We start from the raw sequence: 223,519 nt of genomic DNA on the forward strand, positions 1-223,519 counted from the left end.
AGACCCAGGGTGCGGTCCATGAAGTCGGACATGGTGGTGCCGGCGGTGCTGGTGGACAGGATCACCAGCCAATACAGCATCGGGTGATAGCGGCGCGAAAACAGCTGACCGAACAGGGTCACCAGGAACACGCTGATCAGCACCATCGAGCTGACGGCATAGCCAACGTTGAGGGTCATCGACAGCAGATCACCGGCTGTTTCGCCAAGGGTAGTGGCGCAGATCTTCATGACCCAGAAGGCCAGGGTGATTTGCGGAAGTTTGTTCATTGTTCACCGCTCCGGAATTAGGTGCGGCGATGGTGCTGAGCAGAGCCTGAAAAATCGGTTGGCGATATATGAAAAAAGCGTCATACGCTGTTACAAATTAAGATTTTTCGTTCTTAACCCCCGATTAATCCCGCCCCCTCAATCTGCAATGGCTGGCGAAGCATTGCGCTCGCCTTGGGTTTGAAGCACCTCACGAAGAGGCATCGGCAGCCGCTGATAGGCTCAGCGCTCGGCTTTATACATCTATTAATTCGATTTTTAGACGCTACTTTTTGCGCTTTTTAATCAAATTAATCGGCGTAGCATTAAACCCATAGCAACAAACAACCTCTCGCACCCAAAGGAGCAACGACCATGAAAAGCAAACTGATCCTTACCCTGGCCCTCTCGGTATTCGCTGCTGGCGCATTCGCCGAAGACGGTTTCGACCGCACCAACGCCCAGACCCAAGCGGCCAGCTACGCAGAAGACGGCTTTGACCGCACTGGCGGTCAGCGCTTCGCCGAAGATGGCTTTGACCGCACTGGCGGCCAGCGCTTCGCCGAAGACGGCTTCGACCGCACTGGCGGTCAGCGCTTCGCCGAAGACGGCTTCGACCGCACCAACGCCCACCGCCTCAGCTGACCCCTGTAGCGCGCTACCAGCCCGGCCTCGGCCGGGCTTGATCATTTTCAGGCGAGCAAAGGCTTGGCACACTAGGCGCCTTGTTCCCAGGATGCTGGCAGATGTACTACTACGAACCCGCCAAAGGCCACGGCCTGCCCCACGACCCGTTCAACGCCATCGTCGGCCCGCGCCCGATCGGCTGGATCTCCTCACAGAGCCAGGACGGTCAGCTGAACCTCGCGCCGTACAGCTTCTTCAACGCCTTCAACTACATTCCACCGATCATCGGTTTCTGCAGTGTCGGGCGCAAAGACAGCCTGAACAACATCGAGCAGACCGGCGAGTTCGTCTGGAACCTGGCAACCCGGCCACTGGCCGAGCAGATGAACCAGAGCTGCGCGGCCGTCGCCGCCGATGTCAACGAATTCGAACTGAGCGGCCTGACTGCGGTGCCCTCGAACATCGTCAAGGTGCCACGCGTAGGCGAAACGCCGGTGGCCTTCGAGTGCAAGGTCAGCCAGATCGTCCAGCTCAAACGCGCCGATCAGGCACTGGTGCCAAGCTGGCTGATTCTGGGTGAGGTGGTGGCGGTGCACATTGCCGAGCACCTGCTGAAGAACGGTATCTACGATACCGCTGCCGCCGAGCCGATCCTGCGGGGTGGTGGCCCGGCGGATTACTTCGAGTTGGGCAACCTGTTCAAGATGGCTCGCCCACAGGCCTGATCACCAGATCAGTTCGCCTTCCTCGCCCAAGCCCTGCAAGCGTGCAAGCTCGGCACAGGCGGCTTGGTCAGCCGCCACGGCGCTTTTGAACACTTGCTCGTCGAGTACCTTGTGAAAGCGCGGCGCGCCGCCCATGCCCAGGGCCTTGACCGCGATGGCGGCGTTATAGCCACCGCCCTCCACCGGGACCATCGCCGAAACCGCTTCGAAATGCGGGAATTCTCTACGTGCCATGTTGCCATCCGCCTGTTGATCAAGGGGCGGCATTCTAACCGTGTTTCAAGCGAAGGTATGCAGGTCGAGGCTGCTGACGACCTGCGCCTGAACCAGCTCGCCGAACACATTGAGGGTCGGCGAGGCGAAGTAGCCACTCATCGCCTGCTGATCCTGCCAACTGCCGCTGAGCAGCCACAGGTCGGCGTCGGCCTGGGAGCGTTGTACGGTGAAGCTCAGGCATCCCGGGGTGCGCAAGGACGGCTCCAGCAGGTCGCGCAAGCGGGCGCCGAGTTCTGCGGAACGACCGTTGCTGGCACGGATGAAAGCCAGATGGGTGACCGGTTGTCGTAGGGTCATTGCACGATCTCCTTGAAGCAGGCGGGCGGAAAAACCAGGCTGCCAAGGTTAGGGGCTGGCGCGCGCCACGCGTTAGGCCATTACTGCTCAGCGATTGCCTGATCCTGCAGCGCGGCAGGATCAGGCAATCGATGTGCAGCTTTCGACTAGCGCCTGACATTGCCCAAACCTATGCTGCGTCGGTCAGCAGAGGAAAGCCATCATGACCACCACCCCGTCCATCGACCCGACACTGGAAGTGCAACGCCAGGAACTGGCCGACTTGATTCGCCGGCACGCAGGTGATCCCCATGGCCCCGCCTCGGCTATCGACGACCTGTATCTGGTGCGCTACACCGAGAACGTTCGTTCGGTACCGACCTTGGCCCAACCCGCTTTGTGCATCCTGGCGCAGGGCAGCAAAAGCCTGTTCCTCGGCGACGAACAATACGCCTACGACCCGCTGCACTACATGGTGGTATCGGTGACCTTGCCGCTGAGCGGCGTCAAGCTGGACGCCAGCCCGGAGAACCCGAGCCTGGGCATGCGCATGGACCTCGACCCGGCCGAAATCAGCCAGCTGATCGCAGAGAGCGGGCCGATGCTGGTGCCCAACCTGCCGTCCGGCCGTGGCCTGTATGTGGAGCGCACCGACCCGCAGCTGCTCGACGCGTTGCTGCGGCTGGTCCGCTTGCTGGATTCACCGCGGGACATCGGCATGCTGGCGCCGCTGATTCGTCGCGAGATTCTCTACCGCCTGCTGCGTGGGCCGCAGGGTTATCGCCTGTACGAAATTGCCTTGGCCAACAGCCAGACCCACCGGGTGTGCCAGGCCATCACCTGGCTCAACCAGAACTATCAGCAGCCGCTGCGCATCGAGGACCTGGCCCGTGAGGTCAACCTCAGCACCTCGACCTTGCATCACCGCTTCAAGGCCGTGACTTCCATGAGCCCGCTGCAGTACCAGAAGCAGCTGCGCCTGCAGGAGGCGCGGCGGCTGATGCTCAACGACGGCCTGGAAGCAGCGGTGGCGGGCTATCGGGTGGGGTACGAAAGCCCGTCGCAGTTCAGCCGCGAGTACAGCCGGCTGTATGGCGCACCGCCGATCCGTGATGTGGCCCGGTTGCGGGCCAGTGCAGGCTGAACTAGCCCGCTACTGCCGCCTGCCACTGGTTCTGGTCGACCTGGATCAAGGTCGGCCCCTTGCGCTCCACCGCCCGTCCCAGCGCAGCCTGCAGTTGCCCGACATCGGCCACATGCTCGGCATCGGCGCCCAGTGCCCGCGCCACACCGATGAAGTCCGGGGTATGAATGTCCACGCCGACCGGCTCGATCGCCCGGTTGACCATGTACTTCTTGATCTCCTCGTAGCCCTGGTTGTTCCACAGCAGCACGATCAGCGGTACCTGCGCCTCAACCGCGCTGGCCAGTTCCGGCAGGGTGAACTGCATGCCGCCATCGCCAATCAGGCAGACCGCTGGCGCACGCTCGGCCGCTTGCTCGGCGCTGCCCAACCAGGCGCCCATCGCCGCTGGCAACGCATAGCCCAACGTGCCGTAACCGGTCGACGCATTGAACCAGCGGCGCGGCTGATCCATGTCCAGGGTCAGGTTGCCGGTGTACACCGGCTGGGTCGAGTCACCGACCAGAATGGCGTTGGGCAGGCTTTGCAGAATGCTGCTCAGCAGGCGTGTCTGGCTCAGCGTCGGCTGGTCCCAGCCCGTCGCCAACGCTTCACGCAGGCGCTGCGCGCGGGCAACGCCCCAGCCCTCGGCACACACCGGTGCGGGTAGCTGACGCAAGGCCTCAAGCAAAGATTGCGCGGCCAGCTCGGCATCCGCGACCAGCGCCAGCTCCGGCAGGTAGTTGCGCACGGTCTGGTCCGGGTCGATGTCGATGCGCAGCAAGCTGCCTGGAATCTTGAAACCACCCTTGAAGGTCACGTCATAATCGGTCTCGGCCAGTTCGGTGCCGATCGCCAGCACCACATCGGCCTCTTCCACCAGCTCCCGGGTGGCGACCAGCGATTGGGTCGAACCGATCTGCAACGGGTGGCGGGCCGGCAGCAGGCCTTTGGCATTGATGGTCAGTGCCACCGGTGCCTGCAAGTGTTCAGCCAGCAGCGTCAGCGGCACTCCCGCAGCCAGCGCACCGCCACCGGCCAGAATCAGCGGCCGGCGGGCCTTGGCCAGGCGCTCGGCCATGGCGGCTACGGCCTGGGGTGCAGCACCTGCGCGGGCAGTGCGCACAGGGCGACCAGGCAGCAGGTGGTCGGCCGGCTCGACCAGCACGTCCAGCGGGATCTCGATATGCACCGGGCGCGGGCGGGCGCCATCGAACACGGCAAAGGCGCGAGCCAGCACCTGGGGCAGGTCATTGGCACTCATCAGCGTCTGCGAGAACGCTGCCACGCCCGACACCAGCGCTGCCTGGTTCGGCAGCTCGTGCAGCTTGCCACGGCCACCGCCCAGTTGATCGCGCGACTGCACGCTGGAGATCACCAGCATCGGGATCGAATCGGCAAAGGCCTGGCCCATGGCGGTGGTGATATTGGTCATGCCAGGGCCGGTGATGATGAAGCACACGCCGGGCTTGCCGCGGGTACGCGCGTAGCCGTCGGCCATGAACCCGGCGCCCTGCTCGTGGCGCGGGGTGATGTGGCGGATCGACGAGCCCGCCAGGCCACGGTAGAGCTCCACGGTATGTACACCGGGAATGCCGAAGACATGGTCCACGCCATAGCCTTCAAGGAGTTTGACCAGTACTTCGCCGCAGGTTGCCATGGGGTTTCACCTAAGATCTTGTTGGGGAGAATCTTGTTGCAATCTGCGCCCATTGGACCCAAGGCAGTGCTACCGCCACAATGCAAAAAAACACATACTAGCCATGTCCTGCAATCATGGCTCAGCGCAATGAAACGGCTACCGCCCCTGCCCGCCCTCTACACCTTTCTGGTTACCGCCCAGCACTGCAATTTCACCCGTGCCGCACAGCAGCTGCACATCACCCAAGGCGCCGTGAGCCGGCAGATCGCCGGGCTCGAGGAACACCTGGGCTACGCCTTGTTCCAGCGCCAGGCTCGTGGCCTGAGCCTGACCCGCGAGGGCCAGGACTGGCTGCCTCGGGTACAGCAGATCTTCGCAATTGTCGAACAAGGCGTGCGCGAAGTCGGCGGGCGCAGCACCACCTTGCAGCTCAAGGCACCCACCTGCGTGATGCGCTGGCTGCTGCCGCGGCTGATGGAGTGGCAGGCGCTGCGGCCCGACGTGCCGGTCGAGTTGACCACCACGGTGCAGCACGGTGTGGATTTTCGCCGTGAGGGATTCGATGCCGCCGTAGTCTATGGTGCTGCGCCGAACCACGGGCTGCGGGTGCGCAAGCTGTTCGACGAACAACTGACACCGGTATGCGCGCCTTCGCTGTTGAAAGGGGCGGTACCCCTGCAACAGATCCAGGACCTGGCCCGGCACATGCTGCTGCATCCGTCACGGGATGAGCATGACTGGCGGCTGTGGCTACAGGCAGCAGGCGTGGTGCTGGAGGCACAGGGGCCGAAGCAGCATTTCGAAACGCTGGACATGGCGATGGCCATGGCATCACAGGGAACCGGGGTGGCAATTGGCGACTGGGCGCTGATCGGTGATGACTTGCGCGGAGGGCGGCTGTGCATGCCGTTTGCGCTGAAGGTACAGACCGGTAAAGGCTATTACCTGGTGAGCCAGGCGAAGAGCCTTCCGCCAGGCCTGGGCGAGCTCATGGACTGGCTGGAAAGCCAGGCCAGGCCATGAGCGACCGCCGTCTCAGTAGCCGACGGTGAAGCGCTGGCGCGGGTGCGCCGGTTTCTCCAGTTCATCGAGCATGGCAATGGCAAAATCGGCAAAGGTGATCGTGCTTTTGCCATCCGCACCGATCAGCAGATGGTCCTTGCCCAGTTTGTAGTGCCCGCTGCGCTCGCCTTCGACGAACTCCGCCGATGGCGACAGGAAGGTCCAGTCCAGTGTCGGTTCCTGGCGCAGCGCATCGAGAAAACGCACCCCCGCACTGGCCTCAGCCTTGTAGGCTTCCGGGAAGTCCGGGCTGTCGATCACGCGGTGCCCGGAAGGCAGCAGCAGGCTGCCTGCGCCGCCCACCACCAGCAGGCGCTTGACCCCGGCGCGCTTGACCGGCTCGATGATGGCGTGGGGCTCGATGGTGGAGAAATGCGCCGCACTGAGCACCGCGTCGACACCCGCTACCGCCTGCTGCAGGGCTGTACTGTCCTTGGCATCCACTGCCTGGGTGGTTACCCCTTCGCGCCCCTGCAGCTTCGACGGGTCACGGGCAATGGCCACCACACTGTGGCCGCGGCGCAGGGCCTCCTCCAGCAATTGGCTGCCGGCACGGCCGGTGGCACCAATGATTGCGATCTTGCTCATCGAAAATGCTCCTGTCAGTTGAACGGAATTACCACTTCATTTCGCCCTTGGCGACCTTCGCGCCGAGCTCCAGCGAACTCTCGTCGGCAAGCGCGGGGTAGCGCTGCTTCATCGCCTGAATCAACGCGCCGCTATCCTTCGCCCTGGCCGCTTCGGCATCGAAGGCGCGAATGTAGCCCGCCGTGAAGCGCACGGCGTCGAGTGAGTGGCTGCTCTGGCCCAGGTAATGGCCAGGCACCACCGTACGCGGTGCCAAGGTCTCGATCTTCATCAAGGTGGCAAGCCAGTCGGCGTGGGACTTGGCCGTCTGGGTGTCGGCCATCCACACGTGAATGTTCTGCGAAACCACAACACCTCCGACCACCGCCCTGATCGACGGAATCCAGACAAAACTGCGATCCGGTTGCGGGCCATCCAGGCCGACGACCTCCAGCGACTGCCCTTCCAGCATCAGGCTATGGCCGTGCAGCGCTTGCGGCAGCACCAGCCGTGCCGGTTTGTCCGCGCCCATCTGCGGCCCCCAGTACGCCAGCTTGGCGTCCATGGTCTGGCGGATATGGGCCAGCGTGGCTGCCGAGGCGAGCACCTTGGCGTCGGGGAAGGCCTGGGTCACGGTGTCCAGGCCAAAGTAGTAATCCGGGTCGCCGTGGCTGATGTAGATGGTGGTCAGGCGTTTTCCACTGGCCTGCAGGCGCTGCACCAATTGCTCGGCCTGGGCCTTGCCGAACTGGGCATCGACCAGGATGGCCTCTTTCTCGCCACTGACGATCACCGAGCTGACCGGGAAAATGGCCTGATGCCCCGGGTTGTAGACCTCGAGCTGCAACGGCTCGGCGGCCAGTACCGGGCCGGCCAGGGTAATGCAGGCCAGCAGCAGGCCACGCAAGGGAGTGAAGAGCGACATGGTGATTCCTGACGGATGAACGATGGGCAACAGCTTAGTTGCCCGATCCATGACAAAAAATGCGATGCTCAGACATAGTTTGTTTCTGAAATCGGGCAAATCATGGACCGTCTCAACGCCATGCGCGTTTTCGTCACCGTCGTCGACCTCGGTAGCCAGTCGGCAGCGGCGGACCACCTGCAGCTGTCGCGGCCAGTGGTGTCGCGCTACCTGGCCGAACTGGAGGACTGGGTCGGCGCACGGCTGATGCAGCGCACCACGCGCAAGCTCAGCCTGACTGCCGCCGGTCAGGAAACCCTGCCGCGCTGCCGGCAGTTGCTGGAATTGGCCGGCGACCTGCAATCGGCCGTGCAACAGCCGCAAGATGCGCCGAAGGGTGCCCTGCGCATCAGCGTCAGTACGTCGTTTGGCCAGGCGCAGCTGGCAGATGCGGTAGCCGATTATGTGCGGCGCTACCCCGGCGTGAAGGTTGAACTGCAGATGCTCGATCGCACGGTCAATCTGGTGGACGAGCGTATCGACCTGGCTATCCGCACCAGCAACGATCTGGACCCGAACCTGATCGCCAGGCGCCTGACCGTGTGCCGCTCGGTGATCTGTGCAGCACCCGCCTACCTGCGCGAGCACGGCACGCCGCAGCGGGTCGAGGACCTGAGCCAGCACAACTGCCTGACCCATGCCTATTTCGGCCACAGCCTGTGGCATTTCGAGGTGGACGGCCAGCCGATCGCCGTGCCGGTGCAAGGCAACATCAGCGCCAACGAGGTCATGACACTGCAGAACGCGACACTGGCCGGTGCCGGCATCGCCATGCTGCCAACCTACCAGGCGGCCACGGCACTGCGCAGCGGCACCCTGGTACGCCTGCTGCCTGACGCGCGTCCACGGGAACTGAACCTGAACGCGGTCTACACCTCGCGCAAGCATATGCCGGCGACCTTGCGCAGCATGCTGGATTTTCTGGTGCAACGGTTCAAGGACGAACCGGAGTGGGACCGCGACCTGTATTGACTATGCTTAGGGTGTCACCTGTGCAGTAACAGGAGGTGAGCACCATGGGCATCAAGTCCAGAAGAGTCGCCCTGGTCATGGCCCTGACCGCAGTCGCTGCGCTGTATGGCTCGGCTTGCTGGCGCGTCGAGCTGCTGCGCAGCCAGCCCAGCGCGGCCAATCGTTGCGAGCAGGAACACTGCGTGCCCCACACCGCAACCTTGAGTGCCGTCCGTTAGTTGATTGGCGCCACGCCAATCACTCCTCGACGCTCATGTACTCCTTGGCCCAGCGGATGTAGTCCTCGGGCTGGGTGTAGGTGTGCGAGAGCTCGGTGGCGCTGAGGTTCTCGGACTTGTTCTGCTGGCCGCGCTGCAGGCGCAGGCAGTCGTAGGTGGCCTTGATCGCAGCGAAGTAGGCGGCATGGCCATCGACCACGATACGCACGCCAAGGCGAGCGAGGCGTTCGTCGTCGCGCAGGTTGGGGTTGGCGTAGGTCACCAGCATCAGCGGCACGGTCAGGTGCTCGGCAATCTGTTCCAGCTGCTCGAAATCCTTCACCCCGACCATGCAGATACCGTCGGCCCCGGCCTTCTGGTAGCTCTGGGTGCGGACGATGATTTCCTCGGTGGTGAGCACGCCGGCGTTGGTCCGGGCGATGATCGACAGCGACGAGTCGACGCGCGCTTCCAGGGCCGCACGAATCTTGCCCACGCCCTCCTCGACCGAGATCAGGTCAGTGGACTTGCGCCCGAACTGGGCAGGCAACAGGGTGTCTTCGATGGTCAGCGCAGCCACGCCGGCGCGCTCCAGTTCGATGACCGTGCGCATGACGTTGAGCGCATTGCCATAACCGTGGTCGGCATCGGCGAGCACCGGCAGTTGCGCCACGCGGCCGATGCGGGTGGCCTGCTCGACGAACTCGCTCAAGGTGATCAGGGCGAAGTCCGGTGCCGCCAGCACCTGCAACGAAGCCACCGAACCGCCGAGGATGCCGACTTCAAAGCCCAGGTCGGCAGCGATGCGTGCCGACATTGGATCGAACACGGAGGCGGTGTGATAGCAGGATCCTGAAGCGAGCAGCTCGCGGAAGGCAAAACGCAGATCTTGATGGGAAGCCTTGGGCATGATCACTCCGCTTATATATGTAGAAATTGAACGGTTGCTACCGACCCCTGAATCGGGTCTACCTGACCTGTTCCAACCGTCGCCATCTGGGCGGTCATGCTCGACATGCAGGCAGAGGAATAAAAGGTGTGGGAGACAGCGGCGTACAAACCGTGGGCCAAAAAGTTGCACCAAGCTGGTGCGGGCCGCGGCTTACAGCCTCTGTGGCATACCAACAATATCACGCAGCCATGCAGCTCTGGATGAATGCGCCAATGCCGATCTTGCATAGGCGATGCAGATAGTACATAGGAAGCTACCTAACTCGGGTTACAATCCCGCTATTCGCGCCGCCCTTCCAGACAAGGTACCCCCGTGACTGCCGCCCTGCCCCCGACCGTCCTGCGCAACGTGTTGACCGCCCTGATGCTGGCGATCTTCCTCGGAGCCCTCGACCAGACCATCGTCGCTGTCTCCCTGCCGGCCATCTCGGCGCAGTTCAACGATGTCGGCCTGCTGGCCTGGGTGATTTCCGGCTACATGGTGGCGATGACCGTGGCCGTGCCGATCTACGGCAAGCTCGGCGACCTGTATGGCCGGCGACGCATGATCCTCACCGGCATCAGCCTGTTCACCCTGGCCTCGATTGCCTGCGCCCTGGCCCAGGACATGCAACAACTGGTCATGGCGCGCGTGCTGCAAGGCATTGGTGCCGGCGGCATGGTGTCGGTGAGCCAGGCGATCATCGGCGATTTCGTGCCACCGCGTGAACGGGGCCGTTACCAGGGCTACTTCAGCAGCATGTATGCCGTGGCCAGCGTGGCCGGGCCAGTGCTCGGCGGCTGGCTGACCGAGTACCTGTCCTGGCGCTGGGTATTCTGGATCAACCTGCCGCTGGGCCTGGTCGCGCTATGGGCGATCCGTCGCGCCCTGGCCGGCATGCCGGTGCAGCACCGCCAGGCCCGGGTGGACTACCTCGGCGCGGCGCTGATGATCCTCGGCCTGGGCAGCCTGCTGCTGGGCATCACGCTGGTCGGCCAAGGCCAGGCGTGGAGCGCACCCGCCGTGCTGACCCTGTTCGCCTGCGCTTTGCTAGGCCTGAGTCTGTTCATTGGCCATGAGCGGCGCTGCCAGGAACCGCTGCTGCCCATGGGCCTTTTCGGCAACCGGGTGGCCGTGCTGTGCTGGGGGGTGATCTTCTTCGCCAGCTTCCAGTCGATTTCGCTGACCATGCTGATGCCGCTGCGTTACCAGGGCATTACCGGCGCTGGTGCCGACAGCGCCGCGCTGCACCTGCTGCCACTGGCCATGGGCCTGCCCCTGGGCGCGTTCACCGGCGGCCGCATGACCAGCCGCACCGGGCGCTTCAAACCACAGATTCTGGCGGGCGCCGTGCTGATGCCCGTGGCAATCTTCGCCATGGCCATCACCCCACCGCAGTCTGGCTTGCTCAGTGCCGTGTTCATGCTGCTGACCGGCGTCGCCTGTGGCCTGCAGTTCCCCACCTCGCTGGTGGGCACGCAGAGCGCGGTGGAAAGCAAGGATATCGGCGTGGCCACCAGCACCACCAACCTGTTCCGCTCACTGGGGGGAGCCATGGGTGTGGCGTGCATGTCCAGCCTGCTGCTGGCACTGCTGCAGCAAGGCGGTTTCGAGTTGCTGGGCAACCCGCTGCTGGGGAGCCTCAAGGCCGGCGAGGCGGACCCACACACGCAGATGAGACTGCTGGAGACGTTCCGCCAGTTGTTGCTGGGCAGTGCGGGAATTGCCCTGCTGGGGCTGCTGGCAGCCTTGGCGCTGCCTGACCGGCAGTTACGCGGCCGCTGACGCCTGCGCACTTTTTGTAGGAGCGTGCTGCAGGATTGCCGTAAGGCATTAATGCTCACTTAATACATGAGGGAAACACTCCCTCACAATCCTTAACAAAGTGTCATTTGCGAAGCGCTGGGCTCAAGCGCAGCATATCCAGCCCTGTGTCGACCCATTTTTCCGCGTCGCGCAGCAGATCGAAGCTGTCCGGTAGCAGCAACCAGCGCCCGATCAGGCCATCGACATAGGCGAACAGGGCGACAGAAGCGCGCCCGACATCCAGCTCCGCCGGCAACTGACCACGGCGAACGGCATTGGCAAGTGCCAGGTCTATGCCCACATGGCAGTCCAGCACCGCGCCTTGGCGCTGCTGGCGAATTTCACACATGTCATCGGTGAACTCGCACTTGTGATGCAGGATTTCATTGATACGCCGGGTACGGGCGTCCAGCACCAGCTCGTTGAGCACCTGCAGCAACAGCTTGCGCATGCAGCCGAGCGGGTCCAGCTCGTCTTCGCTTTCACTGGCCCGCGCCAGGTGGTCATGGGTTTCATGCAGGCTGTCGAGCAGCGCCTGTACCAGCTCCGCCTTGTTGTTGAAGTGCCAGTAGATCGCCCCCCGGGTCACGCCCGCCAGCTCGGCGATGTCGGCCAGTGTGGTTCGCGCAACCCCGCGCTTGTAGAAGGCCTTTTCCGCTGCCTCGATAATCTGGGCGCGGGTCTCCTGGGCTTCTTCTTTGGTTCGACGGACCATGGCAGTACAACCTCATCTGGGCCCGCTACGCTGCGCTCGCGGGGAATCCGCCGGGGTCACCTCTGCAGGGTGCCTCCCGGATGGGCTAATCAAGGGCTGCGGTAGTAGCCAAGTACTACCCAGCGGTATTTACAAACAACCATGAATGTAAGTATATTCCTTAGCAAGCTATTTATCCACCGGATAGTTTTTTTCTGACAAGACTCTTCCATTACTCTTGAGCGTCTCCCTGCTCTTGCGACCCGAGGATCCTCATGCAATTCAAGCCAGCCGTTACCGCTCTGGTTTCCGCCGTCGCCCTGGCAACCCTGCTAAGTGGCTGTAAGAAAGAAGAAGCCGCGCCCGCAGCGCAGGCTCCTCTGGTCGGCGTCGTCACCTTGCAATCACAGTCCTTCACCCTGACCTCGGAACTGCCGGGGCGCACCAGCGCCTTCCGCGTCGCCGAAGTGCGCCCGCAGGTCAATGGCATCATCCTCAAGCGCCTGTTCAAGGAAGGCAGCGAGGTCAAGGAAGGCCAGCAGCTGTACCAGATCGACCCTGCCGTGTACGAGGCCACCCTGGCCAACGCCCAGGCCAACCTGCAATCCACCAAGTCGCTGGCCGAGCGCTACAAGCAGCTGGTCAACGAACAGGCGGTATCGAAACAGGAATACGACGATGCCAGTGCCAAACGATTGCAGGCCGAAGCTTCGCTGAAAAGCGCGCAGATCGACCTGCGTTACACCAAGGTCCTGGCACCGATCAGCGGCCGCATCGGGCGCTCTTCGGTCACCGAAGGCGCACTGGTGAGCAACGGCCAGAGCAACGCCATGGCCACTATCCAGCAGCTCGACCCGATCTACGTCGACGTCACCCAGTCCACCGCCGAGCTGCTCAAGCTGCGCCGTGACCTGGAAAGCGGCCAGCTGCAGAAGGCCGGCGACAACGCCGCCTCGGTGCAGCTGGTACTGGAAGACGGCAGCCTGTTCAAGCAGGAAGGCCGCCTGGAATTCTCCGAAGTCGCGGTCGACGAAACCACTGGCTCGGTGACCCTGCGTGCGCTGTTCCCCAACCCCGATCACACCCTGCTGCCTGGCATGTTCGTGCATGCGCGGCTCAAGGCCGGGGTCAACGCCAACGCCATCCTGGCGCCGCAACAGGGCGTGACCCGCGACCTCAAGGGCGCACCGACCGCACTGGTGGTCAACCAGGAGAACAAGGTCGAACTGCGCCAGCTCAAGGCCAGCCGTACCCTGGGCAGCGACTGGCTGATCGAGGACGGCTTGAACCCGGGCGACCGCCTGATCACCGAAGGCCTGCAGTACGTACGCCCTGGTGTCGAGGTCAAGGTCAGCGACGCCACCAACGTCAAGAAGCCAGGCAGCCCTGATCAGGCCAACGCGGCCAAAGCAGACGCCAAAGCGGAGTAAACCATGTCGAAGTTCTTTATCGATCGCCCGATCTTCGCCTGGGTGATCGCCTTGGTGATCATGCTGGTCGGCGCCTTGTCGATCCTGAAGCTGCCGATCAACCAGTACCCGAGCATCGCACCGCCGGCCATCGCCATCGCCGTGACCTACCCGGGCGCCTCGGCGCAGACCGTGCAGGACACCGTGGTGCAGGTCATCGAGCAGCAGCTCAACGGTATCGACAACCTGCGTTATGTATCGTCGGAAAGCAACTCCGACGGCAGCATGACCATTACCGCCACCTTCGAGCAGGGTACCAACCCTGACACCGCCCAGGTCCAGGTGCAGAACAAGCTGAACCTGGCCACCCCTCTGCTGCCGCAGGAAGTGCAACAGCAAGGTATCCGTGTCACCAAGGCAGTGAAGAACTTCCTGCTGGTGATCGGCCTGGTGTCCGAAGACGGCAGCATGACCAAGGACGACCTGGCCAACTATATCGTCTCCAACATGCAGGACCCGATTTCGCGGACTGCCGGTGTGGGTGACTTCCAGGTGTTCGGTGCGCAGTACGCCATGCGAATCTGGCTCGATCCGGCCAAGCTGAACAAGTTCCAGCTGACTCCGGTCGACGTCAAGACTGCGGTTGCCGCGCAGAACGTGCAGGTGTCTTCCGGCCAGCTCGGCGGCCTGCCGGCCATGCCGGGTACCCAGCTGAACGCTACCATCATCGGCAAGACCCGCCTGCAGACCGCCGAGCAGTTCGAGAAGATCCTGCTGAAGGTCAACACCGACGGTTCGCAAGTGCGTCTGGGCGATGTTGCCCAGGTCGGCCTGGGCGGCGAAAACTACGCGGTCAGCGCACAGTTCAACGGCAAGCCGGCTTCCGGCCTTGCGGTAAAACTGGCCACTGGCGCCAACGCCCTGGACACTGCCAAGGCCCTGCGCAAGACCATTTCCGACCTGGAACCGTTCTTCCCGCCTGGGGTGAAAGCGGTATTCCCATATGACACCACCCCGGTGGTCACCGAATCGATCAGCGGCGTGATCCACACCCTGATCGAAGCCGTGGTCCTGGTGTTCCTGGTGATGTACCTGTTCCTGCAGAACTTCCGCGCCACCATCATCACCACCATGACTGTTCCGGTGGTGTTGCTGGGTACCTTCGGCATCCTTGCCGCCGCGGGCTTCAGCATCAACACCCTGACCATGTTCGCCATGGTCCTGGCCATCGGCTTGCTGGTGGACGACGCCATCGTCGTGGTGGAGAACGTCGAGCGGGTCATGTCCGAGGAAGGCCTGCCGCCCAAAGAGGCGACCAAGCGTTCCATGGGCCAGATCCAGGGCGCCCTGGTGGGTATCGCCCTGGTGCTGTCGGCGGTACTGCTGCCCATGGCGTTCTTCGGCGGCTCCACCGGTGTGATCTACCGGCAGTTCTCCATCACCATCGTCTCGGCCATGGGCCTGTCGGTGCTGGTGGCGCTGATCTTCACCCCGGCCCTGTGCGCCACCATGCTCAAGCCGCTGAAGAAAGGCGAACACCACACCGCCAAAGGTGGCTTCTTCGGCTGGTTCAACCGCAACTTCGACCGCAGCGTAAACGGTTACGAGCGCAGCGTTGGCGCGATCCTGCGCAACAAGGTGCCGTTCCTGCTGGCCTATGCGCTGATCGTGGTCGGCATGATCTGGCTGTTCGCCCGCATCCCTACGGCGTTCCTGCCTGAAGAAGACCAGGGTGTACTGTTCGCCCAGGTGCAGACGCCGGCCGGCTCCAGTGCCGAGCGCACCCAGGTGGTGGTCGACCAGATGCGTGAGTACCTGCTCAAGGAAGAATCCGACACCGTAGCGTCGGTATTCACCGTCAACGGCTTCAACTTCGCCGGCCGTGGCCAGAGCTCCGGTATGGCGTTCATCATGCTCAAGCCGTGGGACGAGCGTTCGGCCGAGAACAGCGTGTTCAACCTTGCCCAGCGCGCCCAGAAACACTTCTTCACCTTCCGCGATGCCATGGTGTTCGCCTTCGCCCCGCCTGCGGTGCTGGAACTGGGTAACGCCACCGGCTTCGACGTGTTCCTGCAGGACCGCGGCGGTGTCGGCCATGCCAAGCTGATGGAAGCGCGCAACCAGTTCCTGGCCAAGGCCGCACAAAGCAAGATCCTCAGCGCCGTGCGCCCGAACGGCCTGAACGATGAACCGCAGTACCAGCTGACCATCGATGACGAACGTGCCAGCGCCCTGGGCGTGACCATCGCCGACATCAACAACACCCTGTCGATTGCCCTGGGTGCCAGCTACGTCAACGACTTCATCGACCGCGGTCGGGTCAAGAAGGTGTACATCCAGGGTGAACCCAACTCGCGGATGAGCCCGGAAGACCTGCAGAAGTGGTACGTGCGCAATGGCGCCGGCGAGATGGTACCGTTCTCCTCCTTCGCCAAGGGCGAATGGACCTACGGTTCGCCGAAGCTGTCGCGTTACAACGGCGTCGAAGCGATGGAAATCCTCGGTGCCCCGGCGCCGGGCTACAGTACCGGTGAAGCCATGGCCGAAGTCGAGCGCATTGCTGGCGAACTGCCAGCCGGTGTCGGCTTCTCCTGGACCGGCATGTCCTACGAGGAAAAACTCTCCGGCTCGCAGATGCCGGCGCTGTTCGCCCTCTCGGTCCTGTTCGTGTTCCTCTGCCTGGCAGCGCTGTACGAAAGCTGGTCGATCCCGATCGCCGTCGTACTGGTGGTACCGCTGGGTATCATCGGTGCACTGATCGCCACCAGCCTGCGCGGGCTGTCCAACGACGTGTACTTCCTGGTCGGCCTGTTGACCACCATCGGCCTGGCGGCGAAGAACGCGATCCTGATCGTCGAATTCGCCAAGGAACTGCACGAGCAGGGCCGCAGCCTGTACGACTCGGCCATCGAAGCGTGCCGCATGCGTCTGCGCCCGATCATCATGACCTCGCTGGCGTTCATCCTCGGCGTGGTACCGTTGACCATCGCCAGCGGCGCGGGTGCCGGCAGCCAGCACGCCATCGGCACCGGCGTGATCGGCGGCATGATCAGTGCGACCGTGCTGGCAATCTTCTGGGTACCGCTATTCTTCGTCGCAGTGTCGTCGCTGTTCGGCAGCAAAGAGCCGGAACAGGACGCCACCCCTGAAACTCCACGTTATGAGGCTGGGCAATGACCAAGTCTTTGTTGTCCCTGGCGGTAACCGCTTTCATTCTCGGCGGCTGCTCGCTGATCCCTGACTACCAGACCCCGGAATCGCCGGTGGCCGCGCAGTGGCCGCAAGGCCCTGCGTATTCGCCGACCCAGTCGGCCGACGTGGCCGCCGCCGAACAGGGCTGGCGCCAGTTCTTCCATGACCCGGCACTGCAGCAGCTGATCCAGACCTCGCTGGTGAACAACCGCGACCTGCGTGTGGCGGCGTTGAACATCGACGCCTACCGCGCCCAGTACCGCATCCAGCGTGCCGACCTGTTCCCGGCGGTTTCGGCCACCGGCAGCGGCAGCCGCCAGCGCGTGCCGGCGAACATGTCGACCACTGGTGAGTCCAGCATCACCAGCCAGTACTCGGCCACCCTGGGTGTCAGTGCCTATGAGCTGGACCTGTTCGGCCGCGTGCGCAGCCTGACCGAGCAGGCCCTGGAAACCTACCTGTCCAGTGAACAGGCGCGCCGTTCCACGCAGATCGCCCTGGTGGCCAGCGTGGCCAACGCCTATTACACCTGGCAGGCCGACCAGGCGCTGTTCAAGCTGACCGAAGAGACGCTCAAGACCTACGAGGAAAGCTACAACCTGACCCGTCGCAGCAACGAAGTCGGTGTGGCTTCGGCGCTCGACGTCAGCCAGTCGCGCACCGCCGTGGAAGGCGCCCGGGTCAAGTACTCGCAGTACCAGCGCCTGGTCGCCCAGGACGTCAACGCCCTGACCGTGCTGCTGGGCACCGGCATTCCGGCCGACCTGGCCAAGCCGCTGGAGCTCAATGCCGACCAGCTGGCCGAAGTACCGGCCGGCCTGCCGTCGGACATCCTCCAGCGTCGCCCGGACATCCAGGAAGCCGAGCACCTGCTCAAGGCCGCCAATGCCAACATCGGTGCAGCCCGTGCAGCGTTCTTCCCGAGCATCAGCCTGACCGCCAATGCCGGCAGCCTGAGCCCCGACATGGGCCACCTGTTCGCAGGCGGCCAGGGCACCTGGCTGTTCCAGCCGCAGATCAACCTGCCGATCTTCAACGCCGGCAGCCTGAAGGCCAGCCTGGACTACTCGAAGATCCAGAAGGACATCAACGTCGCCAAGTACGAAAAGACCATCCAGACCGCCTTCCAGGAAGTCTCCGATGGCCTCGCGGCGCGCAAGACCTTCGAGCAGCAGCTGCAGGCGCAACGCGACCTGGTGCAGGCGAACCAGGACTACTACCGCCTGGCCGAACGCCGCTACCGCATCGGTATCGACAGCAACCTGACCTTCCTCGATGCCCAGCGCAACCTGTACTCGTCGCAGCAGTCGCTGATCACCGACCGCCTCTCGCAGCTGACCAGCGAGGTCAACCTGTACAAGGCACTCGGCGGCGGCTGGTACGAGCAGACTGGCCAGGCCAACCAGCAGGCTTCGGTGGACACACCGAAGCGCTGACCGACCGGCAACAGCCACAAGCCCAGCCTCGCGCTGGGCTTTTTGTTGAGCAAAATTAACCAGACGGAACATAGCGTTCGATTATCGCCCAATACCGTTTGCGGCGAATTGCCTCACCCGCGCCCTGCCCCGCACCATCCCCTACGCAACGCTTCGCAAGTTCATCAAAAGACCCGCGCCTGCAGGCCGCATCCTGCAGCGCAGCGGTTCGCCCATAAAAACAAGAGATTTACGACAGATGAGCACTTCGCAACCCGCACGCCAGCTGCTGCCCGGCCTGTTGGCCATTTCCTGCGCCCTGCCTGCATACGCCGCCGACAATGGCGGGTTCATGGAGGACGCCAAGGCCAGCCTCAACCTGCGCAACTTCTACATCAACCGCAACTTCGTCGACCCGGCCTACCCGCAAGGCAAGGCCGAAGAATGGACCCAGAGCTTCATCCTCGATGCCCGCTCCGGGTTCACCCAGGGCACCGTCGGCTTCGGCGTGGACGTGCTGGGCCTGTACTCGGTCAAGCTCGATGGCGGCAAAGGCACCACCAACACCCAGCTGCTGCCGGTGCATGACGACGGCCGCCCCGCCGACGACTTCGGCCGCCTGGGCGTGGCCTTGAAAGCCAAGCTGTCCGAGACCGAACTGAAAGTCGGCGAATGGATGCCGGTACTGCCGATCCTGCGCTCGGACGACGGCCGCTCGTTGCCACAGACCTTCCGCGGTGGCCAGCTCACCTCGAAAGAGATCGAAGGCCTGACCCTGTATGCCGGCCAGTTCCGCGGCAACAGCCCGCGCAACGACGCCAGCATGGAAGACATGTCGCTCAATGGCCGCGCGGCCTTCACCTCCGACCGCTTCAACTTCGGCGGCGGTGAATACACCTTCAACGAAAAGCGCACCATGATTGGCCTGTGGGACGCCCAGCTCAAGGACATCTACCGCCAGCAGTACCTCAACCTGTTGCACAGCCAGCCGTTGGGCGAATGGACCCTGGGTGCCAACCTGGGCTACTTCTGGGGCAAGGAAGATGGCGCGGAACGCGCCGGCCAGCTGGACAACAAGACCGCCTCGGCAATGCTGTCAGCGCGCTACAAGGGCAACACCTTCTACGTCGGCCTGCAGAAGGTCAGCGGTGACAATGCCTGGCTGCGGGTCAACGGCACCAGTGGTGGGACCCTGGCCAACGACAGCTACAACTCAAGCTTCGACAATGCCAAGGAGCGCTCCTGGCAGGTACGCCACGACTTCAACTTCGTCAGCGTCGGTATTCCCGGCCTGACCCTGATGAACCGCTACATCAAGGGCGACAACGTCACCGCCGGCGGCGTGACAGACGGCAAGGAATGGGCGCGGGAGACCGAGCTGGCCTATGTGATCCAGTCCGGCACCTTCAAGGACCTGTCGGTGAAATGGCGCAACTCCACCATGCGCCGGGACTTCAGCACCAACTCGTTCGATGAGAACCGGTTGATCGTGAGCTACCCGCTGAATCTGCTTTGAATGCGCTGGCCTCTTCGCGGCTGTAGGAGCGGCTTTAGCCGCGAAGAGGCCAGCTGCCGTTAAATAATTAAAAGGAATAAATAAATCAATAAACCTTCTTTGACGATATATTAAGTAACCGCTTAAATCGAGCCCTGTTTCCCGCCGCAGAGCCTCGACATGGACCTTCGCCAACTGCGCTACTTCATCGCCCTCACCGAATACCGCAGTTTCGTCCGTGCCGCCGAAGCCATGGGCATCACCCAACCCGCCTTCAGCCGGGCCATCCAGGGCCTTGAACACACCTTCGGTTGCCCCCTGGTCGACCGCGCCAGCAAAGCCCTGCCCCCGACCCCGGAAGGCCTGGTCGTGCTGCAGCACGCCCGCCGCCTGGTGCAAGGCGCCACTCAGCTGAGCAACGAAGTGCTACAGATGACCAAGCTCGACGCCGGTGAACTGCATTTCGGCAGCGGCCCGGCCCTGGCCGTGCGCCTGGTCCCGCAAGCGCTGCAACATTTCATCGCCAGCCACCCCGGCATCCGTACGGCGCTGGTGGTGGACAATGCCGAGCGCCTGGGCCAGGCCCTGCGCCGCGAGCAGATCGAGTTCTTCGTCGATGACATCCGCCCCTTCGAAGCCGACCCCAACTTCCACACCGAACCGCTCACGCCGCGCCCCGGGCTGTTCTTCTGCCGCCCCGGCCACCCGCTGCTGACCAAGGACAGCCTGTCGACCAACGACCTGTTCGCCTACCCCTTGGCCAGCGCCCTGCTCGCCCCTGGCGTGCGCAAGCGCCTGGCCAACCTGAGCGGGCGCAGCGACTTCATCCCGCACCTGCAGACCGAGCACCTGGCGGTGTTGCGCAGCGTGGTGCTGGCCAGCGATGCCGTGGGCACGGCCAGCGAAGAAGCCGTGGCCGACGACCTCGCCAGCGGGCGCCTGGTGCGCCTGCACTGGCGCAACCTGCCACCGGCCCTGGAGATCCTGAGCGTGCGCTGTGGGGTGGTGAGCCGCAGCGGCTACCGGTTGTCACCGGCGGCACGGGCGATGATCGAGACCCTGGTGGGGCTGGATGCACCAATGCGCGCTGCTGCCATTCGCTGAACTGATGATGGTGGTGACTGCGGGCTATTCTCAGCTATATCGAGCCATCGGCCACCCAGGGAGGAACAACAATGAAAAACCTCGTCGAGCACCTGAGCCAATACGCCAACTACCACCGTGACCCACGCAACATCGCCACCCACTTCGTCGGCATTCCGCTGATCGTCGTCGCCGTCACGGTGCTGCTGTCCCGCCCGGGCTGGGACCTGGCCGGCATCTGGCTATCCCCCGCCCTGCTCGCCGCTGCCGCTGCCGTGCGGTTCTACCTGCGCCTGGACCTGCGCTTCGGTCTGGTCATGGGCCTGCTGCTGGGCTTGTGCCTGTGGGTCGGCCAGGCACTGGCCACGCAGTCCACCGGCCTGTGGCTCAGCGCCGGGCTGGGGGCGTTCGTGGTGGGCTGGATCATCCAGTTCGTCGGGCATCATTACGAAGGCCGCAAGCCGGCGTTCGTCGACGATATCAGCGGGCTGATCATCGGCCCGCTGTTCGTGGTGGCTGAAGCGGCATTCATGCTGGGCCTGTGCCCGGCATTGAAACAGGCCGTGGAGGCCAATGCCGGGCCAGTGGCCATGCGCGGGGTTTAACCGCGCGATTCTACGCCCAGCTCATCCCAGACCGACTCGGCCATGTGGAAGGTGGCATTGGCTGCCGGAATACCGCAATAGATAGCGCTCTGCATCAGCACTTCCTTGATCTCGTCGCGGGTCACGCCGTTGTTGGCCGCCGCACGCAGGTGCAGCTTGAGCTCGTCGTTGCGGTTCATGCCGATCAGCATGGCAATGGTGATCAGGCTGCGGGTGTGACGCGGCAGGCCTGGGCGGGTCCAGATGTCGCCCCAGGCATGCCGGGTGATCATTTCCTGGAACTCGCCGTTGAAGTCGTTGAGCTTCTCCAGGCTGCGGTCCACGTGGGCATCGCCCAGCACCGCGCGGCGAACCTGCATGCCAGCGTCGTAACGTTGTTTCTCGTCCATGGCCAATTCCTCAGCGAGCCAGCAGGAAGTCGAGCACGCGGCGGCTGAATGCCTCGCCGATCTCGACGTTGGACAGGTGCGCCGCCGGGAACTCGGCGTAGGTGGCACCGATGATACCGGCCTGCATGAAGCGGCCATGCTCAGGCGTGGTGACCACGTCTTCGGTACCGGCGACGATCAATGTGGCCACCTGGATGCGGCCCAGTTGCTCACGGAAGTCGGCGTCACGCACGGCCGCGCAGTTGGCGGCATACCCTTGCGGGCTGGTCTGCGCCAGCATCTGGCAGATGCGCTGGGCCTCTTGCGGCTGCTGCTGGGCAAACGCCGGGGTGAACCAGCGGGCGATGGAGGCATCGCGCAGGTCGACCATGGCTTGCTGGCCGCCCTTGAGCACGGTGTCGATACGGGTGTTCCACACTTCGTCGTTGGCGATCTTGGCCGCGGTGTTGCACAGGGTCAGGCTGTGCAGGCGCGCGCCGGCATGGATACCCAGCCACTGGCCGATCAGGCCACCCATGGACAGGCCGACGAAGTGCGCGTGCTGGATGTCCAGGGCGTCGAGCAGCGCCAGTACATCCTGGCCCAGTTGCTCGATGCTGTACGGGCCTTCAGTGACCTGCGAAGCGCCGTGGCCACGGGTATCGTAGCGCAGCACGCGGAAGTGTTCGCTCCACAGCGGAATCTGGCTGTCCCACATGCCCAGGTCGGTACCCAGCGAGTTGGACAGGACCAGCACCGGCGCATCGGCCGGGCCGTCGAGTTGATAGTTCAGTACGCCATCGGCCAGTTGCAAGTGCGCCACAGCGGTCTCCTTCAGGCAGTCAAACGTTGATGTTCAGCCACGGCGCGCGCCACCCAGACGCGGGCCTGGCCGAGGTAATGGGCAGGGTCGAGCAGGCGGTCGAGTTCTTCCGCGCTCAGTTCGGCACTGACCTGCGGCTCGTCACCCAGCACGGCGCGCAAATGGCGCTGTTCGGCCACGGCCCGCTGGCAGCACTGCTCCAGCAAGTGGTGGGCACGGTCACGGCCCAGGCGCTGGGCGAGCACGATGCTGACCGCTTCGGCCAGCACCAGGCCTTGGGTCAGGTCGAGGTTGCGGCGCATGCGCTCGGCATCCACTTGCATGCCTTCGGCAATCACCTGGGCCTGGCGCAGGGCGCCAGAGACCAGGCAGCAGATGTCCGGCAAGGTTTCCCATTCGGCATGCCACAGCCCGAGGCTGCGCTCGTGCTCCTGGGGCATGGCGGCGAACAGCGTCGAAAGCAGGCCGGGTACGCGGGTAGCGGCGCCAATCAGCACCGCGGCACCCACCGGATTGCGTTTGTGCGGCATGGTCGAGGAACCGCCCTTGCCCGGCGCGGAAGGCTCGAACACTTCACCGGCTTCGGTCTGCATCAGCAGGCTGACATCACGGCCGAACTTGCCCAGGCTGCCGGCAACCAGGCCCAGCACCGACGCGAACTCCACCAGGCGATCACGCTGGGTGTGCCAAGGCTGCTCGGGCAAGCTCAGCTTGAGTTGCTCGGCCAGCGCTTCAGCCACCGGCATGGCTTTGCTACCCAGGGCCGCCAGGCTTCCGGAAGCACCGCCGAACTGCAGCACCAGCAGACGCGGGCGCAATTCCTGCAGGCGCTGGCGGTGGCGGGTCAAGGCACCAAGCACACCTGCCAGCTTCATGCCCAGGGTGACTGGCGTGGCATGTTGCAGCCAGGTGCGGCCAACCAGCGGTGTGTCGGCATGCTGCAAGGCCTGGCGCGCCAGGGTCTCGGCCAGCTTGCCAAGGTCGGCTTCGATCAGCGCCAGCGCATCGCGCAACTGCAGGATCAGCCCGGTATCCATCGCATCCTGACTGGTGGCGCCCAGGTGCACATAGCGTTCGGCTTCGGGCACACCACTGGCGATCACCTTGCCCAGCGCCTTGACCAGCGGGATCGCCGAGTTGCCGGCGGTGGCGATGGCATCCGCCAGGGCGCGCACGTCATAGCGCTCGGCCTGGCAGGCCGCCTCGATGGCCGCCACGGCACTGTGCGGCACCAGGCCGGCCGCAGCCTCGGCACGGGCCAGCGCGGCCTCGAAGTCGAGCATGCCCTGCAGGCGGCCGCGGTCGGAGAACACGTCGCGCATGGCCGGCGCGGTGAAGTAGGCGTCGAACAGTTGGTTGCTCATGCAACGTCCTTAATCATCGTGGTGCAGGTATTCCGCCTGCTTCGGCAGGCGCAGGCTGAACAGGAAGGCGATCGCCATCATGGCCGTCACGTACCAGTAGAAGGTGTTTTCCATGCCCAGGGTCTTCAGGCCCAGGGCCACGTACTCGGCCGAGCCACCAAATGCCGCGTTGGCCACCGCGTAAGCCAGGCCCACGCCCAGCGCACGGACCTGCGGCGGGAACATCTCGGCTTTCACCAGGCCGCTGATCGAGGTGTAGAAACTGACGATGCCCAGGGCCAGGGTGATCAGCACGAAGGCCATGAACGGGCTGCTCACGGTCTTCAGCGCCATCAGCAGCGGTACGGTAAAGATCGTGCCCAACGCACCAAACAGCAGCATCGAGTTACGCCGGCCGATGCGGTCGGAGAGCATGCCGAAGAACGGCTGCATCACCATGTACAGGAACAGCGCGCCGGTCATCACGAAACTGGCGGTCTTCGCAGGCATGCCTGCCGTGTTGACCAGGTACTTCTGCATGTAGGTGGTGAAGGTGTAGAAGATCAGCGAGCCACCGGCGGTGTAGCCCAGCACGGTGATGAACGCTGCGGTGTGGTTACGGAACAGCCCTTTGATGGTGCCGGCGTCCTTGTCCTTGCGGGTTTCGGCGCTGCTGGTCTCGTGCAGCGAGCGGCGCAGCATCAGCGAGATCAGTGCGGCGATGGCGCCGACCACGAACGGAATGCGCCAGCCCCAGGCGCGCAGCTCTTCCTCGGTCAGCAGCTGTTGCATGATCACCACCACCAGCACCGCCAGCAACTGGCCGCCGATCAGGGTCACATACTGGAACGACGCGAAGAAGCCGCGCTGGCCGCGCAGGGCCACCTCACTCATGTAGGTCGCGGTGGTGCCGTACTCGCCCCCCACCGACAGGCCCTGGATCAGCCGCGCGAGCAACAGCAGCGCCGGTGCCCAGGCACCGATGCTCGAATAGGTCGGCAGGCAGGCGATCATCAGCGAGCCGAAGCACATCATCAGCACCGAGATCATCAGGGAATTCTTGCGGCCATGGCGGTCGGCCAGGCGGCCGAAGATCCAGCCACCGATCGGGCGCATCAGGAAGCCTGCAGCAAATACACCGGCCGTGTTGAGCAGCTGCACGGTGGGGTCGTCGGAGGGGAAGAAGGACGCGGCGAAGTAGATTGCGCTGAAGGCATAGACGTAGAAGTCGAACCATTCCACCAGGTTGCCGGAAGAGGCACCGACGATGGCGAAGATGCGTTTACTGCGCTCTTCACCGGTGTAATAGGTTGAGGTCATGACGGTTTTACTCCTGGAGGGGTCCTAGGTAAGTCTAGACATACCTAGTAACACACTCGTTCCGCTTACAGGCTGGCAATTGGCCTTGTGTCGTAAGTGCCGGCGTCTTCGCGGGACAAGTCGGATCGCCGCACCGCCGCTCCTACAGGGGCAGCGTGGTTCCCTTGTAGGAGCGGCGGTGCGGCGATCCGACTTGTCCCGCGAAGAGGCCGATACAGGTCAAACCCGCTCGATAGCCAACGCCAGGCCCTGGCCGACGCCCACACACATGGTCGCCAGGCCCTTGCGCCCGCCACTCTTCTCCAGCTGGTGAAGCGCAGTCAGCACCAGGCGCGCACCGCTCATGCCCAGCGGGTGGCCCAGGGCGATGGCGCCGCCGTTGGGGTTCACCTGCGGCGCATCGTCGGCCACACCCAGCTCACGCAGCACTGCCAGGCCTTGGCTGGCAAAGGCTTCGTTGAGCTCGATCACATCGAAATCATTCACCGCCACACCCAGGCGCTCGGTCAGCTTGCGCACCGCCGGCACCGGGCCAATGCCCATGACACGCGGGGCAACACCGGCACTGGCCATGCCCAGTACGCGGGCACGTGGGGTCAGGCCGTGTTTCTTCACCGCCTCGGCCGAGGCCAGGATCAGTGCGGCGGCACCATCGTTCACGCCGGAGGCGTTGCCCGCGGTGACGGTCTTGTCCGGGCCGTTGACCGGCTTGAGCTTGGTCAGCGCTTCGAGCGTGGTCTCAGGGCGCAGGTGTTCGTCACGCTCGACGATGGTTTCGCCCTTCTTGTGAGCGATACGCACTGGCACGATCTCTTCGGCGAAGAAACCGGCAGCCTGGGCCGCAGCAGCCTTCTGCTGGCTGCGCAGGGCAAAGGCGTCCTGGTCAGCGCGGGAAACCTGGTAGTCGTCAGCCACGTTGTCGGCGGTTTCCGGCATGGCGTCGACGCCGTACTGGCTCTTCATCAGCGGGTTGATGAAACGCCAGCCGATGGTGGTGTCTTCCAGCTTCATGTTGCGCGAGTAGCCGCTTTCGGCCTTGCCCATGACGAACGGCGCACGCGACATCGACTCGACGCCGCCGGCAATCACAAACTCCATTTCGCCACTGGCAATGGCACGGAAGGCAGTGCCAATGGCGTCCATGCCCGAGGCACACAGGCGGTTCAGGGTCACGCCCGGGACGCTCTCTGGCAGGCCAGCCAGCAGCAGGGCCATGCGCGCGACGTTGCGGTTGTCTTCACCGGCCTGGTTGGCGCAACCGAAGAACACTTCGTCGAGCTGGTCCCACTGTACCGACGGGTTGCGTTCGATCAGTGCCTTCAGCGGAACAGCGGCCAGGTCGTCGGCGCGCACGCCGGCCAGGGCGCCGCCGAAACGGCCGATCGGGGTGCGGATGGCGTCACAGATAAATACTTCACGCATCAGGCTTCTCCTGCCAGGGGTGCTACGTTGAGCCCAGATTAAGGAGACAGGGGGGTCGCTTACAATTCGATAATCGACTAAATGTGCGGTTATCGAACAAAATGTTGCCCTGCTATCCATCTCCGCTTGTGGGGCCTTTGTGCGGCCCCACCTGATCACGTCGCGTCGGCGTGGCTCACCAGCCCTTTGACGATCACGCCCACCGTCGCCAGCGCCGCCGGCACCAGCAATGCAGTCAGTACCTGCTCGAAATTCCAGCCCAGGCCCAGCAGCGTCGCACCGCTCCAGGCCCCGAGAATCGCGCCGAAGCGGCCGATGCCCAGCATCCACGATACGCCTGTGGCGCGACCTTGGGTCGGGTAGAAACGAGCGGCCAGCGACGGCATGGCCGACTGCGCGCCGTTGACGCACATGCCAGCCACCAGCACCAGGGTGGCAAGCAGGGTGATGTTGCCCAGGCTCTGGCCTACGGCGTAGGCAAACACCCCGGCCAGCAGGTAGAAGATGCCGATGACCTTGTGCGGGTTGAAGCGGTCCATGGCCCAGCCTACCCCTACGGCGCTGAGCACGCCGCCGAACTGGAACAGCGCGCCGATGAACGCCGCCTGCTCCATGCTCGCGCCGCTGTCGCGCATCAGTGTTGGCAGCCAGCTGGTCAGCAGGTAGACGATCACCAGGCCCATGAAGTAGGTCAGCCACAGCAGCACCGTGCCCAGGCCATAGGTCCCGGAGAAGATCACCGCAAACACGTTGCGCGCAGCCACGGCCTTCTGCTCCGGTACGCTGAAGCTGGCCGCCTGCGCCACCACCGCCGGCGCGATCGGCGCCAAGGTCCTGCGCACCTTGTCGTTACCGCGGTTGCGCACCACCAGGAAGCGCGCCGATTCCGGCAGCCAGACCAGCAGCACCACGGCCAGCAGCAGCGGCAGCACGCCACCGATCACCAGCAGGCTATGCCAGCCATAGGCCGGGATCATCTTCGCCGAGATGAAACCACCACCGGCCATACCCAGGTTGAAGCCGCAGAACATGCTGGTCACCAGCAGCGACTTGAGGCGTTCCGGGGTGTATTCGGACAGCAGCGTGGTGGCATTGGGCATCCCCGCCCCCAGCCCCAGGCCAGTGAGGAAACGCAGCACCAGCAACTGGTCGACGTTGCCGGCATAGGCCGAAGCCAGGCTGAAACCACCAAACACCAGCACCGCACCGACCAGCACGCCCTTGCGCCCGAAACGGTCGGCCAGCGGCCCGGAACCCAGGGCACCGAATACCATGCCGATCAACGCAGCGCTCATCACCGGGCCAAGGCTGGCACGGTCGATGCCCCACTCTTGCGACAAGGCTGGGGCAATGAAGCCCATGGCTGCTGTATCGAGGCCATCGAGGAAGACAATCAGAAAGCAGAGGATCACCACGCGCCACTGATAGCGCGACAGCGGTTGTTCATTGATGAACGACTGGACGTCGAGCGTATTCCCGACAGAGTGTGGTTGGTTCATTGTTGTTATCCAGAAAGGGGGCACGGTCGGGCCACTGCACCTGGGGTAACAGTACAGGGCTTGAATAGCGATGAAGTGCGGCCTGAATCAGCCTGGATACAACGGTACTGCGAACGGGTGCGGCCGCGGCAGTCGAGTGACAGTGGTCATGGGATGCGCCTCTTATATTTTTCTTGTATCGGTCGGCAGAGCCGACCGTTGCGAGAGACATTAATCAGCGATTGCGGGAGGCGCAATTGACCCGGAGCGACACTGTGCGTTTATCGAACAGGAAACAGTGTCGCCCATGCCGTCAACCGAACAACTGGTGGCAAAGGTCGCGACTGGCCGCCAGCAGGATCGGCAGGAAGCGCTGTTCAAGCTCGCTGCGCGTCACCCGCCCGACATGGGTGCTCACGTTCAGCGCCGCCAGCACCTGCCCGGACGCATCGTAGATGGGCACGGCGATCGAGCGCAGCCCCTGCTCGAGTTCCTGGTCGACCACGCACCAGCCCTGCTCCCGCACCTGCTGGATACAGGCGAACAACGACTCGGGGTCATTCAGGGTACGGCTGGTGCGCGCCTTGAGGTCGGCGCGATCGAGGTATTCGCGCAGGCTGGTGTCGTCCATCGCCGCCAGCAGGATGCGCCCCATGGACGTGCAATAGGCCGGCAACCGCCCACCAACCGAAAGGTCGACCGAAATCAGCCGCTCGACCGTGGCCGAACGGGCTATATAAAGGATGTCGTCGCCTTCGAGGGTGGCCATGTTGGCAGCCTCGTGCAACTGGTCGCTGATGCGGTCCAGATAGGGCTGGGCCGACACCGCCAGCGGCGTCGACGACAGGTAGGCATGGCCCAGGGTCAGCACCTTCGGCAACAGCGAATAGGTGCGCCCGTCAGTGGTGGCGTAACCCAGCTTGATCAGCGTGTGCAGGCAGCGCCGTACAGCGGCCCTGGGGATTTCGGTGCGGTGGCTGATCTGGGCAATGGTCAGGTGGCGCTTGCGCTCCTGGAAGGCCTGGATCACCGCCAGGCCACGCGCCAGGGAGGTCATGAAGTCAGGGTCACCGGTAAACGCCTGAATGCGCTTGGCCGGCGAGGCCACGATTGGCGGTGCCAGTGCGGGTGCGCTCGGGCGCGACACCTCTGGGTTGGCAGAATCGTTGGCCGTGGTTTCGTCGTTCATCGCTCACCTCAAAAAAATCGCTGGCTCGTGCGATTATCGAACGAACGGCCGATAATCGCAATTGACCGCCGACAAATTTACTTATACCTTTCTCCTGCCACATGTGGCTTCTTTGGAGAGACTGGTCAGGTACCCACCGTAGAAGTCCCCAGGCAACGGCCTCGCCTCGTGCGGGGCCGTTTTATTTGCGCCTTGCGGTAAAAAGACAGTGAACGCTTCCAGGTGCTGTTTGCTCAAAGTTTGTACAGGCCGCCTGTGGTCTTGAAACTTTGCACGCTATTACATAAATATCCCTGTTTGGCGATTTACCGATTGCTATAATCGATTCCGCTGGCCCGGATCGACACTCCGGCAATGCAAATACTGGCCCGGCTTTCATCCGCCAACCAGCACGGCGTGTGCATGGGCAACTAGCACCTGCATGCAACACCAGCCACTTCTACTCATTCAGGTATTACTGTGACGAAAGATGAACTGCGCGCGGAACTCGAGCGCCAGGCAGAACGTTACAAGGAAGTTTACGGTGGTGAAGTCACCACCTATGCCGCGCAACCGGAACCGGAACGCAAGCCCTGGCGCAAACGCGCCACTGTTCAGGACCAGGCCTTCAGCCAGGAACTGGAAAAAATGGAAAAGGAACTGCGCAGCGAGCAGCCCTGAGCTGCCTGTTGCACTGCCATCACGTCGCGGGCCAGGCGCCCACGACGCGGCTGATCTTTACCGAATGGCCGAGGATGAAATGGAATTACACAAATTTCATACAACCGTTTGAAGCGTTACGACGCCAGGGTTTTTCCAGAAATTTAACGGATTTTTGGCGATTTCCTGATTTTTAACGGAACTTTTTCCGCCAGATCACGTCTGCTGCTGGGCTGAGAGAGCGCTCACAAAGCTGCCATCGGTCAGCAGTGGGTGCATCGATTGCCAAGGTTTTCTGGCATAATCCCGCCCCCCTATGACCGCCAGACAACCTTCATGATCGATTTATTCAGCGGACTGGATGCCTGGGTATTGGTGAGCCTGCTGCTCGCCCTGACCTTCGTGCTCGCATTCGAGTTCATCAATGGCTTTCATGACACCGCAAACGCGGTAGCCACCGTCATCTATACCAAAGCCATGCCACCACACCTGGCCGTGTTCTTCTCCGGGGTGTTCAACTTCCTCGGCGTTCTGCTCGGTGGTGTCGGGGTGGCCTACGCCATCGTGCACCTGCTGCCGGTCGAACTGCTGATCAATGTGAATACCGGGCATGGCCTGGCCATGGTCTTCTCGTTGCTGGCCGCGGCCATCACGTGGAACCTCGGGACCTGGTACTTCGGCATCCCCGCTTCCAGCTCGCACACCCTGATCGGCTCGATCCTCGGTGTGGGCCTGGCCAACGCACTGATCAACGACATTCCGCTGGGCGATGGCGTCAACTGGCAGAAGGCGATCGACATCGCCATGTCGCTGGTGGTCTCGCCAATCGCCGGCTTCGCTGTCGCTGCACTGGTGCTGGTCGGCCTGAAATGGTGGCGCCCGCTGTCGAAGATGCATAAAACCCCGGACCAGCGCCGCAAGCTCGACGACAAGAAGCACCCACCGTTCTGGAACCGCCTGGTCCTGGTGATTTCGGCCATGGGCGTGAGCTTCGTGCACGGATCCAACGATGGCCAGAAAGGCATCGGCCTGATCATGCTGGTGCTGATCGGTATCGTTCCGGCCAAGTTCGTCCTCGATCTGAACAGCACTACCTACCAGATCGAGCGCACCCGTGATGCCACCCTGCACATGAGCCAGTTCTACCAGCGCAACGCCGCCACCCTGGGCGAGTTCCTGGCACTGGGCAAGGCCAAGTCGACCGACTTGCCGGAGCAGTTCAGCTGCAACCCGCAGCAGACCGAACCGACCATCGCCGCCCTGCAGTCTTCGCTGCAAGGCGTGACCGACTACCACGCGCTGGATGCAGAAAAGCGTGTCGAAGTGCGCCGCTACCTGCTGTGCCTGGACGACACCGCGAAGAAGGTCGGCAAGCTGCCTGGCCTGGACGCCCGTGAAAAGGCCGACCTCGAGAAGCTGCGCAAGGACCTGACCGCCACCACCGAATACGCCCCGTTCTGGGTGATCGTAGCCGTCGCCCTGGCCTTGGGCCTGGGCACCATGGTCGGCTGGAAGCGTGTGGTGCTGACCGTCGGCGAGAAGATCGGCAAGCAAGGCATGACCTATGCCCAGGGCATGTCGGCACAGATCACCGCGGCCTGCGCCATCGGCTTGGCCAACGTGTTCGCCCTGCCGGTGTCGACCACCCACGTGCTGTCGTCCGGCGTTGCCGGCACCATGGTCGCCAACAAGAGCGGCCTGCAAGGCGGCACCGTGAAGACCATCCTGCTGGCCTGGGTACTGACCCTGCCGGCCTCGATGGGCCTGGCGGCCGGCCTGTTCTGGCTGGCGTCCAAGGCACTGGCCTGAGCGATTGTGCTGTACTGAAAAAGGCGCCCCAGGGCGCCTTTTTCGTGGGTACTTACCTTTTCTTGCCACCCAGCAACGACCCCATCAACCCACGCACCAACTGCCGCCCCAACTGATTGGCCGCCTGGCGTACCGCCGACTTGATCGCCTGCCCCGCCGCACTCTGCAAAAACTCACCCGCCTTGTCAGTGAAACTCTCTTCGTCCGCCTTTGGCACTGGCGCCGGCTCCGCTGGCTCTCCTTTGCGCTGGGTCAGCATTTCATACGCCGACTCCCGATCAATCGCCTTGTCATACCGCCCCAGCAAAGGCGAAGCCGCTATCAACGCGCTGCGCTCAGCCGCACTCAACGGCCCGATCCGTGACTGCGGTGGTGCGATCAATACCCGCTGGACCATCGCCGGCGTGCCCTTGTCTTCCAGCGTGCCGACCAACGCCTCGCCAATCCCCAGTTCGGTCAGCACCGCCAGGCTGTCAAACGCCGGGTTCGGGCGGAAGCCATCAGCCACGGCCCTGAGCGACTTCTGCTCTTTGGCGGTGAAGGCGCGCAGGCCGTGCTGGATACGCAAGCCCAACTGGGCCAGCACGCTATCGGGCAGATCGCCCGGCGACTGGGTGACGAAATACACGCCAACCCCCTTGGAACGGATCAGCCGCACCACCTGCTCCAGGCGGTCCTGCAGTGCTTTCGGCGTGCCGTTGAACAACAGATGTGCCTCATCGAAGAACAGCGCCAGTAACGGTTTGTCGGCATCACCGCGCTCCGGCAACTGCTCGAACAGCTCAGCCAGCAGCCACAGCAGGAAGGTCGCGTACACCTTCGGCGCCTCATGCACCAGCCGGCTAGCGTCGAGCAGGTGGATACGCCCGCGGCCATCGACATCCGGCCGCAACAGGTCCTCCAGTTGCAGCGCCGGCTCGCCAAACAGCGCCTCGGCACCTTGCTGCTCAAGTGTTGCCAGCCGGCGCAACAGGGCCTGGGTCGAGCCGGTAGTCATCAACGCGCTGTCTTCACCCAGCAGTTGCGGGTTGTCCTTCAGGTGCGCCAACAAGGCCTTGAGGTCTTTCAGGTCGAGCAGCAGCAAACCTTCGCGATCCGCCACCTTGTATGCCGCATACAGCGCGGCTTGCTGGCTGTCGGTCAACTCCAGCAGGTTGCCGAGCAGCAACGGGCCCATTTCGCTGAGGGTGGTACGCAACGGGTGGCCGGACTGCCCCGCCACATCCCAGAGCGTTACCGGATAGGCTTTTGGCGTATGCCCGAGCCATGGCATGCCAGCGATCCGCTCGGCCACCTTGCCTTGTGGCGCACCTGCCGCCCCTAGGCCGCACAGGTCACCTTTGACGTCTGCCGCGAACACCGCCACGCCAGCATCGCTGAACACCTCCGCCAGGTGCTGCAGGGTCACGGTCTTGCCGGTGCCGGTAGCACCGGCGACCAGGCCGTGGCGATTGGCCAGGCGCATGGCTTGCTGCACTGGCTGACCGCTCGGGTCAGCGCCTACAACTATGGTCGAAGTATCCGACATCTCTCTAATCCCCCGCTCAAGCTTTGGCTTAATTCGGCCGATACCTTTGGGTGATATTCGCCTTAATAGACAGGAGCAACCGAAAAAGGACTTTTCGGGATGTTGCACTGTTTGCAGCGATACCGTGCGAACGCCCGATAAAAACCTTAGCGGAACCGATTACGCCATGAACAAAAACCTGCGTTTCAGCCACAAGATTCTTTTGGCTGCGTCATTGATCGTGATACTCGCCTTCAGCCTGTTCACCCTTTACAACGATTACCTCCAGCGTAATGCGATCCGCGAGAATCTGGAGAATTATCTGGCTGAAATGGGCGAGTCCACTTCGACCAACATCCGCAACCTGTTCGATGGCCGTATCAAGCTGGTGGAAAACCTGGCGCAGAATATTGCCCAGCAACCGGCCAACGCCGAAACACTGATGGGCCAGAATGCCCTGATCTCGAGCTTCCTCACGGTCTACCTGGGCAAGGTCGATGGTGGTTTCAGTGTACGCCCGGACGCCAAGATGCCCGATGGCTACGACCCGCGTAGCCGTCCCTGGTACAAGGACGGCATGAACGCCCAGGGCGCGATTCTTACCGAGCCGTACATCGACCTGACCACCAACAAGATGGTCATCGGCATCCTCAGCAAGGTGTCCGCCAGCGTCGGCGTGGTCGGTGGCGACCTGGCGCTCGACGGCCTGGTGCAGATCATCAATTCGCTGAACTTCGGCGGCATGGGTTATGCCTTCCTGGTCAACGACCAGGGCAAGATCCTGGTCCACCCGGACAAGGAACTGGTGATGAAGTCGCTGTCGGACCTGTTCCCGCAGCAGACGCCGAAACTGTCCGGCGAGCTGACCGAAGTCGACGCCAACGGCCAGGCTCGCCTGCTGACCTTCACCCCGATCAAGGGCCTGCCCTCGGCCAACTGGTACATCGGCCTGTCGGTGGACAAGGACAAGGCCTTTGCCATGCTCAGCACCTTCCGCACTTCGGCGGTGATCGCCACCCTGGTGGCGGTGGTGATCATCATCGGCCTGCTCGGCCTGCTGATTCGCGTGCTGATGCAGCCGCTGCACACCATGACCCGCGCCATGGAAGACATCGCCGAAGGTGAAGGCGACCTGACCAAGCGCCTGAGCATCCACAACCACGACGAGTTCGGCATTCTCGGCAAGGCCTTCAACCGCTTCGTCGAACGTATCCACGGCTCGATCCGCGAAGTGTCGTCGGCGACCGAGCAAGTCAACGAGGTGGCCCTGCGCGTGATCAGCGCCTCGAACTCGTCGATGGCCAACTCCGACGAGCAGTCCAACCGCACCAACAGTGTCGCTGCGGCCATCAACGAACTTGGCGCCGCCGCCCAGGAAATCGCTGGCAATGCCGCCCAGGCCTCGCAGCACGCCAGCTCCGCGCGCCTGCTGGCCGAGGAAGGCCAGCAGGTAGTGGAGCGCAACATCGCTGCGATGAACCGCCTGTCCGACCTGATCGTCACGTCGAGCGCGCACATCGAGACGCTCAACAGCAAGACCGTGAACATCGGCCAGATCCTCGAAGTGATCACCAGCATTTCCCAGCAGACCAACCTGCTGGCGCTCAATGCCGCGATCGAGGCGGCCCGCGCGGGTGAAGCCGGGCGTGGTTTTGCCGTGGTCGCCGACGAAGTCCGCAACCTGGCGCACCGTACCCAGGAGTCGGCGCAGCAGGTGCAGAGCATGATCGAAGAGCTGCAGGTGGGTGCCCGCGAGTCGGTCGATACCATGGGCCAGAGCCAGCGCCACAGCCAGGACAGCATGCAGATCGCCAACCAGGCCGGCGAGCGCCTGGACAGCGTGACCGTGCGTATCGGCGAGATCGACGGCATGAACCAGTCGGTGGCCACCGCCACCGAAGAGCAGACCGCCGTGGTCGACTCGATCAACATGGACATCAACGAGATCAACATGCTTAACCAGGAAGGTGTCGAGAACCTGCAGGCCACCCTGCGCGCCTGCTCGGACCTGGAGCAGCAGGCCACCCGCCTGAAGCACCTGGTCGGCAGCTTCCGCATCTGACCGTCAGACCGCGTCGCCTGCTTCGCGGCTGAAGCCGCTCCTACAGGATTGTGGAAATCCCTGTGGGAGCGGCTTCGGCCGCGAAGAATCCACCACCGCCCTCCCGCCCAACCCCGACCGAACAAACTATCCTTGAGGAAGGTCAACCTTTAGGCGCGTCATCGCCAGATGACACACCCGAAGACGATCCCGGAGGGATGCTGATCGTGCACATCGCCGACATCACCATGTTCTACGCCCCGGCCAGCGGCGGCGTGCGGACTTACCTCGACGCCAAACACCATCGCCTCGACGCCCTGCCGGGCGTACGCCACAGCCTCCTGATCCCCGGCCCCAGCGCCAGCCATGCCGATGGCATCTACCTGGTTCCCGCCCCGCCCCTGCCGTTCGGCAAAGGCTACCGCTTCCCGGTGCGCCTGGCGCCCTGGTGCAACGTGCTGCGCCGCCTCAAGCCCGACCTGATCGAAGTCGGCGACCCCTACCTCACCGCCTGGGCGGCACTGGAAGCGCGGCGCAAGCTCGACGTGCCGGTGATCGGCTTCTACCACTCCGACCTGCCGCTGCTGGTGAGCAACCGCATGGGCAACTGGTTCACGCCCAATGTCGAGGCCTATGTCAGCAAGTTGTATGGCAATTTCGACCGGGTGCTGGCTCCCAGTGTGGTGATGACCGATAAGCTGCGCCGCCTGGGGGTGCGTGACGTGCATGTGCAGCGCCTGGGCGTCGACCTGCAGACCTTCCACCCCGACCATCGCGACCCACACCTGCGGGCCCAGCTGGGCATCGCCGATACCAGCCGGCTGCTCATCTATGCCGGGCGCGGTTCTCGGGAGAAGAACCTGCCGGTGCTGCTCGAATGCATGCAACACCTGGGGCGCCCCTATCACCTGCTGCTGGTCGGCTCGAACATGCCGGCCAGCGTGCCGGAGAATGTCAGCGTCATCGACCAGTTCCGCCCACCGCAGGAAGTCGCCCGCCTGATGGCCAGCGCCGACCTGCTGGTGCACGCCGGTGACCAGGAAACCTTCGGCCTGGTCATCCTCGAGGCCATGGCCAGCGCCACTCCGGTGGTCGCCGTACGTGCGGGGGCCTTCGGCGAGATCGTCAACGAACACTGCGGGCGCCTGTGCCGGGCCAACGACGGCCAGGCCATGGCCCTGGCCGTTCGCGAAGCGTTCGAGGACGGGGTGCGCAAGCTCGGCGCCCAGGCCCGCCAACATGTGGAACAACATTATTCATGGGACAACGTGGTGACCGGCCTGCTGCAGCACTACCAGGCAGTGCTCGGCCACCAACCGCAGGTACGCGCCCATGGCTGAGGCCGGCGGCAACTCGGGCAGCCTGATGCTGGTGCTGCACGATATCGCGCCTGAAACCTGGCCGGACTACCAGCCGTTCGTGCAAGCCGTGGACGAGATGGGCAACGTACCGATGACCTGGCTGGTGGTGCCGGACTTCCATCACCGCAACGCGCTGACCCGCTCGCCGACCTTCTGCCGCCTGCTCGAACGGCGCCTGGCCCGGGGTGACGAACTGGCGCTGCACGGTTTCTACCACGCCGACGACGGGCCCACGCCACGCAGCCTTGGCGAATATTTCATGCGGCGTATCTACACTCACGAAGGCGAGTTCTATGCCCTCGACCAGGCGCAAGCCCTGCAGCGCCTGGAGCAAGGGCTGGCCTTGTTTGCCGGGCAAGGCTGGCCGGTGGCCGGTTTTGTCGCCCCGGCCTGGCTGATGAGCCAAGGCACGCGACAGGCACTGAGCCAGCTGCCGTTGCGCTACACCAGCACGCCCCAGCATCTGTACCGCCTGCCGGACTTCACCGCGTTCGAGGCGCCGGGGCTGGTGTGGAGCGCACGCAGCGCCTGGCGCCGGGGGCTGTCGAGGGTGGTCTGCGACTGGCAGTGCCGGCGCTGGCGTACAGCAGACACCCTGCGCCTGGGCTTGCACCCGGTGGACATGCGCCACCGCTCTGCGCGCAACTACTGGCTGCGCACCCTCGACAACCTGCTGCTGCAAGGCCGCGAGCCGCTGACCAAGTCGGCCTGGCTGGAGCGCCAGGTGATCGCATGAACCGCCTCGGCTGGCTGGCCGTGACACTGGCCGGTGCCTTGCTGGTGCCGGCGCTGCTCGGCGGCAAGGAACTGCTGCCCAGGTTGTCGGCCTTCGACACCAGGCTGTTGCTGACCCTGCTCGGCATGATCCTGCTGTGCTGGGTGATCAATGCCATGCGCCTGCGCCTGCTGCTCGGCGAGCAAGCAACACAGCTTGGCCGTGCGCGCAGCCTCGGCGTGGTGATGGCCACCGAGTTCGCCATCTGTACCACCCCAGGCGGCAGCGGCGGGCCGATCACCCTCATGGCCCTGCTCGCCCGTGACCGCATCGGGCCGGCACGCAGCGGCGCGGTGTTTGCCATGGATCAGCTGAGCGACCTGCTGTTCTTCTTCTGCGCAATGCTGGCGATTGCCGGTTATGCCCTGTTCCACAGCCTCGGGCGCAGTCAGCAAAGCATGCTGCTGGGCAGCGCATTGTTGCTGTGCGCCGCCCTGGCCATGATCGTCGTGCTGCTGCGTTATCGGCGGGCCGTGATGCGCTTCAACGGGCGCCTGCTGCAACGCCTGGGCATGCCTGGCAAACGCAGACGCCGCTGGGCCCGCAAGGCCCTGCACTTCATCGACGCCCTGGCACAGACCTGGCAGTTGCCAAAACGCACGCTGGCGCTGGTGTTCGCCCTCACCTGCCTGCACTGGAGCCTGCGCTACAGCGTGCTGTACCTGGTACTGCAGGGCCTGGGGGTGGAGCTGTCGTGGATCCCGAGCTTCCTGGTGCAGATGCTGTCGCTCAGTGCCGGCCAATTCAGCCTGCTGCCCGGTGGTGCCGGTGCCGCCGAGCTGACCTCGGCCAGCCTGCTGACACCGCTGGTGGGCAGTTCGACCGCCGCAGCGGCGATCCTGATCTGGCGGGCGATCACTTACTACTTTTATCTGCTGGCGGGTGGGCCGGTGTTTGTCTGCCTGCTGGCGCGTCCGCTGCTGGAGCGCTGGCGGCGTCAGGCGGGTTGAGCTGGCGCCACAATTCGGCGGCCTCGGGGAAGTCGGTGCCGTCGTCGTCGCTCAGGGCTTCGGGGTCGTAGCGGGCCAGGCAGCCTTCGCCGAGGGTGGCCGGGGGTGAGGCGGTGGGCTGATTACGCTTGGCCATGAGTTGCATCCGTTAGCGGAGGGTGCTTTGCGCCCCTTTCGCGACACAAGGCCGCTCCTGCAGGAGAGCGCAATTTCCTGCAGGAGCGGCCTTGTGTCGCGAAAGGGCTGCGCAGCAGCCCCATGCAATATCAGTCGAATACGACTGTCTTGTTGCCATGCACCAGCACGCGGTCTTCCAGGTGATAGCGCAGGCCGCGGGCCAGCACCATCTTCTCGACGTCACGGCCGAAGCGGACCATGTCTTCGATGCTGTCGGCGTGGCTCACACGCACCACGTCCTGCTCGATGATCGGGCCGGCATCCAGCTCTTCGGTCACGTAATGGCAGGTCGCGCCGATCAGCTTCACGCCACGCAAGGCCGCCTGGTGATACGGTTTGGCGCCGACGAACGACGGCAGGAAGCTGTGGTGGATGTTGATGACCTTTTCGGCGTAGTCCTGGCACAGTTGCGGCGGCAGGATTTGCATGTAACGCGCCAGCACCACCACGTCAGCCGCGTGCTCCTGGACCAGGCGCGACACTTCGGCAAAGGCCGGGGCCTTGTCCTTCGGATCGACCGGCACGTGGAAGAACGGAATGCCGTGCCACTCGACCATGCTGCGCAGGTCGTTGTGGTTGGAAATCACACAAGGGATCTCGCAATCCAGTTCATCGGTGTGCCAGCGGTGCAGCAGGTCGGCCAGGCAGTGCGATTCGCGGCTGGCCATCAGCACCACGCGCTTCTTCTGCGCCGAGTCGGTGATACGCCAGGTCATGGAGAACTCTTCGGCGATCGGCGCGAAGGCCTCGCGGAACGCCTCGATACCGAATGGCAGCGACTCGGCGCGGATTTCATGGCGCATGAAGAACCAGCCACTTTGCTCATCGGAGTGGTGGCTGGCTTCGTTGATCCAGCCGTTGTACAAGGCCAGGAAATTACTGACTTTCGCCACGATGCCAACACGGTCGGGGCAGGCGATCACCAGACGATAGGTGCGCATGAATTAAGACTCCAGAACTTCGCAAAGGCGCTCATTCTAGCGGCCCGACCAGAAAAACGCAGTAATCATTGCGCCCGCCGGTAGCGCCATGCCCGGCACACCCGGCTTGTGAGCCCTGCTGCTACAGCCTGACGACAATCAAGACGAACTGCAGGGCTGTATGTAAATTTTTCTTAATCTTGAGATAATTTGTCACAGGGTTAATAACAGTTAAGTGCCGAATAATATGTTTACTTGAGAGTATCGCCTGTCTATTATTGCCCCACACATTTCTGAACACGCATCAAAGGAACACTCCATGTCCCTGATCAACGAATACCGCGCTACCGAAGAAGCCATCAAGGAACTTCAGGCCCGCCTGGCCAACCTGTCGCAGGATGACAAGCTGAAGAAAGAACTGGAGTTCGAAGGCAAACTGCGCACCCTGATGGGCGAATACTCCAAGTCGCTGCGCGACGTCATTGCCCTGCTCGACCCAGAGTCGAAACTGAGCAAAGCACCACGCGGTGCAGCGAAACCTGTTGCTACCAAGCGTGCGCGCAAGGTCAAGCAATACAAGAACCCGCACAACGGTGAAGTGATCGAAACCAAAGGCGGCAACCACAAGACCCTGAAAGAATGGAAAGCCAAATGGGGTGGCGACGTGGTTGAAAGCTGGGCGACTCTGCTGGACTGATAGTCCACAGCCAAGCGCGACATATGCAAACAAGAACGCCGGCATGATGCCGGCGTTTTTGTTATCGCGCTCAAAGGCTGATAGCAAACTGCTCACTCAAGTTGCGGGCATGCACCTGCCAGGCGTCCAACACCCGCCGCCCGGCCTCGTCGGTATTGGCCCAGGCGCTCAGCCTGGCCTGCTCGAAATCACCCAGCGTGTTCGGCGCCCCCCACTGCGGGTCGCTCAGGCGCTGCTGGCAGAAACCATACCAGCGCTGGCGCTCCTCGCTGTTCAAGGTCTCCGGGAAGTTACGGGCGCGGTAACGGAACAACAACTCCGGCAGGCGTGGATCATCGAACATCCAATGGCCGTGCCCTAATTGCGCAGGGTCCAGCGTGCGAACTTGCTCGCACAGACGGCGGTCACGGTCACCGATGAAACCGTCATACAACTGCTGTTCCGGGTCTTCAACCGCAGCGAAATCCTCCTTGCCGTAGATATGCTCAAGCTTGTCTTGCCATTCCGCCTGTTGATTAGCCAACTGTTCAGCGCGTGATTGCACCAGTGGCAGATCGATGCCCAGTCGCTGCTGATCGGCAGGGCGCAATACCGAAAGCGGCGCGACTACCGGGCAGCGATTGATCTGCACCAACTTGAGCGGTACCGGTAATTCTCCTTCCGATAACTCATCATGCCGTGTGTACAAACGCTCGCGCAGTACCTCGGCACGTTCCCTTATTAACGGTAGGGTTTCCTGATGCAGGTCGCACACAATCAGTGCATTGCGATTACGCGGGTGCCAGGCCAATGGCAGGACTACGCCCAGATAATTACGCGCTGCAGAAAAGCGCCCGGATATATGCACCAGTGGCTGTAACAGACGGACCTGCTCCATCACTTTGTGCTTGCTGCGCAACTGGAACAGCCACTCGTACAACTTGGGTTGTTTCTGCCTTATCAAGCGTGCCAGAGCGATCGTGGCCCGTACGTCGGAAAGCGCTTCATGGGCATGCCCATGATCGATGCCATTGGCCTGGCTGAGCAGTTCCAGGCGCAGGCTGGTGCGCCCATCCTGTTGCGGCCAGACGATGCCTTCCGGACGCAGGGCGTAGGCCGTGCGCACCACGTCGATCAGGTCCCAGCGGCTGTTGCCTCCCTGCCACTCGCGGGCATAAGGGTCAAAGAAGTTGCGGTACAGGCTGTAGCGGGTCACTTCATCGTCGAAGCGCAACGTGTTGTAGCCGGCAGCGCATGTGCCGGGGCGCGCCAGCTGCGCATGGACCCGGGTCATGAACTCGGCTTCGCACAGGCCCTGGTTGGCGAGTTGCTCGGGGGTGATGCCGGTGACCAGGCAGGCGGCCGGGTGCGGCAGAATATCGTCCGACGGTCGGCAGTAGAGGTTGATCGGCTCTTCGATCTCGTTGAGTTCGAGGTCGGTGCGCACACCAGCGACCTGCAGCGGCCGGTCGCAGCGCGGGTTGATGCCAGTGGTTTCGTAGTCGTGCCAGAAGATGCTGGAAGTCACGGGGTCGTCCTGTTTCGAGGTCGACCCGATTCTAGCGGAGACCGGCTCAGGCGGAAGCGTTGGCGCGGCGGAAACTGAAATAGTCGCGCAGCGAGCGGACGAATTCGTCGTATTCGCGCGGTGCTTGCAGCAGCATGAAACCGGAGTCGTAGTGGCCTGGTGTCTGGTCTTCGCGGCACCACAGGCAACTGGCGGTCAGGTTGATGAACTGAAACCCGCCACCGGCCAGTGGCAGGCGCAATTGCAGCTCGAAGTCCGGGCCGACCAGCACGGGCAGCGAGCTGATCAGCATGATCCCGTCTTCGGAGGCATTGCCCAGCTGACCGATCGGCTGATCGGTAAAGCGGTTGTAGACCTTCAGCACACAAGGCAACTGATGGCGTTCGATATGGCGTTGGATGAACATGATCGCGAGTGCAGTCCCGTACCTGATGCCAGGAATGCAAGGTACTGGCGGTTGTTGTAACAGCTGAGTTACAGACTAGCGCAGCGCGTCGGTCAAATCTCGTGAAATTAAAGACACCTTGGTGTTAACGCCAAGTGGGGGTATTGACCGGGTTGGCCACCGCCGCCTCTGCACCACGGTAGTGCCCGAGCTTCTGCAGGGTCTCCAGGCGCGCCTTGGCCCGGTAGGCGTATTCATTGCCCGGGTACTGCTGGATCAGGTACTCGTAGGTCTGCGCCGCATCCACATAGAGCATGTCACGCTCCAGGCACTGGCCACGCAGCAGCGACACTTCCGGGTGGATGAACGGCCGCGCACGGCTGGTGCGGTCGACCTGCGACAACTCCAGCATGACCTTCGAGCAATCGCCCCGGTCATAGGCGCGGTAGGCGTTGTTCAGGTGGTGGTCCATGGACCAGCGGGTGCAGCCGACGGTGCTGACCGCCAGGGCGATTATGATCAGGGCGCGCATGGGGTATCTCCTTTGATGCCTGTTTATCGGCCATTGCCGGCAAATCTTCACAGCCTTTTGCAAGGATACTCCCGCCCGTTCAAATGCCACCCTGCATTGGTCGCAGGTAGTGCAACGGAACAATGACTACAGCGCAATTGAGGAGTAGCCTTTCGCTGCGCTTCACTATAGGAGTCTGTGCATGAGCATCCGCCGTACCAAAATCGTCGCCACCCTTGGCCCCGCCAGCAACTCGCCGGAAGTGATCGAACAGCTGATCCTCGCCGGCCTGGACGTGGCACGCCTGAACTTCTCCCACGGCACTCCGGACGAGCACAAGGCACGCGCCCGCCTGATCCGTGACATCGCCGCCAAGAACGGCCGCCATGTCGCACTGCTGGGCGACCTGCAGGGTCCGAAGATCCGCATCGCCAAGTTCGCCAACAAGCGCATCGAACTGAAGATCGGTGACAAGTTCACCTTCTCCACCGCCCACCCGCTGACCGAAGGCAACCAGGACATCGTCGGTATCGACTATCCCGACCTGGTCAAGGACTGCGGCGTCGGTGACGAACTGCTGCTCGACGACGGCCGTGTGGTCATGCGCGTCGAGACCGCCACCGCAGACGCCCTGCACTGCGTGGTGATCATCGGTGGCCCGCTGTCGGACCACAAAGGCATCAACCGCAAAGGTGGCGGCCTGACCGCGCCGGCCCTGACCGAAAAAGACAAGGCCGACATCAAGCTCGCCGCGGAAATGGACCTGGACTACCTGGCCGTCTCCTTCCCGCGTGACGCCAGCGACATGGAATACGCCCGCAAGCTGCGTGACGAAGCCGGCGGCAGCGCCTGGCTGGTGGCCAAGATCGAACGCGCCGAAGCCGTTGCCGACGACGAGACCCTCGACAAGCTGATCCTCGCCTCCGACGCCGTCATGGTTGCCCGTGGCGACCTGGGTGTGGAAATCGGCGACGCCGAGCTGATCGCCATCCAGAAGAAGATCATCCAGCACGCCCGCCGCAACAACAAGGCGGTAATCGTCGCGACCCAGATGATGGAGTCGATGATCCAGAACCCGATGCCGACCCGCGCCGAAGTGTCCGACGTGGCCAACGCCGTGCTGGACAACACCGACGCGGTGATGCTGTCGGCCGAGAGCGCCGCCGGTTCGTATCCGATCGAAGCCGTGCAGGCCATGGCCCGTATCTGCTCCGGTGCCGAAAAGCACCCGACCAGCCAGAAGTCCAGCCACCGCCTGCACACCACCTTCGAGCGTTGCGACGAAAGCATCGCCCTGGCGGCGATGTACACCGCCAACCATTTCCCGGGCGTGAAGGCGATCATCGCCCTGACCGAAAGCGGCTACACCCCGCTGATCATGTCGCGTCTGCGTTCGCATGTGCCGATCTTCGCGCTGTCGCCGCACCGCGCCACCCAGGCCCGTGCCAACATGTTCCGCGGCGTCTACCCGATCGCCTTCGACCCGGCTTCGCTGCCGGCCGACAAGGTCAGCCAGGCAGCCGTCGACGAGCTGCTCAAGCGCGGCCTGGTGGAGCAAGGTGACTGGGTGATCCTGACCAAGGGTGACAGCTACCACACCATCGGTGGCACCAACGGCATGAAGATCCTGCACGTCGGTGATCCGCTGGTCGGCTGATAGCCTTTGAGGCCTCATCGCGACCTGCGGTCGCTCCTACAGGAAATCGCAATTCACCGTAGGAGCGACCGAAGGTCGCGATAAGGCCCGCACAGGCAACACAACCACCTCAAACATGCTCGACGAACACATCAGCAAACACCTGCCCCCGCGGCACCCCGGCAATGAACAGCCGCCGGGCAAACCGCTCGACACTCCCCGGCGCCCCGCACACCAGCGCCACTGTCTGCCGCGATGACGGCCGCAACCCCGCCAGCGCTTCCTCCATCTGCTCCGCCAGCACCAGCTCGACCTTCACCCCCTGCAGTTGCATCAACGGCTCAGCCAGATAGTGCCCAGCGCGGTCCCGCGCCACATGCACCACCTTGATTTCTCCCTGATGCCCCTGGCGCAATGCTTCGCGCAAGATGCCCCACAACGGCGCCAACCCGGTGCCCGCTGCCAGCAACCAGAGCGGCCGCGCCTGCCAGTCCGGGTCGTAGTGCAACGCCCCGCCCCTGAACTCACCCAGGCGCAACTCATCGCCCGCCTTCAGCCCACGGGCCTTGTCGCAAAAGGCACCTGCTCGTTGGCAATCGATATGAAATTCAAGGAAATCATCTTCCCCCGGCAGGCTGGCCAGGGAATAAGGCCGAGCTACCGTACCCAACCACACCACCACATGCTGCCCCGCCTGATAACGCAACCCTCGCTCCGGCTGCACGCGCAAGCGCAGTACATCGCCAAACCAGTCCACGGCGCAGACCCGCGCTGGCACGCCGTCCTGCTGCGGGTCGAACACCGCCACGCGCAAGTCCTCGACCACCCGGCACTGGCAGGCCAGGCGCCAGCCCTGGGCATGCTTGTCCAGCGCCAGGGCCTCGGGCAAGGCGTCCACCGGCTGCCCTTGCAGGCAATGCACCAGGCAGGCATGGCAACTGCCGGCACGGCAGCTGTAGGGCACATTCAGCCCGGCCTCGTTCAAGGCATCGAGCAGGTTGCTGCCGGTCGGCACCGCCCAGCGGCGCGCGCCCACGCGTAGTTCTGGCATGGTAAGTCTGTCTCCATCGATCACTGGGTCACTGTATGCCAAGCGCGCATTGGCAGCAAAAAGGATGCCTGGCGCCTGCCGACCATGGTCCAGACCACGCGCAGGTGTTTCGCGCGGTGAGGCGCGCTATACTGCCGCGCCCTTTTGCGTCGGCCAGCCTGCCGGCGCGCCTTGCAAGGCGCTTCGACACGCTGGTCGGCACCGTCGAGCGTCTTTTTGAATGTTCCCGTCTTTAAGAGGAGCGCGCTGCATGACCGTGATCAAGCAAGACGACCTGATTCAGAGCGTCGCCGACGCCCTGCAATTCATCTCGTACTACCACCCCGTCGATTTCATCCAGGCGATGCACGAGGCCTACCTGCGCGAAGAGTCGCCTGCCGCACGCGACTCCATCGCCCAGATCCTGATCAACTCGCGCATGTGCGCCACCGGCCACCGCCCGATCTGCCAGGACACCGGTATCGTCACCGTGTTCGTCCGCGTGGGCATGGACGTGCGCTGGGATGGCGCCACCCTGAGCGTCGACGACATGATCAACGAAGGTGTGCGTCGCGCCTACAACCTGCCTGAGAACGTCCTGCGCGCCTCGATCCTGGCCGACCCGGCCGGTGCCCGCAAGAACACCAAGGACAACACCCCGGCCGTCATCCACTACTCCATCGTCCCAGGCGACAAGGTCGAGGTCGACGTTGCAGCCAAAGGCGGCGGCTCGGAGAACAAGTCGAAGATGGCTATGCTCAACCCGTCCGACTCGATCGTCGACTGGGTGCTCAAGACCGTCCCGACCATGGGCGCTGGCTGGTGCCCGCCTGGCATGCTTGGCATCGGCATCGGCGGTACCGCCGAGAAGGCCGCGGTGATGGCCAAGGAAGTGTTGATGGAGTCCATCGACATCCACGAACTGAAAGCCCGTGGCCCGCAGAACCGCCTCGAAGAGATCCGCCTGGAGCTGTTCGACAAGGTCAACCAGCTGGGCATCGGCGCCCAGGGCCTGGGCGGCCTGACCACCGTGCTCGACGTCAAGATCATGGACTACCCGACCCACGCGGCTTCGCTGCCGGTCTGCATGATCCCCAACTGCGCCGCCACCCGCCACGCCCACTTCGTGCTCGACGGCTCCGGCCCGGCCGAGCTGGAAGCGCCGTCGCTGGACGCCTACCCGGAAATCGTCTGGGAAGCCGGCCCGAGCGCCCGCCGCGTCAACCTCGACGACATCACCCCTGAGGAAGTCGCCAGCTGGAAGCCGGGCGAGACCATCCTGCTCAACGGCAAGATGCTCACCGGCCGCGACGCCGCGCACAAGCGCATGGTCGAAATGCTCAACCGCGGTGAAGAACTGCCGGTGGATCTGAAAGGCCGCTTCATCTACTACGTCGGCCCGGTCGACCCGGTCGGTGACGAAGTGGTAGGCCCAGCCGGCCCGACCACTGCCACCCGCATGGACAAGTTCACCCGCCAGATCCTCGAGCAGACCGGCCTGCTGGGCATGATCGGCAAGTCCGAGCGTGGCCCGACCGCGATCGAAGCGATCAAGGACAACAAGGCCGTGTACCTGATGGCCGTGGGTGGCGCTGCCTACCTGGTGGCCCAGGCCATCCGCAAGTCGAAGGTCCTGGCCTTCGCCGAGCTGGGCATGGAAGCGATCTACGAGTTCGAGGTCAAGGACATGCCGGTGACCGTCGCGGTCGACAGCAACGGTGAGTCGGTGCACATCACTGGCCCTGCCCTGTGGCAGAGCAAGATTGCCCAAAGCCTGGCAGTCGAAGTGAAGTAAACCTGCAGTAACCGTTGCGGCCTCTTCGCGGCTTTACCCGCGAAGAGGCCGCAACGGTTCTACACAATTCTGTCAAACTGCTCCGGCCAGTCCCTGCGGGTAAACACCTGCCCTTCCCGCCTCACCCGCCGCACTTCCTCCAGATCCACCTCGCACACCAGCCACTGGCTGCTCACCGGGCTCATCGCCCCACTCAACGCGACCACCCCGTCCCCCGGCATTCCATGATCGGGTGGAACGAACAGCCCAGCCCGGCCGATGTTCTCATCCAGTGCCGGCGACCACGGCGCCGCCCCCACCGTCGGGCTCTGCAACACGGCAATCTGGTTTTCCAGTGCCCGTGCCTGCACGCCAATGCGTACCCGATGGTAGCCCGCCTCGGTGTCGGTGCAGCTGGGCGCCAGGATCAGGTCGACACCCCCCTCGGCCAGGCGCCGCGCCAGCATCGGGAACTCATTGTCATAGCAGATCAGGATGCCCAGGCGGCCAAGATCGGTGTCGAACACCTGCAGGCCATGACCTGCAGCAATGCCCCACTGCTCCCGCTCGAAGCGGGTCATGATCAGTTTGTCCTGATAGCCGAGCACGCCCTCGGGGCCGAACAGCCAGGCACGGTTGCGGTATTGCCCATCAAGGTCGAGCACCGGCAGGCTGCCCGGCTGCAGGTAGATGCCCCAGCGCCGGGCAATCCCTTCGCACAACGCCAACCAGGGCTCGATCAGCGGCTGGATACCGGCGATCGAGGCCTTGAGTTCACCACGCTGTTCGGCCGGCAACTGGCCGCTGAGCACCAGCCCGGCGTACTCCGGCAACAGCAGCAGCCGGGCGCCTGCCGCCACGCCCTCGGCACACAAGGCCTGCAGATGCTCGGCATAGGCGTCCCAGGTTTCATGCAGCTCGATGGCGTACTGGCAAGCCGCCAGGCGGATCAAATGGGCAGCTCCTTGGTCCAGAACGACATGATCTTTTCCGAGCTTTCCGGCTCGTCCAGGTCACGCCAGGCGTAGCTGGTGCGCAGGGCCGGGTCATGCAGGAAGCCACGATTGCGCCAGAACCCGTGCAGCGGCTTGTAGTCCGCAGGACGACGCGGATGCACACCTGGGCGCTCCACGGCACAGAACGCGCAAAAGTCGAATTCGGCCAGTTTGTGGGCATAGGACTCGCGCTCGATGAAGAAGCGCACGCCCAGGCCCCGGCCACGGTACTCCGGCAGTACCAGCGACTCACCAAAGTAGTAGACGCTGGCCGGGTCGCGCCCCAGGGCCAGGAATGGCTGCTGGAACTGCGGGTCCACGTCCACCAGCGGCAGGCCGGTGGAGGCGCCAACCACCTGGCCGTCGTCCAGGGCCAGCACCACCAGGCTGCGCCCGGAACGGGTGTAGCTGGCCAGGTAGTCGGCCTCGTACTCCGGGGTGCCATCGTAGAGGTAGGGGAACTCGCGGAACACGGTCAGGCGCAGGCGAGCGAGGTCATCGATGTAAGGCGCGATAGCGGCGCCGTGCAACAGGCGTATTTCCATGCTTGGCGGTCGTTTTGTCGATGTGGATGACGCGCTCGGCTAAGCCGGGCTTGAGGGGAAACCCTATCATCCGAGCCAACCCACTGCCTTTTCCCTACACGACAGGAATTGTTCCATGACCGCTACCGAACTGGTAAATGCTTACTATGCCGCCTTCAATGCCGGCGATATGCCGGCCTTCCTGGCGCTGCTCAGCGAAGACGTGATCCACGACATCAACCAGGGCGAGCGGCACATGGGCAAGGCTAAGTTCGCCGCGTTCATGGACAAGATGAACCGCTGCTACCGCGAGCGCCTGGCCGACATCGTGGTGATGCAGAACGCCGACGGAAGCCGGGCGGCTGCAGAATTCACCGTGCATGGCGAATACCTGGCCGACGATGAAGGGCTGCCGGCAGCCAATGGGCAGACCTACGTGCTGCCGGCGGGGGCCTTCTTCTACATCCACTGCGGCAAGATTGCCCGGGTCACCAACTACTACAACCTCAATGACTGGATCGAGCAGGTCGCCTGAGCCTGTACCGGCCCTTTCAGGCGATACGGGTGCCCAGCACCTTGAGGAAGGCCGCCAGCCAGGCCGGGTGCGCCGGCCAGGCGGGCGCGGTCACCAGGTTGCCATCGACATGCGCCTGGTCCACCGCGATATCGATGAACGTGCCACCGGCCAAGCGCACTTCCGGCGCACAAGCCGGATATGCACTGCACTCGCGCCCCTCCAGCACACCCGCTGCCGCGAGCAACTGCGCGCCATGGCAGACCGCCGCAATCGGCTTGCCGGCCTGGTCGAACGCCCTCACCAGTTCCAGCACCTTCTCATCCAGGCGCAGGTACTCCGGCGCCCGACCACCGGGGATCAGCAACGCGTCGTAACCCTCCGCCCGTACCCGCACGAAGTCGTAGTTCAGGGCGAAATTGTGCCCAGGCTTTTCGCTGTAGGTCTGCTCGCCTTCGAAGTCATGAATCGCCGTGCGCACGGTCTGCCCCGCGACCTTCTCCGGGCATACCGCATGCACCGTGTGCCCGACCATGCTCAGCGCCTGGAACGGCACCATGGCTTCGTAATCTTCGACATAGTCGCCCACCAGCATGAGAATCTTCTTCGCCGTCATCGCACCCACTCCTTCGATTGCCTAAGGACAGTCACTGCACGATAGCCGTTCTCAGTCGCGCCGGTCGAGCAAGTTGACCACCAGCCGGTCCAGCCATCCCCACACGCGCTGCTTCACCCGACGCCACAGCGGCCGGGCATGCCAGTGGTCAAGGTCGACCACCTCGCTCAAGGCAAAATCACGCTCGAAGCTGGCCTGCACGGCAGCCGTCAACGGCGGGTCGAGTGCCTCGATATTGGCCTCCAGGTTGAAGCGCAGGTTCCAGTGATCGAAGTTGCACGAACCGACACTGACCCAGTCGTCGATCAGCACCATCTTCAGGTGCAGGAAGCACGGCTGGTACTCGTAGATGCGCACTCCGGCACGCAGCAATCGGGGGTAATAGCGGTGCCCGGCATACCGCACCGAAGGGTGGTCGGTACGTGGCCCGGTCAGCAGCAACCGCACGTCGACGCCTTTGCCAGCGGCGCGACGCAACGACCGGCGTACGCTCCAGGTCGGCAGGAAGTACGGCGTGGCCAGCCACACCCGCTGTTTGCCACTGTTGATCGCCCGTACCAGCGAATGGAGGATGTCCTGGTGCTGGCGGGCGTCGGCATAGGCCACCCGGCCCATGCCCTGGCCTTGCACCGGCACCTTGGGCAAGCGCGGCAGGCCAAAGCCCTCGGCCGGGCGCCAGGCGGTGCGGCGGTTGTTGGCTTGCCACTGGCGGTCAAACAGCAACTGCCAATCGGTCACCACCGGCCCTTGCATCTGCACCATCACCTCGTGCCAGGCGCTGGTCGCCTCACCGGGCGTCCAGAACTCATCGGTGACGCCCGTGCCGCCCACCACCGCCCAGCGCTCGTCCACCAGCAACAGCTTGCGATGGTCGCGGTAAAGGTTGCGAAAACCCCGCTTCCAGCGCAGGCGGTTGTACCAGCGCAAGTACACCCCGGCCTCCAGCAGGCGCTGGCGCAACGCCGCGTTGAAGGCTAGCGAACCATAGTCATCGAACAGGCAACGCACCCGCACGCCACGCCGTGCTACCTGCTCAAGCGCCTCCACCACCGCCTCGGCACAAGCACCGGCCTCGACCAGATACAACTCAAGATCGACCTGGAACTCGGCGCGCATGATCGCCTGGAGCATGCGCGGAAAGAATTCGGGGCCGTCGATCAGCAGTTCGAACTCATTGCCACCCCGCCAGGGGAAGACCGGCCCCGGCATGTCAGCGAGCGTTGAAGATCAGTACCGCATTGACCGGTACCGATGGGTTGATGGACTTCAGCCTGGCGAACTTGCGCAGGCTTTCCAGCCCTGGCAACAGGCCAAAATCCGAGGCCCGCAGCACCAGGGGTTCGAGGGTCACCACCTGGAAGCGCCGCTCATCCAGGCGGGTGGCCAGCAGCAGCGCGTTGTAACTGTGCGATTGGCCATGCAGGGTGACGGTCAGCGGCAGGCGCAGTTCGATCTGCGCACCGTCGGCCAGGTCGTTGATCGGCCGCAGGTCGATCTGCGCCTTTACGCTCGCCTCGGCGAAGCGCTCTACCTCGAACAGGTTGTCGCGCATCTGCTCGTCACGCAGCGGGATGCCGCTGCTCACCGAGTCCATCTCGATGCTCAGCGCAGCCGCGCCCTTGCGGTTGACGCTGCCGTGCATCACCAGAAAACGATGCACCTCGGCGGTATCACCGTTCTTGCCGGTGACGAATGACAAGCGTGATGACTCACCATCGAGGTGCCAGTTGGCGTGGGCAGGCAGGCACAAAGCCAGCAGCAGGGCAGGTAGAAAACGGGGCAGCTTGAACATGACAGGTCTCGTGAAACTTGACCGTCAACCTTACCCGCCCGCCCTCATGGCAGCAAGCGGCAGCCGGCTCGCGCGCCCTGCCAGGCCGCCTGGTTGCGCTGACCGAGGCCCTCGGCGGTGACCCGCCGTTGCAGGCCGTCTTCCTCCAGCCGGCTCAGCGGCAGCCATTGCTTCACATACCCACGGCAATAGGCCTCGTCGAAGCCCATGACGAAGCGGCACGAGCAGTACTCCTTGGCCGAATAGGCCGACAGGATGCCCGGGAAGTCCGCCAGCGCCTGGCGCTCCAGCCAGGCCCACCCGAGCAGGGCGACAACCACTAGCAACAGCACGCGCTTCATGTCCCCTCCTTGGCCAGCGCCGCCAGCACCCGCTTGAGCAGTTCGTTATGGCGGTAGCTGCCATCGCGGTCATCGGCATAGCGCACGATCAGCAGCTTCTGCGACGGCACGATATACAGCGCCTGGCCCCAGTGGCCGAGCGCGGCGTAGGTATCGGTCGGGGCATCGGGCCAGGGTGTCGGGCTTCCTGCCAATGGCTGATTAAGCCACCAGTGGCCGCCCGGATTGGCTTCGCCGGGTATCGCGGCGGCCTGGGTGAACAGTGTGCGGTTGAAGGCAACCCAGCTTGCTGGCAACAACTGGCGACCTTGCCAGCGGCCATCGCGCTGCATCAGCAAGCCAATGCGCGCCAGGTCGCGGGCACTGAGATAGAGGTAGGAAGAGCCGACCAACGTGCCCGCGCCGTCACGCTCCCAGATCGCGCTGTCGATGCCCAGCGGGGTGAACAGTGCCTGCCAGGGGTAGTCGGCATAGGTGCCGGCATCGAGCATGCCGCGCAATGCGGCGGCCAGCACGTTGCTGTCGCCACTGGAGTAGAGAAAGCGCTGGCCGGGCTGTTCGGCGCTGGCGCGGGCTGCGGTATAGGCCGCCATGTCGTCGCGCCCGCGGGTATAGAGCATGGCCACGACAGAGGACTTCAACGGTGCGTACTCGTAGTCTTCCTGCCAGTCCAGGCCGCTGGCCCAGTGCAACAGGTCGGCCAGGTGCACGCCAGGATGGGCCTGCATCGGCGGGTAGAAACGTGCAGCCGGGTCCTGCAGCAGGAAGCGGCCTTCACCCTGGGCGACGCCCAGCACGGTGGCCAGCACGCTCTTGCTGACCGACCAGGTCAGGTGGGCGGTATTGGCAGTGGTGGGGGCACTGTAGCGTTCGTGGAGGATGCGACCGTCACGGATGATCAACAAGGCGTCGGTGCGGATGCCGCTGCGTTCGCTGGCGTTGCGTTGGGGGAAGGCGTAGCTGTCCACGGCCTGCCAATCGAAGGTGGTGTTGTCGATTGGCCAGTCAGGTTCGGGCCAGACTTCGGCCCAGGCGGGCATGATGGTCAGGCCGATGATTACCAACAGGGTCTTGATCATTAGGCGTGCCTAGTTGGGGCCGCTTCGCGCCCCATCGCAGGCAAGCCAGCTCCCACATGTCCAGCGCACGCTTGAAGCATTGCACCGTCCTGTAGGAGCTGGCTTGCCTGCGATAGGCTGCAGAGCAGCCCCAGGATCTATAGGATCACGCAGTCTTGCAGGTTTTCATGACAACCCTGCTGCCAACCAGGCCTTGGCCAGGCGCTTTTCCCGCGCCGCAGTGGCCAATGCCAATACGCCCTGATCCCGCTGCCACAGTTGCGCCCACTGCTCCGGCCCTGCCAGCAGGGCCTTGTCGATCGCCCCGCGCAGCTCCTGGAACTGCGAGAACAATCCCCCCAGCAACAGGTGGCAGCCGACGCTGTCGGCACATTGCCGACTGCCCTCGGCACACCCTGCCAACAATCCAAGCAAGCGCAGGCGCAGCTCCTGCGGCCAGTCGCACTCCTGCCCTACCCCATACAACCAAGCGGTCAGCGACGCGAGTACGTAGAGATCCTCCAGCGAGCGGAACGGTTTGACATAGGCGTCCCAACCATCGCCAGCCAGCAGCTCACAGGCCGCATCCTGCAAATGCAATCGACCATGCCCTACCTCAGGCATCAGCGGCAGGGTCGGCAGTGCCTCCAGCGTCACCCCCGACTCCCCCGGGTAAACCACCGCCAGGTTCAGCCGTGGCGCTTCACCCAGCGCTTCGCTGCGTGCGGCCACCAGCAGCCACTCGGCATCCAGGCCGGCGGTGACGAAATCCTTGTTGCCGTTCAGGCGCAAACCGACCAGCCGGGTGTGCATGTCCGCCGGGCGCACGCTGCGCCGCTCGGTGGCGCACAGGGCACCAAGGGTGGAGGGTGCACTGGGCCAGAGCACGCGCAAGGCGGCCTGGTAACCGACGAGAAAGGCCAGGCCCGGCGTGGCCATGGCGCGCCCGCCCAGCACCGCCAGTTCGAACGGGGCAACCGCGCCAAGGCGCTCGAGCTGCGCGGCATAGGTCTCGCCCAAGGTGCCGGCCAGGGGCTGGCGGAGAGGGTCGTTGAGTCGTTGCAACCAGGCCATCGGACGCTCCTTCAAGGGGGCTGTTCTGGGGTGTCATGCAAGCATCACCAAAGATTCACAGGGGTGACACCGCGCCTACCTAGGCTGACTTTGCACAACAAAGCCGACCGGCCGCAACCCTTCATGGCTGGCTTATGGAGACTCGTAATGACTCGGATCGCTCACTCTGGCGACAACAGCACTGAACGCCGTCTGCAAGCCGAACGCCTGGTCGGCGCCGCGGCCCTGCAGGAAGCCCAGGCCCTGCGCTACAAGGTATTCAGCGCGGAATTCAAGGCCAAGCTCAAAGGCGCCGAACTGGGCCTGGACATGGATGACTACGACGTACATTGCCGCCACATCGGCGTGCGCGACCTGAGCACCGGCGAGCTGGTGGCCACCACCCGCCTGCTCGACCACCAGGCCGCCAGCAGCCTGGGGCGCTTCTACAGCGAAGAAGAATTCAGCCTGCACGGCCTGCTGCAGCTGCAAGGCCCGATCCTCGAACTGGGCCGCACTTGCGTTGCCCCTGACTACCGCAACGGCGGCACCATCGCCGTGCTCTGGGGCGAACTGGCCGAAGTGCTCAACGAGGGCCGCTACAGCTACCTGATGGGCTGCGCCAGCATCCCCATGCAGGACGGCGGCGTGCAGGCCCACGCGGTCATGCAGCGCCTGCGCGAGCGCTACCTGTGCACCGAGCACCTGCGTGCCGAGCCAAAGAACCCGTTGCCCAGCCTGGCCCTGCCGAACAATGTCATCGCCGAAATGCCGCCGCTGCTCAAGGCGTACATGCGCCTGGGCGCGAAGATCTGCGGCGAGCCGTGCTGGGACGAGGACTTCCAGGTGGCCGACGTGTTCATCCTGCTCAAGCGCGACGACCTTTGCCCGCGCTACGCCCGCCACTTCAAGGCAGCGGTCTGATGCCTGGCCTGCGGGTGCTAGCCCGCCTCGCCCGGCTGCTGCTGGTGCTGTCGCTCGGCATGCTCATGGCCGGCGTCATCGCCGTGGGTGAACGCCTGGCAATCAAGGCGTCCAGCGAGCTTCGCCAGCGCTGGTCGTGCTGGTTCATGAAGCGACTGGTCGGCGCCCTGCCCTTCGAGGTGCGGGTGATCGGTGAGCTGCCACAACGGCCGATGCTGTGGGTCAGCAACCACGTGTCCTGGACCGACATTCCCCTGCTCGGCATGCTGCTGCCGTTGTCTTTCCTGTCCAAGGCTGAGGTGCGCCACTGGCCGGTGGCCGGCTGGCTGGCGGAAAAGGCCGGCACGCTGTTCATCCGCCGCGGTGGTGGTGACGGCCAACGCCTGCGCGAACAGATCAGCGACCAGCTGGGGCAGGCCCGGCCGCTGCTGATCTTCCCCGAAGGCACTACCACCGACGGTCGCCAGCTGCGCACCTTCCACGGTCGTCTGCTGGCCGGGGCCATCGACCAGGGCGTGGCCGTGCAGCCGGTGGCCATTCAGTACCTGCGCAATGGCGAGGCGGACCCGATTGCGCCGTTCATTGGCGACGATGACCTGGTTTCGCACCTGATGCGCTTGTTTGCCGAGCCTCGGGGCGAGGTACGTATTCACGTGTTGAAGCCGATTGGCAGCGTCGGGAAGGAACGTGCGGCGCTGGCGTTTCAGGCGCAACAGGCGATTCACATGGCGTTGTTCGGGGTTGAGGAAGTGGCGGCGGTGCCTCGGCGTCAGGCTCGCGCTGCCTGAGCCTGGCGTTGAAGTTGTGTGGTATTCAAGATCGAGCGCCGCCCGCGCGGCGCATCGCGGATAAATCCGCTCCTACATTTGTTGCAACGTGGCCATGCCTGTGAGGCCATGGTTGTCAGCCTTGTCTGTAAAGCTCAAGTCTTGCACCAAGGCGGGCAACCATGGCGTAACAGGTTCGGTACGTTGCAACAAATGTAGGAGCGGATTTATCCGCGATGCGCCGCGCGGGCGGCGCTCGATCTCACAGGCGCTAAATCTCCCCCGTCATACGCCCGGCCGCCGCAAACGCCTGCAACTGTGGGTAAAACTCGCGAAAATCCGCCAGCAACGGTACATACAACCGCTCCAGCTCATCCATCACCCCGGCCATCCCTTCGGGCCGCGATAGGCGCCGGGCAATGCCGTTGAACACCTGCTCCAGCGTGGCAAAATCGCCATAAGCCCCCAGCCAGTCATCTGCCGCCATGAACGGCGCAATCCGCGCCAGCCGCCCCGGCAACTCGGGCTCGGCCAGCAACACCCGGTAGAAATCCCCGGTGAACTGCACCAGCGGCTGCTCGGCGTAATCCCCCCAGTGCCGCGCCAGGCAATGGTCGAAAAACACATCCAGAACGATCCCGGCAAAACGCCGCCGCTCCCGCGGAAAACGCGCCAGCGCTGCCAGCACCAAGGGGTGCTGGTCGGTATAGCTGTCGATATGCCGGTGCAGCCGGATCGCCGCCTCCAGCGCAGGCGGGAAGCGCCCCTCCAGCGAACCTTTGACGAAGTCGCCATACAGGCTGCCGAGCAGTTGTTGCGGCGCCGGGCCGCCCAGGTGCAGGTGTGCGAGGTAGTTCATGGACGCAGTCTAGCACCCCCATCGCGTATATCGTTATAACGCGATATAGCGATTCGTGCTCAGCTCAGAACCTCTTCATATTTGTATATCGCGAAATACCGATGTACGTTTCGTCCTATCGCGATATACCGCTACAGCACGAGCCTCAACCCATGCCACTCGATCTCGACGAAATCATAAAAGCACTGGCCCACCCGGTCAGGCGAGAAATCCTCAGCTGGCTGAAAGACCCGGCAACGCAATTCCCCGACCAGTACCACAGCACCGAGAACGGTGTCTGTGCCGGGCAGATCGACCAGCGCTGCGGGCTGTCGCAGTCGACCGTCTCCGCCCACCTGGCGACCTTGCAGCGGGCCGGCCTGATCAGCAGCCAGAAGGTCGGCCAGTGGCACTTCTTCAAACGCAACGAGGCCACCATCGAGGCGTTCCTCGAACAACTGCGCCAAGCGCTTTGACAAGGCAGGTAACCGTTATGACCACGCTTTTCGATCCGATCCAACTGGGCGACGTGCAACTGCCCAACCGCATCATCATGGCCCCGCTGACGCGCTGCCGCGCCGATGAAGGCCGCGTGCCCAATGCGCTGATGGCCGAGTACTACGTACAGCGCGCCAGCGCCGGCCTGATTCTCAGCGAAGCGACGTCGGTCACCCAGATGGGTGTCGGCTACCCCGACACCCCCGGCATCTGGAACGACGAGCAGGTACGCGGCTGGAACAATGTCACCAAGGCCGTGCATGGCGCTGGTGGGCGCATCTTCCTGCAGCTGTGGCACGTTGGCCGTATCTCCCACCCCAGCTACCTCAATGGTGAGCTGCCGGTGGCCCCCAGCGCTATCCAGGCCAAAGGCCACGTCAGCCTGGTGCGCCCGCTGAGCGACTACCCGACCCCGCGCGCACTGGAAACCGAAGAGATCGCCGACATTGTCGAGGCCTACCGCAGTGGTGCCGAGAACGCCAAGGCTGCCGGCTTCGATGGCGTGGAGATTCACGGCGCCAACGGCTACCTGCTCGATCAGTTCCTGCAGAGCAGCACCAACCAGCGTACCGACCGCTACGGCGGCTCACTGGAAAACCGCGCACGGCTGCTGCTGGAAGTGACCGATGCGGCCATCGAAGTGTGGGGGGCCGGCCGCGTCGGCGTGCACCTGGCACCACGCGCCGATGCCCATGACATGGGCGATGCCGACCGCGCCGAAACCTTCACCTACGTGGCGCGCGAGCTCGGTAAACGCGGCATTGCCTTTATCTGCTCGCGGGAGAAGGAAGCCGACGACAGCATCGGCCCGCTGATCAAAGCGGCATTTGGCGGGCCATACATCGTCAACGAGCGCTTCGACAAGGCCAGTGCCAATGCTGCATTGGCGGCGGGCAAGGCCGATGCGGTGGCATTTGGCGTGCCGTTTATCGCCAACCCGGATCTGCCGGCGCGACTGGCGGCGGATGCGCCATTGAATGAGGCACATCCTGAGACCTTCTATGGCAAGGGGCCGGTGGGCTACATCGACTACCCGCGCCTGTAAGCAAGATTGCCGGGGCCCTTTGCGGCCCCAGCATTCTCACGGCCGGGAATTGATCTGCTGCTGCAGATTCTGGATCTGGCTCTGCAGGGTATTGAGGTTACGCGTGGTCTGCCCACGGAACGCATCGAACTCCTGCACCGTCGCCCCGCTCGACGTCGCTGAGCGGTTTTCCATCTGGGTCTTGAGCACCAGCACATCCTGCTCCAGGCTTTCCACTGCAGCTTTCTGGTTGCCCTGCTTCTTCAGCGCGGCCACTTCATCATTCAGGCTCTTCAGCTGGCCATCGAGCTTGCCGCCATCCACTTGCCCCGATTTCAGCGCCGCCAGCTCGGCGTTCACCGCCTTCAACTGTGCCTGCAGTTGAGTCTGCAGCTCGGTCACCGCCTTCTGCTGCTCACGGGTATCGGCCAGCACCTGCTCCAGGCGCTTGCCCAGGTCACCGGCCTGCCCCGCCACACCTTGCTGCTGCTTGCCCTGCTCGGTCAGGCTGGCCTGCAACTGACGGATCTGCAGCTTCAGTGCTTCACTGCCGGTGGTACTCGACGTCTCGCTGGCATCGACCTTGCCGCTGATCGCCTGCAAGCGGCCGGCGGCTTCTTCGCTGATACGCGCAAAGCTCTCCTGGGTGGCCACCAGCTGCTGCTCCATCAGCGAGATCTGCTGGAAGCTCCACCAGCCCAGCCCGGCCAACGCGATGAACGACGCCCCCAGCAATGCCCACAGTGGCCCGGTGCTGGCCGGCTTGGCGGCCTTCTGGCGGCTACGCGAGACGTGCGCCGGCAGCAACTCGTCGTCATCGGGGGTACCCGCGCGCAGGGTGGGCACATCATTGAAATCGTCGTTGGCATCGTTACGCATAGGTGGCTTCAACCGCGGTAGTAGCAAAGAGACATGAGTATAAACCGCTCACGCGGCGCACTGATGACCATGATCTGCAGATCTGGTTCACTGCCCCGGCGGCAGATGCTTCCACCAGGCACAGAATTCATCCAGCGCGGTCCACAGGCTGACCTTGGGCTGGTAATCGAGGTATTGGCGGGCGCGGCTGATGTCCAAGGTGAAATCACGGCTCATCACCTGCATGCCCAGGCGCGACAAGGTCGGCTGCGGGCGCCCGGGCCAGAGCAGGCAGGCGGCCTCGTTCAAGGCGGCCAGGCTGTAGGCCAGGCCATAGGAGCGGTAGCGGGTGACCTGCGGCAGCTGCATCTGGCGCATCACGTAGTTGACCACGTCCCACAGCGGCAGTGGCTGGCCGTTGCTGATGTTGTAGGCCTGGCCCAGGGCGCGGTCCTCGGCGAACAGTGCGCTGAGCAATGCCTCGTTGAGGTTGTGCACACTGGTGAAGTCGACCTTGTTCAGGCCGTTGCCGATGATCGCCACCCGGCCCTTGCGCTGCATCTGCATCAAGCGCGGGAAAATGCTCGCATCACCGGCCCCGGTGACGAAGCGTGGGCGCAGCGCCAGCACCTCCAGGCCGAACTCCTGGGCACCGAAGACTTTCTGCTCGGCAATATGCTTGGTTTGCCCATAGTGGTCGTGAAAACGGCGCGGCACCTGGTCTTCACGGATACCCAGGCGCGAATGGCCGTTGAAGTAGATCGACGGCGACGACAGGTGCACCAGGCGCCGCACATGCTCCTTGAGGCAACCTTCGACGACGTTTTCCGTGACTACCACATTGCCTTGGTAGAAGTCCTGGTAACGCCCCCAGTTACCCACCGCGCCTGCGCAATGCACCACGGCCTCGACCCCCTGGCAAAGGCGACGGGCCAGTTCAGGATCACCCAGGTCGCCAGGGATGAACTGCGCGCCGCGTTTGACCAGGTGCTCCACGCCCTCGGCACGCCGGCCGCTGACCCGCACAGCCAGGCCCTGCTCCAGGGCAAAGCGCGCAAAGCGCCCGCCAATGAAGCCGCTCGCGCCGGTGACCAGAATTTGCATGTATGACTCCGCCTTGATTTCAGATGCAACAGACGCCAGCCGCCGCTACAAGGGCACCAGCCAATGCCGTGCCGTGTGCCGCAGGTGTTCGGTCAGTTGCGCGAGCAGGTGCCCGCCGTTGCGCCAATGATGCCAGTACAACGGCACATCGATGGGAGTATCGCTGCAGATTTCCACCAACCGGCCATTGGCCAACTGTTCACGGGCCTGCAACTCGGGCACCAGGCCCCAGCCCAGGCCGGCCTCGGTCATGCGCAGAAAGCCTTCGGACGAAGGGCACAGGTGGTGCAGGAAACCATCCTGAATCCCCAGCGAAGCCAGGTAACGGTGCTGCAGGAAATCGTCCGGTCCATAGACGATGGCCGGTGTGCGGGCCAGCCGTTGCGCCGCAAAACCCTGCGGGAAGTACCGTGCCATGAACCCTGGGCTGGCCAGCGCCCGGTAGCGCATGGCCCCCAGTGGCAGGCTGCGTGCGCCAGCCACCGGCCGCTCGCTGCCACACAGGCAGGCTGCCACTTCACCGGCACGCATGCGCTTGAGGCCGACCTCCTGGTCTTCCACCACCAGGTCGGTGAGCAACTGATGCTCGGCGCAGAATGCCCCCACCGCGCCGGCCCACCAGGTCGCCAGGCTGTCGGCATTGAGGGCGATACGCAGGCGCTCGGGCGTGCCCTCCTCGTCCAGTGCCGGCACCTGACGCTGCAGGTCACGCTCGAGCAGGCGCACCTGCTGCACATGGTTGAGCAACTGGCGGCCGACCTCGGTCGGGCTCGGCGGCGTGGCACGTACCAGCACCGGCTGGCCGACCCGCGCCTCGAGCAGCTTGATGCGCTGTGAAATGGCCGACTGTGACAGCCCCAGCACCTGCGCGGCACGTTCGAAACCGCCTTGTTCGATCACTGCCGCGAGGGCAGCCAGCAGCTTGTAGTCGAACATCGATTTTCCTAATGACGGATCAGCGCTATTTGTTTTTCTTATACAGCGACCCTCGCCACAATAGCCAGCATCTTTTATGGAGTACTCGCCATGTGGCAAAGCTATCTCAACGGCATGCTGGTGGCCTTCGGCCTGATCATGGCCATCGGTGCACAAAACGCCTTCGTTCTCGCCCAGAGCCTGCGTCGCGAGCACCACTTGCCGGTGGCTGCACTGTGCATCGTCTGCGACGCGATCCTGGTGGCGGCCGGGGTGTTCGGCCTGGCCACGGTGCTGGCGCACAACCCGACGTTGCTGGCGATCGCCCGCTGGGGCGGCGCGGTGTTCCTCATCTGGTACGGCGCCAAGGCCCTGCGCAGCGCCTTTTCCAAACAGAGCCTGCAGCATCAGGAAGGCCAGGGCATGCGCTCGCGCCGGGCGGTACTGCTGAGCGCGTTGGCGGTGACCCTGCTCAACCCGCACGTGTACCTCGACACGGTGCTGCTGATCGGTTCGCTGGGGGCCCAGCAGACGGTGCCTGGCGCTTATGTCGCCGGCGCCGCCAGTGCTTCGCTGCTGTGGTTCTCGACCCTGGCGATCGGTGCCGCGTGGCTGGCGCCATGGCTGGCGCGCCCAGCCACCTGGCGGATGCTCGACCTGATGGTGGCGGTGATGATGTTCGCTGTGGCGGCGCAACTGATCTTCAATTGAAGGCCGCCGGTCGGCGGCCGCCAACCGCTCTGGAACCTCTATTCCCTATCTTTGTTGCGTGGTTATGCGCCGGGCCCGGTGCTATGATCCAGCCCTTGCGTCGCAAAGAGTACAAACTCGCCGACGTACATCGGGCCGCCCGTGATCGGCCTTGCGCAAACCGCAAACAGACCTGAATCAGGAGATCCACCATGGCTTTTGAATTGCCGCCGCTGCCGTACGCCCACGATGCCCTGCAGCCGCACATCTCCAAGGAAACCCTGGAGTATCACCACGACAAGCACCACAACACCTATGTCGTGAACCTGAACAACCTGGTCCCAGGCACCGAATTCGAAGGCAAGACCCTGGAAGAGATCGTCAAGAGCTCTTCGGGCGGCATCTTCAACAACGCCGCTCAAGTCTGGAACCACACCTTCTACTGGAACTGCCTGGCACCTAACGCCGGTGGCCAGCCGACCGGCGCCCTGGCTGATGCCATCAACGCCGCTTTCGGTTCCTTCGACAAGTTCAAGGAAGAGTTCTCCAAGACTTCGATCGGCACCTTCGGTTCCGGCTGGGGCTGGCTGGTGAAGAAAGCTGACGGTTCCCTGGCCCTGGCCAGCACCATCGGCGCCGGCTGCCCGCTGACCAGCGGCGACACCCCGCTGCTGACCTGCGACGTCTGGGAACACGCCTACTACATCGACTACCGCAACCTGCGTCCGAAGTACGTCGAGGCGTTCTGGAACCTGGTCAACTGGAAATTCGTTGCCGAGCAGTTCGAAGGCAAGACCTTCACGGCCTGATTGATTCAGCCCTGACCCAGAAGCCCGGCCCAGTGCCGGGCTTTTTTGTGCCTGGCTGTTTTCCCCGCTGGGGTCTTGCTCAGCGCGTATAGCACGCTAACATCAACCGTCTGGAAGTTTGATACCGCGCACTCAAGTTGCAGGGTCGGGCAACCGATACACTACCCATGGTCGGCCGATAGTGTATTGCCAACGTTAATGGCAAAATGATGTCATGCGCATGGATTAAGGAAACCCCATTGAAGCTGGAATTGCGGAACAGCTTATCGGTCAAGTTGCTCAGGGTCGTGCTCCTTTCGGCGCTGGCGGTCGGCGTTGTCCTGAGTTGCGCGCAGATCGTCTACGACACCTACAAGACCCGCCAGGCCGTCAACAACGACGCCCAACGCATTCTCGACATGTTCCGCGACCCCTCCACCCAGGCGGTGTACAGCCTCGACCGGGAAATGGGCATGCAGGTGATGGAAGGCCTGTTCCAGGACGAATCGGTGCGCATGGCCTCGATCGGCCACCCCAACGAAACCATGCTGGCGGAAAAATCCCGCCCGCTGCAGGACATGTCGATGCGCTGGCTGACCGACCTGATCCTCGGCCAGGAACGCACCTACACCACCCAGCTGGTCGGCCGCGGCCCTTACAGCGAGTACTACGGCGACCTGAGCATCACCCTCGATACGTCGTCCTATGGCGAAGACTTTCTGATCAATGCGGTAATCATCTTCATTTCCGGGGTGCTGCGCGCCCTGGCCATGGGCCTGGTGCTGTACCTGGTCTATCACTGGCTGCTGACCAAGCCGCTGTCGAAGATCATCGAGCACCTTACCCAGATCAACCCTGATCGCCCCAGCCAGCACCAGATCCCGCTGCTCAAGGGCCACGAGAAGAACGAGCTGGGTATCTGGGTCAACACCGCCAACCAGCTGCTGGCCTCGATCGAGCGCAACACCCACCTGCGCCACGAAGCCGAGAACAGTCTGCAGCGCATGGCCCAGTACGATTTCCTCACCGGCCTGCCCAACCGCCAGCAATTGCAGGAACAGCTCGACAAGATTCTCGCCGACGCCGGCCGCCTGCAGCATCGCGTGGCCGTGCTGTGCGTGGGCCTGGACGACTTCAAGGGTATCAACGAGCAGTTCAGCTACCAGACCGGCGACCAGCTGCTGCTGGCCCTGGCCGACCGCCTGCGCGCCCACAGCGGGCGCCTGGGTGCCCTGGCGCGGCTGGGTGGCGACCAGTTCGCCCTGGTCCAGGCCAATATCGAGCAGCCTTACGAGGCGGCGGAGCTGGCCCAGAGCATCCTCGACGACCTGGAACTGCCATTCGGCCTCGACCACCAGCAGATCCGCCTGCGCGCCACCATCGGCATCACCCTGTTCCCCGAGGACGGCGACAGCACCGAGAAGCTGCTGCAAAAGGCCGAACAGACCATGACCCTGGCCAAGGCCCGCTCGCGCAACCGCTACCAGTTCTACATCGCCAGCGTCGACAGCGAAATGCGCCGCCGTCGCGAGCTGGAAAAGGACCTGCGCGAAGCCCTGTCGCGCAACCAGCTGTACCTGGTCTACCAACCGCAGATCAGCTACCGCGACCACCGCGTGGTCGGCGTCGAGGCCCTGCTGCGCTGGCAGCACCCGGAGCTGGGCATGGTCCCGCCCGACCAGTTCATCCCGCTGGCCGAACAGAACGGCAGCATCATCAGCATCGGCGAATGGGTACTCGACCAGGCCTGCCGGCAGCTGCGCGAATGGCACGACCTGGGCTTCAGCGAACTGCGCATGGCGGTCAACCTGTCCACCGTGCAGCTGCACCACAACGAACTGCCGCGGGTGGTCAACAACCTGCTGCAGGCCTATCGCCTGCCGCCGCGCAGCCTGGAGCTGGAGGTGACCGAGACCGGCCTGATGGAAGACATCAGCACCGCCGCACAGCACCTGCTGAGCCTGCGCCGCTCCGGGGCGATGATCGCCATCGACGACTTTGGCACCGGTTACTCGTCGCTCAGCTACCTGAAATCGCTGCCGCTGGACAAGATCAAGATCGACAAGAGCTTCGTCCAGGACCTGCTCGACGACGATGACGACGCCACCATCGTTCGCGCCATCATCCAGCTGGGCAAGAGCCTGGGCATGCAGGTGATCGCCGAAGGCGTGGAAACCGCCGAGCAGGAAACCTACATCATCGCCCAGGGTTGCCATGAGGGTCAGGGCTACCACTACAGCAAGCCGTTGTCGGCCCGCGAACTGACCAACTTCCTCAAGCAAGCCCAGCGCAATCAGGTCTCCGCGCTGTAACGCCTGCCCTCCGATTACCGACCGTACCGCGCATTTGCATGAATTGCGCGCCCGCCTCTTTACAGCAAATGCAAATCTTTCGCATGATGTTGTCGTTTTGCGTGCCACGGCGCACGGCCTAACCCCTTGGTCCCACCACACGACGCAGGAAAACCAATAATGATTCGTATGCCTCTGGCCTCCGCCAGTCTGCTGGCCATCGCCATCGCTCTCGCCGGTTGCGGCGAAGGCAAGGATGACAAGGCCGCCGCTCCGCAAGCTCCGGCACCTGCTGCTGCCAGCACCACCGCTGCGGCGCCCGGGGCTGTCGACGAAGCGGCCGGCAAAGCCGTGGTCAAGCATTACGCCGAAATGGTCAGTGCCGTGTACGGCGACGCGCTGAGCACCGCCAAAACCCTGCAGACCGCCGTCGACGCGTTCCTTGCCAAGCCCAACGACGAGACCCTGAAAGCCGCCAAAGAGGCCTGGGTCGCCGCTCGCGTTCCCTACCTGCAGAGCGAAGTGTTCCGCTTCGGCAACACCATCATCGACGACTGGGAAGGCCAGGTGAACTCCTGGCCGCTGGACGAAGGCCTGATCGACTACGTCGACAAGAGCTACGAGCACGCCCTGGGCAACCCGGCGGCCAGCGCCAACATCATCGCCAACACCGAGATCCAGGTCGGCGAAGAGAAGGTCGACGTCAAGGACATCACCCCTGAGAAGCTGGCCAGCCTGAACGAACTGGCAGGTTCCGAAGCCAACGTCGCCACTGGCTACCACGCCATCGAATTCCTGCTCTGGGGCCAGGACCTCAACGGCACCGGCCCAGGCGCAGGCAACCGCCCGGCTTCCGACTACCTGGAAGGCAAAGGTGCCACCGGCGGCCATAACGACCGTCGCCGTGCCTACCTGAAGGCGGTCACCGAACTGCTGGTCAAGGACCTCGAAGAGATGGTCGGCAACTGGGCGCCGAACGTCGCCGACAACTACCGCGCCACGCTGGAAGCCGAGCCGGTGGCCGACGGCCTGCGCAAGATGCTGTTCGGCATGGGCAGCCTGTCGCTGGGCGAACTGGCCGGTGAGCGCATGAAGGTCTCGCTGGAAGCCAACTCGCCGGAAGACGAGCAGGACTGCTTCAGCGACAACACCCACTACTCGCACTTCTACGACGCCAAGGGCATCCGCAACGTCTACCTGGGCGAGTACACCCGTGTCGACGGTACCAAGATGACCGGCCCGAGCCTGTCCTCGCTGGTGGCCAAGGCCGACCCGGCGGCCGATGCCACCCTCAAGGCCGACCTCGAAGCCACCGAAGCGAAGATCCAGGTCATGGTCGACCACGCGCTCAAGGGCGAGCACTACGACCAGCTGATCGCCGCCGACAACGCTGCCGGCAACCAGATCGTGCGCGATGCCATCGCCTCGCTGGTCAAGCAGACCGGCTCGATCGAGCAGGCTGCTGGCAAGCTGGGTATTGCCAACCTGAACCCGGATACCGCCGATCACGAGTTCTGATCGACCGTTTCGGTTCACAAAGAGGCGACCTTAGGGTCGCCTTTTTTCTGTGCCCGCGAAAAGGCCGCTGCAGCACATGAAAATGCTGGCATTTCACATCCTTTTCACCCGGGTAATTGCAAATTGCTCTTATTCAAACAAGGCTGGCCTGCTAAGCTTGCACGCCGGTTTTTCGTCCACGCCCAGGATTTTGCATGTCCTCGTCGCTGTCCCGACTCTCCCCTCTGCTGCTGGCCCTCGCCCTTGCCGCCTGTGACGACGCCCCGCGTTTCACCCAGGCCGAGCCCGGCGAAGCGTTGTCTGGCGGCCAGGCAACGGTCCAGCGCGACGACCGCAAGGCGTTTTCCCTGCCTTCGGCCAACCTCTCGGCCGAGCGGCGCCTGGACTTCGCCGTGGGCAACAGCTTCTTCCGCAGCCCTTGGGTGATCGCTCCGTCCACCACCACCGCGCGTGACGGCCTGGGCCCATTGTTCAACACCACGGCCTGCCAGAACTGCCACGTGCGCGATGGCCGCGGGCACCCGCCGGAGCCGGGCGACAGCAATGCCGTCGGCATGCTGGTGCGCCTGTCGATCCCCGATCAGCCTTACCTGGCCAAAGAGATCGAGCGCCTGGGCGTGGTCCCCGAGCCCGTCTACGGCACCCAGTTGCAGGACATGGCCATCCCCGGCGTGGCGCCAGAGGGCAAGGTGCGGGTGAACTACACCACCGAGACCGTTACCTTCAAGGACGGCCACCCGGTCGAGCTGCGCCGCCCGACCTTGCAGATCACCCAGCTCGGCTATGGTGCGATGCACCCCGACACGCGCTTCTCGGCCCGCGTCGCCCCGCCGATGATCGGCCTGGGCCTGCTCGAAGCGATTCCCGAGGCCGACATCCTGGCCAACGAAGACCCGGACGACCGCAACCACGACGGTATCCGCGGCCGCGCCAACCGGGTCTGGGACGATGCCCAGGGCAAGACCGTGGTCGGCCGCTTCGGCTGGAAGGCCGGGCAGCCCAACGTCAACCAGCAGAACGTGCATGCCTTCAACGGTGACATGGGACTGACCAGCACCTTGCAGCCGAAGGACGACTGCACCCCGGCCCAGGTCGACTGCCGGGCCGCGCCCAATGGCGACGGCGAAGGCGACGAGAAGGAAGTCAGCGACAACATCCTGCGCCTGGTCACCTTCTACACCCGCAACCTCGGCGTGCCTGCCCGCCGTGACGTCGGCGCGCCGCAAGTGCTGGCCGGCAAGAACCTGTTCTTCCAGGCCGGTTGCCAGGCCTGCCATATCCCGCAGTTCACCACCGCTGCCAACAGCGCCGAAGCGGAGCTGGCCAACCAGGTGATCCGCCCCTACAGCGACCTGCTGCTGCACGACATGGGCCCTGGCCTGGCCGACGAGCGCACCGAATTCGCCGCCAACGGCCAGGACTGGCGTACCCCGCCGCTGTGGGGCATTGGCCTGACCGAAACGGTCAGCGGCCACACCCAGTACCTGCACGACGGCCGCGCCCGCAACCTGCTCGAAGCCGTGCTCTGGCACGGCGGCGAAGCCCAGTCGGCGCGCGACCATGTCTTGACCTTCAATGCCGAGCAGCGCGCCGCGTTGCTGGCTTTCCTGAACTCACTTTAAAACGCGCAAGGAGCCGGGCATGTTCCGACCCAAACTGTTGTTCACCAGCCTCGCCGCACTCGCCCTGGGTGCCTGCTCGCCGCAGGACCCGCAGGCGGTGACTTCCGCCGCCATCGCCAAGCAGGTGATCCTGCCGACCTACAGCCGCTGGGTCGAAGCCGACCGCCAGCTGGCCGCCAGCGCCCTGGCCTACTGTGAAGGCAAGGAAAGCCTGGACACCGCGCGCGCCGACTTCCTCAATGCGCAGAAAGCCTGGGCCGAACTGCAACCGCTGCTGGTCGGCCCGCTGGCCGAAGGCAACCGCGCCTGGCAGGTACAGTTCTGGCCGGACAAGAAGAACCTGGTCGGCCGCCAGGTCGAGCAACTGGTCAACGGCGACAAGCCAGTCGATGCCGCCGCCCTGGGCAAGGCCAGCGTCGTGGTACGCGGCCTGTCGGCTTACGAGTACATCCTCTTCGACAGCAAGCCGGACATCGCCACTGCCGAACAGAAAGCCCGCTACTGCCCGCTGCTGGTCGCCATCGCCGATCACCAGAAGGTTCTCGCCGAGGACATCCTCAAGACCTGGAACAGCACCGACGGCATGCTGTCGCAGATGACCAAGTTCCCCAACCAGCGCTACGCCGACTCCCACGAGGCGATCGCCGACCTGCTGCGCTCCCAGGTCACCGCCCTGGACACCCTGAAGAAGAAGCTGGGTGCACCGATGGGCCGCCAGAGCAAGGGCATCCCACAGCCGCTGCAGGCCGAAGCCTGGCGCAGCCATTCGTCGCTGAAGAGCCTGGAAGCCACCCTCAAGGCCGCCCAGGCCGTGTGGGTCGGGGTCGACAACCAGGGCCTGCGCAGCCTGCTGCCCAGCGATCAGAAAGCCCTGGCGCAGAAGATCGACGACGCCTACGCTACGGCGCTCAAACTGCTGGCCGACAACCAGAAGACCCTCGGCGAGCTGCTGGCCGACGACGCCGGGCAGCAGACCCTCAACCAGTTCTACGATGCCCTCAATGCCGTCCACCGCCTGCACGAAGGCGACCTGGCCAAGGCGCTGAACATCCAGCTGGGCTTCAATGCCAACGACGGTGACTGATCATGCTGCGACGCCAGGCCCTCAAACTCGGTAGCGTTTTGCTCAGCGCCCTGACCCTGGGCGGCTGGAGCCTGCTGCGCAACAAAGGCAGCGAACCCTTGCTGCTGTCGGCACGGGACGATGGCGACGGCAAGCACTACGCGGTCGGGTTCCGCCTGGACGGCACCCGGGTGTTCAGCACCCAGGTTGCCCAGCGTTGCCATGCCATCATCAACCACCCCGAGCTGCCGATCGCCCTGTTCGTCGCCCGTCGCCCCGGTACCGAAAGCTACCTGGTCGACCTGCGCGACGGGCGTCTGCTGCAGACCGTCACCTCGCAACCGAACCGGCACTTCTATGGCCACGCGGTGATCCACAAGGGTGGCGAATGGCTGTATGCCACCGAGAACGACACCACCGACCCAGGCCGTGGCGTGCTCGGCGTGTACCGCTTCGAGGGTGAGCGCCTGGTGCACACCGGCGAGATCCCGACCCACGGCATCGGCCCCCATGAAGTGGCCTGGCTGCCGGACGGCGAAACCCTGATCGTGGCCAACGGCGGCATCCGCACCGAGGCCGAGAGCCGGGTCGAGATGAACCTCGACGCCATGCAGCCAAGCCTGGTGCTGATGCAGCGCGACGGCACCCTGCTGAGCAAGGAGACCCTGGCCCAGCAGATGAACAGCGTGCGCCATCTGGCAGTGGGCGACGATGGCACCATCGCCACCTGCCAGCAGTTCATGGGCGCTGCCGACGAGACCGCCGAGCTGCTGGCGATCAAGCGCCCGGGCGAGCCGTTCAAGGCCTTCCCGGTACCGGAGCGGCAGCTGCAATCGATGGCCCAGTACACCGCCAGCGTCGCCATCCACAGCGACCTGCGCCTGGTGGCCCTGACCGCACCGCGGGCCAACCGCCTGTTCGTCTGGGACCTGGACAGCGGAGCGGTGAAGCTCGATGCACCGATGCCCGATTGCGCCGGAGTCGGCGCAGTCAAGGATGGTTTCGTCGTCACTTCCGGGCAAGGGCGTTGCCGCTTCTACGATTGCCGCAAGGCCGAACTGATCGGGCAACCGATGGACCTGCCGTCCGGCTTCTGGGACAACCACCTGCACCTGGTCTGAGTGTTCTGCTGCCGGTACTGGCCTCTTCGCGGCTGAAGCCGCCCCCACAGAGGCCGGTACAGGCAATCCCCTCCCCCTTCTGCAATACTTCCCCCATCCGCACGTGGGCAGGATCGCCCGTTGTCGTGTCAAAACGAATAACAACCACGCATCCAAGGAACCGGACTTATGCTACGCCGCCGCATGCTCATCATGTTGGCCGTCGTTCTGCTGATCGTGCTGGCCCTGGGGGGCTACAAGGGCTTCTCGATCTACAAACAGATCCAGGTGTTCTCCGCCCCACGGCCGCCCATCACCGTTGCCGCCGCTGCGGCCGAACAACGCCAGTGGCAGGAGCGCCTGCCTGCCGTGGGCAGCCTGAAAGCCTTGCAGGGCGTCGAGCTGAGCCTGGAAGTGGAAGGCATCGTCAAAGCCCTGTACTTCGACTCCGGACAGAAGGTCAAGGCCGGGCAACCGCTGCTGCAGCTCAACGACGACCAGGAAACCGCGCTGCTCGGCACCGCCCAGGCCGACCTGGGGCTGGCCAAGGTCGATTTCGGCCGCGGCAGCCAGCTGGTCGGTGATGCCGCCATCTCCCGCGGCGAGTTCGATCGCCTGTCCTCCCAGTACCGGCGCAATCAGGCGGTGGTCGAGCAGCTCAAGGCGCAGAAGATCAAGAAAAGCATCAACGCGCCGTTCAATGGCACCATCGGCATTCGCCAGGTGGACATCGGCCAGTACCTGGCGGCCGGCACGGTGATCGCCACCCTGCAGGACCTGTCCAGCCTGTACGTCGACTTCAACGTCCCGGAGCAGGCGTTGCCGCACCTGAGCCTGGGCCAGCAGGTGCTGGTGCAGGTGGCGGCCTATCCGGGCCAGACCTTCCCGGCCAGCCTCAGCGCGATCAATCCCAAGGTCGATGAGAACACCCGCAACCTGCTGGTGCGCGCGACCCTGGCCAACCCGGACGACAAGCTGCTGCCTGGCATGTTCGCCAACCTGATGATCTTGCTGCCCGACCCGCAGCCCCAGGTGGTCGTGCCGGAAAGCGCCATCACCTACACGCTGTACGGCAACTCGGTGTATGTCGCCACGCCGAAGAAGGACAAGGACGGCAACCCGGAAAACGACGACAAGGGCCAGCCACAGCTCAGCGCCGAACAGCGCACCGTACAGACCGGCGAGCGCCGCGATGGCGTGGTGGTGATCAGCAAGGGCCTCAAGGCCGGTGAACAGGTGGTCACCGCCGGGCAGCTCAAGCTGACCCCGGGTGCGGCCATCCGCATTGGCCAGGACAGCGCGCTCAAGCCCGAACAGGGCGCCCCGCGCACCGACTGAGCAGGAGGCAGGCATGGCGTTCACCGACCCGTTCATCCGCCGCCCGGTGCTGGCCAGCGTGGTCAGCCTGCTGATCCTGCTGCTCGGCTTCCAGGCCTGGAACAAGCTGCAGATCCGCCAGTACCCGAAAATGGAAAACGCCCTGATCACGGTGACCACCGCCTACCCCGGGGCCAACGCCGAGACCATCCAGGGCTACATCACCCAGCCGTTGCAACAGAGCCTGGCCAGTGCCGAAGGCATCGACTACATGACCTCGGTCAGCCGGCAGAACTTCTCGGTGATCTCCATCTACGCACGCATCGGCGCCGACAGCGACCGCCTGTTCACCGAACTGCTGGCCAAGGCCAACGAGGTGCGCAACCAGCTGCCGCAGAACGCCGAAGACCCGGTCCTGAGCAAAGAAGCCGCCGACGCCTCGGCGCTGATGTACATCAGCTTCTACAGCAAGGAGATGAGCAATCCGCAGATCACCGACTACCTGTCGCGGGTGATCCAGCCCAAGCTGGCGACCCTGCCGGGCATGGCCGAAGCGGAAATTCTCGGCAACCAGGTGTTCGCCATGCGCATCTGGATCGACCCGGTGAAGCTGGCCGGTTTCGGCCTGTCGGCCACCGACGTGACCGATGCCGTACGCCGCTACAACTTCCTCTCCGCCGCCGGCGAGGTAAAGGGCGAGTACGTGGTCACCAGCATCAACGCCAGCACCGAGCTGAAATCGGCCGACGCCTTCGCCGCGCTGCCGCTCAAGGTGTCCGGTGACAGCCGGGTGCTGCTGGGTGACGTGGCACGCGTGGAGATGGGCGCGGAAAACTACGACACGGTCAGTTCGTTCGATGGCACGCCGTCGGTCTACATCGGCATCAAGGCCACCCCGGCGGCCAACCCGCTGGACGTGATCAAGGAAGTGCGGCGCATCATGCCGGAGCTGGAAAGCCAGCTGCCGTCGGCGCTGAAGGTATCCATCGCCTACGACGCCACGCTGTTCATCCAGGCATCCATCGACGAAGTGATCAAGACCTTGGGTGAAGCGGTGCTGATCGTCATCGTGGTGGTGTTCCTGTTCCTCGGCGCCCTGCGTTCGGTGCTGATCCCGGTGGTGACCATTCCGCTGTCGATGATCGGCGTGCTGTTCTTCATGCAGATGATGGGCTACTCGCTGAACCTGCTGACACTGCTGGCGATGGTGCTGGCCATCGGTCTGGTGGTGGACGATGCCATCGTGGTGGTGGAGAACATCCACCGGCACATGGAGGAAGGCAAGTCACCCTTCGAGGCGGCCCTGGAAGGCGCGCGGGAAATCGCCATGCCGGTGGTGTCGATGACCATCACCCTGGCGGCGGTGTACGCGCCCATCGGTTTCCTTACCGGGCTCACCGGTGCGCTGTTCAAGGAATTCGCCCTGACCCTGGCGGGCGCGGTGGTCATCTCCGGCATCGTCGCCCTGACCCTGTCGCCGATGATGTGCGCCCTGCTGCTGCGCCAGGAGCAGAACGCCAGCGGCCTGGCCCATCGGCTCGACGTGCTGTTCGAAGGCCTCAAGGTGCGTTACCAGCGCCTGCTGCACGCCACCCTCGACAGCCGCCCGGTGGTGCTGGTGTTCGCCGTGATCATCCTGTGCCTGATCCCGGTGCTGCTCAAGTTCACCCAGAACGAGCTGGCGCCGAACGAGGACCAGGGCGTGATCTTCATGATCAGCAGCTCGCCGCAGCCGGCCAACCTCGACTACCTGAACGCCTACACCGACCAGTTCACGCCCCTGTTCAAACGTTTCCCCGAGTACTACTCGTCATTCCAGATCAACGGTTTCAACGGCGTGCAGAGCGGCATTGGTGGCTTCCTGCTCAAGCCCTGGAACGAACGCCAGCGCACGCAGATGGAGCTGCTGCCGCTGGTGCAGGCCAAGCTGGAGCAGATCGGCGGGCTGCAGATCTTCGGTTTCAACCTGCCGTCGCTGCCGGGCACCGGTGAAGGCCTGCCGTTCCAGTTCGTGATCAACACCGCCGGTGACTACCCTGCCCTGCTGGAGGTCGCCCAACGGGTCAAGCAACGGGCACAGGAGTCGGGCAAGTTCGCCTTTCTCGACATCGACCTGGCCTTCGATAAGCCTGAAGTGGTGGTCGACATCGACCGGGCCAAGGCGGCGCAGATGGGCGTGTCCATGGATACGCTGGGCGGCACCCTGGCCACCCTGCTGGGCGAGGCGGAAATCAACCGTTTCACCCTCGAAGGCCGCAGCTACAAGGTGATTGCCCAGGTGGAACGGCCCTATCGGGACAACGCCGGCTGGCTGAACAACTACTACGTGAAAAACGAGCAAGGGCAGCTGCTGCCCTTGTCGACACTGATCACCCTCAGTGACCGCGCCCGCCCCCGCCAGCTCAACCAGTTCCAGCAGCTGAACTCGGCGATCATCCAGGGGGTGCCGATGGTCAGCATTGGCGAGGCATTGCAGACGGTGCGCGACATCGCCCGGGAGGAGGCACCGGAGGGCTTTGCCTTCGACTATGCCGGGACCGCCAGACAGTACGTGCAGGAAGGCAGCGCCCTGTGGGTGACCTTCGGCCTGGCGCTGGCGATCATCTTCCTGGTGCTGGCCGCGCAATTCGAGAGTTTCCGCGACCCGCTGGTGATTCTGGTGACCGTGCCGTTGTCGATCTGTGGCGCGCTGCTACCGCTGTTTCTGGGCATATCCAGCATGAACATCTACACCCAGGTAGGGCTGGTGACACTGATCGGCCTGATCAGCAAGCACGGTATCCTGATCGTCGAGTTCGCCAACCAGTTGCGTGAGGAAAAGGGCTTGAGCGTTCGCCAGGCCATCGAGGAAGCTGCCGCCATTCGCCTGCGGCCGGTGCTGATGACCACGGCGGCGATGGTGTTCGGCATGGTGCCCCTGATCCTGGCCACCGGCGCCGGCGCGGTGAGCCGGTTCGATATCGGCACGGTGATTGCCACCGGGATGTCGATCGGGACCTTGTTTACCCTCTTTGTGCTGCCGTGTATCTACACCTTGCTGGCACACAAATCCGCAGCCAAGCAGCCGATAACGGCATGACCGCTCCTGCAAAAAACAAAGGCCTCGCGATTGCGAGGCCTTTATCTTGCTCGAGCTGTATCAGCCAAACGGCCGAAGCCCCTGGCGCATGCCGAAGAGGAACAACAGCAGGTCCTGGTCCGGTTCGGCCTTGTTCTGCTGTGCCTTGACCTCACGGGGTACCGCGCACTGGTCTGCCTTGCTGAAAACCACTGGCCGCGGCTCTTCCCAGGCAGCTACCGCCGCCGTGGTCACAGCCAAACCAGCCACCAGGAACAAAGCTCGAGCTATTTCTAGTTTCATTGCCCTAACCCTTTGACAGCGCTGCCAAACGCCATCTGGTAAAAATAGAGCAGCGTTTGCCATTCCGTGTCATTTAGCGACGAGTGGCGGCGCAGCTGACGCAGGTCGTTACCCGCAGCCCGCTGACAGCTGATGCGTCGTCGGCACTTTTCCAGGTCCAGCAGTGCTACCTCGACGCGGGCCTGCTCACCCTCGCCGATGACCTTGATGAAGACATGCTTGCCGTACAGGCAGCCATGCTGCCAATGGCCCAGGTGCATACGCGCCAGGTTGTCGGCCAAATCCTTGAGCATGCGTTCATGCACAACTTGAGGATAGCGTTCGCGCGCGCCTTCGGCGTGCCACGTGTCGAGTTCGACAAAGCCATCCAGCGCCTCGCTGACCAGCAGCGCGCGCCATTGGTGCTCGGGATCTCGCTCGGCACCACAAAACACGATGCGCGGCACGCGCACACCCAGTTGCTCGAAGCTGTTCAATGCATCGAGCTCGCGCAACACGGTCGGCCTGCCGAATGGGTGCAACAGGCTGCGATAGATATGGCCAACCTGACGCTTGGCATACAGCACCTTGCCGTTGCCATCGTTCAGCCGTTGTACGCCACTTTCACCACCGCGCCGCTGGTTGGGTTCCTCGACCCATTCGCCCTGCTGGCGCCAGTAATAATCGAACCGCGACTCCCCATTTTGGGCTACAGCCATCAAACACTACCCCTTACGCAATACATATACCCGCCACATGGCATAGAACGGCAGGAAGTCGAGGTGTTCCTGGATTCTGAAGCCGGCGGCCTTGAATTCTGCTTCGACCGTTTCTGCCGGTAACACGAAACGGTTCTGATAGCTGCCCTGCTCGGCCTTGGCACTGCGCTTGCGCTCGAGCTTCTGCCGGCGCCAGGCCTTGAAGTTACCGTCCACCCACAATGACAGGATTACACTGTCACGGCTAACCCTTTGAAACTCGTCAAGGATGGTCTTGCGGTGAGCCGCCTCGCCAATGTGGTGGAACAGCCGCATGCAGAAGATGCTGTCGACCGAATTATCCGGCAAGTCGATCGCGAATGCCGATGTTTGCAAAGGACGTACCCGCGCCACCACCTCTGGCGGTTGTGCGGCACAGGCCGTCTGGATCATCGCCTCGGAATTGTCGGCACCAATGATCACCCGGTTCGGTTTTTCCGCCAGCAGCGGCCAGAAACGGCCGGCGCCGCAAGGCAGGTCGAGGACCAGGCCCGGTTCGCCAGCCAGTGCCAGGGCGCGACGTGCCAGCTGCTCGTCACGCTGGTGGGACAGCCGTCGAGCCAGTCCATCCTGGTGCTTGAGGAAGTACTCCTGAGCGTGTTGCTGGTCGTACTTCTCGGAAAATTCGAGTTTGATCGGGCTGCGCATCGAGTGGCTCCTGTCTCCAATGCGCATACCTTAGGTAACGAATCGTGGGCAACTGGTCATGCCAATGTGAAAATAATGTCATCAAACGGTAGGTATGTTTCACATTGTTTCTTAGGAATTTTCCACCTTATTCTTGCGTCGGATCGATCTTTTCCGCGCTCTGGCTCAGGTCGACCTGGAAGCGGCAGCCATGGGGTGCCGTCGAGGTCAGCGTCACCCGCCAGCCTTGGTCATCGCAGATCCGCTGCACCAGCGACAGACCCAGCCCGAGGCCTTCGCCACGCCGCTCCTCGCCGCGCACGAACGGCTGGAACATGGCCTCGCGCTGCTCCTCCGGGATACCCACACCACTGTCCTCGACACTGAAGCCGTTGAGCTCCAGGCTGAGGCGGATGTAACCGCTATCGGTGTAATGTGCGGCGTTGCGCAGCAGGTTGCCCATCACTGATTGCAGGAAGGTGGCGTTGTACAGCAATGGGCCTGCACTGACCTGGCCATCGAAATAGAGCGCCAGGCCCTTCTGTTCGATGGTATCGCGCCACACCCCGATCAGGTCGTCGGCAACTTCACGCAGGGTTGCCTGGGACGCCACGGCGCCCTGGTCCCGCTGGGCACGCGCCAGCATCAGGAAGGTCTTGACCAGCTCGCGCATCTCTTCCGTGGCGCGGGCGATGCGCTCCACCTGGCTGCGCGCGCGGGTATCCAGATTGGGGTTTTCCATCAGCAGTTCGCATGAGGTGGCCAGCACCATCAGCGGTGTGCGCAATTCATGGCTGACATCGCTGGTGAACAAGCGCTCGCGGGTCAGTGCATCGCGCAGCCGGCCCAGGGTATCGTCGAACGCAACCGCCAGCTGGCCGACTTCATCGGCCGCGTAGTCGGGCGCCAACGGCGGCGCCAGGCCAAGCAACTGATCACGATGGCGAACCTGACGCGCCAGGCGGATGACCGGTGCCATCACCCTTCGCGCCAACAGCCAGCCGAGCACCACCGCCAGCACCAGGCTGAGCACAAAGCCCACCACCACCACGGCAAACAGCACGCGCTCGCGCTCTTCGAAATCGCTCTGGTCCTGCAACAGCACATAGCGCCGGCCATCGACGATCTCGACCATCGCGTGGTAGGACAGTTGGTCGCGAAACACCTCATGGAAGCCGGCATCGAGGTGGCGCAGGTCCTTGGGCAGCTCGAAGTCGTCGCGCCCGCCACTGAAATAGAACAGCTGGTCAGGCCGTGGCCGGTGGCTCCAGTCACTCACGCTGTCCATGCGCAGCAAGCGCTGCAGGTCGCCGCCGAGCACCGATGAGATCAGGCGCTCCTCGACCAGGTGCACGGTGGCGACGATACCGAAGGCGAAGGCGCCGGCCACCAGCGCGCTCATCAACGCAAAGGCGATGATGATGCGCTGGGCAAGGCTTTGCTTAAACTCCATCGCGGCCCTCGGCGAGGCGATAGCCGACGCCATGGACGGTATGCAGCAGCGGTTTTTCGAACGGTTTGTCGATCACCTGGCGCAACTGGTGCACGTGGCTGCGCAGGCTGTCGCTATCCGGGCAGTCATCACCCCACAGGGCTTCTTCCAGCACCTCGCGGCGCAGCACGTGCGGGCTTTTCTGCATCAAAACCGCGAGCAGCTTGAGGCCGACCGGGTTGAGCTTGAGCAGGCGGCCCTGACGGGTCACTTCGAGAGTATCGAGGTCGTAGCTCAGGTCCGCGACCTGCAGGGTACGGCGCCCACCGCCCTGGGCCCGACGCAGCACGGCTTCGATGCGCGCGGCCAACTCGGACAGGGCAAAGGGCTTGAGCAGGTAATCGTCGGCACCGGAGCGGAAGCCCTGCAGGCGATCGTCCAGCTGGTCGCGGGCCGTGAGCATGATCACCGGGGTATCGCGGCGGGCATCCTCGCGCAGGCGCTTGCACAGGGTATAGCCATCGATACCGGGCAGCATGATGTCGAGCACGATCAGGTCATAGTGCTCGGTGGCGGCCAGGTGCAGGCCCGAGAGGCCGTCCTGGGCGCAGTCGACGGTGTAGCCTTTCATGCCCAGGTAATCGGCAAGGTTGGCAAGAATATCGCGGTTGTCTTCAACCAAAAGAATACGCATCGGGTTCTCCTGTGCGGCGCTTCGCTAGGGTGCGCGGCAGGCGCAGCTTAAGGCCATCGTCGGTGCTGTGCCAGCCCCAGGGCAAATTCAGCGAACTTGACAGTTTTTTCACTGATCCTTCACGGACAGAGGATAGCGGGCGCATGACAATGCCCGGTCTTTTTACCCCCTGGAGTCGTCATGCAACAACGCACTCGTCCGCGTCCGATCAATCTCTGGCTGTACCTGGGCATACCCCTGGCTGTTGCCGCGGCCCTGCTCCTGCTGGAACTGACCTCGCTCGACATGGACGTCGCCAACCTGTTCTTCGACCCCGCCGCCGGGCAGTTCATCGGCCGTCACAGTTACCTGCTGGAAACCGTCATGCATGACCGGGTCAAGCAAGGTGTGATCCTGCTTGGGCTGATTTCACTGGGCGCGTTCGCCTCGAGTTTCTTCTGGAAGCGTCTGTTCAGCTGGCGCCGCGAGCTGGGTTGCCTGGTTCTGGCGCTGGGGCTGTCGACGGCCTTCGTCACCCCGCTGAAGAAGGTGACCCAGGTGCAATGCCCGTGGAGCCTGACCCAGTTCGGCGGCAAGGAAACCTACAGTGAACTGCTGCAACATCGCCCGGCCACCGACAAGCCGGGACTGTGCTGGCCGGGCGGCCATGCGGCAACCGGGTTCTGCCTGTTCGGGCTGTTCTTCATGCTGCGTGACCGCCGGCCGAAACTGGCGCGGGTGGCGTTCGGGGTGGCCCTGGTGGCCGGCTCGACGCTCGGGCTGGGGCGGATGCTGCAGGGTGCGCACTTCCTGTCGCATAACGTGTGGACCGCCGTGTTCTGCTGGTTGATCGGATTGGGGTCGTATTACCTCATCCTGTATCGGCGCGGCATGGCTGAAGTGCCTGCCGCAGAGAGAAGCGTCGTCTGATGGAGGGGTCGCCTTGCGGCCCCAATGGCCGGCACAGGCAAACGAAAAAGCCCCGCACTAGGCGGGGCTTTTTCTTGGTGCAGGGGGTAAGGCTGGCTTACATCATGCCGCCCATGCCACCCATGCCGCCCATGTCAGGCATGCCAGCTGCTGGCTTGTCTTCCGGCAGGTCGGCAACCATGGCTTCGGTGGTGATCATCAGACCGCCGATCGAAGCAGCAGCTTGCAGCGCCGAACGGGTGACCTTGGCTGGGTCGAGGATACCCATCTCGATCATGTCGCCGTATTCGCCGGTAGCAGCGTTGTAGCCGAAGTTGCCCGAACCTTGCTTGACCTTGTCAGCGACAACGCTTGGCTCGTCGCCGGCGTTGGCAGTGATCTGGCGCAGCGGCGCTTCAACAGCGCGACGCAGCAGGGCGATACCGACGTTCTGGTCTTCGTTGTCGCCTTTGAGGTCGGCAATGGCAGCCAGGGCACGAACCAGGGCAACGCCACCGCCAGGCACCACGCCTTCTTCGACGGCAGCACGGGTAGCGTGCAGGGCGTCTTCAACGCGGGCTTTCTTCTCTTTCATTTCAACTTCGGTGCCAGCACCGACCTTGATCACGGCAACACCGCCAGCCAGCTTGGCCAGACGCTCTTGCAGCTTCTCACGGTCGTAGTCCGAAGAGGTTTCTTCGATCTGGGCACGGATCTGCTTGACGCGTGCTTCGATGTCGGCGTCAACGCCAGCACCGTCGATGATGGTGGTGTTTTCCTTGGACAGGATGACGCGCTTGGCGTTACCCAGGTGCTCCAGGGTAGCGGTTTCCAGGGACAGGCCGATTTCTTCGGAGATGACCTGGCCGCCGGTCAGGACGGCGATGTCCTGCAGCATGGCCTTGCGGCGGTCGCCGAAGCCCGGAGCCTTGACCGCAGCAACCTTGACGATGCCGCGCATGTTGTTGACCACCAGGGTAGCCAGCGCTTCGCCTTCGACGTCCTCGGCCACGATCAGCAGTGGACGGCCGGCCTTGGCAACGGCTTCCAGAACTGGCAGCAGCTCACGGATGTTGGAGATCTTCTTGTCGACCAGCAGCAGCAGCGGGCCTTCCAGCTCGGCAACCATGGTGTCCGGTTTGTTGACGAAGTATGGCGACAGGTAGCCACGGTCGAACTGCATGCCTTCCACGACGGACAGTTCGTTTTCCAGGCCCGAGCCTTCTTCAACGGTGATCACGCCTTCTTTACCGACTTTTTCCATGGCTTCGGCGATGATTTCACCGATGGAGTTGTCGGAGTTGGCGGAGATGGTACCTACCTGGGCGATGGCCTTGGAGTCGGCGCATGGCTTGGACAGGTTCTTCAGCTCGGCGACAACGGCGGCGGTGGCCTTGTCGATGCCGCGCTTCAGGTCCATCGGGTTCATGCCGGCAGCGACGGCTTTCAGGCCTTCGTTGACGATGGCCTGAGCCAGAACGGTAGCGGTGGTGGTGCCGTCACCGGCAGCGTCGTTGGCCTTGGAAGCGACTTCCTTGACCAGCTGGGCGCCCATGTTTTCGAAGGCGTCTTTCAGCTCGATTTCTTTGGCGACGGAAACGCCGTCCTTGGTGATGGTCGGAGCGCCGAAGCTCTTGGCCAGCACTACGTTACGGCCTTTCGGGCCGAGGGTCGCTTTTACCGCGTCAGCCAGAACGTTGACACCAACCAGCATTTTCTTACGAGCGGAATCGCCGAATTTTACGTCTTTAGCAGCCATGATCGTTTAATCCTTGGAATTCTTTGGAGTAACGGGAAGTCGGGGGTGAAATCAGCCTTCGATAACGGCGAGGATTTCGTTCTCGGCCATGACCAGCAGGTCTTCGCCATCGACTTTCACGGTGTTGCTGCCCGAGTAAGGGCCGAAAACCACTTTGTCACCGACTTTAACGGCCAGCGCACGTACTTCGCCGTTTTCCAGGACGCGACCGGTGCCAACAGCAACGACTTCGCCGCGGTTTGGTTTTTCAGCGGCCGAACCCGGCAGGACGATACCGCCAGCGGTTTTCGATTCTTCTTCGCTGCGACGGATGACTACGCGGTCATGCAGAGGACGAAGCTTCATTGTCGATCTCTCCCAAATTGTGGTTTTCATCGGCCGGTATCGACACCGGCGGGTTGATGCGGTCCGGCGTTGCCGGGGGTGGCCCGCAAAGGGCGAACCACCTGTGTCATGACTGGTGTTGCCACCAGAAACCTTGCGGTGACCACATACATGAGGCCGCCATATTCAATTACAAGGCTTGATATGCAAAATTTTTCGGCCGGTTGAAAAAGACCGGGGCCGCTTGTGCGGCCCCGGGGGTTGCAGGTCTGATTATTTGTCGCGGCGCTCGTACTCGCCTTCGATCACGTTCGGACGATGGCCGCCATCACGCGGCTGCGCCTGGAACGGGTCGCCCTGGAACGCGCGCTGGCGCATGGCCTGGGCTTCGGCGCGCTCGCGCATCTTGCGGGCAGCCAGTTGGCGGGTGAACGGCAGCAGGCACAGCAGGCCCAGCACGTCGCTGATGAAGCCTGGCAGCAGCAGCAAGCCACCGCCCACGGCAAGCATCAGGCCCTGGAACATGTCCTCGGCGGGCAGTTCGCCACGCTGCAGGCTTTCACGGGCCCGCAGGGCGGTGGCGAGGCCCGCCACACGCACCACCAGCACACCCAGGGCGGAGCCGGCGATGATCAGCAGCAGCGCCGGGAAGAAACCGATGGCACCGGCAACCTTGACGAAGACGAACAGCTCCAGCACCGGAAACAGTAGAAACAGCAGTAGAAAAGCACGCATCAAAGCATTCCTCGTCGGAAGAGACCCTTCCTGTAAGACCTACAAATGGATGCGTGCGCGCGGGATTTCAAGCCTCGACTTCAGTCGCAGTCGGCCATTGGTCGGCGCGCGCCAGCAGAACCAGGGCTTCGCGGACTTGTGTCGGCGTGTTGCAAGGCGCAGGGAACGCCAACCAGTAGATACCCTGGCCGATGCGCAGGTGCATGCCTTCGCTGTCGATGCCGACCATCTGCGCCGGAACGCTGCGCGGCAGGTCGCTCAGCTCGACGTAATGGGCGATGGCATTGGCATGGTCGCTGTTCATGTGCTCGATCATGCTCGCCTCGGCCTTGCCCGCGAACGGATTGGCCAGGGTCACCTGGTCTAGCCAGTGGATCGCGCCGAAGCCACCGATATAGCGATGGCGCACCGGCTGCAGGACCCAGAAGTCGAAGTCATGGGCCTTGTGGTAGTTGGCCGCATCGGGGAAATAGCGGTAGTAGCGCTCGGCCGCTGCCTCGATGGCAGCCTCGTCGACCAACTTGTGCGCCTCGGCCATCACCGTCAGGCGGCCTACAGCCTGCACGTCCTCGGCCTCACGCTCACCCACCAGCAGCGAGCACTTGGGGTCCTTCTGCAGGTTGTGGGTGTGCTGGGCGATGCGGCTGATCAGGATCAGCGGATTGCCCTGGGCATCCAGGCAGTAAGGCACCACCGAACCGAACGGGAAGCCCGGCATGGACTTGGAATGGGTCGAGAGCACGCCGCGGTATTCCTTGAGCAGCAGTTCCCGGGCGGGGCGGATGGCGTTGGTACTCACTTGGGGGCGGCTCCTGGATACGGGCTGGATGAGTGACAAGATAAGCATTATCAGATCCAGTGCCAATGGGGCCGCTGCGCGGCCCCGGCAATCTACCAGGTCACACCGAACCCTGCGGTGTAGCGGGTCTTGTCCAGGTCACTGTCCCGCGTACCGGTGATGATGTCCTTCTCCGCCTTGAGGTTGAGCGAGGCCCATTCGGTGACCTTGTAGCGCAGGCCCACCTCGGCATCGAGCGCGTAGTCGGCAACGCCGCCCAGCGGCTTGGCGAACTCGCCATTGGTGAACAGCTGGACGTTCTTGCCGATCAGGTAGCGGGTGTAGTCCCACTTCACCGCCGCTGAGTAGAAGTTGTCCTTGGCACCGTCCTGGTACTCGAAGTCGGTACGGTTGATCAGCGAGCCCAGCGAGAACGCGCCCAGCTCGTCGTCCCAGAACTGGTAGCCAGGACCGGTACCGACCGTGCGCTGGCGGGACAGGTCTTCGATGCGGTCACGCTTGTATTCCATGCGCCCCTGCCAGAACCACTTCTCGGTGATGAAACGGTCAAGCGCGTACTCGGCACTCCAGTTGTCGGTGGTGGTAACGTCGTCCTTGGTTTCGCGGTTGTACTCGCCTTCGGCGTTGTGCCGCCAGCGGCCGTGGCGGGCGGTGGTCTTGAAGTCGATGTCGTAGTCGTCGCTGTTAGTCTCGGCGCGCTTGTAGTCCATGGCCACGTCGACGTTGCCTTTCCAGATGAAGTCCTCGACCAGCGGTTTTGGCTTCATGATCTGCTGGACACTGGCCAGGTCGACCGTCTTCGGCGCATCACCGTTGGCCAGGGTCACCTTGCCCGGCTCGGCGGCCTTGAGCGACTTGGCCTTCTCGCCGCTGTAGGCGTCCTGTTTGACCAGCAGTTCCTGGTCGCTTTCCAGGGTCTTGACCTGTTTCCAGTCCAGCGAGATCGAGCCGCCATACGGGGTCTCCAGAACTAGCTTGCCACCGTCGAAAACACGGATCTTGCCGCTGAGCCGGTCCCCGTTCTTCATCCACACGGTGTCGGCGAACGCCGGGGCGGCGCAGAGCGAAGCGGTCAACAGGCACAGCAAGGATCTAGAATACATAAGCGCGCTACAGGTTCGATTTGACGAAAAAAGCCGGGCATTATCCAGATACCGACGACCAGAGCAAGGACAGACCCAGGAGCATGCCGTTGAGTTCAACTCTCATTTGCCGCGACCATTCGTCCGGTTTCATCCCAGGCCAGGGCTGCTCTGATGTCTGAGCCATATGCGCATGCCGCGGAATCACCAGAGGCCCGACGAACGGCGCTGTTTACCGTTCTGGGACAAGTGCCACCCGGCAAGGTCGTGACCTATGGCCAGCTTGCCGAGTTGGCGGGCCTGGGTCGCGCGGCGCGCTGGGTTGGCCGAGTGCTCGGGCAACTGCCAGCGGACAGCCGCCTGCCATGGCACAGAGTGGTCGGCGCGGGCGGCCGCCTGAGCCTCGCAGCAAGCACACCCTCTGGCGATGAACAGCGGGCACGCCTGAGGGCAGAAGGCGTTGAAGTGTCTAATAATCGTGTGGGAATAGCGCGCCATGGCTGGCGCCCGATGGAGCACAGCGGTTAGAGTGCGCGCTTTGTTTTCGCAAATTTGAGGCAGATGTTGGCCCATGCCCCGTAAAACCTGGCGCGCTGCGCTTGCTGCCTATGCCAGCCCGTCTACCTTGGTGCTTTTGCTGCTGGGCTTCGCCGCCGGCCTGCCCTACATGCTGGTGTTCTCGACCCTGTCGGTGTGGCTGCGCGAAGCTGGCGTGGCACGTGAAACCATTGGCTACGCCAGCCTGATCGGCCTGGCCTATGCCTTCAAATGGGTCTGGTCACCCCTGCTCGACCAGTGGCGCCTGCCGCTGCTTGGCGGCCTGGGGCGGCGCCGTTCGTGGCTGTTGCTGTCGCAATCGCTGGTGGTGATCGGCCTGGTCGGCATGAGCTTGTGCGACCCGCAGCAACATCTTTCCTGGCTGATCGCCCTGGCAGTGCTGGTGGCCTTTGCCTCGGCCACCCAGGACATCGCCGTCGATGCCTATCGCCTCGAGATCGCCGATGACCAGCGCCAGGCGGCCCTCGCCGCCAGCTACATGGCCGGCTACCGGGTAGCCGCCCTGCTCGCGACCGCAGGCGCCCTGTTCTTCGCCGAATGGTTCGGTTCCACCGGCTTCAGTTACCTGCACAAGGCCTGGGCCGGTACCTACGTGCTGTTCGGCGTGATGATGCTGCCGGCCCTGTTCACCACCCTGGTCATGCGTGAGCCCCCCGTACCGATGCGCACCCAGCTGTCGGCCGCGCGCTATGGCCTGATGCACCAGATGGCCTCGGTGTTCGTGCTGATCATCTTGCTGGTGTCGGTACCGGCCAGCTTCACCCAGATGTTCAACACCGGCTGGTCGAGCGTCATTTCCGGCGATGCGACACCACTCGACCTGCTGCTCGAAGACCGTGCCTTCCTGCGCCTGATCCTCTACGTGCTGCTGACCTGGGCGTGCCTCTCGAGCCTTGGCCGCCGTGGCCTGGCACCGGTGCTGACACCGGTGCACGACTTCATCGCGCGCTACCGCTGGCAGGCGCTGTTGCTGCTCGGGCTGATCGCCACGTACCGCATGTCGGACACGGTCATGGGCGTGATGGCCAACGTGTTCTACATCGACATGGGCTTCACCAAGGACCAGATCGCCAGCGTCAGCAAGGTCTTCGGCCTGATCATGACCCTGGTGGGTGCCGGCGTCGGTGGCTTGCTGATCGTGCGCTTCGGCATCCTGCCGATCCTGTTCATTGGCGGCGCGGCTTCAGCAGCCACCAATATCCTGTTCCTGATGCTGGCCGACATGGGGCCGAACCTGGAAATGCTGGTGGTGACCATTTCGCTGGACAACTTCAGCTCGGGCCTGGCCACCTCGGCGTTCGTCGCCTACCTGTCGAGCCTGACCAACCTGAAGTTCTCGGCCACGCAGTATGCGCTGCTCAGCTCGATCATGCTGTTGCTGCCGCGCCTGATCGGCGGGTATTCAGGGGTAATGGTGGAGAAGTACGGGTATCACGACTTCTTCCTGATCACTGCGCTGCTGGGCGTGCCGACCTTGATCCTGATTGCGCTGCACTGGCGCCAGGAAGTGGGCCGGGGAAAGCAGGTACCGGTGGATAACCCAGCGGCCGAGCAGCCCTGATAACGCTCAAAAGCCTGTACCGGCGTCTTCGCGGGTTCACCCGCGAAGACGCCGGTACAGGCAACGAAAGTTATTGAGCGACAGCCCCTTCCCCAGGCCGCCCACCCACTACAAACCACAATGGCCACAGCGCCAAGGCACCTGCCATGCCAGCCGCCAGGGCAAAGTGCAACAGGCTCGCCCCCGCCCCGATCATCGCCAGTAGCGCCCCGCCCAGTCCCAGCAAGGCAATGGTGATCATCCCCAGCATCGCCGATACCAGCCCCTTGCTCTGCTCGCTGGCGAACAGCGTCATGCGGTACAGCACCGCATTGGCCACGCCCAGCCCCAATGCATACAGCGACATGCCGGCGACCACGCTGGTCACCGTCGGCCACACCCAGGTTGCCAGCACCAGCAGGCACAGCCCCGCCAGGTACGGCCCCAGCGCACCGCGGACCAGGGCCGGCAGCGGGTAACGATCGGCGATGCGGTTGATGATCAGGTTACCCAGGATCAGCCCGCCGAACACCGGCAACTGCCACAGTGCATATTCCATCGTGCTCAGCCCCTCATCGTGGATCAGCAGCACTGGCGAAAGGCCGATCCAGCCGATCAGCGGCAGGCCCACCAGACCCAGCGCGGCACTGCCGGCGACGAACTTGCGGTTGGCCAGCAGCTGGCCGTAACCGGCGAGCAGTGGCAGCAGGTGGATCGGGGTAAACGGCAGGCGTGAGCCATCACGACGCTCGACGCCAAGGGTTTCCGGCATCAGGCGATGCAACAGCAGCCAGCACAGCACCGCACCGATGGCGAAGGCCACGAACAGCCAGCGCCAGTCCAGCCACTGCAGCATGAGGGTACCGACCAGCGGGCCGAGCAGCGGCGACAGCAAGGCGATGTTGGCCAGCAACGCCATCATGCGCACTGCATCCGCTTCGCTGAACGATTCGTTCAGTGCCGGGTAGCTGACTGTCACCACGAAGCCCAGGCCGATGCCCTGCAGCAGGCGCAGCAGGTTGAACAGGCCAATGTCCTGCACCCAGTAGGTGGCCAGGCAGGCGACGCCGAAGAAGGCACAGCCGGCCAGCAGCAGCGGGCGGCGCCCATAGCGGTCGGCCAGCGGGCCGATCAGCCATTGCAGCACCACGCCACCGAGCAGGTACAGGTTGAGTGCATGGGGGATGTATTCGGGGCTGGCGTTCAGGTGCTCGACCACCACCGGCATGGCCGGCATCACGGCGTCGCTGGCCAGATAGGTGAGCAACTCGAACAGGGCCAGGGTCAGGCCGAACAGCAGGGCCCGAAGCGGAGTGATGTACAGCAGTGGTTTCATGATGGCGTATCGGGTGCAGGCAGGAGGGGACAGGCTATATGCCAGAAATGGCGGGGAATTGCTGTGAACAAGTGTAAGGGGTAGAAAAAGCCGGGGCCGCGAAGCGGCCCCGGTTGCTACGCGGTATTACTACGCTGCAGTCTCCTGCACCACGCGAATCACCCGCTGCGGAAACGGGATGTCGATGCCTTCGGCCTTCAACCGGTCACGGGCATGCTCGTTGAGCATGAACATCACGTCCCAGTAGTCAGCGGTCTTGGTCCACAGGCGCAGCGACACGGTGATCGAGCTGTCGCCCAGGGTCGCCACTACCGCCTGCGGGGCTGGGTCCGGCAGCACGCGCGGGTCCTGTGCCAGCTCCAGCAGCACGTTGCGCGCCTTCTGCAGGTCGGCCTCGTAGTCCACGCCCACGTCGAACACCACCTTGCGCGTCGGCTGGCGGTTGGTGTTGGTGATGATGCCGTTGGACAGCGCGCCGTTCGGCATGATCACCGTCTTGTTGTCACCAGTGCGCAGCACGGTGTGGAAGATCTGGATGCTGTCGACGGTACCCGCCACACCCTGCGCTTCGATCCAGTCGCCGATGCGGAACGGGCGGAACATCAGGATCAGCACGCCACCGGCAAAGTTCGCCAGGCTGCCTTGCAAGGCCAGGCCGATGGCCAGGCCGGCGGCACCGATGGCGGCGACGAACGAGGTGGTCTCGATGCCGATCATCGACGCCACGCTGACGAACAGCAGCACCTTCAACACGATGTTCGACAAGGTGCTGATGAAACCTTGCAGTGCCAGGTCGGCATTGCGCAGGCCTACCAGTTTGCCCAGGCGGGCGCTGACCTTGTTGATGATCCACCAGCCGACCGCCAGGGTCAGCAGTGCCAGCAGCAGACGGCTGCCGTACTCCATGATCAAGGGGACCCAGGTCTGCGATTGGCGGACCAGCTGATCGACTTCAGCGTTCAAATCCATGTTCATCTCCTGATGCCGGACGGCACGTACACAGTAAAGCGGGCCGCCGGCAATTCAGCGGCCATGGACCCCATGGACATCATTAGGCCATCGGGGTTCCGGACAACCCTGCGATCAGTCGCGGAAGTTGTTGAACTGGATCGGCATGTCGAATTCCTTGGTGCGCAGCAGGGCAATGGCTTCCTGCAGGTCGTCGCGCTTCTTGCCGGTGACACGCACCTGCTCGCCCTGGATGGCGGCCTGGACCTTGAGCTTGCCATCCTTGATGGTCGCGACGATCTTCTTCGCCAGGTCCTTGTCGATGCCTTCGCGGAACTTGGCTTCCTGTTTCTTTTCCTTGCCCGAGGCGAACGGGTCCTTGGTTTCCAGGCACTTCACATCGATCTTGCGCTTGACCAGCGCCAGGCGCAGGATTTCCAGCATGGCTTCGAGCTGGAACTCCTCCTCGGCGGTCATCACCACGGTCTGCTCCTTGTCCTTGAACTCGAAGCTGCCCTTGCCCTTGAGGTCATAGCGGCGGTCGAGGTCCTTGATGGCGTTGTCGACCGCGTTCTGCACTTCGTGCTTGTCCAGTTCCGATACCACGTCGAACGAAGGCATGGGTAATCTCCATAAAATAAACGCGCGCTCAGTCTGAACATGGAGCGCGTCGGTGTTAGCGGGTTAAAATGCGGGCTCATTATAACGGGTTGCGAAACGCAGATGAGCAGCACCTGGCATATTCTCGGCGCCGGCAGCCTCGGTAGCCTCTGGGCCTGCCGCCTGGCACGCGCCGGCAAGGCAGTACGCCTGATCCTGCGTGATGCGCAGCGCCTGCAGGCCTACCAGCAGGCCGGCGGCCTGACCCTGGTCGAACAGGATCAAACCCGTCTCTACGCCATCCCGGCCGAAACGGCCGAGCGGGGCGGGCCCATTCATCGCCTGCTGGTGGCCTGCAAGGCCTACGATGCCGCCCCGGCCATCGCCCGCCTGGCGCCGCGCCTGGCTGAGGGCGCGGAAATCGTGCTGTTGCAGAACGGCCTGGGCAGCCAGGACGAAGTCGCCGATCAGGCCCCCCTCGCCCGCTGCATCTTCGCCTCCAGCACCGAAGGCGCCTTCCGCGAGGACGACTGGCGGGTGCGCTTCGCCGGCCATGGTTTCAACTGGCTGGGGGACCCGGCCAACCCCACCACCCCGGAGTGGTTCGATGACCTGAACGACGCCGGCATCCCCAGCGAATGGACGGTCGACATCCTTACCCGCCTGTGGCGCAAGCTGGCGCTCAACTGCGCCATCAACCCACTGACCGTGCTGCACGATTGCCAGAACGGTGGTTTGCTCGGGCATCTCGGCGAGGTCGAGGCACTGAGCACGGAACTCGCCGAACTGCTGCGCCGTTGCGGCCAGCCGGAAGCTGCGGCCGATCTGGACGAAGAGGTGCAGCGGGTGATCCTGGCCACGGCAGCCAACTACTCTTCCATGTACCAGGACGTGCGCGCTGGCCGGCGTACCGAAGTGCACTACCTGCTGGGCCACGTCTGCCGGGCAGCCGAGCGCCACGGCATGGTGCTGCCACGGCTGGAACACCTGCACCGGCGCCTGGTCGATAACCTGCGAGCGCGTGGTTTGCCCAGCGCCTGACGTCAACCCAATACGGACATTGCCTTGCCCATGAGCCTGCGCCAACGCCTGGAAAACCTCCCGGTCGGGCAGAAACTGCTGGCAGCCCTGCTGGTACTGCTGGTGACCATCCTGCTGGTAGCCAACCTGACCTTCATCAGCGCCGCCTACTGGATCACCCAGGAGAGCATGGCGCCGCAGGCATTGCAGACCATCGGCAAGCTGGTGGCCAACCCGCAACTGTCGGCCCGGGCCGGCGACTCGACCGAGACCGCCACTGCCCTGCTCAAGGAGCTGGACAGTTACACCCCGCTGCGCGCCGCTGCCATCTACGGCGGCGACGGCAGCATGCTGGCCCAGCTGCAACACGGCGAGTCACTGGCACTGCCCAAGCGCTACCGCAACATCGACGGCTGGCGCCTGATGGAGTTCCGCAGCACCCAGCTGATCCGTATCCCGCGCGACGCCAGCCCACCGGCGCACCTGCTGCTGGTGGCCAGCAGTGAACTGCCCACGGCGTTCTACACCGGCACGCTCAGCGCAAGCCTGGCGATCCTGGTGTTCAGCATCCTGCTGTGGATGATCATCGCCCGGCAGATCAAGCGCCTGATCACCCAGCCGATCAATCAGCTCGAAGAACTCAGCCGCCAGGTCACCCGCGAAGAAAGCTATGCCTTGCGCGCCACCCGCGGCAACGACGACGAGATCGGCAGCCTGGCCGAAGCCTTCAACACCATGCTCTCGCGCATCGAGGCCCGCGAGCAGCAGCTCAAGCGCGCCCGCGACGAATTCCAGACGGCCTACGACCAGGCCCAGGGCCTGGCCGAGGAAACCCGCCACACCAACCGCAAGCTGGAGCTGGAAGTCCAGGTGCGCAGCAAGATCGAGAAGAAGCTCACCGGCTTCCAGAACTACCTCAACAGCATCATCGACTCCATGCCCTCGGCACTGATCGCCCTCGATGAGCAGCTCTACGTCACCCAGTGGAACCACGAGGCCACGGTGCTCTCCGGCACGCCGCTCGACGAAGCGCTGAACCAGCCGATCTTCATCGCCTTCGAGCCGCTCAAGCCGTTCCTGCCGCAGCTCAAGGAAAGCGTCGAGAAGCACCGGGTGGCGAAGATCGAGCGGGTCACCTGGCCCAAGGGCGACGACCTGCGCCATTACGCCCTGACCTTCTACCCACTGATGGGCGGCGGTGGTCGCGGCGTGGTCATCCGTATCGACGACATCACCCAGCGCCTGTCGCTGGAAGAGATGATGGTGCAGTCGGAGAAGATGCTCTCGGTTGGTGGCCTCGCCGCCGGCATGGCCCACGAAATCAACAACCCGCTGGGCGCGATCCTGCACAACGTGCAGAACATCCGCCGGCGCCTGTCGCCAGAGCTGCCGCGCAACCAGGAACAGGCCAGCGAACTGGGCATCGACCTGGCCAACGTCAACCGCTACCTGGACAACCGCGAAGTGCCGCAACTGCTCGACGGCATTCAGCAGGCCGGCGCCCGCGCCGCCAAGATCGTTACCCACATGCTCAGCTTCAGCCGCCGCAGCAACCGCCAGCTGGCGCCTTGCGAGCTGCCGGCATTGATCGACCAGGCCGTGGAGATCGCCAGCAACGACTTCGACCTGACCATCGGCTTCGACTTCAAGGGCCAGGCCATCGTCCGCCAGTTCGACCCCAACCTGGGACCGGTGCCCTGCACCGCCAACGAACTGGAGCAGGTGCTGCTGAACCTGCTGAAGAACGCCGCCCAGGCCATCCACCAGCGCCCGCAGCCCAGTGAGCCAGGGCGCATCACCTTGCGCACCCGGCTCAACCCGCCCTGGGCCGAGATCCAGGTCGAGGACAACGGCGTGGGCATGCCCGAAACCGTGCGCAAGCGCACCTTCGAGCCGTTCTTCACCACCAAGGAAATCGGCCAGGGCACCGGGCTCGGGCTGTCGGTTTCGTATTTCATCATCACCAACAACCACAAGGGGCAGATGGAAGTGCAGTCCACGCCCGGCCAGGGCACCTGCTTCACCCTGCGCCTGCCCCTCGGCCAGCCGCCAGCGTCTGCGCCGACCCACACGGAGGCATGACATGGGCTATCGCCTGTCGAAGATCTACACCCGCACTGGCGACAAGGGGGAAACCGGCTTGGGCGACGGGCGGCGGGTGCCCAAGGACCACCCGCGGGTCGAGGCGATCGGTGAGGTGGACAGCCTCAACAGCCAGCTCGGGCTGCTGCTGGCCGGCCTCGCCGAACAGGGGCTGGATGAAGTGAGCAACGTCCTGGCGCCCTGCCAGCATCGCTTGTTCGACCTTGGTGGCGAGTTGGCGATGCCCAGCTACCAGGCCTTGAACCAGGCCGAGGTGGAGCGGCTGGAAGCGGCGATCGATGTGTGGAACGATGAGCTGGGACCGCTGAAAAACTTCATTCTGCCCAGTGGTTCTGCCTTGGTGGCACAGGCCCATGTGTGCCGCAGCCTGGCGCGCAGTGCGGAGCGGCGGTGTCAGCAGTTGAATGCGCTGGAGCCGTTGGAGGGGGTTGGGTTGGCGTATATCAACCGGCTTTCGGATCTGCTGTTTGTGGCGGCGCGGATCATTGGGCGGCGCCAAGGGATTAGCGAGGTCTTGTGGCAGCCTGCGCAAAAGCCTGAAGGCTGATGCCGCCGGGGCTGCTCTGCAGCCCATCGCAGGCAAGCCAGCTCCCACAGGCATAGCACCAGACCTGAAGGCAGCTGATAGCCTGTGGGAGCGGGCTTGCCCGCGAAAGGGCCGCAAAGCGGCCCCAGTTACTCAGGCCTCAGGCCAGAATGCGCGGATCCCGGCAACGCCTTGGGCTCCGGCTTCCCAGGCCTTCTCCCGCTCACCCGGCCCAACCCCACCCAGCAGGTAAACCGGTTGGTTGAACCCGGCAATCAGCCGCTGCGCCTCATCCCACCCCAACGGCACCGCCTCGGGGTGGGTCTGGGTCGCCTGCACCGGCGACAAGGTGACGAAGTCCACGCCCATCTGCTCGGCCAGCGCCAGCTCTTCGGCACTGTGGCACGAGGCCGCCAGCCAGCGCGCCTTGGGGAACGGGCGGCCTTTGGCTGCGTACTTGCGCAGCTGCGCAGCGGTCAGGTGCCAGCCGGCGGACGGGAAGTCGCCCAGCCACTCCAGCGGCCCCTTGAGCATCAGCTGCGCCTTGCCAGCGCACAGCCCGACCGCGTCCACCGCCACATCGCGGTACTTGGGGTCGTACATGTCCGGGGCGCGCAGCTGGATCAGGCGAATACCATTGGCCACGGCCTTCTGGATACCCTTGAGCATCTGCGGCACTTCCAGGCCATCCGGCGTGATCAGGTACTGATCCGGCAAGCGCGCAGCGGCGACGATCGGCTTGTTGGCTTCAGGGAATTCGTACTGAGCCAGGTCCCGAGGCGCGACCCAGGCCAATGGCTGGCCTTCGGCGCCATGGGGCTCACCGGTGAACCCATCGACCTCACGGACATCCAGCAGCACCTGCTTGTCCGGGTAGTCGTGGCTGACCTTGATCAGCGCCCGAGAACGGGTCACTTCGATGCCCAGCTCTTCGCGCAATTCGCGGGCCAGGGCCGCTTCGACGCCCTCGCCCTCTTCCACCTTGCCGCCCGGGAACTCCCACAGGCCACCTTGATGCTGGGTATCGGCGCGGCGCGCAATCAGAATGCGCCCGTCACTCCCGCGGATCACCGCGGCTACAACATGAATCCGTTTCAACCTTCACGCTCCGCCAGGCCAGCTTGCTGCCAGGCCTGGAAGGCCGGCCACTGGTAAATGGTTTCGATATAGGTGGCTGCCTCGGCGGGCACCTCCACGCGGTAGGTACGCAGGCGCACCGCCACCGGGGCAAAGAAGGCATCGGCCAGGGTCGGCTTGCCGAACAGGAAGGGGCCGCTGTCCTTGGCCACCAGACGGCACTCGGACCACAGCGCGACGATGCGGTCGATGTCCAATTGCACCTCCAGCGGGATGCTATCCAGCGCCTGGTCACGGGACAGGTCGAACGGCATGGCACCGCGCAGGGCGAAGAAGCCGCTATGCATCTGCGCGCAGGCCGAACGGGCCTGGGCACGGGCAGCCACATCGGCCGGCCACAGCTGGGCCTCGGGGTGGCGTTCGTTGAGGTATTCGGCGATGGCCAGGGAGTCGGCAATCACCCCGTGCTCGGTCTTGAGCAGCGGCACCTTGCCAGAGGCGGAAAATTCGAGGATGCGCTTGCGGGTGTCGGGCTGGTTCAGGCTGATCAGCGTTTCTTCGTACGGCACGCCGGCCAGCTCAAGGGCCAGGGCGCCACGCAGCGACCAGGAGGAATACAGCTTGTCGCCGATGATCAGGTGATAGCTCATGGTTCGGCTCCATGTCTTTGGGAATTTGGGGCTGCTTTGCAGCCCATCGCGGATAAATCCGCTCCTACAGGGACCGCATAACCCTTGTAGGAGCGGATTTATCCGCGAAAGGGCCGCAAAGCGGCCCCATTTATATCAGGTACGGTATTCGGCGTTGATCTTCACGTACTCGTGGGACAGGTCGGTGGTCCAGATGGTTTCGCTGCACTGGCCACGGCCCAGCTCGATACGGATGGTGATCTCTTCCTGGGCCATCACGGCCGAACCCTGCGCTTCGGTGTAGCTCGGGCTGCGGCCGCCTTTGCTGGCAATGCACACGCTGTCCAGGTACACGTCGATCAGGCTGACATCCAGCTCCGGCACGCCGGCACGGCCCACGGCAGCCAGGATACGGCCCCAGTTCGGGTCGGAGGCGAACAGCGCGGTCTTGATCAGCGGCGAGTGAGCCACGGCGTAACCGACATCCAGGCACTCCTGGTGGTTGCCACCACCGTTGACCTGCACGGTGACGAACTTGGTAGCACCTTCGCCGTCACGGACGATGGCCTGGGCCACTTCCATGCACACTTCGAATACGGCCTTCTTCAGCGCTTCGAACAGCGCGCCGCTGGCTTCGGTCACTTCCGGCAGATTGGCCTTGCCGGTGGCGATCAGCATGCAGCAGTCGTTGGTCGAGGTGTCGCCATCGATGGTGATACGGTTGAACGACTTGTTGGCGCCGTCGAGCATCAGGTCCTTGAGCACGGCCGGGGCGACCTTGGCGTCGGTGGCGATGTAGCCGAGCATGGTAGCCATGTTCGGGCGGATCATGCCGGCGCCTTTGCTGATACCGGTCACGGTGACTGTCACGCCATCGTGCTGGAACTGACGGCTGGCACCTTTTGGCAGGGTGTCGGTGGTCATGATGCCGGTGGCGGCTTCAGCCCAGTGATTTTCCGACAGATTGTCCAGGGCGGCCTGCAGCGCGCCCTCGATCTTCTCGACCGGCAGTGGCTCACCGATCACACCGGTGGAGAACGGCAGTACCGACTCGGCCGGCACGCCGGTCAGTTCGGCCAGCTTGGCGCAGGTCCGTTCGGCAGCGGCCAGGCCTGGCGCGCCGGTACCGGCGTTGGCATTGCCGGTGTTGGTCAGCAGGTAGCGCACGGTGCCCTGCACGCGCTGCTTGGACAGGATCACCGGAGCGGCACAGAAGGCGTTGAGGGTGAATACGCCTGCCACGCTGGAGCCTTCGGCGCAGCGCATGACCACCACATCCTTGCGCCCGGGGCGCTTGATGCCGGCAGAAGCGATGCCGAGTTCAAAACCCGGAACCGGGTGCAGGGTGGGCAAAGGACCAAGACCAACAGCCATTAGAGCGCTCCTAGAAATACGGTGAATATGGAAAAGGGGGCCGCAATGCGGCCCCCAGGGTTGTCACGATACAACAATCAGGTCAGGTCACTCGATCTGACCATGGCAATGCTTGAATTTCTTGCCCGAACCACACCAGCACGGCTCGTTGCGGCCCAGCTTCAGGTCGTTGCGCACCGGGGCAGCAGCCACGGCCACTTCGGCGCCCTCCTCGCTCAACTGCTCGCTTTCAAGGCCCGGCGCGGCGGCATGCTGGAACTGCATGCGGCTGGCCAGCTCCTCGGCTTCGCGGCGCAGACGGGCTTCTTCTTCGGCGGGGTCTTCGCGGCGCACCTGAACGTGCGACAGCACGCGGATGGTGTCGCGCTTGATCGACTCGAGCAGTTCCTGGAACAGGGAGAACGACTCGCGCTTGTACTCCTGTTTCGGGTTCTTCTGGGCGTAACCGCGTAGGTGGATACCGTGACGCAGGTGGTCCATGGTCGACAGGTGGTCTTTCCACAGGTCGTCCAGCACGCGCAGCAGGATCTGCTTCTCGAAGGTACGCAGGGCTTCGATACCGGCCTGGTCTTCCTTCTCGGTGTAGGCGGTGGTGATCTCGTTCAGCAGCTTCTCGCGCAGGGTCTCCTCGTAGAGGTGATCGTCCTCGTCCAGCCACTGCTGAATCGGCAGCTTCATGGCGAAGTCGCTGGCCAGCGCAGCTTCCAGGCCGGCCACGTCCCACTGCTCCGGCAGCGACTGCGGCGGGATGTGCTGACTGATGGTGGCATCCAGCACTTCCTGGCGGAACTCGGCGATGGTGTCGCCAATGTTATCGGCCGCCAGCAGGCTGTTGCGCATGTGGTAGATCACCTTGCGCTGTTCGTTGGCCACGTCATCGTATTCAAGCAGCTGTTTGCGGATGTCGAAGTTGCGGCCTTCGACCTTGCGCTGGGCTTTTTCGATGGCGTTGGTGACCATGCGGTGCTCGATGGCCTCGCCAGACTGCATGCCCAGTGCCTTCATGAAGTTCTTCACCCGGTCGGAGGCGAAGATGCGCATCAGGCTGTCTTCCAGCGACAGGTAGAAGCGGCTCGAACCCGGGTCGCCCTGACGGCCGGAACGGCCACGCAGCTGGTTGTCGATACGGCGCGATTCGTGGCGCTCGGAGGCGATCACGTGCAGGCCACCGGCTTGAATCACCTGCTGGTGACGCTTCTGCCAGTCGGCCTTGATCTGGGCGATCTGCTCGGGGGTCGGGTTTTCCAGGGCAGCCACTTCGGCTTCCCAGTTACCGCCCAGCAGGATGTCGGTACCACGGCCGGCCATGTTGGTGGCGATGGTCAGCGCACCCGGAGCACCGGCTTGCGCGATGATCTCGGCTTCCTTCTCGTGGTACTTGGCGTTCAGTACCTTGTGGTCGATACCTTCCTTCTTCAGCAGGTTCGACATGTGCTCCGAGGTTTCGATGGTGGCGGTACCCACCAGGATCGGGCGGCCCTGGGTCATGCTCTCTTTGATGTCGGCAATGATCGCGGCGTATTTCTCGTCGGCGGTCAGGTACACCAGGTCGTTGAAGTCCTTGCGCGCGAGCGGCTTGTTCGGCGGAATGACCATCACGTTGAGGGCGTAGATCGACTGGAACTCGAACGCTTCGGTATCGGCGGTACCGGTCATGCCGGACAGCTTGGTGTAGAGACGGAAGTAGTTCTGGAAGGTGGTCGAAGCCAGGGTCTGGCTTTCGGCCTGGATGTTCAGGTTCTCTTTCGCCTCGATGGCCTGGTGCAGGCCTTCGGACAGGCGACGACCGGGCATGGTACGGCCGGTGTGCTCGTCGATCAGCAGGACCTGGCCGTCCTGGACGATGTACTCGATGTTGCGGTGGAACAGTTTGTGCGCACGCAGGCCAGCGTAGACATGGGTCAGCAGGCCCAGGTTGTGCGCCGAGTACAGGCTCTCGCCTTCGGCCAGCAGGCCGGCCTGGGTGAGCATCTCTTCGATGTACTGGTGACCGGCTTCGTTGAGCTCGACCTGGCGGCTCTTCTCGTCGATGGTGAAGTGGCCTTCCTGGGTGACCTGGCCTTCGACTTCTTCGATGTGCTGGGTCAGGCGCGGGATCAGGCGGTTGATCTCGATGTACAGCTTGGAGCTGTCTTCGGCCTGGCCGGAAATGATCAGCGGGGTGCGCGCTTCGTCGATGAGGATCGAGTCGACTTCGTCGATCACGGCGAAGTTCAGTTCACGCTGGAACTTCTCTTCCTGGCTGAATGCCATGTTGTCGCGCAGGTAGTCGAAACCGAATTCGTTGTTGGTGCCGTAGGTGATGTCGGCGGCATAGGCAGCGCGCTTTTCTTCAGGCGGCTGGAAGGCCGAGACGATGCCTACGGACAGGCCGAGGAATTCGTACAGCGGGCGCATCCAGTTGGCGTCACGGCGGGCCAGGTAGTCGTTGACCGTGACCACATGCACGCCCTTGCCGGACAGGGCATTGAGGTAAACGGCCAGGGTACCGACCAAGGTCTTGCCTTCACCGGTACGCATTTCTGCGATCATGCCCTCGTGCAGGGTCATGCCGCCGATCAGCTGCACGTCGAAGTGGCGCATGCCCATGACACGCTTGCCGGCCTCACGGGCCACGGCGAAGGCTTCGGGCAACAGCTGGTCCAGCGTCTCGCCTTTGGCCAGGCGCTCCTTGAACTCTGCGGTCTTGGCCCGCAGTTGCTCATCGGAGAGGGCCACCATCTTCTCTTCGAAGGCATTGACGATAGATACCGTCTTGAGCATGCGTTTGACTTCACGCTCGTTCTTGCTTCCAAAAAGTTTCTTTAACAAAGGCGCAAACATATCGGCAGGATCTTCCACACGTAGGGATGGAGGGCGGCCCCATGAGTCGCCCGTGCAGCCCTGAGGCCGCATGCGAACGAGCATTCTACCCGGAAACGATGGTGAGGAAAGTGGTCGATTGCCACGATGCTGGCACAGCGCTTAGGCGGGGGCTTTTCTAAGATAGGGGCATTTTCCCCGAGTTCAACCCGAAGGTTGATGAAACGTATCGAGCACTGTGGGAACGGGCTTGCCCGCGAAGAGGTCAGCACAGGCTGCAGAGGTGTTAGACTGCCCCTCTTGTCACATCATGCATACTGCCATGGCTTTCAAACCCTCCCCCGCCCAGCCGCCCGCCACCCTGCTGCGCCAGAACCGCCCGCTGCGCCTGCTGCTGAACCAGGCCGAGCGCCTGGAACACCTGCAGCGCCTGCTGGAAAGCCAGCTGCAACCGGCAGCCCGCGAGCATTGCCATGTGGCCTCGTGGCGGGACGGTACGTTGTTGCTGGTGGTCACCGACGGCCACTGGGCCACACGTCTGCGCTACCAGCAGAAGCGCCTGCAGCGCCAGTTGCAGGCGCTGGAAGCGTTCGGCAACCTGCAGCGCATCCTCTACAAGGTGCAGCCGCCCCTGGTGCCGGCCAAGCGCGGCGGTAACACCACCGAACTGTCGAACCATGCCGCCGAGAGCATCCGTGACTCCGCCGAAGGTATCGCCGACCCCAAGCTGCGCGCCGCCCTGGAGCGCCTGGCCAATCACGCCAACAAAGAAAAGCGCTGAAATAAAAAAGGCCACCCGAAGGTGGCCTCAATCAACGAACTAGAGAGTGTTCGAACTTACACAGCCGCAACAGGGCGCATGTACGAGATCGGTGCCGTGCTGGCATCTTCGAACGTGACCACTTCCCAGGCGTCGGTTTCAGCGATGAGCTTGCGCAGCAGCTGGTTGTTCAGCGCGTGGCCGGACTTGTAGCCCTTGAACTCGCCGATCAGGCTGTTGCCCAGCAGGTAAAGGTCGCCAATGGCGTCGAGGATCTTGTGCTTGACGAATTCGTCATCGGAACGAAGGCCGTCTTCGTTGAGCACACCGGTCTCGTCGACCACGATGGCGTTCTCGACACTGCCGCCCAACGCAAGGTTGTGCTTGCGCAGGTACTCGATGTCACGCATGAAGCCGAAAGTACGGGCGCGGCTGACTTCCTTCACGAACGAGGTGCTGGAGAAGTCGACGACCGCACTCTGGGTCTGGCCCTTGAGGACCGGGTGATCGAAGTCGATCTCGAAGCTCACCTTGAACCCGTCGAAGGGCAGGAAGGTGGCGCTCTTGTCGCCCTCCACCACTGTCACTTCGCGCAGGATGCGAATGAACTTCTTCGCTGCGTCCTGTTCTTCCAGGCCGGCAGACTGAATCAGGAATACGAAGGGACCGGCGCTGCCATCCATGATCGGCACTTCCGAGGCGGAGAGCTCGACGTAGGCGTTATCGATGCCCAGGCCCGCCATGGCGGAGAGCAGGTGCTCGACCGTATCGACCTTGACGTCACCGTTGACCAGCGTGGTGGACATGGTGGTCTCACCGACGTTGGCCGCACGCGCCGGGATCTCGACCACTGGGTCAAGGTCGGCGCGACGGAAGACGATGCCGGTGTCGACAGGCGCAGGCTTGAGGGTCAGGTAGACCTTCTCCCCGGAGTGCAGGCCGACGCCCGTGGCACGGATGGTATTCTTCAGGGTGCGTTGTCTAATCATGGCATTGGCCGCTTCAGCGCAAATAATGCGAACAGGTATCAACAAAGGCTGGGGATGATAACAGACCCGGCCTTTGCTGAACACCAATCACCCTTATACCCCTGATAAATTCCATCAATCGGCCTGACGACGCAGGAAGGCTGGGATATCGAGGTAGTCCAGGTCATCCTGAGGGTTGAGTTTAGCTGCCGCAGCGGCACCTGCGTGGGCCTGGTTGCGCATCACGGTCGGGCGCTCCAGGTCACGGTAGTTGACGGCTGGCTGCTCCTGGCGAACCGGCGCCGGGTTGGAAGCCTCGTACACCTGCTGAGCGGTCTGCAGGGTGTTGTCGACCACCTTGACCGGCTTCTCGATGCGCGCGCCCAGACCAGTGGCAACCACGGTCACGTGCAGCTCGTCACGCATGTCAGGGTCGATCACGGTGCCGACCTTGACCATGGCGTGGTCGGAGGCGAAGGCTTCGATGATGCTACCCACGTCGGAGTACTCACCCAGCGACAGGTCAGGACCTGCGGTGATGTTCACCAGGATGCCGCGGGCGCCCTGCAGGTTGACGTCTTCGAGCAGCGGGTTGCGGATGGCCGCTTCGGTGGCTTCGCGAGCACGGTTCGGACCGCTGGCGCAGCCGGTACCCATCATCGCCATGCCCATTTCACCCATGACGGTACGCACGTCGGCGAAGTCGACGTTGATCATGCCCGGGCGCTTGATGATGTCGGAGATACCGCGAACGGCACCGGCCAGTACATCGTCGGCCTTGGCGAAGGCGGACAGCAGGCTGGCATCCTTGCCCAGGATGGTCAGCAGCTTCTCGTTGGGGATGGTGATGAGCGAGTCGACGCTCTCAGCCAGCATGCGGATGCCTTCGTCGGCAATCTGCATGCGCTTGCGGCCTTCGAACGGGAACGGACGGGTCACCACTGCAACGGTGAGAATGCCCATTTCCTTGGCCACTTCGGCGATGATCGGCGCCGCGCCGGTACCGGTACCGCCGCCCATGCCGGTGGTGATGAACACCATGTTGGTGCCCTGCAGCACCTCGGCGATGCGCTCACGGTCTTCCAGCGCGGCCTGACGGCCGACTTCCGGATTGGCACCGGCACCCAGACCCTTGGTCACGCCGGTACCCAGTTGCAGGATGGTGCGTGCGCCGATGTTTTTCAGCGCCTGGGCATCGGTGTTGGCGCAGATGAACTCGACGCCTTCGATGCTGCTCTTCACCATGTGGTTGACGGCGTTGCCGCCGCCACCGCCAACACCGATCACTTTGATGACCGGACTTTGCGGGACGTTGTCTACGAGCTCGAACATTTTCCCTCTCCTTACAGTTCTCTAGTTGTTGCGCCTACCACTACTGCTTTGAAACTTAGAAGTTGCCCTGGACCCACCGCTTGAAGCGCTCAAGCACTGGGGCCTTCGGTTCATCGCCATAGCTGTTGTTGCTGCTGTTGCTGTTACCGGTCAGGACCATGTCCTCGGACTGCTTGAGCAGGCCGTAGGTGAGCAAGCCCACGCCGGTGGAATAGATCGGGTTGCGCACCACGTCGCTCAGCCCCCGAACGCTGTGCGGTACGCCCAGGCGTACCGGCATGTGGAAGATTTCCTCGGCCAGTTCCACGGCACCTTCCATCTTCGCAGTGCCGCCGGTGAGCACGATGCCGGCTGGCACCAGGTCCTCGTAGCCGCTGCGACGCAGCTCGGCCTGGATCAGGGTGAAGAGCTCGTCGTAACGTGGCTCCACCACCTCGGCCAGGGCCTGGCGCGACAGCTCGCGCGGTGGGCGGTCGCCCACGCTCGGCACCTTGATGGTCTCGCCAGCGCCGGCCAGCTTGGCCAGGGCGCAGGCGTAGCGGATCTTGATTTCTTCGGCGTACTGGGTCGGCGTACGCAGGGCCATGGCGATGTCGTTGGTGACCTGGTCGCCGGCAATCGGGATGACTGCGGTGTGACGGATCGCGCCCTCGGTGAAGATGGCGATGTCGGTGGTGCCACCACCGATGTCCACCAGGCACACGCCCAGCTCTTTCTCGTCATCGGTCAGCACCGAGTAGGCCGAGGCCAGCTGCTCGAGGATGATGTCGTCGATTTCCAGGCCGCAGCGGCGTACGCACTTCTCGATGTTCTGTGCCGCGTTGACCGCGCAGGTGACCACGTGAACCTTGGCTTCCAGACGCACGCCGGACATGCCCAGCGGCTCGCGCACGCCTTCCTGGTTGTCGATCACGTAGTCCTGCGGCAGGGTGTGCAGCACGCGCTGGTCAGCCGGGATGGCCACGGCCTGGGCGGCGTCGAGCACGCGTTCGAGGTCGGCAACGCTGACCTCGCGGTCGCGGATGGCGACGATGCCGTGGGAGTTCAGGCTGCGGATGTGGTTGCCGGCCACGCCGACGAACGCCGAGTGGATACGGCAGCCAGCCATCAGCTGGGCTTCTTCCACTGCACGCTGGATCGACTGCACGGTCGATTCGATGTTCACCACCACGCCCTTCTTCAGGCCGCGGGACGGATGGGTGCCGATGCCCACGATCTCGAGGGTGCCGTCTTCGCCCACTTCACCCACCAGCGCCACCACCTTGGAGGTGCCGATGTCCAGCCCGACGATCATTTTGCCGCTATGCGCGTTTGCCATGGTCCTGCCTCTCTCTAATTCTTCGCAACGGCGGGTTGGGCCGTCGTCGGTGCGTTCGGTTCCCGCCAACCAACGGCAAGTCCGTTGGCGTAACGCAGATCAATGCGGGCGATATTGGTGATCTGCTCTTTGAGTGTCTTGTCGTAAATGGCAATGAAACGGCGCATCTTCTCCACCAGGTGGTCGCGCCCCAACAGCAGCTCGATGCCCGGCCCGGCGCTGCTCGCACCGGTGGTCAGGAACCAGCTGCCCCGCTCGCGCAGCTCCAGGCGAGCGATGGAAAAGCCCAGGGGGCGCAGCATCTGGCTCAATACCTGATATTGCTGCATGACTTGTTGCTGAGCGCGCTGCGGCCCGGCCAGCTGCGGCAGGTGCTCATAGTTGGCCAGTTCGCGCGGGGTGAAGGCCTGGCCCTGGTTGTTGAGCAGGGCCTCGTCCCCCCAGCGCGCCACCGGCAGCTGTTCTTCCAGGCGAATCACCACTTCGTCCGGCCACACCCTGCGCACTTCGGCATGGGCAATCCACGGCATCTGCTCGAGCTCGGCGCGCATCGCCGTGAGGTCGACGCTGAAGAAGCTCGCCGCCACGTACGGCGCAATGCGCTGCTGCACCGACTGCTGGCTGATGTAGCTGAGGTCACCCTGCACGTCGATCTTGGTGATCGGCCGGTCGGCATACGGCATCAGGCGGATGGCGCCCTCATAGGCGCCGAAGCCTGCAGCCACCAGCACGATCGGCCACAGCAGGCGCTTGAGGCCGCCCAGGCTGGGCCGCGGCAGGCGCGCCGATACGGGCTCGTCGGCCACCAGTCGGCTGGCACCGCGCGGCACCGGCTTGCTGCGGCCGGTAACGGGTTGCTGCTGACGTATCATTGCGCCTTGCATGATGGTTAACCTCGCGTCGCCACGCTTTCAGCCAGGATCGCCAGCACCAGTTGCTGGAAGTCCAGGCCGGCCGCGCGGGCCGCCATGGGCACCAAGCTATGATCGGTCATGCCGGGTGCGGTGTTGACTTCGAGCAGCCAGAACCGGCCCTGCTCGTCCTGCATCACGTCCAGCCGGCCCCAGCCTTCTATGCCGATGGCATCGCAGGCGCGCGCGGTCAGGTCGATCAGTTCCTGCTCCTTGGCACTGTCCAGGCCGCACGGGATGCGGTACTGGGTGTCATTGGCGATGTACTTGGCGTCGTAGTCGTAAAACACGTGCGGAGTGCCCAGGGCGATCGGCGGCAGCACTTGGCCACGCAGAACGGCGATGGTGAACTCCGGGCCGTGAATCCATTGCTCGACCAGGACTTGCGAATCGTAATGGGCGGCATCCTTCCAGGCAGCGACCAGCTCTTCCACGCTGTTCACCTTGGCCATGCCGATGCTGGAACCTTCATGGGCCGGTTTGACGATCAACGGGAAGCCCAGTTCCGTGCCGGCAGCAACACAATCGTGCTCGCTGGCCAGCACCGCGTGACGCGGGGTCGGAATACCCAGGCTCTGCCACACCTGCTTGGTGCGCAGCTTGTCCATGGCCAGTGCCGAAGCGAGGATGCCACTACCGGTGTAGGGGATGCCCAGGCACTCGAGCAGGCCCTGCATGCTGCCGTCTTCACCGCCACGGCCGTGGAGGATGATGAAGGCGCGGTCGATCCTCTCGTGCTGCAGGCGCGCCAGCAGGTCGTCACCGACGTCGATGCCGACCACGTCGACACCGGCAGTGGTCAGCGCGTCGATCACTGCCGCACCGGACTTCAGCGACACTTCACGCTCGGCGCTCTTGCCGCCGTACAGCACGGCCACGCGGCCGAAGTCTTTCACGTCCTGGGTCGAGCGCAGTTGTTCGTAGGCGCTGGTCATTTCGACTTCTCCTGCTTGGCGCCTGCGAACAGCGGGCTTTTCATCAGTTGCGGGGCCAGGCCACCGACATCACCGGCACCCTGGCAGATCAGGATGTCGCCGGCGCGCAGCAGCGGCTTGACCAGCGGCGCCAGCTCGGCGCCACGTTCGATGTAGATCGGGTCCAGCTTGCCGCGCTGGCGGATGCTGTGGCACAGCTGGCGGCTGTCGGCACCGGGGATCGGCTCTTCGCCGGCCGGGTAGACCTCCATCAACAGCAGCACGTTGGCATCGCCCAGCACCTGGACGAAATCGTCGTACAGGTCGCGGGTACGGCTGTAGCGGTGCGGCTGGTAGACGATCACCAGGCGGCGGCTTGGCCAGCCGCCGCGCACGGCCTTGATCACTGCAGCCACTTCGGTCGGGTGGTGACCATAGTCGTCGACCAGCATCACGCTGCCGCCGTCGACCGGCAGTTCGCCGTAGACCTGGAAGCGGCGGCCAACGCCCTGGAAGCCGGACAGACCCTGGACGATGGCTTCATCGCTGATGCCTTCGTCAGTGGCAATGGCAATGGTGGCCAAGGCGTTGAGCACGTTGTGGTTGCCGGGCATGTTCACCGACACCTCGAGCGGCTCGCAGTCACGGCGCAGCACGGTGAAGTGGGTCTGCATGCCCTGCTGGCGCACGTTGATGGCGCGGATGTCGGCCTCTTCGCTGAAGCCATAGGTGACGGTCGGGCGCTTGACCTGTGGCAGGATCTCGCGCACGACAGGGTCGTCCAGGCACATCACGGCCAGGCCGTAGAACGGCAGGTTGTGCAGAAACTCGACGAAGGTCTTCTTCAGCTTGTTGAAGTCACCTTCGTAGGTCGCCATGTGGTCGGCGTCGATGTTGGTGACCACGGCAACCATCGGCTGCAGGTGCAGGAAGCTGGCATCGCTTTCGTCAGCTTCGGCAATCAGGTAGCGGCTGGTGCCCAGCTGTGCGTTGGTGCCGGCAGCGGTCAGGCGACCACCGATGACGAAAGTCGGGTCCAGGCCGCCGGCGGCGAATACCGACGCCAGCAGGCTGGTGGTGGTGGTCTTGCCGTGGGTACCGGCAACCGCCACGCCATGGCGATAGCGCATCAGCTCGGCAAGCATTTCGGCACGCGGCACCACGGGAATGCGACGCTCCAGGGCGGTGGCGACTTCCGGGTTGGCCGGGTTGATGGCACTGGACACCACCAGCACATCGGCATTGGCGGCGTTCTCGGCGCGGTGGCCGACGAAGATCTCGGCGCCGAACGACTCCAGGCGCTCGGTAACCGGCGACGCCTTGAGGTCGGAACCGGACACCTGGTAGCCCAGGTTCAGCAGCACTTCAGCGATACCGCACATGCCCACGCCGCCGATACCGACGAAGTGGATACGGTTGATACGGCCCATCTTCGGCTGGGGCATGGCTTTCTGGCTTTCAACCATGGGCCACCTCCAGGCAGATATCGACCACGGTGCTGGTTGCAGCAGGTTTGGCCAGGCGCCGTGCGGTGCCAGCCATGGTGTTGAGTTTCTCGGGTTGCATCAGCACCTCGTTCAGGCGTTCAGCGAGTTGCGCCGCGCCAGTTGTCGCTTGTGGCATGAGGAAGGCAGCGCCTTCCCGGGCCAGATATTGGGCATTGTGGGTCTGGTGGTCGTCGATCGCGTGGGGCAAGGGCACCAGCATCGAAGGCAGGCCCGCCGCCGCGAGTTCGCTGACGGTCAGGGCGCCGGCCCGGCAGACCACGATATCGGCCCAGCCATAGGCATGGGCCATGTCCTTGATGAACGGTTCGACCTGGGCCTCGACACCTGCCTCGCGGTAACGCTCGGCAGTGGCCGGCGCATGGTGCTTGCCTGCCTGGTGGAACACCTCTGGCCGCAGGTTCGCCGGCACTTCGGACAGGGCCTTAGGCAACAATTTGTTCAATGGTTCCGCACCCAGGCTGCCACCCATCACCAGCAAGCGCGCGCGGCGCTCGGCCAGGGGCGCGCGAAGGGCGTCCATGAACAGCTCCGGACGCACCGGGTTGCCAGTGGTGCGCAGCTTGTCGCTGGCGTCGAAGGTTGCCGGGAAGGCTTCGCAGACACGCGCCGCCAGCGGCAGCAACAGGCGGTTGGTGGTGCCGGCACGGGCGTTCTGCTCGTGGATCACCAGCGGCACACCGCACAGCCGTGCGGCAACGCCGCCCGGGCCGGTCACATAGCCGCCGAAGCCAACTACGCACACAGGCTTGAGCTGACGCACGATACGGCGTGCCTGGAGCACCGCCTTGACCAGGGTGAAGGGCGCCTTGAGCAGCGACAGCTTGCTCTTGCCACGCAGGCCACTGACCTGGATCAGGTGCAGTGGCAGGCCGGCTTGCGGCACCAGTTCGTTCTCGATGCCACGCGGCGTGCCCAGCCAGTGCACGGTATAACCGCGGGCCTGGAACTCACGGGCGCAGGCCAGGGCCGGGAACACATGGCCCCCGGTGCCGCCCGCCATGATCAGTACGTTCTTGCCGTCAGCGGCCATGACTGGTCTCCTCGGCAAAATCGCTCTCCTTGAATTCGTGCTCCTCGCTGCCCAGGTGCGTGCGACTCTCCCATTCGATGCGCAACAGCAAACCCACGCAGGCACAGCAGATCACCAGCGATGAACCGCCGTAACTGAGGAACGGCAAGGTCAGGCCCTTGGTCGGCAGCAGGCCGACGTTCACGCCGATGTTGATCAGGAACTGGCCGATCCACAGGAACGCCAGGCCGAACGCCATGTAGGCGGCAAAGAACTGCTTGGCCTTCTCTGCCCACAGGCCGATGTACAGGGCACGAATGGTGACGAAGACGAACAGCGCGATGGTCACCAGCGAGCCCACCACGCCAAGCTCTTCGGCCAGTACCGAGAACACGAAGTCGGTGTGCGCTTCAGGCAGGTAGAACTGCTTCTGCACGCTGTTGCCCAGGCCGACACCCAGCCACTCGCCGCGGCCGAAGGCGATCAGCGCCTGGGTCAGCTGGTAGCCGGAGCCGAACTGGTCGGACCAGGGGTCGGTGAAGGTGATCAGACGCGCCATCCGGTACGGCTGCGCCTGCACCAGGATGAACACGGCAGCCACCGCCAGCACCACCATCAGGCTGAAGCGGAACAGCCCCACTCCACCGAGGAACAGCATCGCGGCGGCGGCCCCCATCATCACCACGGTGGCGCCGAAGTCTGGCTCCATCAGCAGCAGAGCCGCCATTGGCAGCAGGACGATGAAGGGCTTGAAGAAGCCCATCCAGGTTTCACGCACCTCGGTCTGCCGGCGCACCAGGTAGCCGGCCAGGTAGATGACCACGAAGACCTTGGCGATCTCCGATGGCTGCACGTTGAAGAAGCTGAAGCCGATCCAGCGCATCGAACCGTTCACTTCGCGGCCGATCCCCGGCACCAGCACCAGCACCAGCAGGCCGAAGGCACCGATCAGCATCATGAAGCCCATGCGCTGCCAGGTGGCGATCGGCACCATCATGGTCGCGCCACAGGCAACCAGGCCGAGGAACACGTACACCAGGTGGCGGAACATGTGGTACAGCGGATTGCCGGACTGCACCGCGGCAACTTCCGACGACGCCGAGGTGATCATCACCAGGCCCAGGCCCAGCAGTGCCAGGCAGCCGGCCAGCATGGCGAAGTCGAGGTCGATGCCACGGCCACTGATCAGCGGCGACGGATAGGGCTTGAGGATGCCGAAGATCATGCCAGCCCTCCCGCCGCCTGGGCGAACAGGCGCCCGCGTTCTTCGAAGTTCTTGAACATGTCGAGGCTGGCGCAGGCCGGCGACAGCAGCACGGCGTCGCCTGGCTGGGCCAGCTCGGCACACTGTTGCACGGCCTCGTCCAGGGTCTTGACCCGTACCAGCGGCACGCCGTCACCCAAGGCATCGGCCAGGCGCTCGGCATCACGGCCAAGCAGCACCACGGCGCGGCAGAAGCGCTTGACCGGCTCGCGCAAGGCGGCGAAATCGGCGCCCTTGCCGTCGCCACCGGCGATCAGCACCAGCTTGCCGTCGATGTCCGCACCCAGGCCTTCGATCGCCGCCAGGGCAGCCCCGACGTTGGTGGCCTTGGAATCGTCGTACCAGTTGACGGCGTTGCGCTCACGGATCCACTGGCAGCGGTGAGCCAGGCCCTTGAACTCACGCAGCGCTTCGAGCATCGGCGCGAACGGCAGGCCGGCAGCGTGGCCGAGGGCCAGGGCCGCCAGGGCGTTGCTCTGGTTGTGGGCGCCGCGAATCTTCAGCTCACGCACCGGCATCAGCGTCTGGAATTCATACGCCAGGTATTTCTCGCCGTCGACTTCACGCAGGCCGAAGGCCTTGAAGTCCGGCTGGTTGAGGCCGAAGGAGAAGCACGGGCGGCCTTCCACCGGCAGTGGCCGGCTCAGGGCATCCTGGCGGTTGACCACGACCTGGCGGGCACCGCGGAAGATCCGGTGCTTGGCCAGGTGGTAGGCCGGCAGGCCGCTGTAGCGGTCCATGTGGTCTTCGCTGATGTTCAGCACGGTGGCCACTTCGGCGTTGAGCTGGTCGGTGGTTTCCAGCTGGAAACTCGACAGCTCCAGCACATACAACTCGACGTCGTCGCTCAGCAGGTCCAGCGCCGGGGTGCCCAGGTTGCCGCCCACGGCCACGCGCTTGCCGGCCTTGGCGGCCATCTCGCCGACCAGGGTGGTGACAGTGCTTTTCGCGTTGGAGCCGCTGATCGCGATGATCGGCGCCTTGGCATGGCGGGCGAACAGTTCGATGTCACCGGACAGCTGCACGCCACGCGCTGCAGCCTGCTGCAGGGCCGGCGTGGCCAGGGCCAGGCCCGGGCTCACGTACAACTCGTTGGCGCGGCACAGGAAGTCCACGTCCAGCTCACCACAGCGCACTTCCACCTGCGGGTAATCACGGCGCAGGGTTTCCAGTTCCGGCGGTTGCTCGCGGGTGTCGGCGACCGCAAAGGCAATGCCCCGGCTCGCCAGGAAGCGAACCAGGGACATGCCGCTCTTGCCGAGGCCGACAACGATGCGGAATTGGTCGGAAGCGATCAATGACACGCTTTTCTACCTCAGTTTCAGGGTTGCCAGGCCGATCAGCACCAGAATCACGGTGATGATCCAGAAACGGACGATCACGCGTGGCTCAGGCCAGCCCTTGAGTTCAAAGTGGTGGTGAATCGGCGCCATGCGGAACACACGCTTGCCGGTGAGCTTGAACGAGGCGACCTGGATCACCACCGACAGGGTTTCCATCACGAAGATGCCGCCCATGATGAACAGCACGATTTCCTGGCGCACGATCACGGCGATGGTGCCCAGCGCGGCACCCAGCGCCAGTGCACCGACGTCGCCCATGAACACCTGGGCCGGATAGGTGTTGAACCACAGGAAGCCCAGGCCGGCACCGATCAGCGCGCCGCAGAACACGATCAGCTCGCCCGAGCCCGGCACGTAAGGGATCAGCAGGTACTCAGCAAACTTCACGTTACCCGACAGGTAGCAGAAGATGCCCAGAGCACCGCCGACCATCACGGTAGGCATGATCGCCAGGCCATCGAGGCCGTCGGTGAGGTTGACCGCGTTGCTCGAACCGACGATGACGAAATAGGTCAGCACGACGAAGCCGATACCCAGCGGGATGGTGACGTCCTTGAGGAACGGCACGATCAAGGTAGTTTCGACGCTGGTCGGGGCGGTCATGTACAGGAACACGGCCGCGCCCAGACCGAACACCGATTGCCAGAAGTACTTCCAGCGGCTCGGCAGGCCACGCGAGTTCTTTTCGATCACCTTGCGGTAGTCGTCGACCCAGCCAATGGCACCAAACAGCAGGGTGACGATCAGCACGGTCCAGACATAGCGATTGGACAGGTCGGCCCACAGCAAGGTGCTGACGCCGATGGCAGACAGAATCAGTGCGCCACCCATGGTCGGGGTGCCGGACTTGGACAGGTGCGATTGCGGGCCGTCGTTACGCACGGCCTGACCGATCTGGCGAATCTGCAGGGTACGGATCATCCACGGCCCCAGCCACAGCGCCAGCGACAACGCGGTCAGTACGCCAAGAATCCCGCGCAGGGACAGGTACTGGAAGACCGCGAAGCCCTTGTGGAACTGTTGCAGATACTCGGCCAACAGCAGCAGCATTAATGTTTCTCCCCGCTGGCACCGCACAAAGCAGCCACGACGTTTTCCATCGCAGCGCTGCGCGAGCCCTTGATCAAGATAGTGGTGTCGCCGGCAGTTTCGGCGCGTACGGCGTCGATCAGCTCAGCTTGAGTAGCGAAATGACGGCCATTGGCGCCGAACGCCTTGACCGCATGAATCATGTTGGAACCCGTTGCATACACGGCGTCAACCTTGCCGCGTGCGTAGTCACCCACCTGCCGGTGGCCTTCTTCCGCCCACTGGCCCAGTTCGCCAATATCCCCCAGCACCAGAACGGTGCGCCCGGAAAAGCCGGCGAGTATATCAATGGCCGCACACATGGAGGTGGGATTTGCGTTGTAGCTGTCGTCGATGACCCGCACACCGTTCGGGGCGATCTGCGCCACGGTGCGGCCCTTGACCGGTTGCACGGCGTTGAGGCCGGCGGCGATGCCACTCAGGCTCAGACCAACGGCATGGGCAGCGGCGGCAGCCGCCAGGGCGTTGCTGACGTTGTGGGTGCCAAGCAGGTTCAGCTGCACCGGCACACTGCCATCAGGGCCGTGCAGGGTGAACAATGGGCAGCCACGGGCATCACGGCCAATGTCGCTGGCATGGAAGTCGGCCCGCGGGTCGTCCAGGGCAAAGCTGAAGATGCGGTGGTTGCCTGCGCGCTTTCGCCAGATGTCGAACGCCTTGTCGGCCAGGTTGAGGATGGCGGTGCCGCCCTCGCCCAGGCCTTCGAGTATCTCGCCCTTGGCTTCGACAATCTTCTCGGGACCACCGAACTCACCCACGTGGGCGGTGCCGGCGTTGTTGATGATCACCACCTGCGGCTGGGTCAGGCCGACGGTGTAGCGGATCTCGCCGATGCGCGAAGCGCCCAGCTCGATCACCGCAGCGCTGTGCTCCGGAGCGATCTCCAGCAGGGTCAGCGGAGCGCCGAGGTCGTTGTTCAGGTTGCCGCGGGTGGCGTGCACCAGGCCACGGGTGCGCAGGATGCTGGCAAGCATCTCCTTGACCGTGGTCTTGCCGCTGGAACCGGTGATGGCGACGACTGGTTTGTCGAAGGCCGCGCGGTTCAGCGCACCGAGCTGGCCTAGCGCGACGCGGCAGTCGGCGACCAGCAGTTGCGGCAGATCGACATCGGCGATTTCACGCTCGACCAGCGCCGCGACGGCACCTTTGGCCTGCACGTCGGCGAGGTAGTCATGGCCATCGAAGCGCGGCCCGGTCAGGGCCACGAACAGCTGACCGGCAGCGACGCTGCGGCTGTCGATGCTGACACCGGTGAAACTGGCGTCGGCGTTGACCAGGCGCGCATTCAAGGCGCCGGTCAGCTGGCTGAGGGTCATGGGCTTAAGCATGCGGAGCCTCCCAGGCTGCAAGTGCCTTGTCGGCTTCGATCAGGTCGGAGAAGGCATGGCGCTCGCCATGGATCTCCTGGTAATCCTCGTGCCCCTTGCCGGCCAGGACGATGACGTCATCGGCCGCAGCGGTGGCGATCAGGTGCGCGATGGCTTCGCCACGACCAGCGACGAACTCGACGTCGGCAGGCTTGGTGAATCCGGGGCGAATATCGTCGAAGATGCGCAGCGGGTCTTCAGTACGCGGGTTGTCGTCGGTGACCAGCACGCGGTCCGCCAGGCGCTCGGCCACTTCGGCCATCAGCGGGCGCTTGCCGCGATCACGGTCGCCACCGCAGCCGAACAGGCACAGCAGCTTGCCGTGAGCATGCGGACGCAGGGCTTCGAGGACTTTTTCCAGGGCGTCGGGGGTGTGGGCGTAATCGACCACCACCAGCGGCTTGTCACCGCCACCCAGGCGCTGCATGCGACCGACCGGCCCTTGCAGGTCAGGGACGACCTTGAGGATCTCCTCCAACGAGTAGTCCAGCGCCAGCAACGTGGCCACGGCCGCGAGCATATTGCTCAGGTTGAAGCGGCCCAGCAGCTGGCTGCGCAGAGTGCGTTCACCCTGGGCGGTGACCAGCGTGGCGCGCACGCCATCATCATCGAAATGCGCTTCGCGGCAGAACAGCGAAGCGTCCGGGTTTTCCAGGCTGTAGCTGAGCAGCCGGGTCTCGATATGATCGACACTCGGGCGGCGGGCAAAATCGTCAGCCAGGCGACGACCGAAGTCATCATCCAGGTTGACCACCTGGCAACGCAGGCTCGGCCAGGCGAAAAGCCTGGCCTTGGCGGCCTCGTAGGCCTCCATGCTGCCGTGGTAATCCAGATGGTCGCGGGACAGGTTGGTCATGACCGCGATGTCGAATTCCAGCGCAGCGACCCGGCCCTGCTCCAGCGCATGGGAGGAAACCTCCATGGCCACGGCCTTGGCGCCGCCTTTCTTGAGGTCGTTCAGGGTCGACTGCACGGCGATCGGATCAGGCGTGGTCAGGCGACCGCTCTGCAGCTCGCCATGGAAGCCGGTGCCCAGGGTGCCGATCAGGCCGCAGCGCTGGCCCAGCGCATCGAGCGCCTGGGCCACCAACTGGGTGACGCTGGTCTTGCCATTGGTGCCGGTGACGCCCACCAGGTTCAGCTGGCGGCTCGGCTCGCCGTAGAAGCGCCCGGCAATCTGCGACAGCTGGCCGATCAGGCCCTTCACCGGGATCAGCGGCACATCGGTGAGCGGCAGCACGTTGGCGCCCTGCTCTTCATAGGCCACGGCCGCAGCGCCGCGCGACAGTGCATCGGCAATATGCTCACGACCATCAACCTTGGCGCCTGGCACGGCCAGGAACAGGTCGCCCTGACGCACCTGGCGGCTGTCCAGGGTCAGTTCACGGATCAGCGGATCACGGCTGGCGTGGGCGAAAAGCTTGCTCAATGGCATCGTCATCATCCACGCCCTCCCTTGGCGGGTGCTGCACTGGCCTGCTGCGGATCGCTTGGCGGCGGCAGGTTGTCTGGCGGCACGTTCATCAGGCGCAGGGTGCCCGACATGACCTTGCTGAATACGGGGGCCGACACCAGGCCGCCGAAGTAGCCACCCTTGCCCGGTTCGTCGATGACCACGACGATGGCGTAGCGCGGGTCGCTCATCGGGCCGAAGCCGGCGAACAGCGAGCGGTAGGCGTTTTCGGTGTAACCCTTGGAGCCGACGGTGGCCTTACGTGCGGTACCGGATTTACCAGCCACGTGATAGAACGGCACCTGGGCACGGAACACGCCGCGCGGCGCTTCGATCACTTGCTGCAGCATGCCCTGGACGGTTTCGGCGGTTTCCTTCGGAATGGCCTGCACGGCTTCCGGCGCCTTGTCGACCTTGAGGATCGACAGCGGCACCATCTTGCCGTCGTTGGCCAGCGCCGCGTAGGCGTGCACCAGCTGCAGGGCGGTCACCGACACACCGTAGCCGTAGGACAGGGTCGCGGTTTCAGCCTTGCGCCACTCGCGGTGGTTAGGCAGGTTGCCGACGCGCTCGCCTGGGAAGCCGAGGCCGGTGTACTGGCCCAGGCCGACCTGGGACATGACCCGGTAGATGGCTTCACCGCCGATATCGAAGGCAATCTTGCTCATGCCGACGTTGGAAGAGTTGATCAGGATGCCGGTCAGGTCGAGGATCGGGCCCTCGCTCTTGGACACGTCCTTGATGGTGTAGCGACCGATCTGCAGGCTGCCTGGATATACCTCGACCTTGTCGGTCGGCTTCCAGCGACCGCTCTGCAGCGCCGCACTCATCGAGATCGGTTTGACCGTCGAGCCCGGCTCGAACACGTCGATGATCGCCCGGTTTCGCATGGCGGCCGGGAACATGCTGCGACGGTTGTTAGGGTTGTAGGTCGGCTGGTTGACCATGGCCAGGACCTCACCGGTCTTGACGTCCATGATCACCAGGCTGCCGGCCTTGGCGTCCTGTTCGGCGATGGCGTTACGCAGTTCGCGGGTGGCCAGGTATTGCAGGCGCAGGTCGATGGACAACGCCAAGGTCTTGCCGGCCTTGGCGTTCTTGGTGACCTGGATGTCCTTGATCAGCCGGCCGCGCCGATCCTTGATCACTTGCCGCTTGCCGGGCACGCCCGCCAGCCATTCATCGTAGGCCAGCTCCACACCTTCGCGGCCGTGGTCATCGAGGTCGGTGAAGCCGACCATGTGCGCGGTCACGTCGCCGGCCGGATAGAAGCGGCGGAATTCTTCCAGGCCATACACGCCCGGTACTTTCAGGTCGAGCACGTGCTGGCCCTGCTCGGGAGTCAGGCCGCGAACCAGGTAAATGAACTCTTTGTTGGCCTGCTGGGTCAGGCGCTCGGTCAGTTGCTGGGCGTTCTGCCCAAGGGCTGCGGCCAACTGCGGCCAGCGATCCTTGGCGACCTGCATTTCCTTGGGGTTTGCCCACAAGGTGGTGACCGGGGTACTGACCGCCAGCGGCTCGCCGTTGCGGTCGGTGATCAGGCCACGGTGCGCAGGAATGGGAATGTGACGCAGGCTGCGGGCATCGCCCTGGCCCTTGAGGAAGTCACGGTCGACCACCTGCAGGTCGATGATGCGCCAGCAGATGGCACCGACCATCAGCGCGAGCAAGCCGATCACTACCCGGAAGCGCCAGGGGTAGAGTGCGCCTTCGAGCTTCATCATGGCGCCACCATCCGTACTTCGTCAGCCGCAGGCACGCGCATCTTCAACTGTTCGGAGGCCAGGCTCTCGATACGGCTGGAGGCGGTCCAGGTGCTTTGCTCGAGAATCAGCCGGCCCCACTCGGCCTGGGCCTTGTCACGCTCGTTCAACTCGCCGTACAGGGTGTTGAGCAACTGGCGATTCCAGTGGGCGCTGTAAGACACGGCGATGGCCGACACGAGCACACCGACAAACAGCAGAAGCATCAGGAAGCTTCCGCCTGGCAGAGGTTTGGCGAACAGCCGGCTCACCGAAGTTTCTCCGCCACCCGCATCACGGCGCTGCGCGACCGCGGGTTGGCCTTGAGTTCGGCTTCGGAGGCAAACTGGGCCTTGCCGATCAGCTTGATCTTCGGCTCGAAGACCTTGTGCTGTACCGGCAGGTTGCGTGGCAGGTTGTCGGCCTCGCCCTTGACCAGCTTGCGCATGAACAGCTTGACGATGCGGTCTTCCAGCGAGTGGAAGCTGATGACCGCCAGGCGACCGCCCACTTCCAGGGCGTCGAGCGCAGCCTCAAGGCCAGCCTCGAGGTCACCCAGCTCGTTGTTGACGTGGATGCGCAGCCCCTGGAAGGCACGGGTCGCCGGGTTCTTGCCCTTTTCCCAGGCCGGGTTGGCAACCTTGAGCACTTCAGCCAGGTCGGCGGTGCGGGTGAACGGCTGCTTCTCGCGGCGCTCGACCACGGCACGGGCCATGCGCCCGGCAAAGCGCTCTTCGCCGTATTCCTTGAAGACACGGGCAATTTCTTCGACGGGCGCGGTGGCGATGAACTCGGCAGCGCTGATGCCCTGATCCGGATTCATGCGCATGTCCAGCGGGCCATCGTTGAGGAAGCTGAAGCCGCGCTCAGGGTCATCCAGCTGCGGCGAGGACACGCCCAGGTCAAGCAGGATGCCGCTGACCTTGCCGTCCAGACCGCGCGCGGCCACTTCCGCACCAAGCTCGGCAAAGCTGCGCTGCACAATGACAAAGCGGCCGTCTTCGGCCGCCAGCGCTTGCCCGGTGGCAATCGCTTGAGGATCTTTGTCGAAGCCCAGCAGCCGCCCTTGCGGCCCGAGCTTGCTGAGGATCAGGCGGCTATGGCCGCCACGCCCGAAGGTGCCGTCCAGATAGCAACCGTCGGCGCGCAAGGCCAATGCCTCGACAGCTTCGTCGAGGAGGACGGTGATGTGGTTGAAGCCGCTATCTATGGTCACAGGATCAGGTCACGCAAATCGTCGGGCATGGCGCCCGGTTGTTGGATAGCTGCAAGGTCGGCTGCCGAAACCGCGTTCCAGGCATCCTCATCCCACAGCTGGAATTTGTTCAGTTGCCCCACCAGCATCGCCTTCTTGTCCAGCTTGGCGTACTCACGCAGGCGGGGCGGCACCAGGAAACGCCCACTGCCATCGAGCTCCAGGTCAACCGCATTACCGATCAGCAAGCGCTGCAGGCGGCGGTTTTCCTCACGCAACGACGGCAAGGCACGCAACTTGGCTTCAATCTGTTCCCACTCATCGAGGGGATAAACACACAAGCAGGGGTCAACGGCGTCGATGGTCACGATCAGCTGACCATTGCAACGCGAATCGAGCTCGTCACGGTACCGGCTCGGCATGGCGAGACGGCCCTTGGCATCGAGGCTGACGGCGTTGGCTCCGCGGAACACGGCTGCGATTCCCCACAATGTTAGCTTTTTTGTGCCAGAAAACCCACTTCATCCCACTTTCTGCCACTTGCGCACACTATAGGAATCCGCCCGCTGCACCGTCAAGGCACGTTCATAAGGAAAACCCTTACAGGACCGAGATTTAGCACAACAAAGGAATGCGGAAGGACTACCAGGCGGGGAAAAACACGAGAAAAATCAAACCGACTCAAACGAATGCCGTTCGAAGTTAAAGTGAATTATTAAGAGTAAGATCTTTTTGGTATTACCACGAGGGATCTGCTATCGATTCAAGCAGGAAAGGAAAAGGTGGAGAGTCGATCTGTAAGCCGGGTTTTGTCGAGGACAGTCATTCCTCTACGACGGCCATCACTGGACGCCTCTAGCAACCTACCCGGTTCCGACGCGGGCCACGCCTGATGGAACCCTATTTGGTCTTGCTCCGAGTGGGGTTTACCTAGCCACGAACTGTTGCCAGCCGTGCGGTGCGCTCTTACCGCACCTTTTCACCCTTACCGGCACCGAAGTGCTTAGGCGGTTATTTTCTGTGGCACTTTCCGTAGGCTCGCGCCTCCCAGGCGTTACCTGGCACTCTGCCCTATGGAGCCCGGACTTTCCTCCCCCATCTTTTGCGGAACAAAAGATGGCAGCGACTGTCCGATCGACTCTCCGCCGACAAGGTTAACGGCACGCGCGCGCAAGAACAAGCGATACCGTCAGTTATGTCTAATTGCCACTACTGCGTTTTCTGTTTTTCCAGCGCCACCTGATACAGCAGGTTCTTGCGCACGCCGGTGATTTCCGCCGCCAATGCCGCCGCCCTTTTCAGTGGCAACTCTGCCAGCAACAGGTCCAGCACTCGCTGTGCCTCGGCGCTGATCGCATCCTCGCCTTCAGGTGCACTCCAACCTCCGACCAGCACCACGCACTCGCCCCGCTGCTGATTGCTGTCGCCGGCGACGAACGCGCGCAACTCACTCAGCGGCAGCCCCTTCAGGGTCTCGAAAGTCTTGGTCAGCTCGCGCGCCAGCAGCGCCGGGCGCTCGGCACCGAACACCAGCTCCATGTCTTCGAGGCACTCCAGGATCCGGTGCGGTGCCTCGTAGAAGATCAGCGTGCGTGGCTCTTCCTTGACCTGCTCCAGGCGCGCCCGACGCCCGGCGGCCTTGGCTGGCAGGAAGCCTTCGAAGATGAAACGGTCGGAAGGCAGGCCGGCTGCCGAAAGCGCGGCAATCAATGCGCAGGCACCTGGCACTGGCACCACGCTGACGCCTGCGGCCCGGGCCTGACGCACCAGGTGGTAACCCGGGTCGGAAATCAGCGGCGTACCGGCATCGGATACCAACGCCACGTCCTCACCAGCCAGCAACTTGGTGATGAAGCGCCCGCCCTCGTCACGCTCGTTGTGCTCATGGCAGGCCGCCAGCGGCGTATCGATGCCGAAGTGCTGCAGCAGGCGGATCGAATGCCGGGTATCCTCGGCGGCGATCAGGGCGACATCGGCCAGCACCTTGAGCGCCCTGGCGCTCATGTCATCAAGGTTGCCGATGGGGGTCGCGACCACATAAAGCGTCCCCATGGTGGATTTCGAAGCCCCGGCCACATCAGTCACTGCACACATCCTGCCTTTCGGATCAAAGGCGCTATTGTAGCCCGAGCGCCGGTAACAGGGCGCAAAGAACTTCATCAGCGGCCATCGGCGAGCCGCCTATAGTGAAGGTTCTGCTAACGGCAGATCGCGCCCCGGCCGCCGCTTGGGTACAATTGCCGGCCAACTTGATCGAGTAACAGGACCTTTACATGATCGCTTGCCTGCGGCTGCTCACAGCCCTCTGCCTCGCTGCCCTGCTGGCAGCCTGCGCCAGCTCGCCCTCATCCAGCCTGGGCGAACTGCCACGCACCCCGGATGCCAGCATCGAGCAACTGCTCGAGAAGGCCGCCACCAGCAAGTCCGCCGAAGACGCTGCCCTGCTGCGCCTTAGCGCAGCCGACCTGGCTTACAAGCAGAAGGACTTCCCACGCGCCGCACGCATCCTCGAGCAGGTGCCGATGGACACGCTCAAGCCGGCCCAGCAGATCTTCGCCGCCACCCTCGGCGCCGAACTGGCCATGAGCCGCAACCAGCCCAAGGCCGCGCTGACCGCGCTGTCCCACCCGAGCCTGCAACACCTCGCGGAGCTGCCGGAGCAACAGCAGGTCCGCACCTACAGCGTCCACGCCGCCGCCTTCGAGGCCGACGGCCAGGCCATGGCCGCCGCCCAGCAACGCGTGCTGCTGAGCCCGCTGCTCAGCGGTCAGGCTGCCAGCGCCAACAATGACGCGATCTGGGCCCTGGTCGCCTCGCTGCCAGCCGAGCAGCTGCAACAGCCCGCCAACAACGAAATCCTGGCCGGCTGGACCAGCCTGGCGCTGGCGGTGAAGAGCGCCGGCACCCTGGAGCAGCAGCAGGCTGCCATCGAGGCCTGGCGCAAACAGCACCCTGATCACCCAGCCGCCAAGCAGCTGCCACTGGCCCTGACCAAGCTCAAGGAACTGGCCAGTCAGCCGCTGACCAAAATCGCCCTGCTGCTGCCCCAGGAAGGCCCGCTGGCCGGCGTTGCCCGCGCCCTGCGTGACGGCTTCATGGCCGCCCACTTCCAGGCCCAGCAGGCAGGCGGACAAGCGCCCGCCGTCCAGGTCTACGACAGTTCGCGCATCGGCTCGCTCGACGCCTTCTATCGCCAGGCCCAGGCCGATGGCGTACAACTGGTGGTCGGCCCGCTTGAAAAACCGCTGGTCAAGCAGCTCGCTGGCAACACCCAGCTGCCCATCACCACCCTCGCCCTGAACTACGCCGACGCTGGCCAGAAAGCGCCACCGCAGCTGTTCCAGTTCGGCCTCGCCGCCGAGGACGAAGCCCGCGAAGTGGCACGCCGTGCCCGCGCTGACGGTATGGTCCGCGCCGTGGCCCTGGTACCGAGCGGTGAATGGGGTGACCGCGTGCTGGCTGCCTTCCGTCAGGACTGGGAAGGCAATGGTGGCACCATCATCGCCGCCGAGCGCATCGCCCAGCCGGTCGCACTGGCCCAGCAGATCGCCAGCCTGTTCCAGCTGCGCCAGAGCGAAGGACGCGCCCAGAGTCTGCAGAGCACCGTAGGCGGCAGCATCGCGGCACAACCGTCGCGCCGCCAGGACATCGATTTCATCTTCCTCGCCTCGACCCCGCAGCAGGCGCAGCAGATCAAGCCGACCCTGAACTTCCAGTACGCCGGTGACGTACCGGTCTACGCCACCTCGAACCTGTACAGCGCCAGCGGTGACGTCAACCAGTACAACGACATGAACGGCATTCGCTTCTGCGAAACCCCGTGGCTGCTCGACACCAGCAACAGCCTGCGCCAGCAGGTCGTGCAGCAGTGGCCGCAAGCCGCAGGCAGCCTCGGCCGCCTGTACGCCATGGGCGTCGACGCCTACAGCCTGGCGCCACGCCTGGGCCAACTCAAGGCACTGCCAGACAACCGCGTGCAAGGCCTGTCCGGCAGCCTGAGCATCAATGCCAGCCAACGCGTCGAACGTCAGCTGCCATGGGCCGAGTTCTCCGGCGGCCAGGTCAAGCGCCTGCCAGATACCTCGCACTGATGCCCGAAGCATCGCCGAGCAGCGCCGGCCAGGCGGCAGAAACCCAAGCCCTTGAGTACCTTCAAGGGCAAGGCCTGCAACTGCTGACACGCAATTGGCGATGCAAAGGCGGCGAGCTTGATCTGGTCATGCTCGACGCCGATACAGTAGTATTCGTCGAAGTCCGCTACCGGTTGCACGCGGACTTCGGTGGCGCCCTCGGCAGCATTGACGGGCGCAAGCAGAAACGACTGGTGCTTGCCGCCACTCTGTTCCTGCAGAAGGAGTCCCGCTGGGCCAATCACCCCTGCCGCTTCGACGTTGTCGCCCTGCAGGGCAGTCGCCATGCAGGCCGGCCGCTTCAATGGCTGAAAAACGCCTTCGAATGCTGAACCCACTCCGATTTTTTTGCTCTATGTTTCGCGGGCTGGTCCTTGTTGCGCGTAGCAAAGGCCACCGCCCCACTTAAGGTCACCAGATGGACATGCAATCCCGAATTCGCCGGCTGTTCCAGGCCAGCATCGACACCAAGCAACAGGCAATGGACATCCTGGCACCGCACATCGAGCAGGCCAGCCTGGTCATGGTCAATGCGCTGCTCAACGAGGGCAAGATGCTCGCCTGCGGCAATGGCGGCTCGGCCGGCGACGCCCAGCACTTCTCTTCGGAGTTGCTCAACCGCTTCGAGCGTGAGCGCCCGAGCCTGCCGGCCATCGCCCTGACCACCGACAGCTCGACACTGACCTCGATCGCCAACGACTACAGCTACAACGAAGTCTTCTCCAAGCAGATCCGCGCCCTGGGCCAACCAGGCGACGTGCTGCTGGCGATTTCGACCAGCGGCAACTCTGCCAACGTGATTCAAGCGATCCAGGCCGCACATGATCGCGAAATGATTGTCGTAGCATTGACCGGACGTGACGGCGGCGGCATGGCTTCGCTGCTGCTGCCCGAAGACGTGGAAATCCGCGTACCGTCGACGGTCACTGCACGTATCCAGGAAGTCCACCTGCTGGCGATCCACTGCCTGTGCGATCTGATCGACAGCCAACTGTTCGGGAGTGAAGAATGACCCCCATACGCCTCGGCCTGATGGCCCTGACCCTGTGCCTGAGCGTCACCGGCTGCAGCTCGGTACTGACCTCGACCCGCAATTCGCCGATCGAGGATGATCGTGGCACGCGTACCATCGGCAGCAAGATCGACGACTCGCTGATCGAAACCAAAGCCTCGGTCAACATCGCCAAGGCCAGCCCTGACCTGGACAAGAGCTCGCACATCGTCGTCAGCAGCTACAACGGTATCGTCCTGCTCGCCGGGCAAACCCCGCGCGCCGACCTCAAGAGCCTGGCCGAACAGACTGCCAGCCAGGTACAGCGGGTGAAGAAGGTGCATAACGAGCTGCAGGTGATGCAGCCCTCCTCCATCCTGGCGCGCAACAACGATGCCTGGCTGACCACCAAGATCAAGACCCAGATGCTCGCCGACAATGCCGTGCCAAGCTCGCGCATCAAGGTGATCACCGAGAACGGCATCGTCTATCTGCTGGGCCTGGTAACCCAGCAAGAGGCCAACTCTGCCACTGCCGTGGTTCAGGGTGTGTCTGGCGTGCAGAAGATCGTCAAGCTGTTCGAGTACATCGACTGATCCGGTTGCCGCCGTTGCCAGTAACTGACCGGCATCGGCGGCAGCCTGCCCCACCTGTTCAATTTCCAGGAAACACCGCATGAAAAAGCTTCTGCTGCCCGCCCTGCTGTTCGGAACCTTCGCCACCCTGGCCGGCTGCTCCACCCCAAGCCTGATCACCCTCAACGACGGCCGCGAAATCCAGGCCGTAGACGCCCCGCACTTCGACAAGGACTCGGGCTTCTACGAGTTCCAGCAGCTCGACGGCAAGCGCACCCGCATCAACCGGGACCAGGTCCGCACCATCAGCGACCTGTAAGCGCAGCTCAGCATCAAAAAAAAGGCGATCCATCCGGATCGCCTTTTTTTTACTTGACCACTTTGAGGCTTGGGCGCCCGCTTGGCCGCGGTGGCTGGCCACCCCCTTCCGGCGGGCCATCATCATCTGGCTCGACACCTTCGTCTTCCAGCTCATCACCGTCCGTCAGCGGCGGCTCCAGCTCAAAGACCATGCCTTGGCCATTTTCACGGGCATAGATACCCAGAATGGCACCCGCCGGCACGAATAACGAATGGGCAACACCACTGAAGCGTCCCTCGAAGCTCACAGCGTCGTTATCCATGTGCAGGTTGCGCACGGCACTCGGCGAGATGTTCAAAACGATCTGGCCATCACTGGCGAAACCTTGCGGCACCTGGACCGCCGGAAACTCGGCATTGACCAGCATATGGGGGGTGCAATCGTTGTCGACGATCCACTCGTACAGTGCTCGAACCAGGTAGGGGCGACTGGAGTTCATCAACGGCTCCTTAAAGCTTGCGCATTTCACGTTCAACGGAGGACAGGCTCGCCATGAAGGGCTCACGGGCGAACTGCCGCTCCATGTAATCCAGCAGCGGCTTGGCCTGCCGCGGCAATTCGATACCCATTACCGGCAAGCGCCAGAGTATGGGCAATAGACAACAGTCGACCAGGCTTTGCTCCTCGCTCATGAAGCAAGCGAACTCGCCGAACAGCGGCGATACACCGGTCAGGCTCTCGCGCAGGGCCTTGCGGGCCTCGGTACGGGCGGCCCCAGCGCTGCGCGGATCGAGAATGATATCAGCCAGCGCGCACCAGTCACGCTGAATACGGTGCATCAGCAGACGGCTGTTGCCACGCGCCACCGGATACACCGGCATCAGTGGCGGATGCGGGTAACGCTCCTCGAGGTATTCCATCACCACGGTCGACTCATACAACGCCAGGTCGCGATCGACCAAGGTCGGCACGCTGCCGTAAGGGTTCACCTCTGCCAGCCTGGCTGGCAGACGCGCAGGGTCGACGTCGATGATCTGCACGCTGACGCCCTTCTCGGCGAGCACGAGGCGTACTCGGTGAGAATAATGGTCAGCAGGGTCGGAATAGCAGGCTAACCGGTTGGTTGCGCCCATGTAGCGCCTCCTCGCAGGGATACTTGTACAACTCTAAATGAAAACGCGCCCGCGGGGGCCTGGCAAATCTGCCAGGCCCCCGCGGGCGCGTTCAACTACCAGAAATTACTGCGTGATCAGTGCACGTCCTTCCAGTATTCGCGCTTGAGCAAGTAGGCAAATACGAAGAAGAAAGCCAGGTACAGCAACACGTAGGTACCGATGCGCTGGCTTTCCAGTTTGACCGGGTTGGCCGAATAGGCCAGGAAGGTCACCAGATTCTTGACCTTCTCGTCGAACTGCTCGGTGTTCAGGGTACCGGAATTCGGCGTAATGGTCAGCTGGTCACAGGCCTCATGGGTCAGCGGGCTACCCGTCAATGGGTCGAATTGCTTCTTGCCATCGACCACCATCTGCACCTGTTTGCAGCCAACCACCTGGTTGCCCTGCAGGCCGACCAGCACGTTGGGCATGCCGACGTTCGGGAACACCTTGTTGTTGACCCCGTACGGGCGCGACTTGTCTTCATAGAAACTGCGCAGGTAGGTGTACAGCCAGTCGGTACCCCGCACCCGTGCGACCAAGGTCAGGTCGGGCGGCGCGGCGCCGAACCAGGTCTTGGCGTCGCTGGGCTGCATGCCTATCTGCATGTGATCGCCGATCTTGGCACCGGTGAACACCAGCTTCTCGAGCATCAACTCATGGGGAATGCCAAGGTCATCGGCAACCCGCTCGTAACGCTGGAACTTGGCGCTGTGGCAACCCATGCAATAGTTGGCGAAGGTGCGCGCACCGTCCTGCATGGCCGCCTTGTCGGTCAGGTCGATATCGACCTTGTCCAGCTCCAGGCCGTGTTCGGCAGCGAAGGAAAAGGCAGGCATCACTGCCAGCAAAAATACTGCAATCAACTTTTTCATCAGCCAGTCACCCTTTCCGGAACCGGTTTGGTCTTCTCGAGCCTTGTGTAGAACGGCATCAGCAGGAAGTAGGCGAAGTACAACACCGTGCACACCTGCGACAGCAAGGTGCGCCCAGGCGTAGGCGCCAGTACGCCGAGGATGCCGAGGATGACGAAGGCAATGCAGAACACCAGCAGGAAGACCTTGCTGATCCAGCCCTTGTAGCGCATGGAGCGCACCGGGCTGCGGTCGAGCCAGGGCAGCACGAACAGCACGGCAATCGCGGCGCCCATGGCGATTACGCCCATGAGCTTGTCAGGCACCGCCCGCAGGATCGCGTAGAACGGCGTGAAGTACCACACAGGCGCGATGTGCTCGGGCGTCTTGAACGCGTTCGCCTGCTCGAAGTTGGGTTTTTCCAGGAAGTAACCACCCATTTCCGGGAAGAAGAACACCACGGCGCAGAACACGAAGAGGAACACCACCACCCCGACAATGTCCTTGACGGTGTAGTACGGGTGGAACGGAATGCCGTCGAGTGGAATGCCGTTTTCGTCCTTTTTCTTCTTGATGTCCACACCATCGGGGTTGTTCGAACCCACTTCGTGCAGCGCCAGGATATGCAGCACCACCAGACCGAGAATCACGATCGGCAGGGCCACCACGTGCAAGGCGAAGAAGCGGTTCAGGGTGATGCCCGAGATCAGGTAGTCACCACGAATCCACTGGGTCAGGTCGCCACCGATCACCGGGATGGCACCGAACAGCGAGATGATCACCTGGGCCCCCCAGTACGACATCTGCCCCCACGGCAGCAGATAGCCCATGAAGGCCTCAGCCATCAGCGCCAGGTAGATCAGCATGCCGAACAACCACACCAGCTCGCGGGGCTTCTGGTAGGAGCCGTAGAGCAGGCCGCGGAACATGTGCAGGTAGACCACGATGAAGAACGCCGAAGCGCCGGTGGAGTGCAGATAGCGCAGGATCCAGCCGTACTCGACGTCCCGCATGATGTACTCGACCGAGGCGAAGGCTTCTTCCGCCGAGGGCGTGAAACTCATGGTCAGCCACACGCCAGTGACGATCTGGTTGACCAGTACCAGCAGCGCCAGCGAGCCGAAGAAATACAGGAAGTTGAAGTTCTTGGGCGCGTAATACTTGCTCAGGTGATCTTCCCACATCTTGGTGGCGGGGAAGCGAGCGTCAATCCAGTCCATGAACTTGCTCATCATGCTTTCTCCTGGTCGACGCCGATGACGACGATGTCGTCCGACTCATAAGAATGCGGCGGCACTGGCAGGTTGAGAGGCGCCGGCTGCGACTTGTAGACACGGCCGGCCAGGTCGTAGTGGGAGCCGTGGCAAGGGCAGAAATAACCACCGACCCACTTCGGCCCGAGGTCTGCGGGCGCAACTTCCGGGCGGAAGGTCGGCGAGCAGCCCAGATGCGTGCAGAGGCCGACGAGAATGAGGATTTCCGGCTTGATCGAGCGAACCTCGGGGTCGACATAGGTCGGCTGCACCGAGCTCTTCGATTGAGGGTCGGAGAGGTCACCCTCGATCTTCTTCAGGTTGCCAAGGATCTCCTGCGTTCGCCGCACGATGAACACCGGCTGGCCACGCCACTCGGCAACCATCTGCTGCCCTGGCTCGACCTTGGCAATATTGACCTTCACCGGTGCGCCGGCAGCCTTCGCCTTGGCACTGGGAAACCATGACCCCACGAACGGTACCGCAGCCCCCACTGCCCCCGCTGCCCCGACCACGGATGTCGCGGCTACGAGGAAGCGGCGCCGGCCTGCGTTGACGCCGTCATTGCTCATTCAGTCCTCTCCCATCAGCTTTGCTTGGCCAGTTGGACCTGGCCTGTACTTAGGTTGTGTCTGTGGCACTAAAATTTGGCCGCCATGGTAAGAAACAAATCCACACAGTGACAAGGTGATTACCCCCACAAGGAGCTATAACCCGCGCTTTGCTTGATCTGCGTCTATGCGACAAGTGGTCACCGACATGCTGACAGGTTAGTTCAAGCACAAAAAAAAGCCCGGTTCCAAGGAACCGGGCTTTTTTCGACTGCCGAAGCGGTATTAACGCTTGGAGTACTGAGGACGCTTACGCGCTTTACGCAGACCCACTTTCTTACGCTCGACTTCACGAGCGTCGCGGGTGACGTAGCCAGCACGACGCAGAGCGCCACGCAGGGTTTCGTCGTATTCCATCAGAGCGCGGGTGATACCGTGACGGATCGCACCGGCCTGACCGCTGACACCACCACCGGAAACGGTGACGTAGATGTCGAACTTCTCAACGGTTTCGGTCAGCTCGAGCGGCTGACGAACAACCATGCGAGCGGTTTCGCGACCGAAGAACACGTCCAGAGAACGGTTGTTGATGGAAATGTTACCAGTACCCGGACGCAGGAAAACGCGAGCGGTTGCGGTCTTGCGACGGCCAGTGCCGTAATTTTGAGTCGCCGACATAATGAACTTTCCCGTTAGATCTTCAGTTCTTGAGGCTGCTGAGCAGTGTGTGGGTGAGCAGCACCCGCGTACACTTTCAGCTTACGGTACATGTCGCGACCCAGCGGGTTCTTAGGCAGCATGCCCTTGACCGCGGTTTCGATAACACGCTCAGGGGCCTTGGCGATCAACTTCTCGAAGTTGATTTCCTTGATGCCGCCTGGGAAACCGGAGTGGGAGTAGTACATTTTGTCGGAAGACTTGGCACCAGTCACACGAACCTGTTCAGCGTTGATGACGACGATGTAGTCGCCGGTGTCAACGTGAGGGGTGTATTCTGGTTTGTGTTTGCCACGCAGACGGGTAGCGATTTCGGTAGCCAGACGACCCAGGGTCTGGCCAGCGGCGTCAACTACGAACCACTCGCGCTTTACTGTTTCCGGTTTAGCAGTAAAAGTTTTCATTCTCTAAAGCCTCAGAGGCCGCCCAGCGAAAAATAGACGGCGAATCTTACTGGATAGTGCACAGCTTGCCAAGGGCAAGCGCGCAGCCGAACGCTGACGCTTTTGGGGGCTCGGGTCGGGCACGCCAATGTTCGACGGGGTTCTTCCTGCGTGGTGGTGCATCACTTCCGCCACACGGAGAGGGGCAGAATTATCCAGATTGCGCGAAAAATTTCAACCTGCTTTGATGGGCTTCTTTGCCAAGGAGTGTTTTCCCGATGGAATACCGCAAGCTCGGCCGTACCGACCTCGACGTCAGCGCCCTGTGCCTGGGCACCATGACCTGGGGCGAGCAGAACACCCAGGGCGAGGCCTTCGAGCAGATCAAGCTGGCCAAGGCCAGCGGCATCAACTTCATCGATACCGCCGAGATGTACCCGGTGCCGCCTCGCCCGGAAACCTATGCGGCCACCGAACGCATCATCGGCAACTGGTTCCGCGCCAACGGCGACCGCGACGACTGGGTGCTGGCCAGCAAGGTCGCCGGCCCCGGCAATGGCATCAGCCACATCCGCGACGGCCAGCTCAAGCACAACCGCCAGCACATCGTTGCCGCGCTGGACGCGAGCCTCAAGCGCCTGCAAACCGACCGCGTCGACCTCTACCAGCTGCACTGGCCGGAGCGCAGCACCAACTTCTTCGGCAAGCTCGGTTACCAACACCTGGCCAACGACCTGTTCACTCCACTGGAAGAAACCCTCGAAGTGCTCGACGAGCAGGTACGTGCCGGCAAGATCCGCAACATCGGCCTGTCCAACGAAACCCCATGGGGCACCATGAAGTTCCTGCAACTGGCCGAAAGCCGTGGCTGGCCGCGGGCAGTGTCGATCCAGAACCCCTACAACCTGCTCAACCGCAGCTTTGAAGTGGGCCTGGCAGAAGTGGCGATCCGCGAGCAATGCGGCCTGCTGGCCTACTCGCCACTGGCCTTCGGCATGCTTTCGGGCAAGTACGAGAACGGTGCCCGGCCAGAAAAAGGCCGCCTGACCCTGTTCAGCCGCTTCGCCCGCTACTCCAACCCGCAAACCGTGGCGGCCTGCAGCCGTTATGTGCAACTGGCCCAGGCCCATGGCCTGGACCCGGCCCAGATGGCCCTGGCGTTCGTGACCCGACAGCCGTTCGTGACCAGCAACATCATTGGCGCAACCGACCTGGTGCAGCTGAAGAGCAACCTCGACAGCCTGCAGCTGAACCTCAACGACGAACTGCTCGCGGCAATCGAGGCCATCCACCAGGAGCAGCCGAACCCCGCGCCCTGAACAGCATGGGCCGCTTTGCGGCCCCTCTGCGACACGGGGTAGACACAATCGCCAAAAAATAAGACGATCCAGCCGGTGATTGACCACTCTACCCTATAAGAACAATGACAATGATGTTTACCCAACCCTCCGCGTCGTTGCGGCGCGTCAGCATCCTGGCCATTGACAAGGTGTTCGCTTCGACCCTGATGCAGGCCAAGGATTTCTTCCACCTCGCCAGCTTGCGCTACAGCAAGCAGCTGGGCCTGGGCTTGCAGCCCATGTTCGAGATTCGCCTGGTGAGCCCCGACGGCCAGCCGGTGGACAGCTTCAGTAATGTGCAGTTGCCGGTCGATGGCGGCCTTGACGATGCCGACGTGATCATCCTCCCGGCCTTCTGGGAAGATTTCGACAACCTCCAGCAACGTTATCCACAGGTGCTGCCATGGCTGCGCGAACAGCACGCCCGTGGCGCCGTGTTGTGTGCCGAAGCCAGCGGGGTGTTCTGGCTGGCAGAGTCCGGCCTGCTCGACGGCAAGGAGGCGACCACCTACTGGCGCTTCTTCAACAGCTTCGCCGAGCGCTACCCGAAGATCCGCCTGAATCAGGACAAGCACCTGACCGACGCCGACAACCTGTACTGCGCTGGCGGCACCACTTCAGCCTGCGACCTGTATATCTACCTGATCGAGCGATTCTGCGGCGCCAATGTGGCGTGTGCCGTGGCCCGCGACATTCTCTACGAGGTGCAGCGCAACTACACCCCGGGGCGCATGGGCTTTGGCGGGCAGAAGCTGCACCAGGACCTGATCATCCTGCAGATCCAGCATTGGCTGGAGGAACACTTCGCCGACAAGTTCCGCTTCGAGGATGTGGCCCGCAACCATGGCATGAGCATCCGCAACTTCATGCGCCGCTTCCAGGGGGCAACCGGTGACAAGCCGCTCCACTACCTGCAGCGGTTGCGTATCGAGACGGCAAAAGGGCTGCTGTCGAGCACGCGCAAGAGTATCAAGACCATCAGTTATGAGGTCGGCTATGACGATGCCAGTTTCTTTGCGCGGTTGTTCCGACAGCACACGGAGTTGTCGCCGAATCAGTATCGGCAGCAGTTCATGCAAGAAGCTTGAGGCCACTGGGGCTGCTTTGCAGTCCTTTCGCGACACAAGGCCGCTCCTAAAGGGGAACGCGAATTCCTGTAGGAGCGGCCTTGTGTCGCGAAAGGGCCGCGAAGCGGCCCCAGTGTCCTAAGGCTTGTGCGCGCGCGACAGGAATTCGTGCGACTGCATTTCCAGCAACCGGCTCAGGGTCCGCTGGAACTCGAAGCTCAGGCGCCCGCCGGTGTACAGGTCTTTCAGCTCAACCTCGGCCGAGATGATCAGCTTGACGTTGCGATCATAGAACTCGTCCACCATGTTGATGAAGCGGCGGGCGATGTCGTCGGTGGTGACGCCCATCTGCTCCACGTTGCTCAGCAACACGGCATGGAAGATCTTGCCCAGCTCGATGTAGTCGTTCTGGCTGCGCGGCCCGTCGCACAGGGCGCGGAAGTCGAACCAGGCGACGTCGTCGCAGGTGCGCAGGGCATTGATCGGGCGGTTTTCGATCATCAGCACGTCGTTCTCGACGGCCTGGGTGCATTCGGGCGTCAGCGCCTTGAAGCTGGCGCGCATGCTCTGGTGCGCCGCGTCGTTGAGCGGGAAGTGGAACAGTTCGGCCTGCTCCAGGTGGCGCAGACGGTAGTCGACGCCGCTATCGACGTTCACCACGTCGGTGTACTGCTTGATCATGGCGATGGCTGGCAGGAAGCGTGCGCGCTGCAGGCCATCCTTGTACAGGCCGTCAGGGACGATGTTGGACGTTGCCACCAGCGAGACGCCGTTCTTGAACAGCTCTTCCATCAGGGTGCCGAGGATCATGGCATCGGTGATGTCGGACACGAAGAATTCGTCGAAGCAGATCACCTTGGCTTCTTCGCTGAAGCGCTTGGCGATGAGGGTCAGCGGGTTCTTCTCGCCCTTGAGGGTTTTCATTTCCTCGTGGACGCGCTTCATGAAGCGGTGGAAGTGCGTGCGCATCTTCTGCTTGAACGGCAGCGCTTCATAGAATGTGTCGACCAGATAGGTCTTGCCACGCCCTACCCCACCCCAGAAGTACAGGCCTTTGACTGGCGTCTGCTCCTTCTTGCCGAACAGCTTGCCGAACACGCCCGGCTTGTTGTTCTGCGCGTGCACCAGGTCGTCGTACAGACGCTGCAGGTGACGTACCGCAGTTTCCTGCGCCGCGTCATGGAAGAAGTCGGGACGTTTCAGATCTGCTTGATATCGTTCTAGGGGCGTCATGATTTCGTTAGCGAGGCAACAAAAAACGGGCCGTCACTGTAGCGACAGGCCCGCTTAATGGCAATCAGACTTGCGTCAATATGCCTCATACATGCCAGCGAAGCGCTGGATGGCACCGGCTTTGCCGGTGTTCGCGGATAAATCCGCTCCTACAACGGCTGAAGCGCTACACGCAGGCTTTCGATAGCCGAATCACGGGCTTCGGCGCTGTCGAACTGCGGCCCGTCGGCAACCTGCTCGTCGTTCAGCCACAGGCTGAAGCCCAGACCGTCAACGCGCACGTCGGCATCCAAGCCCTGCTGCAACTGCTTGCTCACCGCACCGGCGCTCTTGCCGTCAGCGAAGCTGCGCGACAGCAGCAGTTGCTCGCCATCGGCGGCCAGCAGGCGGAAGCGGAAGCTGCCGTCTTCATCACGGAAGCTGACGAAGCGCGCGCTCTTGGCAGCTTTCTTCTTCACTTCGGTGCTGGCCTGCACGCTGCTGCGGAACGAGCGCAGGCCAACCGCCTCACGCAACTGCTCGAGGAACGGGGTGGCGATCTTGCGGGCCTTGGCGGCGCCGGCAAGGAGGATGTCCTCCAGGTCTGCCGGACGCGCGATCAACTGGTGGTAGTGCTCACGCTTCTCTGCCAGCTGGCCGTCGAGCAGCTGGAACAGGCGTTGCTTCGCCTCGCCCCAGCCCAGGCCCTGCAGCAGCTCTTCACGGAATTCGGCGCACTGCGACGGCGTGGAGAAGGCCTGGAACAGGGTGAACAGGTGCGAATTGTCCGGATCCTTGGCTTCGCCAGGCGCACGCGAGTCGGTGACGATGCGCGAGATGGCGTCTTTCATGTCCTTGGCGCTGGTGAACAGCGGGATGGTGTTGTCGTAGCTCTTGGACATCTTGCGACCATCCAGGCCCGGCAGGGTCGCCACGCTCTCCTCGATCACCGCCTCCGGCAGGGCGAAGAAGTCATTGCCCTGGCCGAACAGGTGGTTGAAGCGCTGGCCGATGTCGCGGGCCATTTCCACGTGCTGGATCTGGTCACGGCCGACCGGCACCTTGTTGGCGTTGAACATCAGGATGTCTGCGGCCATCAGCACCGGGTAGCTGTACAGGCCCATGGTCACGCCGGCATCCGGGTCTTCGCCGGCTTCCAGGTTCTTGTCCACCGAGGCCTTGTAGGCGTGGGCGCGGTTGAGCAGGCCCTTGGCGGCGACGCAGGTCAGCAGCCAGGTCAGCTCGGGGATCTCGGGGATATCGGACTGACGGTAGAAGGTCACCTTCGCCGGGTCCAGGCCACCGGCCAGCCAGGTGGCGGCGATTTCCAGGCGCGAGCGCTGGATGCGCAGCGGGTCGTCGCACTTGATCAGGGCGTGGTAGTCGGCCAGGAAGTAGAACGAGTCGACACCAGGCTGCTGGCTGGCGACGATCGCCGGGCGAATGGCGCCGGCGTAGTTGCCCAGGTGCGGGGTGCCGGTGGTGGTGATACCGGTGAGAATGCGCGTGGTCATGGGTGTTCGCTTATTCAGGCTTGGCTCAGTTCGAAAGGCGCGGCAGCAGCAGATCCTTCAGATCGGTCAGCTTGCCATGGAAGAAGTGTCCGCATTCTGCCACTTTCAGCAGCTCATGGGGGCGGCCCAGTGCGTCGGACCATTCGTATACCAGCTGCGGATCGACGACTTCGTCGGCATCAGGCTGCACCACGGTGATCGGGCAGCGCTGCGGCAGCGGGAAATCGGCGGTCAGGCGCATCACCGCCGGGGCGATCATGAACAGCTGTTGCAACGCCACGCCTTGCGCTTCCAGGCGCCCGGCCAGGCTGGTGGCGACGAAGCCACCGAACGAGAAGCCCATCAGTACCAACGGCAGCCCGGGGTGCTTGGCACGCAACCAGGCCGCCGCCGCCTCGGCATCGGCCACCTCGCCAGCGCCCATGTCATGGCTACCGGCGCTCTGGCCGACACCGCGGTAGTTGAAGCGCAAGGTCACGTAGCCGGCGTCGCGGGCGGTGCGCTGCAGGGTCGAGACCACCTTGTTGAGCATGGTGCCGCCCTGGACCGGGTTGGGGTGGCAGATCAACACCGCACCGCGGGCATCGGCCACGTCCAGGTACAAGGCTTCCAGCTGGCCGATCGGGCCATCGATGAACAAGGGGGTTTCGCGGACAAGCAAGGCACTACTCCGTGACCTCGAAGGGGGTCGATTCGTCTAGGTGAGGAATTCTGTTCTGATTTGCGATCGCTCGCGGTATACAGCGCAGGTCTGAGCCGTTAACGTAAAGCAAAGCCGTTTATAGAGGAAGGACTCGTGGAACTCTCGCTCCTTGTTTGGTTGTTGCCAACCCTGGCCCTGGTCATCGGTGTGGCGGTCGGTTTCATCGTGGCCCGCCTGTTGCCCAACGCGGCGCCCAGCAATACCCAGCGCCAGCTGGATGACATCCAGAAGCGTTTCGACAGCTACCAGAACGAAGTGGTCACCCACTTCAACAGCACCGCCATGCTGGTCAAGAAACTGACCCAGAGCTACCAGGACGTGCAAGACCACCTGGCTGAAGGCGCCAACAACCTGGCCCTGGACGATGTCACCCGCCAGCGCCTGCTCGCCGCCCTGCACTCCGAGGGCAGCCAGGGTCCGCGTGACCGCCTGACCCCGCCGAAGGACACCGCTGAAGTGCCACGTGACTACGCACCGAAGTCGCCTAACTCGCCGGGCATGCTCGACGAGAGCTACGGGCTCAAGCGCTGAACCGCTGAAATGAACAAGGCCTCGCATGAGGCCTTTTTCTTGGGCTGGATTTACCCGTGAAGAGGCCCGAGCAGGCTACCTAGCTGCAAGCCTTCAAAGCCTGCTCGACATCCGCCACCAGGTCCTCTACATCTTCCAACCCTACTGACAACCGCACCAACCCTTCGGAAATGCCATGATGCGCCCGCTCTTCGGGCGTATAGCTGGAATGGGTCATGCTCGCCGGATGCTGCGCCAGCGATTCGGCATCACCCAGGCTTACCGCCCGGGCAAACAGTTGCAGGGCATTCATGAAACGCCGCCCGGCTTCGATCCCGCCCTTGAGCTCGAAAGCGATCATTCCGCCTGGCAAGCGCATCTGCCGCTGCGCCAGTTCGTATTGGGCAAACGATGGCAGCCCTGGATACTGGATCAGCTCGACCTGCGGCTGACGCGCGAGAAACTCGGCCACCTGCTGGGCATTCGCGCAGTGACGATCCATGCGCAACGCCAGCGTCTTGATACCGCGCATCAACAGCGAGGCATCGTGCGGTGATAGCACCGCGCCAGTCATGTCCTTGAGGCCTTCAAGACGAACCCGGTCCACCAGCGCCTTGCGCCCGATCACCAGCCCGGCAGTGATATCGCCGTGGCCACTGAGGTACTTGGTCGCCGAATGCACCACCAGGTCGGCCCCCAGCTCCAGTGGCCGCTGCAGGTAGGGCGTGCAATAGGTGTTGTCGACCACGATATGCAGGTCATGCCCCCGCGCCGCTTCGGCCACCGCCTCGATATCGACCAGTTGCATGTTCGGGTTGGCCGGGGTTTCGAAGTAGATCATCCGGGTCTTGTGGGTGATCGCCGCTTTTAGCGCCTTGCTGTCATTGAGGTCGACATGGCGGACCTTCACCCCGAACTCGCCGATGCCATGGTGCATGTAGGCGAAAGTGCAGCCATACACCGTGCGCCCGACGATCAGCTCGTCACCGGGGCGTAGCAGGGTCCACAAGGTCGAGGTGATGGCGCCCATGCCCGACGCCAGCGCCAGGCCTGCCTCGCCCCCTTCCAGGGACGCCATGCGCTGCTCCAGCAACGCCAGGGTCGGGTTGGAGATACGGCTGTAGAAATGCCCGCCCTCCTCCCCGGCAAAGCACGCTGCGCCGTATTCAACACTGGGGAATGCATAGGTTGCGGTCTGGTAAACCGGTGGCACCAGGGCGCCGCCGTGGGAAAGCGGGTCGTAGCCATGATGGATGGCGCGAGTGGAAAAACCGGTGTTGTTATGGGAGTCGCGCATGACAACAGCCTCTGATGGTTTGTTATAAGCTTATGCCACCGAGCTGCCTGAATTTTTCCAAAATAGCCCACGCATTCGCGCCTAATTTGGAAAGAAAACAACAAATACAACACCAGGAGGGCAAATCATGCCTTCAAGCCTCGACCGCACCGACCGCGCCCTGCTCGCCGCCCTGCAGGACAACGCCCGCCTGACCATTTCCGAACTCGCCGACCAAGTCGCACTGACCACCTCGCCTTGCTGGCGACGGGTCAAGTTGCTGGAGGACAACGGGTACATCACCGGCTACCAGGCCATTTTGTCACCCAAGTCGCTGGGGTTCGGGGTGACGGCGTTTGTCAGCATCATGATGGACTCGCATACCAAGGATATGGCTTTGGCGTTCGAGCGAAGGCTGATGGAGATTCCCGAGATTGTGTCTTGCCACAACATATCCGGACGTTACGACTTTCTGCTGGAGATCCTGGCGAGGGATTTGGAGTCGTTTGGGGAATTTACCCGGGAAGTGCTGCAGCGGTTGCCGGGGGTGAAGGAGATTTATTCGAGTTTTTCCTACAAGGCTGTTAAGGAAAAGCGCGTTATTCCTGTTTCCGAAAAGCACATTTAAACCAGAACTTTCCAGTCAGCAGGAATACTCCTACTGATTGACGAGCAGCGCCTGACATACAGGAAAAACTGCCTGGAGCACGCTTTGCCATGTAGCGACCAGGAGGATGACTACATGGCTCAAAATGAATCCGTCAAATTTGGTGAACCCTTCCGTGATTCCCGCGGTGCGCTGAATCTGAATGAAGGCGTCTTGACGCGCGCGCAAGCCCCGGATCGAGTGCCTCTCAGCCCGTTGCCCCCGTTGTCCGGGACCGGCTATGGCGGCTGGGGGCTGGATGCAGGGCGACCTCGAGGTACTGGAGGGCCAAGCCCTTTCGCCCAGGAAAAAGGCTGGCGAACGGTTTTCGGCGAGGAGTTTACTGCCGTCAACAATATCCACGCCGAACAATATGCACCCGCTCTTGAGCAACTTCCCACGCAAATCAGCACTGAACGCGCTGCCATCGAACAACAGGCAATCGCGGGATCTGCAGCTCAACCCGTCCAGCATCTGGAGCTACGCCAACAGCTTGCCACGATGAGCTTGCAACAAAGGCGCGCCGAGTATCTTCAGATCGCCCCGGTGGCAACCAGCTTCTACGGTGCCATTCCTTTTTATAAACGCTACGACTCCTTCGCCACCCGGTTGAACGACGATGGCGCATTCCCGATCGGCACCTCTGGCGAGGCATGGGGCCAACAGGTCTGGGAGACTTTCAACGCTTCTGTCGATGCCGCCTACCGCCTGCACATCGCAGCACAGAAGTTTCAAGCGTTGGCGATGGACTTGCCGGAAATGGCTCGCCAGGTTGACGAGGCAGAACTTGCCCAACCCGCTGTCGACCTTCCCAAAGTAATCGAACGGCGGCATGGGCAAATTCTTCATGAACAGCAGATCTGCTTCGACTGCCTGCCCAGCTTCCTGCAACACCAAGTGGCTCAATCCACCCCAACCCATGAAACCGATACCCTCATCCAGCGTTTTTCGGCCTATGTAAACGCCGCCAACGCGCTGATTGCTGCGAAGCAAGCCGAGGTACCCGCTTTCGGCGACTCCAACCCGAACATCGTCGGTCCACTTTCCAAGCCACAAACCGAGGCACTGCAAGACCTCGTCAATGAACAGGCCACCCGCCGTGCCGGCGTGCTTTGGGCGGATTACCACCGGGCACTGACGCTCACAGAGTCCATTCGCTATTTGCAGCAGTTCAGCGCGGCCATGGCGAACCTCACCCAGCGAGCGCTGGAAATGGAACAACTGCAGGCAAGGTTTGCAGCCGAACGTGCAGCGGCCGAGGAGGCTGCACGTCAGCAAGCAGAAGCCGAACGCATAGCCGCCGAAGAAGCCGCACGGCGCCAAGCCGAGGCGGCACGCCAACGCATCAGTTACATCAACGACACCCACTCTGCTGCCTCGGCGACGACCGTAATTCCGATCGGGCTGGCGACCTTTGCTGCGGATGTCGCGTCGGTTGCTGTTCGCGGAGCGGTCATCGCAGCAGTAGGTCGATTGGCTGTCACAACGGCCCCCTTGGCTGTAGCCATACTTTCGGCAGCCTGGCCTGCAACGCTGAGCAATTCAGAAAGGCGGTACCTGATCAGCACTCCTCTTTCCAGCCTTTCTCCACCAGACGGGCCTGACCTGGCCGCCCTCGCCCTTTCATCAGCCAGCGTGGACGTGCCTTATTTACTTGCTGGTAGTGAAGACGCAAACGACATCAGCCTGTACGTCGTTCCCGGCGGTAAGGCAGTGCCGGTAAGGGCCGCAACATTTGATACTGAACGTCAGGTTTACAGCCTTGCGCTCGACAACCCTCAGCGCATCCTGACGTGGACACCGGCCAGCGCGCCTGGAGGTGACGACAATAGCTCCACAAGCCTGCCGTCACTTCCACCGGGCACGGTGGTCTACACGGGTAGCAGCCTTAACCCGATCACCACCGAAACGGAAAGTTACCCCGCGCTGGATCTGCTGGATCAGGAACGGCTGATCATCACATTCCCGATTGACTCGGGATTGCCGCCTATCCTGGTGGTTTTCAAGAGTCCGAGGTATGAGCCAGGTATCCCTACAGGAGTCGGTGCACAAGTAACAGGGCTCTGGCTTGGCGAGGCAACACGCGGAGAAGGCGCCCCCATACCGGCACATATTGCTGATCAGCTTAGAGGTATTGAATTTCGAAGCTACGATGCTTTTCGAGAAAAACTCTGGAAAATCGTAGCAAATGACCCCGAGCTCTCAAGGCAGCTTTCCAAACAGAACATTATTCGCATGCGGGAAAATGGGCACGCTCCCAGAGTAAGAAACCCCGACGTTTATGGAAAAAAGAAGAGTTTTGAGCTGCATCATGTAGTGCCAATCAGCGAAGGCGGCGAGGTGTATGACATCGACAATTTAAGGGTTGTCACGCCAGCGGCTCATCATAAGATTCATTATGGAGACAAGTCATGAGTATCAAGCCCAACTACAGCGATTATACAGAGTTGGAGTTCATTGAGTTTTTGAAGGAAATCTATCGCGCCAATGCCGAGGAGCCAGATGAGATACTAGATCCATTGCTGGAGCACTTTTCTGCAGTGACCGAGCACCCTAGCGGTACAGACCTGATTTACTGGCCTGAAAATGATGAGCAGGGTGAGCTTGAAGCAGTTCTGAGCATTATCAAAGCGTGGCGTGCAGCTAACGGAAAACCTGGATTCAAGGAAAACTGAACGTACACCCCGCTCCGGCGGGGTGCCTCCCTTTGGAGTGAGAACACTCCTACAAACTCTTCAAAAAGAAGCTACATCCAATGTAGCACGGTGAGTATTTCCATCCTGAACAAGCACAGCCATGATCTCGATACCACTTCAATAGAGAGACGCGGACATGGCATTCCAACTCCCCGAGCACATCGCAAACAAGCTTGCTGAGCAAACCTTCGAAAACTTTGACGATTTCTCCCAAGCCTTCTGGCTGGCAATCGCCGAAGACCCGATCTACTCCCAACAATTCGTTACCTCGCAACTCATCCGCATCAAGCAAGGCTGGCCACCTCGCGCGCCTTTCGGTGAAACCGCAAAAGGCGTACGCAACTATCAGATCTGCCACCTCGACCCACCTGCCTTTGGCGGTGCGACATACGACGCCGAGAACATGCGGATCATGAGCGCCCTGCAATACGCGCTGTCATCGGAGGTGAAATGGTGAAGTGACTATGACCGGCACTTCAAGTCCATCGGGGACATGAAGAGCTAGGTAGCTCATGCCGCTCATTTGGCGCTACCTGCAAACACCACTGCAGTTGCTCGGAGGCTTTTCATGAGTGGTATGGCGAAGCTGCCCGAAAATACAATCGCCAGCCAAGTACTGGAAACACTGAGCAGGTACCCGGAACTGATACGCCAGATACCCGTCGATACAATACTGCACCGCGTCCAGCCTTCCCTTTACGATGCCAACCCCGTCAACTATCGTGCAGACTCCGACACCCGGTATGCCGATCCCACCAAACAGATCGGCGTCTATTACCTCGGTCTCACCGAGGAAGTTGCCATGGCCGAGTCCTTCCAGCCTGGCCAGGGTGTTGATGACCAGTCAGTTAGTCTCTGGCGACTAGAGCAAACGTCACTGCATCGACTCAAGGCGGCGCGTGTATTGAACGTGGTTGACGTGGCCGCATTGGCCAATAGAGCCACCCACCACAAAGTGCGCGATATCGTGCAGGCCAAGGGACAGGGGCGAGAGGGATATGCACTCACCCAAAGAATCAGCCAAGCATGCATGAATGTCGCTGAGGTCGATGGCCTTCTCTATCAGTCAGCGGTTTACACGGTGACCGGGTCCATGGACGGGTGCAACCTTGTGCTGTTTGAGGGCCGTAGGCGCCAAGTCGAGGCGATCAGCCACCAGCTGGTAATGGAAGCACTGCTATCGAATGGGGAGACGGCTGTGGAATTCCTGGAGAGTCTGGGTGTATTGCTTGAGTAAGCACAGAAAAACGGACCTCTCACGAGGCCCGCCTTCACTGCCCCGCCATCAACGCATTCTGGTAGTCACGTTTGATGATTTCCAGAGCGGCTGGATCATCCAGCACTTCAAACCGAGGCACTTCGTTGCTCAGCTCGCCTGGATCAGAGAAATCCATTCTGCCGACCAAGTGCTGAACCAGCGTATTCATTGCTTCCGTATCAGTAGGATCAACATCAAGCGATGTAATCAATGCCTCAATGATTGACCTTGGCTTGTTTTCGGCAAACTGAAACGACGGGTAGAACTTTCTGCGATTGCCGGTATTAGTGTAGGCCAGGAGCTTCCCCGTCTTGGTCTTCTGACTCAGTGCTTGTTTAGTAATGCCCAGGATTTCGCACGCTGCTTTAGCGTCAAGCAGCTCACAGCGGCTGTCTACCCGTTCAAAGGCGCGTGCCTTCATCCTGGCCACAGCCTCCTGGTTGCGCATTGCAATACTGCGCTTCGCCTCAACCTCGACCTTGGCGAGCGCAGCAAAGGCCTTCTCGTCCGCAAGCGCCACGGCTTTGAGCACTACCGCAGCCGACGCTCGAGCAAGATGCTCCTCGAAGCGCTCCCGCAACGCAGCCTTGGCGGCCTCAATGCTTGCGAGCGCGGGATGAATGGCATCGTGGGTGACTGCACTCATAGACCCTCCTCAGGGCTTGAATAGCCTCTGTGCCCTTAGACTAGGGCGCCGCAATGATGCTGTCAACTTGTCAATTAGTCCATATGTAAAGCTTGTGCTAACTTCACAGATACAAAAAACCCCGCCGAAGCGGGGTTTTTCACAAGCAGCAATACTTAGATCGCGCCACGCTGACGCAGCACATCCAGTACCTGCTTCACGCCTTCATCAACACTGGTGTTCTGGGTATCGATCACCAGGTCGGCATCCAGCGGCACATCGAACGGGAAGCTTTCACCCGGGATGTTGTCGCCACCAGCTGCATACAGGCCCTGCGGGTCACGCTCGCGGCACGCCAGCGGCGAGGCCTGAACGTAAACGGTCACCAGGCGCTCCTTGCCGATCAGTGCCTTGGCCTGTTCGCGGCCTTCGGCATCCGGGGCGACGAATGCAGCCAGGGTCAGCAGGCCAGCTTCGTTGAACTGGCGCGCCACATGGGCAGCACGGCGCCAGTTCTCGGTACGGCCGGCGCGGTCCTGTGGCAGGCCCTTGTTCAGGTCGTGGCGCAGGTTCTGGCCATCGAGCACGTACACCGCACGGCCCATGTCGAACAGCTTGCGCTCGACGGCGTAGGCCAGGGTGCTCTTGCCAGCGCCGGACAGGCCGCTGAACAGGACGGTTGCAGGCTGCTGGCCGAAGCGCAGGGCGCGCTCCTCGGTGGCCACGTGCGCCTGCTTGCCATGCTGGCCGGTGCTGCCGTGCGGCAGGACGGGCGGCGCGATGATCATGCCGGCGCCGACGGTGCCGTTGGTCAGGCGGTCGATGACGATGAACGCACCGGTGGTGCGGTTGCTGTCGTAACCGTCCAGGGCGATCGAGGCGTCCAGGGCGACCTTGACGCGGCCGATCTCGTTCAGCTGCAGCGCGCTGGCAGCGCCCTGCTCCAGGGTGTTCACATCGACCTTGTGGGTGATGCTGGCAATCGAGCCCGGCACGTAGCTGGTGGCGCGCTTGATGTCGTACTTCTTGCCCGGGAGCATCGGCTCCTCGGCCATCCACACCAGCATGGCGTCGAACTGGTCGGTGACTGGCGGCACGTTATCGGCGTGCACCAGCAGGTCACCACGGGAGATGTCGATCTCGTCTTCCATGGTCAGGGTCACGGCCTGGCCTGGGCCGGCGCTTTCCAGTTCACCTTCGTAGGTGACGATGGACTTGACCCGGCTGCTCTTGCCCGACGGCAGCACCACCACTTCGTCACCCTTGTGCACCACGCCGCTGGCGAGGGTGCCGGCGAAGCCGCGGAAGTTCAGGTTGGGACGGTTGACGTACTGCACCGGGAAGCGCAGGTCGGTGAAGTTGCGGTCAGCCGCAACCTCGACGGTTTCAAGGATTTCCATCAGCGTCGGGCCGGCGTACCACGGCGATTGCTCGCTGTGGTTGACCACGTTGTCGCCCTTGAGCGCCGACATCGGCACGAAGTGCAGGCTGCTCGGCTTCAGGTTGATGGCGTCAGCGAACTTCAGGTAGTCGGCCTTGATCGACTCGAACACGCCTTCATCGAAGCCTTTGAGGTCCATCTTGTTGACCGCGACCACGATGTGCTTGATGCCCAGCAAGGATGCGATGTAGCTGTGGCGACGGGTCTGGGTCTGCACGCCGTAGCGGGCATCGACCAGGATGATCGCCAGGTCGCAGGTGGACGCGCCGGTGGCCATGTTGCGGGTGTACTGCTCGTGGCCCGGGGTGTCGGCAATGATGAACTTGCGCTTGGCGGTGGAGAAGTAGCGGTAGGCGACATCGATGGTGATGCCCTGCTCGCGCTCGGCCTGCAGGCCATCGACCAGCAGCGCCAGGTCGACTTCTTCGCCGGTGGTGCCGACTTTCTTCGAATCACGGGTGATGGCCTCGAGGTGGTCCTCGTAGATCATCTTCGAGTCGTGCAGAAGGCGCCCGATCAGGGTGCTCTTGCCATCGTCGACGTTGCCGCAGGTCAGGAAGCGCAGCAGTTCCTTGCGCTCGTGCTGGGCCAGGTAGGCGAGGATGTCCTCGCTGATCAGATCAGATTGGTGCGACATGGAGTAACCCTGAAATTAGAAGTAGCCTTGGCGTTTCTTGTCTTCCATGGAACCGGCGCCATCGTGGTCGATGACACGGCCCTGGCGTTCGGACGTACGGGTCAGGAGCATTTCCTGAATGATGTCCGTCAGGGTCTCGGCTTCCGACTCGACAGCGCCCGTCAGCGGGTAGCAGCCGAGGGTACGGAAACGCACCTTCTTCTTGACGATGCGCGCCTTCTCTTCCTCGGACAGGTGCTCGAGGATGCGATCGTCGTCGATCATGATCAGGGTGCCGTTCTTCTCGATCACTTCACGCTCGGCAGCGAAGTACAGCGGCACGATCGGGATGCCTTCGAGGTAGATGTACTGCCAGATGTCCAGCTCGGTCCAGTTCGACAGCGGGAAGACGCGGATCGACTCGCCCTTGTTGACCTTGCCGTTGTACACGTTCCACAGCTCCGGGCGCTGGTTCTTCGGGTCCCAGCGGTGCTTGCTGTCACGGAACGAGTACACACGCTCCTTGGCCCGCGACTTCTCTTCGTCGCGGCGCGCGCCACCGAAGGCGGCGTCAAAACCATGCTTGTCCAGCGCCTGCTTGAGGCCCTGGGTCTTCATGATATCGGTGTGCTTGGAGCTGCCATGGGTGAATGGGTTGATGCCCTGCGCCACACCCTCGGGGTTGACGTGGGTAATCAGCTCCAGGCCCATTTCCTCGACCATCTTGTCGCGGAAGCTGTACATCTCCTGGAATTTCCACTGGGTGTCGACGTGCATCACCGGGAACGGCAGCTTGCCCGGAAAGAAGGCCTTGCGCGCCAGGTGCAGCATCACGGCGGAATCCTTGCCGATCGAGTACAGCATCACCGGGTTATCGAACTCGGCGGCCACCTCGCGGATGATGTGGATGCTCTCCGCCTCCAGCTGTTTCAAGTGCGTCAGTTTGTCGACCATGGCTACTCACGAAAAAACACGAAAAACGATCTTATGGACGGCCTGCGGGCCGTGTTCGAGCGAGCCACTTTATCACAGCGGCTGCTTCTATTTAGGAGGCGGGCTAGATCGAAAAAGTCTAACGATATGACTGGGGGTTTGGCTCCCACAGGGGTCAGATCGGATTCGGGCAATCGATGAACAGATGCTCCAGGGCGAAGCGCCGCGCCAGGTAATCGCCCAGCGCCTGCACGCCATACCGCTCGGTGGCATGGTGCCCCGCGGCAACGAAGCTGACCCCGTTCTCCCGGGCACTGTGATAGGTCTGCTCCGACGCTTCGCCGGTGAGGTACAGGTCCACCCCGGCGGCAATCGCCGTATCGATGTAGCCCTGCCCGCCCCCGGTGCACCAGCCGACCCGGCGGATCATCTGGTCGCCCTCGACCAGCAACGGTTCACGCCCGAGCACTTCCTGCACCCGACGGGCGAAGTCACGTGCAGTCACAGGCTCGGCCAGCGAGCCGACCAGCCCGACCACCTTGGGGTTTTCCGGGTCCAGCGGCCCTTCGACGGTGATATCCAGCTGCCGCGCCAGCTGCACGTTGTTGCCGACCTCCGGGTGCACATCCAGCGGCAGATGAAACGCCAGCAGGCTGATGTCGTGCTTGAGCAAGGTCTTCAGGCGGCGCTGACGGATCCCGGTAACGCACGGGTTCTCGCCCTTCCAGAAGTAACCATGGTGCACCAGGATCAGATCGGCCTCGGCCTCGACAGCGGCATCCAGCAAGGCCTGGCTGGCGGTGACGCCGCTGACGATGCGGCTGACCTGCGGCCGGCCCTCGACCTGCAGGCCATTGGGGCAATAATCCTGGATCTTCGCGCTGCCCAGGTAGCGTTCGGCTTCCTCGACCAGGGTGTTGAGTGCGACGGCCATGAAAATCTCCTCGAAATCTGCGTTTTTCACGGGCGCAACGCCTGCAGAACGCCCGTATAATGCCGGCCATTATGGGCCGTCGCCGGCATCGGGGGAACCGGTGTATGATCGCGCGCGCTCATGCCCCACTGCGCGGCCACCGGCCCCCGCTCTTTCCAGGACTCGTTCATGTTCAAGGCTTTGCGTTACTTTGGCTGGCCCCTGCTCACCGGTATTCTGATCGCCGTACTGATCATCCAGCGCTACCCGGAGTGGGTCGGTCTGCCCAGCCAGGACGTCAACCTGCAGCAAGCCCCGCAAACCACGCGGATCATGCAGGGCCCGGTGTCCTACGCCGACGCCGTGACCCTGGCCGCCCCGGCCGTGGTCAACCTGTACACCACCAAGGTGGTGAACAAGACCGCTCACCCGCTGTTCGAAGACCCGCAGTTCCGCCGCTTCTTCGGTGACAACCTGCCCAAGCAGCGCCGCTGGGAGTCGAGCCTGGGCTCGGCGGTGATCATGAGCCCCGAGGGCTACCTGCTGACCAACAACCACGTCACCAGCGGCGCCGACCAGATCGTCGTGGCCCTGAAGGACGGCCGCGAAACCCTGGCACGGGTCATCGGCAGCGACCCGGAAACCGACCTGGCGGTGCTGAAGATCGACCTGAAGAACCTGCCAGCCATCACCATCGGCCGCTCCGACAACATCCACATCGGTGACGTGGTGCTGGCCATCGGCAACCCGTTCGGCGTGGGTCAGACCGTGACCATGGGCATTATCAGTGCCACCGGCCGCAACCAGCTGGGCCTGAACAACTACGAAGACTTCATCCAGACCGACGCGGCGATCAACCCGGGCAACTCCGGTGGTGCGCTGGTCGACGCCAATGGCAACCTGGTCGGCATCAACACCGCGATCTTCTCCAAGTCCGGCGGTTCCCAGGGCATCGGCTTCGCCATCCCGATCAAGCTGGCGCTGGAAGTGATGAAATCGATCGTCGAACATGGCCAGGTGATTCGCGGCTGGCTGGGCATCGAGGTGCAACCGTTGAGCCAGGAACTGGCTGAATCGTTCGGCATGCAGGGCCGCCCAGGCATCGTGGTGGCCGGTATCTTCCGCGACGGCCCGGCGCAGAAGGCCGGTTTGCAGTTGGGTGACGTGATCCTGAGCATCAACGGCGAACCGGCGGGTGACGGGCGCAAGTCGATGAACCAGGTGGCGCGGATCAAGCCGACCGACAAGATCACCATCGAGGTGATGCGCAATGGTCAGCAGCTCAAGCTGATTGCCGAGGTGGGACTGCGCCCGCCGCCGGCGCCCGCTGCCAACCCGGAAGATAATTAAGGCCTCAAGCGGGGGCCGCTTTGCGGCCCCTTTTCTTTGCCTCAGTGCAGGATCTGGCTGAGGAACAGCTTGGTCCGGTCACTGCGCGGTCGGTCGAAGAAGTCATCCGGCGCCGCCTGCTCGACGATCTCCCCCTTGTCCATGAAGATCACCCGGTTCGCCACGGTGCGGGCAAAGCCCATTTCGTGGGTCACGCAAAGCATGGTCATGCCGTCCTCGGCCAAGCCGACCATGGTGTCGAGCACTTCCTTGACCATTTCCGGGTCCAGCGCCGAGGTCGGCTCGTCGAACAGCATGATCTTCGGCTTCATGCACAGCGCCCGGGCAATCGCCACACGCTGCTGCTGGCCACCTGACAGCTGCCCCGGGAACTTGTGGGCCTGCTCCGGAATACGCACCCGCTCCAGGTAGTGCATGGCGATTTCCTCGGCCTTGCGCCGGGGCATCTTGCGCACCCACATCGGCGCCAGGGTGCAGTTTTCCAGAATGCTCAGGTGCGGGAACAGGTTGAAGTGCTGGAACACCATGCCCACCTCGCGGCGGATCGCCTCGATCTGCTTGAGGTCGTTGGTCAGCTCCACGCCATCGACCACGATGCGGCCCTGCTGGTGCTCTTCCAGGCGGTTGAGGCAGCGGATGGTGGTCGACTTGCCGGAGCCGGATGGGCCACACAGGACGATGCGCTCGCCCTGGCGCACGTTCAGGTTGATGTCCTTGAGCACATGGAACTGGCCGTACCACTTGTTCACGCCCTGCATCTGGATGATGCCTTCGGGGCCGGCAGGCTGCTTGATCGCTTCACTCATTTCGAAACTCCTAACGCTTGTGGCCAGTGTCCAGCTTGCGCTCCAGGTGCATGGAGTAGCGGGACATACCGAAACAGAAAATCCAGAACACCAGGGCGGCAAACACGTAGCCCTCGGTGGCCATGCCCAGCCAGGCCGGGTCGGCGGCGGCTTGCTTGACGCTGTTGAGCAGGTCGAACAGGCCGATGATGATCACCAAGCTGGTGTCCTTGAACAGGGCGATGAAGGTGTTGACGATGCCGGGGATCACCAGCTTGAGCGCCTGCGGCAGAATCACCAGGCCCATCGAGCGCCAGTAGCCCAGGCCCATGGCCGCGGCGGCTTCGTACTGGCCCTTGGGGATGGCTTGCAGACCGCCGCGGACCACCTCGGCAACGTACGCCGACTGGAACAGGATCACGCCGATCATCGCCCGCAGCAGCTTGTCGAAGCTCATGCCTTCAGGCAGGAACAACGGCAACATCACCGACGACATGAACAGCACGGTGATCAACGGCACGCCACGCCAGAACTCGATGAAGGTCACGCAGACCACCTTCACCGCCGGCATCCGCGAGCGCCGCCCAAGGGCCAGCAGGATACCCAGCGGCAAGGCGCCGACGATGCCCACGGTGGCGATCACCAGGGTCAGCATCAGGCCGCCCCACTGGCTGGTGGCGACGTTGCTCAGGCCCAGTACGCCGCCGTGCAGCAAGGTGTAGGCGATGACCGGGTACAGCACCAGGAAGCCCAGGCCATAGAAGGCCTTGCGCGGGAAGCGCTGGATGAACAGTGGCGCCGCGCCGAGCACGGCCAGCCACACGGTGAGGTCCACGCGCCAGCGCAGCTCGACCGGATAGTAGCCGTACATGAACTGGCCGAAGCGCTGCTGCACGAACACCCAGCAGGCGCCCTCTTTCGTGCAGTCGGCGCGGGTGGTGCCGACCCAGTTGGCGTCGATCAACGCCCACTGCACCAGCGGTGGCACGATCAGCCACACCAGGTACACGGCGAACAGGGTCAGCAAGGTGTTGAGCCAGCTGGAAAACAGGTTTGCACGCATCCATGCGAGCACGCCGACGGTTTTCACCGGTGGCGGCATGTCGGGTTTGAAAACATGGGCATTCACGGGCGTATCCTCACCGCTCGATCAGCGCGATGCGCTTGTTGTACCAGTTCATCAGCAGCGAAATGCTGATGCTGATGGCGAGATAGACACTCATGGTGATGGCGATCACCTCGATGGCCTGGCCGGTCTGGTTGAGCACGGTACCGGCGAACAGCGACACCATCTCCGGATAGCCGATACCGGCCGCCAGCGACGAGTTCTTCGCCAGGTTCAGGTATTGGCTGGTCAGCGGCGGGATGATCACCCGCAGTGCCTGGGGGATGATCACCTTGCGCAGGGTCGGGCCGTCGCGTAGGCCAAGCGAGTGGGCCGCCTCGGTCTGGCCGTGGCTCACCGAACGAATGCCCGAACGCACGATCTCGGCAATGAATGCCGCCGTGTAGATAGTCAACGCCAGGGTCAGCGCCAACAGCTCAGGGATCAACACCCAACCACCGACGAAGTTGAAGCCCTTGAGCTGCGGCACCTCCCAATGCACCGGGCTGCCCAACAGCAGCGCGCAGGCGCCAGGAATGGCGATGAGCAGCGCCAGCCCCACCCAGAACTTGTGGAACGGCTCGCCGGTTTCGTCGAAACGCTTGTTGGCGTAGCGCACCATCACCACGATTGCCAGCAGCGCCAGCAGCAGGGCGACCACGAACGGCCAGAAGCCATCGGCCATCGAGGCGCCGGGCATGTTCAGGCCACGGTTGCTGATGAAGAAGGTGTCATCGATGTTGATGCTGCCCCTTGGCCCCGGCAGGGTCAGGAACACCGCGAAGTACCAGAACAGGATCTGCAGCAGCGGCGGAATGTTGCGGAAGGTTTCAACATACACGGTCGCCAGCTTGCTGATCATCCAGTTCGGCGACAGCCGCGCCACGCCGATGATGAAGCCGAGGACGGTCGCCAGGATCACGCCAATGAACGTCACCAGCAGGGTATTGAGCAGGCCGATGACGAACACCCGCGCATAGCTGTCGGACTCCACATAGGGAATCAGGTGCTGGGCAATGCCGAACCCGGCGCTACGCTCGAGAAAGTCGAAACCCGAGGTGATACCCCGGTGTTGCAGGTTGGTCTGGGTGTTGTGGAACAGGTACCAGCCCAGGCCCACCACGAAGACGATCGTGAGAATCTGGAACAGCCAGGCGCGCACACGCGGGTCGTTCAGGGACAGCCCCTTGGGTGCGTCAATTTGATTTTGCATGAAGTGCCCCGAAAAATAGGGATTCGAACAACCTGCGGCGGCGGGATGCCGCCGCAGGGTGCAGCCATCAGCGCACAGGTGGCGCGTACTGGATGCCGCCGTTGTTCCACAGGGCGTTCATGCCACGGTCGATCTTCAGGTCGGTACTCTGGCCCAGGTTCTTCTCGAACACTTCGCCGTAGTTGCCGACTTGCTTGACGATCTGCACTACCCAGTCTTTGGGCAGCTTGAGGTCCTTGCCATATTCACCGTCCGCGCCGAGCAGGCGGGCGACGTCCGGGTTCTTGGTGGACTTGGCCTCGGCCTCGACGTTCTTCGAGGTGATGCCGGCCTCTTCGGCATTGAGCATGGCGAACAGGGTCCACTTGACGATGCTGAACCAGTCTTCGTCGCCTTTACGCACCACCGGGCCCAGGGGCTCCTTGGAGATGGTTTCCGGCAGTACCACGTAGTCGGTCGGCGCGGCCAGCTTGGAGCGCTGGGCGAACAGCTGCGACTTGTCCGAGGTCAGCACGTCGCAACGGCCGGACTCCAGCGACTTGGCGCTTTCGTCGGAGGTGTCGAAGGTGATCGGGGTGTACTTCAGGCCATTGGCACGGAAGAAGTCCGACACGTTCAGTTCGGTGGTGGTACCGGCCTGGATGCAGATGGTCGCGCCGTCCAGTTCCTTGGCGCTGGAAACGCCGAGCTTCTTGTTGACCAGGAAGCCAACGCCGTCGTAGTAGGTGACACCGGCGAACACCAGGCCCATGCCGGCATCACGCGAGCTGGTCCAGGTGGTGTTGCGCGACAGCACGTCGACCTCGCCCGACTGCAGGGCGGTGAAGCGTTCCTTGGCGTTGAGCTGGCTGAACTTGACCTTGCTTGCGTCGCCGAACACCGCGGCGGCCACGGCGCGGCAGACGTCGGCGTCGATACCGACGATCTTGCCCTGCGCATCAGGCACCGAGAAGCCTGGAAGACCGTCGCTCACGCCACACTGGACGAAGCCCTTCTTCTTTACCGCATCGAGGGTGGCGCCGGCCTGGGCGGTGCTCACGGCGCCCAGTGCAGCGGCAGCGGTCAGGACTGCCAGGGTGGTTTTCAACATCTTCATTCACAACCTCCAAATCGCTCTTGTTGTATGAGCCGGAATTGCACCGCACCCTTATGAGGCGCATCCGACCCGTGTTGGCTTGTTCTTGGGTCAATTGGCGCAATGGGCTGTTCTGTGACAGCCTTCGCGTGCGAAGGGTGTTACCGTCGGGCTTTGCCCTTCGCATCGAAGGTTGAATAGCAAAGCGCGTACCAGATCTTTTGGCTGTAGCGTTTAAGCATTCGTCAAGTAGGAAAAGTTGTATCGTTGCGACATTCTTTTTCTGACAATCAATTGCAGCGCCTTCTTTTCACGCACGCCATAACAAGACCCGCACTCTTTCGGAGCAGTCATGACCAACCCGCTGATTCTCGAACCCCAGAAAACCGCCGACGCCTGTGTGATCTGGTTGCACGGTTTGGGTGCCGACCGTTACGACTTCCTACCTGTGGCCGAATTCATGCAGGAACGCCTGCTCAGCACCCGTTTCGTCATGCCCCAGGCGCCGACCCGCCCGGTGACCATCAACGGCGGCTACGCCATGCCCAGCTGGTACGACATCAAGGCCATGACCCCGGCCCGCGCCATCGACGAAGCGCAGCTGGAAGAATCGGCCGAACAGATCATCGGCCTGATCAAGGCCGAGCAGGCCAAGGGCATCAACCTGTCGCGGATCTTCCTCGCCGGTTTCTCCCAGGGCGGCGCGGTGGTCCTGCACACCGCCTATATAAAGTGGCAGGAAGCGCTGGGCGGCGTGATCGCCCTGTCCACCTACGCCCCGACCTTCACCGACAGCCACCAGCTGAGCGCCTGCCAGCAACGCACCCCGGCCCTGTGCCTGCACGGCGTGCACGACCCGGTGGTGATTCCGTCCATGGGCCGTACCGCGTTTGAATACCTCAACAGCTGGGGTGTCGCCGCACGCTGGCACGAATACCCGATGGAGCACGAGGTGGTGGTCGAGGAACTGAGCGATATCCACGACTGGCTGAGCAAGCAATTGCAATAAGCCAACCCCATCTGTAGTTGTGGGAGTTTTCCGCTACGCCGCGCCCAGATCTTGCATTACACTGCCCGGCGTACATTCCTTAACCAGTTGATGAGACGATCGTGCTCAAGGCACTCAAGAAAATATTCGGCAAAGGAGACGCCGCGCCACAGGCCGTCGCTCCTGCTGCCAGCGTGACGCCAACGGCGCCCGCCCCCACTGCAGAGGCTCGGCCCGAGCCGAAACCGGCTGCGCCGCGCGCAAAGCCCGCCGCCAAGGCCGAAGCACCTGCCGACGCCCCAGCCGCTGCCGACAAGCCGGCCAAGGACAAACCACGTCGCGAACGCAAACCCAAGCCCCAGGCGAGCCTGTGGAAGCCGGAAGACTTCGTGGTCGAGCCGCAGGAAGGCAAGACCCGCTTTCACGACTTCAAGCTCTCCAACGAGCTGATGCACGCCATCCACGACCTCGGTTTTCCTTACTGCACCCCGATCCAGGCGCAGGTACTGGGTTACACCCTGGCTGGCCAGGACGCCATCGGTCGCGCCCAGACCGGTACCGGCAAGACGGCGGCGTTCCTGATTTCGATCATTTCCCAGCTGCAGCAGACGCCGCCGCCGAAAGAGCGCTACATGGGCGAGCCGCGCGCGCTGATCATCGCGCCAACCCGCGAACTGGTGGTACAGATCGCCAAGGACGCCGTGGCCCTGACCAAGTACACCGGCCTGAACGTGATGAGCTTCGTCGGTGGCATGGACTTCGACAAGCAGCTCAAGGCCCTGGAGGCCCGCCATTGCGACATCCTGGTGGCCACCCCGGGCCGTCTGCTGGACTTCAACCAGCGCGGCGAAGTGCACCTGGACATGGTCGAGGTGATGGTGCTGGACGAAGCCGACCGCATGCTCGACATGGGCTTCATCCCCCAGGTCCGGCAGATCATCCGCCAGACCCCGCCGAAGAGCGAACGCCAGACCCTGCTGTTCTCCGCCACCTTCACCGACGACGTGATGAACCTGGCCAAACAGTGGACCACCAACCCGGCGATCGTCGAGATCGAGCCGGAGAACGTCGCCAGCGAAACGGTCGAGCAACACGTGTATGCGGTAGCCGGCAGCGACAAGTACAAGCTGCTGTACAACCTGGTGACCCAGAACAAGTGGGAACGGGTAATGGTGTTTGCCAACCGCAAGGACGAGGTGCGGCGCATCGAGGAAAAACTCGTGCGCGACGGCATCAATGCCGCGCAATTGTCTGGCGATGTGCCGCAGCACAAGCGTATTCGTACCCTGGAAAACTTCCGCGAAGGGCGCATCACCGTACTGGTGGCGACCGATGTGGCCGGGCGCGGGATTCACATCGATGGCATCAGCCATGTGATCAACTTCACCCTGCCGGAAGATCCGGACGACTATGTGCACCGCATCGGCCGCACCGGGCGTGCGGGTGCTGAAGGCGTATCGATCAGCTTTGCCGGTGAAGATGACTCCTACCAGCTGCCGGCGATCGAAGAGCTGCTGGGGCGCAAGATCAAGTGCGAAATGCCGCCGGATGAGCTTTTGAAGCCGGTACCGCGCAAGCATCACTGATCGTTGCAGGAGCGGCCTTGTGCCGCTCCTGCAAAAGCGATCTGTGTCCTGCCTTACCAGCGCCCTGCAGCATCCTGGTCACTCTGCTTGCCTTCCACCCAGCGCGGCCCGTCCTGGGTATTTTCCTTCTTCCAGAACGGCGCTCGGGTCTTCAGGTAGTCCATGATGAAGTTGCAGGCATCGAACGCCGCCTGCCGATGGGCACTGGCCACGCCGACAAAGACGATCGGCTCACCCGGTTCCAGCGCACCGATGCGGTGCAGTACCTCGACCTTGAGCAACGGCCAGCGCTGCTCGGCCTCGACCACGATCTTGGCCAGGGCCTTCTCGGTCATGCCCGGGTAATGCTCGAGGAACATCCCCGCCACGTCCCGACCATCATTGAAATCGCGCACATAGCCAACGAAACCGACCACCGCACCGACGCCGACATTGGCCGCATGCATGGCATTGACCTCGGCCCCCGGGTCGAACGCCCCGTGTTGCACTCGCACTGCCATGTTCAGCCTCCGGTCACCGGCGGGAAGAATGCCACTTCATCACCCTCTTCCAACGGCTCATCGAGCTTGCACAGCTCTTCATTGCGCGCACTCATAAGGTTCTGCTCGGCCAGCACTGCGTACTGCCCGCCCTTGGCCACCAGGGCCTGGCGCACATCGTCGACCACCTTGAACTCGCCCTCCAGGCGCTCGGCATCGACGCCCAGCAGCTCGCGGTAACGGGCGAAGTACATCACCTTGACCTTCATCATGCCTCCACCTTGTAGTGCCCGCTCTTGCCACCGAGCTTTTCCAGCAGGCGCACCTGCTCGATGACCATGCCCTTGTCGACCGCCTTGCACATGTCGTAGATCGTCAGCGCGGCGACGCTGGCGGCGGTCAGCGCCTCCATCTCGACGCCGGTCTGCCCGGCCAGCTTGCAGCGGGCGACGATGCGCACCGCGTCCTGGCCTTCGGCGCTCAGTTCGACCTTGACGCTGGTCAGCATCAACGGGTGGCACAGCGGGATAAGGTCACTGGTCTTCTTCGCCGCCTGGATACCGGCAATTCGCGCCACGGCGAACACATCGCCCTTGGGATGCTCGCCGTCGACGATCATCTGCAAGGTCTGCGGCAACATGCGCACCCGCGCTTCGGCCACGGCCTCGCGCTCGGTCACGGCCTTTTCAGTGACGTCGACCATGTTGGCGCGCCCCTGGGAATCAAGATGAGTCAGCACTGCTCTGCTCCTGTGAAGGGAACAGAGAGTGTAAACCCGTGGGTCAGGATTGCGCAGTGGAAAAAAGCCGGGCAGCGAGCCGCCCGGCTGGGAGGGTTACAGGTGAGACTCGGCGTACTCGGCCAGCACCGAGCGTGGCACACCCTGCAGGGTGATGTGCACGCCATGGGGGAAGTCCTTGAAGCGCTCGGTCAGGTAGGTCAGGCCCGAGCTGGTCGCGGACAGGTAAGGCGTGTCGATCTGCGCCAGGTTGCCCAGGCACACCACCTTGGAACCGGAGCCGGCCCGAGTGATGATGGTCTTCATCTGGTGCGGCGTGAGGTTCTGGCACTCATCGATGAGGATCAGGCTCTGCTGGAAGCTGCGCCCACGGATGTAGTTGAGCGACTTGAACTGCAGCGGCACGCGCTCGAGGATGTACTCGACGCTGCCATGGGTGCTTTCGTCGTCCATGTGCAAGGCTTCGAGGTTGTCGGTGATGGCGCCCAGCCAAGGCTCCATCTTCTCCGCCTCGGTGCCCGGCAGGAAGCCGATCTCCTGGTCCAGCCCCTGCACGCTGCGAGTGGCGATGATACGCCGGTAGCGCTTGCTGACCATGGTCTGCTCGATGGCGGCGGCCAGGGCCAGGATGGTCTTGCCGGAGCCGGCAGCGCCGGTCAGGTTGACCAGGTGGATATCCGGGTCGAGCAAGGCGAACAGTGCCAGGCTCTGATGAATGTCCCGTGGCTTCAGGCCCCAGGCCTCCTGATGCAGCAACGGCTCCTGGTGCAGGTCGAGCAATAGCAGTTCATCGTTACGGATGCCTTTTACCCAGCCGACAAAACCTTGCTCGTCGATGATGAACTCGTTGATGTGCACGGCGGGCAGGTTGTCGATCATTTGAACCCGATGCCAGGTGCGGCCGCGCTCCTGACGGGTATCGACCTTGCTCACCCGGTCCCAGAACGAGCCGGTGACCGAGTGATAGCCCTTGGACAGCAAGGACACGTCGTCGACCAGCTGGTCAGTGCTGTAGTCCTCGGCCGCGATCCCGCAGGCGCGCGCTTTCAGGCGCATGTTGATGTCTTTGGTGACCAGCACCACGTCCAGGTCGGTGCGCCGGGTCCGTACCTCGAGCAGGGTGTTGATGATGATGTTGTCGTTGAGGTTTTCCGGCAGCAACTTGCTGGGCTCGTTGCGCGGGCTCATCAGGATCGACAGGAACCCCTTGGGCCCGCTCTTGCCGCGCTGGATCGGCACGCCCTGCTCGACATCGCTGGGCGAAGCGTCACCCAGGGTCTGGTCGATCAGGCGGATGGCCTGGCGACATTCGGCGGCGATGGTCTGTTTACCGGTCTTGAGCTTGTCGAGTTCCTCCAGCACCGTCATCGGAATGGCGACGTGATGCTCCTCGAAGTTGAGTAATGCGTTAGGGTCGTGAATCAGGACGTTGGTATCGAGCACATAGAGGATTGGCTTGCTGGAGGAAGGGTTGCGTCCTTGGTCATCCATACTCGGTCACCTTATGTCGAAGCCACACGGCACGCTCTGTAGTGCCGCAGAGTGACCGCCGTTCTCCCCGTATCCGCGTTGCTACGGGCGGGAAGCGTACCTGGCAAGGTGGGCCTGGATGACGCCACCTGTGCTGCAGGAATCGGCTGTCTGGTTTCTTCATACCGCAAAAACGATGACTGAAAAAAGCATTTTTACGAGATTTTGAAGTTTATTTTTCCGATTGACGAAGAGCGCTTGGCGGCAACGCCAGACGAGACTACAGTCAAAAGTCATACCCTCTATTCGCGATAAGCGTAATCACGGCAACCTTCCCAGCCGATCCCGCTCTGCACCGTGTTGTGCAGCACCCACTCGACCGCTGGCTGCGCCTTGGGCAGGCTGTCGTGGAACTGGATCACCCCTTTGCGCCATAGCAGCATCAAGGTCACCACCCGCTGGGCCGAAGCGTCGGCAGTCAGTGGGCCATCATCCTGAGCGTCGATATCCCATAGCGAAACCCGCAATTGCTGGCTGGCCATGAAGGCTTCGCCGTCAGCCCGGCGCTGGCCATAGGGCGGGCGGAACAGCGGCACGTATTGTTCCGGCAGGTCGGCCTGGACCCGCGCCTGGGCGCGCTTGATCGAGTCCTGCCAACCCTGCCACTGGGCGTGAGAGCGATATTCCCATCCCTGGATACCCACGCATTGGCCAGCATACAGCTGAGCCAGCGCATTGGCCGCGCCGGTATCACGCCGCTGCTGCAGGCGATTGCCCAGGACAAAGAAAGTGCCCTGCAGCTTCTGCTTGCGCAGGTACTCGGTCAGTTCATCGGTGCTACCTCCCTCGGCCCCCGGGCCACCGACGAAGGTCAGCAGGAACATGCGGTCGTTCAGTTCATCGCCATTGCGCTCGCGGCTGGACAGGCGTTCGACCTCGCTGCTGGTCTGCGGCAGCAACGCGGCCTTGCGCAGCTGCTCATCCAGGTAACGCACATGGAACTGATGGCTGGGCTCGATCCAACCGGTATAGAACGTGCCGACATCGGTGGCGAATGTCGCCGCCTTGGTGCGCAAGTCGGCCATAGACTCAAGCAGGTAGCAGAATGAGGCATCCTGTTCGCAGCTGCGCTGCGCCTGCTGGTAGCCCTGCCACAACCGCTGCCACATCTGCGCGCGCACAGCGCGGATCTTCTGCAGGTTGATCTGCCGCAGGCCCAACCGCGCAGCCAGCGCGCCATCGTCGAGCAGCTCGCTTTCATGCAGCACCCGGGCGAACGACAGGATCTCGGCCCGCGAGGCGACGTCGAACAGCACCGGGCTGTCCAACTGCTCTGGCCACTGGCTGCGGTCCAGGCTGGCCGGGGGCATGGGGGCGGCCTGGGTGGCCAGGCTCAACAAGGTGGCCAGCAAGGCCCCGGCAATGCGCACGATCGGTCTCTCCGTGACAGCCAAAACGCGCACTATAACGCCTGCTTCGGCGATGGTCTGTGACTATTGTCGCCATAGTTTGGCGTAAGCGGCCGCGATCCGTAGAATTCCCCGCAACGATTCCAGGAGCCGACCCGATGCTGACGGTGATTTCCCCCGCCAAGACCCTCGACTACGACACCGCGCCGGTGACCGAGCGCTTCACCCTGCCGCAATACCTGGACGATTCCCAGGAACTGATCCTGCAGCTGCGCGAACTGTCGCCGGCGCAGATCAGCGAGCTGATGCACCTGTCCGACAAGCTCGCCGGCCTCAATGCCGCGCGCTTCGGCAGCTGGACCCCGGACTTCACCCAGGCCAACGCCAAGCAGGCGCTGCTGGCGTTCAAAGGTGACGTGTACACCGGCCTGGATGCCGAAACCCTCGGCGAGGACGATTTCAGCTATGCCCAGGAACATTTGCGCATGCTCTCCGGCCTGTACGGCCTGCTGCGCCCGCTCGACCTGATGCAGCCCTACCGCCTGGAAATGGGCACCAAGCTGGCCAATGCCCGCGGCAAGGACCTGTATGCCTTCTGGGGCACGCGCATCAGCGAATGGCTGAACCAGGCGCTGGCCGACCAGGGCGACGACCTGCTGCTGAACCTGGCCAGTAACGAATACTTCAGCGCGGTGAAACGCAGCGCGCTCAAGGGCCGGGTGATCAACGTCGACTTCAAGGACCTGAAGAACGGCCAGTACAAGATCATCAGCTTCTACGCCAAGAAGGCCCGCGGCATGATGAGCCGCTTCGTGATCCAGGAGCGGGTCAACGATCCGGAGCGGCTCAAGCAGTTCGACGTGCAGGGCTACTACTACAGTGCCGAGCAGTCGAAGGCCGATCATCTAGTGTTCCTGCGCGATCATCCAGCCGACTGATCGATGTCGGAGCCGCCTGGCGGCTCCGGCAGTATCAGCACGGAGCCACTCTCCAGCCCCTGTACTTCGACACCTTGCCCCCCCATCGAGCCCGGCGTGACCGGCACTTTGCGCGGTGCCTGGCGCTCGTCGGCCCGAAACAGCACATAGGTGCGCCCGGCCTCGTCCACCTGCAACGCCTGTGCAGGCACCACCATCGCCTGCTCCTGGCGGTGAAGCAACAGCGCCAACTGCGCGCTCATGCCCAGGCGCAAGCCCAGTTGCAGGGCCGTAGCCGGCTTCAGGCATCGAATACGCCACCATTGCGAACCAGCAGGCACCGGTCCATGCACCGCGCCATGGCCGGGTCATGCGTCACCATCAGCAGCGTCATGAACTGCTCACGGTTCAACGTCGTCAGCAGCCCAATGATGCCCCGCGCCGTGTCACCATCCAGGTTGCCGGTGGGCTCATCGGCCAGCAGAATCCGTGGTTCTGTAACCAAAGCCCTGGCAATTGCCACTCGCTGCCGCTGGCCGCCGGAGAGGTCGGCCGGGCGATACTTCGCACGAGGCTCCAGGCCGACTTTCTCCAACTGGACCTTGGCGATCTGCCGAGCCGAAGCCAGGCGGATGCCGCGGTAGCTCAACGGCAGCGCAACATTTTCCAGCACGGACAGCTGTGGCAGCAGGTTGAAACTCTGGAACACGAAACCAAGCAGGCGATTACGTGTAATTGCACGCTGATCGGCATCGGCTTGTGCCGCCTCATTTCCATCCAGTACCAGACGCCCATGACAGGGCTGGTCAAGGAGACCGATCAGGTTGAGTAGCGTGCTTTTGCCAGAGCCGGATGCACCGATGATGGCGCAGGATTGGCCAGCGGGGAGGGAAAACGATACGTCCTGGAGGACGGCTTCACCTCCCAGCCGACGTGTGACGCCGTGCAGGGAAATGATCGAGGTCATCCCTTGGTGCCCTCCTGGCCAATGGCATCAGAGGTGGGATCAAACGGCATTGAGGACGAGTTTTCTTCCGTTTTCCATTGTTTGGCAACGAGGTCGATCAATGACATATCGAATGCTTCGCCCTCTTCACCGTAGCGAGAGAGCATCATTCTGTAATCCATCTCCCAATTACCCAGAATCTGCGACTCTTCCATAGCCGGAAGCGCTCTGTAATACTCGATAATCTCGCGTACACCTTGTTCTACCCCTCCTGTTCGCTGGCGTTCACCTTCCATTTTTTGGGTTATGTAGACTGACCATTCCGATCGTCGACCTGCCAACTCCAATCGCGCAGCTCGGCGCTCATTTACAGTAAAGTCACTACCCTCATCATATGTAATCAAACTGAGTTGATCAGAGGACAAACCCGTAAATGGATTGGGACCTCGACCATTCGCGAAGTCGGTGGCTTGCTGAGCCCGCGCCAACAATTCCCTATCATCGGTGTCGGGCAAAAAGTTATCGTACGATGACTTGCTGAATGAGTAGCTGGCACCCGTCAGCTTTTCCAGCATGCGTGCAGCCAATGCCGACAGTTCGCTACGAGAAAGCTGACTGTCTCGAATCGCCGCGCGTTGCGCTGCAGCACTGAGCTGCAGAGAAAGGCTTGAAAGCTCCGAATTTTCTGGCTTACGGTCACTTTCAAGCGCTTTGACCTGTGACTCTTTCTCAACACTCGGGGCTCGCCTGACCGGCAGGGTCTCTGGCATTTGTCCTTTTGCGAAAACCGTATTTTTTGGAAGTTGCATATATCACCTCACCCGAAAATATCCGCCGTCCAGCAGCAACACGCAGTCCATTCAGATGCGTGCTACTGCCCAATCCAAATATGCAGAATTACTTCATAGTGAATTCAACTGACCATGAGTAGTCGGCATTGGTACGCGTGATGTTCGCAGTGCAGGTAGCCCCTCCGCTCGGTGTCGCCGTTTTAGTCCACTCCGGCTGTTTGATTCCCCCTGTTAAAACTCTCATCTGGAAGGTCGTCCCAAACGCGCAAGTCTTACCACCTAGCGTATAACGTACCATTGCTGCATTGACGTCAGGGCTTATCACACGCTGTACATCAAACGTGGTCTGCATCTTCGTCGCTACTTTATTGGCCGGCTTCGGAGTTGCTATCTGGTACGTGCTGCTTTCATTGGAGGTCACCATTTTCAGTACGGCGTCCTGCCCTCCGAGATTCTTGAACGTCACATTGACGTTCGGCCCCGCCTGCACCATGCCAACAAGCAGCAGCGATACCCCGCCGATCAGAACCTGTGTTGTCGTCTTCATACGCTTTCTCTCGTCTCTTCCATGTGATTGATGGATGAGACACCCGCGGTGGCCAGTGGCCCGAGGTTGCCCAAGACGCTCCTTCGTACATGAACAGCTCCACAGAGCGTCCAAAGGGGGTAACGGCAGTCGCTGGCAAAGCCTTAGCTTTCGTGAGGCCTTTGAGTGTTACCGGATATGTGCCAACCAATGCCCCATTGCAGGGCGATTGTAAAAAGCCACCAAGTCAATAATCAGGCGCCAAAAACTCGACAAGCGCCCTTCTATCGCCAAACGTCATAAGACCGTTCGTGCTTTTTTGACGAATTTTGAAAAATATTTTTTCATGCTGGCATAACAACACCTCGCTTCAGTCTCGTCCTTTATAACCGGGGGTGAAACTGTGACGTGCTATCAGTTTGAAAGTATTTGCTACTGAAAAATTATTTAGAAATCTTTCATCGAAGCGGAACCCGCTCAGGAACTTCTACAGCGGCCCATCGCTCATAGTGCCGTAACGAATTTCCTGCCCATGGGGTGTGAGAGATGACTTACAGATGACAACCGGCAGGTGACTAGCACCCGCCTCACAAAGTTAGACCGGTGCAACGGGTTACCCCGAAGGCCCCGTCCATGGAGGACAGACGCGCCCCTTAAAATTCGTCCTAGTGGTTGATTTCAAAGGATTTTTCCACTTGAAAGAACAAGCACAGCAGTGCGCCCGTTAGCGCATTGCAATAAAGACGGCTGCATGACAGGGCACGCCTTTTAAATACTGGCTTATTACTGCCAACTTTTAGTGCACAACTTTGTGCGCGACGGATTTATTCATGCCTGCGCTCGGCGAAGTGAGCAATTCGCCATGGATCCGTGCGCCCGAAAACTGTTGTTAATCAACCCAGTCCGGCTCTTCCCGGAGGAGCTGGCGTGATAAACACATGAGGTGATAGCGATGCGTATCAGCATCTTTGGTTTGGGTTATGTGGGTGCGGTCTGTGCGGGCTGCCTGACGGCGCGAGGCCATGACGTGATTGGTGTGGACGTGTCCAAGACCAAGATCGACCTGATCAATCAGGGCAAGTCGCCCATCGTCGAACCTGGCCTGGAAGCACTGCTGCAACAAGGCATCGCCAACGGCCGCCTGCGTGGCACCACCGACTTCGCCGAGGCCATCCGCGCCAGCGACGTGTCGATGATCTGCGTCGGCACCCCGAGCAAGAAGAATGGCGACCTGGGCCTCGAGTACATCGAGTCGGTGTGCCGCGAAATCGGCTATGTGCTGCGCGACAGCGAGCGCCGCCACACCATCGTGGTCCGCAGCACCGTGCTGCCGGGCACCGTGAAGAACGTGGTGATCCCGATTCTCGAAGACTGCTCGGGCAAGAAGGCCGGCGTCGACTTCGGCGTGGCCGTGAACCCGGAGTTCCTGCGTGAAAGCACCGCGATCAAGGACTACGACCAGCCGCCGATGACCGTCATCGGTGAACTGGACAAGGCCAGCGGCGACGTGCTGCAAGCCCTGTACGAAGAACTCGACGCACCGGTCATCCGCAAGCCGATCGAAGTGGCCGAGATGATCAAGTACACCTGCAACGTGTGGCACGCCACCAAGGTCACCTTCGCCAACGAGATCGGCAACATCGCCAAAGCCGTCGGCGTCGATGGCCGTGACGTGATGGACGTGGTCTGCCAGGACAAGGTGCTCAACCTGTCGCAGTACTACATGCGCCCTGGCTTCGCCTTCGGTGGCTCGTGCCTGCCGAAAGACGTGCGCGCCCTCACCTACCGCGCCGCGTCCCTCGATGTACGTGCACCGCTGCTCGACTCGCTGATGCGCAGCAACGAATCGCAGGTGCAGAACGCCTTCGAACTGATCGAAGCCCATGACAAGCGCAAGGTCGCCCTGCTCGGCCTGAGCTTCAAGGCCGGCACCGACGACCTGCGTGAGAGCCCGCTGGTGGAACTGGCCGAGCGCCTGATCGGCAAGGGCTACCAGCTGGACATCTACGACGAGAACGTCGAGTACGCCCGCGTCCACGGGGCGAACAAAGAGTACATCGAGTCGAAGATCCCCCACGTCTCGTCGCTGCTCAACGCCGACTTCCAGAAAGTCATCGACAACGCCGATGTCATCGTCCTGGGCAACCGTGACGAGCAGTTCCGCGCCCTTGCCCAGCAAGCGCCGGAAGGCAAGCAGGTGATCGACCTGGTCGGCTTCATGAGCAAGCCGACCTGCACCACCAGCCGTACCGAAGGCATCTGCTGGTAAGCCCTCGGCCGGGCAGCGGGGGCTTCCCCAACTCCGCTGCCCACCCTTTCCCGAATTCTCGACGGATGCTGAACATGCAAAGGCTCCAGACAGTGCTGTTGCAGTGCGCCGGGTGGCTGCTCTACATGAGCCTGCTCATGCTGATCGCCCTGGCCCTGCCAGCCGATATCTTCGACTCGCAGTCGAAGCACTTCATCTTCCTGGTCGGCGCAGTCGGCATCTGGCGCTATTCCATGGGCGCCACCCATTTCATCCGCGGCATGATCTTCCTCTACGGCGTATACCCGTACCTGCGCCGCAAGGTACAGAAGATGGGCGATGCCGCCGCACCGTCGCACGTGTACCTGATGGTCACCAGCTTCCGGATCGAAGCGCTGACCACCGCCCAGGTGTACAGCTCGGTGATCCGCGAGGCGATCGAATGCGGCTACCCCACCACCGTGGTCTGCTCGCTGGTGGAGATGTCCGATGAACTGCTGGTGAAGAGCCTGTGGGCCCGCTACAACCCGCCCGCACACGTCAAGCTGGACATCGTGCGTATCGCCGGCACCGGCAAGCGCGACGGCCTGGCCTATGGCTTCCGCGCCATCTCGCGGATGCTGCCGGACGAAAACGCCGTGGTCGCGGTGATCGACGGTGACACCGTGCTCGGCGAAGGCGTGGTGCGCAAGACCGTGCCGTGGTTCAAGCTGTTCCCCAACGTCGGCGGCCTGACCACCAACGAATTCTGCGAAGTGCGCGGCGGCTACATCATGAGCGAGTGGCACAAGCTGCGCTTCGCCCAGCGCCACATCAACATGTGCTCGATGGCCCTGTCCAAGCGCGTGCTGACCATGACCGGGCGCATGTCGATGTTCCGCGCCAGCGTGGTGACCAACCCCGAGTTCATCGCCGACGTCGAAAGCGACTCGCTGATGCACTGGCGCCTGGGCCGCTTCAAGTTCCTCACCGGTGACGACAAGTCCAGCTGGTTCAGCCTGATGCGCCTGGGCTACGACACCTTCTACGTGCCGGATGCTGCAATCAACACGGTCGAGCACCCGCCGGAGAAGAGCTTCCTCAAGGCCAGCCGCAAGCTGATGTACCGCTGGTACGGCAACAACCTGCGGCAGAACTCCCGCGCCCTGGGCCTTGGCCTGCGCCGCCTGGGCCTGTTCACCAGCATCGTGCTGTTCGACCAGCGCGTGTCGATGTGGACCAGCCTGCTCGGCCTGACCGTGGCGGTGATCGCCAGCCTCAAGTTCGGCATGGCCTACCTGCTGGTGTACCTGCTGTGGATCGGCATCACCCGCCTGATCCTCACCGTCATGCTGCTGTGCTCGGGCCACAACGTAGGCCCGGCCTACCCGCTGATTCTCTATTACAACCAGATCGTCGGCGCGCTGATGAAGATCTACGTGTTCTTCCGCCTCGACAAGCAGTCCTGGACCCGCCAACCGACTGCCCTCAAGCGTGACCTCGCCAGCTTTCAACAATGGTTCAACACCTGGTCCTCGCGGACCATGACCTTCTCGGCTGCCAGCATCTTCGTCGCTGTGCTGTTCATGGTCGTGTGAGCCCAACCCGGATCGGAACTAACAGGAACAAACCCAGATGAATACCGCCGTGAACGTCAACGTCGTGCATGAGTCCGAGGCCCAGCGCCAACACGCCCGGGTGCGCATCCCGGCCAAGCTGCGCTTCCTCGACAAAGAGCGCCAGGCCCACGATGTGAAGGTCGACGACCTCTCCGCCGGTGGCCTGAGCTTCCACACCAAACAGCCACTGTCGGTCGGTGAAGTGCTGCGCGGTCGCCTGCAGTTCACGGTCGACAACCTCGGCCTGTCGATGGACATCGAGTTCCAGGTGCGCGGCTACAACAGCGGCAGCGGCCGTACCGGCGCGCAGTTCCAGAACCTCGAACCCCGCGACATCGCCACCCTGCGCCACATCATCACCACCCACCTGTCGGGTGAACTGATCACCGTGGGCGACGTGCTCAGCACCCTGCAGCGCGACAACTTCACCAAGGCACGCAAGCAGAAGGATGGTGGCTCCGGGCTGTCCGCCTTCGGCCGCCTGAAAGCGGTGACCGTGACCCTCGGCGTGTTCGTGGTCGGCGTGGCCGCCTTCGGCTTCGTCGCCAAGTCACTGTATGGCATGTACTTCGTCAGCCATGCCGAAGCCGGCGTGGTCGCCGTGCCAACCACCACCGTCACCATGCCGCGCGACGGCACCGTCAACAGCCTGGCCGAAACCGGTGGGCAGATCGTCAAGGGCGCGCCGCTGGCCAGCTTCACCACCAGCATGCTGGACATGCTCAAGGGCAACCTGGACGACGCGCAGCTGGAGCCAGCGAAGATCGAGGAACTGTTCGGCAAGCAGCTCTCCGGCACCCTCACCAGCCCTTGCGATTGCGTGGTCGCCCGCCAGCTGGTGGACGACGGCCAGTACGCCGCCAAAGGCCAGCCGATCTTCCAGCTGGTGCCGCGCACCACCACCCCGATGGTCGAGGCACGCTTCAGCTACCGCCAGTTCGACGAGGTCAAGCCAGGCACCCGGGTCAACTTCCAGGTGGCCGGCGAAGACGAAGTGCGCACCGGCCAGATCGTCAGCAGCGCCAGCCTCAACAGCGATGACCTGGCCTCCGACATCCGCGTGCAGATCAAACCCGACAGCGCCATGCCAGCCGAACTGGCCGGGCGCCCTGCCGCGGTCAACAGCGACCGTGGCCCTTCGCTGAACTGGCTGATCGACAAAGCCGTGGCCCGTGGTCTGTAAGAGGATCCCGAGATGATTTCCCATAAGAAAAGCGCAAGCCTGGGCCTCTGTGCCCTGGCTGCGGCGGTCGCCCTGGCCGGCTGTGCGGGCCTGCCCGACCAGCGCCTGGCCAACGAAGCCATGAAGCGCGGCGACACCGCGCTGGCCGAGCGCAACTACAAGGCCCTGGCCGACCTCGGCTACAGCGACGCGCAAGTGGGCCTGGCCGACATCAAGGTGGCCACCCGTGACCCGGCGAAAATCCGCGAAGCCGAAGCCACCTACCGCGCTGCCGCCTCCACCTCGCCGCGTGCCCAGGCGCGCCTCGGCCGCCTGCTGGTGGCCAAGCCCGACAGCACCCAGGCCGAGCGTGAAGAAGCCGAGACCCTGCTCAAGCTCGCCGCCAGGCAAGGTGAAAGCAACACCCTGATCCCGCTGGCAATGCTTTACCTGACCTACCCGCAGAGCTTCCCCAAGGTCAACGCACAGCAGCAGATCGACCAGTGGCGCGCCGCCGGCAACCCGGAAGCGGGCCTGGCCCAGGTGCTGCTGTACCGCACCCAGGGCACCTACGACCAGCACCTGGGCGACGTCGAGAAAATCTGCAAGGCCGCGCTGAACACCACCGACATCTGCTACGTCGAGCTGGCCACCGTGTACCAGAAGCGCGGCCAGGCCGATCAACAGGCCGCCCTGCTCGGCCAGCTCAAGTCCGCCTATGCCCGTGGTGCGGTGCCGGCCACGCGGGTCGACAGTGTCGCCCGCGTGCTGGCAGACCGCAGCCTAGGTCAGACCGACGAAAAAACCGCCAAGGACCTGCTCGAGCAGGTCGCCCCGGCCAACCCGGCGTCCTGGGTCAGCCTGGCGCAGCTGCTGTACGACTTCCCCGAACTGGGCGACACCAACCAGCTGATGGCCTACATCGACAAGGGCCGCGAAGCCGAACAGCCACGCGCCGAACTGCTGCTGGGCCGCCTGTACTACGAAGGCAAGACCTTGCCCGCCGACGCGGTAAAGGCCGAGCAACACCTGCAGGCCGCCGCCGACGCTGGCGAAATCAGCGCCCACTACTACCTCGGCCAGCTGTACCGCCGCGGCTACCTGGGCAAGGTCGAGCCGCAGAAGGCTGTGGACAACCTGCTGGCCGCCGCCCGTGGCGGCCAGAACAGCGCCGACTACGCCCTCGCCCAGCTGTTCAGCGAAGGCCATGGCATCCGCCCGCAACCGGGCAACGCCTGGGTATTCGCCCAGCTGGCCCAGGCCAACCCGACGCCACAGTCCAGCGAACTGCTGCAACAGCTCGACCAGCAACTCACGCCTGACCAGCGCAGCCAGGCGCAGAGCCTGCTGGCGCAGGAAAAGCAGGCCCGCGGCAGCATGATCCAGGGCGCCAACAGCACCCTGGCCCTCGAAGCCCTGCAAGACGACGAAAAAGAAGTAGAAGGTGAGGACTCGCTATGACGCTCAATCCATTCGTGAAAGCCGGCATCGGCCTGAGCTTCGCCCTGCTGTGGTCCTGCCCGACCTTGGCGGACATGACCGCCCAGAAGAATTTCGGCCTGGATGTGAAGATCACCGGCCAGTCGGAAGACGACCGTGACCTCGGTACCCGTCCTGGCGGCGACGTCAACGGCCTGGGCCTCGACCTGCGCCCGTGGGTCTACGGCGAACGCGGCAACTGGAGCGCCTATGCCATGGGCCAGGCGGTTGCGGCCACCGACACCATCGAAACCGACACCCTGCGCCAGAACGACGACGGCACCACCACCGACACCGGCGACGACAGCCGCAAGCCGGACAAGAGCTACCTGGCCATGCGCGAGTTCTGGGTCGGCTACAGTGGCCTCACCGCCTACCCAGGCGAGCAGCTGCGCCTCGGCCGCCAGCGCCTGCGCAGCGACGACGGCATGTGGCGCGACACCAACATCGAAGCACTGAACTGGACCTTCGACACCACCCTGCTCAAGGCCGACCTGGGCGTGGCCCAGCGCTTCAGCGAATACCGCACCGACCTCACCGAGCTGGCACCGGAAGACAAGGACCGCACGCACATCTACGGCAACGTCGCCAAGCAGTGGACCCCTGGCCATTGGGTGGGTGTACGCGCCCATCACACCCATGACAGCGGCAGCCTGAAGAACCCGGGCGAAACCGTCGACGCGCTGGACAAGACCCGCACCGGCGACCTCACCTGGCTGGGCCTGGAGGCCAACAGCGACGCCTACAACTGGCGCAACGACCACACCGTCAACTACTGGGGCAGCGTCACCTGGCTGACCGGTAACCGCGACACCCTGAGCTCCCAGCTGGTCGGTGACGACCAGGTCGCCACCGGCAAGCAGAGCGGCGACGTGAACGCCTGGGCCACCGACCTCGGCATCCGCCTGCGCCTGGACCCGCAATGGCAGGTCGGTGCGGCCTACGCCCGCGGCAGCGGCGGCGGTGGCGACGACGGTTCGAACAACTTCGAGCAGACCGGCCTTGAGAGCAACCGCTCCAACTTCACCGGCACCCGCTCGCGCGTACACCGCTTCGGCGAAGCCTTCCGCGGCGAGCTGGGCAACCTGCAGGCGGCCACCCTGTTCGCCTCCTGGCAGCTGCGCGACGACTACGACGCCAGCCTCATCTACCACAAGTTCTGGCGCGTCGACGGTAACCAGAACATCGGTTCCAGCGGTATCAACGCGGTGGTCGACGACAACGGCGTGAACCGCCAACTGGTCGATGGCGAAAAAGACCTCGGCCAGGAAATGGACGTGGTCGTCACCAAGTACTTCAAGCAAGGCCTGCTGCCGGCTTCGATGAGCCAGGCGATCGACGAGCCTTCCGCCCTGGTACGCCTGCGTGCCGGTGTGTTCAAGCCGGGTGACGCCTACGGCAAGGAAGCGGACTCGTACATGCACCGCGCCTTCGTCGACGTGATCTGGCGCTTCTGAGGCCGGGAGACCCCTGATGAACCTTCACCCGCACATCCGTCACAGCCTCCTGGCCAGCGCCTTGCTGCTGGCCAGCGGCCTGGCCGCGGCCGCAGAACCCCAGGTGATCGCCAAGGAGCTGCAGCAGGCCAAGACCTACACCGTGGCCAGCGCACCGATCGAACCACTGCAGATGGACCCGCCGAAACTGCCCGACCTGACCGGCTACACCGTCGCAGCGGTGCAGAAGAAGATCGACCGCCGCCACAAGGGCAAGGTCAGCGTGCGCCGCATGTTCCAGGAGGACACCCTCAAGGAATTCGTCGGCGGCGACAACAAGGCCGCCGAGTGGGTGCAGCGCCAGCATGGCATTCCCCAGGCGATCTTCGTCGATGACGGCCATGTCGACCTGGTCGAGCTGAGCAAGAAGGTGCCCAGGCAGTACCTCAGCGAAGTCGAACCGGGCGTGTACCTGGCGCGCCTGCCGATCGTGGTCGGGCAGAAGGGCATTCTCGAGATCGACGGCAAGGTCAAGCAACTGCGCCTGTCCCAGGAAGGCGGCGCGTTCCTGGTCAACGACGGCAAGCTGTTCGTCACCGACACCCAGGTGACCGGCTGGCGCGAGAAGGACAACGGCCCGGCGACCTTCCGCTCACCCAAGGAATTCCGCCCGTTCCTGCTGTCGTGGGGCGGTACCGAGACCTACATCGTCAACACCAGGATGGCCAGCTTCGGCTATGCCAAGTCCAAGTCGTACGGCGTGAGCATCTCGCAGTACACACCGAACATGTCTCAGCGCATGGGCCGCGCGGAACCGACCGGCTGGATCATCGGTTCGACGTTCAGTGACATGTGGTACGGCTTCTACTGCTACGAGACCTCCGACTTCGTGGTCAAGGACAACACCTACCACGACAACATCGTCTACGGCATCGACCCGCACGACCGTTCGCACCGCCTGATCATCGCCGGCAACACCGTGTACGGCACCAAGAAGAAGCACGGCATCATCGTTTCCCGTGAGGTCAACGACAGCTGGATCATCAACAACAAGAGCTACGACAACAAGCTCTCCGGCGTGGTGATCGACCGTAACAGCGTCAACAACCTGGTGGCCTACAACGAGATCTACCGCAACCACACCGACGGCATCACCTTGTATGAGAGCGGTGACAACCTGATCTGGGGCAACAAGCTGATCAACAACCGTCGCCACGGCATCCGCGTGCGCAACAGCGTGAACATCCGCCTGTACGAGAACATCGCCATGGCCAACGGCCTGGTCGGCGTGTACGGGCACATCAAGGACCTGTCCGACACCGACCGCGATATCGCCCTCGACCCGTTCGACACCAAGGTGTCGCTGATCGTGGTCGGCGGCGAACTGTCAGCCAACGGCTCCGGCCCGCTGTCGATCGACTCGCCGCTGTCGGTCGAGTTGTACAAGGTGTCCATGCTCGCCCCGCGCAAGGCCAACGGCATCAGCCTCAACGGCGTGCTCGGCGAGCGCCAGGACGAAATCCTCGACCTGCTGGTGCGCCAGCAGAAGGCCGTGCTGATCGACCCGGTCGAACGCCAGACCGAAATGATCGATTAAGGAAGCCCAGACCATGACTCCACACCTGATGAAACTGCTGGGCCTGTCTGCCGCCCTCCTGGCCATCAGCCAGGGCGTGCGCGCCGACCAAGTGAAGGCCCCGACCTTCAGCGCCGAGCCTTGCTGCCAGCTGTGCCCCGAAGCGCATGACGCCAGCCGCTACACCACCCGCTACCAGCAGAACTTCACCACGCTGGTGCAGGCCCAGGGCGACTGGCTGTTCCGGACCCGCGAAGACCTGCGCACCGAGTTCAACACCACGCCGGCCGGCTACAAGCGCCTGCAGCAGGTGCACGACGCGTTCAAGAAGCGCGGTGTGGAACTGGTCGTGGTCTACCAGCCAACCCGCGGCCTGGTGAACCGCAACATGCTCAAGCCCGAAGAGAAAGCCGCCTTCGACTACCAGAAGGCACTGGGCAACTACCAGGCCATGCTCAAGCGCTTCGCCAGCATGGGCTACAACGTGCCCGACCTGTCGCCGCTGACCAACGAGCAGCTGGCCGCCGCCGACCAGGGCAAGGATTTCTACTTCCGCGGTGACCAGCACTGGACGCCCTACGGCGCCGAGCGCGCGGCGAAGATCGTGGCCGACACCGTGCACAAGATGCCGGCCTTCGAAGGCATCCCGCGCAAGGAATTCGAAACCCACAAGTCCGGGCGCATGGGCAAGACCGGCACCCTGCACAACGTGGCCGGCCAGCTCTGCGGCACCAGCTACGCGGTGCAGTACATGGACCAGTTCGCCACCGAGCCGAAAGGCTCGACCGGCGGCGGCGACGACCTGTTCGGCGACAGCGGCAATGCCCAGATCACCCTGGTCGGCACCAGCCACAGCGGCAAGAACTACAACTTCTCCGGCTTCCTCGAGCAGTACATCGGCGCCGACGTACTCAACGTCGCCTTCCCCGGTGGCGGCCTGGAAGGCTCGATGATCCAGTACCTGGGCAGCGAGGAGTTCCAGAAAAACCCACCGAAGATCCTCATCTGGGAATTCTCGCCGCTGTACCGCCTGGACCAGGAAACCATCTGGCGGCAGATCCTCGGCCTGCTCGACGACGGCTGCGACGATCGCCCGGCGCTGATGAGCGCCAGCACCACCCTCAAACCTGGCAAGAACGAGCTGATGGTCAACGGCAAGGGCGGTGTGATCAAAGACCTGATCAACCGCAACCTGCAGATGGACGTCAAGTTCGAGGACCCGTCAGTCAAGGTACTGCAGGCAACCCTGTGGTACCTCAATGGCCGCCACGAAGACATCAAGCTGGAAAAACCGGAGACCTCCGACACCGACGGCCGCTTCGTCTTCCAGATGCGTGAAGACGAGGACTGGGCCAGCCAGAGCCTGCTGGCCTTTGAGATCCAGGGCCCGGAACAAGGCACCCAGAAAGTCGAGGCCAAGCTCTGCAAACGCAACAACTTCGCCGTGCCCGCGCAGACCGCGCAGGCCGGCCAGTGAGGCGATCATGACCCTACTCAAGCGAATCTTCAGCCCCGCCCTGCTCACCCTCGCGATGTTCGGCGGTGCCGCGCATGCCGCGCTGGTGCCCCCGCAGGGTTACTACGAGGGCATCGAGAAGCTGAAGACCGGTGACGGCAACTTCCGCTGCGCACCGGCACCCAAGCCATACACCGGCGCGCTGCAGTTCCGCAGCAAGTACGAAGGCTCGGACAAGGCCCGGGCAACGCTCAACGTCGCCTCGGAAAAAGCCTTCCGCAAGTCCACCGAAGACATCACCACGCTCGAGAAGGGCGTGAGCAAGATGGTCGGCCAGTACATGCGTGACGGTCGCCCGGCGCAGCTCGATTGCACCCTGGCCTGGCTCGGGACCTGGGCACGCGCCGATGCACTGCTGTCCACCGACTACAACCACACCGGCAAGTCCATGCGCAAATGGGCGCTGGGCAGCATGAGCGGCTCGTGGCTGCGCCTGAAGTTCTCCAACTCGCAGCCGCTGGCCGCGCACCAGGCCGAAGCCGAGCTGATCGAGAAGTGGTTCGCCCGCCTCGCCGAACAGACCGTGCGCGACTGGAGCGACCTGCCGCTGGAGAAGATCAACAACCACAGCTACTGGGCAGCCTGGTCGGTGATGGCCACCGCCGTGGCCACCGACCGCCGCGACCTGTTCGACTGGGCGGTGAAGGAATACAAGATCGGCGCCAACCAGGTCGACGACCAGGGCTTCCTGCCCAACGAGGTCAAACGCAAGCAGCGCGCCCTGGCCTATCACAATTACGCCTTGCCGCCGCTGGCGATGATCGCCAGCTTCGCCCAGGCCAACGGCGTGGACCTGCGCGCCGAAAACAACTTCGCCCTGCAACGCTTGGGCGAAGGCGTGCTGGCCGGTGCCCGCGACCCAAGCCACTTCAAGGCGCGCGCCGGCGAGAAGCAGGACCTCACCGACCTCAAGGTCGACAGCAAGTACTCCTGGCTCGAACCCTGGTGCGCGCTCTATCACTGCGTTGGCGACACCCTGCAGCGCAAGCAGCACATGCAGCCGTTCAACAGCTTCAGGCTCGGCGGCGACATGACCCGGGTCTACGACCCGAGCGCGGAATCGAAGAAATAACGCGCCCCCGCGGGGGCTAGGTCCCCCCACCTTTTGCGTGGGGGGTTTGGGGGGCGCTGTGCCCCGGATGCTGTGAACAAAAAGGAGAACCGGGATGGTCTTCTCGTCCAACGTGTTCCTGTTCCTGTTCTTGCCGGTCTTCCTCGGCCTGTACTACTTGAGCGGGCAACGCTATCGCAACCTGCTGCTGCTGGTCGCCAGCTACATCTTCTACGCCTGGTGGCGGGTCGACTTCCTCGCCCTGTTCGCTGGCGTGACCCTGTGGAACTACTGGATCGGCCTGAAAGTCGGCGCCGCCGGCGTGCGCACCAAGCCGGCCCAGCGCTGGCTGCTGCTCGGCGTCGGCGTGGACCTGGCGATCCTCGGCTACTTCAAGTACGCCAACTTCGGCGTCGACAGCCTCAACGCGATCATCACCTCGTTCGGCCTCGAGCCGTTCATCCTTACCCACGTGCTGCTGCCAATCGGTATCTCGTTCTACATCTTCGAGTCGATCAGCTACATCATCGACGTGTACCGCGGCGACACCCCGGCCACCCGCAACCTGATCGACTTCGCGGCGTTCGTGGCGATCTTCCCGCACCTGATCGCCGGCCCGGTGCTGCGCTTCAAGGACCTGGTCGACCAGTTCAACAACCGCACCCACACCCTGGACAAGTTCTCCGAAGGCTGCACCCGCTTCATGCAGGGCTTCATCAAGAAAGTGTTCATCGCCGACACCCTGGCGGTGGTCGCCGACCATTGCTTCGCGCTGCAGAACCCGACCACCGGCGACGCCTGGCTCGGCGCCCTGGCTTATACCGCGCAGCTGTACTTCGACTTCAGCGGCTACAGCGACATGGCCATCGGCCTGGGCCTGATGATGGGCTTCCGCTTCATGGAGAACTTCAAGCAGCCGTACATCAGCCAGTCGATCACCGAGTTCTGGCGGCGTTGGCACATCAGCCTGTCGACCTGGCTGCGCGACTACCTGTACATCACCCTGGGCGGCAACCGCAAAGGCACCTTCAACACCTACCGCAACCTGTTCCTGACCATGCTGCTGGGCGGCCTGTGGCACGGTGCCAACTTCACCTACATCATCTGGGGCGCCTGGCACGGCATGTGGCTGGCGATCGAGCGGGCGCTGGGCATCGACACCAACCCGCAGCGCTTCAACCCGGTCAAGTGGGCCTTCACCTTCCTGCTGGTGGTGGTCGGCTGGGTGATCTTCCGCGCCGAGAACCTGCACGTCGCCGCCCGCATGTACGGCGCCATGTTCAGCTTCGGCGAGTGGCAGCTGTCGGAACTCAACCGCGCCCAGCTCACCGGCCTGCAGGTGGCAACCCTGGTGATCGCCTACCTCACCCTGGCGTTCTTCGGCCTGCGCGACTTCTACCGCAATGCCAAGCCCACGCCCAAGGCCTCGCCGGTGCAGGTCAACGCCGATGGTTCGATCGGCCTGGACTGGACCCGGGTGATGACCCGCGCCCTGATCCTGCTGCTGTTCGTGGCCTCGATCCTCAAGCTTTCGGCGCAGAGCTACTCGCCGTTCCTGTACTTCCAGTTCTGAGGTGGATGACATGACCCGGACATTACGCGTCACCTATTCCCTGTCGTTCCTCGGCCTGCTGGTAGGCATGGGCGCCTGGTCCACCGGTGGCTTCGAGAGCTTCCACCGTACCGAGCAGATGACCCTGCTCAACGGCAAGCTGGCCAAGGCCGCCGAGACCCACTACGACGACCAGTTCCCGATCAAGCGCCTGGGTACCAACCTCTGGGCCGCGCTGGACTTCAAGCTGTTCAACGAGGGCCGCCCGGGCGTGGTGCTGGGCCGCGACCAATGGCTGTTCAGCGACGAAGAATTCAAGCCCACCGCCGGCGCCGAGCAGTTGATGCAGGACAACCTGGCGCTGATCCGCGGCGTGCGCGACACCCTGCAGCAGCACGGCAGCCAGCTGGTGCTGGCGATCATCCCGGCCAAGGCGCGGGTGTATTCCGAATACATCGGCAAGGAGCAACCGGCCAGCCTGCACGATGACCTGTACAACCGGTTCCACGCCCAGGCGCGCCAGGCCAACGTGTTCGCCCCCGACCTGATGGCCGCACTGGAACAGGCCAAGGCCCGCGGCCAGGTGTTCCTGCGCACCGATACCCACTGGACGCCGATGGGCGCCGAAGTGGCGGCTCAGGCGCTGGCCGAAGCGGTCAGCCGCCAGAGCCTGCTCAATGGCGAGCCGCAGACCTTCATCACCGAAGCTGGCAGCACTACCCCGTACAAGGGCGACCTGACCAACTTCCTGCCTCTGGACCCGCTGTTCAGCAACCTGCTGCCGACCCCGGACAACCTGCAGCAACGCACGACCCGGCCGGCGGAAGCCGAAGGCGACGGCGACGACGCCCTGTTCGCCGACAGCCAGATCCCGGTCGCCCTGGTGGGCACCAGCTATAGCGCCAACCCGCACTGGAACTTCCTCGGTGCGCTGCAGCAGGCACTGCACAGCGACGTCGCCAACTACGCCGAAGACGGCCACGGCCCGCTGCTGCCGATGCTCAAGTACCTGCAGAGCGATGCCTTCAAGAACGCCGCACCACAAGTGGTGGTGTGGGAATTCCCCGAACGTTATCTGCCAATGACCAACGACCTCAGCAGCTTCGACCCGCAGTGGATCGCGCAGCTGAAGAACGCCCGTAAATCCGAAGAAAACCTGGCCTTGTCGTCCACCCGGACGAATCACTGATCGATAGAGAGGAAATGCACATGACTACCAAGACTTCCATTGCCAAAGCCCTCACCCTCGCGGCCGGCCTTTCCCTTGCTTCCCTGCAGGCCTTCGCCGGTGCCGATGCCGCACTGTACGGCCCGAGCGCACCGAAAGGTTCGAGCTTCGTGCGCCTGTTCAACGCCGCCAGCGCACCAGCTGCAGCCAGCGTCGGCAACACCCAGATCAAGCAGGTTGGCGCCCAGGCCAGCAGCGACTTCAGCTTCCTGCCGGGCGGCGACTACACCGCCCAGGTCGGCGGCAAGAGCGTGCCGGTGAAGCTGGCCGCGGACAAGTACTACACCCTGGTCAACAGCACCAGCGGCACCCCGCAGTTGATCGAAGAACCACCGTTCAAGAACAAGCAGAAAGCCCTGGTGCGCGTGCAGAACCTCAGCGACCAGGCAGTGACCCTGAAGACCGCCGACGGCAAGACCGAAGTGGTGCCGTCGGTGGCCACCAAGGGCCGTGGCGAGCGTGAAATCAATCCGGTCAAGGTCAACCTGGCCTTGTTCGAAGGCAACAAGAAAGTCAGCGACCTGAAACCGGTCGCCCTGGAGCGTGGCGAAGCGGCCGTGCTGTACGTAACGGGTTCCGGCAGCAACTTGTCGCCGGTGTGGGTAACTCGCCCCGTGGCTAGCAACTGATCCCCCTGCCTCATAACGACTATTGGAGAAACATGATGATCCCGGTAATTCTTTCTGGTGGTAGCGGTTCCCGTCTGTGGCCTCTGTCGCGCAAGCAGTTCCCCAAGCAGTTCCTGGCGCTGACCGGTGAACACACGCTGTTCCAGCAGACCATCGAGCGCCTGCGCTTCGAAGGCATGGACACCCCGATCGTGGTCTGCAACAAGGACCACAAGTTCATCGTTCAGGAGCAGCTCGCGGCCCTGAAACTGGAAACCCAGGGCATCCTGATGGAGCCGTTCGGCCGCAATACCGCGCCGGCGGTGGCCATGGCGGCCATGAAGCTGGTCAACGAAGGGCGCGACGAGCTGATGCTGGTGCTGCCTGCCGACCATGTGATCGATGACCAGAAGGCCCTGCAACGTGCCCTGGCCTTGGCCACCGTGGCCGCCGAGCGCGGCGAGATGGTGCTGTTCGGTGTGCCGGCAACCAAGCCGGAAACCGGCTACGGCTACATCCGTTCCAGCCAGGACGCCCTGCTGCCCGAAGGCGTGGCCCGGGTCGCCCAGTTCGTCGAGAAGCCCGACGAGAAGCGCGCCGCCGAGTTCGTCGCCGCCGGTGGCTACTTCTGGAACAGCGGCATGTTCCTGTTCCGCGCCAGCCGCTTCCTCGAAGAACTGAAGAAGCACGATGCGGACATCTACGACACCTGCGTGCTGGCCCTGGAGCGCAGCGATGAAGACGGCGATGTGCTGAGCATCGACGAAGCCACCTTCGAATGCTGCCCGGACAACTCCATCGACTACGCGGTGATGGAAAAGACCCAGCGTGCCTGCGTGGTGCCGATGTCGGCCGGCTGGAGCGATGTGGGCTGCTGGTCGTCGCTGTGGGAAGTGCACGACAAGGACGCCGACGGCAACGTCACCAAGGGCGACGTGGTGGTGCAGGACAGCCGCAACTGCATGATCCACGGCAACGGCAAGCTGGTGTCGGTGATCGGCCTGGAAAACATCGTCGTGGTCGAGACCAAGGACGCGATGATGATCGCCCACAAGGACAAGGTCCAGGGCGTCAAGCAGATGGTCAAGACCCTTGACGAGCAAGGCCGCAGCGAAACCCAGAACCACCTGGAAGTGTATCGCCCGTGGGGCTCGTACGACTCGGTGGACATGGGCGGCCGCTTCCAGGTCAAGCACATCACAGTGAAGCCGGGCGCCAGCCTGTCGTTGCAGATGCACCACCACCGTGCCGAGCACTGGATCGTGGTATCCGGCACCGCCGAGGTGACCTGTGACGAGAACGTGTTCCTGCTCACCGAGAACCAGTCGACCTACATTCCGATCGCCTCGATCCACCGCTTGCGTAACCCGGGCAAGATCCCGCTGGAGATCATCGAGGTGCAGTCCGGCAGCTACCTGGGCGAGGATGACATCGAGCGCTTCGAAGATGTGTATGGGCGTACCTCGACGCCGATCGAGCGTGGCGTTTCGGTGAAGACCATCGCGCAGTAAGCAATACCCAAGGGGCCGCCAATGCGGCCCCTTCCTTTTGAGGCCAGCCCGATTTGGCGCTACGATGGTCAGACCTGCGCAACCAAGGTCTGCCTGCCCCATGATCATCGGTGCCTTTCTCATCCTCACCTGGCTGGTGCTGCTGTTGCGCTACCCGGCCAAGGCCTTGCCGATTTCGCTGGCTGCCTTCTGCGGCCTGGGCCTGGTAGCCCTGATGGTGTTCTGGCAGGACAGCCGCGAAGCCTCCCAGCTGGCGCGCCTGGATCTGCGCCTGACCTATGCACCCGAACACTGCCCCGCCGACCGCGCCCTGCAAGTGCACATGAAGAACGGCAACAAGGCGCCGCTGACGGAGCTTCGCTGGCGGGTGGCGGCGTATGCGCCGGGTGATACCGTGAACCTGGCGGAAAATACCTACAATGCACCGCGGTACCGTGGCCCGGGTGAACTGCAGCCGGGCGCCGAGTGGAAAGACTGCCTGCCACTGCCGCCGCTGCGCTCCGGTTACCGGCCGCAGACTCTGGAGTTTCGCGCTGAACATCTGCAAGGCTCATTCGCCAATTAATCGAAGGCTTACTTGATGACCACCGTCCTGATCACCGGTTGCTCCAGCGGCATCGGCCGCGCCCTGGCCGACGCCTTCCGCGATGCCGGCCATGAAGTCTGGGCCACGGCCCGCAAGCTCGAAGATGTCGAGCAACTGTCCGCCGCCGGTTTCACCGCACGGCAACTGGACGTCAACGACAGCGATGCACTCAGGTGCCTGGCCGATGAGCTGGAAGCACAAAACGGGCGCCTCGACATCCTGATCAACAACGCCGGCTACGGCGCCATGGGCCCGCTGCTCGATGGCGGCGTCGAGGCGCTGCGCCAGCAGTTCGAGACCAACGTGTTCGCGGTGGTCGGGGTCACCCGCGCACTGTTCCCGCTGCTGCGCCGTGGGCGCGGGTTGGTGGTGAATATCGGCAGTGTATCGGGCGTGCTGGTCACGCCGTTCGCCGGGGCCTACTGCGCGTCCAAGGCGGCCGTGCATGCCTTGAGCGATGCCCTGCGCCTGGAGCTGGCGCCGTTCGGTATCCAGGTGATGGAAGTGCAGCCGGGAGCGATTGCCTCGCAGTTCGCCAGCAATGCCCAGCGCCAGGCGGATCAGGTACTGGCAGCGGACTCGGCGTGGTGGCCGCTGCGCGAGCATGTGCGGGCGCGGGCGCGGGCCTCGCAGGACAAGCCGACGTCGGCGGCTGAGTTTGCCCAGGGTGTGTTGGCGGCGGTGGGCAAGTCGCCGGTGCCGGCGGTGGTGCGGTTGGGCAATGGCAGCACGGCATTGCCATTGATGGCCCGCTTGCTACCTACACGGTTGCTGGACTGGGCGCTGCGCAAGCGCTTCGGGCTCCTGCGCCCGCTTTGAGTCATTGATTGCCTGTACCGGCCCTTCGCGGCTAAAGCCGCTCCTACAGGGACGGCGCCGCCCTCGGGCTCGGTGCTATCCCTGTAGGAGCGGCTTTAGCCGCGAAGGGCCGGTACAGGCAGCAGGGGATCAGGCGATGGAGCGCAGCACCCCGCCATCCACCCGCAAGGCAGCCCCGGTAGTCGCACTGGCCTGCATCGACGCCAGATAAACCACCATGTTGGCCACCTCCTCCACCGTCGCCAGCCGCTTGATCAGCGAAGTCGGCCGATGTTCGGCGAGGAAATTGGCCTCCAGCTCATCGCTGGAAACACCCTGCTCCTGCGCCAGCTTGGCAAAGAAGTCGCCCACGCCTTCCGAGCGGGTCGGCCCCGGCAGCACCGAGTTCACGGTCACCCCGGTACCGGCCAAGGTTTCAGCCAAACCACGGGAAACCGCCAACAGCGCCGTCTTGGTCATCCCGTAATGAATCATCTCGGTCGGGATCTGCAACGCCGACTCGCTGGACAGGAAGATCACCCGCCCCCAGTTGCGCTCGGCCATGCCTTGGGCGTAGTGGCGCGACAGGCGCACGGCACTGAGCACGTTGACATCGAAGAAACGCTGCCAGTCGGCATCGTCGATCTCGAAGAACGGCTTGGGCTCGAAGATGCCGAGGTTATTGACCAGGATGTCGGTGTGCGGCACCTGGTCGAACAGCTGCTGTGCACCCTCTTTCGTGCTCAGGTCGGCGGCGATGCCGATGATACGCGCTTGCGGCAGACGCTCGCGCACGGCCTTGAGCGCTTCGTCGACGCGGGCCTGGGTGCGGCCGTTGAGTACCACTTCGGCGCCCGCCTCGGCCAGGCCGATAGCGATGGCCAGGCCAATGCCGGCGGTAGAGCCGCTGACGATGGCGCGCTTGCCGTTCAAGGAAATGTGCATCTGTGCTCCCTCATCTGTCTGGGAAATCGCCGGGGCTGCTTTGCAGCCCATCGCAGGCAAGCCAGCTCCCACAGGTAATGCGCAGTACCTGAGACCCACGCTGTACCTGTGGGAGCTGGCTTGCCTGCGATGGGCCGCAAAGCGGCCCCCGGCCTCTATGCTTTTTTCGGCGGTTGCTCGTCGAACGCCTGCCAGCCACCGCCGAGGGCCTTGTACAGCCCCACCAGCGCCTGCGACACCGCGGCAGAACTGTCGATCCACTGCTCTTCGCTGGCCAGCAACGCACCCTGTACGGTCAGCACGTTGAGAAAGTCCACTGCCCCTTCCACATACTGGCGCTGGGCGGTCTCCAGGGCGATGCGGTTCTGCCGGACTGCTTCGGCCAGGTGATCGCGACGCAACTGGCTGGCGTTGTAAAGGCGTAGCACATCGTCGATTTCGTGCCAGGCGCCGAGCACCACCTTGCGGTAGTTCAGCGCTGCCTCCTGCTGCTGCGCCTCGCGCAGTTCCAGGGTGCCCTTGAGCCGCCCACCCTCGAAGATCGGCAGTGACAGCTGCGGGCCGAAGGCAAAGCGACGCGAATCCCAGCCGCCGAAATCGGCCAGTTGCAGGGCCTGGAAGCCGACGTTGCCGGACAGGCGGATACTGGGATAGAAGTCGGCCTGGGCAACACCGATGCTCGCAGTGGCGGCATGCAGGCGCGCTTCGGCCTGGCGGATGTCCGGGCGGCGCTCGGCCAGCTCGGACGGCAAGCCGATGGCGAACGTCTGCTGCGGTGCCGGCAGCTCCCCCCCCTGCAGCAACTCGTCCTGCAGGCTGCGCGGCGGTTCGGCGGCAAGCAGGCTGAGGGCGTTGATCAGGTCGTCGCGCCGGGCTTCAAGGCTTGGCAGGCGCGCCTCGATGGACGCCACCTGGGCGCTGGCCTGGGCCACGTCGAGACGGGTGGCGACACCTTCGGCCTGACGGTCCTGGGAAAGCTTCAGGCTGTGCTCGGCGACCTTGAGGTTGTCGCGGGTCACGTCCAGGGTGTGCTGCACGGCGCGCAGCTGAATGTAGTTGCCGGCGGTTTCCGCGAGCAGCGCCAGCAGCACGCCGCGGCGGTCGTTCTCGGCCACTTCCACGGTGGCATCGGCCGCTTCCACCTGGCGCCGCACGCGGCCCCACAAGTCCAGCTCCCAACCCGCCACCAGGTCGCCCTGCCAAAGGTTGAAGGCCTCTTTGCCCGCCTTGCCCGACGGGTCGCTCAGGCCTTCGGCACTGTTGCGAGCGCGGCTGTAGCCAGCGTTGACGCCCACCGACGGTGATTCGTCGGCCGCCACCGTGCTACGCAGGGCGCGGCTTTGCAGCAGCCGGGCACTGGCCATCTGCAGGTCGAGGTTGTTATCGGCCACGCGCTGGATCAACGCACTCAAGCGGGCATCATGAAAGGTTTCCCACCAGCGCAGTTCCAGCGGTTCGGCTTGTGGCTGGCTGGCAGCGGCCTCGCCTTGCAGCGCCGCCCATTGTTGCGGCGCCTGGCTGTCCGGGCGCTGGAAGTCCGGCCCCAGCGTGCAGCCGGCCATCAGCACGGCCAGCAACAGCGGGCTCAAGCGTACGGCAGGTTTCATCGGGCGCTCACCTCTTTGCCGGCCAGCTTGTCGCCGTGGGTGTCGATGGTCGCTTCTACCGACATGCCCACGCGCAGGCGTTCGAGCAGCGGCTGACCGTCATCGAAGACGATCTTCACCGGAATGCGTTGCACCACCTTGGTGAAGTTGCCGGTGGCGTTGTCCGGCTTCACCGCAGCGAAGGTCACGCCAGTGGCCGGGGCGATGCTTTCGACATGGCCTTTGAGGGTTTCACCTGAGAAGGTGTCGACGCTGATGCTGACCGGTTGGCCGGGTTGCACATGGGTCAGCTGGGTTTCCTGGAAGTTGCCGACCACATAGGCATGCTGCAGCGGCACCACCGAGAGCAGGCGTGCGCCCGGGTTGACGAAGGCGCCGACGCGCAGCGCCCGCTCACCGACCATGCCATCGACCGGCGCGGTGATGCGCGTGTAGGACAGGTCCAGCTGGGCCTTCTCCAGGCCGGCCTCGGCACGCTTCAACTGGCCATCGGCACTGGCTACCTGGGCCGTGAGGATGTCCACCTGCTTGCGTGTCGCCACCAGCGCCGCCTGGGCGTTGGCCAACCGTGCGCGGGCCTGGTCGACCCGGCTGCGCGCCTGCTGGGCGTTCTGCACGGTGCCTGCGCCCTGCTCGGCCAGGCGGCTGTAGCGGTTGACCTCATGGTCGGCGAACGCTGCTTCAGCCTGGGCCGCCGTCACCGCCGCCTGAGCCTGGGCAATCAGTGCGGCCTGGCGCTCCAGGGTGGCGCGGGCATCGGCGCTCTGCGCCTTGGCCACCAGCAGTTGGGCCTGGGCAGCATCCAGCGCAGCCTGGTAATCGCGGGAATCGATGGTCGCCAGCAACTGCCCGGCCTGCACCTGCTGGTTGTCTTCGACCAGCACTTCCTTGATGAAGCCGGCGACCTTGGGTGCGACCACGGTGTAATCGGCGATCACGTAGGCATCGTTGGTACGCTGCCGGTGGTCGCTGCCGAACAGCCAGGGGCCGACGATACCGGCCAGCACGGCCACGGCGAGCACCGAGCCGATGAGAAGGGTCTTGCGGTGGTTGGTCATGTTCAGTGTCTCGAATTCATCCAGGGTTCAGGCCACCGCGCGCGGCGGATAGACCCGGGTAGGCACGAAAGGAATCAGGCAGATCAACGCCATGGCGATGCAGGCCATGACCAGGTAAAGGTCGGCTGAAGTCAGCACCAGCGCCTGGTCATGGATACGCTTGGCAAGGCCGGCGGCGTTGTCGTCGATCAGCGGGGCATTGCCCAGGTTGTCCACCAGGTGGTTGGAATGAAAGTGCCGGCGCAGGGTGCCCAAGGCATCCAGCAGGCCACCGGCAATCACAGCGGCCAGGCCTTTGACGGTGTTGAACCAGCTGGAGGCGAACGGGCCTTCCTGCGGGCTCATGCCGTTGGTGGAAAGCATCAGCAGCGGTAGCACGGCCATTGGCTGGCCAAATACCTGCAACAGGTAGAACGGGTAGAAGTCGCCACGGATCCACTCGCTGGTCAGCAAGCTGCTCCCCACGCACGACACCGCCAGCATGGCCAGGCCGATGGCCAGCACCCAGCGGCAGTCCACCGCACGGATGTTGCACAGTGCTGCAGTCAGCGGCAGGGCAATCAACTGCGGCATGGCCACCAGCAGCATCAGCGGGCTGGTCTGCGCCGGGCGGTAGCCCTGGATCTGCGCCAGGTACGCCGATGGAATACTGCCCACGCCGGACAACACGATCAGCACGCCGGCCAGGGTCAGCAGGGCGAAGCTGAGGTTGCGCCGCTGCAGCATGCGCAGCTGGAAGAACGGCAGCGGCTCGGACCATTCGTTGAACATGAACAGCACCAGCAGCAGCACGCCACCGCCCAGCAACCAGCAGATCAGCGGCGAATCGAACCAGCCCCAGCGGTCACCCAGGGACAGGCCGAGGACGATGCCGCTGATGGCCGGCAGGCCAAGCAACACACCGCGCCAGTCGAACTGCTTGAAGCGCTCCAGGCGCAGCGGGTCCTGCGGCAGGCCCCAGCCGACGCAGAACATGGCCAGTGCCGAGGGCAGGATGATTTGCCAGAACGCCCACTGCCAGCCGACGTACTCCGTCCACAGGCCAGCCAGCGGCGTGCCGAGGTTGGGCCCGAAGGTGGCGGTCAGGGCGTAGCAGGCCAGGCCGTAGACCTTGATGCCAGGGGGCAGGAAACGCAGCGCCACGCTCATCAGCATCGGCGGCAAGGCGCCCGAGGCGAAGCCCTGGAGCACGCGCAGCAGCATCAGGCTGTGCAGGTTGGGAGCAAAGGGTTGCAGCAGCCCGAGCACGGCGAACAGGCCGACTGCGCTCATGGTGAAGCGACGCAGGGAAAAGGTCGTGGCCAGCCACGGCGCGAAGGCCATGGCCGAGACCGAAGCGGCGCTGTACACCGCCAGCAGCCAGGCCCCTTCGTCGGCACCGATGCCCATGGCACCGCGGATGTCGGCGAGGGAAATCTTGGTGACCGACTCGTTGAGACCGGCACACAGCACGGCCAGCAATACACCGAACAGCCCGACCACCACCCGCAGGCCGAACGCCGTCTGCACAGGCGCGGCCGGCGCGGGGGCGGCGGCAATCGCGGCAGAAGGGGCGGACAGGGAACTCATGGGCAGACATCTCCAGCAACAAATTTGCGACTGGAGCAGTCTAAGAAGGTCGAATGCTGACGAAAACTGACTTCTCGGCAGGTTTAAGTTGCGCCAGGCGCAATCCGGCTCAAGGGTCGACGCTGCAGCAAGCCTTCAAGGTCTGGCGCAGCCAGCGATGCGCCGGGTCATTGTGAAAGCGCGGGTGCCATGCCTGCAGTACCGTCACCCGCTCCAGCGGCACCGGGATCTCGAACGAACGCAACGGCAGCCCGAGCTTGTGCACGCTGTTGAGGATGTTGGCCGGCATGGGCAGGATCAGGTCCGAATCCGGTAGCGAAAACAATGCCGAATGAAAACTCGGGGTAATCAGCGCCACCCGCCGCTGCACCTTGAAGTTGGCCAGTTCGACATCGATCGGCCCGTTGGCCCGGCCACGGCGCGACACGCTGATCTGTGGATAACTGGCGAAGCTGGTCGGCGTGATCGGTTGGTCGAAGATCGGATGGTCGCGTCGGGCCAGGCCTACATAGTAAGTCTGGAACAGGCTCTGCACCTTGATCTCCGGGCCCAGGTCGACGGTCGAGCTGATGATCAGGTCGGTGCGCCCATCGCGCAGCACGCTGTCGTCATCGCCACCGGGGCTTTCCGGCACGAAGCGCAGCACCGTGCGTGGTGCCTGCTCATGCATGCGCCGCAGCAGCTGGGCGCCATACAACGCGATGAACAGGTCATTGGTGCGAATGTTGAAGGCGCGATCGAGCCGGGGCAGGTCGACTTCATCGGCGCTGCGGAACACCTCGCCGGCCTGCTCCACCAGCGCCGCCACCTGCTCGCGCAGGGCCAGTGCCCGCGGGGTCGGCACCAGGCCACGGCCGGCACGCACCAGGATCGGGTCGCCGAGGGCCTCGCGGATACGCCCCAGCGTACGGCTCATCGCCGCAGGGCTCAGGTTCATGCGCTGCGCGGCGCCGACCACGCTGCCTTCGTCGAGCAGGGCATCGAGGGCGACGAGCAGGTTCATGTCCGGGAGTTGCATGGCCGTTTTCCGTTACAGCTGTGAGGAAAGGCGATGGTAGCAGGTTGGTGGATTGCACCAGACGCAATGCGCTCGTGCGTGGTGGGGCATTTATTCGCTGGCCGTGTTCGGCCATAAATGAAGCATTGGCACATCACTCAGACTCAACCTAGGATTCCGCATGCCCAGCCCCGTCCTGATCGCCATCGACGCCTCCCCCGCCGCCACTGCCCTGCTCACCCTCGCCCGCCGCTATTGCCGCCCCGGTGAGCACGAACTGCACGTGCTGCTGGCCATCGACTCGACCTTCGCCGTGCACGACAAGCCCGCGCCTTACACCGCCGAGGAACTGGAGGAATACCCCGCCGCCTGCGAGGAGCAACGCCTGGGTGATCGCGCCGTGGCCGAAGCGGTGGAGCAGCTGCAACAGGCCGGCTTCAACAGCCAAGGCTGCATGGTCGCCGGTCAGCCGGTCGAGGCGATTGCCACCAAGGCACAAGAACTGAATTGCGAGCTGATCATCATGGGCCACCGCCACCTGTCGCGGTTGGGGCGATTGCTGGACCCATCCATCAGCGCGAAGGTGATTGACCGGGTTGAGGTGCCGGTATTGGTGGGGGCCGCTTGAACCGCTGCTCAGTCAGGTAATGCGATTGAATTGATCAGACAATGCAATCGCATTACCTTGGTGGGCTAACCCGCACAGAGGCAACGGAGGACGCTCACGTGCTAGGCCAGTTCCTGAAGTTTATGGCTCACGACATCGCAACCAATCCCCAACGGCTGCAGCTTGTCGATGCTGAGCTCATCGCTCGCCTCGACAAGCTCGTGGGTGATGCAGAGGTCGACCTGGATCAACCTCTGTCGGCGGAAGATCACTCCTGACGACTAGCCAACTCCCGCTCGATCTGCTCGATACTGGGCAAGCTTGCCTGTAGCTCTTCCGGCAAGGCATCGATCAACTGAAATTCAGCGACACCAATCGGCTGGGCCTTGCCACGCAAGGCATACTCGGCGACCACCTTGTTCTTGCCTTTACATAGCAGCAACCCAATCGTGGGGTTGTCTTGCTCCAGCTTCATTTGTAAGTCAACTGCCGTGAGGTAGAAGCTCAGTTGCCCCAGATGTTCAGGCTTGAACTTTTCGGCTTTCAACTCTATGACCACATAGCAGCGCAGCTTCAGGTGATAAAACAGGAGGTCGATGTAAAAATCATCGCCTCCAACTTCCACATGCACCTGGCGCCCAACGAAGGCAAAACCCGCTCCGAGCTCAAGTAGAAACTGAGTAATGTGTTCTACCAGTGCGGCTTCAATCTCTCGCTCACTGGCTTCCTGACCTACATCCAGAAAGTCGAACAGGTAAGGGTCCTTGAGCAGCTGACCCGCCAGGTCAGTGCCTGGGGACTGTAACTGCGCTGAAAAGTTGGAAGTGGCATTGCCCTCCCTCTCCAACAATCTGGACTCGATGTGCATCTGCAAGGTGGATCGTGACCACCCGCACTCCGATGCTCGCGCCGCATACGCAAGCCTCTCGTCCGGTTTTTTAAGCTTCGTCAGCAGCACCAGATTATGGCCCCAAGGCAATTGTCCAACAGCCTGTTGGACAATTGCCTCATCTGGCCAAGCTTCAGCAAACGCTCGCATGTACATCAAGTTGGCCCGAGAGAACCCCTTCATCGCGGGAAAGGCGGTTTTCAAGTCATGAGCCAGCCGCCCTATGACCTTCGCTCCCCAACCTTGAGCAGCTTGACGTTCGATAATATCTCGCCCAAGACGCCAATAAAGCCCTACCAGCTCCCGATTCACGGCAAGGCTGGCCTTTTGCTGGGCTTTATGAATACGGACTTTCAGATCAGCTAGCCAAGTATTGTAACCCTGGGGCGTATCGATCAGGGCCAAAGGTTTATCAGGCATGGGGAGACTTCCTCGAACAGGCGACGGACTGCTTTAATGGCGTGCCAGACTGCTCCCCTGGAAATACAACGCCAATAGCGGCCCCCATCGACTTTTCCTTGATTCAAGTAGGCTCTTTCCTAAACCCTCTCTGCCCCCTGTAACGAACAACGAGTTCACGACATTCCACGTGATCAGCACTATCCCTCGCTCGGCTTAACCACCACCGTACAGGTCGTCCCCGCCGCCAGCAGGAACCCGTCCGGCACTTCATCGATGTGAATGCGCACCGGCACCCGCTGCGCCAGGCGCACCCAGTTGAAGGTCGGGTTCACGTCGGCGATCAGCTCGCGGCTCTGTGGGTTGTCGCGGTCGTAGATGCCGCGGGCGATGCTCTCCACATGGCCCTTGATGCGCTCGCCGCTCATCATCTGCAGCTCGGCCTGGTCGCCGACCTTCACGTGCGGCAGCTTGGTCTCCTCGAAGAAGCCGTACACCCAGAACGAGTGCTCGTCGACCACCGCCATCACCGCTTCACCGGTACGCGCATAGTCACCCTTGTGGATGTTCAGGTTGGTCACGTAGCCGTCCACCGTGGCGACGATATGGGTGCGCTTGAGGTTCAGCTCGGCCGCCGCCAGTTCAGCCTGGGCCTGCTGGTAGTCGGCCAGGGCGGAGTTGGCGATGTTGCTGGCGTCGTCGCGGTTTTCCTTGGAGATCACCAGGTTGTCCATGTCGGCGCGGCGCTTGGCGTTGACCTTGCGCATTTCCCAGGTGGCCTTGCGTGAGGCGACCAGGGCCTTGGCCTGGTCGACCGCCAGCTGATAGTGCTCGGGGTCGATCTGGATCAGCAGGTCGCCCTTCTTCACCCGCTGGTTGTCCTTGACCGGGACATCCACCACATAGCCGGGCACATCGGCGGCGACGTTGATGATGTCGGCGCGCACGCGGCCGTCGCGGGTCCACGGCGTGGTCATGTAGTGCAACCACAACTGGCGACCGATCACCACGGCAGCGGTCAGCACCAGCAGGGTGGCGATCAGGCTGAAGAACTTTTTCATCGAAGGATTCTCACCAGTAGAGCGACAGCGCCAGGGCGCCGAACAGGCAGACGAACAGGCTCAGGCGCAGCAGCGCCGGGTGCCAGAAGAAGCGGTAGCCATCATGGCTGGCGATGAACCGGTCCAGGCCCCAGGCCAGGCCCAGGGCGAACAGGAACATCAAGGTCATGGTGGGCATGTACACGCCATGGAAGGCGATCTCGCGGGGCATGATTTCACGGAGCACGGTGCAATCCTTTCGCCGGTGCCAGCGGCGACTGTGGGTCCAGCAGGGATGAACGGATGAAGTGCAGGTAGCTCTGCGCCCGGCGCAGCACCGAGGTGTCGAAGTGCCGGGCGAAGGGTTCGTCGGTGGCCTGCACGCGAGCGATGGCGTGGTCCACCGCAACCAGGGCACGCTCGTGGTTGCTGGCGCTGGGCTGCAGGAACAGGCGGGCCAGGGCGCGGCCCATGACACGAATGGCCTGGCGCCACGGCTGCGACTCGGCGTAGGCCGGGTGGATCGGCGCGCGGGCCTGTTCCTTGCGCAGTTCGATGATGGCGTGGCCGATCTCCAGCACGGTGAACATCCAGCCCATCAGCTGGCTCTGTACCTGCGGCTTGCCGGCAGCCAGGCCATAGGCCTGGTGCAACAGGTCACGGGTGCGGCTTTCGAACGCCGAGCCGAGGCCGCGCAGGCGCCCGCTGATGGCGAACAGCACCTGCCCGCGCAGCTCCTGCTCCAGGCGGCTCCACAGCCAGCGGCTGTTTGGCGGCAGGATGATTGCACCGGCCGCTGCGCAGACGAACATGCCGATGACCATGCCGATGTAGTCGTTGATGAAGCTGTACGGGTCGTAGAGGGTCAGGTTGTTCGGCACCGAGCCGATGGCGAAGAACACCAGCAGGCCGATGCCGTATCCGGCATACGCCGGCCGCGACGAGAGGAACGCACCGAGCACGAACACCGGCGCCAGCACCATGCACAGCAGCGGGAAGCCATCGATCCAGGGGAACACGAAGAAGGTTTCGAAGAAGCCGATGAACGCCCCGATCGCCGTGCCGCAGGCCATCTGGAACGACATGCGCTTGGGGTTCGGCGAAGCGGCCGAGAGGCCCACGGTGACGGTGGCGATCAGGGTCATCATGGCACCGCTGGGCCAGTCGCTCATCAGCCAGTAGCTGCCCAGCAACAACAGCACCGCCGAAGCGCGCACACCGGCGGCCAGCGACACCAGCCAGCTGGTCTGCGCCACATAGGGCTCGTCCCACTGCTCACGCTCGTGCTTGTGCGCGGCCAGCGAGGCGTGGGTTTCGGCGTAGCTGTACATCTCGTCGACGAAGCGGTACAGCAGCTCGAACGCGGTGTGGAAATCGAGCAGGTCGGATTCGCTGGGCTGGGTTGCCACATAGTCGGCGCGCAGGCCACGGACCTGCGCCTGCAGGCCTTCCTTGTAGGCCGCCAGCTCCAGGGTCAGGCGCAGCGCATCGGCGTCGGTCAGCGCCCGGCCGACATAGGGCTGCAGCAACTCCACCAAGGTGTTCAGGCCCGGCTCGATGGCGCCGACGATCTGCAGCGGGCCGCGGGCGCGCAGGCGCTCCAGCAGGCGGTGCAAGGCGTTGAAGCGCGTGGTGATGGCCATGAACTCGCTGTTCATGCGCACCAGGCGGCCAGAACGGCGACGCATGTGCGGGTCTTCGAAGGCGGTGACGTTGCGCAGGCTTTCCAGCCCTACCGCCTCGGCGACGAAGCGCACGTTGCTGGTCTCGAAGCGGTCGCGCTGGCTATCACCGCGCAAGGCTTCCACCACGACCCCGGCGAATACGCCAAAGCGCTGGTACAGGGCGTTGCGCATGGCGGCACTGGCCGACTGCGGCAGGATCGCAGCGCTGACGAAGGTCGACACCAGGATGCCCAGGGCGATCTCCAGCACCCGCCACACGGCCGCCATGAATGCCTGGTCCGGGTGCTGCAGCACGGGCAGGCCGATCATCGCCGCCGTGTAGCCGGCGAGGACGAAGCCATAGGCGCGGAAGGTGCGGTAGCGCATGGCGCCGGCCGAGCACAGGCCAACCCACACCGCCAGGCTGGGCAGGAACAGTTCGCTGTTCTGCGGGAAGATGGCAATCAGCGCGACCATCATCGCCGAGCCGGCCAGGGTGCCGAGCACCCGGTAGAAGCTCTTGGCGAACACATGGCCGCTCTGCGGCTGCATGACGATGAACACGGTGATCATCGCCGTGCGCGGTTGCGGCAGCTCCAGGCGCATGGCCAGCCACAGGGTGATGAACGCTGCCGCCAGCACCTTGAAGATGTAGACCCAGGTCACCCCGTCGGTGCGCGCCCAGGCGAAGAAACCCCGGCGCCATTCGAGGCTCTGCAGCCAGCGCACGGGCAAACTGGAAGTGCTCATTCGGCGTTATCCGGCTTCTTGTCGAAAATGGCCAGGGTGGCCGGGGTTTTCGGCGCGGCCTGGCGTTCTTCCTTCGGCACGTCCTGGCCAGCCTGCAGGCCGCCCCCAAGGGCGGTGACCAGTTCGGCATGGGCGATCAGGCGTGCAGCCTGCACCTGCTGCTGCACCTGCTGTTGGCGGAACAGCAAGGTCTGCGCATTGAGCACGTTGAGGTAGTCGGTCAGGCCGCGCTGGAAGGCCACCGTGGCGATGTCGTAGGTTTTCTGCGCAGCGGCCACCGACTCGGCGGCGAAGTGCGACTGCTCCTTCATCGATTCACGGCGGATCAGCTGGTCGGAAATGTTCTTCAGCGCACCGACCACGGTCTGGTTGTAGCGCGCCACGGCCACGTCATATCCCGCCGAAGCTACGCCCAGCTGCGAGCGCAGGCGGCCGCCGTCGAAGATCGGCAGGCTGATCGCCGGGCCGACGTTGTAGTTGAACTTGCGCCCGGTCAGGAACTCCAGCGGGCCGCCACCGGTGGCCATGAAGCCGAGGCTGCCGACCAGGTCGACGTTGGGGAAGAAACCGGCATGGGCGACATCGATGCCGCGGGCCTGGGCGGCGACCTGCCAGCGGCTGGCGACCACGTCCGGGCGCTGGCCGACCAGTTCGGCAGGCAGGTTCGAAGGCAGTTTCAGAGGGGCCGCGAGGGCCAGGGTCGGCCGCTGCAACTGCGCACCCTCCCCTGGGCCTTTGCCGGCCAGCGCCGCCAACTGGTTGCGGGTCAGGGCGATTTCTTCGTCGAGGCTGTCGAGCTGGCGATGGGTCTCAGGCAGCGGTGCCTCGGCCTGGCTGACCTCGAAATGGGTGCCGATGCCGCCGTCCAGGCGGCGCTTGGCCAGGGCCAGGATCTGTTCCTGCTGCTCGAGCTCGGCCTTGACGATGTCGCGCTGGGCGAAATGCAGGCTCAGCTGGATGTAGGCACGCACCACGTTGCTCTGCAGTTCCAGCTGCGCCTGGCGGGCCTCGGCCACGCTCATGTGCGCCTGGTCCACGGCCTGCTCGCTGGCGTTGCTTTCGCGGCCCCACAGGTCCAGCGCGTAGCTGAAGCCGAAGGCGGCGTTGTTGTCCCAGGTGTTGGCGCCTGACAGCGCACCAGGGCCGTAGAACTGATCCTCGGGCCAGTTGTGCCGCTTGAGCGTGGCGTCACCGTTGACCTGGAGTTTTTCCGCCGACTCGACCACGCCGGCCATGGCCTTGGCTTCACGCACGCGCGCCGCCGCCATGGCCAGGCTCGGGCTGCCGGCCACGGCCAGGTCGACCCAGCGGTCGAGTTGTGGGTCACCATAGGCCTGCCACCAGCGCTGGTCAGGCCAGTGCGCGTCGCTGGCCGCTTCGCGAATGGCCGCGTCGGTGGACAAGGTATTGGCTTGCAAGGTCTTGCTTTGCGGGGCGATACCCCAGGTTCCGATACAGCCGCTCAAGGTGAGACTAAGGGCACAGGCACTGAACACTTGAAGCGTTCTGATGATGCGACGCGGCACAGCTGCGATTTCCCGAGGAAGAGGTGGAGGGGCCGGGCAATTCTAGGGGGCCGCCGCACTGGCGATAAGCGCATATTCCTGCGAATCTTTGTTACCGAAACAGCGATAATCCGGCTTTGGTCGAACGCACATTTGCGTTACTTCGTGACACAATTTTGTCCTCTACCTTGAGAGTGACCCATGGACACCCTGCAAAACATGCGTGCTTTCAGTTGCGTAGCCCAGCTAGGCAGTTTCACGGCTGCCGCGGCGCAACTGGATACGACCACCGCGAACGTGTCGCGGGCGGTCTCCAACCTGGAAGCCCATCTGCAAACCCGGCTGCTCAACCGCACCACCCGGCGCATCGCCCTGACCGAGGCCGGCAAGCGTTACCTGATGCGCTGTGAACAGATCCTCACCTATGTCGAAGAAGCCGAAGCCGAAGCCAGCGATGCCCATGCCCGGCCCGCCGGCCAGTTGAAGGTGCATTCGATGACCGGGGTCGGCCAGCACTTCGTGGTCGATGCCATCGCCCGCTACCGCGAGTCGCACCCGGACGTGACCTTCGACCTGACCATGGCCAACCGCGTACCCGACCTGCTCGACGAGGGTTACGACGTGTCCATCGTGCTGGCCACCGAGCTGCCGGACTCCGGTTTTGTCTCGCAGCGCCTGGGCATCACCTACAGCATCGTCTGCGCCTCGCCCGAGTACGTGGCCAAGCACGGTTTTGCGCACAAGCCGGTCGACCTGCTCCAGCATTCCTGCCTGCGCATGGTCAGCCCGGTGATTCCGCTGGAAAAATGGCTGTTCGACGGCCCGGAAGGCCAGGAACTGGTGAACATCTCCAGCTCGCCGTTCCAGGTCAACTCGGCGGATGCGATGAAAACTGCAATCCGCAGTGGCATGGGCATGGGTGTGTTGCCGATCTACTCGGTCATCGATGGCTTGCGTGACGGCAGCCTGGTGCGGGTGATGCCGGAGTACCGGCTGCAGGAGCTGAACCTGTATGCCATCTACCCTTCGCGCCAGTACCTGGATGCCAAGATCAAGACCTGGGTCGAGTACCTGCGCAACTCGCTGCCGGAAATTCTGGCGGCCCATGAAGCCGACCTGAAAACCCATGAATTGCTGATCGCCAACTGAAAAAGCTGCTGCACCGCGGCGGTGGACAATGGTAGGTTGCTAACCAATCAACCCCATCCACCGCCCTGAGAAGTAGCCCGATGAAAAAGACCGTCCTGGCCTTCAGCCGCATCACCCCGGCCATGGCCGAGCGCCTGCAGCAAGACTTCAACGTGATCGTGCCGAACCCCAAGCTCGGTGACATCAGTGCCCAGTTCAACGAAGCCCTGCCCGAGGCCCACGGCTTGATCGGCGCGGGCCGCAAGCTCGGCCGCGCGCAACTGGAAGGCGCGGGCAAGCTCGAAGTGGTGTCCAGCGTCTCGGTAGGCTTCGACAACTATGACGTCGACTATTTCAACGAGCGCGGCATCGCCCTGACCAACACCCCTGACGTGCTCACCGAAAGCACCGCCGACCTGGGCTTCTCGCTGATCATGGGCTGCGCCCGCCGTACCGCCGAGCTCGACGCATGGACCAAGGCCGGCAACTGGCAGGCCACGGTCGCCCCGTCACACTTCGGTAGCGATGTGCATGGCAAGACGCTGGGCATTGTCGGCCTGGGCAACATCGGTGCCGCTATCGCCCGCCGTGGCCGCTTCGGCTTCAACATGTCGATCCTGTATGCCGGCAACAGCCGCAAGGCTGCACTGGAGCAGGAACTGAGCGCCCAGTACCGCAGCCTCGAGCAGCTGCTGGCCGAGGCCGACTTCGTCTGCCTGGTGGTGCCGCTGTCGGACGCCACGCGCAAGCTAATTGGCGCCCGCGAATTGAAGCTGATGAAGCCAAGCGCGTTCCTGATCAACATCGCCCGGGGCCCGGTGGTCGACGAGGCGGCGCTGATCGAGGCACTGCAGAACGGCACTATTCGCGGCGCCGGCCTGGATGTGTACGAGAAAGAGCCGCTGAGCGAATCGCCGCTGTTCCAGCTGCCGAATGCGCTGACCTTGCCGCACATTGGTTCGGCGACTGCCGAGACCCGCGAAGCCATGGCCAACCGGGCGATGGAAAACCTGCGCGCAGCGTTGCTCGGTGAGCGGCCGCGTGATCTGGTGAATCCGCAAGTGTGGAAGGATTGATAGCGCTCTAGCGCCTGTGCTGGCCTATTCGCGGGCAAGCCCGCGAATAGGCCAGCACAAACACTGGATTTCACCTAGGCTGACGCCGACGCCCCAACACCTTGCGCACCACATACCGCGGCCGATGCTTGGTCTCCTGGTAAACCCGCCCGACGTACTCCCCCAAAATCCCGATACCGATCAACTGCACGCCACCGAGGAACAGGATCGCCGTCATCATCGAGGGGTAGCCCGGCACATCATTGCCGTGCAGCACCTTGTCGATCAGCATGTACACCGCAAAGGCAAAGGCGAACAGCGACACCCCTGCGCCCACGTAGCTCCACAACCGCAGCGGCACGGTACTGAACGAGGTGATGCCGTCCAGTGCCAGGTTCCACAACCGCCAGAAGCTGAACTTGCTGTTGCCCGCCGCACGTTCCGGCCGGTCATACTCGACGATCGCGGTGCGAAAACCTACCCACGACAGCACGCCCTTCATGAACAACTGCTGCTCGGGCAACTGGCGGATCGCGGCCACTACCTTGCGGTCGAGCAGGCGGAAATCGCCGACGTTCTCTTCGATATGGGTCGAGGCAATCCGATTGTGCAGGCGATAGTAGAAGCCTGCACTCCAGCGCTTGAGCGGCGTATCGGTGGCGCGGCTGCGGCGTTTGGCCAGCACCACGTCGGCGCCATCGCGCCACAGCGCGATCATCTGCGCGATGACGTCGACCGGGTCTTGCAGGTCGACATCGATCGGTACCACGGCATCGCCTTCGGCATATTCGAGGCCGGCGAACAACGCCGACTCCTTGCCGAAATTGCGCGAAAAATTGACCACCGTCACCCACTCGTCCCGCGCTGCCAGCTCGGCGCAGATATCTTCGCTGGCATCGCTGCTGCCGTCGTTGACGAACAGGATCTCCACCGTCATGCCCTGTAGCGTCGGCTCGTTGCGCACCGCGTCATAGAAACGCTCCAGGGTGTCCTGCTCGTTGTACACCGGCACGATCAGGGTGACGTTCATGATCCCCTCCGCTTGAACACCACGGTGTGCGAATAGCAGTAGCCTGCAACCAGGCTGGTGGCCGAGAAGGTCACCAATGTCAGCCAGGGCGACAGCCCTGCCAGGTATCTTTTTCCCCGGGTAAAGACTTCCCGGAAAAGTCTAGCCAGCCGCCACGGCCATACCTGGCATTTTTGTCAGCGCCCGCCTGGCTGGCTCACGCCACGGCGGCAACTGGCTTGGGCCGGGGCTTGCGGAACACCAGCACATTGCCTGCCATTACCGCCACCAGGCCCAGCAGCGCCGGTGTGGTCCACTGGTAGCCTTCGGCAAAGGCCGACACGTTCAGCGCCACCAGCGGGAACAGCACGGTGCAGTAGGCCGCCCGCTCTGGCCCCATGCGCCCGACCAGGGTCAGGTAGGCGGTGAAGCCGATCACCGACCCTGGGATGACCAGGTACAGCAGCGAACCGATGTAGCGGGCGTTCCATTCCATGGCGAAGGGGATGCCGCTGACCAGGCAGTACACGGCCAGCATCGACGCGCCATAGACCATGCCCCAGGCATTGGTGGTCATGGGCCTGAGTCCGGCCTTCTGCTGCATGCTGGAGAGCATGTTGCCGGCCGAGAAGCACAGCGTGCCAAGCAGTGCCAGGCCCAGGCCGTAAAGGGTTTCGCGGCTGGCCGTGTGGTGCGAAAGCTCGGGCCAGAACAACAGGCCCAGGCCGAGCAAGCCCAGTGCACCGCCACCGAGGACATTGCTGGCGATCTTCTGGCCGAAGAAGATCCGGGCGTTGAGGGCGTTCCACAAGGTGGCAGTGGAGAACACCACGGCGATCAGGCCGCTGGCGATCCATTGGCTGGCCGTGAGAAAGCACATGAAGTTGACGCAGAACAGGCAGAATCCCTGCGCCAGGCAGATCAGGTGGCCGCGCCGGTTCATCGGCTGCAGGCGGCGGGTGAGCAGGAGTATGGCGAACAGGATCAGGCCGGCCAGGGCGAAGCGGTAGACGATCGACACTGGGATGGCGACGACGCCCAGTTGCAGTTTCAGGGCGATCCAGGTGGTGCCCCAGATCAGGACGGTGAGCAGGTACAAAGAGAGGTTCATGGCGGCGGTTCCTTGGGCCTTACAAATTCAACGCCATCAGTGTTCTCCCTGCCCACCACCCTGCGCTTGCACAAACTTGCGCTTTTCGCCCACAGGTGGCTGTCACCGAAACGCTGGCGCAGTACGATGAGCGCCAGAGGACCCGCCCATGACGCCACTCACCCAGCTGCAAGTGTTCAACGCCATGCACGCCTCGCCCAACGCCCGGCTGGAGCTGAGCGCGCACCTGGGCGACGGGCTGGCCGCGGCGTTGTGGAGCAACCGCGACGACGCCCGCGACTATCAGGCGCCGAGCCATCACACGCTGTCGTGCTACATCGCCGACGGCACCGGTACCTTCCGGCGCCAGCGCCCGGCCGACAAGGGTGCGCCGGACAAACTGTGCATCATGCCGGCGGGGCACGAATCGAACTGGGTGGTGAATGGTGCAATCCGCCTGGCCCACCTGTACATCAGCGAAGCGCAGTTCGCCCTGGGCTGCGTGCGCCTGCTTGACCGCGAACCCCGCGAACTGCAGCTGCGAGAGGCGACGTTCCTGGACGACCCGCAGCAATCCGTGCGTTTTCGCCAGTTGATCACCCTCGACTGGGATGAGCCCGCCGAACGTCTGCTGGCCAGCAGCCTGGCCCACGCGATCGTCGACCATGCCGTGCTCAGCCAGGTTGGTCTGCGCCAAGGGTTGCGCCTGAAAGGCGGGTTGGCGCCGAGCCTGCGCCGGCAACTGGTGGAATATATCGAAGCGCACCTCGACCAGCCGATTACGCTGGGTGAACTGGCACTGCGCAGCAACCTGTCCGAATACCATTTTGCGCGGATGTTCCGCAGCAGTTTCGGCTTGCCACCCCATCAGTATCTGCTGGCGCGGCGACTGCATCGCGCTTGTCAGCTGCTGCGCCTGGGTGAATTGCCGTTGGGCCAGGTGGCACTGCTGTGCGGGTTCGCCAGCGCCAGCCATTTCAGCAACCGCTTCCGCCAGGCATTCGATGCAACCCCAGGCGAGTACCGCTCGGCCTTGAGCTCTTGAAACCGGGGCCGCTGTGCGGCCCCAACTACCTAGAACTCGAAGGTGCTGGACAGGCTCACCTGCCGTGCATCGCCAATGGCGACGAAGTACTGGTTCACCGCCGAGCTGTAGTAGACCTTGTCGAAGAGGTTCTTCACGTTCAACTGCAAGCGCACATTGTGCTCGTCGAGCTTGGTCTCGTAGGTGGCGAACGCATCGGCCACGGTATAGCTCGGCAGGTCGAAGGTATTGGTCGAGTTCCCCGGCCGTTCGCCCACATAGCGCGCCCCGGCGCCGAAACGCAGGCGATCGCCGCCGAACAGGCTGCCGAAATCATACACCGCCGACAGCGAACCGCTGTGCCGGGCCACGTTCTGCAGGCGGTTGCCTTCAAGGTCGGGATCCTTGGTCACCTTGGCATCGGTATAGGCGTAACTGCCGATCAGGCTCCAGCGCTCGCTGAGTTGCCCGGTCAGGTCGAGCTCGACACCCCGTGAGCTGACTTCCCCCGCATTGCTGTAGACCGTCTCGCCAGTGCCGCTGTCGAAGTTGGCGACCAGCACGTTGCGCTTGGTGATATCGAACAGCGCCAGGGTACCGGTGAGGCTGCCCGGCATGTCGAGCTTGGCCCCCAACTCCCAGGACTTGCCCTCCTCCGGCGCCACCGACGAATCCAGCACCACGCCACCGGTCAGCGGGGCGATGCTGGAGTTGGGCTTGAATGACTCGCTGTAGCTGCCATACAACGACAGCTGGTCATCGACCTTGTAGACGATGCCCGCATGCGGTACCCAGGCCTGGCCGTTGCTGTCGGTATTGGCCTTGAACGGGCGACCGCGGCCGGCGTACTGGTCGTATTGCTGGTAACGCGCGCCAGCGACCAGGATCCAGTGCTCGTCCAGGTGCAGCGCGTCCTGCACGAACAAGGCATCGGTGCGCAGCTTGTCGGTCTGGTCGCTGTCGCTGGCGCGCACCGTGGTGCCCTCCACTTCCTGGCCGTAGACCGGGTTCAGGTAGCTGAAGGTGGATTGCGAGGTCTGACGGATCAGGTCGCCACGAAAGATCTTGCGGTCTTCGTGGTCGATGCCGAACAGCAGGTCGTTCTGCAGGCCGGCCAGTTCCACGTTGCCATTGAGGCTCAAGGTGGCGAACTGGTCACGGCTCATGGCGTTGTGGGTGCCATCGATGCTGCGCGTCAGCGTGCCCTTGGCCTCGTTCACGCCGGTCACGCGAACCTGGCTGGCATCGTAAGTCTCGCGGTTGAAGCTGTAGCCGAAGTGCAGCTTCCAGTCGTCGGCAATCTGGTGGTCCACTTCCAGGCGGTACAGGTCGGAACGCCCTTCCATGTCGTTGAACGGCTCGTCCAGGCGGCGGGTGGCCGGAATGTCCAGCGGGTGGCCATTGCTGCCGAATGCCGTGCCGCGGTCGAACGGGTAGAGGAATTCGCGGTGTTCGTAGGCCAGCACCACTTGGGTGTCTTCGCCGAGCCAGGCCAGCGAAGGTGCCACCAGCGACTCGCGGTGCACGCCGAAGTTGCGCCAGTAGTCCTCGTCCTCGTGATCGACGATCAGGCGGTAGGCGAAGTTGCTGTCGCCCAGCGCGCCGGTGCTGTCGAAACCACCGCCGCTGCCGTTCTTGCCGCTGCCATAGCTGGAGCCGCGCACGGTCAGGGCGTTGTACTGCTGCAATTGCGGGCGCTTGCTGACCACGTTGATCACCCCGCCCGGGTCCTGGATGCCGTACAGCAGCGAGGCCGGGCCCTTGAGCACTTCAACCCGCTCGGTGCTGGCATTGAGGCTGCGGCCCTGCACCAGCGGCATGCCGTCGCGCATGATCGAGCCGTCGCGGTTGTCACCGAAGCCACGTTTCATCACCGTGTCGGAGGTGCCACCGAAGTTGTTGCCCTGGGTGATGCCGCTGACGTTGGCCAGGGCGTCGTCAAGGTTGCGCGGTGCCTGGTCGCGGATGACCTGCGCCGGCACCACGTTGATCGCCTGGGGGATGTCCTGGGACGGGCCCTGGCCGCGCATGATCGAGGCACTGGCGGGTGGCTGATAGCTGTAGCTGTCCATTTGCGAGGTCACCGTGGTGGCCTGCAGGTTAAGGGCGCCTGAGGTATCCACAGGTTCGAGCGTCAAGGTGCGTGCGTCGAGGCGGCGCCAGGTCAGCCCGCTGTTGCCCAGCAGCTGTTGCAGGGCCTCTTCGGCACTGAACGAACCGTTGACGGCCGGAGCCTGCACGCTGGGCAGTTCGAGGGTGTAGACCACGCTCTGGCCAGTGGCACGGCTGAACGCGTTGAGGGCTTGGGCCAGCGGCTGGCTGGGTTGGGCGAAGCTGTGCAGCTGGCGTTGCTCGGCGGCCATGAGGCCAGGGGCAGCGGTGATGGCCGAGCACGCAGAAAGGCCGAGCCAGAGGGGGACGCAACGCGGGGAGAACTTCATGGACGCTGACCTGTGAGAGGGTTATTACTGCGAATGAATCGCACTTCCACTCATTACACGGATGCCAACTCCTGTTACCTCATCCGTTTTTGAATTTTTTTATCAGCGGATTACGGTCAGCCGCCCCAACAAGGTTTGCCGCGAGAAACCCAGCACCTTGCCCAGCGAGTCCAGTGCTGCCAAAGGCTCATCTGCCGGGAAGCTGCCGCTGACCTTGCGCCGCCCCAACTCGTCGTCGAGCATCACGATGCGGCCGGGGTAGTAGCGGCCCAGGTCTGCCACCACCTGCGCCAGCGGCACCTGGTAATAGTTCAGCCAGCCCTGGCGCCAGGCCAGGCGGCTGTCGCTGTCCACGCTCGCCAGCTCGCCGGCTTGCCCGTCGGCATAGGCCAGCTGCTGGTTGGCCGTCAGGACCTGGCCAACCTGCCCCGCCGCCGGGATGACCGCCACACGCCCGCTACGCACGATGACCTGCGCGCCCTGCCCCTGGTCACGCACTTCAAACTGCGTACCCAGTACCCGTACCTCGCCGCCTGCAGCCTCCACCACGAATGGCTGCCCCGTATGGGTAACCTGGAAAAACGCTGCGCCGTGCAGCAGACGCACGCGGCGTTCGCCTTGCTGGAAGTCGACGGCAATGGCGCTGCCCGCATCCAGGGTTACCTGTGACTGATCCGCCAGGCTCACCAGGCGAACCGCATCACTGCTGCTGAAATCGGCCTGCAGGTTCAGCAACCAGTCACTCGGCCGCCAGCCGCCCGCCATGCTGACAGCCAGCACCAGGCACGCCGCGGCCAATGCCATGCCGGCGCGCCGCCAATGCCCTTTGCCAGGCGGCTTGGCCATGGCCAGCAAGTAGCGCTGCAAATCTGCCTGTTCTTCCTCGGCCAGACGCACCGCCGGTGCTTCGCTGAGCTGCCACAGCAACTGGGCCTCGGCGTAGGCTTCGCGATGCTTCGGGTCCTCCAGCAACCAGCGTTTGAATTCCGCGCTTTTCGAAGCTGCTGGCTGTTCGTTGATGCGGATCAGCCACTGCAAGGCAGCCTCGGACTGGGCAGCGGTGATCAGGTCTGGATGGCTCATCAGCGGGCGCTCCCAGGCCTGCGAGTGAAGGTCGCGGGCTCGGCAACACTGGCCTTGCACGCTTCGAGGGCGCGCATCATATGCTTTTCCACACTGCTCTGGGAAAGCTGCATGGCCTTGGCGATTTCGCCGTACGTGCAGCCGTGGACGCGATTGAGCAGAAAGATCTGCCGAGTGCGCTCAGGCAGTGCTCGCAAGGCAGCTTCCACCCGCTGCAGGTCATGATCGACCTCGACAGCCTGCTCCGGTGCCTGGGCCAGACCGGCTTGATCCAGCGGCAGCGAGGCTTCGGCGACGCGTTCGCGACTGCCCTCACTGCGCAGGTGATCGATGGCCAGGTTACCGGCGCAGCGCAGCAAGTAGGTGTCGAGCGCTTCGACCTTGACCTCGGGACGGCGCCAGAAGCGCAGGAACAGCTCCTGTACCAGGTCGGACGCAGTGGCGCGGCAGCCTACCCGGCGACTGACCAGCGCCTCCATGCGCGCACGCTGGGCCAGGAACACCTCGACAAAGCGCGCGCGGGTACCGTCGCTATCGGCTTCGCTCAAGGCATCACCCGGCAAACACGGCCAACAGCGGGCCCAGCACCAGGCTGACAGCAGCCAGGCCCGGCAGCACACGTGGCAGATAGGGCAAGCCGAACACCCACAGGGTGACGCCGGCCATCAACAGCGCGACCCACTCCACCAGACCATGGGCCCAGCCACGCCATTGCACTGAGAGGAACAGCGACAGCATCAGCAGCAGCCAACCACCAGCGCGCAGTGCACGCAGCTGACCGGGGCCGGGCTTGCGCTTGAGCAGCTCGCTGAAGTGTTTGTCCATCGCCAGGCACAATGCGGCGAAGCCGGCGTATCCCATCAGGGCAATACTCAGCATCACGGCACCTCGACCCTTTCGGCCGCTGCCTTGGTCGCCCGTGGCGCACGCTTGGCAACAGGCTTCGGGGCGCGCAGCATCTTGCTTGCGGCCCAGGCCAGGAACAGCCCGCACGCCAGGGCGGCAAGGTCGAACCCGGCCATGGCCCAGTCACCCGCAGGCACAGAGACGTTCAACCCTTGGCCAGTGCTCAGGGCATTGAGCACCGGCAACAGGGCAAAGGCCATTGCGCCCAGCGCCAGCTGCTCGCCCCAGGCCTTGCGCCCCGGGCGCAACACGGCATGCATCAACGACGCCAGCCAGACCAGGAAGAATGCGTTCACCTCCCAGTCGGCGCGCCCTTGCAGTGCCACCGGCAGCAGCCGGTTGGCCCAGAAGAAGCCGGCCACGGCCAGGATCAGGCCACTCATGCTGGCGATGTTGAGCACTTCGACCAGGCGCAGTTCGTTCGGCAGGCGTTCGCGGCTGGCATGCTTGAGCTGACGCTTGCCCAGCCACATGACCAGACCGGTGCCGATCACCGCCGTGCCGGCCAGCCCGAAGGCGAAGTACAACCAACGCAGCCAGGGCCCGGCGTAGTTACCCATGTGCAGGCCGGCGAAACTGAAGGAGGTCATCATCGTGGCGCTTTCCGCTGCGCCTTGCTTCAGCCGTTCGCCGGTGGCGCCGTCGAAGGTCCAGTTGGCACTGCGCTTGTAGGGGACGTTGTCCGCCGACGACTGGGTGAAGGTGACACGGGCATTGCGATCACCGGCGTTCTGCACCTGGATGAAGCCCATGCGCGCGCCTGGCACCTGCGCCTGGACCTTGGCATAGAGGCTTGCCAGCGGCACCAGTGGTGCAGCGGCATTGGCCACCTTGGGTGCCTCGTCGCGGCCGAACAGGTCATTGAAGTAGTCGCCGGTATTGCCATAGCTGGCCATGATGCTGGCCGGCATGACCATGTACATGAACAGCACCAGGCTGCTGTAGCTGATCATGAGGTGGAACGGCAGCACCAGCACGCCGATGGCATTGTGGCCATCCAGCCACGAGCGCTGGCCCTTGCCGGGGCGGAAGGTGAAGAACTCCTTGAAGATCTTCTTGTGGGTGATGATCCCGGTCACCAGCCCCAGCAGCATGATGAAAGCACACAGCGTCGACAGCCAGCGGCCCCACGGATACGGCATCTGCAGTTCGAAATGGAAGCGGTAGAAGAACTCGCCGCCACGGCTGTCTCGCGCCTCGACCGGCTGCCCGCTCTGCGCGTCCAGGTCCTTCCTGACAAACCCTCGGCGACCGCCCTCGGGGTCGCGCCAGCCCACATGCAAGGCCGCGTCGCGCTCGCTCGGCAGACGGATCATCCAGCTGCCCGAGTGCGCGGCGTTGCTTTCCAGATAGCGCTGGGCCAGATTCAGGCTGTTCACCGGATCGAGCGCATGGCGGCGAATTTCCGGCTGCGCCCAGTGGCTGACCTCCTCCTTGAAGTACGACAAGGTGCCGGTGAGGAAGATGGCGAACAGCAGCCAGCCGAAGATCAGGCCGGCCCAGGTATGCAGCCAGGCCATGGCCTGGCGGAAGCCTTCCTTCATGGGTTTTTCATCCAGTAGGCGAACCCGCCGAGCAGCCCCAGCGCCAGGCTCGGCAGCAGCACGCCGAGCCAGGCACGCCAGGCGCTGCGGCAGGCGAAACACCAGATGAAGGCCAACAGGTAGAACACGAACGAGAGCATCAGGCCGGTCAGCGTGGCGTCGACCTGGGGCAACGGCAGCAACAGGGCCAGGCAGACACTGACCAGCGACGCCAGCAGATAGCCACCCAGCAAAGCTGCAAGGCCGCGCGAAACCACGGCCAGGCGATAGCTGAGAGGAAGTCCGCTGGCGGAGCGCTTCATGGCGTGAGTCCGGAGAATGGGAATGCAATAGTAATGATTTCAATTCTCATAAGCAAAGACTGCACCGATCACCCTATCCAGTCGCAGATGGTCAAGCCGGATTTGCAACTGAAAATTTATTTTCAAAAAGGGGTTGTATTCGTTTCCCCGTTGCCTGACCTTAGAGTCAAGAGGCGCAGAAATACCAAGGCCCTCAATGGCCTAGGCACGCCTCCATGCGAGCAAGCTGAATAAGGATTGGAATCATGCAAATCCAGGTCAACAGCAGCAACCATATCGAAGGCAACATCCGTCTCAACGAGTGGGTCCGCAGTACGCTGGAAGCCACCCTCGAACGCTATGACGACGACCTCACCCGCATCGAGGTCCATCTGCGTGACGAGAACGGCGCCAAGCCCGGCCCGCATGACAAACGCTGCCAGTTGGAGGCTCGCCCGAAAGGCCATCAGCCGATTTCCGTGACCCACACCGCCACCTCGCTGGACCAGGCGGTCGACGGTGCCGCCAGCAAGCTGAACAATGCGCTGGAACACTTCTACGGCAAGCTGCGCAGCAAGCGCGGTGCACTGGAACTGAGTGACCCCGAGGCCTGATCATCTGCAAGCACAACAACGCCCGGCCTGTGCCGGGCGTTTTCGTTTGCCCCGATCGATGGGGCTGAACCAACCAGCGGGTTACCCGGTCAACTTCTGCAGTCATTCATTGCAGACCCCGACCATGAACAACCCCTTCGAACAGATCAGCGCCGCCTTTGCCCCCGAATACCGGGTCAACCTGAGTATCGAACGGCTGGATGGCAGCATCATGCTGACCCTTTCCGACGACGCCGGCGTGGTCGCCAGGCGCCTGATCAGCCAGGCCCAGCGCAACGACCCGGTACGCTTGCAGCGGGTCATCGACAGTATCCGCCTGGGCCTGGCCATCGAGCTGGGGCAGAACCCGTTGCAGGTCCTTGCCGCCCTGACCCGCGACGGCCGCAACGAGCCACGTCACCTGGCAGCTGTCGGCCTGGCCAACTGAGGGCTACTTGCCCTCCTCCACTTCCTTGCCGCTGGCGTCCAGCACCTTGGTCGAGGGGTAGCGGTACGAGGCGTAGCGCACCACCAGGATCGAGAACGCCAGCAGCAGGATGCCGCCGCACACGTACAGCAGCCCTTCGTCCGGCGCCTTGTGGTGCGACACATCGCCAATCAGCAGGCGCGTCAGCGCGGTGATCGCCACATACAGCAGGAAGCGGATCGGCATGTGGTTGGTCTTGAAGTAGATACCGACCATCGCCCCCAGCTCCAGGTAGATGAACAGCAGCAGGATGTCATCGACGCTGACCCCACCCTTGCCGAGCATGTCCAGGAAGGTCACCACCGCCGCGTAGGCGGTAATCGCGCCAATGCCGAACAGTGCCAGGTAGTGGAACGCTTCCACACACAGGTTGCCCAGCGCATCGGCCGAGCCGTGCAGGCCCTTGCGCAGTTTTTCAGCCCATTTGATATCCACGATGTGCGATTCCCCTATACGACATGAAGGATGATGCGTCACGCCTGTGACGCTTGTGCCATGCAGTTAAAGGGCCAGGCCCCTGCCTTGGAAGGCGACCGATTGCCGCAAGGCACGGGCGGCAGGCGAATTCAGCACGGCTACAATTTCTGGTTGCGCAATGACTGCATTGCCATTACTGTATATCGATACAGTATTCGGTAACGGCAATCTGCCCGACTGCCTGGATAGCAACTGAACCGCACAGCAGAAGGCTGCACGACAGCGCCCCTGCTGCCACTGACCGAGAGGCCTCGTATGGCTGTTGAGATTCTTTACCGCAGCACGCGCGATTTGGAGACCACGTTCTTGGACCGCAAACTCGCAGACGCCCATGACCAGATGCTTGAACTGGCCGAGGTGCTTACTCAGGTTCTGGTGAAACATGTACCGGGGCTGGAAGAAAACATTGCCGAAGAGGCAAGCATCTTCATGGCCAAGAACCGGGCGGTATTTGCCGCGGCCTTCAAGAACAATGCATCGGCCCTGGCTGATCTGGACACGCCAGCCGACAGCGGCGAGTAACCCATCCTTCGCAGGGGTGGCAAACAGGTCACCCCAAGTGAATGCATCGCCAGCAGCGGCTTTGCCCCCTCATTATCCTTGCGCCGGGATCAACTCCTGCAAGAGCACCACCTTCCTCTGCAGCTGTTCGATCTGAGCCTGCTCCGCGCGCAGCGCCGAGCGCAATTCGCGGTTCTCTGCCTCCCAGATCTTCGCCCAACGCGCGTTTTTCTGGCAAGCGAGCCCCAGCTTCCATAGCTCGTGCAGCCTCAAGCTCTGATACAGCAGCACTAGCAGAATGATGCCCATCCCCACAACTGCACCTGTCGCAATCACTTCCCACATAGCCATTTCCTTTCCTTGAGTGTGCCCTGAAGACGAGGAAAATATATGTAGAGTTTTACGACAGATCTAGAATGTAGACTTATACAGGTAAACTACTCATGCACATTGGAATGCCCAAAAGCAGCAGCTTTCAGGTAAGGCACCATAGCCATAAGTAGCCATTTGACATCATCCTCCAAGTGACACCGCCCCATCAACAAGGCGCTTGTCGGCCAAATTCCTTTGCGTCGCCTAGCGTCATGATCGCGACAAGACCTTGCGCTATACATGACTATATTATTTACACATAATCAGGCTTTCGACATGCCACCCAGGCATTCCTTCTCAGGAGAGGTCATGAAACGCAAGCAAACCGTCGAGCAGGTACGCTGGGACCTGGCACTGCGCTACAAGCTGATCGAGACCGTCGCCTGGTGGGAAGGCCGCCTGACCACCGGCCATCTGATGCAGAGTTTCGGCATCAGCCGGCAGCAGGCATCCAAGGACATCAATACCTACATCACCGAACATGCGCCGAAGAACCTGGCCTATGACAAGCAGCTCAAGGGTTATGTACCCGGCAAGCTGTTCAAGCCCAAGTTCATCGAGGACAGCGCTAGCGCTTACCTGCACCTGCTGTATCAGAACGGTGAGCGCGCCCCGCACATTGACGGCCTGGCACTGGCCTACGCCCACACCAAGGTGCTGGAGGTGCCGGACCGGCCTATTCGGCCAGAGGTTCTGCGCCCCCTGCTCAAGGCCTGCCGCGAAGGCCTGCGGCTGGAAACCGAGTACGTGTCTCTCAACACACCGAACGTCGAGGTGCGCCTTATCGCGCCGCACACACTGGTCTACACCGGCATGCGCTGGCATGTGCGGGCGTACTGTGAAAAGAACGGCCAGTACCGCGACTTCGTGCTCAGCCGGTTGCGCGGGCAGCCGGACCTGCTGGATGAGTCCCCCAACACTCGGGAACAGGACGAAGACTGGAATGCCGAGATCCCGGTGATCTTCGAACCCGACGGGCGTTTGAACGAGGCGCAGAAGGCGATCATCGAAGCCGACTTCGGCATGACCAAGGGGCAGCTGGTCGTGCCGAGCCGCAGAGCGCTGGTGAAGTATGTACTGCAGCGTTATCAGATCGACCCGCGCAACGTGGCGACCAGCCCCGAAGCGCAACAGATCGTGGTCGCCAACCTCAAGGAACTGAGGCCATGGCTCATGCATGATTGAAGCGGCCCGCGGCCGGCACCTCAACCGTACAACAGGCGCTCGGCGAGCATCTGCGCCACCCGGGCCGGCGAGCGCTTTTCTGCCTGGGCATGGGCGAACACCTCGGTCAGCCGCGTCGGTATCCGCGCCAGGTGCGCGGTAATGGTGCCCAGGTCGCCCCCCCGATGTTTCAGCGCCACGTAGATCAGGCCACCGGCATTGATCACATAGTCGGGGGCATACAGGATGCCGCGCGACTCCAACTGGTCAGCCACCTGCAGCGTGGTCAGCTGATTGTTCGCCGCCCCCGCCACCGCCGCGCAACGCAGCTGCATCACCGTCTGGCCATTGAGCACCGGCCCTACGCCACAGGGCGCGAAAATATCGCAGGGGGTGCTGATCAAGGCGTCATTGGTCACCGGGTGAGCATTGAACTGCTCCACCGCCAGGCGCACCCGACCTGGGTCCAGGTCACTGACCAGCAACTCTGCGCCCGCCGCATGCAGCTGCTCGGCCAGGGCATAACCGACATTGCCCAACCCCTGTACGGCCACGCGCAGGCCTTCGAGGTTGCTGCTGCCCAGGCGTGCCTGCGAGGTGGCGCGGATGCCGGCGAACACGCCCATGGCGGCATGCGGTGACGGGTCACCGGAGGCCGTGGTGCTGGTGACATGCGGAGTGCTCTGGGCAATGCAGTCCATGTCCAGGGTCGAGGTACCGCTGTCCACGGCGATGATGAAACGCCCTTGCAGGGTATCGATGAAGCGGCCGAACGCCTCGAACAGTGCCGCGCGGTTTTCCACATGCGGGTTACGCATGATCACCGCCTTGCCGCCCCCCAAGGGCAACCCCGCCAGCGCCGCCTTGTAGCTCATGCCCTGGGCCAGGCGAATGGCATCGGCCATGGCACTCTCGTCATCGGCATAGGGCAGGTAGCGGCAACCGCCCACCGCCGGGCCCAACTTCTCGCTGTGAATCGCCACGACGGCCTTGAGGCCGGTGGGCGGGTCAATGAACAGGTGCAGCGACTGGGTACGGGTGCTTTGCATCAGCGCGAACATCGACGGGCTCCCCAACGAGGTGCTCCTACCAGTATAGGCACGCACCAGAGGCCGGCGCTGCGGGCGGACCACTGGACGAATCCGCGGCCCCCGGCTAATACTCAAGCGTGTGTGGAGAAACCCCATGAAGCCACGTCAAGCCTGCCTGGCCTGCCTGGAGCGCGAGCCGGTCGCCCTGCTGGAAGCTGCGTTGTGGATCGCCGTCGAGCATGATCAAAAGGTCGAGCCTGCGGCCAGCCTTGCCACACTGCAAAACCTGCAAGGGCAGATCAGTGCCTGCCTGCCCATGCTGCCATTATCCGAACTGGCCCAGCCGCTGCTGCGCCAGCTCAACGCACTGGGTTTCCAGCAAGACGAATACCACCCGCTGCGCCCGCAAGCGGCGCTGCTGGACAAGGTACTGCAGCGCCGACGCGGCCAACCCCTGGCACTGGCCATCATCACCCTGGAACTGGCCCGGCGCCTGTCGATTCCCCTGGAGGGCGTGGCATTCCCTGGGCACTTCCTGCTGCGCGTGCCCGGTGCCGATCACCTGCTCGACCCTTGCGGCGGCCGCCGCCTGTACCCCAATGATTGCCGCGAACTGCTGGCGCGCCAGTTCGGCCCGCATGTGCCGCTGACGGCCGAACACCTGCACAGCGCCAGCGCCACGCAGATGCTGCAGCGCCTTTCGCGCAACCTGCGCCAGTTGCATATCAGCAACGACAACCACCTGGCCGCGCTGATCGATGCCGAACGGGTCATGCAACTGGGCCCCGCGCAGGTCAGTGACTACATGACCCGCGCAACGCTGTATCAACACCTGGACTGCCCCCAGGCCGAACGTTTCGACCTGGAGCATGCCCTGCTGCTGACCGACGACCCGGTCCAGCGCCTGAAGCTGTCCGAACGTATCGGCAAGCTACCGACGGTGAACCGTTCGATTCACTGAGCCGGCGTGTCCACCTGACAGGACGGATGCGCCTTGGCGAACGCAGGATGCCCGTTGGCCAGTGCAGCGACGCGGGCTATGCGTGGATAGCCGCTGAGGTCGATGTTGAAGCGCTCGGCCGCGTACAACTGCGGAATCAGGTAAACATCCGCCAGCCCCGGCTCATCGCCAAAGCAATAACCGTGATCGCCAAGCAACTGCTCCACGGCGGCCAGCCCCTGGCCGATCCAGTGGGCGATCCACTGATTCACCTGCGCCTCGTCATGGCCAAGCTGGCGCAGCTGGTTCAGCACGCTGACATTATGCAGCGGGTGCACATCGCAACCGATGATCGCCGCCACGCCACGCACCTTGGCACGCAGCGCAGCGCCAGCCGGCAGCAACGCGGGCTGTGGATAAACCTCTTCCAGGTACTCGATGATCGCTGGCGACTGCACCAGCAATTCACCGCCTTCGGTGCGCAAGGCCGGCACCCGGCCTTGCGGGTTCACCGCGACGTAGGCATCGCCGCGCTGGTCGCCCTTGAGCAGGTTGACCGGCAGAGCCTCATACTCCAGGCCCTTCAGTGCCAGGGCAATGCGCACCCGATAGGAAGAGGTAGAACGGTAGTAGGTATACAGCTCCATGGCCTGCTCCCTCAGTTGGCTGCGATGATCTTGCCGCGGCATTCGCCGAAGCCGATGCTGGCCACGCCATCACGCTTGCAGCGGGCGCGCAGGATGATCTCGTCACCGTCTTCGAGGAACTTGCGCATCTCGCCGCTGGCCAGCTCCACCGGCTGCTTGCCGCCCACGGTGGTTTCCAGCAGGCTGCCGTAGGCGTCTGGCGTGGCGCCGGACAGGGTGCCGGAACCAAACAGGTCGCCGGGCTGCAGCTGGCAGCCGTTGACGCTGTGGTGGGTGATCAGTTGGGCCACGGTCCAGTACATGTTCAAGGTGTTGCTCAAGGCCAGGCGCTGCGCTGGCAAGCCTTGCTCACGCATGCGCTCGGTGAGCAGCAGCACTTCGAGCTCGATGTCGAAGGCGCCACTGGCCTGGTCACGCTGATCAAGCAGGTAAGGCAGAGGCTGCGGGTCGCCCTCCGGGCGGGCCGGCTGGGCGCAGCGGAAGGGTTCCAGGGCTTCGGCGGTGACTACCCACGGCGAAATCGTGGTGATGAAACTCTTCGACAGGAACGGGCCCAGTGGCTGGTATTCCCAGGCCTGGATATCCCGTGCCGACCAGTCGTTGAGCAGGCACAGGCCGGCCAGATGCTGGTCGGCCTCGGCAATCGGGATGGCCTGCCCCATGTCGTTGCCCTGGCCGATCCAGATGCCCAGCTCCAGTTCGTAGTCCAGCCGCGCGCAGGGGCCGAAGCTTGGCTCGGTGTGGCCGGCCGGCAGGGTCTGGCCTTTCGGGCGACGGACCTCGGTGCCCGATGGGCGCAAGGTCGAGGCGCGGCCGTGGTAGCCGATCGGTACGTACTTGTAGTTGGGCAGCAGCGGGTTGTCGGGGCGGAACAGCTTGCCGACGTTGGTGGCGTGCTGGATGCCGACGTAGAAATCGGTGTAGTCGCCAACCTTGGCCGGCAGGTGCAGCTGGCACTCGCTGGCCGGATACAGCGCAGCCTTGAGCACAGCCTGATGCTCGCTGTGTTCGCCCAACAGCACCAGCAGACGCTCACGCAGTGCCACCCGGGGGGCACGTCCCAGCGCGAAGAAGGCGTTCAGGGCACCACCACGGGTGGCCTCCACCGCCGCCTTGGCCTGGCCATCGAACAGGCCTGCAGCCAGGGCGGCTTCCAGGTCAAGGATGGCATCGCCGATGGCGACGCCACAGCGCTGCGCTTCGCCCGGGCGGCTGAAGATGCCCAGCGGCAGGTTCTGCAGCGGGAAGTCGCGATGCCCGTTGGCGTGCTCGACCCAGCTACGGGCAATGGCGGTCTGGTTCATGGGTTATCTCCGGTTCGGGTTGAAGGTGCTCGGCAAAGTGGCCCAGCAACTATCGTAGTCGGCCTGCAATTGCGGGCTGTCGAGTGCCTGCAGGCTCGGGCGCAGCACCTGGCTGGTCTCGAACATGAAAGCCATGGTGTTGTCGATCTTGTGCGGTGCCAGCTCGGCAGCGATGGCCTTCTCGCAGGTTTCGGCATCCGGCCCGTGGGCGCTCATCACCCCGTGCAGCGAGGCACCGCCCGGCAGGAAACCTTCGGCCTTGGCGTCGTAGGCACCGTTGATCAGGCCCATGAATTCGTTCATCAGGTTGCGGTGGAACCACGGTGGACGGAAGGTGTTCTCGGCCACCATCCAGCGCGGCGGGAAGATCACGAAGTCCATGTTGGCCATGCCGTGCACGCTGGTCGGCGAAGTCAGCACGGTGAAGATCGACGGGTCCGGATGATCGAAGCTGACCGTGCCGAGGGTGTTGAAACGGCGCAGGTCGTACTTGTAGGGCACGTTGCTGCCGTGCCAGGCGACCACGTCCAGCGGCGAGTGCTGCAGCTGGCAGGCCCAGTGCTCGCCGAGGAACTTCTGCACCAGCTGCACCGGGCCATCCACTTCTTCGTAGTGCGCCACCGGGGTGAGGAAATCACGCGGGTTGGCCAGGCCATTGCTACCGATCGGCCCCAGGTCAGGCAGGCGCAGTGGCGCACCGTGGTTTTCGGCGATGTAGCCGCGGGCCTGGCCATCGGGCAACTCGACCCGGAACTTCATGCCCCGCGGAATCACGGCGATTTCCTGTGGCTCGACGTCCATCACGCCCAGTTCGCTGGCGATGCGCAGGCGGCCCTGTTGCGGTACCAGCAGCAGCTCGCCGTCAGCGTTGAAGAACACCCGGTCCATGGAACGGTTGGCGCGATAGATGTAGATGCTGACCCCGGCCGGCTTCTCGGCCGCCGAGTTGGCCACCATGGGCACCCAGCCTTCGATGAAATCAGTTGGCTCGCTGGGCATGGGCTGTGGATTCCAGCGCAGGCGGTTGGGCGTGACCGCACCCAGCGGGCCGCTCAAGGGCTGGCGCTGCAGGCGCTCGAAGCGCGGGTGCAAAGCCGACGGGCGGATGCGATACAGCCATGTGCGGCGCAGTTCGCTGCGGGCCATGGTGAATGCCGTGCCCGACAGCAGCTCGGCGTACAGCCCGTAGGGCGCCTTCTGTGGCGAGTTTTGCCCGACCGGCAGGGCGCCAGGCAGGGCTTCGCTGGCGAATTCGTTGCCGAAACCGCTCAGGTAATGAAGGTCGGGGGACGTGTCGTGGTTCATCGAAGCCTCCGGATTTTGTTTTTATCGTAATCTGATTACGAATAACGTAATTTGCTCCCCGCCAGGCGTCAAGCTATAAAGGCGCGACGCGAAAAATCCGGAAGCTTCCTACCCATGGCCAAAGCCAGCTCCCCCGCCGACAACGGCAAGCAGAAAGTCCGCTCGGCGGAAGTCGGCACCGACATCCTCAAGGCCCTCGCCGAACTGTCCCCCTCCACTTCGCTGTCGCGCCTGGCCGAGCATGTGCAGATGCCGGCGAGCAAGGTACACCGCTACCTGCAGGCGTTGATCGCCAGTGGTTTTGCCGAGCAGGATGCCGCCACCAACCACTATGGCTTGGGGCGCGAGGCATTGCGCGTGGGGCTGGCGGCACTGGGCAGCATCGATGTGCTGAAAGTGGCGGCGCTGCCACTGTCGCAACTGCGCGATGAGCTGAACGAGAGTTGCTTCCTCGCGGTGTGGGGCAATCAGGGCGCCACGGTCGTGAGCATCGAGCCCGCGGTGCGAGCGGTTACTGTGGTGACCCAGATCGGCTCCGTGCTGCCGCTGCTCAGCTCCTCCACCGGCCTGGTATTTGCCGCCCATCTGCCCGAGCGTGAGACCGTGGAGCTGCGCGACCGCGAGCTGGCCGCGCTGGAGCAAAGTGCCAGCGACTACGAAGGCTTGCTGGCAGGGATCCGCGAACAGGGCTTGCACCATGTGCACGGTCTGTTGATGCCGGGCGTGGATGCGTTGTCTGCGCCGGTGTTCAACGCCATGGGGCAGATCGCTGCGGTGATGACCGTGGTCGGCCCGACCTCGATCTTCCATGCCGATGAACACGGTCCGGCAGCACAGCGCCTGCTGGCGGCAGCGCGAGACACCAGCTGGCGCATGGGCTACTCGCCAGCGGCCTGAAACATGCGCCAGGCACTGTTGCCCGAAACGTAAAGGTGAATGTCACAAGCGGCTATTTTTCCCACAGGATCAAGCGCTTATTCTTATCTCACTCGGCCGGCATGAAGGGCTCTACCCCCCGCCTTTCAGGCCCGCGAGGTTCACCGACGTTGATTTTGAAGCTCCTTGATCTAACGTCTCGATTGGCCGCTGCGCTTTGCAGCGGCCTTTTTTATTTCTGCAGGTTGGCCATCATCTGCTGCAACGCCTGCAGGTTGTCGCGCGGGTGCACCGCCCCCGTGAAATCACCAATCTGTGCCCAGTGATCCGCGACCTGCTCCGGGGTAAACCCTTGTTCGGGATCGAAACCGACACCGAGGCTACGCTCCCAGCGCACCTTGCCCACCCAGCCACCGCCCACCTCGAACAACTCGCCGCTGTCCTGGCACTGCTCGCTACCCAGGTACACCACCAACGGGCTGATCAACTCAGGCCTGAGCCGCTCGAACACTTGCGGGGGTATCAACCCTTCGGTCATGCGCGTGCCGCCGGTCGGGGCGATGGCATTGACCAGCACGCCATGCTTGCGCCCTTCGATGGCCAAGGTCCGGGTCAGGCCATACAGCCCCAGCTTGGCCATGCCGTAGTTGGCCTGGCCGAAGTTGCCATAGATGCCCGAAGTCGATGCCGTGAAGATCACCCGCCCCCAGTTCTGCTCGCGCAGGTGTGGCCAGGCAGCCCGGGTGACCTTGTAGGCACCTTCGACGTGGACCTTGTAGACCAGCTCCCAATCGCTGTCGTCCATCTTGTGGAAGGCTTTGTCGCGCAGGATGCCGGCGTTGTTCACCAGCACATCGACCCTGCCGAAACTGTCCAGCGCCTGTTCGACGATGCGCGCACCGTCGCCCACCGAGTCGTGGTTGGCCACCGCCGTGCCCCCGGCAGCGCGGATTTCGGCCACGACCTTGTCGGCAGCCGACGCATTGGCCCCCTCACCGTGGGTCGAGCCGCCCAGGTCGTTGACCACGACCCTGGCGCCACGTGCGGCGAACAGCAAGGCGTGGGCACGGCCCAGGCCGCCACCGGCTCCGGTGACGATCACTACACGGTCTTGCAGGCTTACCGGCTCGCTCATGCCCAAGGCTCCAAGTCAGGTTGAATGCAGCGAGTGTCCGCCAGCCCGGGCAGGCGGACAATCAAGCTCACCCTGGCTAATGCCAGGCGATAACGGCGGGCGATGATCGCGGGTTCAGGACCAGGCGACGCTTTGCGGCAGGTAGCTCAGCAGCTGTTCGCGAAAGGCCAGGTAATGGCGCAGTACCTGCACAGGCGCTTCGGTGTGTGGGTAATGGCCGATGCCCTGCAGTTGCACGATATCGGGGTTAGGCACCAGCTGCCGATAACGCTCGACCATATCCGCACCGGACAAAGGGTCGGCGATGCCGTTTATGAACCGCAGCGGCATGCCATCGCGCTGCAATGCCCCAACCCAGCGCTCACGATGCTGCCTGCGCTCAGGCTGGTAACCCACCAGTTTGTGGAGGATGCGCGTACCGGAGTTGGCGGCGATCAGGCTCCAGCAATCGTCCAGCGCGCTTTCACTGGGGTGGGTGCACGGGCCGTAGATCTGGGTCACGTTGCGCACCAGATCGTCGCGCCCGAACGAACGCCCCACCAGCCAGCCCAGGCGGCTAAGCAGCAACTTCTGGACCAGTGGGATCTGACAGCATTCCGGGAACAGCCCACTGTTGAGGAACACGCAGCTGGCGATGTCGGCACGCTGTTCGTGGTGCCGCGACAGCAGTTCCTGAGCCACGCTGCCACCGTAGTCGTGCGCCAGCAGATGCACCGGCTGATCAACCTCCAGGTGCGCCAGCAGTGCCTGTTGCAGGTCCGCTTGCTCCATCAGGCTGTAGCGGTGGTTGAGTGGCTTGGCGGAGTCGCCGAAGCCGAGCATGTCACAGGCAATCACCCGGAAGCGCTGGGCCAGTGGCGCCCACAGGTAATGCCAATCCCAGCTTGCGGTGGGAAATCCATGCAACAGAAGCAGGGGCTCTCCTTGCCCTGCGGTCCAGTAGCGGATGCTCTGGGCCCGGAATGAAAAACTCTGTCCCCGGGTACGCCAGACGCGCAATGGAATCTCGGCGATAGGCATCAGAGTTGTCCCGGTGGAGTGGTGTTGACGGAATAGGGCAAGGCTGCGGTCATTGCATGTCACCTCGGCACTTTCATGTGCTCTCTATGTCGAGGTTGAGTGTAATCAGCAGCCCGCCATGTGAAACTTGCGTTACCAGCCAGCTTGATGACCGAGCGAGTCAGTGGCACGAACGGTCACAGCAACATCGCCAGCAACGGCGCGGCGAACAGGTTGAGCAGGCCGGTGAGGACCATGACCAGGCCGGCCACCGAGCCCTCTTCGCGGCCCACTTCCTGGGCCCGGCTGACCCCGGCACCATGCGCGCCCACACCGAACAGTGCGCCCCGCGCCAACGGTGTACGCAATGGCAGCCAGCGCAGCAGCACGCCACCGAACATGGCGCCCAGCACCCCGGTGAACATCACGAACACCGCCGTCAGTTCCGGCACACCACCCAGGTCATGGGCCAGTGGCATGGCGAATGGCGTGGTGATCGAACGCGGCACCAGCGACAGGCTGATCGCATCATCCAGCGCCAACAGGTGCGCCAGGCTCCAGGAACTGGCGATCGATGCCGCGCTGCCCGCCACCATGCCCACCAGCAGCGCTGGCCAATGCCGCGCCAGCATCGCCCGCTGTTGCCAGATCGGCACGGCGAAGGCCACGGTCACCGGGCCCAGCACGCTCATCAGCCAATGGGTGTTGCGCGCATATTCGGCGTAGGCCGTGTGCAGCGGCACGGCCACCGCCAGCAGCAATGCCGGGACCAGAATCAGTGGCGACATCAGGTAGCGCCCAGTGCGCCGATACAGCCAGCGGCTGGCCAGGTAGGCCGCCAAGGTCAGTGCCAGCCAGAAGAGGGGCATGGGTTCAAGGCTCATGGCGCAACCTCCAGCGGCAGACCAGCTCTACAGTGACGGCAGTGACTACCATGACCATCAGGGTACTCACGGCGATGACCAGCAGAATGCGCCAACCTTCGCTGCGCACCAGGCTGCCGTAATCGAGCAGGCTCATCAGCGCCGGGATGAAGAACAGCAGCATTTCCGCCATCAGCCAGCCAGCACCCAGTTGCAAGGTGGCCGGTTTCAGCGCACCACAGGCGAACAGCAGCAACAGCAAGCCCAGGCCCATCACCCCGCCGGGGATCGGCCAGCCCAGCCAGGCGGCCAGTTGGCCACCGAACAGGAACAACACCAGCAGGACCGCCAGCTCGGCGAGCAGGCGCAGGGGCTTTTTCAGTAATGCGGGTTTCATGGGGGAGTCCTCGACAGGCCCTCATTTTAAGATTCGGCTGCCTAGGCCAGAAGCGAATTGTTAGACTTGCAGCCATTCCACAATGGAATCGCAACCATGGAATTCAAACAGCTGCGCAGCTTCATCGAAGTCGTCCATCGCGGCGGCTTTACCCAAGCCGCCCAAACGTTGCATATCAGCCAGTCCGCCGTGAGCAAACAGGTCGCCCAGCTGGAGCAAGATGTGGGCCAGCCACTGCTCGAGCGTCAGGCCTCGCAGCTGCATCTGACGGCGGCGGGGCGCATCGTGCTGGCGCGCGGCGAAACGCTGCTGCGCGAGCGTCAGGCGCTGCTCAGCGAGCTCGACGACCTCAGTCAGATGGCTCGCGGTGAGTTGCGCCTGGGCTTGCCGATGCTGGGCAGCGATACCTTGTTCGCCGGGTTGTTCGCCGAATACCGCAGGCGTCATCCGAACATCGCCGTTCAGCTGCTGGAAGGCGGCAGCCGTAGCGTCGAACAGGCGGTGAAGAGTGGCGAACTGGAGCTGGGCGGCAGCCTCACCCCGAGCGACCCGGCGTTCGAATACCAGCCGTTCTGCAATGAACCGCTGGATGCCCTGCTGCCGGCCGGGCATGCGCTGGCCGCGCTGGACCAGGTGAGCCTGAAGCAGCTGGCGGATACACCGTTCCTGCTGTACCAACGCAGTTTCGTGCTCAACGACCGCTTGCTCAAGGCTTGCCAGCAGCAAGGCTTCACGCCGAAGGAAGGTGGCCGCAGCGGCCAGGCGGACTTCCTGGTGGCACTGGTCGCGGCTGGCCAGGGCGTGGTGCTGCTGCCCCGTGTGGTGGCAAAAGCGCTGGAGCGCCCCGGGGTGGTGCGCTTGCCGCTGAAGGCGCCGACAGATCTACGCTGGGATATCGCCTTCATCTGGCGCCGCGGAGCCTACCTGTCGCGCGCGGCGCAAGCCTGGCTCGAATTGTTGCAGGAGGAGCCACCTCAAGCTTTCAATGCTTGAGCAAGCTCTGCCAGCCAAGGCTCGGCATCAGCCTCTGGGGTCACGGTCTCACTGGCATCGAGCTTCAGCATCGGCAGCACTTCCCGTACGCCCAGTTCGGCAAACAGTTCGCGCATCTGCTCGCCGCCGCCGCAATAGGTATCGCCATAGCTGGAATCACCCAGGGCAATCACCGCGCCCGGCAGCCCACGCCAGGCCGCTGGCAGGGTGTCGCGAATGCTGCTGAACAGCGGCATCAGGTTATCCGGCAGCTCACCCATGCCTGTGGTCGAAGTCACCGCGAGCAACGCTTCAGGGAAAAACCCCTCGAGATCCTGCTGGGTAGCACGGGCAGCATGCCAGGCGTCAAAGCCTGCAGCCTTGAGCAACGACTCCGCATGGCGGGCGACTTCTTCGGCGGTGCCGTACACCGAACCGGAAATAATGGCGACTTTCATCAGGAAGAGGATTCCGAAACTGAGTGAAATCGTAGGATACTAGCATTCGGCGCCGGCAAAAGGCCGCCTCTACCAAAGCCTCTACCAAAGCCCCCTTCATTGCCCATGGTCCAGACATGATCAACGCGCTGCTTTTGCAATCGATGGTCGACGCCTCCAACGACGGGATCGTGGTCGCCGAACAGGAAGGCGACGACACCATCCTGATCTACGTGAATGCGGCCTTCGAACGCCTGACTGGCTATAGCCGAGACGAAATCCTCTATCAGGATTGCCGCTTCCTGCAGGCCGATGATCGCGATCAGCTGGGCCGGGCACGCATTCGCAAAGCCTTGGCCGAAGGCCGTCCCTGCCGTGAAATACTGCGTAATTATCGCAAGGATGGCAGCGCATTCTGGAACGAACTGTCGATCACCCCGGTGAGGCACGATGCCGATCAACGCACCTATTTCATCGGTATCCAGAAAGACGTCAGCCGCCAGGTCGAACTTGAGCGCGAACTGGCCGAAATGCACGCTCGTCGGAATTCCGACGAACGCGGCTGAACCAAGCGCTTTGAGCACGGTCAATTCCCGTTGAAGAAATCGTCATCACCGAGTTCGATCATGCAAGCAGAAGCGCTCCTGACTCAGGACGAACTGGATTTCATCCAGGACATGCAGCAATCCCCGCAATTGAACCTGGCCGACCCCATGTCGAGCCTGCTGGTCAATGGAGATCGCCGTATTCAGTCCCTGCTCGCCCGCCTGGTGGCCAACGAGCAGGTAACCCTGCAGGCGCAGTTCAACAACCAGCAGATCAGCTTCCCGCTGCAGCTGGTGGAAGACGAGTTTCATGCCGTTCACCTGCAGATCGGCTCACCGGAAATCTACGAAGACGATGGCCCCATGCTGCGCCCCTGGCGCCTGTCGATGGAGCAGCCCAGCGCCTTGCTGGATGCCCAGGGCAAGGCCAGCGGCCTGCTGGTGCGGGACATTTCATTCAAGGGTGCACTGCTCGAGGTGCGTGGCCGGGCCAAGGCCCCGTCGCGCTTCGACCTGCATTTCGCCCCGGATGGCATCAACCCGATCGGCCTGCATGGCAGGCTGCGTCGGCGTATCGGCCAGGACTTGGCCGCCTACGACCTCAGCCGCAGCCCCGCCGAAGAAATCGACCGATTGCGCGAGTACATCCTCCAGGCCCATCGCCAGGCCCATCCAGAGCTGCACGATCAGGTATCGAGCTGACCGGCCAGATACTGTCGCAAGCGCCTGCGCATCACCTCACCGTCCGCACCCAGGCACGCAACCGGGCTACCCGCAAGGCCGTCCTGGGCGTTTTCGGCCGCCTCGCCAGCCAATAGCAATGGGCATTCCAGGCCTGCGGCAAGGCGCCTCAGGCGCTTGTTCAATTCGACTGTCGGCGAATGGTTGGCAAACAGCACCAGCGCATCCGGCCGCAGGCGCTCACACACCAGCGGCAATTCTTCCAGCGACTGGCCGGGCATGAGCAGACTCACGCCAAGGTCATCTCCACCCAGAAGCAACCCGGTCACCAGCAGTTCCAGCTCGTGGCACAACCCGGGAAGCGGAGCCAGCAGCACATGACGGGCGCGCGGCTGACGAGCAAGCTGCAACCGGGAGAACACCCGGCCACGCAAGAACTGGTCGAGGAACAACCACTCGCTGGTTTGGCCAAATGCCCCCTGCCCCGCCGCCAGATCATGCCACACGGGCAAGAACACTTCGCCGAACACCTGGTCCAGGGCGATTGCCGCGAACACTTGGTCGAACAGCCGGTCGAGGCTCGGCGCGTCGAAGCGATTCACAGCCTGGCGTACCTGGGCCTGCCAGTGCGTTCTGTTATCAGCAGAAATCACGCCATGGGCGACTGCCTGGCCGCGGGCGAGAATGCCCCCGACCTTGCTGACCGCCACACCACGCTCGAGCCAACCCAGGATGCTCCGGACCTGTTCGATATCCGCCTGAGAATACAGCCGGTGACCGCTCTCGGTGCGTGTCGGCTGGATCAGCCCGTAGCGGCGCTCCCAGGCGCGCAAGGTCACGGCGTTGACGCCAGTCAGGCGGGAAACCTCGCGGATCGGAAACAAGTCCTGATGTTGCAGGCCCGCCTCGATGTCCGGGCTACATCCCTGTTTGTTCATCTGCACTGAGTAACCTGTGTGCGGAAGTTGAACGGGCATTCTACTACGACACGCTGTGCCGCAAGCCAGCAACCGTTTGCGAACAATTGTGAAGGCGACAATGTCACCACGATGAAGCTTCGCGCCCGATTCTTGCATGCGCTTTGACGTTGCCCACCACCCCGGGCCACGCAGCCAAGGGGCCAGCTACCCGCCAGCCCCGTCGCCAGGAGATACACGATGTCTACCCCACCCGTCACCTTGATGGTGTCGCGCCGCGCCGCCCATGGCCGCTACCAGGACCTGCTGGCCTGGCTGCACGAAGGCGAGCAGCTGGCTACCGACTTCCCCGGCTACCTCGGTTCGGGCATCCTCGCTCCGCCCCGCGACAACGACGAATTTCAGATCATTTTCCGTTTCAGCGACGAGCCTACCCTGCACGCCTGGGAGCACTCCGCCTCGCGCCGGGCCTGGCTGGCTCGCGGTAACGGCTTGTTCGAACGCCCCAAAGAGAGGCGTGTCAGCGGCATTGACGACTGGTTTGGCACCAACATGGTGCAAAAGCCGCCGCGCTGGAAGCAGGCCGTGGCCATCTGGCTGGCCTTCTTCCCGGTCTCGCTGCTGTTCAACGTCTTGTTCGGGCACTGGCTCGCGACGCTCGAACTGGTACCCCGGGTCTTGCTCAGCACGCTGGCCCTGACGCCGGTCATGGTCTACCTCTTCATCCCCCTGTCCACCCGCCTGCTGGCCAACTGGCTGCATGCCACGCCAGCAGCCAACCCGGCGCTGCGCAGCCGCTGAGGCGGGGTCATCAAGAGGGAACAGTTCGGGTATGCTGGGCGGCAACGACAGGACAGACAAGTTGACCGCCCGCACATGAACAGCCCTATTCTCGTCACCGGCGCCAGCCAGCGCGTCGGGCTGGCCCTGGCCCTTGAACTGGCTCAGGCCGGCCACACGGTGGTCAGTGCCAGCCGCAGCCTGCAGCCGCAGTCCGTGCACCCGAACATCGTGCATTTCCAGGCCGACCTCTGCGTCAAAGCCGACCGTGAAGCGCTGATCGACCACCTGCAGCGCAATTACGACGGTCTGCGCGCAATCATCCACAACGCCTCGCTGTGGCTCGACGACGACCTCGACAACCTCGAGACCATGTTCCGCCTGCACGTCGAAGCGCCGTACCACCTCAACCTGGCGCTCGGCGAGCTGCTCAACAAGGTCGACAAGGCCGACATCATCCACATCTGCGACGAAACCTCCTCGCGTGGCAGCAAAGGCCACATCGGCTACGCCGCGACCAAGGCCGCGCTGCAGAACATGGTGTTGTCGTTCGCCGAAAAATACGCGCCCAAGGTGCACGTCAACGGTATCCTGCCGGGCCTGCTGATCCTCAAGGAAGGCGGTGACGAGGCCTACCGCCAGCAAACCCTGAAAAAGGCCCTGCTGGAATTCGAACCCGGCGCCGGGCCCCTGATCGAGACGGTGAAATACCTGCTCGCCAGCCAGTACAGCACCGGCAGCCAGGTGGTCATCAACGGTGGCCGCCACCTGAAGAACCGCATGATCTGAGAGACTGCCATGACTGAGCAACAACAGCTCGAACTCGAAGCCGCCGCGTTCCGGCGCCTGGTCGAACACCTGCAAAAACGCACCGACGTGCAGAACATCGACCTGATGAACCTCTCCGGCTTCTGCCGCAACTGCCTGTCCAAGTGGTACAAGGCCGCCGCCGACGAGCGCCAGGTCGACATCAGCCTGGATGACGCCCGCGAAGCGGTGTACGGCATGCCCTACGCCGAGTGGAAAGCCCAATACCAGAAAGAAGCCAGCGCCGAGCAGCAAGCGGCGTTTGAACAAGGAAAACCTCGTGACTGATCTGAACACCCTGCGCACCAGCCTGGCCAGCGGCCAACACGCCTTTGCCGACACCCTGGCCTTCATCGCCGGCAACTACAGCTACCAGCCCCAGGCCTTCAACAACGGTGGCGTGGAGAATGCCGCCGGGCAGAACGAAGGCTCGTGCAAGACCCTGGGCCTGGCCCTGCTGGAAGGCCTGAGCGACCACGAAGCGCTGTTGGCCTTCGGCGAGCACTACCGTGACGTGCTGGCCACGCCTGAGGGCAGTGACCATGGCAATATCCGCGCACTGATCAAGCATGGGCTGGCTGGCGTGAAGTTCGCCGAGCTGCCTCTCTCGCGCAACGTTTGAGATTGCCGGGGCCGCTTTGCGGCCCCAGAATTTCAACTGATAGTCGTCCCTGGCACGCCATCTATCAGCCCGCCCTGCTTCAACCACTGCAACGCAATTGGCCACAGGCTCTCGCGAAAACGGTCATGGAAGAACGCGAAATGGCCAATCTCATCGACCGAGATATCCACAGGCGCAATCCGCAAATGCCGCCGCTGCGCCGCCGGCAGATATCCCAATAACCGCTCGGTCGCCGCCACGGTGCCAAACGGGTCATCCGTCAGGCTGATGGCCAGGGTCGCGGCCTTTACTTGAGCGAAGGGCAACGCTGCCAGGCCGCGCCCGCTCGGGCGCTGTTCGTAGCGTGGTGTGCGAGTCGTCCAGTCATGCACCACGCCGGCGGGCGTATCCTCAAGCCAGCCAAGGCGCTTACCGGGGAAATAGCCAAAGACACGGGTCAGCAACGGCATCACCACATGCCACTTGCCGAACAGCTGCCAGCGCTGATCGGCGGCATAGTCGCGCCAGTAGGCGAATTGCGCACCGACCATCACCACCCGCCGTACCTGCCCGGCCGACGGCGCCAGGCCCACGGCGCAACCACCAAAACTGTGGCCCACCACGTCCACCGGCTGACCGGGAAAATGCTCGGCGGCGTGCGCCAGCATGGCCTCGAAATCCAGCCGGCCCCAATCGCTCCACGAAGCCTGGAAGCCGCGCAGCGAGTGCGGGCGTGATTCGCCGATACCGCGGTAGTCGTAGGCCAGCACATCGCAGCCTTGGGCGAACAGGTAGTCGGCAAAACGCGCGTAATAGCGGCAGCGTACCGAAGTGGCCGCGTTGATGATCACCAGCGGACGCCGGGCGTCGGGATGAGCGTGACGCCAGCAGAAGCCGCCGAGGCTATAGCCGTCGGCCGCAGCCTGGCGAAAGGCAATGGCGGGTTGGGTGAGGCTGCTCATGGCGCACTTCCTGTTGTTGTGCGCCAAAACTAGCAAAAAAATGGGGGCCTGTATCGGCCCCCATCTTTTACATCGACTTACAGCTCGATGCAGTCGAACTTCACATCGGTCGCCACGTCTTCGTCATAGTTGACGTCAGCGCGCTCGAAGCCGAACAGGTTGAGGAACTGCTTCTTGTAACCGGCGTAGTCGGTCAGCTCGAACAGGTTCTCGGTGGTCACTTGCGGCCACATGGCCTTGCACGCGTCCTGTACGTCGTCGCGCAGCTCCCAGTCGTCCAGGCGCAGGCGGGCTTTCTCGTCCACTTCGGCCGGGGCGCCATCGGCACGGTACATGCGATCGCGGAACATGCGGTCCAGCTGGTCCTGGGTGCCTTCGTGCACACCCTTTTCCTGCATGATCTTGAAGACCATCGACAGGTACAGCGGCATCACCGGGATGGCCGAGCTGGCCTGGGTGACCACCGACTTCAGCACGGCCACGTTGGCGCCGCCCTTCACTTCGCCGGCCAGTTTCTTGTCCAGGCGCAGTGCGGTTTCGTCCAGGTCCTGCTTGGCCTGGCCCAGGGCGCCGTGCCAGTAGATCGGCCAGGTGATCTCGGTGCCGATGTAGCTGAAGGCCACGGTACGCGCGCCTTCGGCCAGCACGTCAGCACCCGCCAGGGCGTCGATCCACAGCTGCCAGTCCTGGCCGCCCATGACGGTGACGGTGTCGGCGATTTCCTGCTCGGTGGCCGGCTCGATGCTGGCCTCGATGATGGTGTCCTTGTTGGTGTCGATGGCGGTCGACTTGTACGGCTGGCCGATCGGCTTCAGTGCCGAACGGATCAGTTCACCGGTCTGCGGCAGCTTGCGCACAGGGGACGCCAGCGAGTAGATGACCAGGTCGACCTTGCCACCCATTTCGTTCTTGATCAGCTCGATGACCTTGGCGCGGGCTTCGTCGGAGAAGGCGTCACCATTGATCGACTTGCTGTACAGGCCCTCGGCCTTGGCGAACTTGTCGAAGGCGGCAGCGTTGTACCAGCCGGCGGTACCGGCCTTGGTCTCGGTACCTGGCTTTTCGAAGAACACGCCCAGGGTGTCGGCCTTGAAGCCGAAGGCCGCAGTGATGCGGGCTGCCAGGCCGTAGCCACTGGAAGCGCCGATGACCAGGACCTTCTTCGGGCCATCCTCGCGCACGCCCAGCTTGCGGGTGGCTTCGATCTGGTCACGGACGTTGAGCTCGCAGCCCTTCGGGTGAGTCGTGGTGCAGATGAAACCGCGAACCTTAGGATGAATGATGGCCAATGTCTGTACCTCGTCAGGTAGTTAGTGGTATGGGATGCCCTACGGGGCACCAGCGCCATGAGTTGAGGGTTAGACTACCTTCAACTCCTATTAGGCACATTTTACAAGCAGATCCTGCATCTGCATAACCGCAAGAGCAGCATCCCGTGATCCA

219 protein-coding genes, 1 other RNA gene and 2 pseudogenes (1 of these 222 only partly in view) are annotated in these 223,519 nt (G+C 63.3%); 93 read left to right on the forward strand and 129 right to left on the reverse strand.

The genetic code is table 11. The annotated features are described in order from the left end of the window. On the reverse strand, positions 1-269 hold the 5' portion of the coding sequence (locus tag ACIPZ8_RS09395) for a hypothetical protein (protein ID WP_400721878.1). 484 nt of this gene lie to the left of the window's left edge; 269 of the gene's 753 nt are visible here — the first part of the coding sequence; it begins with the start codon at positions 267-269; the stop codon falls past the left edge of the window. A 354-nt stretch (positions 270-623) separates the two neighbouring features. On the opposite strand from ACIPZ8_RS09395, the gene ACIPZ8_RS09400 reads away from it, so the two are divergent. Next, positions 624-893, forward strand: coding sequence for a hypothetical protein (locus ACIPZ8_RS09400; protein ID WP_400721881.1), 270 nt, complete (start codon positions 624-626; stop codon positions 891-893). A 101-nt stretch (positions 894-994) separates the two neighbouring features. After that, a complete protein-coding gene (locus tag ACIPZ8_RS09405; RefSeq protein WP_110636027.1) occupies positions 995-1,600 on the forward strand; it encodes a flavin reductase family protein in 606 nt (201 codons plus the stop codon). On the opposite strand, the gene ACIPZ8_RS09410 is transcribed toward ACIPZ8_RS09405, so the two are convergent. Together ACIPZ8_RS09410 and ACIPZ8_RS09415 are read right to left on the reverse strand one after the other, a co-directional pair. Further along, a complete protein-coding gene (locus tag ACIPZ8_RS09410; RefSeq protein WP_400721883.1) occupies positions 1,601-1,867 on the reverse strand; it encodes a hypothetical protein in 267 nt (88 codons plus the stop codon). 12 nt (positions 1,868-1,879) lie between these two features. Then, the gene (locus tag ACIPZ8_RS09415) at positions 1,880-2,173 is read right to left on the reverse strand and encodes a putative quinol monooxygenase (RefSeq protein ID WP_400721886.1); all 294 of its coding nucleotides are present in this window, start codon (positions 2,171-2,173) and stop codon (positions 1,880-1,882) included. 202 nt (positions 2,174-2,375) lie between these two features. Here ACIPZ8_RS09415 and ACIPZ8_RS09420 point away from each other — a divergent pair, with 202 nt between their 5' ends. After that, entirely contained in the window at positions 2,376-3,296 is a 921-nt protein-coding gene (locus tag ACIPZ8_RS09420) for an AraC family transcriptional regulator N-terminal domain-containing protein (RefSeq protein ID WP_400721889.1), read from the forward strand. A 1-nt stretch (position 3,297) separates the two neighbouring features. Here ACIPZ8_RS09420 and ACIPZ8_RS09425 read toward each other — a convergent pair whose 3' ends face one another. After that, positions 3,298-4,935, reverse strand: a complete 1,638-nt coding sequence (locus ACIPZ8_RS09425) for a 5-guanidino-2-oxopentanoate decarboxylase (RefSeq protein ID WP_400721892.1) — start codon at positions 4,933-4,935, stop codon at positions 3,298-3,300. 129 nt (positions 4,936-5,064) lie between these two features. Between ACIPZ8_RS09425 and ACIPZ8_RS09430 the strand changes: the two genes are divergently transcribed. Beyond that, positions 5,065-5,940: a LysR substrate-binding domain-containing protein gene (locus ACIPZ8_RS09430; protein ID WP_400721894.1), complete on the forward strand. Its 876-nt coding sequence runs from the start codon at positions 5,065-5,067 to the stop codon at positions 5,938-5,940. Positions 5,941-5,952: 12 nt separating this feature from the next. Here the strand turns inward: ACIPZ8_RS09430 and ACIPZ8_RS09435 are convergent, their stop codons facing one another. Both ACIPZ8_RS09435 and ACIPZ8_RS09440 read right to left on the reverse strand, forming a co-directional pair. Continuing rightward, positions 5,953-6,567: an NAD(P)-dependent oxidoreductase gene (locus ACIPZ8_RS09435; RefSeq protein ID WP_400721897.1), complete on the reverse strand. Its 615-nt coding sequence runs from the start codon at positions 6,565-6,567 to the stop codon at positions 5,953-5,955. Between the two features lie 28 nt (positions 6,568-6,595). Next, positions 6,596-7,471 (reverse strand): MBL fold metallo-hydrolase, encoded by an 876-nt coding sequence (locus ACIPZ8_RS09440; protein ID WP_400721900.1) that lies wholly within the window; start codon positions 7,469-7,471, stop codon positions 6,596-6,598. A 102-nt stretch (positions 7,472-7,573) separates the two neighbouring features. Here ACIPZ8_RS09440 and ACIPZ8_RS09445 point away from each other — a divergent pair, with 102 nt between their 5' ends. Continuing rightward, positions 7,574-8,482 carry a LysR family transcriptional regulator gene (locus tag ACIPZ8_RS09445; protein ID WP_400721902.1) on the forward strand — a complete coding sequence of 303 codons (909 nt, stop codon included), beginning with the start codon at positions 7,574-7,576 and terminating at the stop codon, positions 8,480-8,482. A 44-nt stretch (positions 8,483-8,526) separates the two neighbouring features. Then, positions 8,527-8,700, forward strand: coding sequence for a hypothetical protein (locus ACIPZ8_RS09450; protein ID WP_400721905.1), 174 nt, complete (start codon positions 8,527-8,529; stop codon positions 8,698-8,700). Between the two features lie 19 nt (positions 8,701-8,719). Here ACIPZ8_RS09450 and ACIPZ8_RS09455 read toward each other — a convergent pair whose 3' ends face one another. Beyond that, positions 8,720-9,589: an oxaloacetate decarboxylase gene (locus ACIPZ8_RS09455; protein ID WP_027917915.1), complete on the reverse strand. Its 870-nt coding sequence runs from the start codon at positions 9,587-9,589 to the stop codon at positions 8,720-8,722. A 354-nt stretch (positions 9,590-9,943) separates the two neighbouring features. Here ACIPZ8_RS09455 and ACIPZ8_RS09460 point away from each other — a divergent pair, with 354 nt between their 5' ends. After that, positions 9,944-11,395 (forward strand): MDR family MFS transporter, encoded by a 1,452-nt coding sequence (locus ACIPZ8_RS09460; RefSeq protein ID WP_400721908.1) that lies wholly within the window; start codon positions 9,944-9,946, stop codon positions 11,393-11,395. Positions 11,396-11,498: 103 nt separating this feature from the next. On the opposite strand, the gene ttgR is transcribed toward ACIPZ8_RS09460, so the two are convergent. After that, positions 11,499-12,131, reverse strand: a complete 633-nt coding sequence (gene ttgR / locus ACIPZ8_RS09465) for an efflux transport transcriptional regulator TtgR (RefSeq protein WP_110636002.1) — start codon at positions 12,129-12,131, stop codon at positions 11,499-11,501. Between the two features lie 254 nt (positions 12,132-12,385). Between ttgR and ttgA the strand changes: the two genes are divergently transcribed. From ttgA to ACIPZ8_RS09495, 6 genes are all read left to right on the forward strand, one after another. Next, positions 12,386-13,540, forward strand: a complete 1,155-nt coding sequence (ttgA, locus tag ACIPZ8_RS09470) for a toluene efflux RND transporter periplasmic adaptor subunit TtgA (protein ID WP_400721912.1) — start codon at positions 12,386-12,388, stop codon at positions 13,538-13,540. A gap of 3 nt (positions 13,541-13,543) precedes the next feature. Continuing rightward, complete coding sequence (gene ttgB / locus ACIPZ8_RS09475) at positions 13,544-16,696, forward strand: multidrug efflux RND transporter permease subunit TtgB (protein ID WP_400721915.1); 3,153 nt, start codon at positions 13,544-13,546, stop codon at positions 16,694-16,696. Beyond that, on the forward strand, positions 16,693-18,147 hold the full coding sequence (locus ACIPZ8_RS09480) for an AdeC/AdeK/OprM family multidrug efflux complex outer membrane factor (RefSeq protein ID WP_400721918.1): 1,455 nt from the start codon (positions 16,693-16,695) through the stop codon (positions 18,145-18,147). Before ttgB ends, ACIPZ8_RS09480 begins: the two co-directional genes overlap by 4 nt. A 238-nt stretch (positions 18,148-18,385) precedes the next feature. Beyond that, positions 18,386-19,642, forward strand: a complete 1,257-nt coding sequence (locus ACIPZ8_RS09485) for an OprD family porin (RefSeq protein WP_400721921.1) — start codon at positions 18,386-18,388, stop codon at positions 19,640-19,642. A gap of 159 nt (positions 19,643-19,801) precedes the next feature. Next, positions 19,802-20,725, forward strand: coding sequence for a LysR family transcriptional regulator (locus ACIPZ8_RS09490; protein WP_400721924.1), 924 nt, complete (start codon positions 19,802-19,804; stop codon positions 20,723-20,725). A gap of 71 nt (positions 20,726-20,796) precedes the next feature. Next, the gene (locus ACIPZ8_RS09495) at positions 20,797-21,309 is read left to right on the forward strand and encodes a DUF962 domain-containing protein (protein WP_400721927.1); all 513 of its coding nucleotides are present in this window, start codon (positions 20,797-20,799) and stop codon (positions 21,307-21,309) included. On the opposite strand, the gene pcaC is transcribed toward ACIPZ8_RS09495, so the two are convergent. From pcaC to pcaR, 7 genes are all read right to left on the reverse strand, one after another. Further along, the gene (pcaC, locus tag ACIPZ8_RS09500) at positions 21,306-21,698 is read right to left on the reverse strand and encodes a 4-carboxymuconolactone decarboxylase (protein ID WP_085675148.1); all 393 of its coding nucleotides are present in this window, start codon (positions 21,696-21,698) and stop codon (positions 21,306-21,308) included. The two genes, ACIPZ8_RS09495 and pcaC, sit on opposite strands and share 4 nt — an antisense overlap. 10 nt (positions 21,699-21,708) lie before the next feature. After that, a complete protein-coding gene (gene pcaD / locus ACIPZ8_RS09505) occupies positions 21,709-22,500 on the reverse strand; it encodes a 3-oxoadipate enol-lactonase (RefSeq protein WP_400721930.1) in 792 nt (263 codons plus the stop codon). A gap of 11 nt (positions 22,501-22,511) precedes the next feature. Continuing rightward, positions 22,512-23,864: a 3-carboxy-cis,cis-muconate cycloisomerase gene (locus tag ACIPZ8_RS09510; protein WP_400721933.1), complete on the reverse strand. Its 1,353-nt coding sequence runs from the start codon at positions 23,862-23,864 to the stop codon at positions 22,512-22,514. A 9-nt stretch (positions 23,865-23,873) separates the two neighbouring features. Next, complete coding sequence (locus tag ACIPZ8_RS09515; protein ID WP_400721936.1) at positions 23,874-25,163, reverse strand: MFS family transporter; 1,290 nt, start codon at positions 25,161-25,163, stop codon at positions 23,874-23,876. A 219-nt stretch (positions 25,164-25,382) separates the two neighbouring features. Beyond that, positions 25,383-26,588 (reverse strand): 3-oxoadipyl-CoA thiolase, encoded by a 1,206-nt coding sequence (gene pcaF, locus ACIPZ8_RS09520; protein ID WP_205524627.1) that lies wholly within the window; start codon positions 26,586-26,588, stop codon positions 25,383-25,385. A gap of 152 nt (positions 26,589-26,740) precedes the next feature. Further along, positions 26,741-28,084 carry an MFS transporter gene (locus ACIPZ8_RS09525; protein ID WP_400721939.1) on the reverse strand — a complete coding sequence of 448 codons (1,344 nt, stop codon included), beginning with the start codon at positions 28,082-28,084 and terminating at the stop codon, positions 26,741-26,743. A 292-nt stretch (positions 28,085-28,376) separates the two neighbouring features. After that, the gene (gene pcaR, locus ACIPZ8_RS09530) at positions 28,377-29,252 is read right to left on the reverse strand and encodes a pca regulon transcriptional regulator PcaR (RefSeq protein ID WP_400721942.1); all 876 of its coding nucleotides are present in this window, start codon (positions 29,250-29,252) and stop codon (positions 28,377-28,379) included. Between the two features lie 459 nt (positions 29,253-29,711). Here pcaR and ACIPZ8_RS09535 point away from each other — a divergent pair, with 459 nt between their 5' ends. Beyond that, positions 29,712-29,912: a hypothetical protein gene (locus ACIPZ8_RS09535; protein WP_027917930.1), complete on the forward strand. Its 201-nt coding sequence runs from the start codon at positions 29,712-29,714 to the stop codon at positions 29,910-29,912. Between the two features lie 315 nt (positions 29,913-30,227). Beyond that, a complete protein-coding gene (locus ACIPZ8_RS09540) occupies positions 30,228-31,700 on the forward strand; it encodes an inorganic phosphate transporter (RefSeq protein WP_400721945.1) in 1,473 nt (490 codons plus the stop codon). A gap of 52 nt (positions 31,701-31,752) precedes the next feature. Here the strand turns inward: ACIPZ8_RS09540 and ACIPZ8_RS09545 are convergent, their stop codons facing one another. Further along, positions 31,753-33,228, reverse strand: coding sequence for a helicase HerA-like domain-containing protein (locus tag ACIPZ8_RS09545; RefSeq protein WP_400721948.1), 1,476 nt, complete (start codon positions 33,226-33,228; stop codon positions 31,753-31,755). A 166-nt stretch (positions 33,229-33,394) separates the two neighbouring features. On the opposite strand from ACIPZ8_RS09545, the pseudogene ACIPZ8_RS09550 reads away from it, so the two are divergent. From ACIPZ8_RS09550 to ACIPZ8_RS09570, 5 genes and pseudogenes are all read left to right on the forward strand, one after another. Beyond that, positions 33,395-34,411 (forward strand): annotated as a pseudogene (locus ACIPZ8_RS09550) (cache domain-containing protein); the annotation flags it as partial. 261 nt (positions 34,412-34,672) lie between these two features. Beyond that, a pseudogene (locus ACIPZ8_RS09555) lies at positions 34,673-35,269 on the forward strand (methyl-accepting chemotaxis protein); the annotation flags it as partial. 197 nt (positions 35,270-35,466) lie between these two features. Further along, positions 35,467-36,588, forward strand: a complete 1,122-nt coding sequence (locus ACIPZ8_RS09560; RefSeq protein WP_400721951.1) for a glycosyltransferase family 4 protein — start codon at positions 35,467-35,469, stop codon at positions 36,586-36,588. Then, positions 36,581-37,345, forward strand: coding sequence for a DUF2334 domain-containing protein (locus ACIPZ8_RS09565; RefSeq protein WP_400721954.1), 765 nt, complete (start codon positions 36,581-36,583; stop codon positions 37,343-37,345). The genes ACIPZ8_RS09560 and ACIPZ8_RS09565 overlap by 8 nt, the downstream gene beginning before the upstream one ends. Beyond that, positions 37,342-38,334, forward strand: a complete 993-nt coding sequence (locus ACIPZ8_RS09570; protein WP_400721956.1) for a lysylphosphatidylglycerol synthase transmembrane domain-containing protein — start codon at positions 37,342-37,344, stop codon at positions 38,332-38,334. The genes ACIPZ8_RS09565 and ACIPZ8_RS09570 overlap by 4 nt, the downstream gene beginning before the upstream one ends. Here the strand turns inward: ACIPZ8_RS09570 and ACIPZ8_RS09575 are convergent. Together ACIPZ8_RS09575 and purU are read right to left on the reverse strand one after the other, a co-directional pair. Further along, positions 38,240-38,470 (reverse strand): hypothetical protein, encoded by a 231-nt coding sequence (locus ACIPZ8_RS09575; protein ID WP_400721958.1) that lies wholly within the window; start codon positions 38,468-38,470, stop codon positions 38,240-38,242. The two genes, ACIPZ8_RS09570 and ACIPZ8_RS09575, sit on opposite strands and share 95 nt — an antisense overlap. 130 nt (positions 38,471-38,600) lie before the next feature. After that, a complete protein-coding gene (gene purU, locus ACIPZ8_RS09580) occupies positions 38,601-39,452 on the reverse strand; it encodes a formyltetrahydrofolate deformylase (protein ID WP_023378897.1) in 852 nt (283 codons plus the stop codon). A 298-nt stretch (positions 39,453-39,750) separates the two neighbouring features. Between purU and mvaT the strand changes: the two genes are divergently transcribed. Continuing rightward, positions 39,751-40,128, forward strand: a complete 378-nt coding sequence (gene mvaT / locus ACIPZ8_RS09585) for a histone-like nucleoid-structuring protein MvaT (RefSeq protein WP_027917937.1) — start codon at positions 39,751-39,753, stop codon at positions 40,126-40,128. 70 nt (positions 40,129-40,198) lie between these two features. Here mvaT and sbcB read toward each other — a convergent pair whose 3' ends face one another. The 3 genes from sbcB to ACIPZ8_RS09600 form a co-directional block, all read right to left on the reverse strand. Continuing rightward, on the reverse strand, positions 40,199-41,635 hold the full coding sequence (gene sbcB, locus ACIPZ8_RS09590) for an exodeoxyribonuclease I (RefSeq protein WP_400721961.1): 1,437 nt from the start codon (positions 41,633-41,635) through the stop codon (positions 40,199-40,201). A 46-nt stretch (positions 41,636-41,681) separates the two neighbouring features. Beyond that, positions 41,682-42,041, reverse strand: a complete 360-nt coding sequence (locus ACIPZ8_RS09595) for a PilZ domain-containing protein (RefSeq protein ID WP_400721964.1) — start codon at positions 42,039-42,041, stop codon at positions 41,682-41,684. Positions 42,042-42,165: 124 nt separating this feature from the next. After that, positions 42,166-42,552 (reverse strand): tol-pal system YbgF family protein, encoded by a 387-nt coding sequence (locus ACIPZ8_RS09600; RefSeq protein ID WP_400721967.1) that lies wholly within the window; start codon positions 42,550-42,552, stop codon positions 42,166-42,168. Between the two features lie 181 nt (positions 42,553-42,733). On the opposite strand from ACIPZ8_RS09600, the gene pyk reads away from it, so the two are divergent. Beyond that, complete coding sequence (gene pyk, locus ACIPZ8_RS09605) at positions 42,734-44,188, forward strand: pyruvate kinase (RefSeq protein WP_110635940.1); 1,455 nt, start codon at positions 42,734-42,736, stop codon at positions 44,186-44,188. Between the two features lie 109 nt (positions 44,189-44,297). Here the strand turns inward: pyk and ACIPZ8_RS09610 are convergent, their stop codons facing one another. Continuing rightward, complete coding sequence (locus tag ACIPZ8_RS09610) at positions 44,298-45,218, reverse strand: iron-sulfur-binding ferredoxin reductase (protein ID WP_400721970.1); 921 nt, start codon at positions 45,216-45,218, stop codon at positions 44,298-44,300. A 250-nt stretch (positions 45,219-45,468) separates the two neighbouring features. On the opposite strand from ACIPZ8_RS09610, the gene ACIPZ8_RS09615 reads away from it, so the two are divergent. Then, positions 45,469-46,992 (forward strand): fumarate hydratase, encoded by a 1,524-nt coding sequence (locus ACIPZ8_RS09615; protein ID WP_400721973.1) that lies wholly within the window; start codon positions 45,469-45,471, stop codon positions 46,990-46,992. Between the two features lie 59 nt (positions 46,993-47,051). On the opposite strand, the gene ACIPZ8_RS09620 is transcribed toward ACIPZ8_RS09615, so the two are convergent. Together ACIPZ8_RS09620 and ACIPZ8_RS09625 are read right to left on the reverse strand one after the other, a co-directional pair. Further along, positions 47,052-47,924: a carbon-nitrogen hydrolase family protein gene (locus tag ACIPZ8_RS09620; protein ID WP_400721976.1), complete on the reverse strand. Its 873-nt coding sequence runs from the start codon at positions 47,922-47,924 to the stop codon at positions 47,052-47,054. Then, positions 47,921-48,511 (reverse strand): GNAT family N-acetyltransferase, encoded by a 591-nt coding sequence (locus ACIPZ8_RS09625; protein ID WP_400721979.1) that lies wholly within the window; start codon positions 48,509-48,511, stop codon positions 47,921-47,923. Before ACIPZ8_RS09625 ends, ACIPZ8_RS09620 begins: the two co-directional genes overlap by 4 nt. A gap of 115 nt (positions 48,512-48,626) precedes the next feature. Between ACIPZ8_RS09625 and ACIPZ8_RS09630 the strand changes: the two genes are divergently transcribed. Further along, positions 48,627-49,025, forward strand: coding sequence for a nuclear transport factor 2 family protein (locus ACIPZ8_RS09630; protein ID WP_400721982.1), 399 nt, complete (start codon positions 48,627-48,629; stop codon positions 49,023-49,025). 16 nt (positions 49,026-49,041) lie between these two features. Here ACIPZ8_RS09630 and ACIPZ8_RS09635 read toward each other — a convergent pair whose 3' ends face one another. The 6 genes from ACIPZ8_RS09635 to ACIPZ8_RS09660 all read right to left on the reverse strand — a co-directional run bounded on the left by ACIPZ8_RS09635 (position 49,042) and on the right by ACIPZ8_RS09660 (position 53,885). Next, positions 49,042-49,620, reverse strand: a complete 579-nt coding sequence (locus ACIPZ8_RS09635; RefSeq protein ID WP_054885073.1) for a DJ-1/PfpI family protein — start codon at positions 49,618-49,620, stop codon at positions 49,042-49,044. Between the two features lie 51 nt (positions 49,621-49,671). Further along, positions 49,672-50,829: a phosphatidylserine/phosphatidylglycerophosphate/cardiolipin synthase family protein gene (locus tag ACIPZ8_RS09640; protein ID WP_400721985.1), complete on the reverse strand. Its 1,158-nt coding sequence runs from the start codon at positions 50,827-50,829 to the stop codon at positions 49,672-49,674. A gap of 1 nt (position 50,830) precedes the next feature. Beyond that, positions 50,831-51,412 carry a YceI family protein gene (locus ACIPZ8_RS09645; protein ID WP_400721988.1) on the reverse strand — a complete coding sequence of 194 codons (582 nt, stop codon included), beginning with the start codon at positions 51,410-51,412 and terminating at the stop codon, positions 50,831-50,833. Between the two features lie 44 nt (positions 51,413-51,456). Next, complete coding sequence (locus ACIPZ8_RS09650; RefSeq protein ID WP_400721991.1) at positions 51,457-51,753, reverse strand: amidase; 297 nt, start codon at positions 51,751-51,753, stop codon at positions 51,457-51,459. Beyond that, on the reverse strand, positions 51,750-52,832 hold the full coding sequence (locus ACIPZ8_RS09655) for a serine hydrolase domain-containing protein (RefSeq protein ID WP_400721994.1): 1,083 nt from the start codon (positions 52,830-52,832) through the stop codon (positions 51,750-51,752). The genes ACIPZ8_RS09650 and ACIPZ8_RS09655 overlap by 4 nt, the downstream gene beginning before the upstream one ends. Before the next feature lie 165 nt (positions 52,833-52,997). After that, positions 52,998-53,885 (reverse strand): acyl-CoA dehydrogenase, encoded by an 888-nt coding sequence (locus ACIPZ8_RS09660; protein ID WP_400721997.1) that lies wholly within the window; start codon positions 53,883-53,885, stop codon positions 52,998-53,000. 147 nt (positions 53,886-54,032) lie between these two features. On the opposite strand from ACIPZ8_RS09660, the gene olsB reads away from it, so the two are divergent. Further along, positions 54,033-54,788: an L-ornithine N(alpha)-acyltransferase gene (gene olsB, locus ACIPZ8_RS09665; protein ID WP_400722000.1), complete on the forward strand. Its 756-nt coding sequence runs from the start codon at positions 54,033-54,035 to the stop codon at positions 54,786-54,788. Next, the gene (locus ACIPZ8_RS09670; protein WP_400722001.1) at positions 54,788-55,576 is read left to right on the forward strand and encodes a lysophospholipid acyltransferase family protein; all 789 of its coding nucleotides are present in this window, start codon (positions 54,788-54,790) and stop codon (positions 55,574-55,576) included. Before olsB ends, ACIPZ8_RS09670 begins: the two co-directional genes overlap by 1 nt. 250 nt (positions 55,577-55,826) lie before the next feature. Here ACIPZ8_RS09670 and ACIPZ8_RS09675 read toward each other — a convergent pair whose 3' ends face one another. Then, positions 55,827-56,414, reverse strand: coding sequence for an ACP phosphodiesterase (locus tag ACIPZ8_RS09675; protein WP_400722004.1), 588 nt, complete (start codon positions 56,412-56,414; stop codon positions 55,827-55,829). Between the two features lie 152 nt (positions 56,415-56,566). Here ACIPZ8_RS09675 and ACIPZ8_RS09680 point away from each other — a divergent pair, with 152 nt between their 5' ends. Together ACIPZ8_RS09680 and ACIPZ8_RS09685 are read left to right on the forward strand one after the other, a co-directional pair. Then, positions 56,567-56,869, forward strand: a complete 303-nt coding sequence (locus ACIPZ8_RS09680; protein WP_054885082.1) for a helix-turn-helix transcriptional regulator — start codon at positions 56,567-56,569, stop codon at positions 56,867-56,869. Between the two features lie 17 nt (positions 56,870-56,886). Further along, a complete protein-coding gene (locus ACIPZ8_RS09685) occupies positions 56,887-57,936 on the forward strand; it encodes an alkene reductase (protein WP_400722007.1) in 1,050 nt (349 codons plus the stop codon). Positions 57,937-57,972: 36 nt separating this feature from the next. Here the strand turns inward: ACIPZ8_RS09685 and ACIPZ8_RS09690 are convergent, their stop codons facing one another. The 3 genes from ACIPZ8_RS09690 to ACIPZ8_RS09700 all read right to left on the reverse strand — a co-directional run bounded on the left by ACIPZ8_RS09690 (position 57,973) and on the right by ACIPZ8_RS09700 (position 60,813). Beyond that, positions 57,973-58,794 (reverse strand): ATPase, encoded by an 822-nt coding sequence (locus ACIPZ8_RS09690; protein WP_400722010.1) that lies wholly within the window; start codon positions 58,792-58,794, stop codon positions 57,973-57,975. A gap of 87 nt (positions 58,795-58,881) precedes the next feature. After that, positions 58,882-59,877 carry an NAD-dependent epimerase/dehydratase family protein gene (locus ACIPZ8_RS09695; protein WP_400722012.1) on the reverse strand — a complete coding sequence of 332 codons (996 nt, stop codon included), beginning with the start codon at positions 59,875-59,877 and terminating at the stop codon, positions 58,882-58,884. Positions 59,878-59,922: 45 nt separating this feature from the next. After that, positions 59,923-60,813, reverse strand: coding sequence for a LysR family transcriptional regulator ArgP (locus tag ACIPZ8_RS09700; protein ID WP_400722015.1), 891 nt, complete (start codon positions 60,811-60,813; stop codon positions 59,923-59,925). A gap of 90 nt (positions 60,814-60,903) precedes the next feature. Here ACIPZ8_RS09700 and ACIPZ8_RS09705 point away from each other — a divergent pair, with 90 nt between their 5' ends. The 9 genes from ACIPZ8_RS09705 to ACIPZ8_RS09745 all read left to right on the forward strand — a co-directional run bounded on the left by ACIPZ8_RS09705 (position 60,904) and on the right by ACIPZ8_RS09745 (position 74,260). Further along, positions 60,904-61,503 (forward strand): LysE/ArgO family amino acid transporter, encoded by a 600-nt coding sequence (locus ACIPZ8_RS09705; RefSeq protein WP_110635890.1) that lies wholly within the window; start codon positions 60,904-60,906, stop codon positions 61,501-61,503. A 191-nt stretch (positions 61,504-61,694) separates the two neighbouring features. Next, positions 61,695-62,291: a superoxide dismutase gene (locus ACIPZ8_RS09710; RefSeq protein WP_400722017.1), complete on the forward strand. Its 597-nt coding sequence runs from the start codon at positions 61,695-61,697 to the stop codon at positions 62,289-62,291. A gap of 239 nt (positions 62,292-62,530) precedes the next feature. Next, on the forward strand, positions 62,531-64,582 hold the full coding sequence (locus tag ACIPZ8_RS09715; RefSeq protein WP_400722019.1) for a putative bifunctional diguanylate cyclase/phosphodiesterase: 2,052 nt from the start codon (positions 62,531-62,533) through the stop codon (positions 64,580-64,582). A 159-nt stretch (positions 64,583-64,741) separates the two neighbouring features. Next, positions 64,742-66,079: an imelysin family protein gene (locus ACIPZ8_RS09720; protein ID WP_400722021.1), complete on the forward strand. Its 1,338-nt coding sequence runs from the start codon at positions 64,742-64,744 to the stop codon at positions 66,077-66,079. A 194-nt stretch (positions 66,080-66,273) separates the two neighbouring features. Continuing rightward, complete coding sequence (locus tag ACIPZ8_RS09725; protein ID WP_400722024.1) at positions 66,274-67,701, forward strand: di-heme oxidoredictase family protein; 1,428 nt, start codon at positions 66,274-66,276, stop codon at positions 67,699-67,701. 19 nt (positions 67,702-67,720) lie between these two features. Beyond that, on the forward strand, positions 67,721-68,785 hold the full coding sequence (locus ACIPZ8_RS09730; protein WP_400722027.1) for an imelysin family protein: 1,065 nt from the start codon (positions 67,721-67,723) through the stop codon (positions 68,783-68,785). Positions 68,786-68,787: 2 nt separating this feature from the next. Further along, a complete protein-coding gene (locus ACIPZ8_RS09735; protein ID WP_400722030.1) occupies positions 68,788-69,885 on the forward strand; it encodes a DUF1513 domain-containing protein in 1,098 nt (365 codons plus the stop codon). 168 nt (positions 69,886-70,053) lie between these two features. Next, positions 70,054-71,202 (forward strand): efflux RND transporter periplasmic adaptor subunit, encoded by a 1,149-nt coding sequence (locus tag ACIPZ8_RS09740; protein ID WP_400722033.1) that lies wholly within the window; start codon positions 70,054-70,056, stop codon positions 71,200-71,202. A gap of 13 nt (positions 71,203-71,215) precedes the next feature. After that, the gene (locus ACIPZ8_RS09745; RefSeq protein WP_400722036.1) at positions 71,216-74,260 is read left to right on the forward strand and encodes a multidrug efflux RND transporter permease subunit; all 3,045 of its coding nucleotides are present in this window, start codon (positions 71,216-71,218) and stop codon (positions 74,258-74,260) included. Between the two features lie 60 nt (positions 74,261-74,320). Here the strand turns inward: ACIPZ8_RS09745 and ACIPZ8_RS09750 are convergent, their stop codons facing one another. From ACIPZ8_RS09750 to colR, 5 genes are all read right to left on the reverse strand, one after another. Beyond that, the gene (locus ACIPZ8_RS09750) at positions 74,321-74,542 is read right to left on the reverse strand and encodes a hypothetical protein (RefSeq protein WP_294324875.1); all 222 of its coding nucleotides are present in this window, start codon (positions 74,540-74,542) and stop codon (positions 74,321-74,323) included. Continuing rightward, complete coding sequence (locus ACIPZ8_RS09755; RefSeq protein ID WP_027917969.1) at positions 74,539-75,240, reverse strand: lipopolysaccharide kinase InaA family protein; 702 nt, start codon at positions 75,238-75,240, stop codon at positions 74,539-74,541. Before ACIPZ8_RS09755 ends, ACIPZ8_RS09750 begins: the two co-directional genes overlap by 4 nt. A 6-nt stretch (positions 75,241-75,246) precedes the next feature. Continuing rightward, a complete protein-coding gene (locus ACIPZ8_RS09760; RefSeq protein ID WP_400722039.1) occupies positions 75,247-75,927 on the reverse strand; it encodes a class I SAM-dependent methyltransferase in 681 nt (226 codons plus the stop codon). Between the two features lie 127 nt (positions 75,928-76,054). Beyond that, positions 76,055-77,359 carry a sensor histidine kinase gene (locus ACIPZ8_RS09765; RefSeq protein ID WP_400722042.1) on the reverse strand — a complete coding sequence of 435 codons (1,305 nt, stop codon included), beginning with the start codon at positions 77,357-77,359 and terminating at the stop codon, positions 76,055-76,057. Next, positions 77,349-78,032: a two-component system response regulator ColR gene (gene colR, locus ACIPZ8_RS09770; RefSeq protein ID WP_003255215.1), complete on the reverse strand. Its 684-nt coding sequence runs from the start codon at positions 78,030-78,032 to the stop codon at positions 77,349-77,351. Before colR ends, ACIPZ8_RS09765 begins: the two co-directional genes overlap by 11 nt. Before the next feature lie 180 nt (positions 78,033-78,212). Between colR and ACIPZ8_RS09775 the strand changes: the two genes are divergently transcribed. Further along, positions 78,213-78,941, forward strand: coding sequence for a phosphatase PAP2 family protein (locus tag ACIPZ8_RS09775; RefSeq protein WP_400722045.1), 729 nt, complete (start codon positions 78,213-78,215; stop codon positions 78,939-78,941). A gap of 97 nt (positions 78,942-79,038) precedes the next feature. Here the strand turns inward: ACIPZ8_RS09775 and groL are convergent, their stop codons facing one another. The 5 genes from groL to ACIPZ8_RS09800 all read right to left on the reverse strand — a co-directional run bounded on the left by groL (position 79,039) and on the right by ACIPZ8_RS09800 (position 83,640). After that, positions 79,039-80,679 (reverse strand): chaperonin GroEL, encoded by a 1,641-nt coding sequence (gene groL, locus ACIPZ8_RS09780; RefSeq protein ID WP_400722048.1) that lies wholly within the window; start codon positions 80,677-80,679, stop codon positions 79,039-79,041. A 51-nt stretch (positions 80,680-80,730) separates the two neighbouring features. Beyond that, the gene (locus ACIPZ8_RS09785; protein WP_009684394.1) at positions 80,731-81,024 is read right to left on the reverse strand and encodes a co-chaperone GroES; all 294 of its coding nucleotides are present in this window, start codon (positions 81,022-81,024) and stop codon (positions 80,731-80,733) included. Between the two features lie 252 nt (positions 81,025-81,276). Further along, positions 81,277-81,738, reverse strand: coding sequence for an FxsA family protein (locus ACIPZ8_RS09790; RefSeq protein WP_400722051.1), 462 nt, complete (start codon positions 81,736-81,738; stop codon positions 81,277-81,279). A 67-nt stretch (positions 81,739-81,805) separates the two neighbouring features. Next, the gene (locus ACIPZ8_RS09795; RefSeq protein WP_400722054.1) at positions 81,806-82,537 is read right to left on the reverse strand and encodes a HugZ family protein; all 732 of its coding nucleotides are present in this window, start codon (positions 82,535-82,537) and stop codon (positions 81,806-81,808) included. Between the two features lie 92 nt (positions 82,538-82,629). After that, positions 82,630-83,640, reverse strand: a complete 1,011-nt coding sequence (locus tag ACIPZ8_RS09800) for a DUF481 domain-containing protein (RefSeq protein WP_400722057.1) — start codon at positions 83,638-83,640, stop codon at positions 82,630-82,632. A gap of 153 nt (positions 83,641-83,793) precedes the next feature. On the opposite strand from ACIPZ8_RS09800, the gene ACIPZ8_RS09805 reads away from it, so the two are divergent. Further along, complete coding sequence (locus ACIPZ8_RS09805) at positions 83,794-84,147, forward strand: MGMT family protein (RefSeq protein ID WP_400722060.1); 354 nt, start codon at positions 83,794-83,796, stop codon at positions 84,145-84,147. A 43-nt stretch (positions 84,148-84,190) separates the two neighbouring features. After that, on the forward strand, positions 84,191-85,738 hold the full coding sequence (locus ACIPZ8_RS09810; RefSeq protein WP_400722062.1) for an AmpG family muropeptide MFS transporter: 1,548 nt from the start codon (positions 84,191-84,193) through the stop codon (positions 85,736-85,738). Positions 85,739-85,808: 70 nt separating this feature from the next. Here ACIPZ8_RS09810 and ACIPZ8_RS09815 read toward each other — a convergent pair whose 3' ends face one another. The 3 genes from ACIPZ8_RS09815 to ACIPZ8_RS09825 all read right to left on the reverse strand — a co-directional run bounded on the left by ACIPZ8_RS09815 (position 85,809) and on the right by ACIPZ8_RS09825 (position 88,622). After that, positions 85,809-87,053, reverse strand: a complete 1,245-nt coding sequence (locus ACIPZ8_RS09815) for an MFS transporter (RefSeq protein ID WP_400722065.1) — start codon at positions 87,051-87,053, stop codon at positions 85,809-85,811. A gap of 129 nt (positions 87,054-87,182) precedes the next feature. Continuing rightward, positions 87,183-88,022 (reverse strand): mechanosensitive ion channel family protein, encoded by an 840-nt coding sequence (locus tag ACIPZ8_RS09820; protein WP_400722067.1) that lies wholly within the window; start codon positions 88,020-88,022, stop codon positions 87,183-87,185. Positions 88,023-88,136: 114 nt separating this feature from the next. Beyond that, positions 88,137-88,622 carry a YajQ family cyclic di-GMP-binding protein gene (locus ACIPZ8_RS09825; protein ID WP_400722070.1) on the reverse strand — a complete coding sequence of 162 codons (486 nt, stop codon included), beginning with the start codon at positions 88,620-88,622 and terminating at the stop codon, positions 88,137-88,139. 102 nt (positions 88,623-88,724) lie between these two features. On the opposite strand from ACIPZ8_RS09825, the gene ACIPZ8_RS09830 reads away from it, so the two are divergent. Genes ACIPZ8_RS09830 through ACIPZ8_RS09840 form a run of 3 tightly spaced genes read left to right on the forward strand, consistent with a single transcriptional unit; the run spans position 88,725 to position 92,271 of the window. Further along, positions 88,725-89,642, forward strand: coding sequence for a putative 2-dehydropantoate 2-reductase (locus ACIPZ8_RS09830; RefSeq protein ID WP_400722071.1), 918 nt, complete (start codon positions 88,725-88,727; stop codon positions 89,640-89,642). 30 nt (positions 89,643-89,672) lie between these two features. Continuing rightward, on the forward strand, positions 89,673-91,703 hold the full coding sequence (locus ACIPZ8_RS09835; RefSeq protein ID WP_400722073.1) for an ATP-binding protein: 2,031 nt from the start codon (positions 89,673-89,675) through the stop codon (positions 91,701-91,703). A gap of 1 nt (position 91,704) precedes the next feature. Further along, a complete protein-coding gene (locus ACIPZ8_RS09840) occupies positions 91,705-92,271 on the forward strand; it encodes a cob(I)yrinic acid a,c-diamide adenosyltransferase (RefSeq protein ID WP_400722076.1) in 567 nt (188 codons plus the stop codon). A gap of 132 nt (positions 92,272-92,403) precedes the next feature. Here ACIPZ8_RS09840 and ACIPZ8_RS09845 read toward each other — a convergent pair whose 3' ends face one another. The 4 genes from ACIPZ8_RS09845 to secA all read right to left on the reverse strand — a co-directional run bounded on the left by ACIPZ8_RS09845 (position 92,404) and on the right by secA (position 98,153). Continuing rightward, entirely contained in the window at positions 92,404-93,348 is a 945-nt protein-coding gene (locus ACIPZ8_RS09845; protein WP_400722079.1) for a Nudix family hydrolase, read from the reverse strand. Beyond that, complete coding sequence (locus ACIPZ8_RS09850; RefSeq protein ID WP_400722082.1) at positions 93,345-93,977, reverse strand: glutathione S-transferase family protein; 633 nt, start codon at positions 93,975-93,977, stop codon at positions 93,345-93,347. Before ACIPZ8_RS09850 ends, ACIPZ8_RS09845 begins: the two co-directional genes overlap by 4 nt. A 135-nt stretch (positions 93,978-94,112) precedes the next feature. Then, positions 94,113-95,330, reverse strand: a complete 1,218-nt coding sequence (gene argJ, locus ACIPZ8_RS09855) for a bifunctional glutamate N-acetyltransferase/amino-acid acetyltransferase ArgJ (RefSeq protein ID WP_400722085.1) — start codon at positions 95,328-95,330, stop codon at positions 94,113-94,115. 87 nt (positions 95,331-95,417) lie between these two features. Then, positions 95,418-98,153, reverse strand: a complete 2,736-nt coding sequence (gene secA, locus ACIPZ8_RS09860; RefSeq protein WP_400722088.1) for a preprotein translocase subunit SecA — start codon at positions 98,151-98,153, stop codon at positions 95,418-95,420. Between the two features lie 301 nt (positions 98,154-98,454). On the opposite strand from secA, the gene ACIPZ8_RS09865 reads away from it, so the two are divergent. Continuing rightward, positions 98,455-98,913, forward strand: coding sequence for a DUF721 domain-containing protein (locus tag ACIPZ8_RS09865; protein WP_400722091.1), 459 nt, complete (start codon positions 98,455-98,457; stop codon positions 98,911-98,913). A gap of 56 nt (positions 98,914-98,969) precedes the next feature. Here ACIPZ8_RS09865 and lpxC read toward each other — a convergent pair whose 3' ends face one another. The 18 genes from lpxC to rsmI form a co-directional block, all read right to left on the reverse strand. Beyond that, positions 98,970-99,881, reverse strand: coding sequence for a UDP-3-O-acyl-N-acetylglucosamine deacetylase (gene lpxC, locus ACIPZ8_RS09870; protein ID WP_060508542.1), 912 nt, complete (start codon positions 99,879-99,881; stop codon positions 98,970-98,972). Positions 99,882-99,995: 114 nt separating this feature from the next. Beyond that, a complete protein-coding gene (gene ftsZ / locus ACIPZ8_RS09875) occupies positions 99,996-101,192 on the reverse strand; it encodes a cell division protein FtsZ (RefSeq protein WP_003260772.1) in 1,197 nt (398 codons plus the stop codon). Positions 101,193-101,247: 55 nt separating this feature from the next. Continuing rightward, the gene (gene ftsA / locus ACIPZ8_RS09880; protein ID WP_008097595.1) at positions 101,248-102,510 is read right to left on the reverse strand and encodes a cell division protein FtsA; all 1,263 of its coding nucleotides are present in this window, start codon (positions 102,508-102,510) and stop codon (positions 101,248-101,250) included. A gap of 14 nt (positions 102,511-102,524) precedes the next feature. Further along, positions 102,525-103,394 carry a cell division protein FtsQ/DivIB gene (locus tag ACIPZ8_RS09885; protein WP_085675083.1) on the reverse strand — a complete coding sequence of 290 codons (870 nt, stop codon included), beginning with the start codon at positions 103,392-103,394 and terminating at the stop codon, positions 102,525-102,527. Positions 103,395-103,399: 5 nt separating this feature from the next. Continuing rightward, positions 103,400-104,356 carry a D-alanine--D-alanine ligase gene (locus tag ACIPZ8_RS09890; protein WP_400722095.1) on the reverse strand — a complete coding sequence of 319 codons (957 nt, stop codon included), beginning with the start codon at positions 104,354-104,356 and terminating at the stop codon, positions 103,400-103,402. Further along, positions 104,353-105,801: a UDP-N-acetylmuramate--L-alanine ligase gene (gene murC / locus ACIPZ8_RS09895; protein ID WP_110635803.1), complete on the reverse strand. Its 1,449-nt coding sequence runs from the start codon at positions 105,799-105,801 to the stop codon at positions 104,353-104,355. The genes ACIPZ8_RS09890 and murC overlap by 4 nt, the downstream gene beginning before the upstream one ends. Beyond that, positions 105,794-106,873 carry an undecaprenyldiphospho-muramoylpentapeptide beta-N-acetylglucosaminyltransferase gene (murG, locus tag ACIPZ8_RS09900; RefSeq protein WP_400722098.1) on the reverse strand — a complete coding sequence of 360 codons (1,080 nt, stop codon included), beginning with the start codon at positions 106,871-106,873 and terminating at the stop codon, positions 105,794-105,796. The genes murC and murG overlap by 8 nt, the downstream gene beginning before the upstream one ends. After that, positions 106,863-108,077: a putative lipid II flippase FtsW gene (ftsW, locus tag ACIPZ8_RS09905; protein ID WP_085675080.1), complete on the reverse strand. Its 1,215-nt coding sequence runs from the start codon at positions 108,075-108,077 to the stop codon at positions 106,863-106,865. Before ftsW ends, murG begins: the two co-directional genes overlap by 11 nt. Continuing rightward, positions 108,074-109,420, reverse strand: coding sequence for a UDP-N-acetylmuramoyl-L-alanine--D-glutamate ligase (gene murD, locus ACIPZ8_RS09910; RefSeq protein WP_400722101.1), 1,347 nt, complete (start codon positions 109,418-109,420; stop codon positions 108,074-108,076). The genes ftsW and murD overlap by 4 nt, the downstream gene beginning before the upstream one ends. 6 nt (positions 109,421-109,426) lie before the next feature. Next, the gene (gene mraY / locus ACIPZ8_RS09915) at positions 109,427-110,509 is read right to left on the reverse strand and encodes a phospho-N-acetylmuramoyl-pentapeptide-transferase (protein ID WP_079226637.1); all 1,083 of its coding nucleotides are present in this window, start codon (positions 110,507-110,509) and stop codon (positions 109,427-109,429) included. Next, the gene (murF, locus tag ACIPZ8_RS09920; protein WP_400722103.1) at positions 110,509-111,876 is read right to left on the reverse strand and encodes a UDP-N-acetylmuramoyl-tripeptide--D-alanyl-D-alanine ligase; all 1,368 of its coding nucleotides are present in this window, start codon (positions 111,874-111,876) and stop codon (positions 110,509-110,511) included. Before murF ends, mraY begins: the two co-directional genes overlap by 1 nt. Then, entirely contained in the window at positions 111,869-113,359 is a 1,491-nt protein-coding gene (locus tag ACIPZ8_RS09925) for a UDP-N-acetylmuramoyl-L-alanyl-D-glutamate--2,6-diaminopimelate ligase (RefSeq protein WP_400722106.1), read from the reverse strand. The genes murF and ACIPZ8_RS09925 overlap by 8 nt, the downstream gene beginning before the upstream one ends. After that, positions 113,356-115,089 (reverse strand): peptidoglycan D,D-transpeptidase FtsI family protein, encoded by a 1,734-nt coding sequence (locus tag ACIPZ8_RS09930; protein ID WP_400722467.1) that lies wholly within the window; start codon positions 115,087-115,089, stop codon positions 113,356-113,358. Before ACIPZ8_RS09930 ends, ACIPZ8_RS09925 begins: the two co-directional genes overlap by 4 nt. Further along, on the reverse strand, positions 115,089-115,382 hold the full coding sequence (gene ftsL, locus ACIPZ8_RS09935) for a cell division protein FtsL (protein WP_261941472.1): 294 nt from the start codon (positions 115,380-115,382) through the stop codon (positions 115,089-115,091). The genes ACIPZ8_RS09930 and ftsL overlap by 1 nt, the downstream gene beginning before the upstream one ends. Next, positions 115,379-116,326, reverse strand: a complete 948-nt coding sequence (gene rsmH, locus ACIPZ8_RS09940) for a 16S rRNA (cytosine(1402)-N(4))-methyltransferase RsmH (protein ID WP_400722109.1) — start codon at positions 116,324-116,326, stop codon at positions 115,379-115,381. The genes ftsL and rsmH overlap by 4 nt, the downstream gene beginning before the upstream one ends. Further along, positions 116,323-116,778, reverse strand: coding sequence for a division/cell wall cluster transcriptional repressor MraZ (gene mraZ, locus ACIPZ8_RS09945; protein ID WP_011535546.1), 456 nt, complete (start codon positions 116,776-116,778; stop codon positions 116,323-116,325). Before mraZ ends, rsmH begins: the two co-directional genes overlap by 4 nt. A gap of 309 nt (positions 116,779-117,087) precedes the next feature. Then, positions 117,088-117,447, reverse strand: an RNA gene (rnpB, locus tag ACIPZ8_RS09950) — RNase P RNA component class A. Between the two features lie 67 nt (positions 117,448-117,514). Continuing rightward, on the reverse strand, positions 117,515-118,357 hold the full coding sequence (rsmI, locus tag ACIPZ8_RS09955) for a 16S rRNA (cytidine(1402)-2'-O)-methyltransferase (protein WP_400722469.1): 843 nt from the start codon (positions 118,355-118,357) through the stop codon (positions 117,515-117,517). 221 nt (positions 118,358-118,578) lie between these two features. On the opposite strand from rsmI, the gene ACIPZ8_RS09960 reads away from it, so the two are divergent. The 5 genes from ACIPZ8_RS09960 to ACIPZ8_RS09980 all read left to right on the forward strand — a co-directional run bounded on the left by ACIPZ8_RS09960 (position 118,579) and on the right by ACIPZ8_RS09980 (position 122,320). After that, entirely contained in the window at positions 118,579-120,396 is a 1,818-nt protein-coding gene (locus tag ACIPZ8_RS09960; protein WP_400722111.1) for a penicillin-binding protein activator, read from the forward strand. After that, on the forward strand, positions 120,396-120,767 hold the full coding sequence (locus ACIPZ8_RS09965; RefSeq protein ID WP_400722113.1) for a YraN family protein: 372 nt from the start codon (positions 120,396-120,398) through the stop codon (positions 120,765-120,767). Before ACIPZ8_RS09960 ends, ACIPZ8_RS09965 begins: the two co-directional genes overlap by 1 nt. An 86-nt stretch (positions 120,768-120,853) precedes the next feature. Continuing rightward, the gene (locus tag ACIPZ8_RS09970) at positions 120,854-121,447 is read left to right on the forward strand and encodes a phosphoheptose isomerase (RefSeq protein WP_012274070.1); all 594 of its coding nucleotides are present in this window, start codon (positions 120,854-120,856) and stop codon (positions 121,445-121,447) included. Continuing rightward, on the forward strand, positions 121,444-122,022 hold the full coding sequence (locus ACIPZ8_RS09975; protein ID WP_400722116.1) for a BON domain-containing protein: 579 nt from the start codon (positions 121,444-121,446) through the stop codon (positions 122,020-122,022). Before ACIPZ8_RS09970 ends, ACIPZ8_RS09975 begins: the two co-directional genes overlap by 4 nt. A 79-nt stretch (positions 122,023-122,101) precedes the next feature. Further along, on the forward strand, positions 122,102-122,320 hold the full coding sequence (locus tag ACIPZ8_RS09980) for a YgdI/YgdR family lipoprotein (RefSeq protein ID WP_103449214.1): 219 nt from the start codon (positions 122,102-122,104) through the stop codon (positions 122,318-122,320). Positions 122,321-122,369: 49 nt separating this feature from the next. Here the strand turns inward: ACIPZ8_RS09980 and ACIPZ8_RS09985 are convergent, their stop codons facing one another. The 7 genes from ACIPZ8_RS09985 to rplM all read right to left on the reverse strand — a co-directional run bounded on the left by ACIPZ8_RS09985 (position 122,370) and on the right by rplM (position 127,235). Beyond that, entirely contained in the window at positions 122,370-122,801 is a 432-nt protein-coding gene (locus ACIPZ8_RS09985; protein ID WP_400722119.1) for a ClpXP protease specificity-enhancing factor, read from the reverse strand. A gap of 10 nt (positions 122,802-122,811) precedes the next feature. Continuing rightward, positions 122,812-123,435: a glutathione S-transferase N-terminal domain-containing protein gene (locus tag ACIPZ8_RS09990; protein ID WP_400722122.1), complete on the reverse strand. Its 624-nt coding sequence runs from the start codon at positions 123,433-123,435 to the stop codon at positions 122,812-122,814. 116 nt (positions 123,436-123,551) lie between these two features. After that, positions 123,552-124,331 carry a cytochrome c1 gene (locus ACIPZ8_RS09995; protein ID WP_027918011.1) on the reverse strand — a complete coding sequence of 260 codons (780 nt, stop codon included), beginning with the start codon at positions 124,329-124,331 and terminating at the stop codon, positions 123,552-123,554. Next, complete coding sequence (locus ACIPZ8_RS10000; protein ID WP_016395499.1) at positions 124,331-125,542, reverse strand: cytochrome bc complex cytochrome b subunit; 1,212 nt, start codon at positions 125,540-125,542, stop codon at positions 124,331-124,333. Before ACIPZ8_RS10000 ends, ACIPZ8_RS09995 begins: the two co-directional genes overlap by 1 nt. After that, complete coding sequence (gene petA / locus ACIPZ8_RS10005) at positions 125,542-126,135, reverse strand: ubiquinol-cytochrome c reductase iron-sulfur subunit (protein ID WP_016395498.1); 594 nt, start codon at positions 126,133-126,135, stop codon at positions 125,542-125,544. The genes ACIPZ8_RS10000 and petA overlap by 1 nt, the downstream gene beginning before the upstream one ends. Positions 126,136-126,399: 264 nt before the next feature. Beyond that, positions 126,400-126,792, reverse strand: a complete 393-nt coding sequence (gene rpsI, locus ACIPZ8_RS10010; RefSeq protein ID WP_003260797.1) for a 30S ribosomal protein S9 — start codon at positions 126,790-126,792, stop codon at positions 126,400-126,402. Positions 126,793-126,806: 14 nt separating this feature from the next. Continuing rightward, positions 126,807-127,235 carry a 50S ribosomal protein L13 gene (gene rplM / locus ACIPZ8_RS10015; RefSeq protein ID WP_003251819.1) on the reverse strand — a complete coding sequence of 143 codons (429 nt, stop codon included), beginning with the start codon at positions 127,233-127,235 and terminating at the stop codon, positions 126,807-126,809. 257 nt (positions 127,236-127,492) lie between these two features. On the opposite strand from rplM, the gene ACIPZ8_RS10020 reads away from it, so the two are divergent. Continuing rightward, on the forward strand, positions 127,493-128,533 hold the full coding sequence (locus tag ACIPZ8_RS10020; RefSeq protein ID WP_400722127.1) for an NADP(H)-dependent aldo-keto reductase: 1,041 nt from the start codon (positions 127,493-127,495) through the stop codon (positions 128,531-128,533). Between the two features lie 188 nt (positions 128,534-128,721). Beyond that, positions 128,722-129,642, forward strand: a complete 921-nt coding sequence (locus ACIPZ8_RS10025; RefSeq protein WP_400722471.1) for a GlxA family transcriptional regulator — start codon at positions 128,722-128,724, stop codon at positions 129,640-129,642. 117 nt (positions 129,643-129,759) lie between these two features. Here the strand turns inward: ACIPZ8_RS10025 and zapE are convergent, their stop codons facing one another. The 3 genes from zapE to ACIPZ8_RS10040 all read right to left on the reverse strand — a co-directional run bounded on the left by zapE (position 129,760) and on the right by ACIPZ8_RS10040 (position 133,008). Further along, positions 129,760-130,854 carry a cell division protein ZapE gene (gene zapE, locus ACIPZ8_RS10030; protein WP_103449208.1) on the reverse strand — a complete coding sequence of 365 codons (1,095 nt, stop codon included), beginning with the start codon at positions 130,852-130,854 and terminating at the stop codon, positions 129,760-129,762. Positions 130,855-131,003: 149 nt separating this feature from the next. Then, positions 131,004-132,347 carry a tryptophan--tRNA ligase gene (locus ACIPZ8_RS10035; protein WP_400722130.1) on the reverse strand — a complete coding sequence of 448 codons (1,344 nt, stop codon included), beginning with the start codon at positions 132,345-132,347 and terminating at the stop codon, positions 131,004-131,006. A 25-nt stretch (positions 132,348-132,372) separates the two neighbouring features. Then, entirely contained in the window at positions 132,373-133,008 is a 636-nt protein-coding gene (locus ACIPZ8_RS10040) for an alpha/beta hydrolase (protein WP_400722133.1), read from the reverse strand. A gap of 135 nt (positions 133,009-133,143) precedes the next feature. On the opposite strand from ACIPZ8_RS10040, the gene ACIPZ8_RS10045 reads away from it, so the two are divergent. Further along, positions 133,144-133,581, forward strand: coding sequence for a YhcB family protein (locus tag ACIPZ8_RS10045; RefSeq protein WP_400722136.1), 438 nt, complete (start codon positions 133,144-133,146; stop codon positions 133,579-133,581). 79 nt (positions 133,582-133,660) lie between these two features. Here ACIPZ8_RS10045 and ACIPZ8_RS10050 read toward each other — a convergent pair whose 3' ends face one another. After that, positions 133,661-134,857, reverse strand: coding sequence for a methionine gamma-lyase (locus tag ACIPZ8_RS10050; protein ID WP_400722138.1), 1,197 nt, complete (start codon positions 134,855-134,857; stop codon positions 133,661-133,663). 127 nt (positions 134,858-134,984) lie between these two features. On the opposite strand from ACIPZ8_RS10050, the gene ACIPZ8_RS10055 reads away from it, so the two are divergent. From ACIPZ8_RS10055 to ACIPZ8_RS10075, 5 genes are all read left to right on the forward strand, one after another. Further along, positions 134,985-135,464, forward strand: a complete 480-nt coding sequence (locus ACIPZ8_RS10055; RefSeq protein ID WP_159408957.1) for an Lrp/AsnC family transcriptional regulator — start codon at positions 134,985-134,987, stop codon at positions 135,462-135,464. Positions 135,465-135,548: 84 nt separating this feature from the next. Beyond that, positions 135,549-137,897, forward strand: coding sequence for an S-type pyocin domain-containing protein (locus ACIPZ8_RS10060; protein ID WP_400722141.1), 2,349 nt, complete (start codon positions 135,549-135,551; stop codon positions 137,895-137,897). Next, the gene (locus tag ACIPZ8_RS10065) at positions 137,894-138,157 is read left to right on the forward strand and encodes a bacteriocin immunity protein (protein WP_085675061.1); all 264 of its coding nucleotides are present in this window, start codon (positions 137,894-137,896) and stop codon (positions 138,155-138,157) included. Before ACIPZ8_RS10060 ends, ACIPZ8_RS10065 begins: the two co-directional genes overlap by 4 nt. A gap of 157 nt (positions 138,158-138,314) precedes the next feature. Continuing rightward, positions 138,315-138,635, forward strand: coding sequence for an S-type pyocin (locus ACIPZ8_RS10070; protein ID WP_400722144.1), 321 nt, complete (start codon positions 138,315-138,317; stop codon positions 138,633-138,635). Positions 138,636-138,746: 111 nt separating this feature from the next. Beyond that, positions 138,747-139,415 (forward strand): RES family NAD+ phosphorylase, encoded by a 669-nt coding sequence (locus ACIPZ8_RS10075; RefSeq protein WP_400722147.1) that lies wholly within the window; start codon positions 138,747-138,749, stop codon positions 139,413-139,415. A gap of 34 nt (positions 139,416-139,449) precedes the next feature. On the opposite strand, the gene ACIPZ8_RS10080 is transcribed toward ACIPZ8_RS10075, so the two are convergent. The 4 genes from ACIPZ8_RS10080 to ACIPZ8_RS10095 form a co-directional block, all read right to left on the reverse strand. Next, complete coding sequence (locus ACIPZ8_RS10080; protein WP_400722150.1) at positions 139,450-140,082, reverse strand: hypothetical protein; 633 nt, start codon at positions 140,080-140,082, stop codon at positions 139,450-139,452. A gap of 155 nt (positions 140,083-140,237) precedes the next feature. Continuing rightward, positions 140,238-142,139 carry a sulfate adenylyltransferase subunit CysN gene (cysN, locus tag ACIPZ8_RS10085; RefSeq protein ID WP_400722153.1) on the reverse strand — a complete coding sequence of 634 codons (1,902 nt, stop codon included), beginning with the start codon at positions 142,137-142,139 and terminating at the stop codon, positions 140,238-140,240. 15 nt (positions 142,140-142,154) lie between these two features. Next, positions 142,155-143,072, reverse strand: coding sequence for a sulfate adenylyltransferase subunit CysD (cysD, locus tag ACIPZ8_RS10090; protein WP_060508578.1), 918 nt, complete (start codon positions 143,070-143,072; stop codon positions 142,155-142,157). Positions 143,073-143,226: 154 nt separating this feature from the next. Beyond that, the gene (locus ACIPZ8_RS10095) at positions 143,227-143,985 is read right to left on the reverse strand and encodes a Nif3-like dinuclear metal center hexameric protein (RefSeq protein ID WP_152954828.1); all 759 of its coding nucleotides are present in this window, start codon (positions 143,983-143,985) and stop codon (positions 143,227-143,229) included. 168 nt (positions 143,986-144,153) lie between these two features. Here ACIPZ8_RS10095 and algW point away from each other — a divergent pair, with 168 nt between their 5' ends. Further along, entirely contained in the window at positions 144,154-145,314 is a 1,161-nt protein-coding gene (gene algW, locus ACIPZ8_RS10100) for a Do family serine endopeptidase AlgW (RefSeq protein ID WP_294325209.1), read from the forward strand. Positions 145,315-145,355: 41 nt separating this feature from the next. Here the strand turns inward: algW and ACIPZ8_RS10105 are convergent, their stop codons facing one another. The 4 genes from ACIPZ8_RS10105 to ACIPZ8_RS10120 all read right to left on the reverse strand — a co-directional run bounded on the left by ACIPZ8_RS10105 (position 145,356) and on the right by ACIPZ8_RS10120 (position 149,513). Then, complete coding sequence (locus tag ACIPZ8_RS10105; protein ID WP_027918029.1) at positions 145,356-146,120, reverse strand: amino acid ABC transporter ATP-binding protein; 765 nt, start codon at positions 146,118-146,120, stop codon at positions 145,356-145,358. Between the two features lie 10 nt (positions 146,121-146,130). Then, a complete protein-coding gene (locus ACIPZ8_RS10110) occupies positions 146,131-147,228 on the reverse strand; it encodes an amino acid ABC transporter permease (RefSeq protein ID WP_400722158.1) in 1,098 nt (365 codons plus the stop codon). 10 nt (positions 147,229-147,238) lie between these two features. Continuing rightward, complete coding sequence (locus ACIPZ8_RS10115) at positions 147,239-148,417, reverse strand: amino acid ABC transporter permease (protein WP_400722161.1); 1,179 nt, start codon at positions 148,415-148,417, stop codon at positions 147,239-147,241. 67 nt (positions 148,418-148,484) lie between these two features. Beyond that, a complete protein-coding gene (locus ACIPZ8_RS10120; protein ID WP_294325215.1) occupies positions 148,485-149,513 on the reverse strand; it encodes an amino acid ABC transporter substrate-binding protein in 1,029 nt (342 codons plus the stop codon). Positions 149,514-149,844: 331 nt separating this feature from the next. Between ACIPZ8_RS10120 and ACIPZ8_RS10125 the strand changes: the two genes are divergently transcribed. Together ACIPZ8_RS10125 and rhlB are read left to right on the forward strand one after the other, a co-directional pair. Then, positions 149,845-150,501 carry an alpha/beta hydrolase gene (locus ACIPZ8_RS10125; protein ID WP_400722164.1) on the forward strand — a complete coding sequence of 219 codons (657 nt, stop codon included), beginning with the start codon at positions 149,845-149,847 and terminating at the stop codon, positions 150,499-150,501. 101 nt (positions 150,502-150,602) lie between these two features. Beyond that, positions 150,603-152,066, forward strand: a complete 1,464-nt coding sequence (gene rhlB, locus ACIPZ8_RS10130) for an ATP-dependent RNA helicase RhlB (RefSeq protein ID WP_400722167.1) — start codon at positions 150,603-150,605, stop codon at positions 152,064-152,066. 53 nt (positions 152,067-152,119) lie between these two features. On the opposite strand, the gene moaE is transcribed toward rhlB, so the two are convergent. The 5 genes from moaE to ACIPZ8_RS10155 form a co-directional block, all read right to left on the reverse strand. Further along, positions 152,120-152,566, reverse strand: a complete 447-nt coding sequence (moaE, locus tag ACIPZ8_RS10135; protein WP_099815832.1) for a molybdopterin synthase catalytic subunit MoaE — start codon at positions 152,564-152,566, stop codon at positions 152,120-152,122. Positions 152,567-152,568: 2 nt separating this feature from the next. After that, positions 152,569-152,814 (reverse strand): molybdopterin converting factor subunit 1, encoded by a 246-nt coding sequence (gene moaD, locus ACIPZ8_RS10140; protein ID WP_099815833.1) that lies wholly within the window; start codon positions 152,812-152,814, stop codon positions 152,569-152,571. Further along, positions 152,814-153,284 carry a cyclic pyranopterin monophosphate synthase MoaC gene (moaC, locus tag ACIPZ8_RS10145; protein ID WP_400722170.1) on the reverse strand — a complete coding sequence of 157 codons (471 nt, stop codon included), beginning with the start codon at positions 153,282-153,284 and terminating at the stop codon, positions 152,814-152,816. The genes moaD and moaC overlap by 1 nt, the downstream gene beginning before the upstream one ends. A gap of 96 nt (positions 153,285-153,380) precedes the next feature. Beyond that, positions 153,381-154,775, reverse strand: coding sequence for a PhoH family protein (locus tag ACIPZ8_RS10150; RefSeq protein WP_400722173.1), 1,395 nt, complete (start codon positions 154,773-154,775; stop codon positions 153,381-153,383). 281 nt (positions 154,776-155,056) lie between these two features. Then, positions 155,057-156,184, reverse strand: a complete 1,128-nt coding sequence (locus tag ACIPZ8_RS10155) for a polysaccharide deacetylase family protein (RefSeq protein ID WP_400722176.1) — start codon at positions 156,182-156,184, stop codon at positions 155,057-155,059. Between the two features lie 137 nt (positions 156,185-156,321). Between ACIPZ8_RS10155 and yaaA the strand changes: the two genes are divergently transcribed. After that, entirely contained in the window at positions 156,322-157,101 is a 780-nt protein-coding gene (gene yaaA, locus ACIPZ8_RS10160; RefSeq protein WP_400722178.1) for a peroxide stress protein YaaA, read from the forward strand. Here the strand turns inward: yaaA and ACIPZ8_RS10165 are convergent. The 4 genes from ACIPZ8_RS10165 to ACIPZ8_RS10180 all read right to left on the reverse strand — a co-directional run bounded on the left by ACIPZ8_RS10165 (position 157,086) and on the right by ACIPZ8_RS10180 (position 159,364). Next, positions 157,086-157,421: a hypothetical protein gene (locus ACIPZ8_RS10165; protein WP_400722480.1), complete on the reverse strand. Its 336-nt coding sequence runs from the start codon at positions 157,419-157,421 to the stop codon at positions 157,086-157,088. The genes yaaA and ACIPZ8_RS10165 overlap by 16 nt on opposite strands. Then, positions 157,382-158,047, reverse strand: a complete 666-nt coding sequence (locus ACIPZ8_RS10170; protein WP_400722181.1) for an ABC transporter ATP-binding protein — start codon at positions 158,045-158,047, stop codon at positions 157,382-157,384. The genes ACIPZ8_RS10165 and ACIPZ8_RS10170 overlap by 40 nt, the downstream gene beginning before the upstream one ends. After that, positions 158,044-158,835, reverse strand: coding sequence for a hypothetical protein (locus ACIPZ8_RS10175; RefSeq protein WP_400722184.1), 792 nt, complete (start codon positions 158,833-158,835; stop codon positions 158,044-158,046). Before ACIPZ8_RS10175 ends, ACIPZ8_RS10170 begins: the two co-directional genes overlap by 4 nt. 88 nt (positions 158,836-158,923) lie before the next feature. Continuing rightward, positions 158,924-159,364, reverse strand: a complete 441-nt coding sequence (locus ACIPZ8_RS10180) for a hypothetical protein (RefSeq protein WP_400722187.1) — start codon at positions 159,362-159,364, stop codon at positions 158,924-158,926. Positions 159,365-160,295: 931 nt separating this feature from the next. On the opposite strand from ACIPZ8_RS10180, the gene ACIPZ8_RS10185 reads away from it, so the two are divergent. The 14 genes from ACIPZ8_RS10185 to ACIPZ8_RS10250 all read left to right on the forward strand — a co-directional run bounded on the left by ACIPZ8_RS10185 (position 160,296) and on the right by ACIPZ8_RS10250 (position 177,713). After that, on the forward strand, positions 160,296-161,612 hold the full coding sequence (locus ACIPZ8_RS10185) for a nucleotide sugar dehydrogenase (protein WP_400722190.1): 1,317 nt from the start codon (positions 160,296-160,298) through the stop codon (positions 161,610-161,612). Positions 161,613-161,686: 74 nt separating this feature from the next. Continuing rightward, on the forward strand, positions 161,687-163,168 hold the full coding sequence (locus ACIPZ8_RS10190) for a glycosyltransferase family 2 protein (protein ID WP_400722193.1): 1,482 nt from the start codon (positions 161,687-161,689) through the stop codon (positions 163,166-163,168). Positions 163,169-163,205: 37 nt separating this feature from the next. Next, on the forward strand, positions 163,206-164,372 hold the full coding sequence (locus tag ACIPZ8_RS10195) for a PilZ domain-containing protein (protein ID WP_400722196.1): 1,167 nt from the start codon (positions 163,206-163,208) through the stop codon (positions 164,370-164,372). A 12-nt stretch (positions 164,373-164,384) separates the two neighbouring features. Then, a complete protein-coding gene (algK, locus tag ACIPZ8_RS10200; protein ID WP_400722198.1) occupies positions 164,385-165,812 on the forward strand; it encodes an alginate biosynthesis TPR repeat lipoprotein AlgK in 1,428 nt (475 codons plus the stop codon). Continuing rightward, a complete protein-coding gene (locus ACIPZ8_RS10205; RefSeq protein ID WP_400722201.1) occupies positions 165,809-167,287 on the forward strand; it encodes an alginate export family protein in 1,479 nt (492 codons plus the stop codon). Before algK ends, ACIPZ8_RS10205 begins: the two co-directional genes overlap by 4 nt. Before the next feature lie 16 nt (positions 167,288-167,303). Continuing rightward, positions 167,304-168,863, forward strand: coding sequence for a mannuronan 5-epimerase AlgG (gene algG, locus ACIPZ8_RS10210; RefSeq protein ID WP_400722204.1), 1,560 nt, complete (start codon positions 167,304-167,306; stop codon positions 168,861-168,863). Between the two features lie 13 nt (positions 168,864-168,876). Continuing rightward, positions 168,877-170,319, forward strand: coding sequence for an alginate biosynthesis protein AlgX (locus ACIPZ8_RS10215; protein ID WP_400722206.1), 1,443 nt, complete (start codon positions 168,877-168,879; stop codon positions 170,317-170,319). A gap of 7 nt (positions 170,320-170,326) precedes the next feature. Continuing rightward, positions 170,327-171,430 carry a mannuronate-specific alginate lyase gene (locus ACIPZ8_RS10220; protein WP_400722209.1) on the forward strand — a complete coding sequence of 368 codons (1,104 nt, stop codon included), beginning with the start codon at positions 170,327-170,329 and terminating at the stop codon, positions 171,428-171,430. A gap of 94 nt (positions 171,431-171,524) precedes the next feature. Continuing rightward, the gene (locus ACIPZ8_RS10225; RefSeq protein ID WP_400722212.1) at positions 171,525-172,982 is read left to right on the forward strand and encodes an MBOAT family O-acyltransferase; all 1,458 of its coding nucleotides are present in this window, start codon (positions 171,525-171,527) and stop codon (positions 172,980-172,982) included. Between the two features lie 10 nt (positions 172,983-172,992). Then, entirely contained in the window at positions 172,993-174,150 is a 1,158-nt protein-coding gene (locus ACIPZ8_RS10230) for an alginate O-acetyltransferase (RefSeq protein WP_400722215.1), read from the forward strand. Between the two features lie 20 nt (positions 174,151-174,170). Beyond that, complete coding sequence (locus ACIPZ8_RS10235) at positions 174,171-174,818, forward strand: alginate O-acetyltransferase AlgF (protein ID WP_400722218.1); 648 nt, start codon at positions 174,171-174,173, stop codon at positions 174,816-174,818. A gap of 35 nt (positions 174,819-174,853) precedes the next feature. Continuing rightward, positions 174,854-176,308: a mannose-1-phosphate guanylyltransferase/mannose-6-phosphate isomerase gene (locus ACIPZ8_RS10240; RefSeq protein WP_400722474.1), complete on the forward strand. Its 1,455-nt coding sequence runs from the start codon at positions 174,854-174,856 to the stop codon at positions 176,306-176,308. A 100-nt stretch (positions 176,309-176,408) separates the two neighbouring features. After that, positions 176,409-176,873 carry a multidrug transporter gene (locus tag ACIPZ8_RS10245; protein ID WP_400722221.1) on the forward strand — a complete coding sequence of 155 codons (465 nt, stop codon included), beginning with the start codon at positions 176,409-176,411 and terminating at the stop codon, positions 176,871-176,873. A gap of 15 nt (positions 176,874-176,888) precedes the next feature. Next, positions 176,889-177,713: an SDR family oxidoreductase gene (locus ACIPZ8_RS10250; RefSeq protein WP_400722224.1), complete on the forward strand. Its 825-nt coding sequence runs from the start codon at positions 176,889-176,891 to the stop codon at positions 177,711-177,713. 129 nt (positions 177,714-177,842) lie between these two features. Here the strand turns inward: ACIPZ8_RS10250 and ACIPZ8_RS10255 are convergent, their stop codons facing one another. The 5 genes from ACIPZ8_RS10255 to ACIPZ8_RS10275 form a co-directional block, all read right to left on the reverse strand. Further along, the gene (locus ACIPZ8_RS10255) at positions 177,843-178,637 is read right to left on the reverse strand and encodes an SDR family NAD(P)-dependent oxidoreductase (RefSeq protein WP_400722227.1); all 795 of its coding nucleotides are present in this window, start codon (positions 178,635-178,637) and stop codon (positions 177,843-177,845) included. A 155-nt stretch (positions 178,638-178,792) separates the two neighbouring features. Continuing rightward, positions 178,793-180,244, reverse strand: coding sequence for an efflux transporter outer membrane subunit (locus ACIPZ8_RS10260; RefSeq protein WP_400722230.1), 1,452 nt, complete (start codon positions 180,242-180,244; stop codon positions 178,793-178,795). Further along, the gene (locus ACIPZ8_RS10265; RefSeq protein ID WP_400722233.1) at positions 180,241-181,302 is read right to left on the reverse strand and encodes an HlyD family secretion protein; all 1,062 of its coding nucleotides are present in this window, start codon (positions 181,300-181,302) and stop codon (positions 180,241-180,243) included. Before ACIPZ8_RS10265 ends, ACIPZ8_RS10260 begins: the two co-directional genes overlap by 4 nt. A gap of 27 nt (positions 181,303-181,329) precedes the next feature. Beyond that, entirely contained in the window at positions 181,330-182,871 is a 1,542-nt protein-coding gene (locus tag ACIPZ8_RS10270) for an MFS transporter (RefSeq protein ID WP_400722236.1), read from the reverse strand. Between the two features lie 109 nt (positions 182,872-182,980). Continuing rightward, on the reverse strand, positions 182,981-183,889 hold the full coding sequence (locus tag ACIPZ8_RS10275) for a LysR family transcriptional regulator (protein WP_400722239.1): 909 nt from the start codon (positions 183,887-183,889) through the stop codon (positions 182,981-182,983). Between the two features lie 160 nt (positions 183,890-184,049). On the opposite strand from ACIPZ8_RS10275, the gene ACIPZ8_RS10280 reads away from it, so the two are divergent. Both ACIPZ8_RS10280 and ACIPZ8_RS10285 read left to right on the forward strand, forming a co-directional pair. After that, positions 184,050-184,496 carry a universal stress protein gene (locus ACIPZ8_RS10280; protein ID WP_400722242.1) on the forward strand — a complete coding sequence of 149 codons (447 nt, stop codon included), beginning with the start codon at positions 184,050-184,052 and terminating at the stop codon, positions 184,494-184,496. A 41-nt stretch (positions 184,497-184,537) separates the two neighbouring features. Next, positions 184,538-184,753, forward strand: a complete 216-nt coding sequence (locus ACIPZ8_RS10285; protein ID WP_400722245.1) for a type II toxin-antitoxin system PrlF family antitoxin — start codon at positions 184,538-184,540, stop codon at positions 184,751-184,753. Here the strand turns inward: ACIPZ8_RS10285 and ACIPZ8_RS10290 are convergent. From ACIPZ8_RS10290 to ACIPZ8_RS10310, 5 genes are all read right to left on the reverse strand, one after another. After that, a complete protein-coding gene (locus tag ACIPZ8_RS10290; protein WP_400722247.1) occupies positions 184,744-185,784 on the reverse strand; it encodes a YhcG family protein in 1,041 nt (346 codons plus the stop codon). The two genes, ACIPZ8_RS10285 and ACIPZ8_RS10290, sit on opposite strands and share 10 nt — an antisense overlap. Positions 185,785-185,963: 179 nt before the next feature. Continuing rightward, positions 185,964-186,824, reverse strand: a complete 861-nt coding sequence (locus ACIPZ8_RS10295; protein ID WP_400722250.1) for an efflux RND transporter periplasmic adaptor subunit — start codon at positions 186,822-186,824, stop codon at positions 185,964-185,966. A gap of 10 nt (positions 186,825-186,834) precedes the next feature. After that, positions 186,835-187,035 (reverse strand): DUF1656 domain-containing protein, encoded by a 201-nt coding sequence (locus tag ACIPZ8_RS10300; protein WP_008097766.1) that lies wholly within the window; start codon positions 187,033-187,035, stop codon positions 186,835-186,837. A gap of 4 nt (positions 187,036-187,039) precedes the next feature. Next, entirely contained in the window at positions 187,040-189,217 is a 2,178-nt protein-coding gene (locus tag ACIPZ8_RS10305; protein WP_400722253.1) for an FUSC family protein, read from the reverse strand. After that, positions 189,214-190,743, reverse strand: a complete 1,530-nt coding sequence (locus ACIPZ8_RS10310) for an efflux transporter outer membrane subunit (RefSeq protein WP_400722255.1) — start codon at positions 190,741-190,743, stop codon at positions 189,214-189,216. Before ACIPZ8_RS10310 ends, ACIPZ8_RS10305 begins: the two co-directional genes overlap by 4 nt. 180 nt (positions 190,744-190,923) lie before the next feature. Between ACIPZ8_RS10310 and ACIPZ8_RS10315 the strand changes: the two genes are divergently transcribed. Both ACIPZ8_RS10315 and ACIPZ8_RS10320 read left to right on the forward strand, forming a co-directional pair. Next, positions 190,924-191,871 carry a LysR family transcriptional regulator gene (locus tag ACIPZ8_RS10315; protein ID WP_400722258.1) on the forward strand — a complete coding sequence of 316 codons (948 nt, stop codon included), beginning with the start codon at positions 190,924-190,926 and terminating at the stop codon, positions 191,869-191,871. 80 nt (positions 191,872-191,951) lie between these two features. Beyond that, complete coding sequence (locus ACIPZ8_RS10320; RefSeq protein ID WP_400722261.1) at positions 191,952-192,926, forward strand: 2-hydroxyacid dehydrogenase; 975 nt, start codon at positions 191,952-191,954, stop codon at positions 192,924-192,926. Between the two features lie 70 nt (positions 192,927-192,996). Here the strand turns inward: ACIPZ8_RS10320 and ACIPZ8_RS10325 are convergent, their stop codons facing one another. Continuing rightward, positions 192,997-193,935, reverse strand: coding sequence for a glycosyltransferase family 2 protein (locus ACIPZ8_RS10325; RefSeq protein WP_400722264.1), 939 nt, complete (start codon positions 193,933-193,935; stop codon positions 192,997-192,999). Between the two features lie 196 nt (positions 193,936-194,131). Further along, entirely contained in the window at positions 194,132-195,025 is an 894-nt protein-coding gene (locus ACIPZ8_RS10330) for a DMT family transporter (RefSeq protein ID WP_400722266.1), read from the reverse strand. A gap of 148 nt (positions 195,026-195,173) precedes the next feature. Between ACIPZ8_RS10330 and ACIPZ8_RS10335 the strand changes: the two genes are divergently transcribed. Beyond that, positions 195,174-196,049, forward strand: a complete 876-nt coding sequence (locus tag ACIPZ8_RS10335) for a helix-turn-helix transcriptional regulator (RefSeq protein ID WP_400722269.1) — start codon at positions 195,174-195,176, stop codon at positions 196,047-196,049. Positions 196,050-196,078: 29 nt separating this feature from the next. Here the strand turns inward: ACIPZ8_RS10335 and ACIPZ8_RS10340 are convergent, their stop codons facing one another. From ACIPZ8_RS10340 to ACIPZ8_RS10365, 6 genes are all read right to left on the reverse strand, one after another. Further along, positions 196,079-198,469 carry a TonB-dependent siderophore receptor gene (locus ACIPZ8_RS10340; RefSeq protein WP_400722272.1) on the reverse strand — a complete coding sequence of 797 codons (2,391 nt, stop codon included), beginning with the start codon at positions 198,467-198,469 and terminating at the stop codon, positions 196,079-196,081. 102 nt (positions 198,470-198,571) lie between these two features. Beyond that, entirely contained in the window at positions 198,572-199,552 is a 981-nt protein-coding gene (locus tag ACIPZ8_RS10345) for a FecR family protein (protein ID WP_400722275.1), read from the reverse strand. After that, complete coding sequence (locus ACIPZ8_RS10350; RefSeq protein ID WP_400722278.1) at positions 199,552-200,100, reverse strand: RNA polymerase sigma factor; 549 nt, start codon at positions 200,098-200,100, stop codon at positions 199,552-199,554. Before ACIPZ8_RS10350 ends, ACIPZ8_RS10345 begins: the two co-directional genes overlap by 1 nt. Before the next feature lie 4 nt (positions 200,101-200,104). Next, positions 200,105-200,431 (reverse strand): DUF3325 domain-containing protein, encoded by a 327-nt coding sequence (locus tag ACIPZ8_RS10355; RefSeq protein ID WP_400722281.1) that lies wholly within the window; start codon positions 200,429-200,431, stop codon positions 200,105-200,107. Further along, on the reverse strand, positions 200,431-202,002 hold the full coding sequence (locus tag ACIPZ8_RS10360; RefSeq protein WP_400722284.1) for a PepSY-associated TM helix domain-containing protein: 1,572 nt from the start codon (positions 202,000-202,002) through the stop codon (positions 200,431-200,433). Before ACIPZ8_RS10360 ends, ACIPZ8_RS10355 begins: the two co-directional genes overlap by 1 nt. Next, on the reverse strand, positions 201,999-202,304 hold the full coding sequence (locus ACIPZ8_RS10365) for a DUF3649 domain-containing protein (protein ID WP_400722286.1): 306 nt from the start codon (positions 202,302-202,304) through the stop codon (positions 201,999-202,001). Before ACIPZ8_RS10365 ends, ACIPZ8_RS10360 begins: the two co-directional genes overlap by 4 nt. 245 nt (positions 202,305-202,549) lie before the next feature. Here ACIPZ8_RS10365 and ACIPZ8_RS10370 point away from each other — a divergent pair, with 245 nt between their 5' ends. Then, on the forward strand, positions 202,550-202,897 hold the full coding sequence (locus ACIPZ8_RS10370) for an HPF/RaiA family ribosome-associated protein (RefSeq protein WP_294325294.1): 348 nt from the start codon (positions 202,550-202,552) through the stop codon (positions 202,895-202,897). Positions 202,898-203,021: 124 nt separating this feature from the next. Next, on the forward strand, positions 203,022-203,324 hold the full coding sequence (locus ACIPZ8_RS10375; RefSeq protein WP_400722289.1) for a DUF3509 domain-containing protein: 303 nt from the start codon (positions 203,022-203,024) through the stop codon (positions 203,322-203,324). Between the two features lie 3 nt (positions 203,325-203,327). Here ACIPZ8_RS10375 and ACIPZ8_RS10380 read toward each other — a convergent pair whose 3' ends face one another. Next, complete coding sequence (locus ACIPZ8_RS10380; RefSeq protein WP_054884705.1) at positions 203,328-203,798, reverse strand: phosphate-starvation-inducible protein PsiE; 471 nt, start codon at positions 203,796-203,798, stop codon at positions 203,328-203,330. 297 nt (positions 203,799-204,095) lie between these two features. Here ACIPZ8_RS10380 and ACIPZ8_RS10385 point away from each other — a divergent pair, with 297 nt between their 5' ends. Further along, positions 204,096-204,362 carry a YebG family protein gene (locus tag ACIPZ8_RS10385; RefSeq protein ID WP_400722292.1) on the forward strand — a complete coding sequence of 89 codons (267 nt, stop codon included), beginning with the start codon at positions 204,096-204,098 and terminating at the stop codon, positions 204,360-204,362. 72 nt (positions 204,363-204,434) lie between these two features. Here the strand turns inward: ACIPZ8_RS10385 and ACIPZ8_RS10390 are convergent, their stop codons facing one another. Beyond that, on the reverse strand, positions 204,435-204,692 hold the full coding sequence (locus tag ACIPZ8_RS10390; RefSeq protein WP_400722295.1) for a hypothetical protein: 258 nt from the start codon (positions 204,690-204,692) through the stop codon (positions 204,435-204,437). A gap of 330 nt (positions 204,693-205,022) precedes the next feature. Here ACIPZ8_RS10390 and ACIPZ8_RS10395 point away from each other — a divergent pair, with 330 nt between their 5' ends. After that, positions 205,023-205,898 carry a WYL domain-containing protein gene (locus ACIPZ8_RS10395; protein WP_400722298.1) on the forward strand — a complete coding sequence of 292 codons (876 nt, stop codon included), beginning with the start codon at positions 205,023-205,025 and terminating at the stop codon, positions 205,896-205,898. A gap of 20 nt (positions 205,899-205,918) precedes the next feature. On the opposite strand, the gene ACIPZ8_RS10400 is transcribed toward ACIPZ8_RS10395, so the two are convergent. Then, positions 205,919-206,938 carry a Leu/Phe/Val dehydrogenase gene (locus ACIPZ8_RS10400; RefSeq protein WP_400722300.1) on the reverse strand — a complete coding sequence of 340 codons (1,020 nt, stop codon included), beginning with the start codon at positions 206,936-206,938 and terminating at the stop codon, positions 205,919-205,921. Between the two features lie 124 nt (positions 206,939-207,062). Here ACIPZ8_RS10400 and ACIPZ8_RS10405 point away from each other — a divergent pair, with 124 nt between their 5' ends. Then, on the forward strand, positions 207,063-207,869 hold the full coding sequence (locus ACIPZ8_RS10405; RefSeq protein ID WP_400722303.1) for a SirB1 family protein: 807 nt from the start codon (positions 207,063-207,065) through the stop codon (positions 207,867-207,869). Here the strand turns inward: ACIPZ8_RS10405 and maiA are convergent. The 3 genes from maiA to hmgA are packed head-to-tail and all read right to left on the reverse strand — an operon-like array spanning position 207,863 to position 211,104. Beyond that, on the reverse strand, positions 207,863-208,495 hold the full coding sequence (gene maiA / locus ACIPZ8_RS10410) for a maleylacetoacetate isomerase (protein ID WP_400722305.1): 633 nt from the start codon (positions 208,493-208,495) through the stop codon (positions 207,863-207,865). The two genes, ACIPZ8_RS10405 and maiA, sit on opposite strands and share 7 nt — an antisense overlap. Before the next feature lie 11 nt (positions 208,496-208,506). Further along, entirely contained in the window at positions 208,507-209,799 is a 1,293-nt protein-coding gene (fahA, locus tag ACIPZ8_RS10415; protein ID WP_400722308.1) for a fumarylacetoacetase, read from the reverse strand. Between the two features lie 3 nt (positions 209,800-209,802). Next, the gene (gene hmgA / locus ACIPZ8_RS10420; RefSeq protein WP_400722311.1) at positions 209,803-211,104 is read right to left on the reverse strand and encodes a homogentisate 1,2-dioxygenase; all 1,302 of its coding nucleotides are present in this window, start codon (positions 211,102-211,104) and stop codon (positions 209,803-209,805) included. Positions 211,105-211,218: 114 nt separating this feature from the next. Here hmgA and ACIPZ8_RS10425 point away from each other — a divergent pair, with 114 nt between their 5' ends. After that, positions 211,219-212,001 carry an IclR family transcriptional regulator gene (locus tag ACIPZ8_RS10425; protein WP_400722314.1) on the forward strand — a complete coding sequence of 261 codons (783 nt, stop codon included), beginning with the start codon at positions 211,219-211,221 and terminating at the stop codon, positions 211,999-212,001. 211 nt (positions 212,002-212,212) lie between these two features. On the opposite strand, the gene ACIPZ8_RS10430 is transcribed toward ACIPZ8_RS10425, so the two are convergent. The 4 genes from ACIPZ8_RS10430 to ACIPZ8_RS10445 form a co-directional block, all read right to left on the reverse strand. Then, positions 212,213-213,115 (reverse strand): SDR family oxidoreductase, encoded by a 903-nt coding sequence (locus tag ACIPZ8_RS10430; protein WP_400722317.1) that lies wholly within the window; start codon positions 213,113-213,115, stop codon positions 212,213-212,215. A gap of 114 nt (positions 213,116-213,229) precedes the next feature. Beyond that, entirely contained in the window at positions 213,230-214,135 is a 906-nt protein-coding gene (locus ACIPZ8_RS10435) for an alpha/beta fold hydrolase (protein WP_400722320.1), read from the reverse strand. Between the two features lie 176 nt (positions 214,136-214,311). Further along, positions 214,312-214,998, reverse strand: coding sequence for an LrgB family protein (locus ACIPZ8_RS10440; RefSeq protein WP_400722323.1), 687 nt, complete (start codon positions 214,996-214,998; stop codon positions 214,312-214,314). Then, positions 214,988-215,374: a CidA/LrgA family protein gene (locus ACIPZ8_RS10445; protein WP_400722326.1), complete on the reverse strand. Its 387-nt coding sequence runs from the start codon at positions 215,372-215,374 to the stop codon at positions 214,988-214,990. The genes ACIPZ8_RS10440 and ACIPZ8_RS10445 overlap by 11 nt, the downstream gene beginning before the upstream one ends. A gap of 96 nt (positions 215,375-215,470) precedes the next feature. On the opposite strand from ACIPZ8_RS10445, the gene ACIPZ8_RS10450 reads away from it, so the two are divergent. After that, positions 215,471-216,367: a LysR family transcriptional regulator gene (locus ACIPZ8_RS10450; RefSeq protein WP_400722329.1), complete on the forward strand. Its 897-nt coding sequence runs from the start codon at positions 215,471-215,473 to the stop codon at positions 216,365-216,367. Here ACIPZ8_RS10450 and ACIPZ8_RS10455 read toward each other — a convergent pair. Beyond that, positions 216,349-216,804 carry a flavodoxin gene (locus ACIPZ8_RS10455; protein ID WP_400722332.1) on the reverse strand — a complete coding sequence of 152 codons (456 nt, stop codon included), beginning with the start codon at positions 216,802-216,804 and terminating at the stop codon, positions 216,349-216,351. The two genes, ACIPZ8_RS10450 and ACIPZ8_RS10455, sit on opposite strands and share 19 nt — an antisense overlap. A 116-nt stretch (positions 216,805-216,920) precedes the next feature. On the opposite strand from ACIPZ8_RS10455, the gene ACIPZ8_RS10460 reads away from it, so the two are divergent. Together ACIPZ8_RS10460 and ACIPZ8_RS10465 are read left to right on the forward strand one after the other, a co-directional pair. Then, complete coding sequence (locus ACIPZ8_RS10460) at positions 216,921-217,349, forward strand: PAS domain S-box protein (protein ID WP_400722335.1); 429 nt, start codon at positions 216,921-216,923, stop codon at positions 217,347-217,349. A gap of 60 nt (positions 217,350-217,409) precedes the next feature. Continuing rightward, the gene (locus ACIPZ8_RS10465; RefSeq protein ID WP_400722338.1) at positions 217,410-218,030 is read left to right on the forward strand and encodes a hypothetical protein; all 621 of its coding nucleotides are present in this window, start codon (positions 217,410-217,412) and stop codon (positions 218,028-218,030) included. Here the strand turns inward: ACIPZ8_RS10465 and ACIPZ8_RS10470 are convergent. Next, positions 218,015-218,947, reverse strand: coding sequence for a MerR family transcriptional regulator (locus ACIPZ8_RS10470; protein ID WP_400722340.1), 933 nt, complete (start codon positions 218,945-218,947; stop codon positions 218,015-218,017). The genes ACIPZ8_RS10465 and ACIPZ8_RS10470 overlap by 16 nt on opposite strands. 219 nt (positions 218,948-219,166) lie before the next feature. Between ACIPZ8_RS10470 and ACIPZ8_RS10475 the strand changes: the two genes are divergently transcribed. The 4 genes from ACIPZ8_RS10475 (at position 219,167) to ACIPZ8_RS10490 (ending at position 221,135) form a co-directional block, all read left to right on the forward strand. Further along, positions 219,167-219,727 (forward strand): antibiotic biosynthesis monooxygenase, encoded by a 561-nt coding sequence (locus tag ACIPZ8_RS10475; RefSeq protein ID WP_400722343.1) that lies wholly within the window; start codon positions 219,167-219,169, stop codon positions 219,725-219,727. 75 nt (positions 219,728-219,802) lie between these two features. Next, positions 219,803-220,495 (forward strand): dihydromonapterin reductase, encoded by a 693-nt coding sequence (folM, locus tag ACIPZ8_RS10480; RefSeq protein ID WP_400722346.1) that lies wholly within the window; start codon positions 219,803-219,805, stop codon positions 220,493-220,495. Positions 220,496-220,504: 9 nt separating this feature from the next. Next, positions 220,505-220,801 carry a DUF1244 domain-containing protein gene (locus tag ACIPZ8_RS10485; RefSeq protein WP_054884724.1) on the forward strand — a complete coding sequence of 99 codons (297 nt, stop codon included), beginning with the start codon at positions 220,505-220,507 and terminating at the stop codon, positions 220,799-220,801. After that, positions 220,794-221,135, forward strand: coding sequence for a HopJ type III effector protein (locus ACIPZ8_RS10490; protein WP_400722349.1), 342 nt, complete (start codon positions 220,794-220,796; stop codon positions 221,133-221,135). The genes ACIPZ8_RS10485 and ACIPZ8_RS10490 overlap by 8 nt, the downstream gene beginning before the upstream one ends. 32 nt (positions 221,136-221,167) lie before the next feature. On the opposite strand, the gene ACIPZ8_RS10495 is transcribed toward ACIPZ8_RS10490, so the two are convergent. Beyond that, positions 221,168-222,076, reverse strand: coding sequence for an alpha/beta fold hydrolase (locus ACIPZ8_RS10495; RefSeq protein ID WP_400722352.1), 909 nt, complete (start codon positions 222,074-222,076; stop codon positions 221,168-221,170). Positions 222,077-222,153: 77 nt separating this feature from the next. Then, positions 222,154-223,365, reverse strand: a complete 1,212-nt coding sequence (gene fabV, locus ACIPZ8_RS10500; RefSeq protein WP_085674987.1) for an enoyl-ACP reductase FabV — start codon at positions 223,363-223,365, stop codon at positions 222,154-222,156. Positions 223,366-223,519 lie beyond the last annotated feature (154 nt).

This window comes from Pseudomonas sp. NPDC089422, assembly GCF_044749405.1.
GTDB lineage: Bacteria > Pseudomonadota > Gammaproteobacteria > Pseudomonadales > Pseudomonadaceae > Aquipseudomonas.

Coding starts and splice junctions, on each gene's coding strand:
- mraY (WP_079226637.1), bottom strand. CDS start 110,509: ATGCTGCTGCTGTTGGCCGAGTATCTGCAACAGTTCCACAAGGGCTTC.
- ACIPZ8_RS09660 (WP_400721997.1), bottom strand. CDS start 53,885: ATGGCCTGGTTGCAACGACTCAACGACCCTCTCCGCCAGCCCCTGGCC.
- ACIPZ8_RS09480 (WP_400721918.1), top strand. CDS start 16,693: ATGACCAAGTCTTTGTTGTCCCTGGCGGTAACCGCTTTCATTCTCGGC.
- ACIPZ8_RS10265 (WP_400722233.1), bottom strand. CDS start 181,302: ATGACCAACCACCGCAAGACCCTTCTCATCGGCTCGGTGCTCGCCGTG.
- ACIPZ8_RS09595 (WP_400721964.1), bottom strand. CDS start 42,041: ATGTTCATCCAACGCCATATCGAACGCCATCAGTTGCCTTGTGTGCTG.
- ttgR (WP_110636002.1), bottom strand. CDS start 12,131: ATGGTCCGTCGAACCAAAGAAGAAGCCCAGGAGACCCGCGCCCAGATT.
- ACIPZ8_RS09420 (WP_400721889.1), top strand. CDS start 2,376: ATGACCACCACCCCGTCCATCGACCCGACACTGGAAGTGCAACGCCAG.
- ACIPZ8_RS10225 (WP_400722212.1), top strand. CDS start 171,525: ATGGTCTTCTCGTCCAACGTGTTCCTGTTCCTGTTCTTGCCGGTCTTC.
- ACIPZ8_RS10355 (WP_400722281.1), bottom strand. CDS start 200,431: ATGCTGAGTATTGCCCTGATGGGATACGCCGGCTTCGCCGCATTGTGC.
- ACIPZ8_RS09765 (WP_400722042.1), bottom strand. CDS start 77,359: ATGGAGTTTAAGCAAAGCCTTGCCCAGCGCATCATCATCGCCTTTGCG.
- mvaT (WP_027917937.1), top strand. CDS start 39,751: ATGTCCCTGATCAACGAATACCGCGCTACCGAAGAAGCCATCAAGGAA.
- ttgB (WP_400721915.1), top strand. CDS start 13,544: ATGTCGAAGTTCTTTATCGATCGCCCGATCTTCGCCTGGGTGATCGCC.
- ftsW (WP_085675080.1), bottom strand. CDS start 108,077: ATGATCTTCGGCATCCTCAAGCCCTATCCGTCGCCGCTGATCAGTGGC.
- ACIPZ8_RS09995 (WP_027918011.1), bottom strand. CDS start 124,331: ATGAAAAAGTTGATTGCAGTATTTTTGCTGGCAGTGATGCCTGCCTTT.
- ACIPZ8_RS10250 (WP_400722224.1), top strand. CDS start 176,889: ATGACCACCGTCCTGATCACCGGTTGCTCCAGCGGCATCGGCCGCGCC.
- ACIPZ8_RS10325 (WP_400722264.1), bottom strand. CDS start 193,935: ATGAACGTCACCCTGATCGTGCCGGTGTACAACGAGCAGGACACCCTG.
- ACIPZ8_RS09705 (WP_110635890.1), top strand. CDS start 60,904: ATGTGGCAAAGCTATCTCAACGGCATGCTGGTGGCCTTCGGCCTGATC.
- ttgA (WP_400721912.1), top strand. CDS start 12,386: ATGCAATTCAAGCCAGCCGTTACCGCTCTGGTTTCCGCCGTCGCCCTG.
- ACIPZ8_RS09575 (WP_400721958.1), bottom strand. CDS start 38,470: ATGGCCAAGCGTAATCAGCCCACCGCCTCACCCCCGGCCACCCTCGGC.
- ACIPZ8_RS09805 (WP_400722060.1), top strand. CDS start 83,794: ATGTCTGAGCCATATGCGCATGCCGCGGAATCACCAGAGGCCCGACGA.
- ACIPZ8_RS10235 (WP_400722218.1), top strand. CDS start 174,171: ATGACTACCAAGACTTCCATTGCCAAAGCCCTCACCCTCGCGGCCGGC.
- ACIPZ8_RS10125 (WP_400722164.1), top strand. CDS start 149,845: ATGACCAACCCGCTGATTCTCGAACCCCAGAAAACCGCCGACGCCTGT.
- ACIPZ8_RS10385 (WP_400722292.1), top strand. CDS start 204,096: ATGGCTGTTGAGATTCTTTACCGCAGCACGCGCGATTTGGAGACCACG.
- ACIPZ8_RS09710 (WP_400722017.1), top strand. CDS start 61,695: ATGGCTTTTGAATTGCCGCCGCTGCCGTACGCCCACGATGCCCTGCAG.
- ACIPZ8_RS09750 (WP_294324875.1), bottom strand. CDS start 74,542: ATGAAACTAGAAATAGCTCGAGCTTTGTTCCTGGTGGCTGGTTTGGCT.
- ACIPZ8_RS09690 (WP_400722010.1), bottom strand. CDS start 58,794: ATGCGTAACGATGCCAACGACGATTTCAATGATGTGCCCACCCTGCGC.
- lpxC (WP_060508542.1), bottom strand. CDS start 99,881: ATGATTAGACAACGCACCCTGAAGAATACCATCCGTGCCACGGGCGTC.
- ACIPZ8_RS09645 (WP_400721988.1), bottom strand. CDS start 51,412: ATGTTCAAGCTGCCCCGTTTTCTACCTGCCCTGCTGCTGGCTTTGTGC.
- ACIPZ8_RS10460 (WP_400722335.1), top strand. CDS start 216,921: ATGATCAACGCGCTGCTTTTGCAATCGATGGTCGACGCCTCCAACGAC.
- algK (WP_400722198.1), top strand. CDS start 164,385: ATGATTTCCCATAAGAAAAGCGCAAGCCTGGGCCTCTGTGCCCTGGCT.
- ACIPZ8_RS10390 (WP_400722295.1), bottom strand. CDS start 204,692: ATGGCTATGTGGGAAGTGATTGCGACAGGTGCAGTTGTGGGGATGGGC.
- ACIPZ8_RS09425 (WP_400721892.1), bottom strand. CDS start 4,935: ATGGCAACCTGCGGCGAAGTACTGGTCAAACTCCTTGAAGGCTATGGC.
- ACIPZ8_RS10000 (WP_016395499.1), bottom strand. CDS start 125,542: ATGAGCAAGTTCATGGACTGGATTGACGCTCGCTTCCCCGCCACCAAG.
- ACIPZ8_RS09625 (WP_400721979.1), bottom strand. CDS start 48,511: ATGGAAATACGCCTGTTGCACGGCGCCGCTATCGCGCCTTACATCGAT.
- ACIPZ8_RS10300 (WP_008097766.1), bottom strand. CDS start 187,035: ATGCCCCGCGAGATCGCCTTCCATGGCGTGTACATGCCCACCATGACC.
- ACIPZ8_RS09965 (WP_400722113.1), top strand. CDS start 120,396: ATGCCCGAAGCATCGCCGAGCAGCGCCGGCCAGGCGGCAGAAACCCAA.
- ACIPZ8_RS10455 (WP_400722332.1), bottom strand. CDS start 216,804: ATGAAAGTCGCCATTATTTCCGGTTCGGTGTACGGCACCGCCGAAGAA.
- ACIPZ8_RS10120 (WP_294325215.1), bottom strand. CDS start 149,513: ATGAAGATGTTGAAAACCACCCTGGCAGTCCTGACCGCTGCCGCTGCA.
- ACIPZ8_RS09700 (WP_400722015.1), bottom strand. CDS start 60,813: ATGTTCGACTACAAGCTGCTGGCTGCCCTCGCGGCAGTGATCGAACAA.
- ACIPZ8_RS10395 (WP_400722298.1), top strand. CDS start 205,023: ATGAAACGCAAGCAAACCGTCGAGCAGGTACGCTGGGACCTGGCACTG.
- ACIPZ8_RS09800 (WP_400722057.1), bottom strand. CDS start 83,640: ATGTATTCTAGATCCTTGCTGTGCCTGTTGACCGCTTCGCTCTGCGCC.
- hmgA (WP_400722311.1), bottom strand. CDS start 211,104: ATGAACCACGACACGTCCCCCGACCTTCATTACCTGAGCGGTTTCGGC.
- ACIPZ8_RS10345 (WP_400722275.1), bottom strand. CDS start 199,552: ATGAGCCATCCAGACCTGATCACCGCTGCCCAGTCCGAGGCTGCCTTG.
- ACIPZ8_RS09790 (WP_400722051.1), bottom strand. CDS start 81,738: ATGCGTGCTTTTCTACTGCTGTTTCTACTGTTTCCGGTGCTGGAGCTG.
- ACIPZ8_RS09570 (WP_400721956.1), top strand. CDS start 37,342: ATGAACCGCCTCGGCTGGCTGGCCGTGACACTGGCCGGTGCCTTGCTG.
- ftsA (WP_008097595.1), bottom strand. CDS start 102,510: ATGGCAAACGCGCATAGCGGCAAAATGATCGTCGGGCTGGACATCGGC.
- ACIPZ8_RS10105 (WP_027918029.1), bottom strand. CDS start 146,120: ATGAGTGAAGCGATCAAGCAGCCTGCCGGCCCCGAAGGCATCATCCAG.
- maiA (WP_400722305.1), bottom strand. CDS start 208,495: ATGGAGCTGTATACCTACTACCGTTCTACCTCTTCCTATCGGGTGCGC.
- ACIPZ8_RS09975 (WP_400722116.1), top strand. CDS start 121,444: ATGACCCCCATACGCCTCGGCCTGATGGCCCTGACCCTGTGCCTGAGC.
- ACIPZ8_RS09735 (WP_400722030.1), top strand. CDS start 68,788: ATGCTGCGACGCCAGGCCCTCAAACTCGGTAGCGTTTTGCTCAGCGCC.
- ACIPZ8_RS10245 (WP_400722221.1), top strand. CDS start 176,409: ATGATCATCGGTGCCTTTCTCATCCTCACCTGGCTGGTGCTGCTGTTG.
- ACIPZ8_RS09515 (WP_400721936.1), bottom strand. CDS start 25,163: ATGACCTCAACCTATTACACCGGTGAAGAGCGCAGTAAACGCATCTTC.
- ACIPZ8_RS10400 (WP_400722300.1), bottom strand. CDS start 206,938: ATGTTCGCGCTGATGCAAAGCACCCGTACCCAGTCGCTGCACCTGTTC.
- pcaC (WP_085675148.1), bottom strand. CDS start 21,698: ATGGACGAGAAACAACGTTACGACGCTGGCATGCAGGTTCGCCGCGCG.
- ACIPZ8_RS09865 (WP_400722091.1), top strand. CDS start 98,455: ATGGCTTTCAAACCCTCCCCCGCCCAGCCGCCCGCCACCCTGCTGCGC.
- ACIPZ8_RS10025 (WP_400722471.1), top strand. CDS start 128,722: ATGCAGGCCAAGGATTTCTTCCACCTCGCCAGCTTGCGCTACAGCAAG.
- ACIPZ8_RS09415 (WP_400721886.1), bottom strand. CDS start 2,173: ATGACCCTACGACAACCGGTCACCCATCTGGCTTTCATCCGTGCCAGC.
- pyk (WP_110635940.1), top strand. CDS start 42,734: ATGAGCATCCGCCGTACCAAAATCGTCGCCACCCTTGGCCCCGCCAGC.
- ACIPZ8_RS10215 (WP_400722206.1), top strand. CDS start 168,877: ATGACTCCACACCTGATGAAACTGCTGGGCCTGTCTGCCGCCCTCCTG.
- ACIPZ8_RS09680 (WP_054885082.1), top strand. CDS start 56,567: ATGCCACTCGATCTCGACGAAATCATAAAAGCACTGGCCCACCCGGTC.
- rplM (WP_003251819.1), bottom strand. CDS start 127,235: ATGAAAACTTTTACTGCTAAACCGGAAACAGTAAAGCGCGAGTGGTTC.
- ACIPZ8_RS10330 (WP_400722266.1), bottom strand. CDS start 195,025: ATGAACCTCTCTTTGTACCTGCTCACCGTCCTGATCTGGGGCACCACC.
- ACIPZ8_RS09725 (WP_400722024.1), top strand. CDS start 66,274: ATGTCCTCGTCGCTGTCCCGACTCTCCCCTCTGCTGCTGGCCCTCGCC.
- ACIPZ8_RS09435 (WP_400721897.1), bottom strand. CDS start 6,567: ATGAGCAAGATCGCAATCATTGGTGCCACCGGCCGTGCCGGCAGCCAA.
- ACIPZ8_RS09885 (WP_085675083.1), bottom strand. CDS start 103,394: ATGCAAGGCGCAATGATACGTCAGCAGCAACCCGTTACCGGCCGCAGC.
- ACIPZ8_RS09600 (WP_400721967.1), bottom strand. CDS start 42,552: ATGCGCGCCCTGATCATAATCGCCCTGGCGGTCAGCACCGTCGGCTGC.
- ACIPZ8_RS10365 (WP_400722286.1), bottom strand. CDS start 202,304: ATGAAGCGCTCCGCCAGCGGACTTCCTCTCAGCTATCGCCTGGCCGTG.
- ACIPZ8_RS10050 (WP_400722138.1), bottom strand. CDS start 134,857: ATGCGCGACTCCCATAACAACACCGGTTTTTCCACTCGCGCCATCCAT.
- ACIPZ8_RS09455 (WP_027917915.1), bottom strand. CDS start 9,589: ATGCCCAAGGCTTCCCATCAAGATCTGCGTTTTGCCTTCCGCGAGCTG.
- ACIPZ8_RS10475 (WP_400722343.1), top strand. CDS start 219,167: ATGTCTACCCCACCCGTCACCTTGATGGTGTCGCGCCGCGCCGCCCAT.
- ACIPZ8_RS09485 (WP_400721921.1), top strand. CDS start 18,386: ATGAGCACTTCGCAACCCGCACGCCAGCTGCTGCCCGGCCTGTTGGCC.
- murG (WP_400722098.1), bottom strand. CDS start 106,873: ATGGCCGCTGACGGCAAGAACGTACTGATCATGGCGGGCGGCACCGGG.
- murC (WP_110635803.1), bottom strand. CDS start 105,801: ATGGTTGAAAGCCAGAAAGCCATGCCCCAGCCGAAGATGGGCCGTATC.
- zapE (WP_103449208.1), bottom strand. CDS start 130,854: ATGACGCCCCTAGAACGATATCAAGCAGATCTGAAACGTCCCGACTTC.
- ACIPZ8_RS09405 (WP_110636027.1), top strand. CDS start 995: ATGTACTACTACGAACCCGCCAAAGGCCACGGCCTGCCCCACGACCCG.
- ACIPZ8_RS10205 (WP_400722201.1), top strand. CDS start 165,809: ATGACGCTCAATCCATTCGTGAAAGCCGGCATCGGCCTGAGCTTCGCC.
- ACIPZ8_RS10020 (WP_400722127.1), top strand. CDS start 127,493: ATGGAATACCGCAAGCTCGGCCGTACCGACCTCGACGTCAGCGCCCTG.
- ACIPZ8_RS09850 (WP_400722082.1), bottom strand. CDS start 93,977: ATGAGCTATCACCTGATCATCGGCGACAAGCTGTATTCCTCCTGGTCG.
- ACIPZ8_RS10220 (WP_400722209.1), top strand. CDS start 170,327: ATGACCCTACTCAAGCGAATCTTCAGCCCCGCCCTGCTCACCCTCGCG.
- groL (WP_400722048.1), bottom strand. CDS start 80,679: ATGGCTGCTAAAGACGTAAAATTCGGCGATTCCGCTCGTAAGAAAATG.
- ACIPZ8_RS09970 (WP_012274070.1), top strand. CDS start 120,854: ATGGACATGCAATCCCGAATTCGCCGGCTGTTCCAGGCCAGCATCGAC.
- ACIPZ8_RS10470 (WP_400722340.1), bottom strand. CDS start 218,947: ATGAACAAACAGGGATGTAGCCCGGACATCGAGGCGGGCCTGCAACAT.
- ACIPZ8_RS10280 (WP_400722242.1), top strand. CDS start 184,050: ATGCCCAGCCCCGTCCTGATCGCCATCGACGCCTCCCCCGCCGCCACT.
- ACIPZ8_RS10065 (WP_085675061.1), top strand. CDS start 137,894: ATGAGTATCAAGCCCAACTACAGCGATTATACAGAGTTGGAGTTCATT.
- ACIPZ8_RS10195 (WP_400722196.1), top strand. CDS start 163,206: ATGAATACCGCCGTGAACGTCAACGTCGTGCATGAGTCCGAGGCCCAG.
- ACIPZ8_RS09990 (WP_400722122.1), bottom strand. CDS start 123,435: ATGGGCGCAACCAACCGGTTAGCCTGCTATTCCGACCCTGCTGACCAT.
- cysD (WP_060508578.1), bottom strand. CDS start 143,072: ATGGTCGACAAACTGACGCACTTGAAACAGCTGGAGGCGGAGAGCATC.
- ACIPZ8_RS09615 (WP_400721973.1), top strand. CDS start 45,469: ATGACCGTGATCAAGCAAGACGACCTGATTCAGAGCGTCGCCGACGCC.
- ACIPZ8_RS09740 (WP_400722033.1), top strand. CDS start 70,054: ATGCTACGCCGCCGCATGCTCATCATGTTGGCCGTCGTTCTGCTGATC.
- ACIPZ8_RS10180 (WP_400722187.1), bottom strand. CDS start 159,364: ATGAAGACGACAACACAGGTTCTGATCGGCGGGGTATCGCTGCTGCTT.
- ACIPZ8_RS10485 (WP_054884724.1), top strand. CDS start 220,505: ATGACTGAGCAACAACAGCTCGAACTCGAAGCCGCCGCGTTCCGGCGC.
- ACIPZ8_RS09930 (WP_400722467.1), bottom strand. CDS start 115,089: ATGAAGCTCGAAGGCGCACTCTACCCCTGGCGCTTCCGGGTAGTGATC.
- argJ (WP_400722085.1), bottom strand. CDS start 95,330: ATGGCTGTTGGTCTTGGTCCTTTGCCCACCCTGCACCCGGTTCCGGGT.
- ACIPZ8_RS09980 (WP_103449214.1), top strand. CDS start 122,102: ATGAAAAAGCTTCTGCTGCCCGCCCTGCTGTTCGGAACCTTCGCCACC.
- ACIPZ8_RS10360 (WP_400722284.1), bottom strand. CDS start 202,002: ATGAAGGAAGGCTTCCGCCAGGCCATGGCCTGGCTGCATACCTGGGCC.
- cysN (WP_400722153.1), bottom strand. CDS start 142,139: ATGTCGCACCAATCTGATCTGATCAGCGAGGACATCCTCGCCTACCTG.
- ACIPZ8_RS10175 (WP_400722184.1), bottom strand. CDS start 158,835: ATGCAACTTCCAAAAAATACGGTTTTCGCAAAAGGACAAATGCCAGAG.
- ACIPZ8_RS09760 (WP_400722039.1), bottom strand. CDS start 75,927: ATGCGCAGCCCGATCAAACTCGAATTTTCCGAGAAGTACGACCAGCAA.
- ACIPZ8_RS10305 (WP_400722253.1), bottom strand. CDS start 189,217: ATGAGCACTTCCAGTTTGCCCGTGCGCTGGCTGCAGAGCCTCGAATGG.
- ACIPZ8_RS10285 (WP_400722245.1), top strand. CDS start 184,538: ATGCAATCGCATTACCTTGGTGGGCTAACCCGCACAGAGGCAACGGAG.
- ACIPZ8_RS10260 (WP_400722230.1), bottom strand. CDS start 180,244: ATGAAACCTGCCGTACGCTTGAGCCCGCTGTTGCTGGCCGTGCTGATG.
- ACIPZ8_RS10450 (WP_400722329.1), top strand. CDS start 215,471: ATGGAATTCAAACAGCTGCGCAGCTTCATCGAAGTCGTCCATCGCGGC.
- ACIPZ8_RS10430 (WP_400722317.1), bottom strand. CDS start 213,115: ATGAGCGAGCCGGTAAGCCTGCAAGACCGTGTAGTGATCGTCACCGGA.
- ACIPZ8_RS10340 (WP_400722272.1), bottom strand. CDS start 198,469: ATGAAGTTCTCCCCGCGTTGCGTCCCCCTCTGGCTCGGCCTTTCTGCG.
- ACIPZ8_RS10290 (WP_400722247.1), bottom strand. CDS start 185,784: ATGCCTGATAAACCTTTGGCCCTGATCGATACGCCCCAGGGTTACAAT.
- ACIPZ8_RS09560 (WP_400721951.1), top strand. CDS start 35,467: ATGCTGATCGTGCACATCGCCGACATCACCATGTTCTACGCCCCGGCC.
- ACIPZ8_RS09960 (WP_400722111.1), top strand. CDS start 118,579: ATGATCGCTTGCCTGCGGCTGCTCACAGCCCTCTGCCTCGCTGCCCTG.
- ACIPZ8_RS09400 (WP_400721881.1), top strand. CDS start 624: ATGAAAAGCAAACTGATCCTTACCCTGGCCCTCTCGGTATTCGCTGCT.
- ACIPZ8_RS10095 (WP_152954828.1), bottom strand. CDS start 143,985: ATGGCCGTCGCACTCAACACCCTGGTCGAGGAAGCCGAACGCTACCTG.
- ACIPZ8_RS10185 (WP_400722190.1), top strand. CDS start 160,296: ATGCGTATCAGCATCTTTGGTTTGGGTTATGTGGGTGCGGTCTGTGCG.
- ACIPZ8_RS09495 (WP_400721927.1), top strand. CDS start 20,797: ATGAAAAACCTCGTCGAGCACCTGAGCCAATACGCCAACTACCACCGT.
- ACIPZ8_RS10295 (WP_400722250.1), bottom strand. CDS start 186,824: ATGAAAAAGTTCTTCAGCCTGATCGCCACCCTGCTGGTGCTGACCGCT.
- ACIPZ8_RS09985 (WP_400722119.1), bottom strand. CDS start 122,801: ATGAACTCCAGTCGCCCCTACCTGGTTCGAGCACTGTACGAGTGGATC.
- ACIPZ8_RS09830 (WP_400722071.1), top strand. CDS start 88,725: ATGAGCAGCACCTGGCATATTCTCGGCGCCGGCAGCCTCGGTAGCCTC.
- ACIPZ8_RS09815 (WP_400722065.1), bottom strand. CDS start 87,053: ATGAAACCACTGCTGTACATCACTCCGCTTCGGGCCCTGCTGTTCGGC.
- moaD (WP_099815833.1), bottom strand. CDS start 152,814: ATGAAGGTCAAGGTGATGTACTTCGCCCGTTACCGCGAGCTGCTGGGC.
- ACIPZ8_RS09410 (WP_400721883.1), bottom strand. CDS start 1,867: ATGCCGCCCCTTGATCAACAGGCGGATGGCAACATGGCACGTAGAGAA.
- ACIPZ8_RS09640 (WP_400721985.1), bottom strand. CDS start 50,829: ATGCCGGGGCCGGTCTTCCCCTGGCGGGGTGGCAATGAGTTCGAACTG.
- ACIPZ8_RS10440 (WP_400722323.1), bottom strand. CDS start 214,998: ATGAGCCTTGAACCCATGCCCCTCTTCTGGCTGGCACTGACCTTGGCG.
- ACIPZ8_RS09655 (WP_400721994.1), bottom strand. CDS start 52,832: ATGATCAAGACCCTGTTGGTAATCATCGGCCTGACCATCATGCCCGCC.
- algW (WP_294325209.1), top strand. CDS start 144,154: ATGTTCAAGGCTTTGCGTTACTTTGGCTGGCCCCTGCTCACCGGTATT.
- ACIPZ8_RS09925 (WP_400722106.1), bottom strand. CDS start 113,359: ATGATGACGATGCCATTGAGCAAGCTTTTCGCCCACGCCAGCCGTGAT.
- ACIPZ8_RS09445 (WP_400721902.1), top strand. CDS start 7,574: ATGGACCGTCTCAACGCCATGCGCGTTTTCGTCACCGTCGTCGACCTC.
- ACIPZ8_RS10445 (WP_400722326.1), bottom strand. CDS start 215,374: ATGAAACCCGCATTACTGAAAAAGCCCCTGCGCCTGCTCGCCGAGCTG.
- ACIPZ8_RS09440 (WP_400721900.1), bottom strand. CDS start 7,471: ATGTCGCTCTTCACTCCCTTGCGTGGCCTGCTGCTGGCCTGCATTACC.
- ACIPZ8_RS09610 (WP_400721970.1), bottom strand. CDS start 45,218: ATGCCAGAACTACGCGTGGGCGCGCGCCGCTGGGCGGTGCCGACCGGC.
- murF (WP_400722103.1), bottom strand. CDS start 111,876: ATGCTTAAGCCCATGACCCTCAGCCAGCTGACCGGCGCCTTGAATGCG.
- rpsI (WP_003260797.1), bottom strand. CDS start 126,792: ATGTCGGCGACTCAAAATTACGGCACTGGCCGTCGCAAGACCGCAACC.
- yaaA (WP_400722178.1), top strand. CDS start 156,322: ATGCTGACGGTGATTTCCCCCGCCAAGACCCTCGACTACGACACCGCG.
- ACIPZ8_RS10190 (WP_400722193.1), top strand. CDS start 161,687: ATGCAAAGGCTCCAGACAGTGCTGTTGCAGTGCGCCGGGTGGCTGCTC.
- ACIPZ8_RS10075 (WP_400722147.1), top strand. CDS start 138,747: ATGAGTGGTATGGCGAAGCTGCCCGAAAATACAATCGCCAGCCAAGTA.
- ACIPZ8_RS10255 (WP_400722227.1), bottom strand. CDS start 178,637: ATGCACATTTCCTTGAACGGCAAGCGCGCCATCGTCAGCGGCTCTACC.
- ACIPZ8_RS09630 (WP_400721982.1), top strand. CDS start 48,627: ATGACCGCTACCGAACTGGTAAATGCTTACTATGCCGCCTTCAATGCC.
- ACIPZ8_RS10170 (WP_400722181.1), bottom strand. CDS start 158,047: ATGACCTCGATCATTTCCCTGCACGGCGTCACACGTCGGCTGGGAGGT.
- ACIPZ8_RS09695 (WP_400722012.1), bottom strand. CDS start 59,877: ATGCAAATTCTGGTCACCGGCGCGAGCGGCTTCATTGGCGGGCGCTTT.
- rsmI (WP_400722469.1), bottom strand. CDS start 118,357: ATGGGGACGCTTTATGTGGTCGCGACCCCCATCGGCAACCTTGATGAC.
- ACIPZ8_RS10150 (WP_400722173.1), bottom strand. CDS start 154,775: ATGGATGACCAAGGACGCAACCCTTCCTCCAGCAAGCCAATCCTCTAT.
- ACIPZ8_RS10335 (WP_400722269.1), top strand. CDS start 195,174: ATGACGCCACTCACCCAGCTGCAAGTGTTCAACGCCATGCACGCCTCG.
- ACIPZ8_RS10055 (WP_159408957.1), top strand. CDS start 134,985: ATGCCTTCAAGCCTCGACCGCACCGACCGCGCCCTGCTCGCCGCCCTG.
- ACIPZ8_RS09835 (WP_400722073.1), top strand. CDS start 89,673: ATGAGCCTGCGCCAACGCCTGGAAAACCTCCCGGTCGGGCAGAAACTG.
- ACIPZ8_RS10405 (WP_400722303.1), top strand. CDS start 207,063: ATGAAGCCACGTCAAGCCTGCCTGGCCTGCCTGGAGCGCGAGCCGGTC.
- ACIPZ8_RS09730 (WP_400722027.1), top strand. CDS start 67,721: ATGTTCCGACCCAAACTGTTGTTCACCAGCCTCGCCGCACTCGCCCTG.
- ACIPZ8_RS10070 (WP_400722144.1), top strand. CDS start 138,315: ATGGCATTCCAACTCCCCGAGCACATCGCAAACAAGCTTGCTGAGCAA.
- ACIPZ8_RS10465 (WP_400722338.1), top strand. CDS start 217,410: ATGCAAGCAGAAGCGCTCCTGACTCAGGACGAACTGGATTTCATCCAG.
- ACIPZ8_RS09490 (WP_400721924.1), top strand. CDS start 19,802: ATGGACCTTCGCCAACTGCGCTACTTCATCGCCCTCACCGAATACCGC.
- ACIPZ8_RS10315 (WP_400722258.1), top strand. CDS start 190,924: ATGGACACCCTGCAAAACATGCGTGCTTTCAGTTGCGTAGCCCAGCTA.
- ftsZ (WP_003260772.1), bottom strand. CDS start 101,192: ATGTTCGAGCTCGTAGACAACGTCCCGCAAAGTCCGGTCATCAAAGTG.
- ACIPZ8_RS09675 (WP_400722004.1), bottom strand. CDS start 56,414: ATGAACTACCTCGCACACCTGCACCTGGGCGGCCCGGCGCCGCAACAA.
- ACIPZ8_RS09810 (WP_400722062.1), top strand. CDS start 84,191: ATGCCCCGTAAAACCTGGCGCGCTGCGCTTGCTGCCTATGCCAGCCCG.
- folM (WP_400722346.1), top strand. CDS start 219,803: ATGAACAGCCCTATTCTCGTCACCGGCGCCAGCCAGCGCGTCGGGCTG.
- ACIPZ8_RS10080 (WP_400722150.1), bottom strand. CDS start 140,082: ATGAGTGCAGTCACCCACGATGCCATTCATCCCGCGCTCGCAAGCATT.
- ACIPZ8_RS10240 (WP_400722474.1), top strand. CDS start 174,854: ATGATCCCGGTAATTCTTTCTGGTGGTAGCGGTTCCCGTCTGTGGCCT.
- ACIPZ8_RS10435 (WP_400722320.1), bottom strand. CDS start 214,135: ATGCCTATCGCCGAGATTCCATTGCGCGTCTGGCGTACCCGGGGACAG.
- ACIPZ8_RS09820 (WP_400722067.1), bottom strand. CDS start 88,022: ATGGATTTGAACGCTGAAGTCGATCAGCTGGTCCGCCAATCGCAGACC.
- ACIPZ8_RS09825 (WP_400722070.1), bottom strand. CDS start 88,622: ATGCCTTCGTTCGACGTGGTATCGGAACTGGACAAGCACGAAGTGCAG.
- purU (WP_023378897.1), bottom strand. CDS start 39,452: ATGCGCACCTATCGTCTGGTGATCGCCTGCCCCGACCGTGTTGGCATC.
- ACIPZ8_RS10230 (WP_400722215.1), top strand. CDS start 172,993: ATGACCCGGACATTACGCGTCACCTATTCCCTGTCGTTCCTCGGCCTG.
- ACIPZ8_RS10115 (WP_400722161.1), bottom strand. CDS start 148,417: ATGCAAAATCAAATTGACGCACCCAAGGGGCTGTCCCTGAACGACCCG.
- ACIPZ8_RS10275 (WP_400722239.1), bottom strand. CDS start 183,889: ATGCAACTCCCGGACATGAACCTGCTCGTCGCCCTCGATGCCCTGCTC.
- ACIPZ8_RS10425 (WP_400722314.1), top strand. CDS start 211,219: ATGGCCAAAGCCAGCTCCCCCGCCGACAACGGCAAGCAGAAAGTCCGC.
- petA (WP_016395498.1), bottom strand. CDS start 126,135: ATGAGCAATGACGGCGTCAACGCAGGCCGGCGCCGCTTCCTCGTAGCC.
- ACIPZ8_RS09775 (WP_400722045.1), top strand. CDS start 78,213: ATGCAACAACGCACTCGTCCGCGTCCGATCAATCTCTGGCTGTACCTG.
- ACIPZ8_RS09755 (WP_027917969.1), bottom strand. CDS start 75,240: ATGGCTGTAGCCCAAAATGGGGAGTCGCGGTTCGATTATTACTGGCGC.
- ACIPZ8_RS09525 (WP_400721939.1), bottom strand. CDS start 28,084: ATGAACCAACCACACTCTGTCGGGAATACGCTCGACGTCCAGTCGTTC.
- ACIPZ8_RS09670 (WP_400722001.1), top strand. CDS start 54,788: ATGCCTGGCCTGCGGGTGCTAGCCCGCCTCGCCCGGCTGCTGCTGGTG.
- algG (WP_400722204.1), top strand. CDS start 167,304: ATGAACCTTCACCCGCACATCCGTCACAGCCTCCTGGCCAGCGCCTTG.
- ACIPZ8_RS09450 (WP_400721905.1), top strand. CDS start 8,527: ATGGGCATCAAGTCCAGAAGAGTCGCCCTGGTCATGGCCCTGACCGCA.
- ACIPZ8_RS10495 (WP_400722352.1), bottom strand. CDS start 222,076: ATGAGCAGCCTCACCCAACCCGCCATTGCCTTTCGCCAGGCTGCGGCC.
- ACIPZ8_RS10320 (WP_400722261.1), top strand. CDS start 191,952: ATGAAAAAGACCGTCCTGGCCTTCAGCCGCATCACCCCGGCCATGGCC.
- pcaR (WP_400721942.1), bottom strand. CDS start 29,252: ATGAACGACGAAACCACGGCCAACGATTCTGCCAACCCAGAGGTGTCG.
- ACIPZ8_RS09430 (WP_400721894.1), top strand. CDS start 5,065: ATGAAACGGCTACCGCCCCTGCCCGCCCTCTACACCTTTCTGGTTACC.
- ACIPZ8_RS09840 (WP_400722076.1), top strand. CDS start 91,705: ATGGGCTATCGCCTGTCGAAGATCTACACCCGCACTGGCGACAAGGGG.
- ACIPZ8_RS10370 (WP_294325294.1), top strand. CDS start 202,550: ATGCAAATCCAGGTCAACAGCAGCAACCATATCGAAGGCAACATCCGT.
- ACIPZ8_RS09545 (WP_400721948.1), bottom strand. CDS start 33,228: ATGTCGGATACTTCGACCATAGTTGTAGGCGCTGACCCGAGCGGTCAG.
- ACIPZ8_RS09510 (WP_400721933.1), bottom strand. CDS start 23,864: ATGAGCAACCAACTGTTCGACGCCTACTTCACCGCGCCGGCCATGCGC.
- colR (WP_003255215.1), bottom strand. CDS start 78,032: ATGCGTATTCTTTTGGTTGAAGACAACCGCGATATTCTTGCCAACCTT.
- ACIPZ8_RS10375 (WP_400722289.1), top strand. CDS start 203,022: ATGAACAACCCCTTCGAACAGATCAGCGCCGCCTTTGCCCCCGAATAC.
- moaE (WP_099815832.1), bottom strand. CDS start 152,566: ATGGCAGTGCGAGTGCAACACGGGGCGTTCGACCCGGGGGCCGAGGTC.
- olsB (WP_400722000.1), top strand. CDS start 54,033: ATGACTCGGATCGCTCACTCTGGCGACAACAGCACTGAACGCCGTCTG.
- ACIPZ8_RS10270 (WP_400722236.1), bottom strand. CDS start 182,871: ATGAGTTCCCTGTCCGCCCCTTCTGCCGCGATTGCCGCCGCCCCCGCG.
- ACIPZ8_RS10035 (WP_400722130.1), bottom strand. CDS start 132,347: ATGACCACGCGCATTCTCACCGGTATCACCACCACCGGCACCCCGCAC.
- ACIPZ8_RS09565 (WP_400721954.1), top strand. CDS start 36,581: ATGGCTGAGGCCGGCGGCAACTCGGGCAGCCTGATGCTGGTGCTGCAC.
- ACIPZ8_RS09890 (WP_400722095.1), bottom strand. CDS start 104,356: ATGACCAGCGCCTACGAACAACTGCGCTCGACCCAGGACGTGAAAGAC.
- ACIPZ8_RS09650 (WP_400721991.1), bottom strand. CDS start 51,753: ATGAAGCGCGTGCTGTTGCTAGTGGTTGTCGCCCTGCTCGGGTGGGCC.
- ACIPZ8_RS09635 (WP_054885073.1), bottom strand. CDS start 49,620: ATGACGGCGAAGAAGATTCTCATGCTGGTGGGCGACTATGTCGAAGAT.
- fahA (WP_400722308.1), bottom strand. CDS start 209,799: ATGAACCAGACCGCCATTGCCCGTAGCTGGGTCGAGCACGCCAACGGG.
- ACIPZ8_RS09685 (WP_400722007.1), top strand. CDS start 56,887: ATGACCACGCTTTTCGATCCGATCCAACTGGGCGACGTGCAACTGCCC.
- ACIPZ8_RS09720 (WP_400722021.1), top strand. CDS start 64,742: ATGATTCGTATGCCTCTGGCCTCCGCCAGTCTGCTGGCCATCGCCATC.
- ACIPZ8_RS09785 (WP_009684394.1), bottom strand. CDS start 81,024: ATGAAGCTTCGTCCTCTGCATGACCGCGTAGTCATCCGTCGCAGCGAA.
- secA (WP_400722088.1), bottom strand. CDS start 98,153: ATGTTTGCGCCTTTGTTAAAGAAACTTTTTGGAAGCAAGAACGAGCGT.
- ACIPZ8_RS09540 (WP_400721945.1), top strand. CDS start 30,228: ATGATCGATTTATTCAGCGGACTGGATGCCTGGGTATTGGTGAGCCTG.
- ACIPZ8_RS09745 (WP_400722036.1), top strand. CDS start 71,216: ATGGCGTTCACCGACCCGTTCATCCGCCGCCCGGTGCTGGCCAGCGTG.